The organism is Butyricimonas hominis, assembly GCF_014287455.1.
In the GTDB taxonomy this organism is placed as follows: domain Bacteria; phylum Bacteroidota; class Bacteroidia; order Bacteroidales; family Marinifilaceae; genus Butyricimonas; species Butyricimonas muris.
Genome location: NZ_JACOOH010000005.1, coordinates 230,686 through 461,371, shown reverse-complemented (window position 1 = coordinate 461,371; position 230,686 = coordinate 230,686). Strand labels below are relative to the sequence as shown.

Here is a 230,686-nt window from a genome sequence, read left to right as displayed (position 1 = left end):
GATGTTTCCCCGAGAGCCATTACCATTTTTTCAGAGCCCATATCTAAAGAAGCTACAAATCCCATAATATCTATTTTTTATTTTCTAACACAAACTACTTGGTTATCAAATTTTAAATTGACTTCCTTGTAATGATTCCAACCTTTTTTAGCGATACCGTTCTTCAAGAACAATATCAGTTTATCCAAGCGCTCCCGGCTATTTTCGACCTTACCGAGTATGATTCTGAAATCACCTACTTTGGGAATCATCACAATATCCTCGTTCGATCTCACGATCAATTGCTCGATGTAGGCATCCAAAAACGAATCATCCCTCAAGGACATCACGAACGGAGCTAACTTCTCGCATGCGTATTTCTTACTAATATCACCGGTTGCAACAACAACCCTGGAAGTAAACTTAGAAGACAACGGCATTACTTTCCCGTCACTATCAACGTAGTAACCCTCACCCGTCATTACTCTCAAAACAGGTTCACGTTGCTTGATACTCACATGGATATAGCCGTCTAAACTGTAGTAAACCTGAGCCGATTTTATCATCGGATTTTTGACAAGTATCCTTTCCAAACTATCTTTATTTACTGCCATAATACTTTTGTTCGTTATGTCCCCATACCCCTTCTTTATCGCTTTCATGATATCCTCCTCGTCCACGAACATATTAACATCCGTATTCTTGACAGCAATCCGCACCCCTCTACATGTTACCTCCCCCAATTTTGTCGCCACAAAGGTAAGCACAATTATCAGGTAAACAAGCAAAATGCAAGATAATATGTATGGTAGTACGCGTTTCATTCAATAATTTCAGTTACAAGTTACAGGTTGCAAGTTACAAGTTATTATTCTCATTCCGCAAATCAAACCTGTAACCTGCAACTTGCAGAGCCACAGGCTCGACTTGCAACAGCAAATCAATGATTTGCTGTATTAAACATATCAGTAAATACCGGAATAAAGCGGTCTATATCCCCGGCTCCCATGGTCACGAAGAGTCCGTCCGTCACGTGTTCTCTCACGTATGCCGGAAAGTCTTCTTTCGTCACCCGAACACAAGGCACGGACAAACGATCGGCTATCAGAGCCGAAGTTACCCCCGGTATAGGTTGTTCCCGTGCCGGATATATATCCAACAATATCACTAAATCCGCCAGACTCAAACTCTTCGCGAAATCCGGATAGAAATCGTTCGTCCGCGAATACAGGTGAGGCTGAAAAGCAACAATCAACTTCTTCTCCGGCCACATCTCCCGTACAGACGAAAGCGATGCCTCAATCTCCCGCGGGTGATGGGCATAATCATCCATGTACAGAACTCGATCCGTTTTCGCGTGTATATCAAATCGTCTTGACACTCCTTTGAACAAAGGTAAAGCATCCCGAATTTCCTCGGCAGTCACCCCCGCATGCAAAGCCACCGTGATTGCCGCCGTAGCGTTCTCCACGTTCACACGTCCCGGGAAACACAATCGCAAATCCCGAATTTCGATATCTCTCCCGATATAATCAAATAAAAAACTACCGTTATCTACCCGTAAACGGTCGGCATAATAATCCGTTTTCTCTCCTGCCGCGTAGTGTCCGGTAATTTCCCGCCTTTTCAATTCCAAACCTTTTCTCAAGAAAAGCTGCCCTTTGGTTTGCAAGGCAAACTCCTCGAAGGCTTTCAACAATTCCTCGTGAGTCCCGTATATATCCAGATGATCGGCATCCATGGCTGTAATCACCGCTATTTCCGGATGCAGATGCAAAAACGACCGATCATACTCGTCCGCCTCGATCACCACGTAATCCGATTCCTTGTCAATCAACAAGTTCGTTCCATAATTAGAAGATATTCCCCCTAAAAAAGCACTACATCCGACATGTGAATTTTTCAGCAAAAACGCTAACATCGTCGTCGTCGTCGTTTTCCCGTGCGTCCCCGCTATACAAAGAGCTTTTTTGCTTCGGGAAAGAAACCCCAACACCTCCGCACGTTTGTGCAAAGCGTAGCCATTATCCCGGAAGAAACTCAATATTCGGTTCTCTTTCGGCACGGCAGGCGTGTACACCACAAGCGTGCGCGTCTTATCCCGAAATACCTCCCCGATTCTTGCCTCATCATCCTCATACGTGATATCAAATTCCTCCTCATCGGTCATCTTTCTCGTCAGAGGTGATTCTGTCTTATCGTACCCGGCCACGTGATATCCCATAATCTTGAAATAACGCGCCAAGGCACTCATACCTATCCCCCCGATTCCCACAAAATATATTGCTTTTACATTATCAATATCCATAATTTTAGATTTTAGCTTGCCCACTATTTATAATCTTCAAGATTTCGTTCGCGATAATCTCATCCGAATCTTTCATTGCTAACGCCAAGATATGATCGGACAAAACTTTGCGTTCGGTATCGTTCTTTAATAAATCTTCCATTACATCACCCAGACGTTCGACGACCTCGTTATCTTTTACCATAACGGCAGCTTGTTTATGGACCAGAGCCATCGCATTCTTGGTTTGGTGATCTTCCGCCACGTTCGGCGAAGGCACCAGAACAACAGCTTTTCCCAGCAAACATAATTCTGAAATCGTTCCGGCTCCTGCTCTTGCCACCACAAGATCAGCGCAAGCATACGCCAAATCCATACGTTTCAAGAAAGGCATAAACTTCACGTTCTCCGGCAAACGCTCTTTCAACCCCGCTTCCAGTTGCTTGTGGTAATAACTACCGCACTGCCAGATTACCTGCACGTCTTCCCATCCGGCAATACGTTCCAACCATCGCACCATAGCCTTATTAATCGATCCGGCACCAAGACTACCCCCGGTTACAAGCACAGTCTTTTTCTTCGGGTTCAAACCGTAAAAAACAATACCTTCTTCCCGTTCTCCCAAGGCATTCAACAAATCCTTCCGCACGGGATTACCCGTGAATATAATTTTCTCTTTCGGGAAAAAACGTTCCATCCCCTCGTAAGCCACACAAATCTTCTCGGCTTTCTTCGCCAATAGTTTATTGGTCACCCCGGCATAAGAGTTTTGTTCCTGCAATACCAAAGACACTCCCGCATTCGCCGCCACCCGACCGATAGGACCACTGGCGTATCCCCCGACTCCTACCACGACATCCGGCTTGAACTCTTTCACGATTCGTTTGGCTTTCCGCAGACTTCGCCAAAGGTTCCACGCCACTTTCAAGTTATTCAACGTCAATTTCCGTTTCAACCCGCGAACAGGCAAACCCACGATTCGGTATCCTGCCTCAGGTACTTTCTCCATCTCCATCTTACCCTCTGCCCCCACGAACAGAATATCAATATCTTTATCCAAACGCTTTAAAGCGTTTGCTATCGAGAGTGCCGGGAATATATGCCCTCCTGTTCCTCCTCCGCTGATAATCACCTTTTTCATAGTATTCTATTTCTTTATATTTCTTCTTCCGTCGTTGCCACTTTCAGCTTCTCTTTCGCTTCCCGCTCCCCCTCTTCAGAGAAGGTATGACTGACACTCAATATCATCCCGAATGCCGCACTCGTGAATAACAGGGAAGTTCCCCCCATACTTACCAGCGGCAAAGGCTGTCCGGTCACGGGGAACAAGCCCACGCAAACCCCCATGTTTATTAAGGCCTGCAATACAATACACAAACCCAACCCGGTCACCAGCATTGCCGGGAACATTCTCGTGCATCGTCGCACGATCACCCCCACACGATAGAGTATGATCAAGTATAATAGCATAACCACCCCGGCACCCCCCAATCCGTATTCTTCTACAATTATCGCAAAAATAAAATCAGAATAGGGATGCGGCAGAAAATTACGCTGTACACTGGTTCCCGGAGCCACCTTGAACAATCCGCCTCGTGCCACGGCTATTTTCGCTTGATCCGATTGGTAAGAATCATCTTTATTCGCTTTCGAGGGAACAAAAAATGCCTCCAATCGGCTTTTCACCGTCAACAGACGCCCGACCTTGCCCAATTGTTTCTCCGGCACAATAAAAAGTGCGGCCACAAGCAATACGACAAGCAATACAAGTCCCCCGATAATCTTACTGAATGTCTTCAAACTCAACCGTCCCACGAATAGCATAAACAAACAGACTCCTCCCAACAATGCCGAAGTAGAAAAGTTCTCCATAAAAATCAAGAAAAGTATCGGGACTACCCACAACATCCGCAATAACACATTGTCATCGCATCCTTTTTCGGTCTGTTCAAACGCGATTGCACGGGCACAAAATATGATTACCGCTAATTTCGCGAACTCCGACGGCTGGAATGAAATTCCGAATATCTTTATCCACCGCTCCGTGTCGTTTAACGTGGCTCCCATTACTTTTGCCAATACCAGAAAACCAAAAGAAGCCAATAGAATAAACGTGGCAAAAGACAATAAATATTTATAATGGCAAGATTGCGTGAGCAAGATAACCCCATAACAGCCCACCAACAAGAAAAGCTGTTTTAACAGGTAAAAGCTGGTATCTCCCCCGCGCACGCGGAAAGCCAGACTTCCCGTGGAAGAATACACGACCAATAACGAGATCAGCATTAAAGCTATAACCACGATTCCCAATATCCTGTCGCCCTTCAAACTCAGCTTGTTAATTATCCTGCCCATTACAATTTACGATTTATGATTCACAACTTCTTCAATCACAGAACTCCTTGAGTTCTCTCACTTTTTCTTTAAACAATTCCCCCCGGTTCTCGTAATTTTTGAATAAATCAAAACTAGCACAACAAGGAGAAAGTAACACGACATCGCCACTCACGGCACGGGTTGATGCCACTTTCATGGTATCCTCCAAGCTATGCGTATCCACCACCTCACAAATCGGAGAAAAGGAGTCTATCAATTTCTTATTGTCTACCCCCATGCAGATTAATAATTTTACTTTTTCCCGTACAAGGTCAAACAACACGCTATAATCATTTCCTTTATCCGTTCCCCCGGCAATCCATACCACGGGGGCATGCATACTATCCAACGCATACCACGTCGAATCCACGTTCGTTGCCTTCGAATCATTTATATAAGTCACCCCCTCGATGACTTCAACCGTTTCCAAACGGTGTTCCACCTGCGGGAATGTCGTCAATCCCTTTCTCAAATTCGCATCACTGACACCCGCCTTCAAGGCTGCCAATATAGCTGCCATCGCGTTATACACGTTATGCCGTCCCTGTATCGTAATTTCTTTCTTGTCAATGCAGAAAGTCCGTTCCCCCCATCGGGCAATCACGGTATTCCCGTCCATATACGCGTTCAAACGATTATCTGCCGAATAGGTAAACCCGGCTGCCTTCGGTACGATGTTTTCCTGTTCGACACGTTCCCGTACCACGTCACAGTCATACCCGTAGATAAACAAATCTTCCGCCCTCATGTTATTCAATATACGGAATTTAGAACGAGCATAGTTCTCGAACTTATAATCATAACGGTCTAAATGATCGGGAGTAATATTCGTCAATATTGCTGTATCACACCGGAAGCGGAACATCCCGTCCAACTGGAAACTGGACAACTCCACCACGTACACGCGATGCAGATTATCCGCCACCTGTGCCGCCAGACTATTCCCGACATTCCCTGCCAACCCCACGTCATACCCGGCTTCTTTCAATATATGATACAACAACAACGTGGTCGTCGTCTTCCCGTTGCTTCCCGTGATGCAATACATTTTTGCATCCGTGTGCCGTCCGGCAAACTCGATTTCCGAAATCACCTCGATCCCCCGTTCCCGCAAACCGACTATCATCGGTAATTTATCCGGTATCCCCGGACTCTTTACCACGATATCGGCAGTAAATATCTTTGTTTCGGTATGTTGCCCCTCCTCGTACTCTACACCCAACTCTTCCAATACTTCCTTGTACTTGTCAGCCAATTTTCCTTTATCTGATAAGAAAACCTCGTATCCCAACTTTTTCCCTAACCGGGCAGCCCCCGCTCCGCTTTCTCCTCCCCCTAAAATAACCAAGCGTTTCATATATTTATGATTTACGATTTATGATTTACGATTCTTCAATCTAAAATCATAAATCCGAAATTATTAAACTTACCGAATCTTTAATGTCACTATTGTTATCACAGCTAACGCTATTCCCACAATCCAGAAACGAGTCACGATCTTCGGCTCCGGAATACCCTTCTTCTGGAAATGATGATGCAGAGGCGACATCAGAAATATTCTCCGTCCCTCTCCGAACTTTCTCTTCGTGTACTTGAAATAACTTACCTGCATGGCTACCGACAAATTCTCCACGAGGAATATACCACAAAGGATCGGAATCAATAATTCTTTATGAATCATAATAGCGAATACCGCGATAATACCTCCCAATGACAAACTTCCCGTGTCACCCATAAAGACTTGTGCCGGATACGAATTGTACCACAAGAATCCGATCGTGGCACCGATAAAGGCAGCAATAAATACCACCAGTTCCCCGGAATGTGGGATATACATGATATTCAGGTAATCGGCATACACCATGTTACCCGAAACATACGCCAGTATCCCCAACGTGGCACCGACTATCGCGGACGTTCCCGTCGCAAGCCCGTCAAGCCCGTCCGTCAAGTTTGCCCCGTTCGACACGGCTGTCACGATAAATATCGTGATCAAGATAAACACGATCCATCCGATCGGTTCGGCATATTTCCCGAAAAGAGCCCCGAACCAAGCGTAATCGAACTCGTTATTCTTGAAGAATGGAATAGTTGTTCTGGTCGATTTCACGTCTTTCGTCAACAAGGTTTTACTATTCTCCTCGGAGAATCCCTCATCTACCGTACTTGTCACCACCCCCACTTCCGACAACATAGCTTTCTCGCGAATCACCACGTCATCGCTCACGTACAAGGTCACCCCCACGATCAATCCTAAACCGACCTGCCCGATCACCTTGAAACGTCCTTTCAATCCCTCCTTGTGCTTTCTGAATACTTTGATATAATCATCCAGAAAACCTATCAACCCGAGCCACACCGTAGCCACAAGCATCAATTGGATATACACGTTATCCAACCGCGCAAACAAAATCACGGGTATTAATATCGCCAACAGGATAATAATCCCTCCCATCGTCGGGGTTCCTTTCTTCTGCATCTGCCCTTCCAGTCCGAGATCGCGAATCTCCTCTCCAACCTGCTGTTTCTGCAAAATACGGATAATCCGCTTTCCAACCACCGTGGCAATCAACAAAGACAAAATCACGGCACAAGCCGATCGGAATGTGATATACTGGAACATTCCGGCCCCGGGAAAATCAAACTGCTCTAAATAATCGAAAATGTGGTAAAACATGACACTACAACTTAAATATTTCCTTTATAATCTCTTTATCATCAAAATGATGTTTCACTCCTTTTATTTCCTGATAATCCTCATGTCCTTTACCGGCAACCAGCACAATATCGTCCGGTTTTGCCAGCATCAGTGCCGTACGTATCGCCTCCTTCCGGTCGGTTATCGCCAACACCCGATCACAGGCATCCTCCGGTACTCCCGCACGCATATCCTCTATAATCGCCGCGGGTTCCTCGCTTCGAGGATTGTCGGAAGTCAACACAACCCGGTCACTCAATCGACAAGCAACTTCAGCCATCTCCGGACGCTTCGTCCGGTCACGGTCACCACCGGCACCGACCACGGTAATCACCTTACCGTCTTTTTTCAACCCGCTGATTGTCGATAACACATTCTCCAAAGCATCTGGCGTGTGGGCATAATCCACGATCGCCATAATTCCATCCCGGGACAGAATTGTTTCAAATCGTCCCGACACCGGAACCAACATACTCATCACGGGCAACAACTCTTCTTTCTCGAAGCCTAACAAGCGAGCCGCAGAATACACGGCAAGCAAATTATACGCGTTAAAATCTCCCGTAAACTTTGTCCAAACCTCACTCCCGTCCAGCAATAATAACATGCTGTCCAAATGGCGTTCCAATATTTTACAATTAAAATCCGCCATACGCTTGCAGGAGTAAGTATATTTACGTGCTTTCGTGTTCTGCAACATGACCATACCATTCTTGTCGTCCGCATTCGTCAACGCGAAAGCCTTCGCGGACAAACGATCGAAAAATCCCTTCTTCGCCTCGATATACGCCCGAAACGTTTTGTGGTAATCTAAATGATCGTGTGTAATATTTGAAAATATAGCACCGTCAAAATCCAAACCGCTAACACGTCGCTGATCCGCCGCGTGGGAACTCACCTCCATAAAACAATATTCGCACCCCTCGTCCACCATACGCCGCATCAGTGAATTAATCTCCAACGCATCCGGTGTCGTATGTGTAGCATGTACTTTCTCGTCCCCCACGTAATTGCAAACTGTCGATAACAAACCGGCTTGTTTACCCGCCAACCGTGCCACCTCGTACAGCAATGTCGCCGTTGTCGTCTTCCCGTTCGTTCCGGTCACCCCGACAAGTTTCATTTCCCGCGACGGATGCCCGTAATAAGCGGATGCCATCCATCCCAACGCATCCGATGAATTCGCCACCTTCACCACGGTTACCCCGTCCGGCAGGCTTTCCGGCACATCTTCACAAATCACGCCAACCGCACCCAAGGCAACCGCCTTGCCGATAAATGCATGCCCGTCAACACTAACACCCCGCTGGGCAACAAATACATCCCCTTTACCAACCTTCCGAGAATCGAAATGAATCGCGTGTATCTCTACACCCGAATCCCCTTGCACTATCTCGCAAGCTATCCCTTCTAACAAATCCCTTAATTTCATTGCTCTAAATTATTATCTTTTCAATCTAAAATCTAAAATTTTAAATCTAAAATTACTTCAATACTATCCCTACATAACTTCCCTTCTGCACCCGCTGCCCCGGTGTCAACGATTGACTGCTTACGGTACCCGCTCCGCTCACCCCGACTTTCAGCCCGCTATTCTCCAGCAAGTATAACGCATCCCGTAAACCCATCCCTTTCACGTTCGGCACCACGGAAAAATCCACGCTCCGGGCTTTCAGTTCAAACTCCTTCCCCTCTTTATCCCGTGACGTCATCACCCAATCGGCATTCCCCGCCTCGTCCGTCACGTCAATACCCAACTCGTCATATATAGCCAAAAAATCATCCTTCAACCCATTCTGACTGATAGGCAGAGTCTGGTCTATTTCTTCCTCCTGCTCATCGTGCCTCATCAATGACGCCATTGAATATACCTTGTCGGCAATCTCCCGGAACACATTTCCCGAAACCACATTACCGTAATATCCCACCGACGTGGAGGGATTATCCACCACGACAATACACGAGTACAGAGGTTTGTCTGCCGGAAAATATCCCACGAAACTTGCCCGATACTTCGGCTCCGCCTTGTACCCCTTTTTCCCTGCCGCCACCTTTGCCGTTCCTGTTTTACCCGCTATCTTACAAGCTGCATTTTTCAGATTTTTGGCAGTTCCGTTCTCCACGACACCCTCCATCATCTGTCGCATATAAGCCAGCGTCTGCTTGCTGCATATTTTATTCATAGCCACCTCAGGCTCAAAACGCTCTATCACCCGGCTACCCTCCCGGATCTCTTTCACGATACGGGGTTTCATTTTCTTGCCGTCATTTGCCAAAGCATTGTAAAACGCCAACACTTGTAACGGAGTCACCTGCAACTCGTACCCGAAACTCATCCACCGCAAAGAAGTACCGCTCCACGACTTATCCGTGGGATACTTGATATAAGGCTCCGCTTCCCCCACGATATCAATACCCACCTTTCGGTTCAACCCCATCGCATACAAACGGTTCACGAATTTTTCCGGTTGCTCGCGATAATGTTCATATACCAGTTCCGTGATTCCATTCAGAGAACGCTCGAAAATAGACTGTACGGTTACTTTCCCAATAGGAGTTCTGGACTCCCGTAAAGTTACCCCGTTATGCGTGTATATCCCTTTACCCAAATCTATCGTGTCCGTGGGCAGCACGTACCCGTCCTCCAACAGGGCTACCATAGTAGCCGCCTTGATTACCGACCCCGGTTCGGCAGCATCACCGATCGCGTTATTCAACACCTCACGGTAACCCGTTGCCGTTTTCGACACATTCGCGATTGCCTTGATATCCCCCGTCTTCACGTCCATTAAAATAGCCGTACCGGCATTCGCCTTATAATGTTCCAATTGGCGAGTCAATGCCCCTTGCACGATATCTTGACAATCCACGTTTATAGTCGTCACCACGTCATTCCCGTCTATCGGTTCATCTACCGTCACGGAAATCCACCTTCCGGACATCATTTGCCGGTAACTCCTTCCCGGCACCCCGCGCAATTGTTTCTCGAAAGCTCCCTCAAGCCCCACGCGCCCCTCGAAAGTTCCATCTTCCGCCTCATTCAGATATCCCACGGTACGATACGCCAAATCTCTATGCGGCTGCAACCGCACATTCTCCCGTTCGAGAATCAAACCGCTTCGGGTACCTCTCTCCCGAAAAATAGGAAATTTCTTAACCTTCATCAATTCGGTGTAAGAAATTTTCTTCTTGTTTATCAACAGATAACGATTAGCCTTCGCCCCGTATTTCCCTTTCCACAACTTTTGCCTGTATTCTGAAGCGGGAGCATCACCGAAAAACCGCGACAGGCAAATTGCCAGACTATCCACTTTTCTTTTAAACAATGTATCCGCCACCGCCACGCAATCAAACCTTAACGAATAATACGGCACGGAACTCGCCAGAATACGTCCGTCATCGGCATATATATTTCCCCGAATCGGGGCTACCGTAAAATCTTTCCTTGAAACATTCTGCACCTGCTTCCTCAACTCATCCCCTTTCCACACCTGAACGTACAAAGCCTGCACCACGATCAACACCGCAATCCCGATCACCACCAGGTAAACAAGCCCCAGCCGTCCAGCCAACTCATGTTTCATCGAAGATGCCATATTCCTAAATTAGTCTATAAAGTTCATAAAGTCTATAAGGTCAAAGGTCCATACCTTCCTATCAATCACTTTAACCACGGCAGTTCTGCCGCCGATACATTCCGTCCGAAGGACACCCGTGACCTTACAGACTTTACTGACCTTATGGACTTTATGGACTCTTTTCATTTCTCTATCTTTATCGGCGGTTCCTTACTCTGCACCAGATCCAACCCGGCTTCTTTCACCCGTCTTTCCACCTCCGACGGCACACTGATGCGCATCAATTCCGACGAGGTTGTTACCGATTCGAAACGCAGGTCGCTCAACTCTTTCTCCAACGCCACCTTTTTCATAAACAATTTCTCTGTATTATACCCGTTCGCTATGTATAAAATACCAAGCAATGTCAGAAAAAGAATAAAAACCATATTTCGGCGCAACACGGTATCGGCAAGCAACCGTCCGTCCAACACCTCTTTCATGGACTCGGCAAGTACCTCCTTCTGTTCCTGCGAAGGAGATACAAAATCCTTTACTTTCTTCTTCTTGAACCACTTCATACCCTTACTATATTTTTTCCGCGATTCTCAATTTAGCACTTCTGGCCCTCGGATTGCGTTCGATCTCTTCATCCGATGGCACGATCACTTTACGGTTCACCAACTCGAAATTCCGTTTCACGTGTCCGTAAAAATCTTTCTCGATCTTTCCCTCGAAATTCCCGCTCTTCAAGAAATTTTTCACGATCCGGTCTTCCAGTGAATGATAGGTAATCACCACCAATCGTCCCCCCGGACGCAATGCCAACTCCGCTTGCTGCAACATCTCTTTCAATGCATCCAATTCCCCGTTTACCTCTATACGCAACGCTTGATACACTTGTGCCAAATACTTCTTTTCCTTTTGTTTCGGGACACGAGGCGCAATCACTTGCAAAAACTCTTCCGAACGTCCAAGCGGCCTCTCCTCCCGTGCTTTGATTATCAAGCTGACCAACCCGCGGGCATTATCTACTTCACCATACTCTCGGAATACCCGAATCAAATCCTCCTCGCTGTACGAATTTAATATATCCGTTGCTTTCAATCGTCCCCTCCGGTTCATGCGCATATCCAGTTCCGCGTCAAAACGAAACGAGAATCCCCGCCCCGCCTCGTCAAACTCGTGTGATGATACCCCCAGATCGGCTAATATACCATCCGCATTATCATACCCGCAATACCGCAAAAAATTCCGCAGATACCGGAAATTATGATTCACGAAAATAAACCGACTATCATCCGGCACGTTTGCCAACGCATCAGAATCCTGATCAAATCCTATCAGGCAACCGCCTCCCAAGTGTCTTAATATCTCCCTCGAATGACCACCTCCTCCGAAAGTCAAATCAAGATATACCCCCTCCGGGTCTATATTCAACCCAGAAACGGACTCTTCCAACAAAACCGGCACATGATACAACGATTCCATATCTTCTAAATTTAATTTCTTACCCTTGAACCCTCATTTTCAATACATCACAATCCTAAATTCCCGAAATTCAATTTATCCGTCAAAAGTACAAATTCCTCCGTACTCATCGCCCCCTCTTCGTACTTTATTTTATCCCAAATTTCAATCTTCGAATCCAAACCCACCAACACGATCTCGTCACCCTCTATCGCTACCTGCTCAAGCATCTTGCGAGGAATCAGAATACGTCCGTTAGCATCCAGTTCCACCTCCAGCGCTCCATGAAAAAAACCTCTCCGGAACCTCATATGCTCTTGATTGAACGGGCTCAATTTAGCCCGCAATTCTTCGACCAGCCGCAACCATTCGCCCTTGGGATAAACATCTATACATGTCTCGAAAATATTCCGCTGCAACACGAAAGAACCCTCCTGCCCGGCCTGCATTTCCTTGCGAAAAACAGCCGGAACAACCAAGCGTCCTTTGCTATCCAACTTACATGTATAATCTCCTATAAACGACAACATATTCTTCATCCAATTTAGTGATGTAAAGTTATTAAAATATTTCCCACTTCAAACCACTTTCTCCCACTTTTTTATTGTTAAAATTATAACAATTTAAAATACAAGCATTTAAACACACAAAGATACAAAACAGAAGGTGCGTTAAAACGCACCCTCGTTCTCAAATTACCCTACCGTCAAACTCACGCTATTCGAACAGACCTTTCCGCCCTTCTTCATCGCGAAACAATAGGCTTTCACGTTCTCCGCCGACCAATTTTCAGGCAGCGCATAGCTCGTGCTTCCACCTTCACCCCGGACTCGCAGTGCCACCAATCTAGCCCGTTGCACTTCTGTTTCATACAACACGGCATACACCAAGTCATCACCGGCAGCATATCCCTCTTCCGCTTCTTCAGCCTCCTGCACGAACGCGTACTTACTCGCGTCCGAATCATACGTCACGGAAACTTTCGGCGTATTCCTGATTCCGGCAGCCACTAGCATCCGGGCATAATCCACCGTTACCGCGTAATCCTCATCAACACTCACGCATCCCATATTCAAAGAAACGAACGCGTTGGAAGTCGTTCCGCTCCCGATCCCCCGAAACCCTTTCTGCACCACGGGCAGCAGCCAACGCGACAATTCGATCAACGCCTTCATCTTCGCCCGTTGAGTCAACACCTCCGGGGTCGGATTGTCCTTTCTCGAAAAAATCTTCGCTCTAGCGATATTCTGCTTGTTCATGTAACACATCGTCACGTTACCAACCGACTTCGTTACCTTTCCTAATAAATAAGAATTAAATTTTGCCATAACAATAAAATTTAAAAATGAATAAATAAAAAATAAACACTCGATTTCTATCTGTAAATCTAAAATCATAAATCAGTAATACCTCATCCAATCCGGTAACCGCAATGCCGGTCCGGGATCCACCTTTCTCTCCGTCACATCCGAATGTCCCACGATTTCGTCAATAGGATAACAGTTTGTCAAAACCCCGCACACCTCTGCCAGCACCCTTTCCTGCACCTTAGTATACTTGTGCCAATAAGTTTTTTCCCGTCCCGACTCATCAACATACACATCCTCAAAAGACACAACCACCCCGCACTCCGCCACAAATTTCCCCCCTTCCTGCCGAAGCTGTCCCAGATTATCCAACTCTATCCCCAACGAACAATAATTCAACCCGCTCCGTCCCGCGTACCGACTTCTCCCGGCATGCCAAGCCACAATATTAAACGGCACCAACTGAACTACTTCTCCCGCCCTCCCGATTACCAGATGAGCCGAAGCCCCCACATCCGGTCTTGCCAGATAACGAGCCGATGACATAACACTAGCCCCCGCCGTATAATGCAATATAATCATATCCGGTCCGGCAATAACCTGTGTATTCTTCACGCAATCCACGCGAATCACCCCATCCCCCACCAATCGGTGTTTTACAATTGAAAATCCCATATATCAACAATATTAAATCAGTAATCTAAAATCGTAAATCATAAATCTAAAATCAACGTCTGCCTTTTGCGAGGGTCATCAAAATTTTCTCCCCACTTCTCCCGACCACGTATCCGCCCAACCCAATCTCCAACAAATCCCAAAAACGGGAAGTATCCGAGAGAATCGATATATTCGTGAACGTACCTATCAGAATCACCGCGGCAAACGTCAACATCACCAAAGGCCGCCACGATCGTTGCAACCAATTCCCCTTCCCCTCCTCCTGCAACAACGCTGCCCGTACCCGCAACAACTCCTTTTCTCTTTCCAGCAACAACCGCAACACGTCGGCCTCCAATTGTTTCTTCTCACGAGCAGGCAATGTCAGTCGCTCCACCAGTCCACTCACGGCGTCCGCCACGCTCGTTATCGGATTCAGCCCGCTCATAAACAGATGTATTGAGAATTTGAATACTTCATTCCCTCTTCCGACACGAAGAAACAATACAAATGTACCTTCACGCCGTCTTCCCGTTTTACTCGAAAACTTGCACGCTCATCCCGCCGCTGGGCTTCCACACCCTCCACGACCATCGGCACAAATTCCCGATTCCCGTAAATCACGATCACCCCCAAACGGTCGTCCATTTCGGCACACACCTTTCCTGTCCCGTTATTCCAGTATAATTCCACCCGTCCCTCCTGATCCATCCTTCCTTCCAAATCATACACGCTCTGCCTCGTCCCTGCCGAAAAATGCATCTGCGAAAAATCCCCGATTCTACCATCTCCCTTGAACGCCTTCATGTTCAATTTCATGTGTAAAGCGTACCCGTTAACCGCAATTCCCGCCGCCGACTCATTCCAGATTTTCCTGATAGGAGTTTCTTTCACCCGACAGTAAAATTCCACGGCAACTCTAAATTTCGAGCGCACCAATTCCTGCTTCTCTGTTTTCGGATTCCTCACCTCCGACGGCAAAGCCCTCATGTAAGGTTTCCCGCCCCGTTCACAAAAGACGACATTCCCGACTCGTCCTCTTAGTTTCAAAACACTATTTAATTTTGCCATAACTTTTTTCTTTTAAATGATTACTACAAATCACCTCGATTTGCGAATGCAATATTAGTGCATCCCCACAACTCGCTTACTACACCTAATTATTAATTCATAACAATTCCCCGTAACCCACTATATATCACCCCGATTCCAAAAACAAAAATTGCCAATCGAGCCACCCCCTTCCAGGAATCACCCAATCGGCAATCTCTAAATCACAGAATCAATTCACCTTCTCCTCCACGCACCCCTATCATCCGCTTCCTTCAAGATAGCGGCAATCATCCGCTTCAAGAAAGGCGTCAACTCTCGTTTACGATCAAAAAACTGTTCCCGCAATTGCTGGTAATTCGAGATATCCTCCCCGAACACCTCTTTCATCATCCCCACCAGTTCCTTCTCCCCCAACGCATCCCCCGTGGGCGAATACAACTCGTCCACCAGCACCAACCCCTCGATCAACTCCATAATCATCATTTTGTACTTCTTCGACTTCCACCGAACAATAACCCGAGGTTCTTTCCTGTCCCCATCTGCCTTCCTACACTCCTCCCGTTCACGTGACCAACGCCCTTCTTCCTCCACCAATTTCAACGCCACACGAATATAACAACAAGTACAAGCCCCATTTTTTCCCAAAAGCGCCATCATCAACCACGACACGCTCTAACCAATATTCCAACCCCATCCGAGCCCTTGCCAACATCCTTTCCCGCACCCCGGCATCATCTTCCGCCTCGCTTGCCTTCCTCAAATCTCCAGCGAACTCCCGAATGGCCTTTATATACCTCTCTTCTTCAAAACACACGCCCAAGCCTTCCGCCAACAAAGCGAAAAAACTCGTTTCCAATAATCTTTTCATTGTTACAAATTTAAATTATAAAAACAAAAAGCCCCGGGCACACTTCGCCCGAGGCATATCATCCATTCTTTACATTTTATTTACTTCAAAATAGAAAAAATAGTTTTAAAAATCAACTCAATATCAAACCACAAATTATGCTTAGCAACATACTCCAAATTAATTTTCAACTTATCCTGCATCACAACCTCTCGATAAAATAATTCAGGATCTTCGGCAGTCCCAAGCAATTCATTCTCGTTCCTATACAATATCGAAGCCATATCAGTAATCCCAGGACGAACATCTAGCACTCGCAACTGCTCTTTTGTATACATATCAACATACTTTCGCACTTCAGGACGAGGTCCCACGAAACTCATATCCCCAACAAACACATTTATTAACTGCGGCAATTCGTCGAACTTATATTTACGTATAAAATATCCCGAACGAGTCACCCTAGGATCTCTCCCCCCTATCGTAATAAGCCCTTTCTTATCCGAACCGACACGCATTGTTCGAAATTTATATAACATAAAATCTCGTCCAAATCTTCCGACCCTCGCCTGCCGATAAAAAATGGGTCCCCGAGAATCCAATTTTACCACTACGGCTAAAATTAAAAACACAGGACTTAAGACAAGCAATCCACAACCACTTGCCATAACATCAAAAACACGCTTCAAGGAAATACTATTTTGAAATAATCTCTACAAAATTCGATATCACGTACTCCACCTCCTCGTCACTCAGGCAAGTATGTAAAGGAAGCGTCACCTCGTTACAATACTGTTTATAAGCATTCGGGTAATCTTTTATATCAAACCCTAAATTTTTATACGCTGTCATCATCGGCAATGGCTTATAATGTACATTACAAGCAATCCCTCGCTCTGCCATCTCCACAATAACCTTATTCCGGGAATCACAATCTTTTCCCAACAAACGCACTAAATAAAGATGCCCGCTAGAAGAATAATCATCCCCATAATGATCAAGCACCTGTACATTACAACCTTTTAGCGCTTCATTATAACGATTTATAATTTGACGGCGACGATAAAGCATTTCAGGATAACGTTTCAACTGCGCCAATCCTATTGCAGCCATAATATCGGTCATATTACATTTAAAATTTGGGGCCACGATATCATACTCCCATGAGCCGAGTTTCGTTTTGGCAAGCGCATCCTTGTTCTGACCGTGAAGTGATAAAAGTTGGAATTGTTTATAAATCCATTCGTCATCAATACCTGGTATATGTTTCCATGTAAGTGCCCCACCTTCTGCCGTAGTAAGATTTTTAACAGCATGAAACGAGAAAGAGGTAAAATCTGCAATTTCACCACATATCTTTCCGTGCCGCTTCGCACCAAAGGCATGAGCAGCATCGGCAAGAACAATTACTCGTCCAAACGCTTTTTGAATATCATTTGAAGGACGAAACAAGTGTTTTTGACTTTCAACAGCGGCGAACACCTTGTCATAATCACATATTATTCCCCCCAAATCCACCGGAATAATGACTTTTGTACGTTCTGTAATAGATGTCGCCAACTTAACGTAATCCATCTCAAACGAACCGGAAGCCGTGTCAACCATAACGACCTTAGCTCCCACGTGACAAACCACGCTGGCAGTAGCCGTGTACGTGTATGCCGGAACAATCACTTCATCTCCTGGACCTACACCCAAAACACGAAGTATCAATTCCATGCAAGCCGTAGCTGAATTCAAACAAACAACTTTACTCGTATTACAACACATCGCTATTAAATGCTCAAACTCTTTCGTTCTCGGTCCCGTCGTGATCCAACCGGAACGAAGCGCTTCACAAACTTCGGCAATCTCCGCCTCCGTCATATCCGGAGGTGAAAAAGAAATATTTTTCATTCTCATAATATGAAATATTATTTATTCTTCCTTATTGTTCCTATCATAGTTCCCCAACCATAAGAGCAATGCACCATAAAAAATAAAATAGGCAATATCCCTATATATTTATACCCATATTTATGACATGCAATTAATGTAGCAACAAACGCCGCAACAAAATAAAATCCGATTATAACGGTCAACATGTACCAAAAAGAATGATAAACTCCTCCTACAAGCAGCAAAGCAACAACAACTAACACAAAAACAGCAGGAACTAAATGTCGTACACCGATTGAATTTCTATCAACAAATAATAATACTCCAATCGATTTTCCATTAGCATACATTTGTCGTACACTTTCTTTTATCGTTGCACGTGCATAATACGTACAAACTATATTAGGATCAAGATAAATTTTATACCCGAACTTACGAATCCTAGAATTAAACTCATTATCTTCTCCGCGAGGTAAATCTTCACGCATCCCACCTACTTTTTCTAAAACCCTCCGAGGGAAAGCACCAAAAGGTACCGTATCAACAAACTGAGCTTTAGTTCCAACTCGAAATGCTGCACCTCCAATACCAAATGGAACTTTATTCAATATTGCATTTGCCTCCGCTTGACAACTAGAATTTTGAGATTGTATGTTCCACACTCCCCCCACATTCCCGTAATCAGCATGAGCAGATAAATGTTGAACACATAACTCTATATACCTTTTATCATAAATAGCGTGAGCATCCAATCGTATAACATATGGAGCAATTGAATTATGAACACCTATATTAAAAGCTATAGACTGAATTCTACCTGGATTATCCAATAGTCTAATATTGGCACATCGTCTTCCTAATTCAAAAACAATTTCCCGCGTTTTATCAATACTTCCCCCGTCCACAACTAAAATATCCATTTCTTCCAAAGGGAAAGATTGATTAATCACTGATTCTATACACTTGGCAATAAATCGCTCTTCGTTAAGAGTTGGAATAATTATCGCAACTTTATATTCTTTCATTAATTATCTATCAAAGAATGTTTACCTAACTAGTGCTTTTTTATCTGCTTACGTATTACGATATTTTGCCCATCCAAACAACTTTCTTCATTTGAGATCAAATTACATATAACTTCTGCAACATCTCGAGGCTGCATTATTGTTGTTGGATCTTCATTAGGCGCTAATCGTTTTCTTAATTTTGTTGCACATCTACCCGGGGATACACAATATACTTTTATACCATATTCTGACAATTCATCAGTTAAAGTTTGTGACATTGAAATTATGGATGCTTTCGATGACGAATAACTCAACCAACCAGGACGAGGGGTCATGCCCGCAGTCGAAGCAACATTCAAAATCTTTCCTCCACTTTTCTTCATATATTTAACAGATTCACGTATCAAAAGAAACGGAGAAAATACATTAACTTTATATGTCATCTCCATATTATCCAATGTAGTTTGTAATAATGACTGAGGATCCGTGTAACCCGCTATATTTAACAAACAATCTATAGATCCATATTTTTCATATATTGCTTCAATTATTGCAGGAATTTTTTCAGGATATTGAAAATCAATATCCCAAACCGATATATCTTTCCCTGTTTCATCCATTAGATTTTCAGTTACTTTCATCGCTTCAACATTCCGTCCAAGCATTGCAATATGCTCATACTCTTTTGCATGACTCAAGAGTATGGCAACTTCTCGACCAATTCCAGAACCTGTGCCTGTAATAACACATGTTTTCATATTATTTCCTATTTATAATATAATCTTTATATATAATTTCTCCAAGTAATAAATCTATCGGCTCTGTAATTTTTATATTAAAACTAGTTCCCCGAATAACCTTAATCTTTTTCTGACTATTAGCAAACATTAAACTAGCATCCTCTGTATAAACGTCACCACGTTGCTTTGCTTTATCATGAGCATCTATTAAATCAGAAACTTTAAACTTTTGAGGCAACTGCACGTTTAGTAATTCCGACCTATCCAAAATCCCTGAAACATAGCCATGTCCCTTTAAAACCGTATAAGAAATATTATAACCATAAATAACATTAAACTCCTCGTCATCTATCAAAGCTTGAAACTCTTCCTGCTTTACAAATGGGCGAGCAGCCTCATGGATAATCACAAATTCATTATACACAGCCTTAAGTCCATTATATACTGATTCTTGTCGAGTTTGTCCAGCATCAACGAATACAATTTTTGTTGCAATATTATATTCATGAACCATTTGTTTAACGACATGACGATACGATGGAGCACAAACAACAACAATTTCATCAACATCTACTAAACGATCTACACGTTCCAAAGAATGCATAATCATCGGTTTTCCAGCTAATAAAAGATATTGTTTAGGCGTATCTTCTTGCATTCTACTCCCTTTACCACCAGACAATAATACTACTGAATACATATTTATTCTATTTTAAAAAAGTTTTTTTAAGGTCTAATTCAACATAATCGTGATGTGATACACGCCTTTCCATTGGAGGTAAAACCATATAATCATTATACAACGTTTTAAGGTATTCGTGTGGCTTCTCAACCCCTAAAACTTTGATACTTTCAAACACATACGCTTTCGGCATCCCAAAAAATGAACGATGCATAATCTCTTTAATCCCCCAATTACCAACTAAATTTCCAACATATTCCGAACTATCAAAATCTCTTTGCTCACAAAAATGATTAATCCTATTATTAAGAAACCGTTCAGATACAAACAAAGGAGAAATACTCCTACCCAAAATTATAGACAAATTTTTATACCACTTCCGATTATTTCGAAAGGCACATGTCACCATATCATGTAACCGTAAATTTCTAAGTATCGGTTGATAATTCTTATATGCAGATTCACGTGTATCACCAATACCATCTAATGGAAACACATCAATATAAAGCCCCCTCTTCACCAAATGACGAAGATGTTCCACCAAATATGTCCGAGTATCGTATATTTTTGCGAAAACATATGGATAATCTAAATTATCACCCCGAGGGTATTCTACAATATACGGCGCATGAAATTCTTTTGAATATTTCTGAACAAACTCCATATAATCTTTTCGTGGCATTCCAACATCAATATCATCATCCCAAGGAATAAAACCTTGATGCCTAATGGTCCCCAACATAGTCCCCCCGACAACATAATACCTTAAGCCATTCCTTTCACATTGTTCATGAAACCACTGTAACATCTCTAAAAGTACAGAATGAACAACATCGATTTTATTATTCATATCAGTATGTTTATTTATATTAATTATGCCCTAGATGAAATATTCAACCGATTTTCTAACTTTCATATACACGACTATTGTAAAATCGCTTTATATATTTCTTCATATTTGTCCGCCATCACCTTAATATCATAATTCTTAGCTCGTTGAATACATTGCTTGGTTATTATTTCTCGATAATCTTTGTCATTTAATAAACGCAATACCCCCTCCGCTAACGCTTTTTCGTCATTAACCGGGAATAAAATTCCTGCTCCTTCCACAACATTGCAAAGTCCGGGAACATTAGAAGCCATCACAGGTTTACCTGCTGCCATACCTTCTACAGCCGCCAAACCAAATCCTTCAAAATTAGATGACATTATTACAACATCCGCAGTTTTCAACAATGATGGCACATCCTCACGCACACCTAAAAAATAACATCTGTTATCTACACCTAAATCTTTAGCTAATTGTCTATTCTTTTCCATGAGAACACCTTCCCCTATAAACATAACACGACACTTATCAGGAAGATGTAAAAGCGATTCAATTATTAGTTCCTGTTTTTTTTGAGGATTAAATCTAGCAACCTGTGTCAACAAAAATACATCATTGGGAATACCCAATTCTTGTCTTCTTGCAGGCTTCGCTGATTCAAAATCAGAAATATTTATTCCATTATCTATCGTAATAATTGGAGTCTCAGGATTAACGAAACGAATAAGATATTCCTTTGTAGCTTCTGATATTGCTATTACAGCCTTATAATGATTATAAACGAATCTTTCTATAAATTTAAGCCATTTTTTACCTTGCCTATTATTTTCTGTTGAATGCTCGGTTGTTACTAATTTACACTTGGCACCTGAAAGTATCTTCGCAAATAACACCCAGTAAAGCCCAGGAAACAAGTGCACGTGAATTATATCATAACGTTTAATTACCGGAATCAACTGAAATATTGGTAGGAAATTATACACACGTGTCGGACCATTATTTAAAACTTTATAATGTGCCCCCTTTCGGGTAACTTCTTTCGCATATGAAAGAGGAGATTCAATCAAAGCGAGTACATCCGTTTGATGGCCTTGGTCAATCTGTTCAAGAATTAATGATGCCACTAATCTTGCAGCACCATTGCCTACAGCAAAATTACTAACTACATGAAGAATTTTCATTATTAATAACCTTACAAGTTTAAGACATCATCAATGAAAGATATTGACTCTTCTCTCTTTTTAATATAATCTATTTGATTTTTAGAGTAATCTATTTTTTCAAGAGATTCAATATAAGCTATAGATAATTTCTCTTCTGTATCACAATATCTATCTTCTGTATGGAATAATTTTGTGATACAGGAGATTCTTGTATTCATGGGACTAATAGCATTTCGACTGAAAACAACAAACTCTCGTTTATATATATGAGAAAAGACAATCGCATGAAAACTATCTGTAAAAACAAATTTTGAATAGCGTACCAACGATATAAATTGACCTGGAGAAATATCATATAATTGAATATCACCAAAACCGGCATCACATCTACGATAATGACCGGACAAATGAGGTAACGTGATAATTTTCAAATTATGTCTTATGGCATATTCCATAGCCAATTTGCGAGCTACTAAATTTTTCCCCAAGAAATAACAAAAAATATAATCTTCTTGACATAAACGCTTGGAGCAAATATCATTCCATTGAAACTCCGAAAGCAATAATGTCGGATCAAGACAATATGTAATCGGCATTTTTATAACATTCTCCAATAATGCAACAGACGATTCTTCTCGTACAGATATTGCATTATAATCACTTAAACTTCTCTTGAAAAGCGAAATCTGCGACATTGTTAAACGCTCCTTTGAAATGCTCGCTGCATATGATATCTTTTTATTTTTAGGACTTACAAAATCTAAAAAATAAGGCGGATGATACCAATCAATATTCCATACTTGATCACTACCCGTAATAAAAATGTCATATTCTTCATTACTTTTTTCTATAGTTATATCATTATAAATAGTTTTCGAGTGTGGTATCGCAGTTCTAAATATAGAAATCGCTTTTTCTCTCTGCAATAAACTGGATTTAATTTTATAATCTGAAAACTTATAGCATACAGGTGCTATTATTGATTTAATACGATCTTTAATTTCATTTATTGTTAAAAGTCTTAGACTCTTATTAGATTTCTTATACGAAGAATCATATGAAATCTGTTCTGCATAGCAACCTCTTTCATTCAAAAATTTACATAAAGCATACGCTTGCAATAATCCGCCATAGTTCTTACTGCCGAAATAATGCGTAATAACACCTATTTTTTTCATTATAAGGTTTTTATTTGACTAATATATTTTGACTTTTTAATCTCATTTCTTATTATACCGGCAACAAGCATATATATGACTAATGGATATACATCATATAAAGGGTTCCCTGAAAATCCCCAACCCAGAAACAACAATTCTAAAAATAAACAAACTGCAACCACGAAAGAGTCATCTCCATACCGAATTTTAGCATTCAATAACTTCATGGAAGAACCTAAATCATGGATAAATACTGGCATAAGAACGAATATGCCGATTAACCCTGATTCACTCAAAATTTGAAGATATATATTATGTCCATTGTTATACCTTCCCAAAATATTTGATGAAGTCGCTATACCTTTACCTATAATAGGATTTTGCATAAATTCATCCCATAATACGCCGTATATATTTATACGCCCGGAAGACCAAGAATCACCTACAGTTCGCATAACAAGCCTCATACCAACATCTGTTTTCAATAATATCACTAAAAACAGAACACATACTACAATCGAAACGAACAACGCTTTTAGCATGTATTTTCTGTTATACAAGCAATACATAAACAAATCAATAAGAATTACCAATAAAACAAAACTCCTTTTTCCTGTTTGCATCAGGAAAACATAGCAGATAACCAATAAAAGAAATATAATCTTCTTGTTTACAGCTCTCATCTCAATAGACGGCTTCAATAAATAGCACGATAAAATCCCGATAAAAACGGATAGATAAAATCCAGTAATTGCTGATTGAAAGGAAAAACCCACTAAAGTTCTATCTTTTAGGAAACCATCACATATTTGAAATTTCTCTAACCCTAAATGCAGTAGATTAAACCAAGCCAAAAATTCCGGAGCGACAAGTTGCACGATACACCCTAAAAATGCTACAAACGAAACTGCAACAAGTGCTTTAATCTGAAGAATTTGACTACTTCCTTTACTATTCCAACTATATATTAATAAACCTATTACAAGTGCACCACCAAACTCTATTACATTATTCAAATTTGAAAAATCTCTTAAAACAGAAAGTAAAGTCAGAATTATATATGTAAACCACGCAAGAAATTGATGATTAATACTAATCTTTTTTGTATATGCAAATAAAAGAAAAGCAGTTGCTATAAGCATCATAATAGATATCACCTTTGTCATCTCTGGAAACAAAAAAAGAGCTAACAGATATATGAAAACTATTATAACAAAAGACTTATTGCTATTTACGTGCTTTGACATAAGAAACAATATCAACGACGGTGATTAATATACGACCTTAATACGTTCATAATTAATGATGCATTTCTTATCTTCAAAAGAAGATACATCGCTTTTTTTAACCTGTTCATTCTCCTAAAATTCAAATATCTCAATCCATTTCTAAAATTATGACTTTTAATAATATTCTTAATTCTATCTAAAGATTGATTTGTATCTACAATACATAGTATTTCTGATAACTTCAATGTTATATATCTAGCACTGATTTGCCGGCTAATGTCATATTGCGGATATCTAATATTATACTCCTCCAAAATTATATTCACATTGTCTTGCGACTCATTATACTTTTCACTTAACACGTCAATAGTATGAGTAGCAGAATTCATATTTACCCTATAATAGTAGATATAATTATTATAATCAATATATACATTATTCATGCATGCATAAATATATTCGGTATTAAATAATCCATCTTCGCTATACTTTATATTTTCACGAAATAGAATGCGCCCTTTTTGTATAATTTCATTGCGATATAAGATAGCACACGAAGAATACAATGTAAAACCTGACATTGTTCCGTCATCTACTATATGATGCTTCAAATCTTCCAAACAATATAAGCCTGAGCGCAATCTATGCTTTATGGGAACAACAGTATTTTCCATAACTGAATATGCCCCCATTGCAACAAGATCTATATCGTCTTTCATTTTCGACATCAATAATTCACAATAGTTTACATCAATATAATCATCCGAATCTATAAATGTCAAAAACTTACCTTGAGACAAATTTATACCCGCATTTCTAGCAGAAGATACCCCACCATTGGATTTTGAAAAAAATTTCACACGGCTATCTATTTTCTGCCAATGCTTACATATAATTGCTGAACTATCTTTTGACCCATCATCAATTAATATAATCTCGATATCACGACAACTCTGATTCACAACACTTTCAATACATCTATTCAGGTATTGTTCAGCATTATAAACTGGAATTATTACACTAATATTACACATTCCTATTTTAGGTTAAAAACATTTGTGGTGTTTCTGAAAGAATACAATAACAATATTTAAATAAAATTTCAGAGACTTAAATTCCAGTTATCCTTCTTGCATAAGAAATAATTCGTCTCAATAAACTAGGTCTCGTTCTTTTTGTGATAATCCCAATAAGAGAAAACTCACTCTTATTAAGCACATCAAAGAAATCATCTCTATATTTTGAAATTTTCACACTATGTTCTATACAGGAATTCCCTAATAATATTTTATTATAATCTGTACTAACACCATCTACTTTTAATTGAGAATATATTCTTTTGCCCTTCTCCGTATTAATAAGTACAGCACTAACACCTTTATCATCATAAAATTCAGGATGATATAATTCTACCCCCCAGTAATCTCCTAATGTAATATCACTCTGACTTCTTCCCCCCTTTGCTGGACAAGCATAACAAGATGGACGTGAATATATATTATGAAGAAAACCCCGCATAAAAATATTATTCCTATGCATTTCAAAGAAATTGGCTTCTTCTTTGTCATAACGAATTTCAAATCCGTATTTCCTCCAACCTAACCGTTTATTTCTAAATGAGATACCCGATATAACTGGTTTCTTATCCTGAACAATAAAACCGATTTCTTTTAGATATTGACACCACACTAGAGGACTCGGAACTCCATGACATATTACATCTACTGTAATTAAATTCTTATAATCTTTTCGCAAAAAATGTAGCAATCCAGAAATTTGGCAAGATGTACCACTAAACAAAACAAACCGCCCCTGTTTCAAGAATACTTCAGCTTGCTTATACGTTTCACCGATTACACTTTGCACATATTTACTACCTCTAAAGGGTATAATGCCTTCAATAGTTTCTGCATAGTCATGAACAACTTCCCACCTGTCATTAAAACGAGCTCCGAAAACAACGCCTCCATTTTCTATTATTTTTTCCGCAAGCATAGAAAAAATACCACCGGAGGAACTATTTATACGAATCTCATCAACTTGACATTTAGACGCATAAACTTCTATCGGGCTTCGATTTCCTCCTTGATTTATAACCGGACATACTTTTTCACATAATCCGCAATCAATACAACAAGTTCTATCTATCTCTGGATAGAGGAAACCTTCCTTATCCTCTTGCATTGTTATACATCGTTTAGGACAACGCTGAACACAAGCACCACAACCACAACAATCTTTTTTATCCTGAATATTTATCATTATTTTTTTCTGGAAAACACTCTAACTAATTTTTCATTAATAAAATTGCGCTCAGACTTATTCAGTCCTAGAGCATATGCAAAGCATACAACACAACAAACACTCATTACACCTACAATCACAAAGGAAGTAGAGCTATATGGGACAAAAAACTTAACCAATACTGAAATAATGAAACTTAAAAAAAATACTACTGCACATTTCAAAATAACATTGCTAAAATATTTTCGCAAAGAAATCTTTATTAATGGTCTAATTATAAATAAACGTACAACGAATGCTATAGCACAAATAACAAGATGCACAACAAATACTGAAGCTGGATTACCTCCCATTTTTAAAACAACATACGAAACAGGAAGGATCATCAATAAAATTCCTCCTATGACAGATTGATATACTTTTACTTTTCCTGTAGCTGTAGCAGAAACCATCAATGGATTTGCAACTGAGTCTATAATAGTAACACATAAAATCAATTTCAAAAATACTGCAGAATACCGAGGAACTTCTTCGAGCCAAATACTCAATATCGTTTCTGTCTCTAAAGCTATAGGTAAAGTTAGCATTAAGAGTAAGAAGAAAGTAAATCTTGAACTGCGGAAAACTAAACTATGCATATAATCTAAATCCTCTGTTGCATACGACTTGGTGATTTGCGGATTAAGTGCTGTCTGAAAGTTTGAGGAGAATTGAGTAACTGCAGACTGTACTTGTACAGCCACACCTCTTGCTGCATTTACAGATGGTCCGAAAAACACGTTTAGCAAAATATTTAATCCTTGTGTAAATGCTATATAAGCACAATTACCCCATAAATTCCAAGCGGCAAAAGAAAACATCTCTTTAAAGAGTGTCTTATCAAGAATAAATTTAAACTTTGTTTCACAAAAATGTTTATTACAATATGATGTATATAATATACGAATTCCGACTTGCACCACAAAAAGTAAAATCGCGTATAAAACTAATTTATTTACATTTCCTATTCTTAATAAATACACGATTACCAATTTCAGGAAAACCTCAACTACAGATATATACGCAAATATAGACATCTTTTCGTGAGCAATTATAGCAGCATTATATGGTACACTAATTATAGCAACAACCATGGATAAAATGGAAACATGATACACCCAATGTGCGGCAAACACACGCGATTCCGGTATTACCATCTTTTCATTCAGCAACCACAATCCAATAGTCTCCGAAAGAAGAACTATTACAATTGCTATAATTATATGAATTACAACACTTATACTAAATACTTTCTGAAGTTGCCTAAAATCCCCCTTACCCAACTCAAACACAAGAAATCGTTGAGTGCTTGTTGACATTGCACTATTTATAAAGCTAAATAATGCAACGACACCTCCAACTACATTATAAATACCATAATCCTCAACACCTAGCGCAGCTAATACCTCTCGAGATGTATATAATGTTACTGCCATTGTAACTAGCATACGAAAATATAGCAATATCGTATTTTTAGCTATACGTTTGTTATTTGAGGAAATATCTAACATAAATAATTAATACCTATAAGCACCCAAATGTATTCACCAAACCGCTATGAGTTTACGCAGGAATTCTATTTTTATCAAATAAAGCCTAAGCCAAATAATAATTTGATTTTTTATCTTTCATAAAGTCACAACAACTATTCCATTTTGTCAAACACCCGCTTCGCCAAAATATAAAAAACTTCTGCCACCAAACTGAAATCAGCATCTTGTCCCATCTGACGCAAACGCTCGATTTTCTCATTCTCCTCCCGCACTACACTTACCCGTAGACGTGCCCGTTCCTCCTCCAAACGTTTATAATCTTCCTTGGGCAACATCATCGCTCCCACTGCATCGCCATACAAGCAAATAGCATCCCACCAAGACAACAACACATCACGATCTCCGCCACGGATGTATCCCAATGCCTCCGTAACCAAACGACCGGCAAGTTCCCCACACGCCTCATCTCCGGCAAAATAGTAACAGTCACATAATATCCGGCAAATATTCGGTGTCCGACAAGGCAACGAGAGTTTGCCGTCCCCCCGTGCCGACAGTATCCGATACGCCGCGTCCAAACCGTTTTTCAAGTAATTCAAGTCCGAGTACAACTGGTAGACATCCATCTTGTCCGCCGCGTAACCGGCACGGGTATCCACGGGAATATCCTTGTTCAACTGACTCGGGTACAGGTGAACAATTGATTTCGCCCGCTCGTGGATAGCACCGGAACTTCCGAAATCAGATTCTAACCACGGGTACACCCGTACCATCGAGTACATCGTCAGGTAACCGTGTAATAAGCCCGACAAACACGCGGGGGGACACGAACGCAAATCAAAATTGTCTAGTTGCTTGTACAACTCGTGAAATAAACCTTTTTCCATCTCTATTTCTTGATTCACGATTTCGGGTTCATGATTGCAAGCACTCGTGTTGACTCTCTTTCAATCATAAATCGCAAATCGTAATTCATAAATTAATTCACTCTATCTTTTCAAGGAAAGAGCCCGGGATATAAGACGTGGCGATCGATGCAACACCATCCAAGCGGATGACTACCCGCTTGTGGCCCCGCAAACGCACCAGTTCTCCCGTCAGTCCCTGCAAGGGCCCCTTGATAACCCGAACCTGATCACCTCGCTTGAGATCTTTATTCAACACCTCGATACCATCAGGCGAGAAATCTAGCAGGAACATGAAATCTTCCATCTGCTTATCGGGAACGATCAAGGAATGGCGACCTTCCACGTCTTTCAAGTAAACGATATTCAGGGAATACTCGTTAATCAAAGAAAAACTCGTCGTCTTATCCGCGTGAATAAAAATCATCCCGTGAATCAAAAGTACCTGAATCATTTTTCGCCCCAACGGGGTATCACGAACTTGCTCCTCGCGCGGGAGAAAATTCTCGATTCCCAATTCGTCCAACTTTTTCTTGATTAAGAATTCTTGGTTCACTCGCGTGTAAGCGACATACCAATGCATTTTCTTCTCCTCAGCCATGTACTTGTTTTATTCTATCAGCCGACTGGATGCGCTTCGCGCACTAACCCTATTACCGGTCCTGATTTATTGCCATGTGTTTCATGCGCCCCACTTAAACAGTGCTATGTATTATGGATGCACGAAAGCTGTTTCGATAAACGATAATTCATATCAACAAACCATCGTTTAATGACATTAACAATATTTGCTCACTAACAAAATTCACAAAAACATAATCACTTAATTACGAGAAATAAAAAAATGTCATTGGATATATTTGCGGAAAATAAAAATGGTGTATATTTGCAGCGCATTAAACGATGGTTTATTGACACACAATAACAAATTACTAATCAACGTATAACATCTTTTTTTCTCTCTTTCGGTTCAATATCAATTTACCGAAAACCCACGGTAATCCTAGGGCTATACTACCTTAACTTGCTTACAAGTCACTTGTATCACACTTATTTCACCCCTGCCTAATGACGGTGTAAGAAGTGTAAAAGGAATTTGTAACAGAGGAGAGGTAGTATAACCCTAGGATTACCGTGGATTCCGGGTAGAACTAAACCGGACGGATAAACTTAGAAATAGAACCCCAGATTAAAATAAAATTCGAGTTTCTTGTTCCAATCCGAAAGACTAAACATCAAATCAATAGGCCCCAAGTAAGAGTCACGGGAATAACCGACACCTCCACCCCAGATACCTTTACGCCCGAAGATATCAAAAAAACTATCATCTTGCATGGCATAATTCCCGACTAAAGAAAAATAGTGTTTTCTTCCCGCGCGTTGTCGCAACTCCAACCGCCCGACAAGTAAAGAATTTTCAAAAACTCCCACGTGATTGATCCCGAGAAAAGGAATTTGTTGTGCGGCATAACGCCCGAAAACCGTTCCCCCCATACAATTCAAGTATGAATACGCCGGGTTGTTCCCGATCAACACACGCCCATAGACGGCGGGCAGCATTTTCAAACGATCGGAAACCGCAATCACCGGGGTAAAATTCAAGGATAGTGCGGAAAAAGGAGCTCCCCCGTCATACGTTCCCATATTATCGGTATAAATCGAGTAAGAAGCTAAAAAAGAGATCCCCCGATTCGGATAGAAACGGCGGTCGTAAGTATCTAACTGAGCCAACCCGTAATAACTGAAAAAACCTTCCGGACGAACGTCTATAATCTCTTCCTCGTTGGCAAAAAGCAATGAATTATAATCGAAATACTCGTAACGCAAGCCCACCTGAAACTTAAAATTGCGAAAATAAAGACTGGACAACCCCAATTCCCCGAAATGATAACGGTAAGTTACATTATTCATCTTTTCCCCCTTGTGATAATAATTCACGTCATTATAACGGAACATATAAGCCAGATTAAACCGACGCAGGAAAGTATTTTCCAACGAGTATTCTATTTTCACGTAAGGATTCTGGCTCAATCGCCCCGTCAAGGCTACCTGTGAACCTCTCAAAGCCTTATAATTCAAGGTCGTGTTCAAAAGAATTGCCGCCATCTCCTCCGTATCGAAACGGAAACCGACATTCACGGCACTCATGGGTTGAGCCTGTAATTCCAGCACCAGATCGTAAGGTGGTTTCCCTAACAAACGGTAACTCACGGCAGAAAAAGCCTTTGTCCCGTACAACATCGCCACCTCCCGGTGTATATCGGCAAGCGTCACCGCACTATTCTCCCGCAACCGCATTTTCCGGCGTACCCATCCTTCCTGCTTGGTCGTGAGTCCCTCGACGCGTATATCCCGGATATCAAACTCTTCCGGCAGGTACACGGCTGGTTGATCGGCTACTTTTTCATTCTGCCCTCCTATCAATTCTTTCACTCGCATGATTTCACCCCAATCCTGCAATGCCGCCACCTTACCCCTTGTCAACAAAGAGTCGATCGCGCGGGCACTAAAACTCGCGGCAGAATATCCTTTCACGTTCGGACGGATAACCAAGTCGGCAAGTTTCACGTTTTCCTCGTGTTTATTCATACAAAGCAAATTGATAATCTGCGGTATCACCCCGGAAACCGATTCCAGCTTATCCTCCGCCATCAAATCCGCTTGTACATCCACGCCGATCACGATTTCCGCCCCAAGGGCCCGTGCCACGTCTGTCGGGAAATTATTCAATACGCCCCCGTCTACCAGTACCCGATCACCCGCCATTACCGGCGTAAACGCTCCCGGGATAGCCATACTTGCCCGCATCGCCCGCACCAGATTTCCATCGGTCATCACGACCTCCTGCCGATTCAGCACGTCAGCAGCCACGCAAGCGAAGGGAATGGGCAATTTCAAAAAATCCAACGAATCATGATGCCCGATAGTCAGGTCTGTAAAAAGATTATACACGTTTTGTCCCCTGATAAACCCTACCGGACGACGTCTTCCCCGTTCGAAGGGGAAGGACAACACGTATTTCGCGTCGTACTCTTTCTCGCTGAACGACAAATCGTAACGATTCACCTTATCGCTTAAAAGGAACATCCAATCCTGCGCCCGCACGAGGCTATCCAATTGATCGGCCGTGTATCCGATGGCATACAACCCTCCCACGATAGACCCCATACTCGTTCCCACTATCACATCCACGGGTATGCCCGCCTTTTCCAACACTTGCAATACCCCGATATGTGCAACACCCTTCGCTCCCCCGCCACTCAACACCAATCCTACCTTCTTCCGCTGGGCAGACACGTTGACCGCCAAACCGAGAAAAAGGACGAAGATGATTGAATAGCGTAATCTTTTCATTTCTTTATTTTTAAATTCTCAATCCAATCACCAATCTCTTTCAACGCCACGGGTGAAAAAGTTTGAGAGCAGTTTTCTCTATTATCAATATTAAACAAAACATCAAAGCAATTTCTTCAACTCATCTATATCAGGCAAAGCCTTACGCAATTTTTCAGGCATATCAGCAGAAGTATTATACGTGGCTACACCCATGGGTTTATCGTAATCTTGAATAACATATTCCACAAACTCTTTATTGGCATGTTTACAAAGAACAATACCAATAGAAGGATTTTCGTGTGGCTTTCGCACTTTATCATCTAATATACGGAGATATGTACTTAATTGTCCCAAATAGGTCGGTTTGAATTTACCTGTTTTCAATTCGACAACAACAAGTGCATTTAGTTCACGATTGAAAAATATAAGATCCGGAAAAAATTCTTCACCATAGACCTCAAGATGATACTGATTACCGACAAAAGCAAAATCTTGTCCAAAAGTCATGATGAATTTCTTAATATCATGGATAATCTTTTGCTCTACCACCCGTTCATCAATATCTGCAATGTCCCGTGTCCCCAATTCCTCCACGTTAATAAAATCAAGCATATACTCATCCTTAAAAGCATTGATGGCTCGAAATGCCAACTCCGATGATGTCAACTTTTGCAAAAAATTATTCGGTATTCGCGATTGATGGTGATAATCATCATTGCCAATAGCCTTTTTCAGACCATCTACAGATAAATGATAAATCGCACACTCATGAATATAGAAATATCGTTCTTTGAGTTCTTTGACCTTTGACAATATTGTATAATGATGAGTAAATGGTACTCGGAGAAAGTCTTCTAACGGAAAGTCTTCACAATTCGTTCCTCGCAAGGAACGAATTGCTATAGAATCCGTTTCATCAGTTGAAAGACTTTCATTAACCAGTTGTAAATCGTTCATTGCAATGAACGATTTATCTTCAAGCATATTCCACTCTTCATAAAATATGCGCATCTTCTTCATGTGTGCTTCAGAGAATCCTCGCAATCCGGGCATATCACGACGAAGTTTTTCGCTAATATAAGTCAATGCACTTGTACCCCAATAATTATCGCGTGAATGTGTCGAGATATAACGCCCAATTCCAAAGTATAGAGCCAATTGCTCGCTATTCACTTTTTGTACAGCCTGATATTGACTTTGCAGTATTGCCGTTTTAATAACTTCTGCCGCTCGATTATATTGATTCGTCAATGATATACTTTCTTTCATTATATACCTTTATCTTCTAAAACCGTTTTAACTTGATTTTGTTGTACAAATATAGTAAATTAAATGTCAGTCCCCAGCAGGATGTCTGTTTATTACTCGTTTACAAAATATGGAACTTCAACCCGAACGAGAGGCTCAGAATATCGACCATCTTCACGTATTGATTCGTGAACTTCGAGATCAAGTACAGGTCACAAGTACTCAACTCGTAATATACCGTGATTCGACGGAAAGGGAAATTCTCTTTCATGTTCAGCGCGATACGTTGTCCCAGAAAAGCGTGGAAACGAACACGAGTCGAAAATTTGTAATAGTTATTCGGGTACTTCTCCGGTTCTTTCACCCAGAAATCACTTGCCAGCACGGTATTCACAAACAATCCCGTTTCAAGCGGCTCCAGCACCCAATTTTTCCCCAAAGAAACTTCCCAAGGCACATAATTTTGTTTCAACGTGAGCGTTACCTTGGTTTTATTAGATGAAAACCCCGGTACAAAACCAAACATAAACTCGGTTTCCCATTGCCGTTGCCGACCATAGTCCCACCCCATACCTGCCGAGAGTAACCCGATCGAGCCGGCAAATTGCAGGTTTTGATACTTCGGGATCAAACTATTCCATTGATTTTGGTAACGTTCTAGTTTTCTTTTATGCCGTTCTGCACGTCTTTCCTCCCGATCATCCTTCTCGTCCCCCATCGCCCACGTGGTAAACGAAAGCAACACGGCCATAATTCCCGCTTTAATAATAGACCACTTCATACTCGTACCCCTCCGGTGTTAAAGTAAATAACAGATAATTTTTATCTTTCATACAACTACAACCTATATAAGGAATCCCGTCGTCAAAATGCTCCTCGTGGCGCAAACGATGACTATGGGCATGCATACAAAACTCCATACCGGGAAATGTTTTCAACATCGTGTGAAATACAAACCCTACGTTATTATTAAACTCGATATCCCCGGGTGGCACGTGCATAACCGGAATTGTCCGGGAAATACCGACGGTATCCTGCAATTCCGAATAGATAAACGAAAAATCGGGCACCGGATGAGAATAATCGAACTCCAGCGCGTTCGTGTTCACGCAAAGAAAAAGATTTTCGCCCGCACGAAAAGAAAAGTTCTCTTCCCCGAACACGTCAACAAACACATCCATCCCGTTCCCCAGTATATCGTGATTACCGAGCAAAGCCACGTAAGGTACACGTAACTTACCCATGATATCCCGTATCCACAGGAATTCTTTTGTCAACCCGAAGTCCGAGATATCCCCGCCGTGAATCACGAAATCCACGTCATCTCTTTTGTTCATGTGTTTCACGAAAGCCTCCGTCTCGTCATACCAGCGTTGAGTATCTCCCATGAGTACAAACCGTACCGTATCCTTATCGCGACACGCTTCCTCGATCAACGGGATATTCTTCTTGTTAATATCCAATTTCCCCGATAAACGGACATCATAAGGATGATACTCTATCAAATCACAACCGGCTATAAACATAGCCATCCAAAATAAAAAAATCCATTTTCTCATATCCAACACTTTTTTCCCAAATAATGCAAAAAGCAGACCAAACAGTATAAACGTTGAAATAAAAAAATATGCCCTAAACAGACACAGATATCAAAAATTATTTTATCTTTGTTTAGAAACTCGTGCAGGTAGTTCTTTTCCATGTGATGTGTATTGCTTTTTCATAACTAAGATGAATAAAATTCAAATAAAAAGATAGCGCACGATAATCGTCCGCTGAACAAAAGAACGCTATACGCAAGTCAGACGGGGGCTGTTGGCACAGTCCCCGTTATTCGTGAAATTTACATATCTTATCCTATTAACGGACAAACCGTAGCCCTGACATACCCAATCAAATCTTCCGGTTTTAAACGAATTTGCAAACCCCGCACTCCGGCGCTGATGAAAATATATTCAAATTGCAGACATGAATCGTGAATAAACGTGGGAAAAGCTTTCTTCATCCCGATAGGAGAACAACCGCCCCGGATATATCCGGTCACGGGAAGTAATTCTTTCATAGGGATCAAATCGGCCTTCTTATTCCCGGATGCTTTCGCCGCCAACTTCAAATCGACCTCATGATCTCCGGGAATCACGCAAACGAAGTGACCGTTCCGATCACCATGCAGCACGAGGGTTTTAAACACTTGTTCGATATTCTCTTCCAATTGCGCCGCCACGTGTGTCGCGGCCAAATCATGCTCGTCTACCTCATAGGGAATCAACTCGTAGGCGATTTTTGCCTTATCCAACAACCTTGCCGCGTTAGTCTTGTTTACCTTCTCTTTCATAATCCCTTATTTTGCGGGAACAAAAATACACAAATTTCATCGAAACATACTTGAAAGCACACCTCATCTTTTCACGGGAACCCATCGCACTGCATCGGCGAATATAAGCTGCACGGCATCCCCTTCCCACCCGTAGTCTTCCGTTTTCTCCCAACTTAACGAATCCCCTCCCCGGTCACTTAGCAAAACACTGTATTCCCCTGCATTAAAATCAAATTTACCCAAAGAGATCCATCCGGCGTCCTCGTTATCCAGTATAACTTCCACGTCTGTCATTCCCTCGTTAGAACCGATCCGGTAAAAAAGCCGGGCACCCTTTATAAACGTACCGCGAGCGGGTGTCACCTGGATATTCGGCACATACACCAAAACATCGTACACCCCGGGAGCATCAATTTTCACTCTCCATTCCACTTCCGATTTTCCCGTTCCGGCTATTTTATAATAAGCACTTTTCACGATATCACCATAACACTCGGAACTGGTCACGTGAGTCCAACGTTCGTGATCATAGATATATTCATACTTTTTATGCTCTGTTTTTTCAGAGAAATAAGCTGCCAACTTCTCCCTCTTCTTCTTCTCGTGAATAATCACGTTATCGTCATCGACAACCAAACCCGGTTCTTTCCTTAAAAACACGGTACTGTCAGTATCCCAAATACCGGTACGCCCGTTTTTTGTTTTCTCCAACCGGTTTTCACCAAACTCCATAAGCTTATTCCCGGGAATATTCTGACAAAGATTCATATCCAAGAAAAAATAATCGTCACTTCCGAGCACAATTCGTATCTCTTTACAGCCGCGCGCCGGAACAAGGAAACTATGTTTTCCGGAAGAACTCCCTCCCTCTCCGGAAGTTCCCCTCTCGAGAATAGTGACAGTCCCATCCATCGGCGAAGGATTATACACTTTACAACTTGCTATCTTTTGCGCGTATTTCTCTTCCTCGAACAATTCCACCTTCATATCCCTTACATAAAAAACAGGCAGCATTTTCCCCTCGTAATACTTATCCAGAATATCACGGACATCTATCCCGAAACGAGCCTCGAACGCCTGTACAAACACGTCCAGCTCTATCCCGGCAAAAGCGTGTCGCTTCTTGAAATCTTTCGCGAAATCCACCAATTCCGACCTCCCCACGAGAGCCCGTAAATGACTCTCAATCTGAGCATATTTTCTATCCAACAATATACGCAGGTTATTCAATTTAATATCTTTATCCTCCAAAGCTTCCCGCAACGACTTGCCATCCCAATAATCCACCACTTCTTCATACTCCATATCTTCCGAGAAATAAATCATCGGACCGCGATACATCTCCTCTGCCGCCAGCAAATGATTAATGATACCCCCGACGCCCGGGTATTTGTCCGATGCCACGATTCCCCCGAAATCTTCAAACATGGCAACACAATTGAACGCCCCATCCTGAAGATTCAAAACCAAAATATTCCGTAAAGCGTCACTTTCCAATTCAAAACGCGTACGTTCATCATTTTCCCATGGCCAATACTGTACACGAAAATAATAAGCACTATACATTTTTTCCGGAACAAATATCATCTCCGGCAGAATAAACTCGCTTCCCACGCTCCCTTTTCGTTGATAGGGAATAAAATTCACGGGTGTTTCCACCACGGCAAAACGCCGGTACGGGTAATCGCCTCCCTTGTATTCCCAAACCTGACTTATAGGTTCTTGCAAAAGTATTTTCACGGAATCTGCACTTACCGTATAATCTCGTTCAAAAAAATCATGCCCCGGAAAATGATAAATCTCCATTTCCAAAGAATCCAAAACAATACTCTTTTTCTCGTAATGCCCCAAGCTCAAACTTAAACGGGGCAAAGGGTTACGGTTTTCAAAACTAACCACGTTCTCTTTCACGTTCATATTTCCCTGAGAAATCGCCGTTCTTGCCCCCACGTTCTCGACATGCAATGTATAACGGGTAAAATCATATCGACGAGTCAAAGGAGATAATATATTTACCGTGGGCACACTCACCGGATACCATAAACACTCGGGAACAAGAAATGTATAATCATCACCCACGCGGGCATAACACCATCCATGACGAAAAAATTGATGAGGGCGTCGGGAAAAAAGGACTAAACGCGTATCATGGAACTCTTTATCCGTGAAATCGGGATAACAGACCGCTTCATCAATAAATCCTTCGTACTCCATGCGAAGATTCAGTTCCTCCCCGGAATCCAATTCCCGATCCACGATAACAACCTGCCCCTCACGCGTGAAAGGTACGGTATTTTCCTCCCGATCCCTCAAACTTGTCACCTGCAAACCGGGATTCAGGTACAGTATCGGATTCTTCAACCGGTTCGTGCGCTCATTCTCAAGCACCAGTTCACTTGTCACGTACATTCTTTCCCCTGCTTGACGGAAACGGATATCATGAGTTTTCACGTGCACGTTATCCACTCCCGCGTACTTTTGAAATACTTCCCGGTACATTTCTCTCCGTGCATTTATCCCTTGAAACTTCCCGACATACAAAAATCCGCCAAAAACTCCTGCCAGAATAAAAACAATCCCGATTCCCCGAATGATTCGAATCACCCTGCTCCGATCCGACAATCGCTTCATCATTCCCACGGCTAACAGGATGAACCCGATACCGGACAACATGAAAATCCCTCTCTGCAATACCGTCCATGCCGGTTTTGCCAACCCCGTCACATCCGAGAACAAAAGCGGCAAAGCCCGTCCCCACGGGTCAAACACACCCCATAAAATCTCCCCTGTCCCGAAATAAAACGCCCCCAACAAAGCAAATAAAATAAGAATTGCCAAAGCATGATTCTTTATTTGATTGACAATAATTAATCCCAAGCCCAACACGAAAATCAACGAGGGAATCGTCAACACGACCATATAAATCAAATAAATTCCCGGCTGAAAAGTCCCCGGCTCCCCAAACAACAAATGTACCCCCATCCCACACGCCATCGTCAACACGTTCATCAACAAACACACCTCCAGTATCCCCAACACCTTTCCGGTCTGGTATATCGTATTCGTCACGGGACGGCTTAAAAACACCACGTTCGTTTCCAAACGTCGATCCCTCCTGACAAAATCCACCCCGACAAAGATGACCATGATTCCCTGCACCAGACTATATAACCACGCGTTCAAATAAGGAATATAGGAAGGCAAAGCGACCTCCGCCCAAGAACTAATTCCCCATCTTCCCCCTCCTTGCCATAACCATTGAAACCCGGTAATACCGACTAACACACAAATCATGAAAATCCAGAATAACTTCCCGCGTGCTATCAGTCTCCGCTCGTAACGAGCTATCAGGCGAATATTGTCAAATGTCTTTCTCATTTTAATACCAATTACATACCCATCCCTTCACAAAGGTAGTTTTTAAAACTAAAAGATAAAAGCTAAAAACTAAAAGTTACGTATATTATAACTTCTAGTTTTTAGCTTTCAGAATCCGGTTTATTCGTAAAATAAACCTGTAACTCGCCGCAGGCGAATGTAACCTGCAACCTGTAACTCGCCTCCGGCGATTTATCTCTGCAACGGGAATTTCAATACCGGTTCTTTCTCTTTCTTCGGTTCAGACTTGTTGATCTCCACGTCTTCAATCAAAATAGAAGCCGGGTAAATCAACGAAGACAACACCTGACGGTTCAAAATATAATTGGACACATTTTCCTTGCTGGAAATATCCAATACCCGTTTGATTTTCGACAGATTAATCGCGGAAACATCACCGAAACGAACCTGCGTTTCGCTACCGTCTTTCACGTCTACCTTGTAAATCCGGGAAGCTGTTCCTGCCATACTACGCACGATATAGGCATAATCCAATCCCTCGTCCTTGGCTGCCTTAATCAAGGCCTTTTTCATCTTATCCTGCTTCGTACCTTTATCCACCTCGATATGAATTGTTCCCGGTGCCGTCACGTAAACAATGTCCTGTCCCGTCATCACGAATCTGGAACTACCCGTGGAATGAGGAGTCTTCAATGAAGGTACTCGCCCGTTCAACATCTGGCGTAAAATACCTTTATCCACCAGCGTCATCTCCTTTGCCGGAACAACACCTTCCGCGTCAATCTCGTAAGCTCCCAATAACGGCACCCCGTTATATTTATCCAACGTGCTGTAATTCTTTACCGTCAAACGGTTATCCATGATCTTTCTTCCGATACGTCCGTCCAAAGTCTTGGCTGCACCTCCACGACCGCCTTCAGGTTTCCGGTAAGCGAACAATCCGCCTTGATTCAACAAGTTGTTCGTGAAAATAGCTGAACTGGCACCATCCTCGAAAAGCACCGGACCGGAATAAAACTCTTCCACTTCGGGAGCATCTTTCAATTTAATCAGATTCTCGGCAAAAGCTTTTACGTTTTTCTTCAGCTCTTCCAGTGAAGGCATATCCTGCGGACGAGCTACCAACACGGAATAGACATCTCCGATTTTCACGCCGTCCGCCGTGTTCACGAATCCCTGTGCATAGAAATTAACGTAAGAAACCGGTTGCTTCATGGTTACCCCTTCGCTGGTTTGCTTGTACACTTCCATGTCCAGACCGCTGATACCCACGGATGAATTGTAAATATCCTTGTAACCCTTGAAGATAGCGGAAAGTTCACGAATCGCGTTTTCCCACTCTTTCATGTTAATATCATAGGGCTTGCTCTCCACTATTTTCGTGATCGGCTCTGCCTTTACCAGATCAGGTAAAGCAGCCTCTTCCGGTGTTTGCGGGTTAGCTTTCAAGGCAGCCTCTTTAGCCGCTGATTCCTGTAATGCCCATTTATAAGCAGCATCCGTCACCAACCAGTAGTTCTGACGAATCATATCATAATCCGCCTCGGCAGGCATACCTATTTTCAAGAATTGACCGATGTAACGGGAATCACTCGTGTTATCATAATTTCCCAACAGCAATTGCGAAGAACCGATACCCATCCAAGGTAATTCCATTGAACTCGTGATAGCCCCCAACACTCCCGATACCTCGAATTGACGATATCTTCCTAGAGAATAGGACAAATAAAACGGCTTATCCATTCCCGGCAAAGCCAAATTTTCCTTATTTCTCTGCAACTCATCCTGCATGGCTTTAAAAATCACCTGATCTTGCTCGCTTTGTGCGACAACCGGACCGAGCAGCAGGAAAAACAATAATAGTGATAATATATATTTCATCGTATTAATTTTAGATTTAATGATTTTAGATTTTAGATTTCCCCGCTCATGCCAACACTCCTTTTAACTCTAAATTCTAAACGTCAAATTTCTTTTAGTTTTTAGCTTTTTTCTCCAATCCCGGAGCCGATAAAATCGGTAAAATATCCTGTGATTTGGCTTTCCGTTGCGTTTCTACTTTGTTTACCAAAATAGTCGGAGAAATTGCCGTAACAGGGATAGAACCGGACTCGGCACCACACATACCCGTGAATACACGAGCATCATTTCCCGCGTAAATAATATTCGAGAACATGGAAAGGGGAGTTCCGATCAGGTCCACGCCGCGTACCAATTGGTCGGGACGACCGTCCGCGAACACTTTGTACACTTCTAGCGGGGTAACGTTAAAGGAGTTCGTTCCCCCTTTTCCGGTGAACGTGAATCCACTCGTTACCTCTTTAAAGAAATAACCGTATTCTTTACCTTGTTTTTTCACTTCCTCGATCAACAATTGGCGCAACTCTTCCGGAGTTTTCGGGTTAGAAGTCTCGATCACCAAATTAGACTGGCGAGATACCGGGTCAAATCCACCCATAGCCCGCGCGTGCCCGTTCGAGCGAGGATGCCCGTCAATCGGGGTGCGAGTCATCAGGAACTCGTTCAACTTGCCGTTCACAACCACGTCTACCCGTTCAGCCTTCACACCTTGGTCGTCATATTTATAGAAACCGTTCAAATCCTCCCCGGCATATTCCCGGATTGTCGGGTCATCATACACGTGCATATCAGCAGGCAACACGTACTCACCAACCATTTTTTTGAACGTCTGTCCGTCACTCTCACTCTTCATGCGTTGTCCTTCAACACGGTGACCGAATATCTCGTGGAAGAATACCCCGCTGGCAGGACCGGACAACAAAGCCGGACCCGTGTAGGGATCTACCATCGGAGCGACACGCAATGCTTCAAGAGTTTTTACCATTTCTTTCGCGTCGGCGATGATCTTGTCGTTTGACGGCAGATCTTTCGGATCATAAGCAAAATAAGAAAGATTCAACGGCAATTCCATTCCGTCGTCAGCCTTCGTCTCTCCGAATACCATAATCCGGGCATACGGCAGATTCTGAACAACCTCCGTACCTTCGCTATTCACGAAATAACGTCTTTCCACGGTATAAATCATCATAGCGTCACCTTGCATGATGCCGGGTTGATTTTTGAACACGGCGGAAATTTCCTTCAACCGTTTCGCCCACTCGTCCAGATCAATTTTAGTTTTTTCTACCGGGAGCGGAGCCTCGTAATACTTTTCTACCGGAACATCCGAGAAATAAGGAGCCTTATCCTCTTCCTCCACGTTCACCGTCGTCTGCGCTTTGGTTCTCTGGTACATATCCACGGCAAACTTGTAACGGTTGTTTGTTTCGTTCCAGATAGCTTGACGAATGGCATCTTCATTATTATCCTCGTCCAAAGGCAATCTGGCTGACGAAGGCTGTTGCGCCCCCATCTGGGCAAACTTGAAATTATCTAATGTTGCATCTCCCAAACGAATTTGCGGTACTAAAGTCCGGGAACGATATTGCTGACTGTTCATCAACGCCCCGAAAGAAGTGGATACCACGGACGTGGTCACATCAATAACCCTGTAATTCATGTGATACGGGGGAAACTCTTCGCCTTTCAGTTCCTTCATCTGTTGTGCCAACTCTTCCTTGAGTAAACTCAACAACTTATCCTGTGCCTGCCCGTAAGTTTTCGGTACAAACAACAAGGTGAGAAAGCAACTCAAAATAATCCATACTGTTTTTCTCATGTGTGTAATAGTTTTAATCTTGTAAATAATAAATAGTCTGAAAACACGCACTATTTTCGATAACAAATATAAAACGATTCTGTATGGTTACAAAATGCAATCGATTTAAATTTTAGTTAAACCCGAGAAAAAATAAAAAAAGGGGATTTCCCATCACGGTACTTTCACCCTCCTAGACAAATTAGAATTCAAAAAACATTACATTTACATGTAACTATCTTGTAAAAAAAACGTTTTCAAAAAAGCCTCCGGTTATTAAATAGAACGTCAACTCGGATTTAACAAAAAAAGTGTATGCACACTTCCGGAGGCTTATTCCTTCATTTGTGCTATACACTTCTTTATTATTTCTCGAATTGACAAAGCAAAGGTATAGATTTCTTTATTAAAAACCACATAAAAATAAAATAATTTATACTTTAATTCCGACCTTCAATATTCCACCTGCTACCTCCCTACTATATTCTTCGTCAATATCACACACCTATTACACTATGTGTAAATAGGTTAATCAAATGATCTGCCATCTGCGACAACACCGAATTAAAACTCAATGTCGAGAACATTCCTATTATAAAATAATTCATACGATTGAAAGTTGAAAATTGAAAATAATAGAAGCCAGCCGCCCCGACGCAAAGCCCCGTGCGACTGAAATCTAAAATCAAAAATGGCAAATCAAGAAATCAATAAGCTGTCCGATGCCATCTTCCCATTATCCAGCGTGGCGAAGCAATACGCTTTAACCTTAGTGTTGTCCCACTCATCCGGTAGCGCATAACTCGTGCTACCACCTTCACCGCGGACTCTCAACGTTATTAATCTCGCCCGCTCTCGTACCGTCTCGTACAACACGCCATACACTTGATCTCCGGCAAACGCGTACCCATCCTCTTCCTCTTGCATCTCTTGCACAAACTGGAACTTCTTACTTTCCTCATCGTAATTCACGGTCACCTTTGGCGGATTAAGCATCCCCGCGGCAACCTGCAAAAGATCGAAATCTATTGTTCCCACGTTTTTCTCATCCACGGTTACCGCTTTCATATTCCGTGCCACGAAAGCATTCGATGTGGTCCCGTTCCCCACACCCACGAAGCCTTTCCGAATGATCGGCAGAAGACTTCGGGATAACTGTACCACAGCTTTCATTTTCGCCCGCTGTACCAGTATCTCCGGTGTCGGGTTGTCTTTCCTTGAAAAAACTTTCGCTTTCGCGATATTTTTCCTTCTCGTGTAACACAACGTGATGTTACCTACTGATTTTCTCGCTTTACCTAACAAATAAGAATTAAATTCTGCCATAAAACAATTGAAAATTAAAAGTTGAAAATTGAAAATTTACTTATTCTGTGATTGCCGATTAAACGATTCCGTAATTACAAAATCATAAATCGGAAATCATAAATCATAAATCATAAATCATAAATTCTTAAACGCCTCTTCCAACGCCGGTCCCGGATCCTGTTTTCTTGTTGTTATATCCGAGTGGCCTACCACGTTCTTGATCGGGTAATGTTTTTGAAGCAATCGGCAAACTTGTGCCAATACCTGAACCTGTACCCGCGTGTAGCGATGCCAAAAAGTCGGCACGTCCCCCTTGTCATCCGTGTACACCTCTTCTACCGGGACCTCCCGACCACATTCGGCAAACAACTTTTTCCCTTTCTGCCGGAGTTTCCCGAGATTATCCAACTCGATCCCGATAGAATAATGATTCAATTCGGCACGTCCCGCGTACCAGCTTCTTCCGGCATGCCATGCCTCGATATTGAACGGCACAAGTTGAAAAACTTTCCCGTCCCGCCCGATTACCAGATGTGCCGAAGCCGCCACATCCGGCCGGGTAAGATAAATCGCGGAAGATTCACCACTCACACCCGCGGTATAATGCAACACGATCATATCCGGCTCCTTTAACGGGCGTGTATTCTTCGAACACACCAAATGCACCACCCCATCCCCGTCACCCATCAAACGATGGTTGACAATTGAAAATGGAGAATTAAAAATTGAAAATGCCATACTAAATAATTTAAAGTTTAAAACAATAAAAAGTTATTTACTCATACAAATGCAAAAAAAGGCGTGTAAACCTTGATAATTGGTTTACACGCCTTTTATAATAAAAGATTTAATTTCTACATGATAGTGAAGCTGATTTTCCGCCCCAATCCTTGAAATATTTTAAACAACGTAGAAAGCTGAATATCTGTATGACCGTTTTCTATACGGGAGATATAACTTTTTTTTGTTCCGATTTTAGCCGCAAGTTGTTCTTGCGTCATCCCTGCTTTCAAACGTTCGGCTTTCAATTGTTCTCCGATGATAAAAGCCTCACAACTATTTTCAAAGTTATCACGCTCCGCTGTCCCCGGTACACCGAAATCTTCAGTAATCAAATCCTCTATCGGGGTACATCCCATTGTTTTCAATTCTTCATTGTTCATCTCTTCCTCCTCCTTTCATTTCTTTATTAGCAAAATATTCATGCATAAGCCGTTTAGCTCGTTCGATCTCCCCCAAGGGAGTCTTTTGTGTTTTCTTCTGAAACCCGTTAAACAATATCACTAGATTTCCTTCATCCATACAACAGAAAATACGATAAATATTTCCACCTTCTTCTACTCGAATTTCATAAAGTCCCTTTACTCCGGTAATAGCTTTAAAAAATCTCTCAGGTATCTGCTCTAAAGTCATTATATAAATAAAAACCTGATAAACTTTACGCAATGCATCCCTAGACAAGTCCTTCTTGAACTCTTTGAAGTAGTCAGCATAAACCACTACTTGGCGGACATATTTTCTCTTTTCTGTCATAGATAAATATTCTACGCACAAAGATAACTAATTAGTGAACAAAGAACAATTATTTTACTACTTTATTTCATTATACGTGCAAACCAATATATCAAAGAACATTTTTTTCACCCCAACAATTTCACGCTCACGAATCAATCAAAGCCCCCCAATCACGGAATTACCTAATCGGCAATCATTAAATCACTGAATTAGCGCCGCTTGCGTGTGAAAGCCTGCATAATTTTCTCCCCGCTCCTTCCCACCACGTATCCGCCTATTCCGATTTCCAGTAAATCCCAGAAGCGGGAAGTATCGGAGAGAATCGGCAGACTCGTGAAAGTACCGACAAGAACAATCAAGGCAAATATCAACATTACCAACGGTCGCCACGAGCGTTGTAACCAATTGCCACGAGCTTCTTCCACCAACACGGCAGTCCGAGCTTCCATCACCCGTTGTTCCCACTCCATGAACACCCGCAACAGATCCGTTTCCAGTTGCTTTTTCTCCCTCGCCGGGAGCGTCAGGCGATCGACCAACTCGCCAACCGCACTGACAATTCCGGTTACAGGCTTCATTTCCAGCCTTGAATTTTAATAAAATCCGACGGATAATAATACCTCCTCCCACAAATCTGACATTTCCGCACCTTATCTTTCTCCGCGTACCGTTCCAAAGTGCGGCGGTGAATCTCCAATTTTTTGCATAAAGCCTCCTCACTCATCATCTGCTCGAAAGGAGATTGTTTCAACTCCCGTAACCTCGACTCGATCATGCACAAACGCAGAGAAATACCCTCTTGCAACTCGACTACTGTCACCAGTAATTTTTCATTCTTTTCCATCGTTCATTATAAATATAGGATTAATATTATCACCATCTCCTCGCATCCAATTTTTCAATATGATCTTCCAGCGACGTCCTCAATCGCTCGATCAACGCCGTCGGGTGGGGTCTTGCCAGCGACTTGCTGATCAACGAGTAATAATCCGGGTTCAAAGGCAGATTCCATACCCGGCAGAAAAAACGAATAAACTCCTTTTCCGTCATATCCCCCGTCAGACACCGCACGATACCCGAACGATAGAAACAAGCCAACAACTCCCCCAGTTCCATATCGTCTAACGACAAGGTAAACACGGAAGGCAACACCGCAGGTTCCGAACAAAAACATCGGGCATAACGCAGGTACGACTCTCTCTGCACCAGCACGAAACGATTGATCATTTCCCGTGTATCGGCATCCAGCTGTTTGAACTGCACCAACTCATCTCCCCGCGTAATCCTCAAGTAGCGATGCAATGTCCCGTCTTTCCGGGGTGAGAACACCTCTTCCAATTCCAACACCCGTTCGCTCAACATCTTCCAGATCATAAAACTCCGCTGTCCCCGGACTGCAGTCTCCGCCATCATCGGACAAACCGCCAATTCCAGATCCAAAAGTTCCAAACGCATCCCCCCTTCCCATTCATAACCGTTATAACGAATCGGAGCTACAGGATCGCCCGTCAATTCCGCCTTTGCCTCAAACAATAGATTCAAGTACTTCAATAAATCATTTTTCTTGCTCATATCTTCAGGTATTGTGTATTAGAAAACGCTTTCCTGTCGGGAGTCCCGAAAAAACAATAAATATGCACCCGGGTTCCCTTTCTCCTCGTCAACGGGAATGTCACCTTTTCATCCAAACGCTTGGCCCCGATTCCCTCCACGACTACCGGGGAAAAAGAACGATTCCCGTACAACAACACGACAGTCAACCCGTCGTCGGCATCCCCGAATCCGTCCCACGTGTCAGCCTCCCATCGCAATGTCACCCGGTCTTCAGCGTCCACCTCCGCCTCCAACTCGTACACACCCCGGCGTCTCCCTGCCGAGAATTGCAGTAACGAAAAATCCCCGATTTTCCCGTTCGCCTTAAAGGCTTCCAGATTCATCTTCATAAACAAGGAATAACCATTCATCCTCGTCCCTTTTGCCGATACGTCCAGCACATCCCGCAACGAAGTTTCTTTCAATTTCTGGTAAAAACGCACTGCCACCCGGAACCTCGAACGTACCGCCTGCTGTTTCGGCGTATTGGGATCATTTCTATTCACCGCCAAAGCCTTGGCGAACGTTTTTCCGTTCATGGTACAGAAAACGGTGTTCCCCACTTTCCCCCGAATCTTAAATAAACTACTTACTTCTGCCATAATTTTTCATTTAAAAATTTATACTCCAAAATCTACTGACATATCGTCAAACTTTGATGATGCAAACATACAACCCTTTCACCCGTCCGCCTTGCAGGGTGAACATGGACAATTCGTGACAATAACAGACTCTCACCAAAAAAGACAAAAAAAATCAGGAGATGTGGCAAAACACACCTCCTAATGAATTACAATTTTTTCCGCGAACTATTACTCGACCACCTTCCAATCCGACACTGTTCCCGTTTCCGATGAGAAACTAACCCCGATACGATACAGCCGACGCTCATCTTCCAAGTAAGGCAACGCGTACCCCTTCTCCTCTATCTGGCGCAATGCCTCGTCCGCCGTACCGTCTAGCTTGAATTCGAAAATATAAATATAATGATCGGTCTCGATGATACAATCCACTCGTCCCTCGCTCTGCTGCTTCTCCGTGTAAACCGTGTAAACGCTAACCAAACGCATCAACAAATAGAACGTGTAATGAAAATACCGCTCTTTCTCCCGTTCGTTTTCCTTACGCCGCATCGTGTAAGGAATACTACTCAAAAACGAGGTCAACAAGCGACGGAATTTTTCCGTGTCACCATCCTGTAAGGTATCCACCGTATCCTGTACCCAATTATTAATGCTTGTTCGCGGCTTCAAGTAATCTGAAGCCACCATGGTCAAGAAACCGTTTTTCACCTCGTTATTCGGGAAATCGAGCAAAAACGTATTACGACGCATATTGTATCCTTTGATCGTCAAGTAACCACTCTGGTAGATCATCGGTAAAGGTTTTTCAACGTCTGCCTTGTAATCCACAAATTCAGGAGTTTCATAATAACGCCCCGTCAGTTCATTCAGATTTTCTCTAGTGTGATTCAATAGACGAATAAGATAAGACGGGGTACCACTCCGGAACCAATAATCTTGAATCATCATTGCATCCAAAGCATTCAATAAACTGAACGGGTTATAAACATCCACTAACCGCGGACCGAAATGATAACCGTCATACTGACGTTTCAACAACTGCCTCATCCCTTCCGCATCATAATGATAAACCTCTGCCATCTCCGTCATGGGTGATGCAAAATAATAATCCAACTCATCTTGCGTAATCCCGCAAAGAGCCTCATACCGACCATCCATACTGATATCTTTCGGTTGATTGAAACCACTGAACACGCTCACCTGCGAGAATTTCGTCACTCCTGTCAGGAAAACAAATTGCAAATGCTCGTCAGCTGCCTTGAAAACAGAATAAAAACCTTTCAGTACCCCACGGTTCCATTCCTCCAGCAGCATCCGGTTGCCATCCACGGTCACCTCTATATTTGTATCCAACACGTCAAGAATCGGCTTGTCATATTCATCTATCAACACCACGACTCGATGCCCCGTCCACTCGTGTGCTTTCTCTAGCAATTGGATAAAACGATCCCCCACGTCCAAACCTCCATTTTCTAAACCGAATTCTTCCTCCCAACGGGATACATATCCTTGGAGCACGTTCTCTAACGTTTCCCCTTTCAAAAAATTCCGTCCGTTAAAATCAATATGAAACACCGGATACACCAACCAATCCTTCTCCAATTCGTCAATCGCCAGCCCCTTGAAAAGTTCCTTCCGTCCCAAAAAATAATTCTTCAGTGTAGACACCAAAAGACTCTTCCCGAAACGACGCGGACGACTCAAAAAATAGATTTTTCCTTCTTTCACCAACGAGTAGACCAAGGCGGTCTTGTCCACGTAAACATAACCGTCCTCGATGATTTGGTCAAAACTCTGGATTCCTATCGGGTACTTCATCTTCAAAATCGTTTTAAAGTTGTTCATACAAAGATATTACAATATTTTCCATGTCCCAACATGTCAAAGAACTTTTACTGATTCCTTCTGAAAATCTGCCAATTATCTCTCACGTTAAAATCTTAACCAGCCCCTTCTCTCGTTCTTTCCCCGTTGTTCTGTCATTCTTTCCCCGTTTCGAAACGACTAAACTTTGACTGCACAACGTGAGAACATCTTACCCCCTTCTCGTACTCGGCTTTTCCGCCCCCCTTATATTATCAGATTTTGTTGATGCAATCATACAATTGCTTCAACGACTTGCCTTGCAGGGACAGTATGGACAATTCAATACAATTTTGGACAATAAAAAAATCTCTCTTTTTCCATCGGTAAATTACCAACACACCATTTTTATCAGTTCAATACATCACATAAAAATAGGCTGGAATTAATCTTCGTTCCCACAAAAATTCTCCTCCAGCCTATTAAAATTTCAGAACAAAAGCCTCAACACTTTAGTTTTCCGAAATTTGTATTTGAAGCACACTACACTATTTTATCAATAGACAATTATTCAATTTTGAACAATCAACATTAATTATAGCATCCCCACAAGCACCTGCTCCCAACACGTATTTCCCGTAAGTGAAGCACAGTTTTTTACCCGTAAAATTTAGAGCTGAACAAGTGTTTACCGTTGGCTGTTCGGAAAAACATTCATCCGGATTTTTAAATTCCTGTTTTAATACCCGGTTGATCTCGTTTGCTTGTTTCAAATCCAGTATATCCCCCTTAGATAAGAATTTACCGTTTTTCAAATCATAATTCAAAGCATAGTACTTCGTTTCCCCGTTCGCTCCACCTAAAGAGATATACACTTTCAGACGCAAGCTGATATAATTGCTGTTCGCCATAAATACACTGTCCTCCACGAACATTTCCAAAGGCCGCATAGGTTCGGCATCAGGAATCGTATCAAACGCTTGATTATACGCTTTTACTTGAACTTTAAAATCATTTTTCAAACTATCAATCAACGCGGCAACCCGGTCATTGACAACTTTACACTTTTGGGGATCTGTCGAAGAAAATACCGGTTTTGATATTTGTATTTCCCATATCTCCGTGTTATCGTTTTCTTGCTCTTTCTGCACATTGATATTCTCCGTCTGGCATCCTGTCAAAACGGAAAAAACGATTCCAATCAATATTAAAAATTTCATATTCATTTTATTCTTCTTGTAATAATTCCAATTCACCTAATTTACGATTAACAACATTCTGAATCATGAGTTGTGTCATTTGCATATCCAACTGGTAAGATGCCAACAGAGCCTGATTATAGCACTCTTTCGCGCTGCCGTACTCTGCCATCATCTTGTAAGAATCACCAAGCATTACCAGATAATTTATTTTATCCATGGAAGCCACGTCTTTATCCTGTAATGCCTGCTTCATCCATTCCACGGCTTGCATATGCGCCTCTTTCGGTAATTTACTGCCCATGGCATCATACATATTTTGTGCGGCACCACCGTAATCCTCCCCGGTAGCATTTGCTCCCAAAATTTTAAAATAGTCATTCATCTGTTCCATGTATTTTTTCACGTCTTTCTCATAATACAAGGTATAGATACCATCATAATAACTCTTGGATTTCTCGTAAGGTGACACGTCGGTTTTGGCTATCACGTCGTATGCCGCTTTCAAATCACCCCGTACACGTTCCAGATACTTTTTATACTCTTCCTTCCCTGCCTTGGCAAGATTTTTCATCACGTTATCGTTATGCTCGATAATGAAATACGCCGGGGCATCACCCATCACCTGACGGTAAGCCGCTAGATTCTTGTTGATAAACTCGATCAAAGGATCGTCCTGTTTCGTGTTATCGTGATACGTGAGAATGATATTATAGTCCGTTTTATTGATTAAATCCGCCCCCATCTTCTGCTTTATGTATTCGCTATACATTTTATTGACGCGGCTCACCCACTTTTCAGACTCGATTCCTTCTTGTGCTGACACGAAAGCAGGAGCCTCTTTCAAAAGTTGCTGAAGAACATCCAAATCGTTTTTAGAACGCTTGTATTGGGCGTACAAATCCTCAAAACCCAATTCTTCACCCGTCGCAACCTTACCTTGCTTCAAAAATTCCTCTATTGACATGGAACCCGTTTTCTGTAAAACCACTTTCCCATCGGAACGGACGTAAGCCAAGGTTGGATAAGCACTGATTTTGAATTGTTTCACTACCGCCTTGTTTGCCGGATCTTCCGCATTCAACTGGATAGCGATGAATTTACCGTTATAATATTCTCCCACACTTTTATCCGTGAATACCTCTTTCGCCATCATTTTACAAGGACCGCACCACTCGGTATAAAAATCAATAAAAACCATTTTATTCGTCTCGGCTGCTTTCGCTAACGCCTCTTGATAATTTCCCTTGAAAAAATTGATACCCTGCCCTGCAACGTTAAATACCGCAATCAGACAAACCATCATCACTAAAATACTTCTTTTCATTCTATTTCTTTTTTATCATTCAACAATAAAAGTAAATGCATTTTTCAATTCCGCAGAATAGTCCTCGTTGTATACCCGCAAACTGACCAGATAGTGCCCCTTGGGGACTTTCGTGTGTAAAGGCAATTCCATGATACCACCTCCACGTACAACTACTTCCTGTTTGAATGCTTCCGCATCCCCTCCCTCGGTTGCAGTCACGTTCACCAATTCATAATTCAAGGGATTCGTCCCCAGTACTCCCTGTATTTTAGGAGATACCCAATTGGCATCGTTCATTATCCGGAGTTCATCTTCCTCCGGGTCTAATTCCTTCCGCACGACAATTGAAGTTGGATCATATTCCGCATTGTCTGCTTTTAAATACCCGACCTTCACGTCATGACAACTCCATAACGCAAATACCAGAAAAAATACACTATATATCGATTTCATCTTTTATATTTAATTGGTTAATAATACTATTCAAAATCGTCCGGAGTTGTTTCCTCCTGAGTGAAAATAAAATCTCCCAAAGTGAAATTATAATGCAAGGAATGGACAACACCATTCGTCGGCTCGATATTAGTAGACGCAATGTCTATATGTTTCCCTCTATTGTCCAAAGCTTTAATAAATAGTACAATTGCACCTACTCCCGCAACCTCGTTGTAAGAATCTTGAAAAGAATAAATCCAGAAACGATTGCCCATTTCACCAGTGAAAACAGTTCCCCCGGTACCTTTATATTGATCCGGATTTTCATCTTCAGTATTCTCGTCACCACCATCACCCATATCTCCGTCAGGATATTCCCAATCGTCACCGGAGTCATCCCAATTATCGCCGGAGTCATCCGTATTTTCTTGAGCAATTTCCTTACCGAGAGGAATATCGTCACGCATATGTTTCCCTTTGACAACACATTCCATGATCATCTTGTAACAAGTATCGACCTCGATTTCCGCCACACTGGAATATCCTTTTTGCAACATATACCGACGGATAGAGTGGTTTGTCGGACCAAAGAATGTAATTTGCTCGTAACCTGCCCTTTTACCTTCAAACAAATCCACCAGATTCGCTCTCTCGACCATCAAGCGGGTGCTATCCCAATCATAATGATTGGATTGCAGGTACTCGTACATATTTCCGTCGAACTTCCCGTTGACCAAGCCCGTCTCTATCATATTGTATTTCGTGTTGCACGAAATCAACAGAAACAAACCGACAATTGATATAATACATTTCATATTTTAATTTCTTTATAAATTCATGTTAGAAAAATTTAGACCAATAACGATTCTGACGAATCAAGTCATTCATCGTTTGTGCCGTTGAACTGATCGGCAAAAACAAAGCTCCGTCCTGCACATCATCATCAGATAACCGGGAAAATGCCGGGCTCAATTCTGTCTTGAAATATCCGTTCCGAATCACATCATAATAACGATGTCCTTCCGCTATCAACTCTTTCTCTCTCTCCTTAAATATAGCATATTGCAAATCACCATCCCCGGCAGCGGGATAGGCATCGGCTTTCGCCCTTTCCCTAATTTTATTCAAATCGTCTTTTGCCCGGCTGTCTCCTAACTTCGCGTAACATTCAGCCCGCAACAAATAGATATCCGCCAATCTCCAATAGCAATAATTCGCGTTAAACGTAACAAATGTTTCTCCGGCAGAATTATTTTCTTTGATATACAAACCATTCCGATATTTATATAAATAGGCGTATCCCGTGTATTCTTCCGAAGACGGTTGTGAAGCTTCATCGAAATGATAAAAGAAAGCGTTCCTTCTTTCATCTTTATTAAGGTACAGCCCCCTCACGGTCTCGTTATATAAATAAAAACTAATATTATAATCGTACGGAAAATCACCTACTTGCGCGTATTTATTCACCGGCCAATTCACGTAATAACGAGAAAGGACTTTACTTGTCGGCCAAGAAGACGAATACGGGTCAAGCATCAACTCGAATATACTTTCCGGATTGACAACATTCGGGTCAGACAGGTATTGACAGAGCTCACTTGGAGTTTTCGCCAGCTCGTATTGACCGACTTTTTTCGTGATTAATTTTGTAGCCCAATCTACAGACTCTTCATAACATTTTTTAGAATCTCCCTCGAATTTGTATAAATCGATCACACTCCCCTTCCATGCGTACAAGTGAGCCAACAATGCCGCAGCAGAACCTTTACAACCGAATTGCTTCACGACACTTTTATTCCCGGAAATGTCCTTCATATCCTCGAAAAGAGGAAGAATATCAAATGCCTTCCGGGCATTCGCAATTGCCGTGTCAATCACCTCCAGAGTTGGACTGGTAGCGTAAGCGGAAGTGGTTGATGTATTCTTCGTAATAATAGCTTTTCCCCAACGTCGTGCCAAGTCGAAATACAGCAATCCTTTCGCGAAATAAGCCTGCCCGACATGAAAATTCACTCGCTCTTCCTCGACATTCTTTATATTCCCGATATTTTCCAAAATAAGGTTAGCCAAATAAATAGCATCATAATGATTTTTCCAATCTACATACATAGAACCCTCGTCTAAGGCCGAGGATTGCAAATTCCTGACCTCATCAAACCATGTTTCGTCTGCCAACACCCCCATGAATACATGGGCATTTTCCTCCGAAAAATAGGATCTTATAATACTATGCATCTCCGACGTAACGGATTCCAGCTCTTTCTCATCTTTAAAATAATTGCCTATCGTGGAAGCATTTTCTGGAACCACATCCAACAAAGAGTCACAAGCCGTCAAAAGAAAGCAACATACCACGTAAATATATTTTCTCATAATCAAAATTTTACGGTTAAACCTAATGTCAATTTTCTCGCTAACGGGTAGTTACCTCCATTATCTATTCCCGTGGACGGATTTACAATTTCAGGATCCAATCCCGAGTAATTTGTCCACAATAACAGATTTTCACCCGTGAAGAATACCCGGATACCATCCAAGTGAATTTTACTTACAATATTTTGAGGAAGATTATACCCTATTGTTAATTGTTTCACCCGCATATAATTCACCCGTTCAATACGGGAATCAATCAACCCGCCATACTGTCCCGTGTATTCGCTTGACGATGCCTCCAATGCCGGGTAATCGGTCTCGTCTCCCGGTTTTTGCCAGAAAGTTTTGTCACGATAGTCAGTAAGAATAGGCATGAATTTTTTATCAAAAGCCAACGATGTTTTCATGTACATATCTATCATTTTCCGCCCTAACGAATAAGTCAACAGCAAGTTCAAATCAAATCCTTTCCACTTTATCTCGTTGGCAAAACCACCATAAGCGACAGGTAAAGCCGAACCGGCATAATACATATCATCTCCGTCAATGCATCCGTTCATATCCATGTCTTTCAATTTTCTCATCCCGACACGCATGGGATTAAATCGGTTTCCAAAATATAAGGGATTCTGATTTCCTATCTGGTCGGAATAAACCGGAATGTCTTTTTCATTTTGAACAAACCCTTCATCCTTATAAGCGTAAATTCCTGAAATCGATCTTCCAATGACAAAACCATCCATATCCATGTTCGTGTACGACTTCTCAAAACGATTCCAATTACGGGAAATATTAAATTTAGCTCTCCATTTCACTGCCGAGTTCCGAAGAATATCGATCAACGCTTCCAATTCGAGTCCTTCATTGGAAACTTCCATCACGTTCTGCCACTGACGATCCAAGAGGTAAACATCACCGGGAAGTTTCACGTTATACAACAAAGATTTGGTATACTTGTAGTAATAATCCATCTTCAATTTCAGACGATAATCAAAAATATCCAAATCCAAACCGATATCATATTGATCCGTCTCTTCCCAACTCAATCTAGTGTTCGAAAGAGTCTCCGGACGAACACCAACATTTCCCATGAAACTTCCCCCTATTTGTAAAGTGCCTAACGCAAGGTAAGCCTCGTCAAACTGCTGACCGGACCGTCCCCAAGACGCCCGAAGTTTTCCATAACTCATCCACCATATATCTTTCAGAAAATTTTCCTCCGAGTAAGCCCATCCCACGGCAACGGAAGGAAAAGTCGCCCAACGAACATCTTTCCCGAACACGGAAGAACCGTCTTTTCGAAGTGTAAATTCGGTCAAATACTTTTGTTTGTAATTGTACGCGATACGTCCGAAGCCGCTGACAAGCATTTTTCTTTCCGAATCAGACCGATATGCCTGTAAAGCAATCGGGTATCCGGTTGATTCATCTATCGTGAGAAAACCGTCCAGCACGTAATGTATATCGTTACTCGGGCTTCCCTTTCCACTACCGCTAAATTCATTTTTCACCCACCGGGAATAAGTGAATCCAAATAACAAATCAAAATGATGATTTTTCTTCAAATCGAATTTATAATTTAACAACTCTTCTGTCTGGAACATCATATATTGTTCGATTTGCCCTGTTGAGACACTCAAATTATCAGAACTCAAGTAACTGGGGTCAAAAGCATTTTTTTGTGTCTGCGTAAAATCCATTGCCACGTTTGCCGACAGATTCAATCCTTTCACGATTTCATAAGCTAAAGCCACACTTCCGCGAATATTAAATGAAAGATTGCTTTCCACACTGCCGTTCAACCTCTTCAGCGTTTCTGTTTCCACACTACTTCCTTTACCGGGTAATAAAGTAGAATTCTGCATGGGATCCACGGTCAAGGCTTCAATCTTGGTTCCTCCCCCAAAACCGGTATACCCGGCACCTTTACTTCTATCGGTATATGCCATATATACACGGGAATCCAATGTCAGATTCTTCCGCAAATTCGCATTCATGTTACTGATAAAATTCACTCGCTTAAAATCACTACCCAACATTATCCCTTTCTCGTTATACCACCCCAAACCGACCAAGTACTTGAAATTCTCGGAGCCTCCGGAAGCCTGCATATTAGCATTCAATATTTTACCGGTTCGAAAACAATATTTCCACCAATTCGTGGAATTATTATAAAAAGGGTTTATACTATCCTGCAACTGACGATACACTTCTCCATTTCTCATAGGAATACCACGATTCCAAAAGAAATCATAAGCACCATACTCTTTCTCGAACACGTCTTCGTAAGAATTCGGGAATATATAAGCACCATTGTCATCCTGATAAGCCATGCGCTCATTCCTTGCCACTAATATATGCCACAATCTTTCCCCGTGTCCGCTAATCTGAGTCGGAGTTTCGGGTAGAATGGAACTCGAATAGGATACGTTTGCCGAGAATTTGGCTTTACCTGTTTTTCCTTTTTTAGTCGTAATCAGAATCACCCCATTACTTGCCCGGGAACCGTAAATCGCTGCAGATGCAGCATCTTTCAATACTTCCACGGATTCAATCGTCGAAGGATCCAACTCGGCCAACGTGTTAGTACCCGTGACGGGAGAGGTAAAAGCCTGCATGGGAATACCGTCAATAACATACAGAGGAGAACCGTCATTAACTCCATCTATCAACAAAGAATTATACCCGCGGATATTCACTTTCGTTCCGCCTCCACCGGGAGAACCCGCGACATTATTAATTTCGACTCCCGCCATGTGTCCTTGAAGTAAATTCGCAAAACTGGCAGAAGGAATCTCTTCCAGATCTTTCGCTTTCACGGATGAAATAGAACTAATCAATTCCCTCTTATTCCGTTCTCCATAAGCGATCACGGTAACCTCATCCAAATCGGAGACTTCTTCTTCCAGTGTCACGGTCAATTCTTTCCCGGCTGTAAAAGGCACTTTTTTAGTTTCGAATCCCACGAAAGAGAATACAAGAATACCATTTTGCATGGGCAATTCAAGGGTAAATTTTCCTTCGTTATTCGTCGCCGTCCCCAAAGCCATTCCATCCACTTTTACCGTCACACCCGGCATCGTTTGCTTTTGTTTATCCAAAACAGTTCCGGAAATTCGGCAGGCTTTTACCTTTTCTTGCTCGGCTCTTTTAATAATGACTGTTTTCCCTTCTATCGAATACATCAATCCGGTCTTGCGCCCAATCAGCAAAGAATCAAGCGCTTGCTTCAAAGTCACAGATTGCAATTTTACTGTAATACCGGTATAGCCGCTCAATTCACTTGAATTGAACAAGAAATTGTAACGAGTCTGTACCCGCAAATTTTCAATAATTTTAATCAAAGATGTGTTTTGGACATCCAGATTCACTTTAATCGCATTATCCGTCTGTGCTTGAAGATTTATACTTCCCGTGAAGCACAAAAGCAACAGACAGACGCTCCACTTGGACAATTTTTCTCTCAATCCGAGAAAATTTCTAAGAAGTTGTTGTCGAGTTTCTCTCATAAAGTTTTTGTTATTAATGTGACATTTATATACAGCGACATTGTCAAGGAGATGGACCAACATCTCGTTTGCCTTTTCGCCGTTTATTCCGTTCTCTTGTTTACTTGTAAAAGTAGATTGTAGCAATCCTCTCAAATTTTCACCTCGAAACTTTTTCAAGTTTCTTCCTTGATATTTTGTTGTTTTTTCATAGATTTGTGTAATTAATGTGACTGTTGAAATATACAGCGACTTTGTACGCGAGAGATGGACCAACATCTCTCGTCGTTTTTTACCGCTTTTTAATAATAACTTTCTTTCCCGCTATCTCATAGGTAATATCCCCCATTTTTGAAATTACTTGCAGTGCTTCTTCCAAAGTTTTCGTCCGATCCATATAAATATGAAATCTCATTCCTTGCAACTCGGAAGACTCACAGACGATCTCTGCATCATACCAACGTGCCAACTCGTCCATAACTTGGTTCAGCAAAGCATTTTTGAAAACAAACTCCCCGTTTTTCCAAGCCAATACCGCCATCAGATCCGCCTCCCGTACCGAAAGCGAACGATCCGCCGTCGCAATTTCGCACAACTCTCCGGGTTGCAACAAGACTGAATCTCGGCCTGATGAAACCTCCACTTTTCCGGAAACCAAGGTGGCAAAGGTATTTTGTCCCATATACGCTTTCACGTTAAATTGAGTCCCTAGCACACGTATATTCCCGCCTTGAAATTCCACAAGAAAAGGGTGGTTTTCATCCCGGACAACATCAAAATAAGCCTCTCCGCTTAAAAATATCTTTCGTTCCGTTCCCGTGAAAGTATTCGGAAACCGCATACGGGTTTCTGAATTCAATATTACAGTTGTTCCATCCGAAAGGATCAACGAGTATTCTGCCCCTCTAGGTACAACGATCTCACTATATTCCACGACAGGGGCAACCTGTTCGTTATCAATCTCCCGTTTTTCCTGAACGGTGGCACTCTCCATATTCACCTCGAATCCCGGAATCTTCATGGACAAAGCTTTCTCTCCCGTGATCTCGTGAGTACTACCATCCGGCAAAATCAATTTCACACCTTTGGAATGTGCCACTTCCAATGGCAATATTTTCTCTCCCGCTTCTTTTTCCTTTATGGTTTCCATCCACAAGACCGCACCTACAACGCTTGCCACACACGCCGCAACGGCAACCCACCGCCGCCAAGCAATCATCCGTTGCTTCTTCCGGGGCAACGCCATCCGCTGCCACATTCGCTCAACCCGTCGGGATTCCTCCTCGATTCCTAACACCTTACCCCTGTAATACTCTTCCGCATCCTTCAGAAACCGTTTCCTTTCCTCCGCTCCTTCCATCCAGACTCTCACGTCTTCCCGCTCTTCCTCGGAAGCCTTACCCGAAACTACCCGTCTGATTTTATCTATTTCCATGATTTTTCATTGTCTTTATTATTAAGACAACGTTAGGGAAAAATGGGGGACAAAAAATAATTGAAAATTGAAAGTTGAAAATTGAAAATTACTTTACACGATTGATAACAAACAAGTTAATTAGATATATTTTTTTAAACTGTGACAAGTATCCGTATATCGTTCTTCAGGCAATCCGGTACTATCAGAGCATCATTTAGTATAGATATATCTTCAATGAATAGCAAATTCAAGGTAAAAATATAGATATTTCTATTCAATCTTGACAAGTTCACTTACCGCATATAGAGGCAAATTAACTAACCATTCTTCTTTCCGGTAATCAGACATTGAAGTTCGAACCGCTAATTCGGGTTTATATTTTTGGACAAAAAAACGAAGGCTTTTTGCTTGTAAATTCTCGGATGCCTTAACTTCCACCGGGATCAAGAGGTGCTGATATTGAATCAAGAAATCTATTTCTCCATCTGATTTATCAGAAGACCAATAATAAATAGACAAATCCGGATCAGACAATAGTTGCTGTAATACAAATTGCTCTGTCAAAGCACCCTTGAACTCTACAAAAACAGTATGTCCATCCAATAAAGTTTTGGCATCCAACGCGGTCATTGCCCCAAGTAAACCGACATCAACAACAAATAATTTGAACGCGGAGAAATCTTCATAAGCTTTCAATGGCAGCGCGACCTTAGTGACACGATTTATTTTATGCACCAAACCGCAATCAATCAACCAAGTAATCGCCAATTCAAATTCCTTCGCCCTCGCCCCCTGCCGAATTAATCCATAAACAAACTTTCGATTTTCTTTTGACAATTGTGCCGGAATAGAATTCCATACCATTCGAATCCGGGGAACGACTTCAACTGGAGCATGTTTCGAAAAGTCCTGCTCATACGCATCCAGAATTTGTCGTTGTAACTCCTGCACTTCCTTCAAATCCGTATGACGTACAAAACTCGCAACCACTTCCGGCATCCCTCCCACGTAGTAATATTGTTTTAGTAATTCTATATATTTTGTTTTATAAGCAGTAATCAATTGCCATTGTTTTTGGTGCAGGAGATCGACTAGAGCATCCTCTCCCGCGGCACTCAAAAACTCCATAAAGCTCAACGGGTACAAATCGACAAATTCCACTTTACCTACCGGAAAAGAAGTATTCTGATGTAACGCGATTCCCAGCAAAGAGCCGGCAGCCACCACATGATATTCCGGGGCATTCTCGTAAAAATACTTCAAAGAAGTGATAGCTCTTTCTGCCTCTTGTATCTCATCGAAAATAATTAATGTTTTATCCGGTTCCGGCTTTACACCTGTCGTTATTTGAATTCCCAATAAAATACGAGATATCTCAAAATCATCTAAAAAAAGATTTTTTGCCTGTCGATCATTCTCAAAATTAATGTAAGCAAAATTTTCATACTCTACACGAGCAAATTCTTTCATTAACCAAGTTTTACCAACTTGACGAGCCCCGCGTATTATTAGCGGTTTTCTTGAATCCTTTTGTTTCCATTCCCGCAGGAAATCCAATGCTTTTCTTCTCATAACAACCCTCTCTTTCATTTCTTGATACATAAACTCGGCGGAGTTTTCGTGCAAATATACACTTTTTCGGCGGAGTTTTTGTAATTTATTACATTTTTTCGGCGGAGTTTCTGTATGCAAATATAAATCACAAAAATCAAGAATCGCTAAATCACAGAATAGACGCACGTCTCGCGCAGTCCCCAATCATAAATCTAAAATCATAAATCTAAAATTAAATCGTTCCCTTCAAGATCATAAACGCATAGAGTAACGGCAAGGATTCCCGGATAAATTTGTAAGCTCGTTTCACGTGGGTATGGACGGATGTTTCCGAGATATCAAGTTCACGAGCGATCTCTTTGTAACTCATGTTCCGGAATATCTTTAGTTCCAATACTTTTTGTTGTTGGTCGGGTAATTTTTGCAGGCACTCTTGAACTTTCTCGAACAAGGCGCTGTTATCCTCGTACTCCAGCGTACCGACGTATATCAATGCTTCCGTCAGTTTCGTCCGGTTAGAATCTTCCACTTGGAGATGTTTATAATAATTCAGACAAGAATTTTTCACGGAAGAATAAAGATAACTGCTGATATTGGTTTCATCCGGCAGAGAAGCAGCCATTGACCACAGGCGCATAAAAGTATCCTGCACGATATCTTCTGCCGTATCTGCATTCATGGTATAGGCTAAAGCGAACCTGTATAATTTGGGACTCATCTCCCGAAATACCTGTTCGAAAACCTCACTTGAATTGTCCTTCAATCCTTTAACCCAATCCTCTTCTGCTATGTCACGCCCGTCATACCTCATTATTGGAATAAATATTTTTCCAAAAATAGAGAAAGTTTCCCTTTCACCAAAATCTTTGACACGAAAACACCCGAGAAAGCAAAAAAGTCCGTAAGGTTTATCACGATATTATAAACTTTACGGACTTTATAGTTTAATGAACTTTATCTTATTTCCCCTTCCTTCGGATCAGCACCAGTATTCCCAGCAAAAGAAGCAATGCCGGCAATACCCACTTCAACACGATTTGCAAGGTTCCCCCGGCATCCATACCCAAGTTCAGCTTATTATCAATAGGATCGGGACGGGTAGTATCCACCGGTAATTCCTCGTAAGACAGCCAGTCGAACATCGACATAATCAAGTCCCCGTTCGCCGACGATATCCCCCGGCGGGTTGTGGACAGTTCGCCCATGCTGAAACAATCGGCATCACCGAGCACGATAATCCGTTGTTGTTTCCCGGCATGCTCCCGTTCCAATCCGACCATCGTCGTTTTCACCCCGGCACGCTCTCCCGCTTTCGGGTTCAGGCGTGCCGTGTCATTCACGAAATCGATCGTTTCCAATTCATTCCAAGCGGCAGAATCCCGCCCTTGAAACAAAGGCATTACACGGAAACCCTTCTCCGCTTTCTGCTCGATAGCCAAGGCTCCCGGCATCACCAGAGACGCGGGACGGCGTCCCATGTTCGTGTTCACGTACAGACTCTTCCACAGGCGGGATATCTCTTGAGCCTCCTCCGTTGCCCGGCAAAGAAACAAATGCGGGGGATATTCGTCAATCTGTTGTTGCACCAGAATACCCGGTTCGAAACTCAATCCTAAATACTCCATCAAAGGAGTCAAATGGGAATAACTCTTCGGTTTTCCGGCGATCACCAGATTCCTCCCGCTTTCCACGTAACGATACAAAGTTTCCAACTCTTCGTTCGTGAAAGGTTCCAAAGGTTCCGCCACAACAAGCACGTCCAAACTATCCAACACCCCCGGGTTACGCTTCAAATTCACGTCAGTCACGTCAAACCCTTGATTCAGTAACGACTTCCGGTACATTTTCTCGGCAACCATATAAGAATAATCCCGATTCTTATCCCCGACAATCGAACGGGCGCCATGATCCGACAAGAAACCCACTTGAGGCAACTTCATCGCGATTCGTTTCAACGCCGCGGAAATCTCCGTTTCACCCGGAAGACGATTCATGTCGGCATATACCCGTAGAAAAGTTTTTTGCCCGTTATCCCGTTCGATCAAAGCCACGAAACGATACCCCTCGTCACTCAAATCTATATTTCTCAGCGCCTCTTCTCTAGCCAGTTCCTCCGGGGAAAGATATTTTCCCAACCGGGTTCCCTGCAATTTAGCCGCATCCTTAGCCGCCCCGTACAAAGTCTTTTCCGGGTATCTCTTTTTAAAAGCCTCGGTCGTCGTGTCCGTGTAATAATAAAAGACATAATCGAGTTTGGTTTCCGGTTTGAAACGGATATACCGCTCGTAACGGGCTATATCACTATTGATACCTTTCGTCGTTATGCTGTGAATGCTCCCGAACAGATTCACGTAAGTCGTTATCTTCAATCCGCCGTCCAACTGTGCCACGATATCCTGACTCGCTTGTGTTAAAGTATTGCTCTTCGTGTGTGTCGAATCATGATACCACTTCATCGTCGGACGGGAAGTCAGATACCCCAAGAAAACCGCCGCGAGAAACACCCCGAGATAACGCGCGGCTTTCCCTGCAAAAGAACAGCTCTCCCGCCGCAACTGCAATTTCAATATCGCGAAACACAGGAACATCACGCTCATAAGCACGAAATACAAAATATCTTCACTGCAAATCAATCCCTTGATAAACGTGCTCGCCCTACCGCCAAGCGACAACCAATACGTGATTTCCCGCACGAAGGTAAATTCCTGCCAGATACCGGAAACCAGATTCAGCAAGGTCAGCAAGGCAAACATTCCTATTGCCGCCACGATCGGGTAAGTAGTCAACGTCGACATGAAAAGCCCGATAGCCGCGTAAAGCCCGAACAAAAAATACAATCCCAACAAACCCGTCAACACCGCCGACCAATCGAACGACTCCACGAGGCATCCGGCTATCAGCACGTAAACCAACAGGAATGCCATCATCAACAAACCGTACAGCATGATGCCCAAGTATTTTCCAAGCACGATATGCCTGCCCGTGATCGGGGCTGAAAAAAGCAACTTGATAGATCCCCTGTTAAATTCCTGACTAATCAACCCCATCGTCAACAAAGGCATCAATAAATATAGGAACTGACTCACTCTCGACCACAATCCCCCCATGGGGGTATAAAATATCACCCGGGATATCGCGTACAATCCCCTGCTTCCCAATTCTTGCCGCCTTGCCAGCATCTCCATCATATCGGCAAATCCCATACCTGTCATAAACACGAAAAGCACGAGTAAAAGCCACGCTACCGGCGAATAAAAAAGATTTGACAACTCCAAACGGGCTATCCTGTATATTGCTCTCATAATTTTTCCTCCATATTAAATTATTTCCCTGACAATTTAGCGAACACGGCTTCCATCGAGCTTTTCTCGACCTTAATTTCCGTCATTTCCCATCCCCGTGCCACACTCTCCCGGATAATCAGCTTTATCGTATCCCGATCCCCGTCATATGTCAGGCGGACACCATGACTTCCCACGCTTTCCGCCCGTCTGATGCCGGGCATCGCCATCAATTCATCCGGTAAAGGGGGCAAATCGAAAGTGGCATAAAGCGTGTTCGGCTCGATATAACTATCAAATTCATCCACGCTGCCGGAAAAAACAACCCGCCCGTGTTCAATCATCTTGATCGTGGAACAAGTAGCCTGCACCTCCGACAAGATATGCGTCGAGAGCATCACGGTACGCTCCTCGGCAATATCCCGGATCAACTGGCGCACTTCCAGTATCTGGTTCGGGTCCAACCCGTTCGTGGGCTCGTCCAGCACCACGAACTTCGGATCGTGCAGAATAGCCTGCGCAATACCCACGCGTTGCTGGTAACCGCCCGAAAGATTACGCAACAAGCGGTCTTTCATGTGTGTGATCCCGCAACGTTCCTCCGCTTCCCCGATAGCCGTCTTGATCTTTTTCCTGTCCATCCAGTGAATCTCCGCGCAAAAACGAAGGTACTCGTCCACCGTCAAATCGGGATAGAGGGGTGGTTTTTGTGGTAAAAAACCGATATATTTCCGGGCAGCCACCGGGTGTTTCAACGTATCAATCCCGTTAATAAATACCTTCCCTTGAGTTTGTTTCAACACACCGCAAATAATATTCATCGTTGTCGACTTCCCCGCCCCGTTCGAGCCCAGCAAACCCACTACACCGGAGCCGTCGATCTCGAAACTGATGTCCTCGATCGCCCACTGTGTCGTGTAACGATGATACAAATGTTCAACTTTTACAATTGGATTTTCCATACATACGATTTTAATTCATAACTTTGATCAAGCGTCTCTTTCACGAGCCTTGCTTTTTTATAACACTTCAAAAACAAAAAAGTACCGACTTATAATTCAAAAAAGCTGCCCGTTTCCGGCCAGCCTTCCATCTTGTGTTGTTGTTCAAGATGATTTATAGAAAAGCACGCGTATTTCCGTCACTCGTAACGGATGGCATCTATCGGGTTCAGCCGGGAGGCTTTACGGGCGGGATACCAACCGAAGAAAACACCCGTGAAAGTGCAGACAAGAAACGATATCACCACGGAGTACAGTAACACGGATACAGGCCATCCCAGCAAAGAACCGAGAACCAAAGAAACACCGATCCCTAACCCCACGCCGATAATCCCGCCAGACACGCTGATAATAATGGACTCTATTAAGAACTGGAACAAGATATGCCGTCCCTTGGCTCCGATAGACATTCGTAAACCGATTTCACGAGTACGTTCCGTGACCGAAACATACATGATATTCATGATTCCGATGCCACCGACAAGCAAGGAGATTCCCCCGATACAAGCCAAGAGTATCGTCAACACCTTCGTCGCCATCGTCAGTACCTTACTCATCTCTTCCAGCGAACGAACCGTGAAATCATCCTCCTGCCCCGCGGGAATACGATGCGTCTGTCGCAATACTCCCGTGATTTCCTGTATCATCTTGTTCGTGTATCGCTCGTCAATCACGGAAACGTAAATACCGTGCATGTAAGGGATTGCCAACAATCTTTTCTGTATTGTCGTGAAAGGAGCCAAGACGATATCATCCTGATCTCGTCCCATGGAATTATAGCCTTTAGGAGCCAAAACTCCCACGATACGGAAAGGCACTTTGTCAAAACGAATGACCTGACCGAGAGGATCCTCGCCGTTCTTGAAAAGATTATCCACGATCGTCTGTCCCACCACGCATACTTTGGCGGCATTTTTCATATCCTGATCACTGAACATTTCTCCTCGGTCAACCGTCAGCCGACGGATATCCATGTAATCTTCATTAATCCCATAAACCGTGGTCGGGGCATTATTCGGACCGAAAATAGCTTGACCCGATTTTGACACGTAAGGGGAACAACTCTCCATGTAGGGCACCTCCGAAACGATGGCCTGGTAGTCCTCCAATTTCAAGGTCTGAACAAGCACTCCATTCTGCCGGATTCCTCCTACCATGGCATTCGTGGGATTGACCACCACCATGTTAGCCCCAAGTTCCTCGATCTGTTTCTCTATCGTGTACTTCGAACCCTCGCCGATGGCAAGCATCGAGATCACCGAGCTGACTCCGATAATGATTCCCAACATCGTAAGGAACCCTCGCAATTTATTGTTACTCAATGCCCGAAGGGCTATTACTATCAAATTACCGTAATTCATTTATTCATTTTAGATTTATGATTTATGATTTCAGATTTATGATTATCATCCTCCCTAACTAGCACTTTTATTAATCGTAATTCATAAATCGTGAATTAATCAATTTCTTTCGGTAACGCCTCCAACACTTGCCGGGCGGAACCGATTCTCGAGTTTTTCTTGTCCTCGACTACCCGACCGTCACGGAGTAATATGTTGCGACTACTGAACTCCGCTATTTCAGGGTTATGCGTCACGAAGATGATCGTTCTCCCCTCGGCGTGCAACCGCTGGAATAAAGCCAAAATCTCGTAAGAAGTGCGGGTATCCAGGTTACCCGTCGCCTCGTCGGCAAGCAAGATAACGGGGTCGTTCACCATGGCTCGGGCGATTGCCACCCGCTGCTGTTGTCCCCCGGACATCTGGTTGGAGCGATGATTCACCCGGTTCTCCAGACCTACCGCTTTCAAGGCATTCAACGCTTTCTCTCGCCTAACTCGCTTGGATACAGATGGGTTATACAACAAGGGCAACTCCACGTTTTCCAAGGCTGTCGTCTTGGGTAACAGGTTGTAGGATTGAAAAATAAATCCTATTTTCAAGTTCCTGTAAGAAGCCCTGTCATTTTTCCCCATCTCCCGCACGGGCTTCCCGTCCAAGTAATACTCCCCCGACGTGGGAATATCCAGACAACCCAGCATATTCAACAAGGTTGACTTTCCCGAACCGCTCGTGCCCATGATGGTCACGAACTCCCCCGGTTGGATAGAAAAAGAAACATCACGCAAAGCGTGTACCGTTTCCGAACCCACCACGAAATCACGGCAAAGATTCTCTATTCTGATTATATCTTTCACTTGTGTATTCATAACGTGAATTAAATGATATATCTACTTTAATGAGGTCTTGCCCCGGTCATGTTAGGCATCAAGGGATTTCCACCCGGTTTTGTCTTTATGGATTCAGTCACTTTAGCGGGCAGATGTATCCCGGTAATCACCTTCTCCCCGGCTTGGACACCTTCCAATACTTCCGTGTAAATCCCATCCGAGATACCGGTACGCACGTTTTTATTCTTCAATCCCTCGACGGTCTGTATCCAAACGGATTTCATCTCTTTTATACCCGGTTGTACCTTTGTCTTTTCGGGGGCAACAGACTCCCCATCCTCATTCTCGGGCTGGAAGCGTAGGGCACGCAAGGGAATCATCAAAACATTCGTCTTCTCGTGCGTCAACACCGTGATACTCGCCGTCAAACCCGGTTTCAACTTCAAATCAGGATTCGGTGCGTCAATCACCACCTCGTAAGTAACCACGTTCGATGTCACGATCGGTTCCAATCGTACTTGTGTCACCGCTCCCTCGAAATGTTCGTCCGGGAAGGCGTCTACCGTGAATATCACCTTCTGTCCCTCTTTCACCTGACCGATATCAGCCTCGTCCACGTCGGCAATCACCCGCATTTTTCTCAAATCATTCGCGATAACGAATAATTTCGGCGTGTTGAACATTGCCGCCACGGTCTGTCCCTCGTCCACGGCTCGGGAAATAACGACCCCGTCTATCGGCGAGTATATCATGCAATAATTCAGGTTCGTCTTCGCTTTCAATAAATCAGAACGGGAGCGTTCCAACGCCCGGCGAGCTTTCTCGTACTGGTATTCGGAGGTTTCGAAATCCGAATCACTCACCAAATTCTTGGCGTGCAATCCTGCCACGCGCTCGTGATTTTTCTTCTGGTAATCGTACTCGTTCTGATTGGAATAGTGCGTTGCCAACTGTGACTCGTACTCCGATTCCAGCACGGTTTTATCCAGTTCAGCGATAAGCTGACCCTTTTTCACCTCTGAATTATAATCCACTAGAATACGGGCTATCGTCCCGGAAACCTGTGTTCCGACCTCAACCTGCGTGATCGGTTCTATGGTGCCCGTCGCCGTGATCGTGTTACGAATATCCCCTTTCTTAACCTCGAACACTTCGTAATTCACTGTTTCTTTCTCTTTCGGGCGAAAGGAGAAAAACAAGAGTATGGCTCCCACAACAATAATTATTGCAATAACTATCTTTTTCATCTTCAATTATTTTTATCAAATTATATATCTATCGATTCATTCCTGTAAAAATTCAATAGCTTAAACGCGAGGACTGCTTGGTATTTCGCTTGAATCTGTTCCTGCAAGGCTGACAGGTAGTTATTTTTCTCCACCAGCAAATCAACTGGGTTCTTCATTCCGGCATCAAATTCCTCTTGCACCTGCCGGTAACTCGTGTAAGCCGATTTTACCCGTTGATTGGCTGCCGAATAGCGACTTTGGGCTGCCACGACATCCTGATGTAATGATTCCACAGTTTGCAACAGATCTTTTCGGGTATTACGTTCGGCTAGCCGGGATTGCTCGGTTTGAAGCCTAGCTTTTGAAACATTTAAACGAGCTTTCTTCCGGTTCGTGATCGGAATGCTAATATTAATCCCGACATTTTCATTCAAGCGATCATCCATTTGTGAAAAATAAGACCCCGAACTCTTGGAATCATGATTCGTGGAGACGGAAGCCGTGAGCGAGATACTTGGCAAGTAATCTCCCTTGGCGATTTTTTCACCCAGAATTGCCGATTCAACGTTCAACCGGCTACTTTTCATTTCAGGCATAACCCGCAATGCCTCCCGGTAGACCTCATCTAACCCGGGAATAGCAACGAGCACATTTCTCTCGTCCAATTCCGGGAACACAACATCGAAATCGTCTTCCAGTCCGAGTTCCAAAAGTTGTTTCAATTGTAACTTGGAAAAAGCCAGATCATTTTCGGACTGTATCACCCGATATTGATCGTTGCTATATTGAGATTCCATTTGGGCGAAATCGCTTGTGCTGATAGAACCCGCATCAAGCAAGGCTTTCGACCGTGCCAGTTGCTCTCCGGAACTTTCCAACGTCTGCCTGTCGGTTTTTAAAGTTTCATTCGCATACAGAATTTGCAAATATGCCTTTGTCACCGCTATTTCAATATCATTTTGGGCAACAAGTACATCTTGCGTCATGGCTTTTTCAACCAATTCCTGCTGCTGGATGGAACGGGAGAGTTTGCCTCCCTGGTAAAGCGCCATATTTCCGTTCAAGGAATAGCTACCCGTGTAGGAACTTGACTTTTGGTGTCCCCACCCCTGGGTACTCGAAAAATCAAGTGATGGTAACCGCTGGGCTTTCTCCCTTGACAAGTCAACTGAAGTATTTTCCAAAGATACTCTGGCGTATTCTACTTGAAGATTATGTTCTCTGGCATGTTCAATACATACCCGCAAAGACCATGGCTTCTGTTGTGCCATCCCGTCTATCGCACTCAAATTTATGATACATATGCACACCAAAGACATAAGGTTTCCCCACTTCACGTTTCCCGAACGTGAATAAACATCATTTAATTTTCTCATAAATAAATTCTTGCAGTTTATCTTACTCTCGAACGAATGATTTCCACGATTCGCTCGTTATTAATAATAATCATCCCGTGCTTGTCACTCGTTATCCCATTTTCTAAACGGTACGTGTAAGTCGGCACCTTGTCTTTCATCACAGTTGGGAGATACGCGAAAGTCACGTTATCACACGTCTTCCCCAATTCTTGACCGACCTCAATGATGTGCGTGGAGATCATGAAAGAACAAGCCCGACGATTTGCCAAAGCCCGTGTCACTGCCAGCGTGGCGTCGAAAGCGTCTTTCACGTTCGTGCCCTTGAATAACTCGTCAAAGATCACGACCAATCGTTTTGACAAACTCACTTCCACGGCCACTTTTTTCACCCGTAAAACCTCGGCGTAAAAATGGCTGTATCCCAAGTTAATGTTGTCCGGCACGTTGATTGAAGTATATATCCCGTCCTGTACCGTGAACTCCATACTTTTCGCCGCCACGGGGAATCCCATGTGTGCCATGTAAACAGCTATGCCGAAAGATTTCATCAACGTGGATTTACCTGCCATGTTCGCTCCCGTCAGGAAAAAGATATTCCTGCTTTTCGTGATTTCCAGATCGTTAGACACAGCACCCGGCAAAGCGGGATGAAACAAACCCCGTATCCCCATGGAAACCTCACTATCCGCGTAAGCCACTGGGAAACAAAATTCCCGCTTCCGGGCAACCCGCCCTACCACGGTATTCAAGTCTATTTCATAAAATAATTTCACGAAATCAACAAGTTTCTTGTTTAAATCACAACGCAATATCTTGTCAAACTTAAACATCTCGCTCAAACTTAGCTTTTCTCCCCGAAAACCCAACACACGGGCAAGCGCCTTGTCCCGCAACAGGGAATGTCCCCACTTGATTCTCTCTTCCAAAGGGTTTCCCGTGATTGTCTTGACAATCTCGTCTAAATACCCCTGGGCTTTTTGCAAGAAAAACAACGTGGTTATCACTTGTTCATGCCACTGATTTATAACGGTATCATTTCCTATTAATTCCAGCGTTTTCGCCCTTAATAGAACCGCCAGATTAAATACCCAATGTTTACCGCTGGCGCCCGACAAATATTGCTCCACGATATCACACTCTCTCGTTTCGCCGGGAAAAGCAATATCATGCTCTTTGAAATACCGGAAGATTTGGGTTCGTCGGTTAATCTCCGCAGCATCCGTCAAAGGATTGAGAAACATCCTTTCCAGCAGGCGTTCACCCCCGCGTGTTACCGTATTACAAAAAATACTGTAAACCGAATTATTCTTGTACCGCCCCAAGATATTCAAATCCTCCAATGTCTGCTTGTCTGTCTCGAAACTCATAACGTGCCCCCTTCCCCGTTTATTATTTCTATTATCTTCTCGTTGTTGATAATGATCATCCCGTGACGATCATTCGTGATTCCCTCTGTCAATTGATACGTGTATCTCGGCACACTTCCTTCCATCACCGTCGGCAAATAAACAAAACGAATGTTTTTACAACGCTCCTTTAAAACCTGCCCCACTTCAATGATATGAGTCGAAATCATGAACAAACAATCCGGTATCCCGGCAAACGCTTCCGTCACCGCCAACGTGGCATCATAAGCATCTTTCACGTTCGTGCCCCGGAAAAGTTCGTCAAACACGACGACCAGATTTTCCGTCTGGCACAAGTGCTGTGCCACTTTCTTGACACGCAACACCTCGGCATAAAAATGACTGTACCCCATGCTCAGGTTGTCCGGCAAGTTAATGGTCGTGAACATCCCGTTACGCACGGAAAACACCATCTCCTCCGCCGGCACGGGAAATCCCGCGTGAGCCAGAAACAAGGCTATCGTGAAAGACTTCATGAATGTTGATTTACCCGCCATATTCGCTCCCGTGAGAAATATGACATTGCTGTTCTTGTCCACGTTAATGGTGTTCCCCACGGGTTTCTTCAGGAACGGGTGAAAAACGCCTTTCATCTTCAACACGTTTTCCCCCGCCGGCAAAGCTTTGGCAAACACGAAATTCCGTTCTCTGGCAACTTCACCCACCGTAATATACACGTCCATCAAGTATATATTGTACATCATCTTGAACAATTTACTCCGCTCTTCAAACCGGAACACCTTATCGTATTTTACCGCTTGCTCGTAATTTACTTTCTTCTTCCCTTTCTCCTGCCGATACCAATTCCATTTCTCATTGGCGAGCAATGTTTTCAGTTCGTCATTGGCTTTCTTGACATTCTGGTCACTCGCTTCACCCCCGGAATCCAGAAAGTCATTCAAGGTATTCAACATTTCCAGACATCCCATGATTCCATTGTGTATCCATGTATAATCCGTGTCGGAACCCATGATGTTTTTTACCTTCCGTCCCAAGGTATTGTCCTGTGCCATCAACTGAGTCCTGCTGTCCGTGTTATTCAGGTAAAATTCAATCGCATCAAATATTGCCCCCCGAAAAGGAAAGGACATCCGGCTATCCATGTAATAGGCGATAGCCTTACTCCGGCTTTCAATGGCGTCAATTTCAGAAAGAGGATACTGGAACATCTCTTCCAGCAACCGAGCACCCCCGCGAGAGTGAGTCCGGTTGAAAATCTCATAAACCGACTGGCTCTTACCCGTGCCGAATATAGCCAAATCCGTCAATGTTTGCTTATCTATTTTGAAACTCATGATTCAATTTATGATTTTAGATTTTAGATTTACGATTCAATCATCCGGCCTTCCGAAATCATAAATCGTAAATCATAAATCACTTAATTACTTGGATCTTCTTCTAATCCACAACACGATTCCGGCACCGGCAAGCAACAACGGGATAATCCATTTGAATCCCCAGTTCATCACGTAAAACCCGTATCTGCCGATATCAACCCGGTTATCTGTAGTACCCGGTCTTCTCACGTCAATAGGTAATTCATTATTACTCAACCAATGGAACGTACCCAAATCCATGATGAAATTCGTCTGGGAACGACCTTCCGTGATCTCCCCGTTAGAAATACAATCAGCATCTCCCAAGATCATAACACGTTGTTCTTTACCGTTCACCATACGGGTTAATGCCATTCCCGTGCAATAATCCTTAGCAACCTCACCTTTCGCCGGATTAAGTGTCAAACGCTCCTCCACGTAATCCAAAGACTCCATTTCGTTCCACACTGCATATGAACGATTCTCTTTCCTCTGAATATTCAATGTATCGCTTACCAACACGGGAGTTACTTTGAAACCCCGGTCAGCCACTTGCTCCAACCCGGCAGCCGTCGGTAACATGACTCCATTAGCCAACCCGAAATAGTAACTGAACTCTCTCGCCATGGGAGTAATCATACAATTCAATATATCCGGTTGTAACCATTCCAAACGATATTGAACCAACGTACCTTCCAATAGTTCCACGCCAAAATACTTGTTCAACAGGGGATTCATCACGTCCCGTCTTCTCGGCTCGCCCAAAATATACAAGTTACCTCCTCTTTCGATATATTTCGCCAAAACCTGTTCCTCGTTCTCGGTAAAGGGTTCACGCATATCAGCAATTGTTACAATATTCACATCGGATGGAATACCATTCTCTAAATCAATTTCTACCGTTTCAAAACCTTGGTTTACTAATGCCTGACGGAAATCTTTCTTGTAAGCGAAAAAGTGATAACCGCGAGTTTTCGTGTCATGAATGGAACGCATACCGTAACCTTTCACGAAACCGATCTTCGGAACTTCCAACGTCATCCGTTTCATGGCAGCAGACATCTCCGCCTCTCCGGGGAAAGGTTGCATCGGGTCATCATACGTACGCAACCAAGCTCTTTCACCACTTTCACGCACCAATTCCCAAGCAAACGTTCTCTCTCCCTCCAAATTCGCTATCTTCCGAATTTTTTCCGGACTCAATACCCGGTAAACGGTATCCAACTGGAATAACTCGCACATTTTCTTAGCCGCTTGGTGTACGGTTTGATTCTTGCTCGCCAATCTTTCGGCAAAGGTTTCCCCGTATACCCCATCAGCCGAGGTGATCGTGTCGTAATAATACACCACTTTCAATTTCATCTCCGGTTTAAACCGTTCGTACAGTTTAAATTGTTCCCGATTACGTTGAATAAAATCGGGGAAAGCGAACATCTGATAATTCGGTCCCAAGATATTCACGTAAGCTGTAATCGTTAAGCCACCATCCAATTTAGACACGATATCTTGGCTATGCGGCGTCAACGTGTTCCATTTCGTGGAGGATGCATCGTAATACCCCATCAATTTCGGGCGGGAAGAAAAATATCCTATCGTACAAGCAATCAAGATGACCGCCATATATCTACCGAAAGAAACCTGCCAACGCACTTTCTGACGCACCGCGTTCAAACGTACCACCGTTAGAAACAAGAATAAAACCGTCACAACCGGGAAATACAACACATCCTCCGAGCAAAGCATACCCATAATAAAAGTAGAAGCCCGCCCGTTGATACTCAACCAATAAGTCACGTCCCGAATGATGTCATACTCCTGCCACCAGCCGCCTACCATGCTCAACAGCATCAAGATGATAAACGTCCCGATAGCTGCCACGAACTGGTAAGAAGTCAAACTGGACACGAAAATACCCACCGCCACGTACGTGCAAGTCAACAAGAACAATCCCAACAAACCGACCAACACTACCGGCAACTCAAAATTCTCCACGGTAAATGCCGCGTAAACCACGTAAAGCAACAGTATCCCGCACATCAAAGCGGCATAAATCACCATTGACAAAAACTTACCCAAGATAATTTGCGAATTACGTATCGGCGACGAATACAACAATTTGATAGATCCGCTACTCAACTCCCGACTGATCAACCCCATCGTCAACAACGGAATATAATAATACAAATAATTTTGCACGATACCCCAAATCCCGTTCGCGAACAAAGACATGGAAGCCATCATCGTTCTCCCGCTCCCGTATTCATTCCCTTTCATAAACCACTCGTATCTTCCGGTGAAGTACATAGCGGTCTGCAAAGTAAATATCACCAACAGGAACCATGCCACCGGAGAGCAAAAAAGCATCCGCAACTCCGCCTTCGCTATTCTATATATCAATTTCATAATCTCATTTTTTTATAGTCACATACCTTAAATTCATACATCAGTGCGCTTGTTTCGACAATGCCGCGAAAATATCGTCCAGCGAACTCTTCTCCGGTCGAATTTCCATCAATCGCCAGCGATTGCGGGAACTGGCTTCTATCAAGCGTTCCAACACGCCTTCCGCTTCCTCGAACGAGATGCGGAAACGTTGTCCTCCTAGCTCCTCTACGCCAGTCACACCCTCCACCTGCATCAACACCTCGGGAGCCGGGGCGTCCGCCAATTGTAGAAATATAGTACTCGGCACGATATAATTATCAAACTGGTCTACCGTCCCGGAGAACACCAACTTCCCTTGCTCGATCATCAACAGGTAGTCGCATATCGCATGTACTTCCCTCAAAATATGCGTGGAGAGAATCACCGTCCGCTCTTTCGCAATATCCTGTATCAAGCGACGAATATCCAAAATCTGATTCGGGTCCAACCCGTTTGTCGGCTCGTCAAACACCACCAAGGCAGGCTTATGCACGATAGCCTGTGCAATCCCCACCCGTTGCTGGTATCCCCCGGAAAGATTCTTGATCAACCGACTACGGAAATGCATAATAGAGCAACGCTCCATCACCTCCTCCACCGCCGATTTAATCTCTTTATCCGGCATCCGGCGCAAATAAGCCGAATGCGTCAAGTACTCCTCCACTGTCATGTCCGTGTACAAGGGTGCTTGCTGAGGCAAGAACCCGATATGTTTCTTCGCCTCCAAAGGTTCCAAACGCGTATCCGCACCATGAATAAGCACATTTCCTTCCGTTTGCTTCAACACCCCGCATATAATATTCATCACGGTCGATTTCCCCGCCCCGTTAGAGCCTAACAAACCGTATATACCTCTCTTCGGGATCTCGAAACTAATATCTTTGACAGCCCATTGCACACTGTAACGATGTGACAAATGTTCCACTTTTACGATAGCTTCTTCCATAAATATCTTTTATTTCTTTTTTATCATACCAAAATTTTCACACTCGCTTATCTTCCTCTCCGCCGGAACCAAATAAACACCCCGCATCCCAGCAGCAAGATCGGTAACCCGAATTTAAACCCGGCTTTAAATATCCTGTACCAAGCCATAGATATCGACACGGTTGAATCCTTCGTGTCCGGACGCCGCGTATCCAAGGGTACCTCACCGTATGACATCCAAAGAGCGCATCCCGCCAGCAAATTACCATTGGCAGCAGAAACCCCTCTCGTAATTACAAACTCGTTATTCGACAAACAATCGGCATCTCCCGTCACCATAATCCGTTGTTCCTTGTTTCCCACCTGACGGGTCAGCCCCACCGCAGTATTAAACACTTTGGACACCTCTCCCACTGCCGGATTAAATTTCACCGTGTCATCCACGAAATCGGTGGTTTCCAATTCTGTCCACACCGGACCGATCGTATCCGTTTTCAAGAAAGCTTCCACTTTGAACCCCTTATCCTCCACTTGCTCGATCCCCGCACAATTCTCGTGGGCAATCCGATAAGTAGATTTCATCTGGTACATCAAATCTTTCACCCGTTGGGTCGGAACCGTTGCCAAAAGGTTTGCCGTCGGTAAAGTTCCCTTGAACCGAACATCCGGTCCCACCAACAAAGGTGTCAATTCCAACCCGAAAAACTTACCCAACACCTTGTTTTGAGCCTCGCGGTGACTGGGTTCACCCATAAACATCAGGTTTCCACCCCGTTCAATATATTTCCCCAATACACTCTCCTCTTCCGGAGTCAACTCCGTGCGCATATCCGCAATCCACAATATATTAATATCTTTTGGTATATCTTTATCCAAGGTTATCTCCACCATATCAAATCCCTGGTTTACCAAGGAACCGCCATTCCATCTATGCGTCAACAAGTATCCCATGTCATACGGCACATCCCCGTACATACTTCTCTCCCGATGTCCCGTCACGAAACCGATCTTGGGCACATCCATAACCATACGTTTCAACGCCACGGCAGTCGCACCCTCTTCCAACAATCCTCTACCCGTGAAATCATGTAACCACTCTCTTTGTCCGTTCTCGCGGACTGCTTCCCGTATAAACTTATATCCTTGTGACGCCAAATCCGCCATCTTATCCACCTCAGCTCTCGACAACAACATCGTACTGTCCATCTCGTACACCTCGCACAATCGCCGGGCTTGCTGCCAAGCGGAAGGACGTCCCGGCATCCCCTCGTTCGGATCCGCATAATAATACACGACTTTCAACTCTGTTTCCGGCTTGAAACGTGTAAAGTGACGAGAAGCCTCTCGATTCTTCATGATAAAATGAGGATAAGCGTAAGTACCGTATCTCGAGTCAAGCACGTTCACGTAAGAAGTAATCGTCAATCCCCCATCCAATTTCCCCACGATCTCTTGAGCCACGGGAGTCAACGTGTTTTTTTTCGTGGAAGTCGTATCCGCGTAAGCTAACAATGCCGGACGTGACGAAATAAAAGCCACTAGGCAAACCAAAGCAATCACCGCGAGATTTTTGTAAAGCGTAATCGTGAATTTCTGTTTCTGGCGAATAGCATGCAAACGAATAATCGTCAACATCAGGAACAAAGCAATCACTGTCAAGAAATAAATCAAATCCTCGCTACAAAGCATACCACTAATAAAAGTATTCACACGTCCGTTCATCCCCAACCAATAGGTAATTTCCCGCACAAGGTCATACTGCTGTCCCCAGCCGCTCACCATACCCAACAACATCAACACGATAAACGTACCTACCGCTGAAATCACCTGATAAGAAGTCAAACTGGAAACAAATATACCCACCGCCATATAGGTACAGGTCAACAAAAATATTCCCAACAACCCGGTCAATATCCATGCCCACTCGAAGTTATCGATCGTGCACCAAGCAAACACGACATACACGAACAATATCAAGGTCAACAAAAACGCATACGCCACCATCGCCAAAAACTTTCCTAACACGATATGCGTGTTGCTGATCGGTGAAGAATACAATAATTTTATCGAACCGCTACTCAACTCCTTACTGATTACCCCCATCGTCAACAAGGGGATATACAAGTACAGGATTTTCACCACGCTCGGCCACAAACCCGATCCGCCGCCATGTCCCATAACAAATAAACGATAAGAACACCAATAAGTCCTCCCCGAATTTTCCACGTCAAGCACGAATCCCTCGAGCATACCCGTGTAAAAGAACACCGTCTGAAAAATAAAACACAATAACAATAACCAAGCGATAGGCGAATAAAAAAGCATCTGTAATTCCGTCTTCGCTATTTTATATATGGCTCTCATAATAAATCTCTTTAACGTTTAGCAATTAATTTCCCTTCTCGGTCAACTTGGCAAATATCGTATCCAGCGAATTTTTCTCCTGCCGAATCTCCTGCATCCGCCAATGCTGTTCGGTGCTCAGATCCACGAGGCGCTCGATCACCTCCTGCGCATCGGTAAAACGCACCCGGAATTGTTGTCCGCCCAAGTCCTCCACCCCGGTCACTCCTTCCACTTGCCCCAACACCTCGGCAGTAGGCGCATTAGCAAAGTGAACATATATCGTGTTCGGCACGATGTAATTGTCAAACTCGTCCACGGTACCGGAAAAAACCAACTTCCCGTGATCCATCATCAATATGTGGTCACAAGTAGCCTGCACCTCCGACAGGATATGCGTGGAGAGAATCACCGTGCGTTCTTCCGCAATACTCTTGATCAAACGACGAATTTCCACGATCTGGTTCGGGTCCAAACCGTTGGTTGGCTCGTCAAACACTACTAAGTCCGGCTTATGCACGATAGCCTGCGCAATACCTACCCGCTGCTGGTATCCTCCGGACAGATTCTTTAACAACCGCTTACGGAAGTGAGTGATGGCACAACGTTCCATAACCTCTTCCACCGCCTTCTTAATCTCCCGAGGTGCCATCCAACGCAAATCCGCCGCATGTGTCAAATACTCCTCTACCGTTAAATCCTGATATAAAGGAGGTTTCTGCGGCAAAAAACCGATATGCCGCTTGGCGGCAATCGTGTCCCGCTTCGTGTTCACACCCGCAATTATCACATCTCCCTCAGTCTGCTTCAACACCCCGCACATGATATTCATCACGGTCGATTTCCCCGCCCCGTTTGCACCCAGCAACCCGTAAATCCCGTGCTTGGGAATCTCAAAACTTACATCTCTCGCTGCCCACTGGATACTATACCGATGTGACAAACGTTCTACTTTTACGATAATCTCTTCCATAACACCGTTATATTTTTACATACAATACTCCCTAAAAGCATCGCCCGTCCCATCAAAAGACGGGCGATGCATCACATAAATGATCACTAAAAAATTAAACTAACATCAATCGTTTCCTTCTTCTCCCTCGGGTTCGAAACGCTCCGGGAAACGGATGCGGTCCAGATTTACACCGAAACTCTCGATATACTCAACCATAATCTCGTATTTTTGACGTACTTTATCAAATCCTCTTCGCGGATTTAACAAACCACGATAATCCATGTACGGCTGATTATCCCAAGATTTCCAATAAGCCTCCTCTTGTTCCAATTCTGCCAATGAATAACTCATTACCAAATTCAAATAAAACATAAAATCGTACTCTTTCATTTGATCCACCGAATAAATACTTTTTGCCGTTTGGATATTCAAATATCCTTGTGCAAAACAGTTCATCTTGGAAGCCGCATCAAAATCATTTGGATCAGAAGGATACATATTGCTATACGCCACATATTTAGAAACAGCAGCAAAGTCATCTTGAACAGTCATAATAGCCTTATTATACAATATATTCAAGAAAATCTTATGAAGTCCCCGCATAAATTCTGTTTTCACACCTTCCGTGATTTCAAAATCTTTTCTCGCTCCATTCAAAGCAATATAGTCGTATCCCCTATATACCATTAGTTCAATTGAATCACCACGTTCCATAATTCCCTCTAAACGATTATTATACCAACTTCCCTGCCACAACTCTGAGCACAAGAAAACTTTCAAAGGCATAGCTTCTTTTAATAAATCTCCCGAATAATAATCCAAGAAAAATTCTTGAAACATACCCAACACCGGAGCAACATAATCAGGATCGGCTTTCTTTGCTGTCAAATAACCTCCTAAATTAGGTTCAACTTGTTCTTCCCACCCGGTATTTGCCCAGTATAAATCCTTAACATCGTACTCATAAACTGTATAAAAACCATAGTCCTTAAACCATTGCACAATATCATCATCATATTCATGAGTTCCTTGCGGCAAAGAATACATCATCTCATTTCCCTCCGTGGGCACAATATCATCTTCATTATAACATCCTGTCCACAATGCCACACAAAAAAAGATAAATAATAAATATCTGAATTTCATAGTCATGTATTATTTGTTATTACCATTAACTATTTCTGTCAAGTTCGGATTTCTTCTCAACACCTCTCCGGGAATAGGTAACACGTACCGTGAATCATTTTTCTGCAAAACATATTTTGTTTCATGTCCGTTATCATTATCCAAGAAAATATGAGTAATCTCGGGCATACCCAAACGACGCAAGTCAAACCAACGATGATTCCCTTCATAACACAATTCCCGACGTCTCTCCCTTAAACAAAATTCCAACAATTCATCTGCATTAGTAAAATCAGCCATCGTCATATCCACATATCCTGCGCTTAAACGATTTCGACGCAATTCATTCAAATCGTTCAACGCCAAATAAGCATCTTCCTCATTATGTGTCTCTATATATTTACGGATATAAGCTTCTGCCCGATTCAAATACACTTCTGCCGTACGAATCCCGCCATTCACCCAATATGTTCCATTCACACCTTTTTTGGAGTTAACATAAATACCAGCATAGTCCCCCCACGTCGGTTTTACAAAATAAGCGAACGTATTAGACGTTACAATTCTCAAATCAGAAAGACCTTCCTTTATGTCATACAACACGTAAAGATCCAACAACTCTTCCGAGGGTGAACAAGGATACAAAGCCATGGTATCTTCATCTTTTTCAACACAACACCATAAGAGTTCCATAGGAGTTCTTGAATCATAAACACCACTTGAATAAGATGTTGCAGATTTCATCTCAAATAATTGAGGATGGATATCCAATACAGAATCAGCATAACAAATAACCTCATCCCACTTATTCATGTGAAGACAAACCCTTGACAAGAGTGCCCACCCTACCGGATAACGTAAACGCAACACATCATTGGATTGGGCTTCTTGCCCCTCTTTCATCAAACGTGTTCCCGTTTCCAAATCTTCCAATATTTGCTCGTAACACTCGGCAACAGAATTACGTTTAAATTTCTCATCTGTAACACCGGTATTCAATTTTAATGGTACTCCTGAATTTATAGTCGGATCACCATAATTATAGGGAACACCAAAAAAATTCACCAATATATAGTAATACAATCCGCGCAAAACATAACTTTCACCTTTAATATGAGCTTTTTTTACATCACTTCCTGCCATTTGGTCTATATACTCCAGTACCAAATTACAACCCATGATCCGTTCATACGGAACTTTCCAAAAAGAAATATCATTACCTCCCCCATCTTCATTAAACATGAGAAGGTCCCACCTAAAACGCCACATTTCATTCTCTTTCTGTGCTTGATAACCTGCTTCGACAATGTTACTTCTCACATTATCCGTGAATATTTCCGTTTTCCGATTCATCAAAGCTCCCATTTCCTCGGTCGGATAAGCACCGGATTCTAATATTTTTTCCATATCCGACACCGTCGAAGGACGAACTTCACTCTGACTCTGTTCCTCCAAAAAATCATCACACTGAATAAAACAAAGCGCCAGGAATAGTAAAAACAATTTTGATTTCATATTCGTATTCCTTTATTAATTAAAAACTTACACTAATTCCCAATGACATAGTTCTTTGCAAGGGTTGTCCCCCCAATGCTACTTCCGGATCGCGTCCCTTGAAATCTTTACTTCTAATTTGGAAAGGATTATTCAACGAGAACGACATACCGAGATGTTGTAATGTACCCGGTAACAATCTTTCCGGCAATGAATAAGAAAGCGATATACTGCCGCAACGCAAAAACCAAGCATCTACCACACGTGCCGTTGATTTAGCATACAAATCATAAGGATTATACTCCAAATCCACCACCTTTATATATCTGGCAGTAGTAATCATATTCGGTAACGCAGGCACATTAGTAATTTTCTCATCACCCGGCTTCCTCCAACGTTTCACCCACTCGGTAGACATATTTTCATACTCGCTCGGGATACTTTGCGTCATTTTTCCCATCGGAGCCAAAAAAGTTTGATTACCTACACTTAAATACAAACCACTGGACAACGACAATGTCTTGTAACGAATAGAAAAAGAAACTCCGCAATTAAAATCCGGTTCCATTTTCCCGGCGTAATCCATATAGAGCGTGGCATCCGTCTTTGCCTCTTCCAATTCCGCCCCCGTCAAATCAAACATTGGTCCCCCGTGTTCGGGATTCAAACCGGCAAAACGCATTGCCCAGAAACTGGATACTGCATACCCCTTTTTACTCAAATTACCGCTTGCGGCTTCTGTCCACTCGTGCGTTGGTTCAATACTTGATTCCAATTTATTATACACTTTCCCCATGTTAAAACCCAAAGAAACGATAAAATCTTTCCCTTTCACCGGAGTAAATCCAAAACTGGCATCCCAACCGGAATTAGACATCTCGCCACCATTAATAGGCCGAGTCGCCACTCCGTTTTCATACGGAACCTCCAAACTCGTCACCATGTCGGTTGTCTTCTTGTAATACCCATCAAACGAGAATGAAATTTTATTATCGAACAAACTACCACTGATACCATAGTTGATGTTCTGCGTTTTTTCCCACTTCAACTTCGGCGCAGGCAAATCCTTTACAGTCAAAGTATAATCATAAGTTTTCGGATCTTTACCAATTGTCGCAATCAAATACGGACTTACACTCTCCACCACATTTCCCTGATACCCGTAGGAAAAACGAAAATTCAGACCTCGCACAAAATTCTGGTTCTGCATCCAAGGCTCCATTTCCATATTCCAACGAAAGCCCAATGCCCACACAGGTTGAAAACGGGCACTTTTATCTTGCCCGAAACGATTGGAAGCATCTCCGCGAGCACTTACGTTAAACGCAAAACGGTCATCAAACATATATCCCAAAGTCACGTAATAAGACATTGTATTCGATTTACTGTCACTGATAGAAGGCGTCGTACGGAATAAATCACTAATATTTTGTGTACCTGAATAAAAAGGGGGTATGTTCACAATAACCTTACCTCTATCCGGCATATACCCGTAAGTTGTTTCCGAGGAACCTTTCCCCCGAGAACTTCTCAATTCGTACCCAAGAGCTGCCGTAACAGAGTGTTTTCCGTTAAATACCTTCACGAAATCCAATTGATTACGCCAACTCCATCCCACAGACCCACTCATAGACTGCGTCAACTCTCCTCCATGAGGAAGTTTAGAGGAATCATATTTAGCATCCCCCTTACTATATTCTTCAAAATTATACCCCCGCATATTGGCAATATAATTTGTCTGCTCCGTACGCCAAGTCTCTCCGTCCACACGGGAGTTACTATATGAACCGGACATAGAGTATGACAATGACTCCAAAATCTGCCAGCGCAAACTCAAACTAGCATTCAAAGAAGCTAATCTGTTCTCGTTTCCGCTATGTTTCAATTCATTCTCCATGTTAAACAAAAATCCGTTATCCTTATGTTCATAGAAAGATAACTCCCCATTGGCATCTTTATGCGGAATAGCCCTACTGGTCTTGGAAGCATATGCAAAAGGATCCTCCCCCACGAAAGCTGTTGTTTCCGACACACTACCGGCAAGTGAGGTTGATAACGAAATCTTCTCCCACAGACGGGCAGATACACTCACGTTACCCGTGTATTGAGTTTTACCGTTTCCTTTCGCCGTATTGTTATTATCACTCACACCGAAAGAAGCATGATATGTTGCCTGTTCCGTTCCCCCCGAGATACTTACCGTGTGATTGTGACTAATGGCATTTCTAAAAAATATTTTAAACCAATCCGTATTATTCTTTTCCAACTGTTTTGCCGCAGCAGTAAACTCTTCCAGAGTAATCTCCCGATTTCGATAAGCTTTCGCCAAAGCTGAATACCCGATATTCTGGTTCCCAGACAAAGGGATATTAGTTTCGTAAGCCTCACGGGAAACATCCACGCGTTGTTGCGAGTTCATCAACTCCAATTTATTATAATTCATTCGCGGAGAATACGACATTCCTCCAGAATAACTAATAGACATACGTCCCACTTTCCCCTTCTTAGTAGTAATCACAATTACCCCATTTGCGGCCTTCGTTCCGTAAATAGCCGTAGCAATAGCATCTTTCAACACCGTGATTGATTCGATATCTTTCGGGTTCAACCAAGAAATAGCACCTCCCACGAAATCGTTGATCATATCCGTGTTACTCGGATCCAAATTATTGAAATCATTCGTCTTGAACGGAAGAGGATCCTCTTGAATGATTCCATCTACCACCCACACAGGTTCAGCGTTACCCAACAACGTGGAAGTTCCCCGCACGCGTACTCTCTGGCGGGTCCCCGTCAAACCGCTACGATTGATTACCATCATTCCCGGAACTTTACCTTGCAAAGCCGATTCCAAAGTCCGCGTACCGTCCAACACCAAGTCATCCATATTCACCTTACTGATAGACCCCGCCGATGCTTTCTCTTTAAGCACCTGATACCCAGTAACGACCACCTCATCCAGCGCCGCCACGTCCTCTTCCAAACTCACGCGCAACATATCCTTCGCCCCCGAGAAAGCCACCTGTTTCGTCTTGTAACCGATACAAGAAAACTCCAGAGTCCCCTTCTCTACCGGCAACGAAATCGTGTACTTACCCTCGCTGTCTGTGGCAACACCCACTGTTGTCCCCACTAACTTTACGGTAGCACCCGGTATCGGTGCTTTGTTTATGTCCTGCACTTCACCCTTGAGCACCGTCGCTTTCACCTCCTTCGTCATGGGACGCTTGTAAATAATAATGGTTTCATCCACCTGTTTCCAAGTCAAATCCGTTTTCTTTAAACACTCGTCAAGAATCTCCCCCACCGTTTTTTGTTTCACGTCAAAGCTAATCTTGGTATAAGCCTTAACATCGTCAAGCTGGTAAGCGAAAGTCTGGTTACTTACCTCCCTCAACTTTTCAATTACCCGATCCAAAGACACGTTCTGCATCTTCAAATCAAATCGTTTCTCCTGTGCCTGTGCGTTCCCCGGGACACTCGACAAGAAAACAAAACCTAATAACAGGTACAAAAACCTGTGAACAAATGCAAGAGGGAATTTTATTACTCCTTTCTTGCAGGTGTAACCGTTTTTTTTCATAATTTTGAATTGAATTTTAAAATAACAACTAGTTCTCGCTCCGCGAGAATATAGAGAACGGGAAGTTTCGCGAGAACTTCCCGCTTTTCTATTCATTACGTCTTACTTCGATCACGTCATCTTTTTTAACAAAACAAATCTTTTTCGTGTTTTCTAGAATCTCCAGCACGCTGTCGATATCCTCGTAACGTTTCGTTTCCACGGAAAAAAGCATACTCCCGAGATCCCGGTCGTTAAAACGAACTGTCACGTCATACCAATCACTCAAAGCCCTCATGATCTCGAATAACGAACGCTCCTTGAAATAAAACCGGTCGTTCAACCATGCCGTATTGACATCCACATCCGCCTCCTGCACGCGGATACCTTTATCACCCGTGGCAATCACCCCCTCCTGCCCCGGGAGCAACACCACCGAATCCCGTGAATCACTCAAACACACGGAACCGCTGACCAACGTCGTACGACTCGGTTGTTCATTGTAACAGGAAATATTGAATTGCGTCCCCAATACCGTAACGCTATTATCCGCGAAATGAACGACAAAAGGTCTTGTATTGTCCGGGACAACCTCGAAATACGCCTCCCCCTCTATCCACACTTCCCGGGTCGTTCCGGTAAAAGGCACCCGATAACGAAGAACGGTATTCGTGTTCATCCGCACGTGGCTACCGTCGCCGAGCACCAACGAGAATTCCGCTTGCCGCGGCACCCGTATCGTGTGCCACACGGGTTCCTCCACGGCACCCGTATCCGTTGCGTAAGTTAACTCCTTCCCTTTCTGTTTCACGGCTACCTCGTTTTGACGTTGCAAACAATCGATCCCCGCGGAATCCAAAACATACTCTTTGTCACTCACGGAAATCGTCGGTAAATTACTCGCCACGGGCACAATCATCAAAGGTTTTACTTGCTTCTGAGTCGGGAAATACAACCACAACGCCACCGTCAATGCCGCCACCACGCAAACCGCAACTGCCGAATACCTCAACACGAGGCGACGTCCCCGTCCCTTGGACAAATACCTCTTCCGGAAAACCTCCCATTCCTCTTGCCCCGTCGGCTCCCAACACACACGGGGAAGATTTACCTCTATATCATCATAAAGTTCCTGTAAAGGCAATTCCTTCCCCGGGGCACGAACCTCCCCCTCTTCCCGGCTCACCTTCTCCTCCGCCAGACGCTTCGCGAATTGCCTCGCCAAATCTATTCGTTTTTCTATTTCACGCTTCATCGCACTTGTTTTAATACACATCATACGAAGAAGTCGAAAAAACGGGTGAATGGAAAATATAATTTAGATGAATATTTTCAACAGCACGGATACAATATACTGGTTACTAATCATTTCTCTCAACTTCTCATAAGCATTTTTTTTCAAAGTCTTTACCGTGTTGATCGAAACACTTAACTCGTCGGCGATCTCTTGCAGTGAATACCCCTGCAACGTGAGTGTGGCAATCTGCCGGGAACGTTCGGGCAACTTATTCACGGCCCCGCGCACGATCCGGTAAGTTTCATTACGCGTCACCTCGTCCAGAAAAAACTCCTCACCGTAAACCTCGTCCTTCAATTCCTGAAACTTACTCTCGATCACTTTTTGCAATCGCAAATGATCCAAACATTTATTCCGTGCCGACGTGTACAAAAAAGAAAGGATCTCCTTCTCCGAGAAAACCGGATTAAAATGATTCCAAAGCGAGAAAAACGAATCTTGGGCTACATCCCGTGCCAACTCCTCATCCTTTAGATAGGAGCTACAAAAATCCCGTATAGCTTGAAAATATTCAAGATATATCGTTTCAAATCGCTTTTGATTTTCAGATGTAACCATTACTCCTATCACCCGTATTACGTGACTTAACACGACAAAGGTATATATTTTCATCAATAACGCATCAAACAAAAAAGAAATTATAACTTTGAGTTTCAAAAAATATACTCGTGAACTATGATCGAAAAATTAGCCATCTATTTTATATTCTTACTCGTTATTCCGGACATCTATATTTACAAGCTATATATCAAACGGCATATCGCCAACCGACGTACCCGATTGCTGTGGTTCGTGCCGTCGGTTATCTTGATGCTTGGTCTTCTATGGATATTACTGTTTTCACGAGGCGGACACGGCGGACAATCTTTTATCGGGATTTTCACGATCACGTACCTTGCCATCGTGCTGCCAAAAGTGATTTTTTCCATTTGTTCGCTACTCGACCTGCCGACAAGATACACGCTGAAATTACAGTCCCATCCCTTCGCGTGGTTGGGTGTTGTCGCAGGAACCGCCACGATGTTGGTCATTTTGTACGGCACGTTTTGGGGACGGAAACAATTCGAGGTAAAACAGATCGTCTTCACGTCTCCCGATCTCCCCGCAGCTTTCGACGGCTACCGGGTGGCACAGGTTTCGGATATACACACCGGAAGCTGGCACGATAACCGGGAGGCGTTGCGAGAAGCAGTCGATCTCGTCAACGCCCAACGGGCAGACATCATCGTGTTCACGGGTGACCTTGTAAATAACGAGGCGACGGAGATCGATCCTTTCGAGGATATTCTCTCCCGCCTGCAAGCCCCCGACGGGGTGTATTCCGTACTCGGGAATCATGATTACAGCCCGTACCGTCATTGGGCGAGCAAGAAAGCTCGTGAAAAGAACCTGCAAGACATCAAGGAACGACAAGCCGCCATGGGGTGGTATCTACTTGACAATAAACACGTGATGCTGCACCGTGGTACGGATAGCATTGCCTTGATCGGTGTCGGGGACGATGGCGGACGTACTCTCGACCGATACAGCGATCTCCCTCTCGCCATGCGAGGCTCGGAACAAACCGCTTTCAAGCTGTTGTTGAGTCATACCCCCACGCACTGGCGTCGGGAAGTGCTCGACACGGACATCGATCTCACGCTTTCCGGGCACACGCACGCCATGCAATTCGCCCTCGGTCGCCTCTCTCCCTCCTCCCTCATGTACCCCGAATGGAGCGGACTATACATGGAAGGTTCGCGAGGTCTGTACGTCAACGTCGGGCTGGGATTCATCGGGCTTATGCCCTTGCGTTTCGGTGCATGGCCGGAAATCACGGTCATCACGCTGAAAAAAATGTAGGATTCAGAACCGAAGCAAGGCTGTAACTTAGCTCCTCCTCTGTTTATAGAGGAGGTGGCAGCGAAGCTGACGGAGGAGTTTGTGATCACGGTATTCAAGAACTCCCTCCCCCCTTCGGGGTATTGAGCCCGGAAACCGGTCTCGAACTGGCTCTCGCTCGGCAACAAGGAAGCAAGCTTCCCTGCTGCCCTCGCTTACTCGCCAGTTTCCCTCTATAAACAGAGGGAGAGCTAGTTACTCTCTCCGCTTCGGGAATCCTTTCATTTCAAATTCTAAATTTCCCGTTCCGGTGACACTTTTCGCCCGTTCGGGTGTTTTGAGTGAAACTAAAATCACAAAAGTATGTTATACCTTAAAACAATCACGTTATTATTCTTTTTACCGTTACTCGGTTGTACTTCCACGCCGCATGCGTGGCAGGGACAAGCAGGCAGTAAACGGATTTTTATCGAGTTACAAACTACACCGGAGGGAATAAACCGGGCTTTCCTGTCGCTCCCGGAACAATGGGTAAACAACGCAGAAGCGGATTCGCTCATCTTCTCCGACAAGGACATTCTGGCAATTGTCGAGCGGGACGGTATTCAGTTTGAAGGGACATTCCATTCCGGCAAGGATTCTATTCGGGCAAAAGTGACAACGTACGGGAAAACCCGGGAATTCAATCTTGGCAAGGTCGACAGTCTGCAACCTCTCTACTTCCCACAAAATCCCCGTCCCCCCTATCCTTACCGTTCCGAAGACATCACCTATACCTCGTGCGACTCCATACAGGTAGCGGGGACGTTGACCGTTCCGCGAGGGAAAGGACCTTTCCCGGCAGCGATTATCGTATCCGGCACCGGAAAGCAAGACCGTGACGGCACGTTCTCCGGTCACAAACCTTTCTTTCGCGTGGCCGATGAATTGACGAGGCGGGGATTTATTGTCCTGCGGACAGACGACCGGGGAACGGGACAGACAAACGGCATGTATGAAATGGCTACCACGAAAGATTTTGCCCGTGACGCGCAAGCAGGCATCGATTACTTGAAAACACGTCCCGAAACCGACAAAGAACATATCGGGGTTATCGGGCACAGCGAAGGCGGTCAAGTGGCATTTATACTTGGGGCAGAATCTCCCGATGTTTCATTCGTGGTTTCCCTCGCGGGTGTCGGCGTGGACGGTTTGCAGATTCTGGAATTGCAGAATAAAGCGATTCTTGAAACCACCCCGGGCATCACTTCCGCGCAAGTGGGACAGTTTATGGATTTATTCAACACTCTTTTTCAAATGGTACATTCCGTTCCTCTCGAGCAGCCTCTTGAACGCCCTCTACGTGCCGCTTTCGACAATTGGATATCCCGTCAGGACAAGGCGACTCTCGAAGCCGTAAACCTCACCGGCGGCAGGGAAGAATCCTTTTTCAGCCGCTACCTTTATCAGGCACAAAGTCGCTGGTATCGTGAAATGGTGCAATACAATCCTGCCGATTATATCCCGAGGATTACTTGTCCCGTGCTGGCTCTCTACGGCGACCGGGATATCATGGTTCCCTCTGACGAGAACCTTGCTTCGATAAAAAAACTGTTGGATGAAGGTGGCAATACCCGCTATAAAATCGTGGAACTCCCCGGCTTGAATCATATGTTCCAACGCTGTGTTACCGGAACACGGGAAGAAATACCCGATCTTGAAGATGTATTCTCGGAAGAAGCCTTACAAATACTGGGTGACTGGTTGGAAACCAATAAATAATAAAAACGGGAGAGTCGGTAACACTCTCCCGTTTCTATTCATTTCGTTTATTCCGCCTTTAATGTTTCTATCACGAAGCTAACCTCTTCCGCCAAAGCAGAGGGGCTACCCATGTACCCGCCCACGCTCCAACGCAGGTTTCCCTCTCCGTCAATAATCATCTTGTGGGGAATACCGGAGAATTTAAACGCCTTGCAATACGCGTCGTAAACAGCCGACCGAGTACCCGTTTGGGAATTCACGTTATCGACAAGCACGTCAAGAGAATAATTTTTCTCTTTCAGAAATTCCCTGATCTTCTGCCGGAAATCGGCTTTTGTTTCCATCGTGGCGATAAAATAGAAAGCCACGTCAGGATCATTCTTGTACTTGTTCTCCGCCATCTGCATTCCCGGCAAAGATGCTTTACAGGGAGCGCACCACGTTGCCCAGAAGTCCAACACGATAATCTTTCCTTTCATCTTGGAAAGATCAACCTTTTTCCCGTCCAAATCTTCCAAGGCATAAAGCGTGATCTTTTCTTTAATCATCGACTCTTTCAAATGCGCCTGCATCTCCTGCTGCTTTTCCCGTGACTTCAAAGAATTGACGTAAGCATCAAAATCCTTGTCATTCTTGTGTGTCTTCAAGTAATCGGCACGCAAAATATCCAACATTCCGGGAGTCACGGCATCTTCCCGAACCCCGGTAATGATAGTCGGGATCACGAGCGAGGAATAATCATTCTTCTGCAACAACTGCACGTACAGTTCGTTGTAAACGGCTGACTTGTAAGCGTAAATATCCTTTATCTCCTCCATCAGTTCCAAGGCTTCGGCAGGTGACCCGGTGGCAGCCAGCACGGAAGCATGGGCAAGAATCATGTCTTTTCCTCTGGCGAGCAGTTGCTGTTTCCATTCCCGGTCGGAATACACCCGGGCAGAACCCTCGCGGGGACGGGTCATCACCTCGTCATAGATCAACTTCGCGAAAGGCAATACCTGTTCCGGCGTCCGCTGGTTCGTGCTCAAAGGTACTTGTACCATATGCCAGTAAAAGGTGAGCAACAAATTCTGGGGCACATCATGAATATACTTGTACAACTGGCTGTAATCGTCCTTCTTGATAATAGGCTGATAAACCACCGATTGGAATATCTTACCAAGGTACATACCGGTCATTTCCGTTTCCGTGTCACGGAATTTCTCCACGGGAAAACGCTTCAGAAATGCCTCGAACTCGGGCGTCTTCGCGTCCGGATCACTAATTCTGAATATACGCCATATCTCCCGGTCACGAGCGAGAATCCCGTCAGGGTATTCCTTTAATATACGCTGTTCCACGGCGGCGGCAACCGCTGTATCCTTAACGATATTCCGGGCAACTTCCAATGCTTTCAAGAGGGTTTCCTCGTCCACCTCGGGCAAGTTCACGATAAAATTCACGTCGCTCAACATCTGCTCGTGTTTCTCTCCCGGCATCATTTGATTCAATAACTTGGCAGCGTAATAAAACACGTACCGCCGTGCTCCCGGATCTTTCAGTAACTGTTGATTAAGCCAGAAACGCATCACGTCATCATCAATATAAGCCTCCTCCTCGCAATAACCGGGTAAGGATTCCAACTTCTTGTTGCGCAGCATACCCCACCCGATGTACGACGTGGGCAAGTTCCGCCCGTCCCGGTCGAAAGTCATCGTGGCATAAGTCGCACGTCCGCCCGAATCCTGCTTGTCACCCGCGTAAAATTTACATACCACTAATGCGCACCGGTCAGGAATCATGCAAGTAGCCTCCCAAGCCGTGTCGTTTTTCACCAGATTCAAGTCTTCCGCCTCCCAGCGCAGATCCTGCCAGTAATAGACCGTCCCGTGAACAGTCTCTTCCCCGGCAAGCGAAGTCAACGAGTTATCATACGTGAACTTCACCTCCTGCCCCACGACAGGCACTAGCGGGATAATATGAAACGGTCTGCGATTTTGTGCGCTCAAAGCGCACGAGATAAACAGAAGTACCACGATACTTCCTAACAATGTGATTTTTTTCATACAATACGAATTATAATTAAGTCTATAAAGTCCATAAGGTCTATAAAGTCTATAAAGTCATCGTGTCCTTCGGAGTCCATGGACTTTCGACTTTATGGACATTACAGACCTTACAGACTCTTTATTCTATCTGCCCGATCTCCGGGTTTTCCTCCAAGTACAACTCGCCCATCGGGAACGTGTAGCGTACCGCACCGGGTTGTAAAGTATAAGTAGTACCTTTAAACACGCGGGTAACGGTCTGTGTCGGGAAATCGGGATCGTTCGTCAGACGGCGTTGATCCATCCAGCGCAACCCGCGACACATCAACTCTTTCCGTCGCTCTTGCAACACGTGTCCCAAAGCCTCGGTCGCAGTCGCGGCACTTAACGTATAGTACTCGTCCGGGGAGAAACGATATTCCCGCAAAGTGTTCAGGATATTCATCGCCTCCGTCGTCTTTCCCTCGCGAGCCCAACATTCCGCTTCAATCAACATCATTTCCGGCACGGAGGGACCCATGCTACGGGATTCATACTTCGGGTAACTACTATTATACAAATGATTCTTGAAATAGATCCGTCCCGTGTACTCCACGCCTAACTCGGACATCGGTCTGGTGAAATACAAGTAACGCAGGTCATAATCCCGGTCAAACAAGTTCAACAAACCATCACTCAACACAAGATCAACGGCACTATAAGAAGTTAACGAGAAAGTCGTTCTCGGCATCTTGGCAAGTATCACTTCCTTGTCCTTCAAGTTTTCCGGGTAAGTTACCGCATCACCGATATAAAGATTCAGATTCTCCAGTCCACTCTGCAACTTCAACGCTTCCACTGCATTAGCCTTTGCCTCCGTGTAATTCCCCATCAGCAAATAAGCCCTCGCTTTCAAGGCGTAAACGGCACATTTACTCGGGTAGAAATTGAACTGCGGTACGTCCGGCAGATACTCGAAAGCATCGTTCAAATCACTGATAATCTGCTCGTATACCCTCTCCACGGACGCACGGGGCAAAGAACCCTCCACGCGGGGAGTCGTCAATAAAGGCACCCCCTGATCGGTCGCAGCAGTCGCAGTGTTATAGGGCTTACCGTACACGTTCACCAATGCCAGATAAGCATCGGCACGATGCACGAGCGCCTCGGCACGAATCGATAGTTTCTCTGCCTGCGTTCCGTTTTTACTACCCATCACCTCATCGATCACCACGTTACAATTATAAATCACTTGATAAACGGCATTCATCTCCTGATCATTTTCCGACTGACTGTAAATCTCGTCCGCCCACGTGTATATCGGGATAAACTTATCCGTTTCGTATACAGCGTTCTGCTGCGTTTCATCGGACATATTGATGTCATCCGAAGCCACATCATGGTACGCGAGCGTGTACTTGAAATTCTCCGTGTTATTCATTAGGTAACGGTAATTCACCGTTTCCTCCGGGATCAATTTCCCCTTCGTCTTGATATCCACCCAATCCGAGCAGGCGGAAAGCGAACAGGAAAGCCCGACAACCAAACTCAATAATATATTTTTGTTCATATCGTTCATGCTTTAGAAGTTAAGGTTTAACGAGAAATTATAAGACGGCGTGGGTGACATGGTCAAGTTACGACTGTTCGGGATAAAGTCGGGGTCGATACCCGCGTTATTCTTTTTCCAGATCATCCCCACGTTGTTTGCGCTGAAACCGACAGACCCGCTATTGATCATGAGTTTATTCAACCACTTGGACGGGATATTATAAGTCAATGAAATCTCTCTCAACCTGATATGATCTCCTTTCTCGATATGTATATCCGCACCTCGGTAGCGCACGAAACTATTCGCATTCGTTCCGATACGGGGCACGTTTGTAGTCGCTTCATCGCCTGCCTCTCGCCACCGTTTTGCCATATCCTCGTTAATCTCGTAATACGTGTTTCTCCCCCCTGCCTGTTGGGCGATCGTCGGTTTCTGGAAGATATATCCCAGTTTATAAGTTATACCCACGTAAAGCGACACCCCTTTATACGAGAAGGTATTGAAGAACCCGCCAAAATACTTGGGAGTCAAAGTTCCCACGTACACGAGGTCATCATTTGTCACGTTCTCTGTCGATTTGACGATCTCCCCGTCCGCATTGTACACTTGTGAATCCCCGTTCTCGTCCAGACCTGCCCAACGGTAAGCCCAGAAGTTGCTCATGTTATACCCTTCCAACATGCGACCGCTACCGCCACCACTGGAGTAGAAATAAGACGACATCTCGTAAGGCGAAGATTTCACCTCGTTCGTGTTATAGGAGTATGTGAGGCTTGCCTCATACCTGAAATCTCCTTTCTGTACGATAGTCCCGTTCAACGCCACATCCAAACCTTTACCGTTTACTTTTGCCGCGTTACGGGAAAGCGTGTACATCGACGAAGCGTTTGCCCCGAATATCGGGTTAATCACGTAATCCGCGAATAAATCCCTCGAATATTTGCGATACAATTCGATAGAACCGGAAAGCCTGTTATTCAGCACGGCAAAGTCCAAACCGAAATTCAACACGCCTGTTTTCTCCCAACGCACGGAAGGATTCGCCGCAAAGTTAATACTGGAAGAAGGCAATTGCGTGTACCCGTCATTACCCGTCGTCAAGGATATCTGCGTGAACGGATACTGATTCTGGTCAATATTCCCGTTATACCCGTAGGTGGCACGGAAAGTCAACTTGTTCAACCATCCCGCGTTATCCAATATGAAATCCTCTCTGCCGATATGCCATGCCAACCCGGTCGACCACATCGGGGTAGCCCGGTATTTCCGGTCAACACCGAAATTATTGTAGTCATCATATCTCACGCTACCTGTCAACACGTATTTACTCATCAACGTGTACGACACGTTCCCGTAATATGACAGGAAACGGCGTTGCAAATCCTGTTCCGGGCTGCCCTCGTTCAAGTAAGAAGTCCACCCCCATATATTCGTGTAGGGATTCGTTATCTGGGAAGCCGACTGCAAGGTCTGTCCGTTGTAACCGTAATACCATGCGCTGCTCTGCCACATTCTGGTTTCGCGGAATTCCATCCCCGCCAATGCGGATATTTGATGAATCTCGTCAATCGTGTTATTGTAATTCAATTGCCCCCGCAAACTATAATTCCGGGAATCCGTGTGAGAAAGGTTCAACAATCCGCCATCGGGAAGCCCGTGTGTCAATTCACCCGTGCTCTCGTTATATCGCGTGGCATAATTATACCTGTCACGTGAAGCGTAAGTATCCTCGTTCTCGAGATTTCTGGTTCTCGCGTTCGTTTTCTCGTACATGAACGATCCGTCCAACGCCAATCCCTTCACGCCCGGAACCGGAATATTCAATCCCATTGTCAGCGAAACAGCTTGCTCCTTCCGCGTATTATCCATGTTATCCAACTCGTCAAGATAATTATACTTCCAGTTCTTGTATCCCTGTTCCTCTTTCTCCTTCACGAAATCCTCTTCATACCGGTAATAATCCACCCGGTTGCCATTATCATCCACGAGTTGATTATACGGCATCAAAGGCAGTATACCCAGCGACGCCTGCATCGCAGAAAGTCCCAGACCGTTGTTCTTGATATTGATCAACGAAGCCCTCAAACCCGTGGTCAATGTCGCCCAATTCATAATCTTGAAATTCAAATTGGAAGTCAACGTGAAACGGTCACCTTGCTCGCCTTTCGTGTTTGACTGTTCATTCGCGTAAGAAGCCGACAAGAAATAAGACATCTGCTCGGAAGCCCCGCTGAATGACAGGTTATACTGTTGCGAGAAAGCCGGTTGCAATAAATACTTTTTCACGTCACGGTATGACTTGCGGCTTGCCAATTTCTCCAACTGTGCATCCGCGTCCGCTTGAGTAATCACGCCGTCCTTGGCATCCAGCAAAATCTTCGCCGCGTCCGAGATAGCGTATCCCGCCCCCCATGCCGAACTTACCGGGCGAGTGATATAACCTTTCTCCACCATCTCCCGCTCGTAATCAATCATCTCCGCCGAATTCATCACGGGCAACGAACTGAAACGCGGTGAACCCGACGTCATGATATTCATTCCGAAACTCACCGCCGTACCCGGTCTGCCGTTTTTCTTTCCTTTTTTCGTTTCGATAACGATCACCCCGTTAGCCGCACGGGCACCCCAGATAGAAGCGGCGGCCGCATCTTTCAGGAAAGTGATCGACTCCACGTCATTCGGGTTCAGACCTTTCAATTCCATATCTGTCGGGAATCCGTCAACAACAAGCAACGGGCGAGCCATCGCATCCGAGAAACTACTTCTTCCCCGGATATTCATCGAAATATTGTTCTGTTCCTCCAGTTGCCCGTCCGAACGGTTAGACCCGTACAGGAATGTCATGTCCGAATTTTTGATATCCACATACACGCCGGGGACTACACCTTCCAAACGGTTCAGTATATTCGGGCTGGGACGTTTCTCCAATTCCTTGGCAGTAACCACGCCGAATGATCCCGTGGCACGCTCTTTAGGCAAGCGGGTATATCCCGTCGATACCACGACCACCTCGTCCAGCGACTCGGTAGCTTCTTTCATCTGCACCGTGACCGGCGTGTCGTCACTCACGGCCATCATCCGGGACTCGAAGCCAATCATCGTGAAAAGCAAGGTATCGCCTTTGCTGCACAATGCCAAGAACTTTCCATCCACGTCAGACACGAAACCGACCGTCGTCCCCTTGATTAAAATATTCACGCCGGGCAAGGGTAATCCCTTCTCGTCGGTCACCTTACCGGAAACCCTCAAATCGTTCCTTCCCGTCTGGGCGGTCACCCGTGCGGGAGATATCACCACCGTATTATCCACGATCGAGAAAGTCAAACCGGTTCCCCGCAAACAATATTCAAGTACCGTCTTCACGTCCGTGTTCGTGAAATCGGGATTCAAATTCACGATAGTACCCACCTTCGCATCATTGTACAAGAAGGTCAAGTTCGTCTGTTTCTGTATCTCTTTAGCTATTCCCGTGAACGTGCTGTTCTGCATCTTTATCGTCACGTTCTGCGCCGTAACGGCGAACGACGACAAGAAGAGGAAAACAACCGTCAATTTCATCATCAGTTGGTTTTTTAATAACCATAAACCTCCCGGAAGAGACTTATTCTGGTTCTTCTTCATAACGTAAATTATTAATTTTAAATGGTTCACACTCTCGTTCCCCCGTGGCCATCGGGGCAACTCTACTCAGTAGTTATATAGACATCATTTCCTTTAATCTCGAACCGTGCATCTCCTGTCAGTCCCAACATTTCCACCACACGGGAGAAATTATCGTATCGTCTTAAATCACCCGATAAAGAAATCCGTTTCGCCTCCTCGTCCTTGAACACTACCCGGATATCGTACCATCGTTCCAACGTTCGCATGATCTCTTCCAGCGGTCGTCGCACGAACACGAATCGTCCGTCTTTCCAACTGGTAAAATCCCGTACCTCCACCTCCCGTTTCACCATATCACCCGACAAAGCATCCACTTCCACCTGTTCGCCCGGTTTTATGCTTATCGTGTTGTCACCCCCCGTGATACATACCGAACCCTCGGCAAGCGTCGTCAAGGAGTGTCCCTCTTCGGGATAAGCCCGCACGTTGAACGATGTTCCCAGCACCGTCACCGCCGAACTCATGAATTGCACGATAAACGGCTTCTTGGCATCCTTCGCTACCTCGAAATACGCCTCTCCCTGCACGAACACCCTTCGTTCCTTCGTCCCGAAAGCTACCGGGTACTGGATTGAAGTCGCCGAGTTCAGCCACACTTTCGTCCCGTCGGATAACGTCAGGCAGAACTCCCCGCCCCGCGGTATTTCCAGTTTATTATACACGAGAGCGCTGTTCCCGGAAATACCCGCGTAAGTCAGCCCCGACGTCGAGGCATCGATCCGCATGCCGTCCGCGATAATCGTGCTGTCGGAATACTCCTGTCCCAACATGATCGTGTTCCCATCGCCCGTCGTCAACACCGCCTTGCTCGTTCCCGGCAAAATGGTCGCGGCGGCGGCATAATTCGTCGCGGGCACGCTCTCTTTCCCGAGACCGATATAAAGTACAATCGCTATCGTGAGCGGTAGAACAACAGCCGCCACACGAGCCACACGAAACAACAGCCTCCTCGAGCGGCATTGTTGGAATTTCCTTTGTAGAAAACGCCCGTAAGCAACACGAAAATCGAACGTTTCCCACAATTCCGTCCCGTCAGTATAAAAGCTTCCGGAGGTCATTTCTTGAAAAGCCGCCTCGTTATCACGTGACGCTTGCCGCCAGTCGGAAAGTATCTTTTCCTCCTGCCCGGACAATTCGCCCCGCAGACTCTTCCTTATCAATCGTGCTATTTCAAATGCCTCTTTCATTTCTTTATCTTTTACGGACTAAAAACAACCGAGTGACAAAAAAGTGTCACCGAAATGTCATTTCCCGCAATTTTAACAATTGGATAGAATCAAAAGGATAGCCGTGATATCACTTAATCTATTCTTTAAGAATTGCTTACCACGCTTTTTATGAGATTTCACCGAGTCAATCGAAAGATTCAATTTTTCCGCTATCTCCGCGTTATCGAACCCCTCCATGACCAGTTGAAATACTTTGCCCGTCTGCTCCGGCAAGTCTTCGATCGCCTCCGAAAGCAACATCAATAACTCCTGCTCCACGATCTGGTTGAAAAAGAAGGTTGTCTTCTCCTTCTCGTCCATCAAAGACACGTACTCTTGTTCAATACGAACGTGTTTCAAGTAATTCAGACACTGGTTCTTCGTCACCAGATACAAGTAAGATTTCAAGGCAACTACCGCCTCGAATGTCGGCTTGTCCGTGTATAATTTGAAGAAAATTTCCTGCACGATGTCTTCCGCCGCAGCCGCGTCATTCACGAACCCCGTGGCAAAAGCACAGAGTGGGGCATAATATTTCTCGAACAGCACCTTGTAAGCACCGTCTTCCCCAGCCTTCAATCCCCGCAGCCATTCTATTTCTTCCCGTTCTGACATAAATTTATTCGTGTCCTGTACATCGTTTGGATTTACAAATATAAAGAAAGAATTTTGATTCCCCGCCCTACTTGTCCCAAAAAACGATTAAAACGATATCCGACTCACGAGGTATTTGATCTTGTACCACTCCTCCTGTAAAACGGCAAACCTCTTTACCTAGCTCTCTAATCACATTCTGTAACACTCCCATAATCTTTTGTAATTTTTAATTGTATTCCAAAAGTACATCCCGGAACGCCCTTTACCAACCAAATTATCCGAATGCCCCGATTTATCATCTGAATCCCCGGAAAATTTATCTAAACAAAACTTCCCTTGAAAGGTCACCTCACAAGAACGATTAACTACTCTTATCTTCTATATCCCTTCATTCTATTGCACCTTCTTCTTGCGCTTTAATTCCCAGAACAGGAAACACCCGAACACCTCTTCCCGGTAAAGTGGACTCACGGGCAACACCCGATCTGCAATGCAGATCGCCTTACCTATAAATCCCTCCACTTCCCGAAGATTCACGATATAACTCCGGTGAATCCGGCGGAACATATCCCTCGGCAACCAAGGTTCCACCACTAAAAGAGGATAGGCGATCGAAAGCCGGGGCTTATCCCGACGATAAATATAACTATAACACCCCGAAGCCTCCACGTACAAGACTTCCGAGTAAAAACACTTCTCCATACGTTCTCCCTGACGTACAAAAAAACAATCTCCCACGAGACGTTGCGATTGATCATTCGTTTCTTTCATAACTTCCTGATTTTATATCTCGCGAAATGACCTTTTCACCTGCAAACGCCCCATGTGGCGAAACTCTAAAAAATAACAAACCCCGGGCACTACTCCCGGGGTATATCATCAACTCATCGCATCAATATTCATTTCAAAATAGAGAAACAACCATTTGCCACAACATCAAAAACACGTTTCAAGGGAATATTATTTTGAAATAATTTCTACAAAATTCGAGATCACGTACTCCACCTCGTCATCACTCAAACAAGTATGTAGCGGAAGCGTTACCTCGTTACAATATTGATTGTAAGCGTTCGGGAAATCTTTAATATCAAATCCTAAGTTCTTGTATGCCGTCATCATCGGCAACGGTTTATAATGCACATTACAAGCCACCCCACGCTCCGCCATCTCCATGAGAACTCGATTCCGGAAATCCCTATCTTTCCCCAGCAAACGCACCATGTAAAGGTGACCACTGGAAGAATGGTCATCTCCATAATGATCAAGCACCTGCACATTGCATCCCCTCAAGGCTTTATTGTAATGCTCCACGATTTGACGTCGCCGATAAAGCAATTCCGGGTAACGCTTCAACTGCGACAACCCTATTGCTGCCATGATATCCGTCATGTTACATTTAAAATTCGGTGCGACAACATCGTACTCCCACGCACCCAATCGTGTTTTAGCTAAAGCATCTTTACTTTGCCCGTGCAACGACAACAACTGAAACTGCTTGTACAACCATTCATTATCAATCCCCTCCATCGAACGCCATGTCAACGCTCCTCCTTCCGCCGTGGTCAAATTCTTCACCGCATGAAACGAGAACGAGGTAAAATCGGCAATTTCACCACACATTTTCCCGTGCCACTTCGCTCCAAAAGCATGGGCAGCATCGGTAAGAACAATCACCCGCCCGAATGCCTTCTGTATATCATTAGTCGGAGAAAACAATGACTTCTTACTCTCCACGCTCGAAAATATTCTATCATAATTACAAACCACACCTCCCAAATCCACCGGAATAACCACTTTTGTCCGCTCCGTGATAACTTCTGACAACTTATCGTAATCCATTTCAAATGCCTCTGGGGTCGTATCTACCATAACGACCTTTGCCCCCACGTGACAAACCACGCTGGCGGTAGCTGTGTACGTGTACGAGGGAACAATCACCTCATCCCCCGGGCCTACCCCCAACACTCGAAGTATCAACTCCATACAAGCCGTGGCGGAATTCAAACAAACGACTTTACTCGTCTGACAACACATCGCAATCAAATGCTCAAACTCCTTCGTCCTTGGTCCCGTCGTGATCCAACCGGAACGAAGAGCCTCACTAACTTCTATAATCTCTGCCTCCGTCATATCCGGAGGTGAAAAAGGAATATTTTTCATACAAATAGTAATATTTAGATAAAATGTTTAATATACACCAATTTCTCTATTCGTTTTCTTTTCATATGGATAATAATAAAGTATTCAACCATCAATCCAAGTAATATAGCCCAAATGCCAATTCGTCCAACCGTCACCCAAACAAGGACAATATACACAACATTAGCAAACAGTGTCACAATAAAATTCTGTCTCACCTGACCAAGAGCCACAAAAAGTGGATGAATTGACGCATAGGACAGTGCAAGAGCCCGCAGAAACAAATAGAGAAGCAATATATACCAGTATTGGACATATACATCATCCAAAGTGAAGTGCATGAACACAAGGCTACCACCTGTCACCATTACAACTGCCGGCATAAGGATCTGCAAACTCTTATTACGCATCTTAATAAGATAATCATAACACTCTCTCTTCTTTCCCTTCGCTATCAGTTCGGAGAACAACGGCATAACCGCCTGTTTAATGGGGATTGTTAATTTTGTCAGGGCCTGTCCAATCTGCTTATATACTTTAAATACGGCAACCACATCATATGAAATCATGGATAGGAATATTACATCCATCTGCTGAACCGGAATATCCGCACTTGATGACAGACTTGTCCAACAGGTGAATGTAAATATACGTTTCCACCTACCTTTCGTATTTGCTTTAATAATTCCCTTCACCGAAATATTGGGAGTAATATTGATTGTATGAATGAAAAAGCAAAAGAGCAGTAAATATCCAAAGATATACCCCAAGCAATACGCCAAAGCAGCTCCGTATAGCCCCATCTTCATAATTCCACAAAAAATCACCACCAGCACAAAGCGAAAAATCTCGGTTATAATACGATATATAGAAAAATACTTAAACTTATCAAAAAGCCGAATAATACCAATCGAAGTCCCTGTGAAATTAAACAAGATCATAAATGCCATAATATAAATACTTATGGTTGTCTCTGCATCCCATGACATGACATTAGAAAAGAACTGTGCCGAAACCAGGGTAATTGCCATTCCAAGAAAAGCAGTAATGAAATCAATTATGGATCCTATTTTAATAACTGTTTGCAGGTAGTCATAATCTTTATCTTCAACCGCCTGACTACCAAAGGTAACCATTGCATGCCAAGATTGAAAATTTACAACATTATCAACAATCATAATAAACGAATACGCCACAGCAAGCATACCATAAGCAGTATTCCCAATAAGCCTAATCAACACTATGGTCGTGATAAAAGTGACCACAGCTGCTCCACCTTCGCCTATGAAAGATACAGCTGCATTCTTAAGAAGTTTAGACACGAAGTTGCTTTTATTTAGTTTTTTCTTTGCATTTTTTAAACTAAACATCATTTTCATTTCCTACATAATAATTTTAAAATTAATATTGATCCAAAAGCCATCCACATGCCCAAATCCAAAAAATAAGCAACAAAAATATCATAATTCCATCTTGGTGCTTTAATAAAAGCTTCAACCATTGCAAATCCTACAGCCACAATCCAGATATTATTATGACAACTATTCCAAATTCTGTTTATCTTCTGCATAACGTATCCATATATAATGCTCCCAATTGCAACTCCAATATAACCAAAATCATGGAATAATTCAGCGATATAGCACGTTCCAACTCCTGATCCCGAAAGATACGACCATAAAACTTTATAACTTAGCGCATTTGATAATGAATTTCCTTTTATTGCGAAGTCAACACTGTTATGCAAATATGAAAAATCATATTGTGGATTGAAAATAAACTTTATTATAGAGTTAGTCCTAAAGTATTTTACGATTCCAAAAAACGAATAATATGTATCATCACTTAAACTTGATTCATAATATTTTTCAAGTCGTAATATACTTGAGCTAAAACCTTGTTGCTGAAAAAAACCTAAAAATAATTCTTTTACAGAAACCCCTGCAAAAGACTCTGAAACCCTCAAATATTGAGTAATCTGAAGGACTATTGATATTACAGGTACACCTATCAATAGTCCAATCACATAACTTTTTTTTACCCATTTTTCTCCATCATCTTTAAAATGTCTAAAAACAAAGTACATGACAAGAAATAGTATCATTATCATAAAATTTGATCGTCTCCCTGTGAACAACGAGATAACTGCATAAGCAAAGTATAAGAACATAGGGATGCGGCATTCTTTTTTAGATGGTAATGTTGCCAAAAACAGGTAAAAAAAGTACGGTGTCATTGCCGCAACTGCTTTAACTGCAAAAGGAGCACTTGACTCATATTCTACGTAATAAGCATAATAAGTATTACTTAGAACAAAGGAAATTTTATCCATTATGGTGTATATCCAAAATGGGAATGTCGCTATAAACAATATATAGCTAAGTCTTCGAATGGTATTAACTTTACCATTAGCACGAGAGTTTTCTGATTGATAAAATATTCTATAACTATTCAACCTAGATTTAATTCGTATATGCTCCGAAAAAACATGTCCTCCAAAAACAAAAACTAAACTTTCAAGCAGACAAAGATTTGAATGGAAGTAAAATTCTTCACCGAAATAATACTTTATTTCCATTCCAAAGTATTCATAACAAAAATGCCCACCTAGTAAAAAAACAAAATAAGATATAAGAAACATCAAATACAATGATCGTCTTCTCAAATCTAAAAAAACATAAAGCATAGAAAATAGCCATATAATCAATGCTGATAAATACGTAGGATCAATACCAAGAACAATTGATATTGATCCAAATACAACAATTATGGCTATTGCAAATAATTGATATATATTTATATTCTTTGTTTTACGATTATTTGCATGAATTTGAGTGCTCACAATATAATCTCCTTAATTTTTCTGCTGCGCTATCTATTTCATAACCAGCCTTTGAAAAGATACTAATATTTTCAAATCTATTTCTTCGTCTTCCGATACCTCTCAGACTTTCTATCCATTTATCGACACTCAACGGAACATATTTTATGTATTCCGTGACTTGCGTCTCATTTACTGGAACCTGATCCGATGATATTATTGGCAACCCAGCGGCCTGCGCTTCAATAAGTACCATTCCCAATCCTTCAAAAATAGAAGGAAAAACAAAACAATCCATTGCCTGCATAAGGCAGTTTACATCATTCCTCTGCCCCATGAAAATAACCTTTTCCGACAACCCCAGTTCTTCAACTTTATCTTTTATAGACTGTTGCAAATCTCCATTTCCGACAAGCATTAGCAAGGCATCATCTCTTTGCTTTGATACTTCCGAGAACACATCAACCAAAAAGGCATGATTTTTCTGTTCATTGAAGCGCCCCACATGACCAATAACAAATTTATCCTCAAACCGAAATTGTTTTCTATATGAAATCCTTGTTTCTTCGTTATATAAAAATTTTTCTATATTAATTGCATTCGGGATGAATACCCATTTATCACGCTTTATGATGCCTTTCGGAAACATACTTTCCGCTGCCACCAATGCACATGCGTAATATTCATCTGCCGCAACATAAAACAGAGGCTTAAGACAATTGTACACTATCTGTGTTCCTTTAGACTTAATCAACGCATTATGGGAATGAGCAATAACCGTATTTATACCACTAGTTTTAGCCGCAATACACATCATCAGCAATTGCGTTAAAGCACCACTATTAGTATGAACAATATCATATGACTTATCTTTTAAAAACTTTCTCATACGAAAGAAGATATCAATAAGTCTCCTTTTCCCGTTAGAATGAATATCCAAGCAGTAGAGGTTTCCTCCACACGCTTCTATTTCTTCTCGGTATGGTTCAAAGGTTTGATATCCCAAAGATAAGTAATCAAATTGTATCTCACTATTCTCCAAAGCGGACGCAGTGCAATAATTATGCAATACAGAGGCTATTCCACCGCTGACCCCCTTGCGAAATCCACTAGTTACCAAGAGAACTCTTATTTTCTTTTCCATTTCCTTTCTCTCCCTCTATAATTCAACGCTTGCGACCCTAGGCTCGAAACAGCAGCAAGGCCTCAAGCAGACAATTCTCACACCGCTCGCTCTCTGCGGTCCTACCTTAACGAATGTTCCTATCACAGAAATATCACCCTTTAAACCGAGAGCTCCGATATTCGCTTTGTTCACCCGTTCTGTTATCTCTTTCTCTATCTTGCTGGGATTTCCATAGCTGCCATGTACCTGAGCTTCCATTGCCATTGCGGCTGCCTCGTAATGGGAACGTCCAATTCCCACAGCCAGCGTACAAGGAGAACATCCAAGCTGCGCCACAGCCTCTACAGCCCATGTTACGATCTCATCCATAACAGTATCAACACTATGCTTATGGAAAACTCGATAATCCTTTCCCCTAATGGCAGGGCCTCCTCCTTCCATCAATACATAGAGCCTTACAACATTTTCTTCCACAGTTCTGATCTGGATTGGCGCAGGAGCAAGACCGCCAGGGTCAGGATTAAGCCCACCAGACTGATCTATTCGTTGCTCATCATCTCCCATAATTGCCATCGGACGACCCGGAAGAGTACGCAAACCTTTTCTGACTCCTTCATAAATCGCTGCTATATCTTCGCTGCTTACCGCTCTATTCTTACCCACCTCCAAGTACAAATGTGGAATTCCCGTGTCATCACAAAGCGGACTGCGGTTCTTTGCTGCTACAAGAGCATTTTCCACGATTTGCTCCATTACCCATTTAGACTGAGGGTTACGTTCCATTTCAATTGCCCGTTTATAGGCAAGTATCTTATCCTTAGAAAAGGTTGAGCCTGCTGTTACAAGGGTTTCCGCAACCTTCTCAACTATCTCATTGTACTTCATTCGTATATACTCCTCCCCTTCGCTCCTGCAATAATTACAGGGTATTGATTTACTTTTACCTGATAAAGGGCTTCCATCCCTAACTCCTCATGTGCAACACAGTGTCTTTCTGATGTCTTGCTCTCCAAAAGAGCTGTCACTGGCGGAATAATAGCATAAACTGCATTTCTCTCCGCAAGCCCCCTGATTGTCTCGTCTTTTAGCTTGCCCTTCCCCAGATGCATTTTAATACCCGCATCCGACAAAGGCAACATACTGGATTCTATTTCCAATTTATTGCTACTAGTAGGTCCCACTCCTGCCGGGCTGACTGCCGTGTGGAATATGACAGACCCTGTTAAGTCAATAGCAGAATTCAGTACGCCTGCTTCTATTTCTTTAATGAGTGTAGGGAGTACAGCGTCCCTTCCACAGAAAATATATCCGGAAATATAAATCATATCTCCTACATTCAATTCTTTTATATCTTTATCCGTAAAAGGGATGGTATATGTTCTCATAGTCTCTCCTCTTAATTTACCAATGTAAACAACTGTAAATAGCTCCGCTCATTCTCAATTACACCATAAGCCTGCGCTCTATAATAAAGCTTCTCCGCCCAATTCTTATGGGGTCCTATTTCGTTCATCTTATTTCCACCGGAACTTTTGATAACGCCACCGGAAGTATTCATAACCTGTAACGCATCCTCATATTCTTCCTTTACCACAGCCAGTATTCCATTAACATAATTAAGATGAGTAGGGTGGATAATGGTCTTTCCAATAAAACCATTAGCCTTGTCCAATACTAGTTCCCGAAGCAGACCGTCCACTGCATCATTCAGTATGGCATCATGCTTGATAAGAGCTGTTGTAAAATCAAACTCAGGCAAGGGCTGGAAACGCATCTTTTTCTCGGCCCTGAAATACTCCCAAACGGGTCCTGACACAGTATATTGATTATCCCTTGTAAACACATTGAGGATATCGCAAAGACAGCTTCTGACTGTCTGCATGTCATAAATAGTATAGCTCATACCTCTACGAACACCAAATACAGATGAAAAGTCCGTACCTCCCACACGGATATTCAGAACCAAATCCTCGTATCTGTCAATGATTTCTTTGATGCCTATAAGTTCTTGGATTCGGCTTTCTTTAAATGCCACACACCGATCTTCGATAATTGGCATACCATATATAATCTCACCGAACTTTTCATTTAACTCCCTTAGATGGCGATAATAATCCTCTCCATTTGAAACATTGAACTTCGGAAAATTAAAACCAGCGATGAGCTTTACATGTTCCAGTTTCAACATAGAAGCAAAGTGTTTAAATTGCTCTACGTTCCTGACCCGGAAAAAGATCAAGGGAAGTAGTTTGTACTCGAACTTTCCCGCTTTGATTGCCTCATTTATCGTATCTAACAAGGCGATACTATTAATCTCCGCAGCCGGCACATCTTCCGGCTTGCAGGCATCCTCAAAACACATTACCATGGAAGCAAGCCCCTTATACTTTTGGTCAATAATTGCCTGAGCGAAGTCCTTATTCCCTGGCATATACATAGTTGCACCAAGACAGTATTGCAGCATAGAGCGATCAGTATATTTGTCAAACTCCATTGGTGGTACAACAAATTTATAGTTTGGATTGTATAGATGATGTCTCATATGTTAAACGTTCTCCTTCTTATTTTTCATAATTCACATTTCTTTCAATCTGACATCTACACCTAGGCTCTCAGCAAGAGCATTAATTTCCTGTAACTGTTTATCTGGAATCTCAACGCTATCAACATTCTTCTTCATCTGAATGAATCCCCGCTCTCCAGGAAGCAGCACCCTGTCTTCTTCACCACAATATTTCACTGCTTTGTAAAACACAGACATCTTCTCTGCCAACTCATCATTTGTCATAAATCGAGACACATCTATGACTACAAACAAGTGTCCGTTTCCAGAATTCTCAGTCATATCGCTGAGTGGTTTAACACCACCTGTGGAGGCAGAACCAGTTAGCAAACCGGCAAACAAATCTATAAAAGCAGATATTCCATACCCCTTATGCCCAGCGATAGGGCACAGCGTCCCTTTCAGTGCCTCTTTAGGGTCATCTGTGGGATTTCCGTCAGCATCCACTGCCCATGTCAAGGGAATTTTCTCGCCGTTCTTGGCGGCAAGCCTAATTTTTCCCCGAGCAACAACAGTCGTAGCCATGTCTAAAATTACAGGATTTTGGGCTTCACTACCCGGAAATGCATAACACATGGGATTTGTTCCAAAGATAGGCTTTGTGCCGCCAGTCGGTGCTATAGCAGGAGCAGCGTTCGCAAATATTATGGCGGCCATTCCAGCTTCCGTTGCCATATTGCCATAATACCCAGCAGTACCAAAGTTATTGCTATTGCGCACACCTACCACGGAAACACCAAACTCCTTAGCCTTTGAAATGGCAGTCTTCATGGCTTTATAGGCCACAATCTGACCAAATCCGTTATTGCCATCCAAAATAGCCATTGCTCCAAAGTCGGTCACCGTTTCAATCGGCGCATCAGCCTCAAAATGGCCGGCTTTGATTTTTTTTACATACAGAGGCAGTCTGCCCACTCCATGGGTTGAAATTCCACGTCTATTCGCATAGTGGATAGTGTCAAGAATAATATCTATGGAACTATCCGGTACACCAATGGATACCAAGCATCCTCTAGTGACCCTATCAATATCCTTTAAGCTAACTCTTGTCATTACGACCTCCTCACACTAAACTTCCTCTTGGGCTCCATACAGCTTCGGGATAGTACTCATCAATCATTCGTTTTACCAAGCTACACTGCTTTGCTCTCTTCCGGGCATCGTCTTCTGTGCTGTCCCAGCTATGGGTAGCGGCCACAGAGCCCCCTGTCTTCAAATAGATAGGCGCAGCAATACGGATCATCTCCGGTACCTCATAATGGCGGATGAAGCCACCTGTGGACTTCGGATTCTCCGTATGGATATCGATAGGACAGTTTACTGCCTGACGCATTGCTGCCAACATCTGAAGCTGAATATCACGGACAGGATTGATTGAATCCGCACCGATGGTTTCCAAAAGTTTTGCGGAGCAGGGATTACCATGTCCGGCATGGGCAGATACCTTGAAATGAGAATCACTAGGGATTTCTCCTGCTTTACGCATCTCGTTCAAAGCCCAAAGACAACCCTCATCGTAAACCAGGAACCCCCGACAGCCGAGGCGTACAGCTCTTTTTACATCTTCAATAGCCCTGACAATCTGCTCTTGTCCTCTTAATCTGTAGCCCATACGCACACCTTCCTCTGTATGCACAGATGCAGATGTATCAGTAGTCGCTCTTGGACCAACGGCAAGAATAAGATCTGTCTGATACTGATGAGCCAGTTCAACCATCTTACTAATATCATCATCAGACAGGCGCATAATACCCTGCGTTTGTGTAACACGATGAAGATACAAACCATAGCTGTCCATTGCTTCCAAAAGTGCTTTCATGACCTTCGGACCTTGAATTCCGGGAACTTCAAAACGGAACTGTCCGCCATCTGCAAATCTCTTCTCCGATGTAGGAAGGTCATACGCATCTCCACCAGGCATCCCTATCGACTTCAGAAACTCTCTCGTTTTCTCCATGCTGTTCATTTTAATCCTTTTCATACTATATCTATTATGAATATCATTAAACTATACTATTGTAAAAATTTTAGAAATTAACATTCCTTCTCCCATGTGCAACAACTGATAAAAGCTTTGTGCATTATTTGCTTTTATTCCAACACTCTGTAATAGCCCATAAAACTTTTCTTCCCATTCATTTTGTGTAATAGGATTCTCCGGCTCGCCTTTTGCATAATCAACTCTCTGACTTATCTCTGTCCCGTCTTTTAGAATAACGTCCACAATTGCTACTCTTTTTCCTGGTACAAGCTCAGTCAGTTTAGGATCCTCTACTACAACAACCTTCTTTATAAGCTCATGTATCCGTTCATCTCTTATTTTTTCTTCCGTAAAGGAATTCTGTCCACAATCTCCAAATATACAAGCTGCCACTACTCCATAAGGAATACTCTGCTTTGCGGAACTAATGCTCGCAATTTCTGTGTGGTCATGACCATTTATGGCAATGTCATAAACTTTTACCTCAATTTTCTCTACATCATTCCAACAGAACTCACCTCTGATTTTCAGCATGGCCTCCATCGGTGCGTGACAATGACGACAAGCCGCATACAATTTCTGATAAATAGAAAGAATTGCATAACCATCATCAAATAACCGTTCCTCATGCACCTCATCGGTCATAGCATGAAAAAAACCACGAGAATCACCCAATATGTCGATGGCTCCTATAAAATATTTGCCATAAAGCGCAGCATTAACCCCGGCTATGGCAGCATTGGCACAGTTATAAGGTTTCTGTTCGGAATTTCCGGAAATCACAGCCAACAATCCCGCAGCCGATGTTACAGATGCGCTAAAAACATTCCGCATCTCATCTTCCGAGTAATTCAGCATTGAAGCTATCCCCATTGCACATCCCACCGTACAACAAGTACCTGTAACATGAAATCCTCTTTTTTTATGGCTGGGTTGTATGGTATTTGCCAGCCGGATTGCCGCTTCATATCCAACAATGGCAGCCTTCATTATCTGCATCAAAGTACATTCATAAATTTCAGCAACACCAATAAGCGCAGAGAAAATCGGAGCACCCAAGTGTGTCATAGCAACACGATGACTATCATCCAATTCAAGCACATGAGCATTAAAGGCATTTATAAACACCGCTGTATGTAAATCGGTAGTTATTTCCAAACCGAAAATATGACACTTCCCATTCAGATTGTTCTTTTCTATATATTTCTTATTCCTGTCAATATAAATATTACAGCCGCCAATAGCCACAGATACATAGTCCACAAAACACTCCTGCGCCTTATTCATCACAGAATCCGGGAACTGTGCGTCTTGCATCTCATAGAGCTTATTCACAAATCGCTGAGTAATATTCGCCATACACACTCCGCTATTTCATACGACTTGTATCAAACAATCGATAAATCATATTCCTGCCATTGCTATCAGTGACTTTAATGATATTCTGAATCCAATCTACCATATTCTTATATTCATCAATAGAATCAGTCATCATTTTTACCCGACAGAAATGCTGAGAAAGAGTTCCTATATAATCAGGTTTGATTTCCTGTCCCTCAGTGTAATACTGAACCAAATCCATTACGTTCTTGTGTTTCCTAACTTCATCCACTCCTTCAATACTTCCGATCACGCCATCGCACAACGGAATGGTAAGACTTCCTATATAATGCCCATGCATATAGGGATCAATTTTCTCGAATTCATCGTCCTCAACCATTGGACCGCCAAGCGCATAGCGAATCATCATCTGAACGTCATTGTATCCACAAGAAGCCTCTAACATGGAGTATATCAATCCTCCACTAAGGCGTAATCCCATCTCGTGGAAATATATTTTTTCATCATCCTGATCAACAAGTGCCTGCATGAAGAGCGTTCCGTTCTTAATACCAATAGACTCGAACATCTTGACAACCTTTGGATTAATTTCTTCTATATATTCCTCAATCTTCTTTGAAGGAAATATCGCACCACTGCTGATGAGTGCCTTTCCCCCTGGCTGATCCACTGTATAACGGTCACAAACAGCGGATAGCATAATCTTTCCATTATTAATGATATAACGACTGCCAAAACCGTAATCACTAGTGATACACTTCTCTACAAAGAACTCACCATTGGCAGAAGCTTTTATTGCTTTTGGAACTGCTCGTCTGATCTCTTCTTCCGTGTAACACATACTGATTCCTCTAGATCCTCCTGCTTCTGCAGGCTTTACCATTACGGGATATTTAATCATTGCCAGATCTTCCTCTTTTAGTTCCTCTGTTAGATGAAATTCTGGTGTACAGGAAACCCCATACTGATTACACAGTTTTTTGAAGTTCACTTTGTTCATACAGATATCCCACTGTTCTCTAGTGCAGTAGAAGGGAAGTCCTGACATCTCGCAAACCTTCATCGCATTTTGAAGATTAAACTCAGAGGGTCCCGAAAAGACACCATCAATATTGTTCTCTTTAATAAATTTTACGATGGTCTCATGGTCAACCGTATTCATAAAAACAGCCTCATCTGCTATTTCTTTACCAGAATCTGTTTCCTCAATATCTGCCACAACAACATAAACACCCATACGCTTCGCTTGTTTCACAATATCCACGGATGAGGTGCCACCTAGTATTAATAATTTCTTTCCTATCATATCGAATATATAATTACCCATTTCTTATTCCTTCCCTAACATCACCTCTTCATCTGCATTTGTGTATAAATTTTTACGCAGAAGAACGGTCTTTATAGTCCAAAATATAATTTTGAGATCCAAAATGAAGCTCACATGATCAACATAGTAACAATCAAGCTCTTGTTTTTTTTCTTTTCCGATAGAATTTCTATACAACGCCTGTCCATATCCGGTTATACCCGGCCGCACATCCAAACGCTTTTTCTGTACTTCATTCAAATCATCATATAACACTCCATCAATCGGGATTGTTGCTCTCGGTCCTATAAAACTCATATCACCCTTTAAGATATTGAAAACCTGAGGCAGTTCATCTATGGACATCTTCCTTATTAATTCTCCTATCTTCGTTACTCTTGGATCTGATGTCGAATTAAAAGTTGAATTGTCTTTATTACGAATATCCTGAGCGTTTACCACCATGGAACGCAATTTATACATGCTGAATATTTTCCCGTGACGTCCCCTGCGCTTGGCCAAATAAAATACACTTCCTCTGTCTTCTAAATAAATAAAAGGAGCAACGATTAATATCACCAGCAACACGAACGGCAGCGCACATAACGAAATCAGGATGTCTAACAGACGTTTAAAAAATTTATTATACATGATTATCTACATGATTTCAAAATGAATCTTCTTTATAGCCTCCTCACACGCCGCCATGACTTCATCACTCGTGTTACCTTGAACGACAACATATGCGACCCGATCCAAGCTATTACGCATCTCCGGTACAATCTCTCCAATATGTTTCAATAAACCCACTTCAAAAACCCCATTCACGGCTTCCGCCTCTGTTATCCCTGACACAGATTTTAACCTCCCGGGTTGAGGTTGCAAAAAACGTACGGCAGAACATTTTGCATGCTTTTTCTCTATATCAGGATCTTCACCTATAGCACATTTGATGTTAGCCGTAACCATATCCACCCCGGTTGATAACGGTACAAGATGAGTCGTTATAAAATCTCCTCCTAACCGTGCTCCAATTTCCACAACTTTGGGACCTCCTGCTGTATATTTTATCTCTGTATGCGAAGGACCATGATTTATTCCCAATACCTCGACTCCCATTTTCGCAACACTTGCTATATCTCTCAATTTTGCAGTATCATACCGAGAGGGTTGCGTGTGCCCCATCTCCACAAAATAGGGCTTCCCGGAAGTAATTTTATCCGTAATTTGTATGATATTACAAACCCCGTGAACACTTATACTTTCTACACTGAACTCATCTCCCTCCATGTATTCCTCCAAAAGAATTTTGCCATCCCTGCTATATTGTTTACTATAAGCATATGCCTCCTTCAAATTTTCTATCGAAAAATCAGTAACCAACTTAATCCCCCTATTGCCGGAATTATCTGCAGGTTTCACGATAAATTTTTCCACAAAATTCTTGGAGGCATCATAAAATTCTCCCCACTCGCAAACAATATAAAATTCAGGAACCGGCACACCGTTTTTTTTCAAACATATCCTCATTTCTGCTTTATTTGTGGCGTTCAATGCTGTCCGGGGTGTGATTCCGGGTAAATTCAAATCTTCGCAAACGGCCGCCACGGTCTGCATCGGCATATCCGAAGCAAGCGTCATGATACCATCGATACGGTATTCACGAGCAGCCTCGACAATCTTAGGAGTATCTATCGTACTGATTTGTAATCTCGTGATTCCCTCTTCTTTAAACCCCACGGCATCTGGATTCATATCTACAACGATCACATCCAAACCCATTTCTTTTGCTTTTCTTATAGCAGGAAACTGGAGGATACTTGCCCCCAAAATCATTATTTTTTTCATCTAAGACAATAATAAAATGCATCAATCTCAAGATCACAATTTCTTTTTCTTATTCTCAGCCTCATAACCATACCCGTAGCCATAACCATAGCCATAATGCTTACCATAGCCATAACCGTATTTCTTACCGTAACCGTAGCCATAGGTGTTCTTGCGCTTGCTTAAGTCAATTCCGTTGATCACAACCGCCAACTTATCGAATTTATGATCGTCCTTAAGAACATTGATGTAGCAGAAAGCGGCTTTGGGGGTCACATCCGCACGGCAAACATAAACGCACATATCGGCTACACGGCTTATTATAGCCGTATCTGTTACCATTCCAATCGGAGCCGTATCTAATAACACGTAATCATAACGAGCTTTCAATTGTTCTATCGCCTTCTCTAATGCATCACGGGCTACCAACTCCGTCGGGTTCGGGGGAATTGTTCCACCCAAAAGAATATCCACGTTCGGGTGAATGCCGGAGGACCGCACGAGCCCGAAAAGATCGGTGTCTTCCGGGTTCATCAAGTAATTGGAGATTCCTTCCCTCTTGCTCGACAGCCCGAACACTTTGTTCAAGCCGGGCTTACGGATGTCCATACCAACCACTATCACTTTCTTTCCCAAAAAAGCCAAGCTGACAGCAAGATTTCCGGTCACAAAAGATTTACCCTCGCCGGGCTGCGTGGAGGAGAAAAGTATGACCTTCTGGTTTTTCTGTAGCATAAAGAGCAGATTGGTTCGCAATCCCCGGAAGGTCTCCTCCATCATGTCGTTCTTATTCTCGCGTACCACGATAGCACCTTTATCTGATGACTTATGAGGGCTTAACGGTAATTCTCCCAGAATAGGAACATTCGTCAATTGCTCTACATCACCCCGGTTCTCAATCTTATATTTCAATAATTCCACGATAAAGATGATTCCCACCGGAACAATCATGCCGACCACCAAAGCTGCCAATAAAAAAACGAGCTTCCTCGGGGCTACCGGCTCCTTGCCGGGTAAGGGCTCCTCTACAATACGACCATTATTAGCCGTGGATGCCAACGTGATCGCATTCTCTTCTCGCTTCTGCAACAGCATGATATATAGAGTTGCCTTGATTTCCTGTTGGCGGGAAATCGTCATAAACTCTTTCTCCTGCTTGGGCGTGTCGCTGATCCGGCTCTCGAATTTACTCGCTTGACGCTCTATATCTTTTTGGGCAATTTGCAATCCTTGCAAAACACTATTCACTGTTGTTTCCACGCTACGCCTCATCGCCTCGATTCCCGTATTCATGTTTATCACCGCCGGGTTGGTTTCCGAAGAGGTACGCAACAAACGTTTACGCTCGACGATCATCGTGTTGTATTGCTCAATCACCCTAGCCAGATTTTGATCTTGCAATCCCACGTTTGCAGGAATGACCTCTTCTTGGTTGACCGGATCGTTGATATAGGTACGCAGATATTGAACCAAACGGATTTGCGTGGCGTTCTCCACACGTTGTTGCTCATACTTGGAACTCTCTTGCAAAGCCAAACGGGCATCATTTGTCAAATCAGTCAGACCGGACCGTTGCTTGAAATCCGCGAGCTCGCTCTCCGCCGCACCCAACTCATGGTTAATGATACCGATGCGTTCCTCGATAAACTCGGCAGTTTTCTGGGCTACCTCATTTTTCTCGTCGTTCGCGTCTTGATTATAAAACGCCACCAAACGGTTAACAAAATCCACTCCCCGTTCCTTCACCGTATTCTTCACGCTGATCTTTGCAATGGTCGTGGTCTGGGAAGAGGCACTCACACTCAAATCTTTCATATACTCCTCAGCGGTCTCTATCGGAGTGTTTATAGTCGCACGTAAAGCGATTTCCTCTTCTTCCATACACGAGGAATCACCTCGCGTAAAGCTTAAAACGCCCACGGGTGTCGGCAACACCGCCGGCAATTGGTCAAATGCCTGCACCATCTCTTGATCTTCCCCGTCTTGCACATATTCAGCCTTAACAGACAATTTCCCTGCTTTCGTAAAGGCGAGTTCCAACTTTATCGGTTCCTCCAGTTTAGAAGCTTCTTCCGGTGTCATATAAATTCGCACCGGAGTGTTCTTATAAAGAGGAATCGCATACCCGAACACTCGCTTTTTCGCTACACGGACATTTAAATTCAAGTCATTCACGACTTTTTTTATCAAAGTACGGGATTTCAAAATCTCCACCTCGTTATCAAAATTATTTGTCATGGAAAACATGCCCAAATCTTGAATAGCCGCTAATGGATTGTTACCCGAACCACTTCGCTTATCCTCCTCCTTTATCAACACGGAACTGGAAATATTATACACAGGCGTTTGATAACGCAGAAACAGGTAAGTAGCGATACAACATATCAATATACTAGCAACAAACCAACGCCAATAAAAAAGGTATTTGAATAAAAGAGCGAGAAAATCAATCTCATGTTCCTCATTCTCCAAGCTCCTATTACTATTTATCTGTTCGTCTACCATCTCTCCTAATTTTCAATTCTCAATTTTCAATTATTTAAGTATGTTCACTAATAAACCGGCGATAGATACCAGAATCGATATCGAACTCACCCAAAGAGTCGTGCTGTTACCGATATCGGAGTTTTTTGCTTTTGTTTTGTTCGGGGTCACGTAAATAATATCGTTCTGCTTCAAGTAATAATACGGGGAAGTCACGATTCCGGCATTGTTCAAATTCAGGTTGATAATCTTACGCTTGCCGTTCACATCCTCACGGATTAGCTTCACGTTATCGCGAACACCATAGATCGTCATATCACCCGCCATAGCCAAAGCCTCCAGCACGTTCACCTTCTCGTTGCCGATCGTGAAGCTACCCGGACGGGCTACCTCACCCAATACCGAGATCTTGTAATTAGCCATACGAACCGTAACGATCGGGGATTCCTTCAAATAAGGTTTCAAACGCTCGCGAATCAAATCCTCGGCCTCGTTCTTTGTAAGACCACCCACCGCCAAGCGACCGATAACAGGGAAATCGATCTCGCCCTTGTTATTCACCAAGTATTGCTGCATGGTCGGTTGCGTAGTCGTACTGATATTTGTCAAAGCCGCATTGAGCGGAGTCTGCACCGTCAAGTTGAACGGAGTTGCGGCCTTCGGGTCTGTCGTATTGACCGTGATGCACAACAAGTCTTTCGGCATGATCTTCGCGTCATACAAAGGAAGTGTTTCCTTAAAATCGTTCACAGCCTCTGGATTCTTGAGGTAAGGTACATTCTTGTAAGAGGTGCAACTCGCTACCAACAGAGGTAAAGCCAATAAAAGTAGTAATCTTTTGATTTTCATATTATTTTGTTATCATTTTTATTTCATTGAACACAGATGACGCGGATTTAACGAAACAAACGAGAGAAAAGACCTTTCGATTTCTTCGGTTCGTATTCCGACTCGTATTCGCGCATCAAATCCTCATAGGAAAGTTTTTTGCTCACCATCTCGTAGATCATCCCCCAATCCGGGAGACCGCCAAGATTACGATCATCGATAAAGATGTCTACTTTCAACTTGCGGGAGAAATGGTTGTTTTGGTCTTTCTCCTCCTCCGGATAATCACGGTTCACGGCGTAGAACTCCAAGCCGCGATCACGGCAGAAGGCAACAGCCTCATCCAAAAGCTTGCCCTCGCGTACACTCCATAAGATTAACTTATGGTGTTCCGATTGTAACTTTTTTAATGTCTCGATGGCGAAAGGAAGCTCCTTACCGATTGCCGGATATTTATGCTCGACGATCGTACCGTCGAAATCCACAGCTATTATCATCTCTTAATTTTTCAATTTTCAACTCTCGTCTATTTCACATCCAACCTCTCGTACTCCGAATTATTCGACTTAAACTCCGGCACTACCCGTTTCATCAGCCGCACCGTATCCTCCACCTTTACCGCCAAGGCCAATTCTGCCAATTTATCGTAAACCTTCAGGATATCGTTCCGCTTGTATTCACGCACCCGCGCTACCCGAATTTTGGCATGTCCTGTCGGGAGGGTATTCTCCTCGTTACTCAACACTTCCTCGTACAGTTTCTCCCCGGGACGCAACCCGATAAACTTGATTTTAATATCTTCACCCGGAATATACCCGGCTAATCGAATCATCCTTTCCGCCAAGTCTACGATTTTCACCGGTTCACCCATATCAAAAACGAAGATCTGGTTCCCCGCACTCATGACCGCCGCCTCCATCACCAGCCGACAAGCTTCGGGGATCGTCATAAAGTAACGGGTTATTCTCGGGTCTGTCACCGTTACCGGACCGCCTTGCTCGATTTGTTTCCTGAAATACGGGATCACGCTACCGTTACTCCCCAGCACATTCCCGAAACGAGTGGTCACGAAACGTGTCTTCCCCTCGACCTCTCCCCGTTCCATCGCCAACCCTAAACTCTGCACGTAGATTTCAGCCAATCGCTTCGAGGCTCCCATCACGTTCGTCGGGTTCACCGCCTTGTCCGTCGAAATCATCACCATCATTTCCACCCCGTACTCCACGCAAAAGTCCGCTACCAACCTCGACCCAATCACGTTCACCCGCACCGCCTCGCAGGGATTCTCCTCCATCAAAGGAACATGCTTGTAAGCCGCGGCATGGAAAACCACCGCCGGACGATACTTTTCAAAAGCCATTCGCAAACGTTCCTTCTGACGGACATCCCCGATAAAAGGGCTAAACTTCAAACCCGGAAAATTCCTTTCTAGTTCCATGCGGAACTCGTGCATCGGGGTTTCCGCGTTATCAAACAGGATCAAATGCCCCACACCCAAAATCGTCAATTGGCGGCACAACTCGCTACCGATACTGCCCGCCGCTCCTGTGACCATCACCACCTTGCCGGCAAAATTTTCAGCACACTCCCGCGTGTTTATCTTGATCTCTTCACGCCCCAGTAAATCCTCAACCCGTATTTCACGAACGATAGTCTTCTTCAATCCATCGCCCAGCACGTCAACCGGAGGCGTTACTAAATTTTTCAATCCGCAATCCGAACAAAAACGCACCAAACGATCCGCCTCCCGACGAGCCTCCTCGTGCGAGGGATACAACAACGCGTTAATGTTATATTTCTTCACGAAACGGGAAAAATTTTCCTCGTCCTCGAAATAACAAACCGGCAAATCGGATATCACGCAGGACTTCAAGTACCTCTCCGGGTTCACGAACCCCACTACTTGATAGTGTTTACTCGTGTACATCCGCTTCTTGAGTGCAACACTTTTATCCCCGCTCCCGTAAACCAATACACGGCTTTTACCCGAAACATCCCGTGAAATCGCGTAATCGTAAACCAGTACCAGCGTTACGCGAAAACCGCTTAAAACTACTGTTGTCACGAGAAAATCAAGCAAGCAAAAAGCAAAAAGATGATGGCCGAACAAGCACCAACCGGACAAAAAAAGCACTCCTCCTAAAAGAATATCGCTCAAAAGTATAGCGAAACACAATCTCCCCATACTTTTCATTGACGCGTGACGGATGATGTTCTTACTCGTTCCCGAGAGCCAAAAAACTAAAAAAGTCGTCACCCCTCCCGCGAACAGTACCGTGGCATAAGCCGACCAAGACAGATCCGCGATAAAACTATCAATAAAAAAAAGCGACACAAGCGAACTAGTAAGCGACAAATAAACATCCGCCAAAAGAATCACCTTATAACTCACGTATCTTTTCCTTTCAACCAAGTACTTGGATACCTCGTTTATCAAATTTTCCATTTATAAAATGATAAGGCTTCTTATTCTCTAAAAGTTTAAAGAAGCGTCCCCTCCGGTATTAATAGCTTGATCCGGCCTATGAAGTACCGTCGAGGGAGACGCTGTTACCGGGGGTTGCGTTACCCGGTATATCTCTCGTTGCAAGCGGCGAACTCCCGCTTTGCAAGTATATTAAACACTTTTACTGTAACATCAAAATCATTCTCCCGCGATTGCAGGAATCGTTTAACAATCTCCTCCTCCTCTTGCCTCACGGTGACAACCAAACGCGCACGCTCTTCCCCGAATCGCACGTGTTCTTCCAACGGCAACTCCATCGCACCTACAACGTCATCATACAAACAAATAGCATCCCACCAAGATAACAACATTCCACGGTTTCCGCCCCGCGTATACCCCAACACCTCTGTTACCAATCGTCCGGCAAGTTCTCCACATTCCTCGTCCCCGGCAAAATAGTAACAATTGCACAATAAACGACAAACATTCGGAGTACGGCAAGGCAACGCGATCTTACCATTCCCCCGTGCCGCAAAAATCCGGTACGCCGCATCCAAACCGTTTCTCAAGTAACCCAAATCCGAGTACACCTGATAGACATCCATCATGTCCGCCGCGTAACCGGCACGGGTATCGATGGGGACATCCTCGTTTCTCAATTGCCTCGGGAACAAGTGAACGATCGATTTCGCTCGCTCGTGAATATCACCGGGGGTGCCGAAATCATTCTCCAACCACGGGTATACCCGTACCATAGAATACACCGTCAGGTAACCGTGTAACAAGCCCGACAACTGCCCCGGGGGATATGACCGAACGTCAAGCTCCTCCAATCGCTTGTACAAATCGTGAAATAAACCTTTTTCCATTTGTATTTTTTGATTTACGATTTTAGATTTATGATTTTAATTGTACTTGTTGGCACTTTCTTAAATCATAAATCGTAATTCATAATTCATAAATCTTAAATTAATCCTTTTGTTTTACTCTATTCTTTCCAGAAAAGAACCCGGGATGTAAGACGTGGCGATTGACACCACTCCCTCCAAACGAATCACCACCCGCTTGTGTCCCCTCAGGCGCACTAGTTCTCCCACCAGCCCCTGCAAGGGTCCTTTGATAACCCGAACCCGATCACCTCGCTTGAGGTCTTTATTCAATATCTCGATACCATCAGGAGAGAAATCCAGCAGGAACATGAAATCTTCCATCTGCTTGTCGGGAACGATCAAGGAACGACGTCCTTCTAAATCTTTCAAGTAAACGATATTCAGTGAATGCTCGTTAATTAAGGAGAAACTCGTCACCTTATCCGTACGGATAAAAATCATACCGTGAATCAAAAGTACTCGAATGATCTTCCGTCCAAGCGGCGTATCCCGCACCTGTTCCTCCAACGGGAGAAAATTCTCAATTCCCAATTCGTCCAATTTCTTCTTGATCAGTAATTCTTGATTCACCCGCGTGTAAGCGACATACCAGTGTATTTTTTTCTCCTCGATCATGTAATTGTTTATTCTATCAGCAGACCGGACACGCTTCGCGCACTAACCCTGTTACCGGTCCTGATTTATTGCCATGTGTTCCACACACCCCACTTAAACAGTGATATTCATTATAGATGCACGAAAGCTGTTTCACTAAACAATATTTTATATCAAAAAACCATCGTTTAATGCGATGCAAATATACATCATTTTTATTTTCCGCAAACTTTTTTGATTAGTTTTTTGGTTCTCTCAATTAGATATTTAGTTTTTTGTCGATTATTCATAAGTGCTTTTTTTGACCGTGTCATTAAACGATCATTTATTAATTCATAAATAAATTAACGAAAGAACAAATTATCAAATAGATACAATGACTTCTTGTAAACATTTGAATGTTCATTGCATAATCGTTGCCTAACCACAAAAATCTTGTATATACACACCATAAACGTATCATAAACGCAAATTTACGTCTATGATACGTCCATGATACGTCCATGATACGTTCATGAGGTTAGGCAAGAGTTAAGAACAGATTGCCCAACCATAAAACAAATATAGATATTCTTTTAGGCTTATTCCTTCACCGAATCTTGACGATACACCCGAATGACTCCTTGAATCCGTTTCAAACGGGAAATCAACTGCGCCAGATGATCCGTGTCACTTACCAACACGGTGATTTGCCCGTCAAACAACCCTTCACTCGAATTGATAGACAAGCCGCGCAAACTGATCTTCGGGTCTTTCGAGATCACCTCGGTAATTTTAGTTACCATCCCGGCATCCTCCCGTCCCACGATACTCAAAACGGTCTGATAGGACGTTGAACCCGCCTTTGTCCACGCCGCCTGCACGATGCGGTAAGGATAACGGCGTTGCAGGTCGAGGGCGTTCTTGCACTCTGCCCGATGAATCTTGATGCCCTGCCCGATGGAAACGAAACCGATAATATCGTCACCGAACACGGGGTTGCAACACTGCGCGAACTTGTAGACCACGTTATCCACGTTCCGGTCGATTAACAACACATCCTCGCTAATCGGGCGGGTGGGCATCACCTGCACTTCCTCCCGGGGAGTGGTCGCAGCCCGTTCTTCCTCTTTCGGCTTGGTAATAAATTCCTTGATTCCCGCCATATCAAGTTTCTCCTCGGCAATGGCTTGATAGAGATCAATAGCGAACTTATATTTATAATGTTGTTGCAGGCGGTGGATTACCTCGTCGGTCAACTCCAACTTCCAGTTTTTAAAACGGCGAGCCAGCATCTCCTTTCCCAGCGTCGCTTGCGCGCGGGAATGTTCGGTCAGAAACTGCCGGATTTTATTACGGGCTTTCGAGGTAATCGCTATATTCAACCAATCGGCACTCGGCTGCTGATTATTCGAGGTAAGAATAGCAACTTGATCGCCGTTCTTCAACACGTAACGCAGCGTCTCGTTCCGCTGGTTCACCTTCCCCCCCACGCAACGGGAACCCACTCCCGTGTGTATCGCGTAGGCGAAGTCCAACAAAGTAGCCCCTGCCGGCAACGTCTTCAAATCCCCTGCCGGGGTGAACACGTGTACTTCCTTATCCTGCAAATTAATCTTGATATCGTCGAGCATATCGACAGCACCGACATCGGAACTCTCCAGTATCTCGCGCAACTCGGTCAGCCACTCTTCAATCGCCTTGTCCGAAGAACCGCCTTTGTATTTCCAGTGGGCGGCAAATCCCTTTTCCGCCACTTCATCCATGCGTTCCGTGCGAATCTGCACCTCCACCCAACGATTCTTCGGTCCCAGCACGGTCGTCTGCAACGATTCGTACCCGTTGGATTTCGGCACGGAAATCCAATCCCGCAAACGTTGCGGGTTGGGCGTGTACTTGTCCGCCACGATAGAATAGGCTCGCCAACAATCCGCCTTCTCCTCCGCCCCGCTACTCTCCAAGATAAAGCGCACGGCAAAAATATCGTATATTTCCTCGAACTCCACCTGTTTCTTCCGCATCTTGTTCAGAATCGAGGCAATGGTCTTCGTCCGCCACTTCACCTTGAACTTGACCCCGCGGTTATTGAACTCCTCGACAATCGGGGCGATAAACTCGTTAATATACTTCTCGCGTGCCTCCCGGCTGCCTTCCAGTTTCAAGGAAATCTCCTTGTACACCTCCGGTTCGCTATAACGCAAGGCTCGATCCTCCATCTCCGATTTGATATTATACAATCCCAACCGGTGAGCGAACGGGATATAGATATAACTTGTTTCGCGAGCCAATTCCCGCTGTTGCTCGGGACACAAACCGTCGGCATGACGCAAGTCATACAGTTTCTCTGCCAAAAAGATCAACTGCACCCGCACATCCTCGGCAAAACTTAGCAGTAACTTCCGGAAATTATCGGAATCCACCACCCGATGAGTGGCATAAATACGGCTGATATCATGCAATCCGGACAGGATTTGTGCCACCTTGTCACCAAAAACGGCTTTCACCTGTTCAATCTTTAATCCCCCGGACTCCACCACCCGCCGCAACACCAGACAGATAATCGAAGTACGTCCCAGTCCGATCTCGGACGTGATAATCATCCCAATATCCATCAAGCGGACGAGTTCCTCCTCCGTCACTCCTTTCACGTTCACCTCGCTGCTCATAGCGGTGTCGAATGCCTTACGTACCAACCGTACATCCTCGGCAGAAACAAGATTTTTACAAGATTTTAATAACGCTCTGTATTTTCTTTGGATTATCGTATAAGTTATAGATTCTGACATGGCAGGGTTAATTTAGCAATTTCAAACTTCTTTATTCTTATCAAAAAGAATGCCGCTTTCGAACCTTCGGCTCTTTGGTCTGTAAAGTTTATAAGGTTTATAAAGTCCGAAATATCCTTTAGATAATCATATCGGCAACACACGTTGCCGTGAACAAAGCGCCCCGCAGGGGTCTATAAACCTTATAAACTTTATAAACTTTATAAACTTACTTTCCCCTTAACGGCGTTACCACAATATTATACTTGGAACTATAATGAATCAAATACAATCCCCGGTTCTCCAACCCGCCGAAATCACTTATCGGACGGAAACGGAAGCGGGTAAACATCCCGTCATCCTCCCTGTTACGCAGCGTGTTCAGCGTGTTCGTTCTCTCTCTCTCCACCAGCGGAATAAAATACATGGCCATATCGAATGCCCGGTTTGCGATATTATTCGGTTCGGAATGAAAATACTCCCTGTGCTTCGCGGAAAACGCTTGGGCATCCTCGTTCTGGTAATCCACGTAACTATTCATCATCACCTTCACGTTCAACTTGTAGAACATTTCCTCATCAATAGAAGTGAACTTCAACCACTCCGGGAAACCGATCACTGTAATACGGTAATGATCACTCAAGGCGGATAACACGGGCAATACACGACTCGCTGCCGCCTCGTTGACTGTCGGGAAAAGGATGATATTCTCCACGTCCGGTCGCAACATCCGGCGTACGGAATCCACGTGCATTCGCGGATGCCACTGGTAATCGAGCATCGGCTCGCCAATCTCACCCTGCATACGGGCACGCACGAGTGCCGGCAAACGATTCACCTCCCCGGCACGGGCATTACCGTCCGGAATGATATGAATCAAATGAGCTCCATGAGCGTTAGCGGCAACCCAATCCGCCATTTCCTCCACCAGCGAAGGCGTGGAAATATTCATCTGTACAAAATTCGGAAAGCGGGACAATTCCCCACTTCTCGCCGAGAGGGGATAAATCATGGGGATCACCCTGTTTTGGAGCTGCTCGGCAACTAACTTATACGTGTTCGCGTAAACGGGACCCACGATCAAATCGGGCGATAATCCGTTCAACTCCCCGATCACCGCCTGTGTGGCGTTAGCGTCACGCTCCGTATCATAGACATGTATATCAATCGTGTAGCCTTGTCGTTTCAAACTATCCGCCGCCATTAAAAATCCTTCATAAAATTGCAGGAACTGGGTAGACTTATCACTCAAACGCCACCTTTCATTACGAATATTCACCCCTGTCGTGTCCACCGGAATCTCCTCCGGAGTAAATGGTAACTTATTATCTTTCACAGACAAAGGCAACAAAAGAGCCACTTTCACGTGCCGACGCTCGTAATTCCGCTCCGGAATCACGTAAGTGGTATCACCTACCACCTGTTGCATCATCCCCTCCAAGGAATCGCGTGCCGGAGGGTAGAGAGCAACGTGTTTCTCCTCCTCTTGTTTCTGCCGTGCCGCCTCCTGTTCCTGACGATCGAGCCAGCGTAATTCGGCTTCCAACACGCCCCGATCAATCTGACGCAACGGCAGGCGCACCACAGCCCCTTCGGCTATCGGTCGGCTCACGTCGTACTCCGGATTCTCCTTCAATATCCGTTTCAACTTGATCCCGAATTTCTTGGAAAGAGAATACAACGTCTCCTTCGGACGCATCTTATGATAGTAATACTTGTCGTCCACCCGTTTAAAAGGCTCCACGTGAGGTATCTGCAATACCTCGCCCACGGAAAGGGCGTTATCTTTCTTCCCGTTCAAGGCTTTCACCTCGTCGACCGCCACCCCATAAGCCTTACAAATAGAAAAAAGCGTCTGCTTGGGTTGAACCGTGTGCAGATAAAAAGATTTTCCACCAATCACGATCAATTCCTTTGACTTCTCTATCTTGACTTCTTGCGCGTTAATATATCCTGAAACGCATACCAACAGGAGTAAAAATGCAAATCTTACCATCTTTTGAATACTTATTTTCCGAGCAAAAATAGTAAAATAGTAGTGATAATTGAAAAATCTCTCTTATTTTTGCAGGATAAAGGTAGTAAACGTTTCGCGATCTTCTCTACGAGACCGCAAACTTTATAAACCTTATAAACCTTATAAACTTTATAAACTTTATAAACCGCATGAGTTTCTTCAAAAAAGGACATATTATCGTTTTACTCGTCAACCTTGTCGTGGCGGCAATCTTGCTGTTCGTGATCGGGTATATCGTGCTGAAACAACTGGATAAATACACGAACCACGGTTATTACATCGCCGTACCGGAATTGCGGGGACTCACCCCGACAGAGGCTGCCCCGTTCGCCAAAGAAAAGAAATTACAAATCGTTGTCGTGGATTCGATTTACGACAACAACGCGAAACCGGGCACGGTAGTGGAGCAATTCCCTGCCCCGAACTCCCGTGTAAAAAACAACCGCGCGATACAACTGACGATCAACGCCAACGCTCCGGAGAAAGTGATATTTCCCAATTTGCGGAACACCGCGTTCCGGCAGTCGTTACAGCGCTTGCGCAACCTCGGTCTGAACATCGGCAGAATCGAATATGCCCCGTCAAATTACAGGAATCTCGTGCTTGATTTCAAGTATAAAGGAACCGTGTTGCAACCCGACACGATTCTCCAGAAAGGAGAAACCGTGGATATCGTGCTGGGTAACGGCAATACCCCCAACAATCAAGTAGCCATACCCTATCTGCTCGGCAAAACGCTCGCCGAAGCAAGAAACATCACGTTATACGCTTTTCTGAATATCGGAGAGATCATCCCCGACAACACCGTGAGAACGGAAGCCGACCGGATGACGGCAATCATATACCAGCAAGAACCCGAGGCGGAAGAAAACATGACCATGCAAATGGGGGGAGACATAAAACTCTACCTCACGAAAGACGCGCAAAAAATAACGGCACTGGACTCCCTGTCCATCGAGGAGCAATTACCATGATAGAAGAAGAATTAGAAGAGCTTGAAGAATTAAGCGAGGACGAACCGGAGCAGGAACAGGAAAGTTACGAACATTTCCGTCTGGAAGTCGATCCCGGACAGAATTTATTGCGCATCGACCGTTTTCTGGTAGACCGTCTGCCAAACGTGTCGCGCACCAAGATACAAGAGGCGGCAGAAGCCCAATGCGTACAGGTAAACGGCAAACCCGTGAAATCAAATTACCGGGTGAAGCCGAAAGACCTCGTGACCTTGATGTTGCCTCACCCGAAACGGGAAATCCGTGTTATCCCGGAAGATATACCGCTCCGCATCGTTTACGAGGACGATTACCTGCTGGTTATCAACAAAGAGCCGGGCATGGTGGTACATCCCTCGTACGGGCATTACACGGGCACTCTCGTGAACGCCCTCGCGTGGCACTTGAAAGGCAACCCGCTATTCAAGGAAAACGATCCCCGACCGGGATTGGTACACCGGATAGACAAGGATACCTCCGGTTTACTTGTCATCGCGAAGACGGAAGAAGCCAAAACCAAACTGGCGTCCCAATTCTTTCACAAGACATCGAGCAGGAAATATGTCGCCGTGTGCTGGGGCAATCTGGACGAGGAAACCGGAACGATCATCGGTAATATCGGCAGGAGCATCTCCAACCGGAAAGTGATGGGCGTCTTCCCCGAGGGCAGCGACTACGGCAAGCATGCCGTCACCCACTACCGCGTACTGGAACGCCTTGGCTACGTGAATGTAGTCGAGTGCGTGCTGGAAACCGGACGTACCCACCAGATACGGGCACATTTTAAATCAATCAAACATCCCCTGTTCAACGATCCCGAATACGGCGGCAACGAGATACTGAAAGGAACCACATTCACGAAATACAAACAATTCGTGCAAAACTGTTTCACCACCTGTCCCCGTCAAGCCTTACACGCCAAAACTCTCGGCTTCGAGCATCCCGCCACCGGCGAATGGATGGACTTCAACTCGGAAGTCCCGCGAGATATGCAACAGCTTATCGAGAAATGGCGCAATTACGTGGCGAACAGGGAAATTGAGGAAAATCAATAAATCCAGTTCCCGATATTGCGCTCCGCGGCATTGAAATCAACGCCGACCTTCACGAGTTCCCGACCATCAACAGCGTAAGGCAGGAGATAACCTTTATCGTCAATCTGTTGCAAAGCCTGTTCGGCAGAACCGTCAAGTTTGAACTCGAACACGTATATGTACTTGGGTGTTTTTACCACTGCATCCGCCCGTCCACGGGCACTGCGCACCTCGGCTTCCGTGAATTGTCCCATTAACTTGAAGACGAGGTAAAACACGACTTGATAATGACGCTCGGTGCGGGTATTCAACTCGTAAGGGAAATCGGCAAAGAATGCCCGCAACCGTTTCATGAAGGCATCGACATTGCCGACACGGAGTTCTTGAACAAATTTACCGATATAAAACCCTCGCTCTTCCTCCGCCAAAGAAGTGTAGAAAGGAACGAGGAAATCTATGAAACCGTACTTCACCTCGTCATTCGGGAAAGCTAACGTATATGTCTGAAACTCTTTGTTATAATCCTTGATCGTCAGGTAACCGCTCTGAAAGATCAAGGGAATCGGGTTGTCGGCATTCACCCGGTACTCGGTGAAAGAAGAAGCCGGGGCTTCCACGCCGTCCAGCAACTCGCGCAAGTCATAATCACTCTTCTTCAACAACTCCACTAGGAAGGTCGGCGTTCCGGTCTGGAACCAATAGCTGCCGAACTCTTGCTTGTAGAACGTGTTCAGCACGCTGAACGGGTTGAACATTCCCTCTCCCCTCGGGTGAAAATGATAGCCGTCGTACAGCGCCGTCATTTTCGTCAATATATCATTGGTTGTCACGCCGTTGATGGCTGCCAATTGAGTTATTTCCGGCTGGAAGTTTTCTTTCAATTCTTCAAGAGTGATACCGCAAAGCGTGGCATAATTATAGTCCATGCTAATATCATTCAACTGGTTGAGATCGCTGAACACGCTGATTTGCGAAAACTTCGTCACCCCGGTGAGGAACACGAAACGCAGGTAACGGTCGGCACTCTTGAGTACACCATAGAAAGCTTTCAACGAGTCACGGTAATTCGCGAGCAAAGCATCATCTCTCCCGAGTGCCTGCAGAAGCGGCTTGTCATACTCGTCAATAAGCACGACAACTTCACGACCGGATTGCTCGTAAGCACGACGGATAACCTCGAAAAAACGTCCTGACGGGGTTGTTTCTCCCTCGTCTTTTCCCCAGCGGGCTTCCCACATCTTCAGGTACCTATCGAGGATAGAATACAATCCTTCCGGCCTGTCATACTTCTCGGCATTCAAGTCAAGATGAAACACGGGATGCACGTTCCACTCCTTCTCCATTCCCTCTATCGCTAACCCTTCGAACAAATCTTTCCGCCCGGAAAAATAAGCCTCGAAGGTCGAGAGCAACAAACTTTTCCCAAAACGTCGCGGACGACTGAAGAAGTAGGGTTTTCCCGTGTTGGCTATCCGCCACACGAGTGCAGTCTTGTCGACATACAAATAATTAGCCGTACGAATGTTCTCGAATGTCTGTATCCCGATCGGGAGCTTTCTGGTTACCAGCATTTCCATAGTAATCTCATTTTAGATATACAGGCAAAGATAGTCTATTAAGCCCAATATGACAAAAAAAAAGTTCATAAAGTAAAGAGCAATACCCATTTATATAACCGGACAGGAAAAAGACAAGAAGAAATAAAGAAGAGATAAAGATGAAGACAGGCAACACGCTTCTTTCATTTTCTGATCAAAGACGTTTCAAAGACGTTCGTGAACGTCTTTGAAACGTCTTTGTATCGAAGGTGTAACGTCTTTGATCCCTTATTACACCCTTATCTCTTCTTTATTTCACGAGGATATCCCCGGATTCTCCCGTGCCCAAAGTACAACAGGAATCCCCTCCCGGCATCACGGGAAGTGTATGGATATCAGACATTAAACCGAAAATTCATCATATCACCATCCTGCACCACGTAATCTTTCCCCTCGACGGACATTTTCCCGGCTTCCTTGCATTTTGCCTCTGAACCGAGTGCAACGAAATCATCATATTTAATTACTTCCGCACGGATAAACCCTTTCTCGAAATCGGTATGTATAATTCCGGCGGTTTGCGGGGCTTTCATACCGTTCTTGAACGTCCACGCCCGCACCTCTTTCACTCCTGCCGTGAAATAGGTTCTCAGATTCAACAATTTATAAGCCGTACGGATTAACTTGTTCACTCCCGCCTCGTCCAGTCCCAAGTCTTCCAAGAAAAGTTGCTTTTCCTCGTAGGTTTCCAGCTCGGCAATATCCGCCTCGATAGCGGCACCGATCACCAGTACCTCTGCCCCCTCGTCTTTCACCGCCTCACGCACCATATCCACGTATTTATTGCCCTTCACCACGGAAGCCTCGTCCACGTTACAAACGTACAGTATCGGTTTATTCGTCAGCAACATCAACTCTCTCGCCACCTCTTGTTGCAAATCGTTCAACTGCACGGAACGGGCAGATTTCCCCTGCACCAAGGCATCTTTATAAAGATGCAACACCTCCACCAATCGTTTGGCTTTGGCATCGCCTCCCGTCTGCGCTTTTTTCTCCTCTTTCGCCAAACGGTTTTCCACCGTTTCCAAGTCTTTCAATTGCAATTCCGTGTCAATCGTTTCCTTATCCCGAATGGGATCTACCTTACCGTCCACGTGCACGATATTATCATCGTCAAAACAACGCAACACGTGAATGATAGCATCCGTTTCCCGGATATTGGATAAAAATTTGTTACCTAACCCCTCGCCCTTGCTGGCTCCTTTCACCAACCCGGCAATATCCACGATCTCCACCACGGCAGGCACCACGTTTTGAGGTTGCACCAACTCAACCAGCTTATTCAGCCGTTCGTCCGGCACCGTGATTACTCCCACGTTCGGCTCGATCGTGCAAAAGGGAAAATTCGCCGATTGCGCCTTGGCATTACTCAAGCAATTAAATAGTGTCGACTTTCCCACGTTTGGCAAACCGACTATTCCACACTGTAAACCCATAGTCTATATTTGTATCTTTATTATCAATCTATTATATAACACGTTCTTACTCCCAAAAATTTGAGTCTGCAAAGATAATCAATTTTCGGGTTAATACCTACCTCCGCTCTGTTTCTCCTTTGCAAATCGAATAAAAAATACTATATTTGTGATATAAACAGAAATTACCATGGGCATAGATTACTTAAAAGAGCGTTACGTGAACCCCTACACCGACTTCGGTTTCAAACGGTTGTTCGGGAACGAGATCAGTAAAGATTTATTGATCAGTTTCCTCAATGCCTTGTTGCACGAGGAACAACACATCGTGGATATTACTTATTTACGAAATGAACACTTGGGAGTTCTGGAAAAAGACAGGAAAGCCGTGTTCGATGTTTACTGCGAAAACGACAAGGGTGAGAAGTTTATCGTCGAGATGCAAAAAGCCGAACAACAATTCTTCAAGGACAGGAGCGTTTTCTATTCCACTTTCCCCATCCGGGAACAAGCCCTACGCGGAGAATGGGACTACAAGTTGAAAGCCGTCTATACCATAGGTATACTGAACTTCGTTTTCGACGAAAACCGGGAAGACGAGAATTATTATCATCACGAGATCAAATTAATGGACATCAACAAAAAGGAAGTGTTCTACGACAAACTCACGTTCATTTACCTCGAGATGCCAAAATTCACGAAAACGGAAACAGAATTGGAAACCTTGTTTGACAAGTGGATGTACGTGCTCAAAAATCTACCCCGGTTAATGGAACGCCCTGTTGCACTACAAGAACGTATCTTCGAACGGGTTTTTCGTGTAGCCGAGATCGCTAAATTCAACAAAAACGAACTGGTGGAATACGAGGAAAGCTTGAAAGTTTTCCGGGATTTAAATAATGTAATCAATACCGCCGAACAAAAAGGAGAAACCCGGGGAGAGGCACGAGGGAGAGCGGAAGGAAGAGCGGAAGGGAGAGCGGAAGGCGAGAGGAAAAAAGCCCTTGACATCGCCCGCAACTTAAAATCCAGCGGTTTGCCCGTTGAGGACATAGCGAAATTTACCGGCTTAACGTTAAAGGAGATTTCCAATCTTTAATAATTTGATGCGTCTACATCGGATCAAAATGTAGACCATCAATCTTTGAACTGTTCTAAAGCCATCTCGCAAATACAAATATTGACTTGTAGAAAGGTCAGAAAAAGAAATTGATTCTCCGAGGTTTCATCTTCCCAATCCCAATCTGCAATCTCCGGTCGGTCAAGGTATTTCTCTGCTTTTTGAATACCTAGTCTGTCTATCACGCTTTGTGGCGCACAAGCTTTAAGTTGCATTATTAAAGAAACCAAATAAGCTATTTCACTTTTGTAGTAATCCATCGTGAATAAAGATTTTAAATTGATAAAGAGGACAAAATCTAAATTGCTTCAATATCAATGAAAGTCCTTGCCCGAATTTTTGGCTTAATCTTCTTTTTTCCGTTACTTTGCATAAGATTGATTTTATGGCAAAGAAGGGAAGAATTAGGAGAGTATTTAACAATCAACCGTTGTAAAATACAACCCGATAGTTGTAAAATAAAATAGATTTGTATCTTTACAATCTGCAATTTTGTTAATAATTTTATACTTTAAATATGGATACCAATACGATCACTATGCCGAAAGCACACCAAGGGAAGAATATCAAACGATACAGGGATATTCTCGGAATAAAACAGGAAACACTTGCTTTAGAATTAAACATGACTCAGCAAGCTGTATCGAAATTGGAACAGAAGGAAGAAATTGACGATGAAACTTTGAATAAAGTTGCAGAAATTCTGAAGATTCCGGTAGAAGCTATAAAAAATACAACAGACGAGGCTGTTGTTAATATTGTTGCAAACACATTCACAAGCAATGATACCTCTACTTTAAAAACAGCTTTAAATCAATATACTTTCAACCCGATAGATAAGGTTATTGAACTTTACGAACGTATGTTGAAAGCCGAACAAGAAAAAGTAAAATTATTACAAGAAGCACTACAAGAGAAGAAATAACACCCAAAACACTCCCTCTACTTCCCTTGTGCAGTACTCCGGCGAGAATGTGTTAAAAGTCTTTTCTTCTAAAAACTCCTCCGTCTGCTTCGCAGCCAAATGAGCCCGGAAGGGGGGGAGGGTGTTTGTAGAAGAAATTGACTTTTCCCCCTTTATTGAAATATAGTCTTGCCTCGTGAATCTTTTCATTTTCAATTTTCAATTGTTATTCCTACCTTTGTGTAGATGCGAAACAGTATAACATGGACGTGAACCTAATGAGAAAACTCCCCGTGGGGATACAGACATTCGAGAAAATACGAAGAGAGAACTTCTTGTACGTTGACAAAACGGCGCTAATGTGGCAAATCGCGGCAAAGAGCGCCCCTTGCTTCTTGAGCCGCCCGCGGCGTTTCGGGAAAAGCCTTTTATTGTCAACGTTCGAGGCATATTTCGAGGGGAAAAGAGAGTTATTCGAAGGACTAGCGGCAGAACAACTGGAAAACGAGTGGAACGTGCATCCCGTGCTACATCTCGACTTGAATGCAGAGAAATACGACCGACCGGAAGCGTTAGACGCTATGCTAAGTAACCACCTAACACAGTGGGAATCCGTGCATGGGAAAGGAGAGGATGAAACGACTCTTTCCCGTCGTTTCGCCGGAGTAATCCGCCGGGCATGCGAACAGACGGGACGAGGGGTGGTCGTGCTCGTCGACGAATATGACAAGCCTCTTTTACAGGCTCTAGGAAATATGCCGTTGCTGGAATATTACCGCGATACGCTGAAAGCGTTTTACGGGGTACTCAAGAGTGCCGATCGCTACTTGCGGTTCGTGTTCCTCACCGGGGTGACAAAATTCGCCCAAGAGAGCGTGTTCAGCGATCTCAACCAGTTGAACGATATTAGCATGGACTACGCGTATTCCTCTATTTGCGGTATCACCAAAGAAGAACTAGAACGGGATTTCCAACCGGAAATCAAGGCTCTCGCCGAAAGGAACAATCTTTCCCCGGCAGAAGCACTGGCGAAAATGGAAGCCCAGTATGACGGATATCACTTCCACCCGCGAGGAGCCGGAATGTTCAACCCGTTCAGCGTGTTGAGTTGTTTCAGCAAACTGGAATACGGCAATTATTGGTTTCACACGGGCACTCCGACATTCCTCGTGGAGTTACTGAAAAAAAGTGATTTCGACATCCGGGAATTAATTGATGGGGTAAATGTACCGGAATCGGCATTCACGGAATACCGGGTGAACATGAATAATCCCATCCCACTCGTGTACCAAAGCGGATACCTGACGATAAAGGATTACGACGAACGTTTTCATGAATACAGACTCGCGTTCCCCAACGAAGAGGTAAGATATGGTTTCATAAACTTCCTCGTGCCATATTACACGTCTATACCGGACGAAGAAAAAGGGTTTCACATAGGCAAGTTCGTGCAGGAATTGGAAAAAGGGCAAGTCGATGCCTTCATGACCCGCTTACGTGCATTCTTCGCGGACTTCCCTTACGAGTTGAACGAGCGGACGGAACGACATTACCAAGTAGTGTTCTACCTCGTGTTCAAGTTAATGGGACAATTCACCGATACAGAAGTACGGAGTGCCAAGGGACGGGCGGACGCCGTGGTGAAAACGCCAAAATATATTTACGTGTTCGAGTTCAAACTCGATGGCACGGTAGAGGAAGCCCTCGCGCAAATAGACGACCGGGGGTATCTTATTCCTTACTCTGCCGACGGACGTGAACTCGTGAAAGTGGGCGTGGAATTTATTGCTACCGAACGGAATATAGGGACATGGAAAGTCAACGCTTGAGTGCCGCAGAGCTCATTCTCAATGCGTGTAATCCAGCACTTGAATGTTCTCCCCCACCTTCCGCGCAATAGCCGCTTTCATCTGCGCGGCATGGGGACACGGGAACCCGATGGGTGTTCCTTTAAAAATACATGACGCCAAAGCGATCACCTCAGCCCCCCTGTCAACCAACATCTTCGCACGACTCACCGCCCGTTTACCGGGACAACCGCCGCAAGAAACGATACCCACGATCTCGGAAGGCCCTACACCCTCGAACGCCAATTTTCCTGCCGAAGCACACTTGATACAAGTGGTGGCGGGACAAAGATCCTCCGTCTGCTGACAACGAATAATTCCTACTTTCATATTCCGTGATTTATATTATCCCACAAAGATAATATAACATTCAGGAATGCCGCTCGAATTTCCGGAAGAATATCACGAGAAGAAGACAACCGACCACGGCAAAAGGAACCCCGACCAAAGCGGGATAGCGATAATCGAGTCCTGCCTGCAACGGCAAGCCCCCGGCGTATGCCCCGATGGCGTTTCCCAAGTTGAAAGCGACTTGCACGCTGGCAGCACCCAACATCTCGCCTCCTTTCGAGTAACGAATCAGCAATACCTGTTGCGGACTGGACACGGCAAACAAACAAGCCGTACACACGCACATGAGTATCACAGTCACCCATGATATCCCGGCAAAGAAAAAGATTAACAGCAAACTTAACCCGATCATGCCCTGCGCAACGGCAGCCACCTTTCCCGGCGTGTAACGATCGGCAAGTCGCCCGCCCGTGAGATTCCCGATGACCATGCCAAATCCTGCCAATATCATCAGAAATGTAATCGTGTGAGCGGGGAAGCCCGCCTCGTGTGTCAAGAGAGGGGTGACATAACTATACCACGCGAAAGTACCACCGTTGCCTAACAACGTCGCTCCCAACAGTAACCAAGGGGCAGTAGTTTTCAGAAAACGGAATTGTCCCCGCAGCCCGGTATCCGGTACACCTTCCACTTGCGGCACCCAGCGCCATATAAAGTACAAAATAAGTATTCCCCAAAAACCGACAAGCCCGAACGTCAACCGCCATGAAATGGATGCACTCAACGCCGTTCCGAGAGGAACCCCGAACAGATTCGCGATGGTCATACCCGCGATCATGATAGAAACCGCTTCCGAGCCTCTCCCCTTGTCGGCAAGTTTCTCCGCCACGATAGAAGCCACCCCGAAATAAGCCCCGTGAGGCAACCCGGACAGAAAGCGGGCAAACAACATCACCCAATAATTGGGAGCCAAGGCCGCGCAAGTATTTCCCAGCATAATCATTACCACCAATCCCAGTAATATATGTTTCAACGGATATTTCCGTGCCAGTATCAGCACGGGCGCACCCACGCAAACACCTAACGCGTACGCGGATATCAAATGACCGGCAGTAGCGATGCTAATATGCATATCGGCGGCGATATCGGGCAATATTCCCATCATCACGAACTCGGCAATACCCAACCCTAAGGTTCCGAATGCCAAAGCAACAAGACTCTTTTTCATACACTTCCTTTTATAAACAGAAGTCATACGAAATTTTCAAAGATCGTGTGACTGTCTTAATGCAGAAATAAGTAATATTAACATTCAAACCTCATCGTACCGTGATATGGAAACACCCCTGCTTGTACTCGTAACGAACGTAGCATTTCTTCTGCAAGCGCAAATCCTGCAACACGTCTGCCAGCACGCTCTTCAACTTATCCCCGGGAGCATCTTTGCGTCCGTCCTTTTCAAAACGGGCATACGCGATGTCAAACGTGGTACCGTACACGTGGGCAGAGTTGGCACTGGCGTTAATGTTCTTTTTCCGCAGATTCTTCACGCTCGACCCCGTGCGCAACACGCTGGTCACGACAATACTATGCGCGGGCAAGCCCTTTTGGTAAAGCGAATCTTTAAAATTACGGGCTATCGTTCCCAGCAACTCACAAGCCTCCGGCACCAGATAAGGCTCGGAGTGCGTGAGCTTGTCGACTTTGAACAAGCTACAAGTCTTTATCTCTTTCAGCGTCCTGTCGGCTTTACTCAACTCCCCCGATGAAGTCAAGGGAGTTATCCCCAAGCGTTTTGCCGAGGACAGATGCCGATCATTCAGATCATTAAAAGTACGCTGATAATTTGTGAAATACACGAAGGGGCGTTTGCTTTTCTGTTCCTCCTTACAAGCCCCGAATAATACCGCCGCACAACACACCGCGGCATACCACCACACGATTCTTCTCATTCTTCAATCTTTCCATTTTTCACAGGTTCCACGTGTACCGCCACATGAGTACGCTTCCCGTACCTTTCACGCAAACGGTTCTCGATGCCCGTGGCCACCACATGCGCCTCCCGAACCGTCATATCCGGCTGAACCCGGATATGCACCTCGATTGCAAAATCATTACCGATACGACGAGTACGCAAGTTGTGCGGATCTTTCACCTGTGGATCTTTATTTATAATAGTAATAATTTCTTTCTCTACTTCCTCCGGTAACGAACGTTCCAGCAGATCATTCATACAGGGAATCAGCAATTGAATGGATACTTTCACGATAAAAACACTCACGATCACCGCCGCTATCGGGTCAAGAATATGCCAATCCTTCCCCAGAAAGATAGCCCCGGCAATACCTAAAGCCGTACCAATCGAAGAGAAAGCATCCGAACGATGATGCCACGCGTTGGCCACCACCGCCTGACTCTGCACCCGCCGCCCCGCAATCGCGGTATAGCGATAAAGCACCTCCTTTACCACGATTGAAACAATTGCCGCGATGAGAGCGATCATATCGGGACTCCCGATCTCCTCACCTTTTGAAACGGCAATAATCTTGCTCAATCCACTCCAGAAAATCCCAGTCCCTACCATTAACAGCACCAAACCGATGATTGCCGTGGCAAGCGTTTCATACTTCCCGTGCCCGTAATCGTGTCCGGTATCCTTCGGTTTGGCGGAAACTTTGACAAATACCAGAACAATAATATCCGTGATGAAATCGGAAAGGGAATGCACGGCATCGGCAATCATGGCGCTACTCTTCCCGAGTATCCCTGCCACGAACTTGAAAACCAAAAGCCCGAAATTCGCTATCGAACCGACAATAGTGACCCTATATATTTGCTTTTCCCTATTTTTCTCTTCCATTACATCCATTTTTACCCTCACAAAATTACAATAATAATGCAAAATTCTCCCTTCATTTCTACGCGGATAAAAATAATTCATGTAGTTTTACAACATTTTGAGAGTTTAACCGTTCAAATACACAAATTATATAACCAAAAAAATATCGAAATATGAAACTCTTGGATGAATTCAAAGCATTTGCCCTGAAAGGGAACGTGGTGGATATGGCAGTCGGTATCATTATCGGTGGTGCTTTCGGGAAAATTGTATCCTCTCTTGTCAGTGATATCATCATGCCTCTCGTGGGTATGTTGATCGGCGGTATTAACTTCACGAACCTGCACATCGTGCTAAAACACGCCCACACGGACGAGGCGACCGGGAAAATGATCGAGGCTGTCACCGTTAATTATGGTAATTTTATACAGACAACGCTCGATTTTTTGATCATCGCTTTCTCCATCTTTATCGCCATCAAGTTCATGAATAATCTACGGACAAAGAAAGAAGAAGCCCCCGCGGCACCTCCCGCCCCCACGAAAGAAGAAACATTACTAACCGAAATCAGAGATATACTGAAAGAAAAGAAATAAGACAAAAAGAGAGCCGGCTTTTTTAAGCCGGCTCTCTTTTTGTCTTATCTTATTTCTCCAATCTTACAAACTTCAATAAACGAAGCTCCCTTTCCCCGTCCGAAACTACCGCCGACAACCACGACATAATCGTCGTCCTTGATACCCTGCTTCATCAACATTTCGGGAAGGTCGTTCATAAACTCGTCACGGGACATCGGTTTTTCCGTGTAATAAGGATATATACCGAAAGACAATGCCAATTCCCGCATCACCCGCTCGTTATAGCAACGGGCATACACGGGCAGATCACTCCGGAAAGCCGACAGGTAACGTGCCGTACGACCGGACAAAGTATCCACCACGATAGCCTTAATGGGCAGCATCAAAGCCGTTTTCACGGCAGAACGGGCTAACGCCGCGGTAATCTCATTATTGATACGTACCAAACTTCTCCCGGCATCCGGCGGCACAGTACCCTCGTTCTCCTCCGCCACTTCCCGCATCACGGTCACTGCCTCCACCGGGTATGCCCCGTAAGCCGTTTCACCGCTCAACATGATAGCATCGGTACCCATGTAGACAGCGTTGGCGATATCACTGATCTCCGCCCGCGTAGGTCTGGGATGCTCGATCATCGTGTGCAACATCTGCGTGGCGATAATCACGGGTTTCTTGCTCTCGATACACTTCTTCACGATATATCGCTGAATCTTCGGTATCTTCTCCGCCTCGATCTCGATTCCCAAATCCCCGCGGGCAACCATTACCCCATAGGCATAATCCAGAATCTCGTCTATATTATCCACTCCGTCCTGATTCTCTATTTTGGCAATCACCTTGATTTTACTATCACGGGCATCCAGTATCGCCTGTACAGCCATCACGTCTTCCTTGTTGCGCACGAAAGAGTGGGCGATAAAATCCAAATGATTATCCACCGCGAAATCAATAAAAGCCCGGTCTTTATCACTTAAAGATTGTAATTTCAACGAAGCCCCCGGCACGTTCACGCTTTTCCGGTTCTTGATTGTAGCCTCGTTCGTCGCCATCATCTGTAAACTATGGTGATGTTTTTCCACGACCACAAGTTCCACGTCCCCGTCGTCAATCAGCACCTTATCCCCCACCTTTATATCTTCCGCGAAATACGGGTAGGAAACATGAATTAATTTACCTTCCATCTTCAACTCCGGATCACCGGTCAGGTAAACCGTTTCTCCCCGGTCCACGTGCATGGGTTCGTCCATCAACATGGTGCGTACTTCCGGTCCCTTCGTATCGATCAATATGGCTATATCGTCAGAAACTTTCCGAACGTTTTCCACTACCTTCAACGCCTGCTCGATATCTTGGTGAGCGGTATTCAACCGCACGACATTCATGCCCGCGCAGTATAAACTCTCCAAAAACTCCACATCACATCTCTTGTCGGATATGGTAGCCACAATCTTTGTCTTCTTCATATTCTATATTATAAATCTAAAAAATCATTCGTCCAATAAAGCCTGCAACGCCAACTCGTAAGATTTCAAACCGAATCCGGCAATCACCCCCCGGCAAACAGCCGTCAAGTAAGAAACGTGCCGGAAAGGCTCCCGTTTCGCCGTATTCGAGATATGCACCTCGATCACGGGGCATGAAATAGCCGAAATAGCGTCCGCGATAGCTATCGAAGTATGCGTGTAAGCCCCTGCATTGAGAATAATACCGTCACACGCGAAGCCTACCTCATGAATTTTATTAATCAACTCCCCCTCCACGTTAGACTGGTAATAATCGATCTCCACCATCTTGTAAAACTCTCTCAACCCCGCCAGATAATCATCGAAAGAAGTTTCTCCATAAATACTTTTTTCTCTGACACCCAACAAATTGAGATTCGGTCCATTTAAAATCAATACCTTCATAACATTTGTTTTTAATCTTTCGCGAAATTAACAAAAAAACGACGAACGGGGATTCCGCGTGCCGCATTTCGGCAATTAAATTTTTATTACAAAAGCCTTCATGGATTTTTTTTACGTTAAACTCGACAAAAGTGTTACAAGTCACGAAAAAAACTTCTATCTTTAGCTGGCGAAAACTTATATAGTTCTCTTTATATAGGTGAAAGTGGTGAATTAGAATTTGTATTATTTATATTGTAACACGGTTAAACATGACTTGGAACGAAACGATAGATAGTTTTCGGACATATTTGGTCTTAGAAAAATCGCTATCTCCAAATTCGGTAGAGGCCTATCTGAACGACATCAGAAAGTTAGCAGCTTATTGCGAAAAATTGACTCCTCCATTAGATCCAAAAGAGGCGTCTTATAATGTATTGAACGAATTTCTCATGGTATTGAAAGATACCGGGGTTACCCCTCGCACGCAAGCGCGAAGTATTTCGAGTATAAAATCTTTCTTCAAATACTTGCTGTACGACGGGACTATCGGACTTAACCCGGCAACTTCTTTGGACTCCCCGAAAATCGGACGTTCGCTTCCAAGCATACTAAGCGTTGAGGAAATCGAAGCGATGATCGACAGTATCGACATGAACAAACAAGAAGGTCAACGCAATAAAGCAATTCTGGAAACTCTTTATTCTTGCGGCTTGCGAGTATCCGAACTCGTGAATTTGAAACTCTCCCAGATCAATTTCCGCACCGGATACATCAAAATCGAGGGAAAAGGCAACAAGGAACGGATTGTTCCGCTGGGAGCAAGAGCTAAAGACGAGATTCGTTGCTATCTAAAGAAAGACCGAGATAAAATGAAAAAAGCGAGAGGACACGAGGACATCCTATTCTTGAACAAGATGGGGAAAGCCCTCTCCCGCGTGATGATCTTCAATATCATCAAAGAAACGGCTCGCCGTGCAGGATTGAGCAAGGTCGTATCTCCCCATACCTTCCGTCACTCGTTTGCATCCCACCTCGTGAACGGCGGTGCGGACATTCGTACAGTGCAGGATATGTTGGGACACGAATCTATTTTAACAACAGAAATTTACACGCATTTGGATAACAACTTCACCCGGGACACGGTTACAAATTTCCACCCCAGAGCGAAGAAATCCCGTAAATGATCCTTATATTTGTATCCGATACTTTCGGGTATCGGATACATTTTTATATATAAGGACAATATGGAAAACAAACAAGATATACTAAAGCAGTTGGCAGATAGCGACATGGAAGTCGTGAAAAGTGCCATCGAGCAAATCAAACAAGAAGGCGATATCTCTATCGCATCGGAATTGCTGGATATTCTATTACGCAGTCAAGATACAACCGTAATAACAAACATCACGTCATTACTTTCAGACGTGAAAGATTCCGACTTCAAAACCATTTTGATGGACAAACTTATCAACGCGACAAGCGAGTCGGGGAAAGCAAACCTCCTGCGTATTTGTTGGGAATCCGCCATTGATTTCTCTGAATACCTCGATGTATTCGTGGATATGTTATTAAACGAAGACTTTATCACGGCACTGGAAGCCTCCACCGTAATCGAAAATCTAGGTGGTAAAATCCCCGAAGAAAAAATACATATCGCCATCAAACGCCTCCAAGCAAACAGTGATGAAAACAAGAATTTCCTGCTGGAAGACACGCTCCTGCACCTCGAAGAACTACTTCGCCACGACGATGAAGAAGAGGACGAGAATGACGACCATCACCACCATGATCACCATTGCGGTTGCGACGGGCACTGATTCATCCACTCCATCACCTGCCCGATTTTCTCGTCAAGCGGCATATTGCCGTCGAGCCATTTAATATCAAAACCGTCGCGTTCCATCTTGCGGAACCAAGTCATCTGGCGTTTGGCAAATTGGTGAATAGCGATATTCAATTGCTCCACCATATCGTCATAACTCAATTCTCCGGTAAGATAAAGAGTGAGATACTTGTATTCCAAACCGTAATAAATCAAATCCTCCGGTTTAATACCGCTATCCAGTAATCCTTTCACTTCCTCCACCATGCCGGATTGCAAACGCGCGTGCAGCCGCTCCGTGATTCGTTGACGGCGACTTTCCCGGTCGAACAACACCCCGACAACCAGCGATTGAATTTCGGGGAACTCGCCTTTCACCGGTTCATGTGTTTTATAATACTCCGCGATCTCTATAGCCCGGATAGCCCGTTTGGCGGTATCGGTATCCGTCGTGTTATGCAGATCGCGATAAGACGCCAGTAATTCTGCCAACTCCGGTAAAGACTTCCCGGACAAACGTGCCCGTAATTCCGGATTCTCCGGAACCGGAGTCATGCGATACGCTTTCAATATCGACTCCACGTACAAGCCGCTTCCCCCGCACATCACGGGAAACACTCCCCGACTCCGGCAATCATTCCACACCTTCAGAAATTCCTGCTGGTACATGAAAAGATTGAAACGGAAACCCGCATCCGCGATATCAATCAGATGGAAAGGCACCGGCTGCCCCTCGTAAACATATTCTCCCAAATCCTTACCCGTACCGATATCCATTCCCCGGTAAATCTGCCGGGAATCCGCCGATATGATTTCTCCCTTCAATTCCGCCGCCAACCGTACAGCCAAAGCTGTTTTCCCCGTTGCGGTCGCTCCCACGATAGATAATAAATTATACATGAACTACGAGCTATTACAATTCTTGATTCTTAACTTGACAAAGGTAATATTTTTTAATTTATTCCTTGATTTAACAACAACCAAAGCGGGAAATTGCTATATTTGGAAGCGATAAAATGAACTTATACACGAAAATTATACAACAACTATGGTAAAGGATGACACTATTCGCTTGAGAGCCCTTGAACCGGAGGACTTGGAATACTTGTACAAATGGGAGAACGATATGGATTTATGGGAAGTCAGTGATACACTCACCCCATTCTCTATATTCACGTTAAAAAAATACATTGAAACGTGCCATCTGGATATCTATACCACCAAGCAATTGCGCTTGATGGTGGAACGGATTGAACCTCAAACACGTGTAGGATTAGTCGATCTTTACGACTTCGATCCTTATCACCAACGTGCAGGTATCGGTATCATGATTCACGACAGCGAAAACCAAAAACAAGGATTCGCTACTTCTGCTATCCGCTTGATGATAGACTACTGTTTCGAAACGCTGGGACTGAACCAGATATACAGTAGCGTGCCCAGTGGCAACATCGGCAGCCGGAAACTGTTCGAGAAACTCGGTTTCGTGCAAACCGGTTACCGCAAAAACTGGCTGCGCCGGGGTAACGGGTGGGAAGATATTGTATATTTCCAACTACTAAATCAATAAACCAGACGAGGGTGTGTTTCGACACACCCTCTCGTCCATAAAGTCTAAATGTCCATAAGGTCGTAAAGTCAAATGCGTAGGTAATCCATTTGTTATAATATTGGATATCATTACGTTATTAAATCACGGACTTTATAGACTTTAAGAGCCGAAGGCTCGACTTTATGAACTTTATAGACTAGAGGTGTGTTTTGACACACCTCCTTAGTTTATAAAGTCAAGAAAACCACTTTATGAACCTTATAAACTTTACAAACCTTATAAACCCATTATCATGAAACACTCTTTATTATTGGTATGTTTATTTACAGGGCTTATCGCAAAAGCCGAGATTCCGGAGAAAACAATACAAGCCACGATCAACGCCATTCAAACCAAAGGCGGTACCGATAAAACTCTCATCGAAGCCGGAGTGCGTCAAGCGGCACACCTTTGGCAGACGCAAGACGGGACGGATACAGAATTTCAAGAGTTTTGCGTGAATAACTACATCACTACCGCGGCGGAAAAGGAACAAGTATTCCAAAAAGTAAGTCATTATTTTGAAGCCCTCTGGGGACATTTCAACGAGATATCGCTCCAGTTGCAGTTGAACCTGCACCAAGATAACGGCCCTCTTCATGACATCGACCCCATGTTCGGGGCATACAGTCCGGGGGCACACCTCATCAACGATTTTTACAACAACAAGATCGGGTTCATCATCGCCCTCAACTTCCCGGAAGTTCCCTTGCAAGACAAGGAGAAACTGGGTACAGACCGCACGGCATGGGCATACGCCCGTCTGGGTGACGTGTTCACGGAGAGAGTACCCGCCGAACTACTGCAAGCAGGAGCCAAAGCGGAAAGCGACGCCGACGTCTATATTTCCAGCTATAACATCTACATGGGACATGTGTTGAATCCCAAGGGGCAAAAACTATTCCCGGAAGACAAAATACTACTTACCCACTGGAATTTACGGGATGAAATCAAAGCCAATTACAACAAAGGAAAAGAGGGGCTGGACAAACAACGTACGGTGTACGAGGTAATGAAGCGTATCATATCCCAAGAAATCCCGACACAAGTGATCAATTCCGGTGCTTACGACTGGAATCCTTACACGAATACTCTCGCTCAAAACGGGCAATCCGCCACCGGGACACCGGAAGACACGGAACGTTACCAACGGATGTTGAATAACTTCCACGCCATGCAAGCCATCGATCCTTATGCCGGAAAGAACTTTATCGACCGTAAATTCTCCGGAGAAATGGAGGTTTCCGTGGAAGACGTGAAAGCTCTGTTCAATCAATTTCTCACCTCCCCGGAATTAAAAGAGGTCGGCAAAATTATCTCCAAACGTTTGGGAAGAAAGTTGGAAGCCTATGATATATGGTACGACGGTTTTAAACCCCGCAGCAATCTGGATGAAACCAAACTGGACGTGCAAATACAAAAACTGTATCCCGATGCCGGGGCATTCAAGGCAGGACTTCCCTCTCTGTTAATCCATTTGGGCTTTACCCCGGAGCGGGCGAACGAGATATGCGACAAGATTGCCGTGGATGCAGCCCGCGGCTCCGGTCACGCGTGGGGAGCCGCCATGAAAGGTCAACAATCCCATCTCCGCACCCGTATTCCTTCCGAGGGAATGAACTACAAGGGATACAACATCGCCGTACACGAGTTCGGGCATAACGTGGAGCAAACGATCTCCATGTATAACGTGGACAATTTCATGATGGCAGGAGTCCCTAACACGGCTTTCACGGAAGCCCTCGCTTTCGTGTTCCAGAAACGGGATTTACAACTTCTTGGTATTGAGAACAACGATCCGGAAAAAGACAAAATGGACATCCTCGACAAGTTCTGGAGCCTATACGAGATCATGGGTGTTTCCATGCTCGACATCTCCGTGTGGGAATGGATGTACGCCCATCCCGATGCCACGGCGGAACAACTCAAAGAAGCCACAATCACACTATCAAAAGAGATATGGAATAAATACTACGCTCCCGTCTTCGGTAAAAAAGACGAAACCGTACTGGCAATCTATTCGCACATGATCAGCTACCCGCTGTATCTATCCGCCTACGCTTTCGGACAAATCATCGAATTTCAATTGGAAGACTATCTTAACGGCAAAAACTTTGCCCAAGAAGTAGACCGCATCTATCGTTTGGGACGCCTCACCCCGAACGAATGGATGATCCAAGCCACGGGTAGCCCTCTAAGCGTGGAACCTCTGGTACACGCTTTACAAAAAGCAATAAAGAAATAAACTCTAAATCACCTTCGGCGAGTTACAGGTTTCAAGGCTTAAACGTCAGAGAAGCAACCTGCAACTTGCCGAAGGCAAATGCAACTTGTGACCTGCAACTCGCCGAAGGCGAACATATAAAGTTACGATAGCCAGAACCATCCCCCATAAGGTTACGAACAATACCACGTTCCCGTCGGAAAATACTCCAAATAAGCCACTCTTTCCCGAATCATTATATCTAAATTTATTATGCACAAGAATGACCTTTCCACTTCCGTGGTATAGTACATTCTTTTATCGGATGCGACAAATTTGTGATGGAAGAACTTGATTTGATTTTAGAGGGGATAAATAACAGGGAAGAAAAGAGTTGGAAACAACTCTATACCATCTGTTACAAAGCGTTATGTACCTATTCGGAAACGATCGTCAACAACTTTGACGACGCAAAAGATATTGTACAAGACCTCTTCATTAATATATGGTATACAGATACCCGCTTCCCTACCTCTCGGGAATTATTAAGTTATCTCTACAAGTCAACATATCGTAATTCACTGATTTTCATTCGTGACAAGAGAAATCAAAACCATATTTTAAACAAAATGAAACAAGAACACTACCCGGAAGAGTTTCCGCTGGATTTCTTACTTAAAACCGTTCAAATCGAAATCATCAGACATTTGCACGCGTATATAGAAAAACTGCCACCCATGCAAAAAAGAATCATAAAACTGAGTATCGCCGGACTATCCGGCAAAGAGATTGCCGCAAAGCTAGGAATCAGCATAAACACGGTAAAAGTCCAAAAAAGCAGGGGATTGAAATTTCTCCGGAAACATTTAAAAAACAAATAAAGAATGCCGCCCGAACGGAAAAAAACGTACTCGGGCGACCTCTCTACTCACTTTCTCGACTTAATGACTAAATCAACACACTGTGCACTACCAAAAAACTTACGGGCAAAAGACAACACATCTTTAGCTTTTATTCTATCAATAAACGATTCAAAATAATAAGGTGAATCCATTCTTTTCCCTGTTTTATTATAAAATTGAAGATTCTCCGTCCAGAAAGCAATCGTGTTATAAACGGCATCATCCGCAGCCTTCTTCTCTTTCTTTATAGCTAGAACAAAATCTTCCACAGCTTCTTCCGACAGCCCTTTTTCCAGAAATTCCCGCACCTGTTCATGAACAAGTGCCCTCATCTGCGGTCCTTTATCCAATGAAGTCGCAAAGCGGATAAATAATTCTTGCAAACAATGGGGAGAAGTCGTCGTTCCTCCTAAAACCTGAACACCATAAGCAGCCCCTTGCTCACCCCGGATTTTATCCTGCAACGAATATTGGAAATACAATTTCAGTACATGCATACACACTTCATCTATCGGACGAGTTTTTAATGTATTCTGAAACTCTATACTTACCATATATTTTTCATCGGGCATATCAACCTCCACGTCCTCGGTAATATTCCCCAGACGATTATAATTATAATCCACCGCTTTCTCTTTCCGGTAAATAGACGGGAGTGCCCCGATGTATTTAGCCACTAATTCTTGAGCCTCTTCCCGTTTGATATCTCCCACCAGATAAAATACGAAATCGGATGCATCCCGGAAACGATCTTGATAAATCCGAATCATTCGGTCATACTCCATTGCGGCATAGTAAACCGAATCCTTTTTCCAAAGACGCGGTGATTCCACTCGCCGGATTGCACCAAGCACCTCTCGGATCGTATCATTCATCGTTCGACGAGCGTTAGACTGAGTCATTTGACCAACCGTTACAAAGCGATCAAAAACTATCCGGTCGAATCTCGGGTGCTCCATTGCCAAATAAAACAACTGAAAAGCGAAATCAGCATCTTTCAATACCGCCGAAACACTAATACTTTCAGCACGTTCATCCAAAGAAACGTTCATATTTACCGTGCGATCCTTCATCAAATATTTTAGCGTCTGCATATCATACTTGTACAAACCGGATTCTAAAACTAACGCGGACAAAGCATCCGCCGAAGGCAAATCCTCTGCCGCCAGCAAAGAACGTCCGCCGACACTTCCAGCCAATAGGTTAAAAGTTCCCCTATCCCCGTCTGTATATTTATAATACACTTTTGCCCCATTATTTAAAACCCACTCTTCCGCATCCAAATCCTTTAATTTCCTCTCTTTTACAACTCGTCCGCCTTGAATTTCAAAATCAACCAACTCGGTATTGCCATCCATCACCTGCAATTCAACTTGCTTCTCTTCCATTTCAAGCGAACGGGACTGAGCAATCATTCCCTTTATCTCCGCCACACTCGGAAAAGTATACGTGGAATCGCTACCTTGCATCAGGAAAACCCAATTTTTACCATCATCCCACTTGGATATCCATGCTTGAAAAGTTTTAGCCGACAGCGTATCAAGAACCCCCGATAAGGCTGCCAATTTTTCATCCACACTGCACAGCGGCTTCCCAAGCAAAAAATGATCTTTATAAATCTGAAGAAACACATCATTAGGGATATTATTCTCCTGATTCATGCTTGCCTTTACTTCTCTCCGGTAACTCTCGAATGCAGGCTTCAACACCTCATCCGTGAACCCCAAGCGATGTACATATTCCATCTGGTCCAAAAGTTGCTGTAAAGCCTCTTTCTCTTTTCCGGGCAACGATGTCAAGGCGATATTCAGCCCGTCATAATTCCGTTGCATATTAAAAACACCGACACCGGCATTTAAAATATAGGAATCTCCAACCTGCAAGTACTCGGCAAGAGCACCGCGCATAATCCGATTGTAAAAATCACGCAACAACCTCTCTCGCGACATCGCTTCCAATGTACTCTCTGTCTCTTTCCGAATCCGCTTCACCAGCATCACCGAATTATTGGGAATTTCCTTGTCTATCAACTTCGCGTACAAAGGTTCATCATTATCCTCTATCCCGTAAACGACACGAGTTTTCGGGTTCTTCCTTTTCGGAATAGGATTAAACAACCGCTTCACTTCAGCCTCCATCTCGATCACGTCAATATCTCCCAGTATCACCACCGCCTGCAAATCCGGACGATAAAAATCCTTATAATACTCCTTCAACTTCTCCGGTGTAAAATTCTGTACAACATCCACCGAACCGATAATATCATGTGTTGCGTATTTACTTCCATTGTACATATAAGGATCGGACATTTTCTGCACTCTTTTGCTCACAGTCATTCTCGTGCGGCGCTCCTCCCGAATCACCTTACGTTCCTGATCCATATCTTCCGGTTTCAACGTCAAAAAACCCGACCAATCCCGTAATACTAACACGCACGAATCAAGCAATCCCGAGGAAGCCGTAGGGACATTCTTTATATTATACACCGTTTCATCGTACCCCGTCTTGGCATTAAAAAGTGCAATTCCGTTACGTTTCAAAAAAGCAGGAACTCCATCGGGAAAACTTTCCGTGGCGTGAAAAGCCATATGCTCCAGCACATGTGCCAACCCGTTCTGCTCCTCCTCTTCCATCAACGAACCGACATTCTGTATCAGATAAAAATCAGCACATCCGGGTTGCGTTCCCGTGTGGCGTATATAATAAGTCAACCCGTTTCCCAACTTTCCATGACGAAACACAGAAGAACTGTCTTGGGCTAAAGCAAAAGCCCAAGAACATGAAAGGAACAAAAATAATACTATTACGCACTTCATAATGTATTCAATCTACTCTGGATCATTTTCTGTAACTGCAATCTCATCTGCTCGTTATCAATTTCCGCACTCACGATAAATGCCTGATTAAAACATTGCTTTGCCTTTGACAAATCCCCGGTTTCTTTATAACAATCCGCTAAAATACACAACACCCGGGTTTTCAACTGCGGGGTTATCGAAGGGAAAGCCAACGCTCTCTCCAACCATGGTATTACCCGTGGGTAAGCGCCTTCCGGTAAACGTCCTTGATAAAGTGTAAACAAATCCTCAACAGGCATCGTGTAATTGTTCACGGTTAAAACAGTATCCGCTCCATCAAAATATTGATTCATCTTCTCGAAAAAAACATCCGTATTTTTCCGGTTCAAATTATAATACCCGTCTGCCAACAAATTAATCGCCTCGAACGCCGACAACTTTCCAAACGGGATGCTCCCGTAAACAGCATTCAAATCCCCGTTCAATCGCTCTAATTCCTGCTTATACTCAGCCTTTCCCTCCCGGCAAAGAGAAATAATATACCCATTAAACAACGTTATAATATAATTATCCACCTCACTTTTACCAACTTTCTCTACATATTGCTCATAATTCGCCACCAACCCGTCAAAAATAAAATCATTCTTCGCCTTCTTGGAATGGAACATCACCAACAAAGAAAAATCCTCCTCGTTTGCCATATTCTCCAGTTTCTTGCTATTCACGTACTCGTCAAAAAGGGACTCTATACGTACAACCCATTTTTCACGATTATACCCTTCTTGAGTACCTATAAATACAGGAGCCTGCAAAAGCAACTCTTGTCGCAAATCCAGATTTTTTTTCTCTTTCTTTACTTTCTCGTACAACTTCTCAAAACTCAAAGCATCACCTCGTACGACTTTTGCCTCGTGTAATAAAGCCCCCGGCTCCATCACCCCGTTAATCGTGCGGACTACTTCTCCTTTCCCGTTTATAAACAACAGCGTGGGAAGTATTTCCACTTTATACTTCTGCACGATCGTCTTATTCTCCGGAGCCTCCACATTCATCTGAATAGATACAAAGTTTTTATTGAAATACTCCCCCACTTCCGGCAATGTAAAAACCTCACTTGCCATCAATTTACACGGTTGACACCAATCGGCATAAAAATCGACAAAAAGCTCTTTCTTCTCCTTTTTAGCTTTCGCCATAGCGTCCTCAAATGTCCCCTCGAAAAAAGTAATTTGGGCAGAAACCGTCCCAAGCAATCCTAAAAACAGGATCACCAAACTAAATTTTATATATCTCATTGCTATTAAATATTTAGAAGGAGAAAGAAGACTATCTTCTCTCTCCTATTTTGTTAAAACTATTCCAACACGAACGTGAATATATCCGTCAGAATAGCCGAATGACCTTCATTTTCAACTTTCAACGAAACCGTGTAACACCCCTCGGGCGAATCGACTTTTGCATCAACGTACATCCGTCCACCACCGATCACAGTCAGATATTTGGTAAAATCCTCTGCGGCCTCCTGTCCATTAGAGCTCTTCACTCCTGCAAGTGAATAAGTTAATGGTTCTGTACCCAAAAGTTGCTCTACTTGGGAAGTCACCCATGGGATTGTCACATCAATATCCTCTTCATCAAGGTTCGAGAAACGAGTAATTCTCAACGTATCTTGCGTATAAGATGCATCATCCGTGAACAAAAAACCAACAGCAACATCGCTACACCTCATGAATGCCAACGCCATGAACAACATGACAAAATATAATAGTCCTCTTATCATCTCTATTCATTTTAAATGTACTTAAACTGAAAACTATACCCCAAAGCCTGAACAACGCCATTATTCGTTTGTATATCAGTCGAATAAATCCTATTAACCGCCGTTCCCCCACGAGCGAAAAAATGTAAAGAAATTTCACCCATATCCGGCACTCCCTCGAAAGGTTGTTGATAAGTCCACATGAACAAGCGTCCTCCCAGCGTTCGATACTCGATACCGTCACTCTCCTCTCCCGTATACTCATCCCTCTTTCCCCGGGGCACATCTGCTAGCATAACACGTTGAGGTATAATCAACTTCGAAAGTGTATTTTGACAAAATTCCACCGGAATATCGGTCACTTTTTCATATCCATTTTCTATCATATACAAACGGATACTGTAATTAGTCACACCCAAGAAAGTAATTTGCTCGTGCTCACCTTTTCCTTCGAACAAATCTTTCAATCCGGCATGTTCAATCATGATAATTGTGGAATCCCAATCCCAAGGTTGTGTATGTAAATATTCCCACATCGAACAATCATGAACACCATTCGCCAACTCGCCTTCATGATAATTCCACTTCGTGCACGATCCCAATAACACGATCAATGCAACCCCTTTTAATAAATATATTAATTTTGCCATTGCCAATAAGTATTTTGAGTCATCAACGTATTTTTAGTAAACGCACCCACGCCAACCGGCGCGTACAACGCTCCATTTTTCACATCTTGATCTGTTAGAGTCGTGAAATTACCATACAACACCTCTTTCCAATAACCGTTACGAACAATATCGAAATAATATTGCCCTTCACCGAAAAGCTCGCGTCTTCGCTCATCAAAAATTTCCCGACGCAAAGATTCTTTATCTTTGGAACCCGTGTAATCTCCCAACTCCGCACGATATCGAACCGTATTTAAATCATTTACAGCCGTTGCCATCTCCAGATTCACGCGACACTCCGCTCTCAACAAGATCAAATCGGCCAATCGCCAAATGACCCAATCGCCATCCGTCGCGATAACGACTTCACCAGCCCACGATGTCACCTCCTCACTCGTCTGCTTAATCACGTCCCTCCACTTGGCAATATGCGCATAAGGGGTTACCTCACGTCCCACCTCGATCTCTTCCTCTGTTTCCTCATCATACTCATACACGGGATAAGTCAATTCTCCCAACTCGAACCAGAATTCTCTCCGACGGGCATCGCTCTCTTCCGGATAAATGTTTTTAACCGTCTCCACGGTAATCTTTACATATTCATCCCAACTATCATTTACAATATTAGCAATCGCCGCTTCATCTGTCGTCGTGTAAGGATAACTCATCAACATCTGTCCCGGCAACTCGGTCTTCAATTCTGACCACCATTTGCGATCAACATCCAAAGGATCATTATCAATACAAAAAATCGTTTCCCTGCTATTCCGATTCGCACCGAACACGTTTGAAACCAAGCCATCCATACTCTCCAACTCGTACACACCGCATTTACCGTCAATCACTTCCGACGCATACCGTTCCGCTTCCTCCCAGTACTCTCTTTCATGAGTCAAGCCTCCTAACCAAGCATAAATATTCGCCAATAACGTATTTACCGTTCCAAGACTCGCGTATTGCTTGGAAGTAATCTTACTCCCGTTAGCATTAATCAATTTATCATGAGTAGGAAGCGTCAAAGCCAATTTTGCCTCTCTCAACGCTTCGTTCAAAACTTCCAACGCCGTTTTCTTACCTTCCGGTTCAATGGATTCCGAACTTTTGGCAATAGGAGCATCCCCCCAGATTTGAGCTAACCGAAAATAAGCAAGAGCTTTAGCGAAATGAGCTTGCCCTAACCAAAACTCCGTGCGCTCTTTTGAAATATTTTCAAAGCGGTATTCGTTTTCCAGCATCACATTTGCCAAGTAAATCACGTTATAAAATTCCCCCCACTCTATATCCAACACCATGCTCTCGTCAGCCAAATAAGTAAATGGATCCAACGTGCGGAATCCCTCGTAATACATCCCGACATTATCCGCATCAATCGAAATATAAAAATAGGGTTGAGTTCCCATACAAACCGACTTCATGGAAGCCAAGATGCCATTATACATCGCTTCAACTTCACTCTCGTTCTTGAAATAATTAACGAAAGTCACCGAATCTTCCGGCTCAACCGTCAACCAATCATTACATGAAAGCAATGGAATAAACAATAATAATATTAATAATTTCTTCATTGGGCTACATTTTAAAAATTAACCGTTAATCCAATAGTAAATTTCCGAGGTAACGGGTAAGAATTCAAATTATCTTTTCCAGTCTTAAGATCTATCAATTCCGGATCCAACCCCGAATAGTTAGTCAACGTGAACAAATTCTCTCCCGTGATAAAAACACGCGCCCCGGATATACCGATTTTCTTTGCGATATTCTGGTGCAAATTATAACCTAATGTTAATTGTTTCAAGCGTATAAAACTTACATTCTCTATATCACAATCATACAAACCACTATATTGATTCGGTTCGTAATAATACTGTGCTTTAGGATAATCCGCTTTTTTAGAATCTGCCCCGTTCCAAATATTCACGTCATTCATATCAACAAACAACGGTCTTCCCGCTTTGGAAGGCTCTAACGCCACGTCATCATAAAGTTTCAACACGTGACGCCCCAAAGAGTAATTAAAGAATATATTCAAATCAAAGTTTTTCCAACGCAACTCGTTTATCCAACCGCCATGAGCTATAGGTAGCGGACTAGCTGCATAATACATATCTACATCCTGTCCGATTCTTCCATCTCCATTCAAATCGAGAATCTGTCGGCTACCCGGTGTAAACACAGCATACATAGCATTCCCATATAACGGTTGAGGCTCTCTTTGTGCATTATAATAAACAGGCACTTCATCAAACGAACTGTAAAAACCATCCGTTTTATACACTTTCAGCTGATTCAAGGGTTTACCTATCACTTGATTTTCGAAATCAAAACCGTCCGCACTCTTCTCAAAACGATTCCAGTTCCGTGAAAGATTATACTTCATTCTCCATTTCACCGCCGTATTTCTCAAAATATCGGCTTCCAATTCCAATTCTATACCTTGATTCGAAATCGCCATCCCGTTTTGCCACTGAAAACCATGGAAATAAATATTTCCCGGCAACTCTATCCGATTTAATTGACCTGTCGTATAGCGATAATAATAATCCAAAACCAAACGCAAACGGTAATCGAAGAAACTCAAATCCAACCCTAAATCATATTGATCCGTCTCTTCCCAACTTAATTTCTTATTGATAACCCCTCCACTAATATCGGGAACAATACCGGCTGAGCCATGGAACGTTCCACTTGCCATCAATAATCCTTGCGACAAGTAACGTTGCCCGAACTTTTGCCCGGAAGTACCCCAGCTAGCTCGAATTTTACCGAAACTCAACCAATAACACGATTGCATGAATGCCTCATCCGAAAATGTCCAACCGATAGCAAAAGCGGGAAAGGTTGCCCAACGCACATTCTCCCCGAAGACAGAAGAACCATCCCGACGAATAGTCGCCTCAAACATATACTTCTCTTTGAAATTATATGTCAAACGCCCGAAATAACTATTCATACGCTCCTCCGAAAAAGAAGATTCATACTCAAACGCAGACTCGTAAAAAGGATCTCCCTCTCCTGACACATTCGTGTTATTCAACCCGTAATTACCACCCCATCCGGTTCCCACGTAATGTATTTTATCATTGGGACCGTTTTTCCCAGTTCCTTTATTATTAAAAGACTGATCTTTTTGGAACGACAACCCTAACATAACATTAAAATTATGCTTATTCAAATAACTAAAGGAATAAGTCAATAAATTCTCGTTCAATATCGACAAATCTCTCGAGATTGTCCCTTTTGATTCCGAAAAATGAGTATAAGCATCTAAACTGGCTGGTTTAAAAGTATTCTGATTCTGCTGGTTATAATCAACTCCCGCTGAAACCTTCAAATGCAAATTACGAATCAATTCGTAATCAAAAACCATATTATAACGCAAAGAATAACTCTGATTTTTCTCCGAAACCTCATTCAACTTCTTGGCCATACTCATCCCGAATTCACCTCCTCCCGGCAACAAAGTCGATGTCTTTTTCGGGTCAGAACTAACGCTTTCTATTTTTTGAGCACCATGTCCGGCATTAGAGCCTCGACTACGGTCACTATACGTAAGTCCCAACTGCGTATCCATACGCAAACGTTTAGTCGGATACGCCGTTAAATTGGAAATCACATTAAAACGCGTAAATCCGGTATTAATAACAATCCCCTCCTCATCATAATAACCGGCACCCACAATATAACGTACATTATCGTTACCACCGGAGGCCTGTATATTGGCATTAACCACGTTAGCGGTTTGATAATTCAACCGATACCAATGAGTTGAATTATTATAAAAAGCATTCAAACTATCCTGCAAAACGATTGCATCCTGACGAGTGGATGCGTTACCCCAGAACCAATCGTACATCGGACCATTCGGTTTTCGAAGACTCAATACCTCTTCATAAGAAGTCGGCATCTTCCACTTTCCATCGGCAGTCTTATAAGGCAATACCGTATTGCGCAAAGCATTCAAATGGTACATTCTCTCGTAACTTCCCCCGTACTGCACGGGTGCTTTAGGCAACCAAGATGCGGAATACGATACATTCACGTTAAACTGGGCTCTACCGGCACGCCCCTTCTTCGTGGTAATCAAAATTACCCCGTTACCGGCACGAGAACCGTAAATTGCCGCGGAAGCCGCATCCTTCAACACCTCAATAGACTCAATCATCGAAGGATCCAAATCAGACAGTGTATTTGCCCCGGTAACAGCCGAAGTAAAGGATTGCATCGGGATTCCGTCAATCACGTACAAAGGAGTACCGTAGCCCCTGTCTGAGCCTTCTCCATCCACAAACAACGAATTGTAACCTCTAATCGCCACAATCGCACCACCACCACCGGGAGAACCGGAAATATTATTTACCTCGACACCCGCCATGTGCCCCTGCAGCAAATTCTCCAGACTATGCGTCGGCAATTCCTTCAAATCATCCCCCTTCACGGAAGATATAGCACTAACCACCGTACGTTTCTTCTGGGAACCGTAAGCAACCACCTGCACCTCATCCAACCCGGATATATCCTCCTGCATCTTCACAACCAACAACTTATCTGCAGTGTAAGCCACTTTCTGGGTCTTAAACCCGATAAAAGAAAACACGAGATACCCTTTTTCTTTGGGTAACGGCAATACAAAACGTCCTGCCGTATCCGTTGCCGTTCCCACTTGAGTACTATCCAGCATCACGGTAACCCCGGGCATAGGCACATTCTTCTCGTCAACCACCTGCCCCTTGATGATATACGTCTTTTTCTTATTATCATCCGCAGCCGCACGAATAATTACCACGTTATCATCATAAGAGAAAGTCAAACCTAACGAAGGCAACCATTCCTTCAACACCTCATCCAAAGACTTGTTTTCCACCTTCAAACTCACCTTCCCTTTTTGTTGTATCATCTGATTATTATACAGAAAATCACAACCGGACTGTTGACCGAGTTCCGTAAAAACAGTCTTCAACGAAACATTCTCCATCTCCAGATTAATCACGGTTTGCTGTGAATAAACATTCGCTTGCACCGAGATGAAAAAAACAAACTGAAAAAGACAAAACAATTTCATAAAGATTAACATTTTCCGAACAGGAATCTTGCACAAAGCCCTTATTCGAATTCGACTTTTTTGCATACTTTTGTTTTTTAAGATTATACCATGTACAACAACTACCTAACACGCATTTGTTGTACTTTATCTAAAGTTGGGGATTGGGGAATCCCCAACTTTCATTTTTCTTTAATAATTACATTCTTTCCATTTACTTCAAACACCACCAACCCGGTCTGTTCGAGCTTTTCAAACAAACTCACCACCTCATCATACCGTCTCAAACGTCCCGTAAATTCCAATGATTTAACACCCGGGTTCCGATAAAAAACATTCAAATCATACCACAACGCTAACGTCTCCATAATATCCTCCAGCGTCATCTGGTCAAACTTGTAATATCCATCTTTCCACGCCGTGTACAATTTTGTATCCACCTGTTTAACCTCGAACCTACCATCCTCGATATCATAAATTGCCTGTTTCCCCGGGCTCACCTCCACAGACTCCCTTCCATCCGTCAACTGAATTTTCCCCTCTTCCAATGTCGTTTCTATTCTCCCGCGTCCCGGATAAGCCGTCACGTTAAAAGAAGTTCCCAAGACCTGAATCTGCACATCACCTGCCTGCACGAAAAAAGGACGTCGCTCATCTTTCCGAACTTCAAAATAAGCCTCTCCTTTCAACTTAACCTCCCGCTTATCTCCCGCGAAAACAACCGGATAACTAATTTCCGACCCCGCGTTCAAAAACACTTTCGTCCCATCCGCCAGAACGATATTGTACTCCGAGCCCCGGGGAATAACCAATGTATTGAACTCCACCTTTTCGGGAGCCACAGAATCCGTTGACGTATACCTCAAAGTCGCATTCTCATTCGCGATTTGCACGCTATCCTCACGAATAAACTTTCCATCATACTTCTCAAGCTCCACTACCTCCCCCGTGTTCAACTTCAAATGAGCTATACTCGTGTTCACGTTCTGTCGCACATCTCGCGGAACAACTTGATTTTCCTGATTCGTCCCCAGCCACCTGTACAACAACACACTACACAACAAAACAGCTATTGCAGCCGCCACAGAATAACTCCATCGAATTTTCAACTTCCTGCCAACACGTCTGGATACCACCTTCGCCTCTATCTTTTTCATAACGGACGCTCCCCTCGTCCCCGGAGCCTCTTTTACCAACCGGGCACTTCGAAACATCCCCCGTAGCACTTCCACCTCCTTCTCCCCATCATGATCTCGCAACCAAGCCTCCACCTCTTGCCGCTCACTTTCCGACAAGACTTCACCGGACAAATAAGCTGCTATTATTTCACTGATTCTATCATCCATATTAATTCCTTTTCACTAAAGGAACCTAACTATTGATTTCGGGTGACAGCAGATATTATTTTTTTCCTAAAAAAAATAACAACGTCAAATAATCATCCGTTTTCAACGCTTTACGCAAGAATTGCAAAGACCTCCCCATCTGAGTTTTCACCGTGTTAATGCTAACACCTAATTGATCTGCCACTTCTTGATATTTCATACCTTCCATACACACCATATGCAATATGCGCCTACGCTCTTCCGGCAAGGATTCCATCGAACGATACAACTTCTCCACCAATTCCGGATCCACCCCTTCCTCTTCATCATACAGCTCCTCCCGAATCACATCATGTTTATCCTCCCGTCGCCTCGTGTTCCGCAAATAATTCAAACAACCGTGCTTCACAGCAGAATAAAGATAGTTCTCCAAACTACCGCGCAAACTATTAAAACGCCTGTTAGCCCAGAAATCAACAAAACACTCTTGAACAACATCCGCAGCCTCCTCGGCATCCCCCAACAATTGAGTAGCGAACAAAATTAACGGATCATAAAATGAAGCATACAACAAACGAAATCCTTGCTGCTCATTCTTTCTAAATAACAATAATATCTCCTCGTTGTTTCCCATTTTTATGACCAACCTTATTTTCGGGGCTAAAATAACAAAACTCCTTATTTATTTACTCATTTCACACACTTTTTTTAGATTTAACCACCTATCTTAAACAATATTCATGTATCACTATCACCTACCACCCAGAATCATACACGAAAAAAGAGGAGGTGTTTTGACACCCCCTCTTCATCTAATTTATCTTTCTGCAAACCTATTTCTTTTCCTTAATTACAATCTTATCTTCCGCCTTGTCGTATTCCACGTCAAGCTCCGTACCTTCTGCCACGCCTTTGATGATAACCTCTGCCAGTTCATCTTCAAGGTATTTCTGGATAGCACGTTTCAACGGGCGGGCACCGTATTGCGGATCGTAACCTTTCTCGATAATAAAATCTTTCGCCTCTTTCGAGATCGTGATCACCAATCCTAAATCGTTTACCCGTTTGAACAAGCCTTTCAACTCGATATCGATAATCTTGTAAATATCCTCTTTCGTCAAAGAGTTGAACATGATAATATCGTCAATACGATTCAAGAACTCCGGGGAAAACGCATTCTTCAAGGCCTTCTGCACGATACCTTTAGCGTAATCGCTATTCTCGGTCATATCTTGAGAACCGAAACCTATTCCGCGGCCGAAATCTTTCAACTGACGGCTTCCGATATTGGACGTCATGATAACGATCGTGTTCTTGAAATCAATCTTTCGTCCCAAACTGTCCGTCAATTGTCCGTCATCCAACATTTGCAACAAGATATTGTACACGTCCGGGTGAGCCTTCTCGATCTCGTCCAGCAATACCACTGAATACGGTTTCCGGCGTACTTTTTCAGTCAACTGACCTCCTTCCTCGTATCCCACGTATCCCGGAGGCGCCCCGACCAATCGGGAAACGGCAAACTTCTCCATGTACTCGCTCATGTCGATACGAATCAACGCGTCCTCCGAATCAAACAAGTAACGGGCCAGCACCTTCGCCAACTGGGTTTTACCGACACCGGTCGGTCCCAAGAATATAAAGGAACCTATCGGACGATTCGGGTCTTTCAACCCCGCACGATTCCGGTGAATAGCTTTCACGATCTTCTCGATAGCCTCTTTCTGCCCGACAACACTATCCTCCAACTCGTCGTGCATCTGCAACAACTTCATCCCCTCCGTCTTGGCAATACGCTGTACCGGAACTCCCGTCATCATGGCAACCACTTCGGCAATATGCTCCTCGGTCACGGTTACCCGGTTTTCTTCCAGATCACGTTCCCAATTCACTTTCTCGTCCTCCAATTGCTTCAACAACTGACGCTCCTTATCCCGGAAAGCGGCAGCCACCTCGAAATTCTGTTGTTTCACGGCGTCCTTCTTCTTCTCCTTCACCTCTTCCACATCCTTCTCTAACCGCTCGATAATCGGGGGGACATTGATATTGGAAATATGTACTCTCGAACCCGCCTCGTCCAAAGCGTCAATCGCCTTGTCAGGCAAAGCCCGATCGGAAATATATCTCATGGTCAACTTCACGCAAGCCTTGATGGCATCGTCCGTGTAGCGCACGTTATGATGATCCTCGTAACGGGACTTGATATTATTCAAAATCTCCACGGTTTCCTCGACAGAGGTCGGCTCTACCAGTACTTTCTGGAAACGACGTTCCAGAGCCCCGTCCTTCTCAATATTCTGACGGTACTCGTCCAAAGTCGTCGCACCGATACATTGTATCTCCCCGCGAGCCAACGCGGGTTTCAGCATATTGGCTGCATCCAGACTACCTCCGGAGCCCCCGGCACCCACGATCGTGTGAATCTCGTCGATAAACAGGATAATATTCCGGTTCTTCGCCAACTCCGCCAGTATCGCCTTCATTCTCTCCTCGAACTGTCCGCGGTACTTGGTACCCGCCACGATAGAAGCGATATCCAACGAGATCACCCGCTTGTCAAACAGCACGCGGGACACTTTCTTTTGGATGATACGCAAAGCCAGTCCCTCGGCGATAGCCGATTTGCCGACACCCGGGTCACCAATCAATACCGGATTGTTTTTCTTCCGACGGCTCAATATCTGGGCCAGCCGTTCGATCTCCCGGTCACGCCCCACGATAGGGTCAAGCGTCCCCTCCTCTGCCGCCTTCGTGATATCGATACCGAAATTATCCAATACCGGAGTGTCGGATTTCGACGATACCGGACCACCTTGGCGATACGGGTTATACATGGATGCATCATCATCCCCGTCTTCCGGGTCATCCCCCTCGTCGTTAAACTCGGACTGCATCCGCATCTTTTCTTTCAAGACCGCCTCCTTGAAAGTGTCATAGTCAATATCCATTGATTTAAACAGCTTCGTCACGAACCCGGCTTGATTCTTCAAAATAGCCAGCATCACGTGTTCCGAATCCAATTCATCATCTCCCAAATCCCATGCTTCCTCTGAAACACGCTTCAGCACGCTATTCGCCGCCAACGTGAAATCCAATTCCTCCACCTTGTCCGACTTATAGCGTTTACCATCCAGACGTTGCTCTATCTTATCTTTCACCTCGTAAAAATCCAATCCTAAAGACATCAATATATCAACCGCCCTTCCACTTCTCAACTTCAATAAGCCCAGAAACAAATGCTCCGGGTAAATCTTCGAATTACCCAGCCGCTTCGCTTCTTCACCTGCCGAAGTCATGATCTGTTTTAGTCGTCTTGTATCTTCTTTTCCCATATTCTTATACCGCCTTTCACGGTCCTCACTTATTACAATTTTAATCTCGTAAAGGTACTATTTATCATTCAATCTCCAAACTAGAGTTTATAAAATGTCCTCTTCAAACCTTATGAACCTTATAGACTCATTAATGTGTTAAACTCTTTTTCGTTCAAAATAGTTACATTTAACTTCTGTGCTTTTTGCATTTTGCTCCCGGCATTTTCCCCGGCGAGCAGGTACGTGGTCTTACTTGAAACAGAATCACTGACTTTCCCGCCCGCTTTCAGAATAACAGCCTTGTAATGTTCCCGCGGCAAAGAAAGAGTTCCCGTGATCACGAACGTCATGCCCGCCAATTGATCGGACTCTCCCTCTTCTTCCTGTATCATTCCGCTAATACCATATTGCAAAAAGCGTTCCATCATCTCACGGTTCTCGTTTTTCTCGAAATAGCGAACCACACTTCCCGCCATCTGATCGCCGATATCTTCCACTTCCGTCAACTGTTCGAACGTAGCATCCATCAGCACCCGCAGGTCTTTAAAATGCCGTGCCAGATTACGGGAAGCCGTTTCCCCGATATACCTAATTCCAAGAGAATTAATAAATTCCGGCAAATTCCGTTGCTTCGATTTCTCGATCCCGGCAATCAAATTATCCACCGATTTTTCCTGCAAACGATACACGCTTAACGTGTTTATCTTCCGAATAAACTTATCTTTCCCCTGTAAAAAACGATAAACACGCTCGGCATCCTCACGTGACAATTCGTCAGTTTCCGCTATTTCGTCCGCGGTTGCCGTGTAAAGCCGGTAGATATAATCAAACTTAACAGACAGCAATTCAGACTTGTGGAAATCTATTCCCGGTATATCCAGCGCGTAGATCACCGTATCCAACGGTATCATATCGACCTCTCCCGCTTGCTTCAACCGCTCCAGCGGCTCGTTAAAAGGCATCCGGAAATATTCCAGTATCTTGTTGATATTCTTTTCCCTGTCCCCGGGGAACTGCAAGTCCGCCAACGCCAGCAACTCCTCTTTCGTGGCGGAAGCCAATCCCGGAAGCCCCCCGAAACGTCCCGCCAACACCTCCGCATTCTTTGCCGAAATATTCTTCACCCCGATCTCGAAAGCGTATATCACCCTTGACAGCGGTATACTCGTCATCACGTAACTCTCCGGGTACAGAATCTTTTCCAACCCGATCAATTCTGCCCGTTTGGCAGGTAGCGTATAAATATCCGCGATATCCCTAATAAACCCTTTCGTGAGCAGCAAATCAATCGTTTCGCTTCCCATCCCCTCTATATCCATCGCTTTCCGGCTCACGAAATGCTCCAGTTTCCCGGCTATCTGCGGCGGGCAATGATCCTCGTTCGGGCAATAATAATTCGCCTCCCCCTCGTTCCGAATCAATTCCGTGCCACATTCCGGACAACGGGTAATAAATTCAATCGCGGGTGCATCCGGCAATCTTTTCTCCACGTCAACCCCGACAATCTTGGGAATAATCTCCCCGCCCTTCTCCACGTACACCATATCGTGCAAATGCAAATCCAGTTCCCGGATAATATCCTCGTTGTGCAATGAAGCACGCTTCACCGTGGTGCCCGCAATATGCACGGGTTCCAAATTAGCCACCGGGGTGATTGATCCGGTACGTCCTACTTGGTAATCCACGCTCAACAAGCGGGTTTCCACCCGTTCAGCCTTAAACTTGTACGCCACTGCCCAACGGGGCGACTTCGCCGTGTAGCCCAATTGCATCTGTTGCTTGATACTGTTTACCTTAATCACGATACCGTCTATCGGCACCGGCAGATTCTTCCGGTCGACATCCCATTTATGTATAAAATCCAACACTTCGTCCAGAGTACGACACACCTCCATGTAAGGCGGTACATTGAACCCCCACTCCCGCGCTTTCATCAGATTCCCGTAATGCGTGGCTGTCAGCGTGATCTCTCCCGGAACATAATACAAGTAACAATCGAGTTGTCTTTTCGCCACGACAGACGAATTCTGCAACTTCAATGTCCCGGCGGCGGCATTCCGGGGATTGGCGAACAAAGCCTCTCCCGCCTCCAAACGTTCCTCGTTCAGACGGTTGAACACGGCAAAGGGCATCAATATCTCACCCCTTATCTCAAATTCCGCGGGATACCCCTCTCCCTGCATTTTCAAGGGCACTGTCCGGATTGTCCGCACGTTTGCCGTCACGTCATCCCCTTTCACCCCGTCCCCCCGGGTAGAGGCAACCTGCAAATGCCCTTCCTCGTAACGCAAACTGATTGACGTCCCGTCATATTTTAATTCACAAACGTATTCCACCTCATCCCCGCCGATACCTTTACGCACACGCTCGTCAAAATCCCGTATTTCCTGTTCGCTGTACGTATTTGACAATGACATCATTCCATACTTGTGCGCCACTTGCACAAACTCGTTATTCGTATCGTTACCCACTCGCTGAGTAGGCGAATTGGGATCGTACATCTCGGGATGCTTCGCCTCCAAATCCTCCAACTCGCGCATCAACTTGTCAAACTCAAAATCCGATATCACCGGAGCATTCTTCATGTAATACAAATAATTGTAACGCTCCAATTCCTTTCTCAATTCCAGTATTCTCTCTTTTTCCATCATTTTCCAGTTTTTGCCTGCGGCAAGTTACAAGTTGCAAGTTACATTTGCCTACGGCAAGTTGCAGGTTATCATATCGTATCCGGATAAATCCCAACCATTCAATCGTAAATCTAAAATCATAAATCTAAAATCGAACAGCCGTTTCGCAAAGATAATCGTTCTTCGTGGAGTATCATATCAAAAAAAAATATATTTTAGCAGACTATTTACAAGTAAACAAACTACAAGCATACACTTATGAAATATTACTATACACTGAAAAATGCCAGAATCCTCTTCATCAGCATACTATTCACGCTTCTGTTTATTATTCCGGCAAAAGCCCAATTTGTAGACCTCGGGCAAGACCCTTGCAGCACCCGCTGGCGACAAATCAAGACAGACAATTTCCAAATTATCTACCCCGACTTCTTCGAACAGAACGCCCAATACCTCGCCAACATTTACGCGAAACTCTACGCCCATGCCAACACGCTAGGCATCAAAGCAAAAAAAATGTCCATGATCGTCCGGGCAAACGGAGGTATATCCAACGGAAACGCCGGTTGGGCACCTAAAAAAAGTGAACTCTACACGGCTCCCCCGCAAGACGTCAGCGATGATTGGCTGGAACACCTGTGCATACACGAATTTCGCCACGTCGTGCAATACGACAAGGTGAACCAAGGATTCACGAAAGCATTATATTACATTTTCGGGGAACAAATCACCATGGCCGTCATCGGGGTATACGTACCCATGTGGTTTCTGGAAGGGGATGCCACGGTCTTCGAGACCTCCGTCGGTCATAGCGGACGAGGACGCTCCCCCGAATTTCTGAACGAAATGAAAGCCCAAATCACGGAAAAAGGCATCTACACCTATTACAAAGCCGTGCTGGGCTCGTACAAGGATTTCGTCCCGAACCGCTACACACTCGGCTACTACATGGTCGGCAACAGCCGCGTCCACTACGGTCCCGGCATCTGGCAGGACGCGTTGACACGTGTCGGCAAACGCCCGTACGGCATCACGCCTTTTGCCCGTAGCCTGAAACTCACGCTAAACGAAAAGCGGGATTCCTTGTGGAACACCCGACACTTCCAGTCCCTTTTCATCCACCCGGACAGCGTGAAAAAGGCAAACACCTATTGCGATGCCAAACGTACCCTATACCGGGACAACTTCAGCGAACTGCAACAAATCTGGAAACGGGAAGCCGATCAAGTGAACCACTTGTTCGACACCATTCCCACCCGCAATGAACTATACGCGAACTACCACTACCCCGTGCCAACCCCCACGGGCGAAGTCATTGCCTATAAAGAAGGGCTGGCACAGGAAGGTGCCCTCGTGTTTCTTAAACCCGCGGGCGACGAGATAATTACCCGCACGGGTACTTTATACGATTACAAATTCGCATACAACAATCACACACTCGTGTGGTCTGAATACAAGGCGCACCCCCGCTGGCAACAAGGTGGAAAAATGGTACTCGCCACGTATGACCTGCTACGCAACAAATACCGCCGCCATCCGGCTCGCCAGAACCGTTACGCCCCGTTTACCGTGGACGACAACTGGGGGTTCGTCGAGGTCGATAAAGAAAATCAAGCCTCTCTCGTGATCATGGATGCCCGCTTGGAAAAAGAACTTTTCCGCTTGAAAGGAAACGGCACGGAATTATTCGTGCATCCCTCCCACGACGGTCAAGGCAATATCATCACCATCGTTGTCGACACACGCGGCAAACACATCGAATCCGTGAATATACGTACCGGGAAACGCACACCATTGACGGCAAACACACCCTACGAGATTGACAACCCCGTCGCCGCGGGCAACCGGATCATCTACCGGGGAGCCTTCGACACGAACAACTCGTTCTACTGTCAAGATCACCCGAACGATTTCGGTCACAACGCCTTGAACGCCAAATTCGGATTGCGCTATCCCCAACTGTCCCCCGGCAAAGACTCTCTTTATTTCTCGTTCTACACCGCGGACGGTTACAAACCGGCTAAAATAGCCGTCAACAGACTCGAAAACAACCCGATAGAAAAAGAAAAATTCCCTATCGCGAACACCGTGACACAACAGGAGGACTGGCAATTCGCGTTAAATACCGACTCCACCTATATCAGTCGGAAATACAACAAAACCCTCCACCTGTTCAACTTCCATAGCTGGGGCCCCATATTCCCGGATGTTGACGACACGGATGTTGATTTCGGTATTGCCGCCAGCTCACAGAACAAACTCAGCACGCTATTCCTCACTGCCGGATACGTGCGGGGCAAGGGATACAAACACGGTAATTGGCAAGTGAAAGCATCTTACAAAGGATTCTGGCCTATACTGGACTTGGAATTCAAAAGCGGACGCAACGACGACTTGTCCCAATCCTACGTGATAAATGACCAACAAACACAACAGAAAGACACGGTACGCGTGATTTACAAATCACAATACACCAAAGGAACCGCAACCCTGCAATTCCCTTTCAACCTGTCCAGAAAAAACTACTACCGCAACATCATACCTTACGTGAGATACGAATTACAAACCATCCATGACTATCACAACAAAAACGCCTATCTCCTGTCAAACCGCCGTTGGCAATCCATCCCGACCAACCACCCCTACGTCGGTATTATCGGGAAACCGGACAATATCACGCTTCAAATCATGCGCTACGGGCTTATCCTAAGCAACCAAACCCGCATGAGCGAACGGGACATCAACCCTCGCTGGGGACAGCGTTTAACCTTCGGGTACCAGCATACTCCTTTCGAGAATCTGGATTACGGCAATTCGACATGGGTAGAGGGGCGTTTCTATTTCCCCGGCTTCGCTCCCCACCATTCTTTTTCCCTCTATTTGGGACATCAGGACAAATCCCTGAAAGACCGGAGTTATTACAGCAATCAAATCCAGTCGCCCCGCGGGATCTCCCTGTACGGGTATGACCTCTCCACCCTGCACACCACGTACAGGATGCCGATTTGCTACCCGGACGCCCACGTGGGTCCCATCCTGTACATGAAACGAATCACGGCAGCCGCGTTTTTTGATGTCGGGCACGAGAAAAACCAATATTACAAAAAGACATTCTACTCCTACGGTATAGAGGCAACGGTCGATACTCATTTCTTTCGCCTCCCGTTCCCCATGAATCTGGGGTTCCGTTTAGGATACGAAACTAAAAAACAGTCCATGTTCGCGGACATGATATTCTCCGTGAGCTTCACTATCTAAACGACACGTTCCCCCCGACCGAGAGTAGACATGTCAAAACGCTTTTCTCCTGCCCTACTACCCCGTAACAAGGATTTTGGGCGGGTATTGGGCGGCTTGTAGGCGGCATCGCCCACTCATTGCCCACACTTAGCCCACTTATAGCCCACGTTTTAGTAAGAAATAAACATGTTTAACATTCAGACACAATCACACCAAACCACCCCACGGGCGGGCATTAAAACACCGCCACACACCCGATATGCCAGCCTTCCCCTAAATAAAGTATTGACTCAAGGTAGAATCCCCACCGTCTTCGGAAAGAATTTAGTTACCCTCCGCCTTCGGAAAACCCTTGTAATCCCTCCATCTAAAATCTAAAATTCAAAATTTAAAATCTAATTCAGGCAATCTTGTTGAAAATCCGGATTACTTTATCTAACTTAGGAGCAACCAAAAAACACAATTATGACTCTAAAAGAAGTTGCCGTATTACTTAACGCCCGGATAATCCACGAAAACGGTCATCTCGACAAGGTTATCCGCCACGCCTTCGCTGCCGACCTGATGAGCGACGTACTTCGTTTGGACACCAGCGAAATGCTGCTTATCACGGGACTTGCCAACCTGCAAGTCATCCGGACGGCGGAAATGTCAGATATCTGCTTTGTTCTGTTCGTTCGGGGAAAACAAGCCTCCCCCGACATGATAGACTTGGCAAAAGAATGTAACATTGCCATATTACAATGCAAACAAAGCATGTTCAAGGTATGCGGCGAATTGTACAAGGCCGGGCTGGAACCCATTTATTAAAACAACAAACATGGAATTTAGCTACAACATCGAAGGAGGAAACTTTTCCCGAGCCGGATCTGCTTCCAGCGAAGTAAAAAAAATACTCAAACAACTGAATGTCAATCCATCGGTACTAAAACGTATCGTTGTGGCACTCTACGAGGCTGAAGTGAACGTCGTCGCCCACGCTTACGAGGGCACGATGCAGGTAACCATCGCCCCAACCGTGATCACCGTCGTTATCAACGACCGGGGACCCGGCATACCGGACATCGAATTAGCCATGCAGGAAGGTTATTCCACGGCTTCCCCGGAAGTCCGGGAAATGGGCTTCGGCGCGGGGATGGGACTCCCGAACATACAAAAGAATTGCGACCGGTTAAGCATAGAATCAAAAGTAAACGAGGGAACGAAAGTGACCATGACAACGTATTTCAATTGAAAATGAAAAATTGAAAATTGAAAATGAAAAAACTCCTCCGTCAGCTTCGCTGACACCTCCTCTATAAACAGAGGAGGAGCTGGTGAATCTTGCCAAAGACGGTAATAGAAATTAAGAATGTAGAATGAAGCGTTGGTAGGTGGGGAGAAATCAATCTAAAATCTAAAATCGTTAAATCTAAAATTAAAAAGATGGAACCGTTTTACCACGCCTTGAAAGTAGCCCCGACCGCCTGTATCGGATGCACGCATTGCATGAGTCTATGCCCGACTCAAGCGATACGCATTCAAGACGGTTTGGCCACGATAAACAAAAACGCCTGTGTTGACTGCGGCATGTGCCTCAAGTCCTGCCCCAGACACGCGATATACGTGGAGCAAGACGATTTCAACCAAATATTCAACTTCAAACACAGGATTATTCTCCTGCCCACCGTGCTTTTCGGGCAATTCTCCGAAGAGATCACCGAGCAACAAATCTTCGCGGAACTCCACTCGATGGGATTCACGCAAGTCATTGAAGTGGCTCAAGCGTCGGGAATCCTAACAAAAGCGATGCGCAACTACATGCAGAAAAACTCGCACGACAGACCGTTCATCTCGGCATTCTGCCCCGCGGTCGTGCGCTTAATACAAGTACGTTTCCCCTCGCTGATAGACCATATCATCCCGCTCAAACAAGCCATGGATCTGGGAGCCATTTTTGTACGGAAAAAATACATCGACCAAGGTATTTCACCCGAAGACGTGGGTATCTTTTACGTGACTCCCTGCGCGGCAAAAATTGCCGCCGTGAAAAGTCCCGTGGGAGATGACGAATCGAATATCGACGGGGTTATCAATCTCGATTTCATATACAACAAAATACAAATGGGACTCACGCAACACCGGGACCAACCCGTCAATCCCGTTTCGGAACAAACTTACTTGTCCCCGGAGTCCATCGCATGGGCATTAACCGAAGGGGAAGCATCCAAATTTGAAGGACGCTGCCTCGCTATCGACGAGATTCACAACGTGATAGACATCCTCGAGAAACTGGAAAACGATGAATTGACCGATATCGACTTTCTGGAATTGAGGGCGTGCGACCACTCCTGCGCGGGAGGTGCTCTGGCGGTCAACAATCGCTTCCTGACCATCGAGCGTCTGCGCAAGCGCATGGAAACCAGCGAAAAGGTCAATCGCACCACTTCCGACGACATCCAACAATACGAGTCATACCTCTTCAAGGAGGGACAACTAAGCGGAGAAATCCCGCCGCGCTCCATCGAGCAACTGGACGAAAACATGCTCGTTGCCATGGAAAAAATGCAAAAACTCAATCGCATCATGGGAGTCCTGCCCCAGATAGATTGCGGTGCTTGCGGCGCCCCGTCGTGCCAAACTCTTGCCCGCGATGTCGTGCAATGCAAGGCAAAACTCAACCAATGCGTCTTCATGCAAAAGATACTTTGCGCGGAAGACCTCATGACGCCCGACGAATCTCTCGAACTATCCGAGAAAACGTGGGGCATCAAACGATTTGAAAAATAAAAGAAACATACATAAACCCAAACAAACAAACAATAGCATTATGACAGTACAAGACATTATCTCGCGTTTAAATCTTACCGTTTGCTCGGGCAAAGAAGGATTGCAAAGAGAAATCAAAGGAGGTTACACGTCCGACCTGCTAAGCGACGTCATGGGACACGCGCAAGAAGGTGACGTGTGGATCACACTCCAAACACACAAGAACGTGATGGCTATCGCCTCGTTGAAAGAGATTGCCGCGATCATTCTCGTGAAAGGCCATGTGCCCGAAGAGGACACCCTCGCCGAAAGCGAGAACGAGAACATCCCGATTCTCTCCACCCCGTTACAGGCGTTCGAGATCACGGGACAACTTTATAAATTATTACACCCGTAATACCGCCCGTCATGGAAATCCGTGCCGACTTGCATATTCACACCATACTTTCACCTTGCGGGGATCTGGAAATGAGCCCCGCGAATATCATCGGCATGGCTTTGAGGAAAGGTATTTCACTCATCGGGATATCCGACCACAACTCCACCCGGCAAGCCCCGCTCATTCAAGAATTGGGAGAAAAACAGGGGCTTCGGGTGCTTTGCGGCACGGAAATCAACTCCATCGAAGAGGTGCACGCCCTCGCCTACTTCCCGACTCTGGAAAGACTCGCGGAATTTCAAACTTATCTGGATCATCACCTGCCGGACATAAAGAACAATTCCGACAAATTCGGCTATCAAGTAGTAGTCGATGCCGAGGAACAAATCACCTACGAGGAAGAACGTCTACTGATTTCAGCGCTGGATGTAGACCTCAACACCATAGAACGGGTAGTCCACTCCTTGGACGGCATCTTCATCCCGGCACACATCGACAAATCGCGTTTCAGCATCCTCTCGCAACTGGGATTTGTCCCCAAAGACCTGCGCTACGAGGCTCTGGAACTTAGCTTTCGCGTCACACCGGAAGAATTTATCCGGCAAAATGCCTATTTGTCCGGCAACCCGTTTATTCGCTCTTCCGACGCCCATTACGTGGACGACATCGGGAAAGTAACCACCACGCTTTCGCTACCCGATCTATCATTCGATTCCATCCGGAATGCCATACTGAATTTAAAATACAACATCAAGTAAAAAACGGGTGTACACGCTCCTCTAATAAGAATTTATCGCTATCTTCGCTCGTCAAATCAAGAAATATGAGCAAAAAACTCCAAATACATAATAGTACTGCCGAATTTCTTATCTTTCAATTAGAAAGCAAGGAAGAAGGAATCGAAGTATTATATCAAGATGAAACTCTTTGGCTCACGCAGGATGCTATAGCACTCCTATTTGATAAAGGTCGTTCAACAATAGCCGAGCACCTGCAAAATATTTTTCAAAGTCAAGAGTTGCAAGAAGACTCAGTTTGTCGGAAATTCCGACGAACTGCCACAGATGGCAAAGACTATGCTACCAAGTATTATAATTTGGACGCGGTAATATCAATCGGCTATCGCACAAACTCGGTACGAGCCACTCAATTCCGTCAGTGGTGTACATATGTACTTCGTCAATTTGCCATTCGAGGCTACGTGATTGACAAAAAGCGGATGGAGAACGGTACATTCATCAACGAGGACTATTTCGAGCATTTGCTTGCCGAAATTAGGGAAATTCGATTAAGCGAACGCCGTTTCTATCAAAAACTGACTGATATATACGCTACAAGCATTGATTACAACCGAGATGCACCGACAACACGAATGTTCTTTAAAAAAGTGCAGAACAAGATGCACTACGCTATTCATGGACATACTGCTGCAGAACTAATAGTTGAGCGAGCCAATGCAGAAAAAGAGCACATGGGACTTACCACATGGGAAAAGGCGCCTGACGGTAAGATTGTAAGAACGGATGTGGCTATTGCCAAGAACTACCTTAAAGCGGATGAATTAGAGTCGATGGGACGCATCGTCAACGCTTTCCTTGATTTGGCTGAAGATAGAGCAAAACGGCATATTCCCATGACTATGGAGGATTGGTCTACTAGAATAGATAAATTTTTGGATAGTGATGACCGCCCGATATTGACTGATACAGGAAAAATATCGGCAGAACAAGCCAAACTATATGCAGAAAGTGAGTTTGAAAAATACCGTATCATTCAAGACCGATTATTTCAATCCGATTTTGATAAATACAATACAGATAATCTGCTTGATTTTAATTGTGAAGAAAAATAATAATGAGGAGATAATTAAAGTTTGAAGAATTACTTCACCTTTATAGGTTAAATAAAGACAATTTTGAAATACCGAGATTATGTTCGTAGAATCCATGACCGCTGAAGAAATCATCAAGGAAACCAGACGGGACCTTGCGCTCCTTGAAAACTACAAGGAAAAAATATACCAACTCCACCGCCGGGATTTCCTTTTGGCTAAAAAATATCCCGTGACATTCCAGCATGAATGGGTATCGCCCGCCACACGCAACAAATGGCGCGTCACGATCACTTGTCACAGCAAAAAGACACGGGAAGCCCCCGAAATATACCACTACTCCCCTTACGTGACATCCCGGGGAGTCGGCGTCATTTTTCCTTTTTACGATCTGGATACCGAAGACTGGGCATTCAGCAGATTCACCGGACATTTTTTCAGCCGCTACCGCAACCGTTATTTGATACCCAACAATCTATGCACGCCCGGTATGGATGTCATTGATTATTTCATCAAAGATAACATATCCTTTTCTTTATCTGAAAAAAAGAAAGAAGACAATAGCTTCACTTGTTGCCTGAAAGACGGTATCGCTCTTGGTATTTTTGACTCGATTCTCACGGTTTTCCGCACGTTCGTATCACACGATATGCTCTTTAGAATACAGAAACGCTCCCTGCAATCCAGTATCGAGTATCAAAAAACACTGGACGATTTCCTCACGAACAAACTTCCCAATTCCTACAAGCAATACTGCCTGCAAGGACGAGTAGGACGGGTTGCAGGTCCCGAACCTATACCCCATCTATCCTTGGACGACGTGAAAGACCTCCTGAAAGATAAACCCAAAATACCGTTGTTCTCTCCACTCACGGGAAAAATCGAGTTCGAGGACTAAGGAAAGGGTTTATAAAGTCCGCGGATATCACGGTGCTTCATTCACGGCAGCAAAGCTGCCAAAGAAACAGTACACGTGCAGGTTTTCCCGTGTTCTTTTCCCCGTGCATCCCTAGGGATATTCTAAGGTACCTTAGATTGCAATTAATTGATTATTACATTATTATCACACTATTATTCTATTAACATATGATAACAATAGAATGACAAGGAGTGTAACCACTGGGAATCAATAGGATATACATGGGGAAAACTTTATTGTACGCGAACTTTTTTATAGTCGCCTTCGGCGAGTTGCAGGTTACAGGTTGCATTTGCCTTCTGCAAATTACAGGTTGCTTTTCTTGCGTTGTAGACTGTATTCAATATTCACAATCCGCTTAAGCGTAACACCCTCTCAATATGAACTTAAACCCCTCAAAAAACATCTCAAAAAACGAACGTTTAATACGTCGTTTTTTATTCCCGAAGTCGAAGAGCAGGCTATATCGCTATGTATATTGATATTTAATTTCTTAAAATCAAACCTGCTTTCTTTACATATTGGATTTATTGCCTATATTTGTACTCTAATTAAACGTTCATTTTTTGAATGTTCAAAACAAACCGAATGAACAGTAATAACGATAGAGTTGAAACATCAAAAAGCAAAACGATACTCGTTGCCGAGGACAACGAGAGTAATTTTCTTTTGGTCTTCACGGTGCTAAAAAAAGACTACTCTATCATCCGGGCACATAACGGCGTGGAAGCCATTGACAAATTCAAATCAGAAAGCCCGGATATTATTCTGATGGATATCAAAATGCCCGAAATGGACGGACTGACCGCCACCAGAAAAATCCGGGAATACGACACCCGAATCCCGATCATTGCCCTTAGCGCTTTCGCTTTTGAAACCGACAAACAAGAAGCCATATCAGCCGGATGTAATGATTATATCACGAAACCCGTGGACTTCAATTTACTGAGAGCAACACTTAAACGACACCAGACGGAATAATTATACCCCGCCATTCATATCATTGTTTTCCAACGCAAAGCTAAAAACATTCAGGGCACAACAATTAAGGAATAAATTCTTCATTAGAAGCAATCTATATTATTACAAGTTAAGGATAAAATGCTTGTTTCTATTAATAATTTAATTATATTTGAAGCGATTTTTCTCGCGATTGAAACTAAACGAGAGAAAAAAAGAAAAATTTATAAGAGCGTGCGAATCTTATTCAAGAAAAAAAGTGTAAATTAACAGGTGTGGAATGCAAACGTTATCGGACCATATCCTAGATATCGCCCAGAATTCAATACGAGCCAATGCCTCTCGTGTCGAAATCAGCTTGCAAGAGAAACCAAGTACGGATTCTCTTGTATTCACCATTCATGATAACGGACGCGGGATGGACGAAACCACGCTGGCAAAAGTAACCGACCCTTTTTTCACGAGCAGAACGGTACGCAAAGTGGGACTCGGCATACCCTTGTTGAAACAAAATGCCGAAGCAACGGGAGGGACACTGAAAATAGAATCAAAGGAAGGAGTGGGCACGACACTGGAAGCCAGTTTCTCTCTCTCGCACTGGGATCGTCCGCCAATGGGCGACGTGGCAGGTTCTATCGTGATACTTGTCTCGGCAAACCCCGACATTGAATTTATCTACCGTCACATCACGGAGAAAGGAGATTACACTTTTGACACGGAAGAAGTAAAAGAAATCATGGAAGGAGTACCCATTAACGATCCTGAAATCGTTATGGCTCTGCGCCAGATGATACGGGAAAATATAAAAGAAATAACACAAACAACATAAGACAAAATAACCTTAATCATTTAATAATGGAAAAAATTAAATCACTTGCAGACCTCAAACGTATTAAGGAAAACGTGCAGACGAAGATCGACCTTCGCGAGAAGAGCGAACAGGTAGAGAACTTGGTTCAGATAAAAGTAGCCATGGCAACTTGCGGTATCGCCGCGGGTAGTAAGGAAACCATGAATTATTTCATCGAGAACCTCGAGAAGAACGGGATCACTGCCGTTGTCACCCAAACGGGATGCATGGGATACTGCTATGCGGAACCGACAGTTGAGATCACCAAGCCGGGAAAAGACCCGATCGTTTTCGGTCACGTTACCACGGAAAGAGCGGAAGAAATCATTCAAAAGTATTTAAAGAATGACGAGCTGGTGGCTGACATCATTCCGGTTAATTTTGATACAATCAGAGACAGATAAAACAACTAATCAAAAACCCGAATATCTATGAGTTATAAAATGCATGTCCTCGTTTGTGGTGGAACGGGATGTAGAGCATCTGCCAGCCAACAGATCATTACCCGGCTGGAAGAAAGTTTAAGAGAGAAAAACTTGGACGACGAAGTTCAAGTGATCGCTACCGGTTGTTTCGGTTTCTGCGAGAAAGGACCGATCGTGAAAATCATGCCGGACAACACTTTCTACGTTCAAGTGAAACCGGAGGACGCAGAGGAGATCGTGAACGAACACGTGATCAAAGGAAGAAAAGTAGAGAGATTATTATACAAGGATCCGGAAAAGAAAGAAGCCGTGAGCGACTCCAAGCACATGGGATTCTACAAAAAACAACTCCGGATTGCTTTACGCAACTGCGGATTCATCAATCCCGAAAACATCGAGGAATACATCGCGCGTGACGGGTACTCCGCCCTCGCGAAATGTATCACCGAACTGAAACCGGAAGAGGTAATCCAAGAAATCAAACTGTCCGGCTTGCGCGGTCGCGGCGGCGGCGGTTTCCCGACAGGATTGAAATGGGAATTTGCCAGCAAATACCCGGCTGACCAAAAATACGTGGTTTGTAACGCCGACGAGGGTGACCCGGGTGCTTTCATGGACCGTTCCATCATGGAAGGTGACCCCCACTCCGTTATCGAGGCAATGGCCATCTGCGGGTACAGTATCGGGGCTACCAAAGGTTTGGTATACATCCGCGCCGAATACCCGCTTGCTATCCAACGTTTGAAAATCGCTATCCAGCAAGCTAAAGAATACGGGCTGTTAGGAGAAAGTATCTTCGGTACCGATTTCTCCTTCGAAATAGAATTACGCTACGGCGCGGGGGCATTCGTGTGCGGGGAGGAAACCGCGTTAATCCACTCTATGGAAGGACACCGCGGGGAACCGACCATGAAACCGCCCTTCCCGGCTGAATCCGGTTATTTGAATCGCCCGACCAACATGAACAACGTGGAGACTTTGGCGAACATCCCGGCTATCATCATGAAGGGAGCCAACTGGTTCAACAAAATCGGAACGGAGCGTTCCAAGGGTACGAAAGTATTCGCCCTCGCCGGAAAAATCAACAACGTGGGACTTATCGAAGTACCCATGGGAACCACTTTGCGCGAAGTGATCTACGAGATCGGCGGCGGTATAAAGAACGGCAAGAAATTCAAAGCCGTACAAACAGGGGGGCCTTCCGGCGGTTGCTTGACCGAGAAACACCTTGACGTGCCGATTGATTTCGACAACTTGCTGGCTTCCGGCTCCATGATGGGATCAGGTGGTATGATCGTCATGGACGAAGACGACTGTATGGTATCCGTGTCCAAATTCTACCTTGAATTCACGGTAGAGGAATCCTGCGGGAAATGTACGCCCTGCCGTGTAGGAAACAAACGCCTTCACGAGATACTGGATAAAATAACCCAAGGCAAAGGCACGATGGAAGATATCGACACGCTGAAAAACCTCAGCCGCGTGATCAAGGATACAGCCCTTTGCGGGTTGGGACAAACATCCCCGAACCCGGTACTGTCTACCCTTGATAATTTCTACGACGAATATCTGGCACACATCAAAGACAAGAAATGCCCGGCAGGACAATGTAAGGCATTATTGATGTACCATATCGATCCGGAACTGTGTATCGGTTGCGGGTTGTGCGCGCGCAATTGTCCCGTTGACGCTATCGTGGGAGAACGGAAAGAAGTGCATTTCATCAACACGGCAAAATGTATCAAGTGTGGTGCTTGTATGGAGAAATGCAAGTTCAAAGCAGTTAGCACGAGATAATTGAAAATTGAGAATTAAAAATTGAAAATTGCTTAGGCAACCTGCTAAGCTAAGGAGATTTTAAAGATGGAAAATAATATAACACTAAAAATAGATAACCGAGAAATCAGCGTTCCCAAGGGAACCACGATTCTTGAGGCAGCCCGGGAACTGGGTATCGACATCCCCACCCTTTGCTACATGAACCTGAAAGATTTGTGCATCAAGAACGCCCCGGCATCTTGCCGTATCTGCGTGGTCGAGGTGGAAGGCAGAAAAAATCTTGCCCCCTCTTGCGCCACCCGGTGCGAGAACAATATGGTGGTACGTACCAACACCATGCGCGTGTTGAACGCCCGTAGAACCGTACTCGAACTGATGCTGTCGGATCACCCGTCAGACTGTTTGGTCTGCGCCAAATCAGGCAATTGCGAATTACAGGACACGGCCATCAAATTAGGTATCCGTGAAATTCCGTTCGCCGGCGAGAAATCAGAATTCAAAGTGGATTTGTCACCCTCCATCCGCAGGGATGCAACCAAATGTATCTACTGCCGCCGTTGCGAAATGATGTGCAACGACGTGCAGACAGTCGGTGCGTTAGGCGCCGTGAACCGCGGGTTCGCCTCCGTGGTAATGCCCGCGTTCGATGACGCGTTGATAGACTCGGAATGTACATTCTGCGGCCAGTGCGTTGCCGTGTGCCCGGTAGGTGCCTTGACCGAATTGTCACACACCAATCGCCTGATCAACGATCTGGCTAACCCGGACAAAACCGTAATCGTGCAAACGGCTCCCGCCGTTCGTGCCGCCTTGGGTGAAGAGTTCGGTTTGGCAGCCGGAACATCCGTTACCGGAAAAATGGTCGCCGCTTTACGCAAACTGGGCTTTGCCAAAGTATTCGACACCGACTTTGCTGCCGACTTGACCATCATGGAAGAAGGAACCGAATTGTTGGGACGTCTGAACGCGTTCCTGAATGGCGACAAAGAAGTGAAATTACCGATAATCACGTCATGCTGCCCGGGTTGGGTGAACTTCTTCGAGAAACAATTCCCCGATTTGCTGGACAGACCGTCAAGCGCACGTTCCCCGCAACAAATGTTCGGGGCGATAGCCAAAACTTACTGGGCTGAAAAAATGGGTATCAAACGCGAGAACTTGATCGTGGTATCCGTGATGCCTTGCCTCGCGAAGAAATTCGAGAGCGAGCGTGACGAGTTCAAGACAGACGGTGACCCGGATGTAAATTACTCCATCTCCACGCGCGAATTGGCAGCCTTAATCAAAGAAACGAACATCAACTTCATGCAGCTGGAAGACGAAGACTTCGACGCGCCGTTAGGTGAATCCACGGGAGCCGCTGTTATCTTCGGCGCCTCGGGTGGCGTGATGGAAGCCGCCCTGCGTACCGCTTACGAAATCCAAACGGGTAAAACGTTGGAGAACGTGAACTTCGAAGGCGTGCGGGGTATCGAGAACTTGAAGGAAGCAATCATCGACGTGGACGGATTCGAATTGAAAGTCGCCGTGGCTCACAGCTTGGGCACAGCACGCAAATTGATGAATGACCTGCGCGCGGGTAAATCACCGTACCACGCGATCGAAGTGATGGCTTGCCCCGGCGGATGTATCGGTGGTGGCGGTCAACCGTTCCATCACGGGGATTCTGCCCGTATCATGGCCCGTTCCAAAGCTCTTTACACGGAAGACTCGGAAAAAAGCTTCAGAAAGTCGCACCAGAACCCGTACATCATCTCGTTGTACGAAGAATTCTTGGGCAAACCCATGAGCGAGAGAGCACACCATTTATTGCACACGTGCTATTTCAACAGAGGAAAAGAGATTATTGAACAATAATTATTCGGAAATATCATTATGACACAAATATCATTAGCAAAGTGCAAAGTTGACCAGCTGGTAAAACTGTGTGAAGAGTTCGGAAACCAAGAGGGCGAATTGATCAACGTCTTGCACAAAGCGCAGGAACTGGTCGGTTACCTTCCCAGAGAAGTACAGGAAGTTATCGCGCGTCAACTAAATATACCCGTTTCAAAAGTGTACGGGGTCGTGACCTTCTATTCTTTCTTCACCATGACTCCGAAAGGGGAACACCCGATTTCCGTGTGCATGGGAACAGCCTGCTACGTGCGGGGCGCGGAGAAAGTACTGGATGAATTCAAACGAGTTCTGAAAATCAACGTCGGGGAAACTACCGCCGACGGGAAATTCTCTCTCACCAGTTTACGCTGCGTGGGAGCTTGCGGACTTGCCCCGGTTGTATTGATCGGAGAAAAAGTGTACGGTCGGGTAACTCCCGGAGAAGTCGAGAAAATTCTAAAAGAATTTGAATAAAGTAAAGGGGCGGTCAGTGTGATCGCCCCTTTATTATTTTTATACAGTTTATTAATTTTAGATTGAACGATTTTAGATTTTAGATTGAACTCCTCCGTCAGCTTTGCTGCCACCTCCTCTATAAACAGAGGAGGAACTAAAATACAGTCTTGAACGCTAGAGAAGCAACTTGCCGAAGGCAAATGCAACCTGTAACCTGCAACTCGCCGAAGGCGACTAAACCGTGGTAAAATCACTTTAACGGTAACGAGAAGCAAAAATCAGATCCCGCACCGGGTTTCGATGTAAACCAGAGTTGCCCGTTATTTTTAGCCACAAAGTCCTTGCATAACAACAAGCCTAAACCAGAACCTTCTTCGCTATTCGTTCCGAACGTGGTAAAATGAGTTGCCTCGTTCAACAATTTCGGCTGATCTTCCTCTTTTATCCCGCATCCTTTGTCTGACACGATCACTATGACCTCGTTCAGCCCGTTTCTCTCGTCCATTCTTGTCTCAACACGTGTTGTAACTGTCGTATCCTTATGACTGAACTTTATAGCATTAGAAATCAAATTACGCACGACCGATTTAATCATCTCTACATCCACCACGACCTCGACACTCTCGATTGAACGTTCTAATGCCAAAGCGATTGACTTACTTTCGGCGATCGGTTTAAACACCTCGATCACGCCGTCAACAAGCCCCACGAGGTCGATCGGCTGAGGTACATTCGACAACTTGCCCAACTGACTCTTCGTCCATTTCAAAAGATTATCCAGCAACGAGAACACTTCCTCGGAAGTCTTATTCGCCATTTCCAGCATCTCGAATACATCTTGGGGAACCGAGCCCGGTTCGATGCTCATCATGATGGTATTACACAACATCTTTATCGATGCCATAGGCGACCGCAAATCATGAGCGATAACCGAATAGAGTTTATCCCGTCCGGCAATAGTCTTTCTCAACTCTTCCGTCTGTCTCAGAATAATACGCCGGGCATCCACCAAAGAAAGCTGGTGCTCCACACGAATCAGTAATTCCTCCCTGCGGAACGGTTTGGAAATAAAATCATTCGCGCCCAGTTGGAAACCCTTCACAACGCTGGCGGAATCATTCAAAGCGGTTAAAAATATAATCGGTATCTCGGCTTGTGACGGTTCCACCTTCAAGCGTCCCGCTACCTCGAACCCGTCCATGTCCGGCATCATGACATCCAATAAAACCAAATCCGGGGACTCACTCTTCACCTTCTCCAAAGCCTCCGTCCCGTTCATGGCGTAAATAATATTAAACCCCTCACGTCCAAGCAATGCTTTCAATAATAAAACATTTGACTGAACATCATCCACAACCAATATTTTATATTCAGCTGGATTTATCTTCATACACATCATATTTTAAATAACGCACGTAATTACAGCCACAAATGTACAAACTATAATTCATTTTTATGGCATCTTTCCGACGATAGTTTTTAACTTTCCACCTCTTGTTACCCGTGTCATGGCATCACATTTTCCCTCGTTCGAAATATAAAACGAATGAATATTCAAAAAAATAAGTTTTTAATACATAAAACTAGCAAAAACTGCTCTATGTCGTAGTAATGTTGTATATTTGTATTATCAAAAAGAGAGAGCGTTTGTTATGAGTAAGAGTATTTTAATTGTTGATGATAAGCCTGAAATAGCGAAAGTTATCACAATACAATTATCCAAAGACTATGATGTGCACTCGGAAAGCAATCCGATAGAAGCACTAGCATGGATGCACGCCGGGAATATTCCGGATCTGATTATTTCCGATGTCAATATGCCGGAAATGGACGGAAAGACATTCCTGAAACACCTGAAAGCCAGTTCCATGTTCAACTTTATCCCGGTCATTATCTTATCCAGTCTGGAGAGTAGTAACGATCGGATCGAGTTACTGGAAGCAGGGGCTTCTGATTTCGTGCTAAAGCCTTTTAATCCGCAGGAATTAAAAATCAGAGTCCGGAATTTATTGAGATAACAGCATGTATGCCTATTATATCGGGGAAAATCCGGATTGGATAAAAAGAATATCCGAGAATCTGGAAAATGAGATTACTGTTTTCAGTAACCCCATTAAAACGATATTGTTTATAAACAAACAAGACAGGCACGAAGATTCCCCCGTGTACATCTTCATCGAATCCCGGAACAAAGAACAAGACCTCCAATGGTTGGAAGCCACGGTAAGCAACAACGTGAAAGATGTATACATACTTCTTCTCACGGATAAAGTCGTGAAAGAATACATCCCGCAATATTTGCAGGCGGGAGCGAATGAAGTCATCGATATCAATTCTTCGGCAGAAGATATCCAAACCACGTTGGCTTTTCTCCCGAAACTTAAACTTTACCAAACGGCAAAAAAGAACAGTTGTCCCCGCAGATTCAAACTTCCTCTATGGAAACGGATTTTTGACATCACGTTCTCGACCATCGCGCTCCTGTGCCTCTCCCCGTTCCTGCTCCTGACCGCTCTCGCGATACGGTTGGAAAGTAAAGGCCCTATCGTTTACAAATCCAAAAGAGTGGGGAGTAATTACGATATATTCGACTTCTTAAAATTCCGTTCCATGTACATGGATGCGGACAAACGACTGAAAGAATTTCAAGCTTTAAATCAATACCGGGAAGAATCCGCGGAAGAACAGCCAAACACTCAAAATATTACCGCAACGAACGATACCACACTCTTGGTTGCCGATGATTTTATCACGACCGAACAAGAGTTGTTAAAGAATCGCCGTACACAACGGAAAAACGCCTTCGTGAAATTCGAGAACGACCCGCGTATCACCAGAGTCGGACGCTTTATCCGGAAATACAGTATCGATGAACTCCCGCAATTAATCAACATCCTGAAAGGAGATATGTCTATCGTGGGAAATCGTCCCCTCCCCCTGTACGAGGCGGAATTACTAACCACGGACGAATACATCGAACGCTTTATGGCTCCCGCCGGGTTAACCGGTTTGTGGCAAGTCGAAAAACGAGGCGACCAAGGAGCCTTATCCGCCGAAGAACGAAAACAATTGGATATAAAATATGCCCGGGACTTTTCGTTCTGGACTGACATAAATATTATTTGCAGAACATGCACGGCGTTTGTGCAGAAAGAGAATGTGTAATTAACAACGTTTTAGCAAAATGGACACGAAATATATTATCATCGGTTGTCTTTTATTTTTAAACCTTGTTTGCTTGGGACAAAACAGGCAAACAACGGACTCTGTGCCAAATCCCACAAGATTCATCCCACAGACATTAACAACCAATGAATTTATCAATTATCAACTACTACCCCTAGATTCCCTATTCGAAAGTGCTAAAACAAATCCTCGCCTAAAAGCCATAGAGGCTTCCATTGAAGCTGCCCGTTATGATTTAAAAGCAGGTAAACGAGATTGGTGGCAATATTTCTCCGTCCACGCCGGATATAATTATGGTATCCTAGGAACTTACACGGATCAAGAAACACAGTACACACCATTAACCACTGTTTATTCCGGAGCAACTCAAAGTAGCTGGTCAGTCAGTGCAAATATCAGCATACCCTTCGATAAACTATTTACTCATCGAATAAGCGTGAAGAAGCAAAAAGAAATCGTGAAAAACGTCGAATACACACAACAGATTGCCTTCGACGAGATCAAAAATGAAATTATAGAATTGTATTGCACGATTCAATACCAACTCAAATTACTAAAATTAGCAACAGAAACAATAACCTTATATAACGCAGAATACCAATCAGTTCAACTCGACTACATTAATAATAAAAATAAGACGAATCGATTACTGAGCGATATAAAAAGTTCGCAAAAAGACGCTAAAACTGAATATGAAAAAATTATCAGTGAACTGAATATTCTGTTTTTAAAATTAGAACTAATTACCAACATAAACCTAAGAAATAGATAATTACAATGAAATATATTACTTATTTTATTAAATTCTTTTATCGTATTCGATACTGGCTAATATTTGCTCCTCTTATTGTAGCAATATTAGTATACTGGCAAGGTCGTAACACGTCACATAATTACACCGCCAATTGTTCCATCTACACGGGCATTATCACCGGAGTAAACATTCTTTCGGAGAGTGGAATAACAACCACCTCTTATACTCAAGGAAGCATGATGGACAATTTGCTGAATATCATTACAGCCGACCAAACCCTAAAGCAAGTATCACTACGCTTGTACGCCCGTATTATGGTATATGGAGATCCTAACAGAGATAACATATATACCAAAGCTTCCAGCTATCGAATTTTGTATGATCACGGAATCCCCATTCATGATTTAATAAACAAAAGTTCAGAGAATGATTCCATCAACGAGCAGCGTACATACGAGAATTTACTTGCATACGAAACAAACGATCCATCAAATTATGTCTATGGAATATATCAATGGAACCTTCCTTACGTAAATCGTGCTTCTTTACAGAAAATAGATGTCAGGCGAGTAGGAGCGAGCGATGTAATCGAAGTGAGTTACACGACAGATGATCCCGGTATAGCTTATCAAACCATCCTCATATTAATAGATGAATTTAACAAACAATACCAAGAATTACGTTTTGGAGAAACGAATAACGTGATCGCTTATTTTCAAGACGAATTGAAGCGGATCGGGAATGAACTTGCAAATTCTGAAGATTCCCTTACTCTTTATCGAGTTAAAAATCAGGTTATTAATTACGAAGATGAAACAAAGCATGTTGCAGCCTTAAACAGAGATTATGAATTACAATATTGGCAATCACTAAATAATTACAATGTATCCGACAGTATTAAAAGAGAGTTGGAAAAAAGAATGTTCTTAAATGCAGAAATCATAAAAAACAACAATTCCTTTATTCTTTATAACAATATAATCAGTGAAATTAATGAAAAGCTTGCAATAGCAACATATTACTCCCAACAATCAGTTCCTCAAAGCGTAATTGATTCACTTCATTACGAGTTAGATAAAAATAAAAAGGCTTTATCAGACGCACTCCAAAAAATAGGTTACCTCAAATACAGTAAGGAAGGTATATCCAATGAAAATGTCATTGACGAATGGCTAAAACAAGTCATTGCTTTCAAAAAAGCGGAAGCAGAATTGAATGTATTAAGTAGAAGAAAAACACATATGGCTCAAAAATATATTCATTTTGCCCCAATAGGTTCAACTCTAACCCGGAAAGAACGCTTGGTCGATATCAATGAAAGAAGGTATATGGCAATTCTGGACGCCCTAAACACAGCCTTGTTAAAACAAAAAAGTATACAAATGAACTCGGCAAGCCTAAAAGTAATGAATGCCCCCTATTACCCGTTAGTTCCATCGACTATCAGCAAACATAAATTATTGACCATCGGAGCTTATATTGCCGCATTAATATTCACGATTTTCTTTTTTCTGATTATAGAAATTCTGGATCACACAATACATAATGCATTCAAAGCATACCAGCTAACAGGCTCTCGATTATTAGGGGCGTTCACCCGTCCTCTCTCTTTCTCGGGCAGAAGATATAATAAAGTCTACACGACGATTTCCGCTCAAACGTTGTGTAACTCTGCCGTAACTTACTTCAAGCCGGATCAGAGTAATATCATAAACTTGATCAGTAACGAACCGGGTGAAGGGAAAAGTTATATCATGGAACAAATCTCTCAACAATTTACCGAAAGAGGATTTGATGTTACTCAATTATCATGGCAAAACGAATTCAACGCAGATGCTCAAGCTTTTATTCAATCTTTTAACCTAGAAGATTTGGATACAGACGAAAAATCCAATTTAAAAGATAAAATCATTATCGTGGAATATCCTTCATTAAGAGATGCCGCATTAACCGCCAACATCTTACAAAACGTAAGCTTGAATTTACAAATTGTAGATGCCAGACGCATATGGAAAAATACGGACCAAAACATATTTGAAAGAACAAGAAAAATGAGTGGTGCTACTCCTCTATTCATGGTATTAAATTACACGAAGCGAGATGCAGCAGAGGATGTCAACGGATTGATGCCTCCCTACACTTTTTTGCGCAAACTGGTTTATCGGATTGTACAATTAGGTTTGACTGCAAATGATAAAACGTACGAGCAAAAGATCAAACATTAAGCGATGCTTAAAAATGGCTCATCTTATATAAAAGCGACCATTTTCATTATTGGTCTATGTGCTATATATTTATTGACACTAAAGGGAGGGATAGTTCCATCCCTTCTTTTCGCTTGTTTACCGTTAATAGTTATTGCTACCGCAAAATTTGGACAGAAACAATATTATTTCTACGCTTTTTTCATTGTGAATTACGTGATTACAGGTATCAGTCGATATATTCCGATGAAAATCGGAGTGCTCATGTTCGCCTTATCAATAGGTATTCTGGTTATATTTTTCTTGAAAAGTATTTTTCAAACATACGATTGGAAACGAGGTTTCAATTTATTGACTGTTGTCTGGTTTATATGGTTCCTTTATTGCTTGTTAGAATTATTCAATCCGTTAGCAGTTAGCGAAGCTTGGTTGATTTCCATAAACGGATATGCCATTTTCGCTCTGATAAGTGCTATTATTATTCCGGTCATATTTCCCCGGTTCAAAGATTTTCACTGGCTTTTGATTTTATGGGCTATCCTATCCATTTTAGCAGCTATGAAAGGATACTGGCAGAAAAACCGCGGTTTCGATGCCGCAGAACTCCATTGGCTGTTTGTCGAGGATGGTGCTAGGACCCACTTGATTTATTCCGGTATTCGCTTCTTCTCGTTTTTTTCAGATGCTGCAAACTTTGGCATTACCATGGGACTCTCTATGACTGTTTTCGGCATTTCTGGTTTTTTCATGAAAACACGATGGGTAAAATTACTATTCTGGGGAGCAGCCGGAGCCTCTTGTTACGGATTACTGATATCCGGGACACGAAGTGCAGTAGTGATCCCGTTAGCCGGATTATGTGCATACACGGTATTATGCAAAAATATTAAATATTTGATCTTATCCGGAGGTCTGCTTATTGTCATATTATTCATATTAACCCAAACAAGAATAGGTGATAGTAATCCTCTAATTTGGCGAGTTCGTTCTACTTTTGATAAAGAAGATGCTTCTTTTAAAGTACGGGAAATTAACAAAGAAAAAATGAAACCCTTAATGAGAGACAAACCTTTTGGTATCGGTTTAGGACTAAGCGGAGGACGTATGGAGCGTTTCGACATAGATAGTAAATTGTCAAAATTACCGCCGGATTCATTACTTACCATGTACTGGATAGAAACGGGAATTGTCGGCATCTCACTCTATCTTTCGCTATTAGTAATCATTTTTATACGAGCCTCATATATCGCCATGTTTATCGTTAAAGACAAACAACTGAGAAACATTTTATTCTCAATCATTGCAGGACTTGCCGGAGTATTTGTAGCAGCTTACGCGAATGATATCACAACCTATCCCAATGGAATCCTCATCAATATTTTATTTGTATTCCTGTTTGTTGCACCCTATTATGATAAAGAATTAGCCGAGCATGAAGCAACAGCCTGATATATCCATTGTTACTATTAATTACAACGGTCTACAAGAGACAGAGCAATTAATAGAATCCCTACAACAAAACCCTCAAAAATGTTCGTACGAGGTCATTGTCGTGGATAATGGGTCAGTACAGAATGAGGCAAAAATATTGCAGGCAAAATACCCATACATTCAGAGCATCCGCAGTGAACGGAATCTAGGCTTTTCTGGGGGTAACAATTTAGGTATTTGTGTTGCAAAAGGAAAATGTATCTTCCTGCTGAATAACGATACGCTTGTATCTGACGATAGTTTGGTCTATTTATATGAAACACTGATGAGTTCATCAGACATCGGAGCCGTAAGTCCGAAAATCAAATTTGCCTTTCCGCCCCGGAACATACAATTCGCGGGATTCACCCCGTTAAGCAAATATACATTACGCAACCGGGCTATCGGTTATAATGAACCGGATAAAGGTCAATTTGACGTTCCGAAAGCAACCCATTTTCTTCATGGAGCAGCCATGATAGTAAAACGTGAAGTAATAGAAAACATCGGATTGATGCCGGAAATCTATTTCCTTTACTATGAAGAAATGGATTGGTGTACCCGGATGCGGAATCACGGGTATCAACTCCGGTATGAACCCCGTTGCACGATATACCACAAAGAAAGTTGCAGCACGGGAAAAGACAGTCCGTTAAAGACCTACTATCTCACCCGCAATCGTCTGTTATACACGTGGCGAAACCGACACGGGAGAACATTGTTTATTTCGTTAATCTATCAGCTTCTAATTGCTGATTTCAAAAATATTGTCGTAAATTTGCTACATGCAAAATCGGCACAAGCAAGAGCTATTTTTGAAGGGTGTGTAGACTTTTTTCGTTTAAAACATAAAAGGGAATAATATGAATATTCAGGAAATCTTATATCTATTCGAATATATATGTTGGATTTTGGCAAGCATTGCCGTGGCGTATCCGTTAATATATTCTCTTGCTTCTCTGGGGACAAGAAAATCATATTACCCACAAGCAAAGAAACAACATCGATTTGCCATACTTTTTCCCGCCTACAAAGAAGACCGGATAATCGTATCCGTCGTGGAATCTTTTCTAAAACAGAACTACCCGCGGGAACTTTATGACGTGGTTGTTATATCCGACCACATGCAAGAGGCAACCAATGACCGTTTATCACAACTCCCGATCACCTTACTAAAGGCAGACTATCCCGAAAGTTCCAAGGCGAAAGCGCTTAATTTTGCCATGAATCACTTCCGACAGGACGAATTTGATATTGTCGTGATTCTGGATGCAGACAATGTTGTCGATACAAATTTCTTACAAGAAATAAACAAAGTCTTTGATGCCGGGATACAAGCCATTCAGGCACACAGGACAGCTAAAAACCGCAACACGGAAATTGCCGTGTTGGATGGCCTCAGTGAAGAAGTGAATAATTCCATCTTCCGTCGCGGACATGTAAGATTAGGAGTTTCCTCTGCCCTCATCGGTTCCGGAATGGCTTTCAATTACCAATGGTTCCATGACAATGTCAAATATCTATCTACCGCGGGCGAGGATAAAGAGTTGGAAATTCTACTACTTAAACAAAGAATTTTTATAGAATACTTGGACGAGGTATACGTGTATGACGAGAAAACTCAAGGAGAAAAAGGCTTCTACAATCAGCGCCGCCGCTGGTTGGCTACCCAATTCGCCCAGTGGGGACGTGTTTTCAAGGATCTTCCGAAAGCTATTATCACCGGAAATATCGATTATAGCGATAAATTGATTCAATGGATGCTCCCCCCTCGCCTAATTTTGTTTGGTGGAATTATCGTGATGGGATGCGTTATGCAAATTGTAGATTGGCCGCTTGCACTGAAATGGTGGGGATTGTTTCTCGTCATGGGCATCACGCTATGCCTCGCCATACCGGATAAACTCGTTGATGAGCAATTCAAAAAATCAATCAACAAACTCCCCCTGTTATTTATCATGATGGTAGCTAATTTATTCCGGATGAAAGGCATGAATAAAAAGTTTGTCACCACCGAAAAAAACGGTTCTTCCACCCTATAATATTATGCCCATGAAAATAGCAATTGAAGCACAACGGATTTTTCGGACAAATAAACACGGGATGGATTTCGTGGCTCTCGAAACAATTCGGGAACTACAGAAGACTGATCACGAGAACGAGTACTATATACTGGTCGCTCCCGGAGAAGACCGATGCTTACAGGCATCGGACAATGTCCATATTGTCGAAATAAAATGCCCGACTTATCCCTTGTGGGAACAAGTCGCCTTGCCTTCGGCTATACGCGAGATAAAACCGGATATCATACACTGCACAAGCAACACCGCCCCTTTATTCTGTCCGGCGCCACTTGTTCTCACGTTGCATGATATCATTTTCCTTGAAAAAAGGGCACACAACAATACATCCATGTACCAGAATATGGGCTGGTATTATCGCCGTTTTGTTGTTCCCCGCGTATTGGCAAAATGCAAACAAATCATCACCGTATCACAGTTCGAATGCAACAGGATTCGTGAAACATTACATCTGCCGGAAGAACAGATTATCGCCATTCATAACGGTTTTAGTAACCGCTTCCATCCTTTGAAAGAAACTTATACCGTCACGAAAAAATATATACCTGCTAAAGAATATTTATTTTTCCTCGGTAACACCGATCCGAAAAAGAATACTCCATGCACACTAAAAGCATATAGCATTTACGTGAAACAATCTTCAAATCCTCTCCCTTTGTTGATCGCAGATTTAAAAGAAGAAATCATCCATCAGATATTAAAACAGGAAGGAATTGAAGAAATAAAACCTATGCTCTATTCCCCCGGGTATATCACTCATTCTGACCTTCCGGCAATTTACAATGGCGCTAAAATATTCCTTTACACGTCATTGCGGGAAAGTTTCGGGATTCCGTTGTTGGAAGCAATGGCGTGCGGTACCCCGGTCGTCACGTCCAACACCTCCGCAATTCCCGAAGTCGCAGGAGAAGGCGCAATACTGGTAGACCCGACGGATGCCGACGCAATTGCCGCTCAGATATTGAAACTGGAACAAGATGCAGGGTATCGTGAACAACAAATCGCCTATGGACTGGAAAGGACTAAACAATTCTCTTGGCAACATACGGCGGAACAGTTATTAAAAGTATATCAATCTATTAAAAAGCAAGATCATGAGTGACTATATATCCATTATCAGCTCGCTAGCTATATTTCTATTCCCATACATTGGACGGAAGTGGTTTAACATCCAGCTACTAAGTTCTACGGTGGTCAGCCTAGGGCTACTCGGAACTTTCGGGGGAATCATGTATGGTTTATGGCTTTTTAATGTCGAACAAATAGACCTTTCCATTCCTCAATTATTGGAAGGACTGAAAACAGCATTTCTGACCTCTATCGCAGGAATGTTAGCATCCTTATTGCTTAAACTTACTCCCACAGTCTATGGAATGAAGAAAGAAGAGGAGCACCAAGAAGAATTCACGGATAAACAATTATTCGAATTACTCGGAAACATCGAGAAAAACACGAAGACTGCAGATTCCAATGAACTTATTCAAGTAATCAAGCAATCAAACGAACATTTGGGAGATAACTTCCAATCCTTAAATGATAATCTTTTGAAAATAACTTCCCGGGAACTCTCTTTAAACACGGAAGCCCTTACTGAAACATTACAAATGGTCATCGCCCGTTTGGATAACAAGGTATCAGAACAAATAAATCAAACGATTCTCAAAATACACGATATACAAGAACAACAATTGCAATACATGGCACATGCCCAAGAGTTCACGCAAACCATGCAGGAACAACTCCGTGATACACTTTTAAAACTGGAAGAAACGAACAAGAATATCGAAACGTTCTTGGGAAAAACCAATAACATGAACATGAAACAGAGTCATGCTTTCATGGAGCAAGTGTCATCATTCGGCGATTTCATAAAAGGTTCCGAACAACAAATGAATTCGCAACTGACCCGAATGGAAGAAAAATACGAGCGGGAATTAACTGAATTGGAGAAATTTACCAAAACATTAATGACCATTGTTAAAAAGCTATCCACGGATCATGATACCCTTTACAAAAAAATGAATGACAGCGAATAAACCATCTATTTGTAAATCATGAAGATATTTAAATCATCAAAAGAAGAAAACCAATGGATGTCAATCTCGGATTTGATGTCTGTACTCATGATTATCTTTCTTTTTATTTCCATCGTGTACATGAGAAGTGTAAGTCAGAAAAACAGTCAAATAACTTCTATAGCACAGACTTATGAAAAAACACAAGTGGAAATCACTCATGATTTAAAGGAAGAATTCGCTAAGAATCTCCAAATCTGGAACGCAGTCTTGGATTCATTGACTCTTTCTATCCGTTTCGAGAATCCTGAAATTCTATTCAAAGTGGGTAGTGCAGAATTGAACGACCATTTTAAAAGTATTTTGGACAGTTTTTTCCCTCGTTTTATACAGATATTAACCGAGCCTAAATACAAAGAATATATCGAAGAAATTAGAATCGAAGGACATACCTCCAGCGAATGGTATGGAGAATCCTCCCCTCGTCAAGCCTACTTTAATAACATGGAACTTTCCCAAGACAGAACACGCAAAGTTTTGGAATACGTGTTATCACAAATAAAAGATGAAGAATTATTCCTTTGGGTAAAGAATAAACTCACCGCTAACGGTCTTTCTTCCAGTAAACTTATTTACAACAACGACCGGGCTGAAGATCAAGAACGTTCTCGACGGGTTGAATTCAAAATAAAAACCAATGCAGAACAACAGATCATCACCATTCTGGAACAGAGTAAGTCCAAATCATGAGGATTCACAAAAAATAAACCGAGAGAAGTATGAGAAAAAGCATAAAAGAAAAACTCAAAACCAAACAGGGTTTGAAATCATTCATTCTCAATCTCCTTGTACATCCTGTAAAAACCCGTCCTCGCGGGTGGCTCAGACTTTTCCAACCTTTCTATATAAAAAGAGGCCGGAGGTCAGTTATTTACAGCAACATTCGAAAAGATATCGTGCCTTTCAATTCATTTGAACTTGGCGAAAAATCTGTTATCGAAAGTTTTTCGACAATCAATAATATGGTTGGAGCGATCACGATAGGCTCTCGTAGCCGCATAGGATTAGGCAACACGATTATCGGTCCTGTTAAAATCGGCAATAATGTCAACCTCGCACAAAACATTATTATTTCAGGACTCAATCACAATTATTCCGATCCCGATAAAACGATTATTTCACAAGGAGTAAATACATCCGAAGTCATCATTGAAGATGATGTTTGGATTGGAGCAAACTCGGTTATCCTCGCGGGAATCACAATAGGCAAACATTCGGTTATCGGGGCAGGTAGCGTTGTTATTCGAGATGTTCCGCCTTACTCTATTGTTGTTGGTAATCCGGGAAAAATTATCAAACAATATAATTTTTCAAGTCAAGAATGGACTAAATTGTAAATATCACAATAGTATATGAATCATCCGAAAGTCAGTGTCATAATTCCAGTCTACAACACGGAAAAGTACGTGAAAGAATCGGTGGAATCGATCATGCAACAAACTTTACAAGACATAGAAATCATCGTCATCAATGACGGCTCTACTGATAACAGCCTCTCCATCATTAATCTTTTGGCAGAACAAGACCGAAGAATAACAGTTTACAACCAATCAAATCAAGGCCTCTCTATCGCTAGAAATACCGGATTGAAAAAAGTAAAAGGAGAGTTCATTTATTTCATGGACAGTGATGATTTATTAACCAATAATGCATTGAAAACGTGTTATCAAGAATGTATAACAGAGCAATTGGATTTTGTCTTTTTTGATGCTGAAAGTTTCTATGATGATGATAAACTTTCAAGAACATACCACTATCAACGAAACTTGGATATTGAAAACAAAGTTTGGAATGGCGCAGAATTGCTAAAAAAACAATATGATACATGGAATTACCGTAGTTCCGCTTGTCTAAGCCTCGTTAGCTCGGATTTTATTCGACAGAATCAAATTCAATTTTACCCGCATATCTTACATGAAGATGAATTGTACACGGCTTTATTATATTTAAAGGCATCCCGTGTAAAATACATCAAACAAACTTTCTTCAAAAGACGAATCAGGAACAATTCGATTGTAACAAGCAAATTTACCATGAAAAACATTCAAGGTTATTTTGTCGTTACGGATGAACTGGAACGCTATTCCGACCAACACCCGGAACATCATTCATTAATCCACTCCCATCTGACCCGAATGCTGGAAGCTGCAGTCAAAAATTGTAGCTTGATTCCTTTTAAAGAACGGTTGACAATTACAAAAATATGCCGGAAGAAGTATAAAAGGTATGTTACCAACAAAACGATTTGCATACTATTATTCAAATCATTCTTATCATTCCACAAATTGGGATAATTCTAAAACATTATTTCTAATATCGTAAATCTCACAAATATGGCAGACTTTTATTATAAACCCGGCATCACCAACGACAGCATCCTCAAGTTCAATAAATTATATTCAAACAAACGTCATATTACAAAAGATTTTACCACGTTCTATAATAACAATACCACAACACACGTAGAACAAAGCAATAACAGTATCACGATATTAGGATATGCCTACACCACTCATCGCCCTATAGAAATATACCTCGCGAATTTGTTATCAGATTTTGACGAACACCAAATTGCAGAAATAAAAAAACAATTATTAGGTCAATACATCGTCATTCTGCATAAAGAAGATTCAATATATTTATTTTCTGATTTTCTTCAAACCCGTAATATATATTACGCCCAGAAGGAGCAATCCGTGTGTTCATCATTCGGGGTACTGCATCAATTTCAAGGAAATCAGGTAAACGAGTATAAAGCCTTTGAATTTCTGGCGATGCGACATTGTTTGTACCCGACATGGCTGGGTAATACAACTTTAAATGACAACATCAAAAGACTCCGGGCATACGAATATCTGAAAATTGACACGAACTCGAATACCATTCAAGTAAAAGACTATCAGTTCATGATTGACAACGTGAAGATCGAATCGCTAAAAAAACTCCGTAATTACACATATGCAACATTACAAAACACGATCTATCACACTAAATTTCAGAACGAAGAAATATATACCACTATCACAGGAGGATTCGACAGTCGGTTCGTAACCACTCTGATCCAAAAATATTACACGAACTACAAAATAAGAATATCTTCCCGGAAAGACGTTGACTCGTTAGATATGTCCGTAGCCCAAAAGGTTGCAAAAGCGCTCTCTATGCCGTTAAAAGTTTATGAAACAGACCCACAAAAACAAATAGAAGATTTCTACTTTATGACAGATGGCATGGCTCCCCGTGAGAATCTGATCATGACGCAGTTATTTCAGACGAAAAACAGAGGTGCCTTGGAATTCGGCGGAACTTTTGGAACAGAATTGTACACCGCATTTCCATATAATAATTATAATGAATTAGTAGAAGCCTATTTACAAAAGATAAAAGAAATAATAGAAGCTGATGAAAATTATTACCATCAATTCAAGCAATCCTTACATGATGAATTTGAAGATATACACGCACACTACAAATTAGAATTTGAAGAACCTAAAGATTATATCAGGATTTTTCAACTTTTAGAGACAGGATTTTTTTCTTCTTCTTTCATCTCTGCCACGAACATATTTGGGAAACAATATGAAGTCTTCGGTACTTACCCCGTTATCGAAGCTGGATTGAAAATCCCCTACCATTATCTCGGCAGCAAACGAACTTTCGGAAGATTCTATTTTATTCCTAAAATTCTGATGGAACGATTAAACAAGAAAATCAGCAAAATTGAAACGACCCATTTCTGTCCGATGCGTCCTTTATCTATCTTTTCTTTTATCTCCTACTTGTCAGGACGCATCAAAAGCAGGAATTACTATAAACACCTTGCCCAAGACCAACACAAGAATGTAATCACAAAGACGTTAAAAACCAAGCATTTTTCATACACATCAAATAACTGGTTTGAAGGCTTTCAAAAAGAATACTTTCCTACGCGAGAATAACAATCTCTAATACGACTTCAACAGAATAACCGGTGCTTATTTCTCAAAACAGGAAACAATACGAGAATCCATGGTTTCATCTTTTTAAAAACATACACCTCAATTCTCTCATTTTCTGAATAATATCATACTCTCCGGTAAATTGTATGTAGATAAAAGCAATAAGCAATGCTACACATCCTTTGATGAAAAGAGAAACTATATCATTAAATTGCACGGTAAGCAAAGCCACAAAAAATAAAACTAATCCCAAAATAAGCGTAAGCAATAAAGGTGACAAAAGATTTTTAATAAATATTATTAATCCCACCCGGAACAAAATACAATACATGATTATATAGGTCTGGAAAAAATTAATGATAAAAGCACATACCAGAAAAAAACTGATTGCCTCGATTGAACCAAAAAGCAATAAACCGACCATAGTAGCTATCACTATCGTAATCGTGGACAACACGCCCGAAAGGAATAAAAATTTAGTAACCCCGGCGGACTGGAATATAGATCCGGAAGTTGACAATATAATCTGAAAACCAACGGAAAGCACCAAAATCTTAAATGCAGGAATGGAAGCCGTCCACTGTTTACCAAATATGATATAGATAAGTTCTTCACCTGAAAAAAACAACAGAATAGATAAAGGGAAACCAACAAAAGCAAGGAAGCGTACAACTTTCGTGTAATAGGTACACATTTTACTCAGATTATCTTGCATTTCGCAAAAGATCGGGTGCATTACCGGAGTAATCACGAATGGAATATTCTGCATAGGCATTTGCATTAACTTATACGATTTATCGTAATACCCGAGTTCGCTCGCTCCTATAAACCTACTAATCAATAATTTGTCAAGATTTACAGAGAAATAATTCAATATGTCAAATAAAAATTGATAGGATGAAAAATGACGTATTTTTTTTAGAGCACTCCATTCAAAATCTTTGAAACATAATTTGAGGGGATTTTTTATATAACTCACCAAAAACAAAAAGACACATGACAATATAGACTGGATAACAAGAGCGTAAATACCTGCTCCACAGTAAGCGGCAACTATCGAAATCAGTCCCGCAACAACCTGTGCGATCAAGGAACGTATAGCCAAATACTTAAATAGTTTTGCTTTATACAGCAAAGCATTAGTTACCACATTAGCACAAGAAAAAAACAACGATATAGAAAGTAACTGGCACAACACGACAAGTATATCCGACTCGTACACGCGAGCAATTAGCCAAGAACCACAAAAAAACAAACCGGATAATACAATTCCCATAAGAATGGTAAAGGAAAATAATGAATTAATCTCTCTTCCCGACAAGTCTTTATTCTGGATAATGGCAGGTCCTATACCGATATCTCCAAAAATCGTAAAAAAGTTAATTAGAACAACAACCGGAATAATCGTTCCATACTCTTCTGCGGTCAACAACCGAGATAAAATACCTGTTATCACAATAGACACCAAAACCCCGGTATATTTTGCTACCGCGGTATAAAACACCCCCGAAGCAAGTTGCTGTTTTATATTAGACATAGTTATTTTTACTCTAAAGACTCAATATTTGAATATATGTACAGATTCCTCACAAATTAACGCACATTTCTCTCACATTTCCACATCGCAAAAATAGACAAAAAAAACAGAGAAACAATGATATCATGAAATCTCCATGTATTATTATAAAATGACAAAAAACAAGCTACAAAGTATATTTTCCACCCATAAAGAAATCCCTTTTCCCCATATTGTCTACATTATTTACGTATATTTGCCATGAGAAAATCAACATATAGACTTTATTTAACAGCAGCTAATAATATGAAAGTTTTATTTCTCATATTTCATGGTTTAAGTGCATCTAATGGCATCAGTAAAAAAATTAATTATCAACTCCATGCATTTCAAGCCAATCAGCAAGAAACACACTTCTGTTATCTTTCTGAAGAAAATGGAATAAAATATCGCATGGTTGACCGTATAATCTTAGCCGATTACGGTAACGGACTTAAAGGGAAACTATATAAACGTTTCGAATTCAATTCAATAGCCCGTTACGCTATTAAAAATCGAATAAACCTCGTGTACATTCGTTCCGACCATAACGCTAACCCGTTCACGATCAATCTTGTTCGTAAAATAAAGGAAAACGGAATACATATTGTCATGGAAATTCCAACATACCCGTATGATCAAGAGTACACCTCGTCTTTCATGAAACTTCAATTATTCATTGACAAATGTTTCAGAAAACAATTTGCAAAATATTTAGATCGTATTATCACATTTTCAAATCATTCGACCATATTCGGAATCCCCACATTACAACTCTCAAACGGAATTGATTTTAACGAAATTCCGATAAAACAAAAAATTAATGACACATCAAACCAAATTCATCTCATAGGTGTAGCCGAAATTCATTACTGGCATGGCTACGATCGTTTACTGAAAGGATTGGCCAATTATTACACGACTCATCCCCAATATAAAGTTTACTTTCATATTGTTGGTGAATTTACCGCCCAACGAGAACGGGATGAATGTATTCCGGTCATCGAGGAAAACCATTTACAGCCCTATGTTATCCTCCACGGACGACAACATGGACAAAACCTTGACAATATTTTCGAACAATGTGATTTAGGTATTGGTAGCCTCGGACGCCATCGAAGCGGAATCACAAATATCAAAACTCTTAAAAACAGGGAGTATGCCGCCAGAGGAATCCCTTTCATCTACTCGGAGATAGATGAAGATTTTGAAAATATGCCCTATATCATGAAGATTCCGGCAGACGAAAGTCCCGTGGATGTCCAACAAGTCATTAATTTCTATAACAGTACAAATTTGACTCCCACGAAAATAAGAGAAGCAATTAAACACCTATCGTGGAAAGAACAAATGAAAAAAGTAATAGACTCAATAAAAATATAAACAACATGATACCTAAAATTATCCATTTATGCTGGTTGAGCAATGATGATTATCCTCCAAAAATAAAAAAATGCCTTAAATCGTGGAAGAAGTACCTTCCGGACTACGAGATCATGTTATGGGATACAAAACGATTCAATTTAGACGAAAGCATTTGGGTAAAACAGGCTTTTGACAAAAAGAAATATGCATTCGCGGCAGACTATATCCGCTTCTATGCCTTATACAATTACGGGGGTATATACTTGGATTCAGACGTGGAAGTATTGAAAAGTTTCAACGATCTATTACATTTCCCGTATTTCATGGGTGCAGAGAAAGCGGGAACCATAGAAGCAGCTATACTGGGAGCAGAAAAAGGAACAGTATGGATTAAAACTTGTTTAAACTACTACACGAATAAAACCTTCATAAAAAAAGACTCATCACTAGATATCAGGAAACTACCGGAAATCATGGTGGAAGAGATTCAAAAACTCAAACCCATTCACTATCTTGATGCCTCAGAGATGAAAAATATAAAAAATATGGACTTCCGGAAAGAGATTCTCGTGATGCCCGACGAATACTTTTCTCCCAAAGTATTCGATTCAAGGGAAGTCTTAATCACTCCCAACACGTACGCGATTCATCACTATCAGAACTCATGGTTTTCACACAAAGCCAAGATATATTATAGAACCCGCACAATAATGATCCGTGTATTCGGTTACAATTTTATCCGAAAAATCGAGCGTATCATATTACCACAAAGATTCAAATAAAAGAATTAAAACCCTCATAATCATGACTTGGTATAAAAAATATCTCTCCGTATACGAAAAACCATTACAAGAAGTACCCCAAGAAATTATTCACGAAGTAAAAACAAAAATCAGTAAAATACAAAATGATTCTCCGCTGGTTTCAGTGGTCGTTATAGCGTATAATGAAGAAAAGCATCTACTGGCAAACCTTTGGTCATTAAGTGATAGCACGTGTAAATACCCGATAGAAATTATCGGAGTGGATAACGACTCATCTGACAGAACTGCCGAAATCTTTAAAATGACCGGCGTCCCCTATTACACGGAATACGAACATAGTTGCGGTTTCGCCCGCCGTTGCGGATTGAATCATGCCCGAGGAAAATATTACATTTGTATCGACTCCGACACCATGTATCCCCCGAAATACATCGAAACCTTAGTCAAAGTATTAGAAAAACCGGGTATAGTTGCCGTTTCCTCCCTTTGGAGTTATATCCCGGATAAACAACATCCTTGGTTAGGTGTCAAACTATATGAATTTTTACGGGATACCCATCTATTTCTGCAATCTTTTAAACGTCCGGAACTCAGTGTCAGGGGACTTGTTTTCGCCTATAACATCGAATATGGCAAAAAAGTCGGTTACCGGGTAGAAATCAAACGAGGAGAAGATGGTTCCATGGCATTCGGCTTAAAGAAATACGGAAAAATTCGCTTTGTCCGTACCCGCAAAGCCCGTGCCGTCACGGGTTATGGAACAGTAGGGGCTGACGGTTCATTCTTCAATAGTTTTAAAATCAGAGCTGTCAAAACAGTAAAGAATTTCGGTGGCCTATTCTCCAAAAAAGAAGAATATAAAGATGAGGAATCCAATTTAATAAAATGACTATCATTACCTACCGAGAACCCAATACATTCCCAAAGAAGACCTAGGGAAGACATCCCTATTGAACGGTGTATGAGCAGTTCCGCTCCAATGTTTCTATATGAAAGATTATAGGATGTCCAGAGGATAAACGGAGGAAGAACGAAAGAGGGGTATGATTACGGTATTATCTGGGTATATCTTCAGTGGGATTTCAGTAGGTTCTTGATATAATGAAGTGAAAACCGATGTCGATAAATTTTAAACTACAGATTAGCCAATTTACGCCAATATTGCTAACTTTGCACCGTGTATGACAAACTCAGATTATTTCAAATTGTAGAAAATGGCCGCATTAAGGTTCTTCTTTTACTTATTGATGAAACCCGCAACCCTCGGTATGGCATTCATCGGAATTTCCGGTGTGTTTGCGCCGTATACCAACCCGAATAGTTGGTGGATTCCGGCGCTGGCAGGATTATTTATGCCCGGCATTATTTTCGCGAATTTATATCTTTTCATTTTTTGGGCTATTTGCAAAAAATGGTGGGTACTCCTGCCACTTATCACAATCATATGTAATTACAATTATTTTACGGGAATATTTCAATCTCCATGGAAAGAAGATATCCCCTATATAAAAGACAACGAAATAACCATTGCCAGTTATAACGTGGAAGGATTTTTCTGGATCGCACGTAACGTGAAATACAATATAAAAAAAATAGTTGAAGATAATCAGATCGATATCTTATGTATTCAAGAACACTGCGAAGAACCTCAACAAGACTCAATAGCGATAAAGAAACGATTCGGTCTACCCTACCGATGTGTATTTTTTAACAGACAAGAGGCATGGGCTAATTTCGGAATCACGATTTATAGCCGCTACCCTATCATTCGATACGGGGAAATTGATTTCAATTCAAAACAGAACAATAGCATGTGGGCGGATATTCTAATTAAAGGAGATACAATCCGTGTTTTTAATAATCACTTACAAACCACAAATGTCAGTCCCAACAGCAAAAAATATGAAAAATATAAAAGCGTCAAAGATTGGAAAGGTCAGGCACGCACGTTGGTAACCATCGTGGAGCAACTAAAAGAAAATTTCAATATACGAGCCAATCAATCCATACAAGTCAGACAAATCATTGACACCACCCGCTATCCCGTTATTGTATGCGGCGACTTCAATGATACTCCTGTATCTTTTGCCTACAACCATATTGCCGGAAAAAATATAACAGACGGATTTCGGGACAGAGGAAAAGGATACGGACATTCATTCAATGGCATCAAAGGATTGCTACGGATAGATTTTATCGGTTATGACGAATCATTTATCGGGTTGGAATATCAATCCCCCCGCCTCTCGTGGAGTGACCATAACCCGATTATCATGAAAATCGAATTAAAAAAGCATCGTATATAATAAAATTCTTTCAATCCATTCAAAATCCATGCTAAATAGCGTATATTTGCATTATAATAAATGTATTATAAAAGGACGGCGATGAATTACAAGATATTTATATATGTATTAGCGGTAGCTATGGTTATTTTCACAGGGTGCCACAAAGATGTATTTGACTCGGAGGCTCTTGGAAGGGATTATTTTATAGAAAATATCCCGGAAGGTTTTGATTGGACTAGCTCTTCATCAATACAAGTAGAAATCACACCCTCGGATAATTACGCAGGTACCTACTTGTACACGATTGATTTTTTTGACAAAAATCCTATCGCGGACAGCTCCGCCAATCTATTAGGAAGCGGTTGGTGTTCGGGCAAACAGCCACTGAAAAAAAGCATTATTATCTCTGATGCCCAAGCCGATCTTTTCGTTTGCCAAACAACTCCCGGGGGACGCCGTAGTGTCATGCAGGTTCCTATCGAGAACAATCGCGTTATTTGTAACTTTTCGCGAGCTATCGACAATGTGGCACAAAATCGCACGCTATCTCTATTAGCAAATTCCGATGAGTTTGAAATACCGGAAATTCCCGCAGATGTGATAGAAATCACAGGAAAAAATAACCGACTCGAATCCGGACGTAATTATATTATCCGAGGAGAATACACGGGAGAACTGAATTTTAACAATGAAAAAAATATTTCCCTATACGTTACGGGAATATGGAATAACACCGCGAAATCCACAAAATTAGAAGTAAACACGAATATCTACGTGATAAATAACGGTAAAATATTCTCCCGGGAAGAATGGGATATTCAAGTATACAGCAATTCTAATCTCGCCATAGCTAAAGGTTGCCAATTCGGGGATAAAGATCATGACGATATTTCCATCAGATTGAATAGCGGAATTTTCCTAAACGAGGGACTTGTCTATATGGAAGATATCTACACGGATCAATCCAACACGTTGATTAAAAACAGCGGTGAATTTCATCTAGATAAATTGGAAGCAACGACAGCTATCACCATCAACAATGCCGATGGAGGAAAGTTATATATCGAAGAATTGGAAATCGGAAACGCTACATTTATTAATCAATGTTATGCCGAGATTGAAGAAATGGAATTAAATTACGGTTCTTCCTTGACCATCGCATCAGGGTGTGCAGTGAAATGCGAAAAATTAAACGTCAACGGGGCAAAAATCACGTTAGCGAGTAATTCTCTACTCGAAGTAACCGACGAGGCTGAATTTAAAGGAGCAGCCAGCAGTATCGGAAGAACGGGTAGTGATTTTGCCCTATTCAAAACCCGTAAGATTAAGAGTAACGAATATTGGCAGTTTCTGACATTCAGCGGACAGCTTTACGTGGAATGGGAAAAAATAGAATCCAAGAGCCAATTCTACAAGTTTATCCCACCCGCACAACTCGTGGACTCAAAAAAAGGCTCTTTGATAGACATCCCGGCAAGTGAATGTAGCCAAGGAAATGATTATCAACCGGAGGAACCGGAAGAACCGGAATTTCCACGACAAGTAACACTCACGAAGAGTTATACTTTTGCTTCGGAAGACCTTTATCCCAGCCCGGGGGATTTTGACATGAACGATATCGTGCTCGGCATGGATTCAGTCACGTACAATTATGTTGAAAAGGATAGAATAAGTTACATGATCTGGCATTGTACGTTAAGAGCCGTTGGGGCGACACGACAATCTGGAGCAGCTATTCAACTGGATGGACTAAAAGATGAGAATATTCAAAAAGTAACTTATTCTAAAGAACTTTCTCTAGGGAATTTCAACATAAATTCCAACGGTACGGAAAGCAAACAAACGTATGCTGTCGTTCCGTTGTTTGACAACGCACACAGAACACTAGGATGTGATAACACATCAACTATCTTGAACGCGATCAGTAAATCACCACAATGGATAAATGATGTCCCGTTCAATTCCTTTGACGTGAAAATTGAATGCACTTCTCCTGTAGAGGAGCTTGCCATTCGTATCGACAACATGAATTATTTCGCCATTATCGGTACAAAAACACCAAGAACGGAAATACACTTACCTCATTATAATCACACCGATCTCAGTAACGCCCCTAAAGTCTTACAAGAAGTCACGAAAGACTACATGTGGACGATCCGAGTTCCCGGAATATTCCGCTACTCGCATGAATGGACCAGTATACTTGAGGCGTACCCGGAATTCAAACCTTGGGTACAAAGTGGGGGAAATTCCAACAAAGAATGGTATAATAATCCGATAGAAGAAAATTTATACCGGAAGAAGTAACAATATAATGGCAGCACTCAGATATTTTTTCTCCCTCTTGATGATTCCGGTCAGTTTTGTGGCGGCGGGGATCAGTATTGCCGCGTACATGGCGGGACAAACTAACCCGAACGAATCGACATGGATCACGTTTATCGGTTTAGCCATGCCTGTCGTTTTAATCATAAACCTCGTTATACTCGTCTATTGGATTATCAGCAAGAGGTGGTGGGCAATTGTTCCTGTCGCGGCTATCTTTCTTAATATCGGCTATCTCACGTCTATTTTCCAAGTTACGGTTTCATCGCCGGAAACCCCAAACGGCAAATTACCCATACGCCTCGCCAGTTATAACGCGGGTAAATTCAAATCGTGGGAGAAGTTCGAAACACAACACTATATCTCCGAATTTCTGAAAAACGATCATGTAGACATTGCTTGTTTCTTAGAATACCGGGAAGACACGAAAATCAACGCAGAAACTTTATCCCGGCTATTGAATCTACCGTATCATGCCGTGACGTATTTACCCGGTTCTACCACGTTGGGAATAGGTATTTTCAGCAAATACCCTATCCTGCAATCCGGCAAAATACCTTTAAACTCCGCGACAAATGATGCCATGTGGACTGATATTCAAGTCGGCGAGCAAACGATAAGAGTGATTAGTTGCCATTTGCAAACGACCAATTTCAGCGGGAAACGCAAACTACTGGATGATCCGGTATTCCAAAACACGGATATACAACAAAAAGAAAAAGTAGTACTGGATATCACGCAAGAACTATTCAAAAACTTCAAACTCAGAGCCACGCAAGCCGATATCGTGCGACAAGTTATCGACACGACAGGTGTCCCGACCATCGTGTGCGGGGACTTTAACGATACTCCGTCATCATACACCTATCACCATATCAAAGGAGAACTAAAAGACAGTTTCAAGACAAGCGGAAACGGTTACGCTTACACGTTCCGGGGTTTGCATCGGCTGTTGCGAATTGATTTCATCTTCTATTCCGACGAATTGAAATGTATAGACTACTACTCCCCGGAAAAGGAGTGGAGTGACCACAATCCGGTTACCAGTGAGTTTTATCTAAAATAACAGACATGATACAGTTTCTTCAAATATTATTCTGGATTTCCATTTTCATCGTGTTCTACACTTTTATCGGGTACGGGATACTGCTATATATACTCGTCAAATTCAAGGAAAAACGACATCCGGCACAACCATTGGCACTTCCGGAGAATCTTCCCGACGTGACGCTTTTTATCGCCGCCTATAATGAAGAAAAGATCGTCAAGGCAAAGATGGATAATTGTATGCAACTCGATTACCCGAAGGATAAACTTAACGTGGTTTGGATCACGGACGGTTCGACAGACATGACAAACAGTATGTTGAGTGTCTACCCCGACATAACTGTGTTTTTTTCCCCGGAACGTAAAGGCAAAACTGCCGCACTCAACAGAGGAATGCAATATATAGAAACGCCTTACACCGTTTTCACGGATGCCAATACGATGCTCAATGCCGACGCTATTCTGGAAATTGTACGCTGCTTCACGGATACAAAGGTCGGTTGTGTTGCCGGAGAGAAGCGTATTGAAGTAAAAGACAAAGACAACGCGGCTTCCGGGGGCGAAGGCTTCTATTGGCGTTATGAATCAAAACTAAAAGCGTGGGATTCAAGATTATATTCCGCGGTAGGTGCAGCCGGAGAGTTATTTGCCATTCGGACGGAATTATTCGTCCCGATGGCGGAAGATACTTTACTCGACGATTTTATTCTCTCTTTACGCATTGCCATGCAGGGGTACAAAATAGCTTATTGTGACAAAGCATACGCCATAGAATCCGGTTCTGCTAACATTGAAGAGGAACAAAAACGAAAGGTACGCATTGCCGCGGGAGGGCTTCAATCTATCCGACGGCTACGCCCTCTTCTTAATCCTTTCCGTTACGGGCTCCTCTCTTTTCAATATATCTCACACCGGGTGTTACGCTGGTCTATCACTCCCATTCTCCTTTTCCTGCTATTACCCGTGAATCTGATTCTGGTACTCGCGACACATTTTACCCCGTTATATAGTGTTATTTTTGTACTTCAAGTTATTTTCTACCTGTTAGCTTGGACAGGGGCATCACTTGCCAGAAAACAAATCAAAGTAAAGATACTGTTTATCCCGTACTACTTCACTTTCATGAACTTGAATGTACTGAAAGGATTCTTCTACTTGAAAAAGCATAAGGGGAAAGGAACTTGGGAAAAAGCAAACAGGGCAGATTCGTAAATCCGCCCTGTCCTATCAATAATGATATTACTATTAATAAACTAAATCCGAATTATAATTAAAACTCCACTCATCTTGTGTTTCAAAGCCTGCTTCGCCATTCACCCATTTCTCAAAGTCAGGATAAGCTTTATAAATCGCCTCACTCTCCTGCGGATATTTCAACGGAGTATCGAGAATCAATGCCCATACCCAATTTTCCGGAGAAGAAAAATTTCTATTATTACTGTGATGCAACAATTCGGGATCCATCTTTGCCGTTGCCGGACGCCCTTTCACGTGTACTTCTTTGCCTCTTGTACCAAAAGTAACGAACAAGTCCATCATATTCCCCGCATTGTCCGGTTCCAATTGGATTTCGGTTAATTTCGGTTTCTGGGAAAACTCGATTTTTATTACTACTTCCTCCGCATCAAATCGCAGTAAATTGCGTTCGGTATTCAAAATACCACCTTCTTTCCCAAAACAAGAATACAAGTTTCCGATCAACGGGACAATATATTCTTCCCCCTCTTCATTACCTTTCTTGTTTAGAGTAAACATTTCATTCTCCATGAATACTTGTCCGCTGACTTTGTTCACAGCCAAATGTTTCATGGATTTATTGACAAAGTTAAGAGCAAGTCCTACTTGCTTGTAAGCAGCACCACCCATAGCTACCGGTTTGATCCATATAGTCAGTGATTTCACTTCTTTCCCATTATTATTATCACTGATAGTCTCGTATCCTAATCTAAAATTAAATACGACATCATTCATATCCAGATCTCCCAACCAAGGAAAAACATCTTCAACCATCATACTCGCCCAATACCCCTCACCCGGATAATAAATCATCCGGTGCCCGTTAGGAACCTCATCACCCGGCGCTCTTGCAATAGAGTACGCCATAGCTGAAGGTTTCACTTTCAATTCCCCACCTTTAATCCCCGTCGTAAATGTATATTCGCCCGTTTCAAGTCCATCCCCGATCAATAACTCTTCACCGTTCTTTACCAAATAAACTGACGAAGGTTTATTCAGTTTCAGATCTTGTCTTTCTAAAGTTTTCCAGTTAAAATCTAACGGAACAACCAAATCCTTATCCCCACCTTTATAAGGACCGTCTTTGTGGCATGCTGTGAATAACACCCCTAAAACTAAACAGCATAATAAATTTCTCATAATTACCTTTTTATCAAAAAATAAAAAACACCAAATACTACATCACCGATTCAAAATAATCGATGGTTTTCAATAATCCTTCTTTCAAAGGTATCGTAGGTTCCCAGTTTAATTTTGTTTTTGCCAGAGTGATATCCGGCTTTCTCTTTCTCGGATCATCCTCCGGAAGTATTTTGTACACGATTTTAGATTTCGAACCCGTTAACTCCAGTACCAGATGAGCCAATTCCAACATCGTGAACTCTCCCGGATTCCCTATATTTACAGGTCCGGTAAACTCGTCTTCCGTTGCCATCATCCGTATCATTCCTTCAATCAGGTCATCCACGTACTGGAAACTCCGTGTTTGAGTACCGTCACCGTATATTTCAATGTCTTTCCCGGATAAAGCATTTACGATGAAATTCGACACCACACGCCCGTCATTCTCTGACATTCTGGGACCATAAGTATTAAAAATACGAACAATCTTTACAACAACTTCCGATTGACGGTGATAATCCATGCACAATGTTTCGGCACATCGTTTTCCCTCATCATAACAAGAACGCTTTCCTATGGGATTCACGTTCCCCCAATAACTCTCTTGCTGCGGATGAATGACAGGATCGCCATATACTTCACTGGTTGAAGCTTGGAGCAATTTGGCTCCCGCTCCTTTCGCCAATTCCAGCATATTCACCATTCCCAACACGGAAGTATTAATCGTCTTTACCGGATCATATTGATAATGAATCGGAGATGCTGGACAAGCCAGATTATAGATTTCATCCACGTTCTTTATATAAGGCCAGATAACATCCCTCTCTGCCAATTCAAAATTCGGAAGTTCCATCAAATGACTAATATTCTCCCTCGTTCCCGTGAAGAAATTGTCCAAACATACCACATGACTACCCGATTGAATCAATCGGTCACACAGATGCGATCCTAAAAAACCGGCACCACCGGTCACTAATACACACTTCATATATCCTCAACTATATTGAGTACAAATATATGAAAAATATTCGAAAACCATACAATATAGTACGATTTTCGAATATTCAAATAGTAACCTAATTTATAAAATCAATACATTTGATTCAATTGCTCTTTGATCTTCTCGTTGGTGATATAATCGTCGAAATCCATTCGCTTGTCAATCATACCCGCGGGAGTCAGTTCAATAATCCGGTTACACACGGTTTGTATGATCTCGTGGTCATGCGAATTCATCAAGACTACCCCTTTGAACGCAACCAATGTGTTGTTAAATGCTTGTATGGACTCCAAATCCAAGTGGTTCGCCGGAGAGTCCAGCACCAGTACATTCGCGTTAGTCAACATCATCTTGGCAATCATACAACGCATTTTCTCTCCCCCGGACAATACTTTTACACGTTTGTATATATCTTCACCGGAGAACAGCATCTTCCCAAGGAAACCTCTCAAGAAAGTTTCGCTCGTGTCGGCAGAATATTGCCCCAACCAATCCACCAAGGTCATATCCGTCTGGAAATACGCCGAATTATCCAAAGGCAAATAAGCATTCGTGATGGTTACACCCCACGTGAAACTACCCGTATCCGGTTTATCATTGCCCGTGAGTATTTCCAACAATGCCGTCATCGCTCTCGGATCACGGGACAGGAAAGCAATCTTATCCCCCTTCTCCACGGTAAATTCGACATCTTTGAACAAAGTTTGTCCATCCACGGTCTTACTCAAATTCCGGACATCCAGAATACGGTCGCCCACCTCCCGTTCCGGGGTAAAAATAATACCCGGGTATTTACGCGTAGAAGGCATGATCTCCTCGACATTCAACTTTTCCAACATCTTTTTGCGACTGGTCGTCTGTTTGGACTTCGCCACGTTAGCGCTGAAACGAGAAATAAATTCCTGTAATTCTTTTTTCTTCTCCTCGGCTTTTTTGTTCTTGGCTTGAGCCTGACGCAACGCTAATTGGCTTGACTCGTACCAGAAACTATAATTACCCGCGAACAACTGTATCTTACCGAAATCAATATCCACGGAATGGGTACAAACGGCATCCAAGAAGTGGCGGTCATGCGACACGACTAAAACGGTATTCTCGTAATTCGCCAAATAATTCTCCAACCACATCACTGTTTCCAAGTCCAAATCATTCGTGGGCTCGTCCAGTAACAAATTATCCGGTTTGCCAAACAGCGCTTGTGCCAACAACACCCGCACTTTTTGCTTACCGCTTATATCTTTCATCAATGAATAATGCAGATTCTCTTTGATCCCCAACCCACTCAACAAGTTAGCGGCATCACTCTCGGCATTCCAACCGTCCATCCCGGCAAATTGTTCTTCCAACTCGGCTGCACGGATACCATCCTCATCAGAGAAATCCTCTTTCATGTAAATGGCATTCTTTTCCTGCATGACTTTCCATAAAGAGGAATGTCCCTGCAACACGGTATCCAACACGGTACACTCGTCAAACGCGAAGTGATCCTGTTTCAACACGGACAACCGTTCCCCGGGACCAAACATGACCGTACCTCTTGTCGGGTCCAATTCTCCGCTCAATATCCTTAAAAAAGTAGATTTTCCGGCACCGTTAGCACCTATCACACCATAACAATTGCCCGGGGTAAACTTTAAATTCACATCCCGAAACAACGTCCTTTTCCCAAATTGAATCTCTAAATCCGAAACTGTAATCATTTTTTCCTTTTTCTAAAAAACGCCCGCGAAGGTACGCGTTAAAAAGTTGCCATGCAAGTTTTTAATGCATCTCTCCAATCCCGGATTTCCAGTTCAAACGTATCTTTAATTTTCTTTTTATCCAAAACAGAGTAAGCAGGGCGTTTCGCCTTAACGGGATACTCGGCGGTCGTTACCGGATTGACTTTACAATCCGCTCCCGCGAGAGCCACGATCTCTTTCGCGAAATCATACCAAGTACAGACCCCCTCGTTCGTGAAATGATATATTCCTTCCCATTCGGGCAAATCCTCGTTTTCCATGATTTTAATGATCGCTTCTGCCAGATCGCCGGCATACGTCGGCGTGCCCCACTGATCATTCACCACGTTTATCTCGTCCCGCTCGTTCGCCAAACGGGCTATTGTCTTCACGAAATTATGACCGTAAGCAGAATATAACCATGCCGTACGGATGATAATATACATACAACCCGATTTCTTTATAGCTTCTTCCCCTTCCAATTTTGTCCGACCGTACACGGTTTGCGGATTCGTGGCACTCTTCTCGGTGTAAGGTTGGTCTGCCGTGCCGTCAAACACGTAATCCGTCGAAATATGAAGCAATATACAATCATGTTGCAATGCTGCATTTGCCAAGTTGGCCACGGCATCACGGTTAATCTTGGCTGCACGCTCCTCGTCATCTTCTGCCTGATCCACGGCGGTATAAGCCGCACAATTGATAATCGTGTCTATTTCATGTGTTTCAATAAACGACGATACCGCTTTCGCGCTCGTGATATCCAATTCCTCCACGTCCGTGTAAAACACGTCGTCCAATAACGAAAAACTTCTATTTCTTAACTCGGTTCCGAGTTGTCCGTTCGCTCCTGTAACTAATATATTAGCCATAAACCTTTCTGATTTTAGATTTTAAATTTTAGATTTTAGATTCCAACCGCACAGGCGAGGACTCAACTACCCCCTCCGACTCCCCCTTACACAGGGGGAGAGAACGCTTCATTGTTATGTATTGCGACCTGTTTCCCCTCCCGCGTAAGGAGGGGCTTATCAAACTTCTCGAACTCGGAATTTTTACTGACAAACTCCGGGACGATGTCTTTCATCATCTTTACCATCTCCGGGATATTCACCAATGCTGCCAATTCATTCAATACATCCAACTCTTTGGCAACTTCCTTGTAATTATACTCTCTCACCTTGGCTACCCGAATTTTATCGTGCGCCGTGGGCAAAGTATTCTCCTTATTGCTCAACAACTCCTCGTATAGCTTTTCCCCCGGTCTTAATCCCGTGTATATGATAGAGATATCTTTATCCGGATTAAAACCCGACAATTCGATCATCTTCCGTGCCATATCAGCTATCTTAACCGGACGTCCCATTTCAAATATATAAATCTCTCCGCCTTTTCCCATGATACCCGCTTCCATCACGAGTCGGCAGGCCTCCGGTATCGTCATAAAATAACGGATGATATCGGGGTGCGTCACCGTCACGGGACCTCCATTACGAATCTGTTCCCTGAATCTCGGGATTACCGATCCGTTAGAACCTAACACGTTCCCGAACCGTGTCGTGATAAAACGTGTGATTCCCTCGTGTTCTCCATCCCGGATAGCGACACTAAGGCTTTGCACGTAAATTTCCGCCAAACGCTTGGAAGCCCCCATCACGTTCGTGGGGTTCACCGCCTTATCCGTCGATACCATGACAAACTGTTCTACCCCGTAACGAACGGCATGATCCGCCACGTTCATCGTACCGTACACGTTTACCCGTACAGCCTCACAGGGATTCAACTCCATCAAGGGTACGTGCTTATACGCTGCCGCGTGGAACACAACCTGAGGACGATAATTCCGGAACACGAAATCCACCCGTTCCTTAGATCTCACGTCGCCTATCACCGGCACAAAACGAGTGTTAGGGAATTTATCCGTGAATTCCAGTTGGATGTTATGCATCGGCGTTTCGGCAGAATCAAAAAATATCAATTGCTTTATATTGAAACGAGTCAACTGACGGCACAATTCGCTTCCGATTGAACCCGCGGCACCTGTCACCATAACCACTTTCCCGTCGAGTCCCTCGCCGATCTCTTTCATACTAATCTTGATCTCGTCACGCCCCAACAATTCTTCCAGACGGATTTCTTTCATCTGGGGACGAGGTAATTGCCCGTCATTCACTTCTTCCACGGATGGCAATACCAACATTTCCATTCCCAACTTCTGGCAATAATTCACCAACCGTTTCTGTTCTTCCTGTGCTGTCCGATAATTAGGAAACACGATCCCTTCTATTCTCAATCGCTTCACCAAACGGCTGAAAGCTTCTTCCCCCGTGACGAAATAAACGTTTTCTCCCGATAAACGGTAATGTTTATAACGTTTCCCTATCGTGAGGTACCCCGCCACCTTGTAAGAGGGTAAAAAACTATTGGACACGGCATTACTCAATGAAGCACTGCAATCATCCATACCATAAATCAACACCCGTTTCTGTCCCCCGTTTACCCGTACTTTCAAGAAATCATACATAGTCACGAGCAATACGCGAACAGATACCAGAGCCACCGTCGTTGTCATCATATCCAAGATTCCTCCCAGTATCAGACGCCAACCGGAAATCTCCGGGTATATCACGTGTACCAAAGGATACAAAATCACGACTTTCAATAACATGGCTATTCCTAATCGCCATGTTTCCCGTAAAGTTGTAAAACGCATCACCATGCGATGCGAATGTAATACGGCAAAAGATAACGCGCTGATTATCGCCGCAAAAATAGCCAGCCACCCGACAACAGACCAGCTTACCGGCTCTTCTCTCACGAAACGGACGAACCAATAGGCAAAGACCGTCACCCCGGTGGATATCAGCACATCACACCCCATCACGATCCAACGGCTAAGATAACGTGTGTGCACGATCTTGGCAGCCAATCCGTTCTGTCCAAATAAAAAATTCTTCATTCTATCCTCTTTTACAACAATATCGCTTCCCGAAAATTCGGATGCTTCTTATCTTTTTCAGACAAAATTAAATCTTCAGCCGGAATCTTCCAATCTATTCCCAGTTCGGGATCATCGAAACGTACAGCCGCCTCATGTCCCGGGGCATAAAATTCGTCACATTTATATTGAAATATCACCTCATCACTCAATACCACGAAACCATGCGCGAATCCCTTCGGGATGAAAAACATCCGTTTGTTCTCCTCGCTCAACTCCACGACCGCGTGTTTGCCAAGTGTAGGTGAATCCTTCCGCATATCGACAGCCACATCCAATACCTTGCCTTTCACTACCCTCACCAGCTTTGCCTGCGTGTAAGGCGGTAATTGATAATGCAATCCTCTCAATACCCCGTATTTGGATTTGGACTCGTTATCTTGCACGAAATTGATTTCGCTCACGTTCTCGTTGAACCATCGAGCGGAATAACTCTCGAAAAAATAACCGCGTTCATCTCCAAATACCCGCGGTTCAATAATAACCGCCCCCTCGATTTCCGTTTTTATTACCTTCATTACAATTGAAAATTGAAAATTGAAAATTGAAAATTGAAAATGTAACATACATTTCCAATCTCAATTTAGTAATTATACATGGTACATTTCCTTGTAATAATTCATGTACTCTCCACTAGTTACATTATCCAACCAATCTTGGTTTTCCAAGTACCATTTCACGGTCTTCTCGATACCTTCCTCGAACTGCAAAGAGGGTTCCCATCCCAATTCTTCGTGCAGTTTCGTGGAGTCGATAGCGTAACGCAAATCATGTCCCGCACGATCGGTCACGTAAGTGATTAATTTTTCGGAAGCACCTTCCGGACGTCCCAGAAGACGGTCGGTCACTTTGATCATTACCTTGATCAAGTCTATATTTTTCCACTCGTTAAAACCACCGATATTATACGTGTCCCCGATTTTTCCTTGATGGAAGATTAAATCTATGGCACGGGCATGATCTTCCACGAACAGCCAATCCCGCACGTTCTCACCCGTTCCGTATACCGGAAGCGGCTTATTGTGACGGATATTGTTAATAAACAGCGGAATCAACTTTTCCGGGAACTGATAAGTTCCGTAATTATTCGAACAGTTCGAAATCTTCACGGGCAACCCGTAGGTATCATGATAAGCCCGGACGAAATGATCGGAAGAAGCCTTTGATGCCGAATACGGGGAATGAGGATCATACTTTGTCGTTTCCAAGAAGAAGCCTCCATCCGGTTGCAAAGAACCGTATACTTCATCCGTTGAAACGTGATAGAACAACTTATCATCAAAATTACCGTCCCAAGCCAATTTAGCAACTTGCAACAAACTCAGTGTTCCCATCACGTTTGTCTGCGCGAAAGAGAACGGGTCCCGTATCGAGCGATCCACGTGGCTTTCTGCCGCCAAATGTATAACCCCGTCAATATGATATTCAGAGAAAATCTCACGCATCCGTTCGAAGTCACAAATATCCGCTTTCACGAACTCGTAATTCGGCATATTTTCCACATCCTTCAAGTTAGCGAGATTTCCCGCGTAAGTCAACTTATCCAAATTGATAATACGGTAGTCCGGATATTTATTTACCATTAACCTTACCAAATGGGAACCAATAAACCCGGCTCCACCAGTAATTAAAATATTCTTCATCAGCTATATAATTTATCTTTAATAATACGACACACGCAACCTGCAACTTGTTGAAATTACTCCAGTAATTTCAACAAATACTGTCCGTATTGATTTTTAATCATGGGTTGGGCTAATCCCTTTAACTGTTCTGCTTCAATCCATCCTTTACGATAAGCAATTTCTTCCAGACAGGCAATTTTCAAACCTTGGCGTTTTTCAATCACCTCCACGAAAGTAGACGCTTCCGCCAATGAATCATGAGTACCCGTATCCAACCACGCGAACCCGCGTCCCAACAACTGTACCTTCAAATCACCTTTCTCCAGAAAAGCCTGATTCACGGTAGTGATTTCCAATTCACCGCGAGCGGACGGTTTTATTGTCTTCGCCACTTTCACGACCTCGTTCGGGTAAAAATATAAACCGACCACGGCATAATTGGACTTCGGTTGTTTTGGTTTTTCCTCGATACTCAAAACGTTCCCGTCCTTATCAAATTCTGCCACGCCGTACCGTTCGGGATCATTCACCCAATAACCGAATACGGTAGCTTTGTTTTCTTCCTTGGCATGTTTTACCGCATCCAACAGCATTCCCGTGAAATGTTGGCCGTAAAAGATGTTATCTCCCAACACCAGACACACGGAATCATCACCGACAAACTCCTCGCCGATAATAAACGCCTGTGCCAACCCGTCCGGACTCGGTTGTTCCGCATACGTGAAATGTACCCCGTAATCGGAGCCGTCACCCAACAGACGCTCGAACCCCGGTAAATCTTGAGGCGTTGAAATAATTAAAATATCCCTAATTCCCGCCAGCATCAATACTGAAATCGGATAGTAAACCATCGGTTTGTCGTATATCGGCAACAACTGCTTCGATACGCCTTTGGTAATTGGATATAACCTGGTCCCGGATCCACCGGCTAATACAATTCCTTTCATATCTTCTATTTATGACGCGAAGTTATCATTTTATTTATAGGCTCCAGTATTTCATCTGATGAATTTTTCCCCGGTAGATACCTTTCACATCCCCGAGCACGGCATGTTCATAAGTCAATCCCCGGAAATACGCTTCGTCCAAATCTATATATTCTTTGTGAGAAACGGCAACAATTATCGCGTCATAGTTCGCTCTCGGCTGTTCAATCAATGAAAAACCGTATTCCCGAAGAACTTCTTCCAGATCGGCATGCGGGTCTGTAACATCCACGTCAACCCCGAAATCTTTCAACTCGTTCACGATATCCACCACTTTTGAATTACGGATATCCGCCACGTTCTCTTTAAACGTGATACCCATCACCAGCACCCTCGCTCCCAGTATATTCTTGCCCATGGCGATCATTCGCTTCACGATCTTTTTGGCAATATACCCGCCCATTGTATCGTTCACGAACCGCCCGGCATTAATCATTTGCGGGTGATATTTCAATTCTTTTGCCTTGTGTACCAAATAATAAGGATCGACACCTATGCAATGTCCCCCGACCAAGCCGGGATAGAACTTCAAGAAATTCCATTTTGTCCCGGCAGCTTCCAGTACATCATACGTGTTGATTCCGATACGACTGCAAATAATAGACAATTCGTTCATCAAGGCAATATTGACGTCCCGCTGGGTATTCTCGATAATCTTACCCGCCTCGGCAACTTTAATACACGGGGCACGATGCACCCCTGCTTTCACCACCAACTCGTACACTTTCGCCACGGTTTCCAATGTTTCCGCATCACCGCCGGACACTATTTTCACTGTATTCGTCAACGTGTGTACCTTATCACCGGGGTTAATCCGTTCCGGGGAATAACCGATCTTGAAATCCACCCCTGCCCGTAACCCGGAAACCTCTTCCAGAATCGGAACACAGTCCTCCTCCGTGCAACCGGGGTAAACCGTGGATTCGTATACCACGTAATCGCCTCTCTTTAACGCTTTTCCCACGGTGCGGGATGCTGACAACAAAGGAGTTAAATCCGGTTGGTTAAAACGATCTATCGGGGTGGGCACAGCCACGATATAAAACGATGCTTCCCGCAACACGTCTACCGAAGAAGTAAACTCGATATCCGTGTTCTCGAATGCTTCCGCGCCTAATTCATCACTCGGATCTATATGTTCCCGCATTTTTGCCAAACGCACCTCGTTTATATCAAAACCTATCACAGCAATCTGCTTCGCGAACTCCAACGCTATCGGCAATCCCACGTATCCCAACCCGACCAACGCCAACTTCGCCTCCTTATTTATCAACTTGTCAAACATAACCATAATTTAGAATTTAAAATTTAGAATTTAGAATTATCTCGATCATTCTAAATTTCCAATCGGTCTTTCGGTTCGATAGGAGTGTAAGGCCCGTCTTTCACCTCGAATATCACGGTGTCCTTCTCCATAACTTCCAGCGTGTGCCATTGCCCGGCAGGAATATGAATACCATAATTTCCCTCCGACGGAGCAAGTTCCACTTCTTCCGTCACCCGCTTGTCATCATCATAAAAATACACGCGAATCCTTCCGCGGAGCACAATATAAGTTTCCGCCGTCATACAATGACGATGAACAGGCAATTCCGTTCCCGGTTCCAGTGCATTCAGCAAACGTTGCGCTTTCGCATCCAATGAATCATGAAAATTATAATTCATCCGCAAACGCTCGCTTTCCCTCGCCTGCCGGGATACTTCATCCAATAATTCGTTATCTATTATCTGCATATTTTATTCGCCTTCGGCGAGTTACAAGTTACAGGTTCACAGGTTACAAGTTCATTTCAACCACATGAATTTTACCGTTCCTCACCACATTATATATCATTAAAACCAGTAATCATTCAATCTAAAATTTAAAATCTAAAATCAATTATCGGTTCCACCCGAACGGATGTTTCGCCAAAGGCAACTTTGCCAACGGGTGATAATCACCTTTCAAGCCGATCGGGGTAGCGTGCCGGATATCATGCACGATACCGATACAATTCCGGGCTTCCTCGATGCGAAATCCGTTACCCGCCAGAATCTGACGGAAACTCTCCGTGTGCAACTCCGTGAATCCTTGACTAAACTCGAATTCTTCCCCCTCGATTTGTATCGAGCGGAATGTCCGTTTCTCTCCCTGCACGGCATTCTCCGGCAGATTATCGGCGTTGATACTCAAGAAATAACGTACCCGTGCTTTTTCCAGTCCCAAAAAACCTGCTACCCGGTCGTGACTCATCACGTGCACGATATTCTCTTTCACCGGACCGAATATCCATGATAACATATCATAAAAATGCACCCCGATATTCGTGGCCACCCCTCCGCTCTTGCGTTCGTCGCCTTTCCAACTCGTGTAATACCAGTTCCCCCGGGAAGTAATATATGTCAAGTCCACGTCATATACTTTATCTTTCGGTCCCTCGTCAATTTTCTTTTTCAACGCCTTGATTGAATCATGCAAACGCAACTGCAAAATCGTGTACCCCTTGTGTCCCGTTTCCCGCTCCACGTCTTCCAGTGCATCTATATTCCACGGGTTCAACACCAGCGGTTTCTCGCAAATCACGTCCGCCCCCAACCGCAAACCGTAACGGATATGCGCATCGTGCAAATAATTCGGTGTACAGATAGAAACCATGTCCACCCGATCGGTCGTTTTCTTCAACTTGGAACAATGCCTGTCAAACAACTCCATCTCCGTGAAAAAAGAACAGTTCGGGAAATAACTGTCCATGATCCCGACACTATCAAACTTATCGTACGCTGCCACCAAATTATTCCCCGTGTCTTTGATCGCACGCAGGTGTCTTGGGGCTATATATCCTGCTACACCGAAAATTGCAAAATTCTTCATAATCTACTTTTATTTTATACCGTCCACCTCATGTAAAATTGGGACTTTCAAAGTTATAACTTTAATAAGTTTCTTCAAACGAAACCAAAGAATTTGAAACAAAAAAAATCCATGCACTCTGCATGGATTCTTTAACCCTACTATTTAATGATTAAAAATCATACTTCTGGTCGTATCCCCGCTCGTGGATATTAATACCCTCTTTCATCCACCGGGGCATAGGTTCATTCTTGAGATAGTGATTGAAAAATTGTTCCATCCGTATCGTCCAGTCCTTTTGTGCCGGGCGTGCATTCAAGAAGTGACCTTCCCCGACATAATTCAACATCCATGCCGGACGTTGCAGACGCCGCAAGGCAAGAAAAAGATTTCTACCATCATAATAGGAAACAGCCCCGTCCTTATCACAATGGAAAATCAACGCCGGGGTATGAATCCGATCGGCAAACAACAAGGGGGAATTCTCGATATAACCCTCCAGATTTTCCCACAAGGTAGTCCCCATGCGACATTGCCAATCCTCGTACATCAACATACAAGGGACACCGCTTTCTTCCCGGATCCCGGTATAGACAGAGGTCAGGTTGATCAAAGCTGCCCCGATATTCACGCAGGTGAACATATCGGTTCTCGTCACCAGATACGCGGTCTGGAACCCCGACCAACTATGTCCCTGCAAACCTACCCGTTTCGGATCAATGATTCCTCTGTCAATCAAAGCTTTTGTTCCGCTCACAACCGCATTGTAAGAACTTTTCCCCGGGTTGCCTATCTCGAAATAAACATCCGGCTGAAATACAATATATCCCTTGCTGACATACGTGGGGACGTCAATCATAGCGTGACTCAACCCGGGCACGGGATGAAGGTGCATCTCGGGAGTATGGGTTTCATAGAATGTCACTATCGTCGGGTAACTCTTGTTCTTGTCGTAATCATCCGGTAGATAGAGTAATCCTTGATTGGCTTTCCCGTCATAATTCGTCCACTCCACCTGCTGCACCGTTCCCCATTTATAATCGCCCCGTTGCGGGTTGACATCCGTGACCTTCCGCATCTTCCGAAACGAGGGATCGGTAATCCACAAATCCCGGTCTTCATAGTAATTCTGTTTCGTGCACAACAACGTATTCCCGTCGGCAGACTGTTGTGTAATCGTCAACATAAAAGCGCCTTCAATCTTAGGTGCAAGTTTCCCGGACGGGGACAACGCCCAAACACCCGTATTCTTTGTTGTCCAATCCGTAGACATGACACGATTCTCTCGCTCCATATCCACTTGAATAATATCCCAATCGATATTAAACAAACGGAATATCGTGTTACGTTTACGCCCTTCCTCGTGTGTCCAGCAATACGTTTTTTCTCCGGTCAAGTCTACCACCCAAATATCAAAACGATCATAAACAAGAAGCCGCCTCCCGTCCTTACTCCATCCCGCTATACCGTAAGGCGGTGCAGGATTCGGGCGATCGTACAATTCGTCGTGTAACGGGTAAGGAATTTCATCGGTTAGCACCCTGCGGTTTAACGTACCCGGTTCCAGTACTACCCATGAACGCTTGCCGTTATCGTAATAGAGTAAATAATCCCCCTTGGGACTCCAGTAAATCCGGCGAGTCAAAGATTCCGCCACCAATTGGTGCTCCGCGGTAACCAGATTCACCAGATACAAATCAAAACGAGTGTCATGCAGCCAGTCCCGCTTGTTCAGATAAGGCTTTTCATCCTTCTCGTAAGCATAAACAGGAGCATCCGTATCAGGCATATACAATTCCGGGTGACCTGCCTCACAAAGTTGTATACACCCGCCGCCCTCCGCATCCGATATAAACCGTTCGGGAGTGGGCACGGCTGGACGATACCCGCTTATCGCTTGTTGCGAGGGAATCACCGGATCGTTCCAACTCCAAAGTTCAAGGGTAAAACTCTCGTCTTTCTCCCCCTTGGGCTTTGCAGCTTTCGGAGTTTTGTGTTTCTCGAATATAGAACGTTTCGATTTTCCCAATTGTCGCACAGACCGCATATTCACGTCCATTACTTCTATCCGGTCCGCATCCAGAAGTTCCGTCACCCGTTTGTCTTTCAATGAAAAAGTATAATATCCTTTCTCACCTTCATCCCCGGCAAAATAAAATCCGCCGTCTTTTCCCCACTCGTTGAAATAAAAATGCTCCAACCGTTTCGTGGTATCCCGATACAGGCATTCGTACTTGCCCGCCTTATTCCGTGAACCGAAATAAATCGTATGGCTATCGGCTTCCCGCTTCAGGTAGACAATCTTCCAATCCTTATCGTAAAGGCAATAAGTGCCGACACCCGTCAAAACCAGACTATCATTCGTCTGTATATTTTTCACAACCAGCGTATCATTCGTTTGATACGCGGCCAAGGGGATAACGGAATTGAGTTCCACACCCTCTCGCAGACAGACCTCCTTCTTGTTCCGCAAACAACGCGCCACACGAATCACATCGTCACCTTCCTTCTTACCGTAAACAATCCACTCGCCCCCGGCAAAAAACTCGGGAGAATCCGGACACTCCAAAGTGCTCGTTCTCCCGGTTTTTACATCATAGAAATAATAAATATTTCGGGCAACCTTGTTTGCCGCATCATTATCGAAATACATGTACCGGTACATTACCCACTTCCCGTCGGGCGACAACTTGTAGCTGTCAACCCTCCGCCACTTCCGGTAAGCCTCTTCATCTAACACCTTTTTCTGCGCTAAACAGGAAAAGGAAACTAAAAACACATGAATAAAACAGAGAATAACGATATATGATAAACGGCACATAGTCTTTTACTTTTGAGGGGTTACTCGTTCTTTGATAATTTTGGTGTTCAAATACAGGAATGCGATACGCGGTGGTCCGGCACTCACGAGCAAAGAGAGGCTGTCTGAGCTCAACTGTGTAATTTTCTCTTTCGTCAAGTACTCTTCTCTCGTTCCGTCATCCTCGATACTTTCCCCCTTAATGATTAGATACCCCTCCTGAATCTCCCAAGTTTTCAGATCCAGACTAGGGATATTGATACTTTCACAAATACCACCTTTCTTGAAACGGAATCCCTTCAATTCTCCCGTGGACTGGTAGGTGTAAGGATTACACCACTCTCCAAGCAATTTCTTTTCCATTTCCTTCTGGGGGTCTGTGGCACACGCGACAAACAGGAGTGTCAGACCGATGTAGATTAAATTCTTCATGTTTCTAAATTTAAGATTTTACTTTTAATACACATCTTAATTACACGACCTACACGGAAAAGGATTAACTCCATTCGAAAAAAAAAAAAATCACGAGGGCGGAGAACATTTTATTCTCCGCCCTCGTGATTTTAATTACAGCCCCTCAGCTCCGGACTATTCTTTTATCCATTTTTTCAATTTATCATTCCCGAACGTGTTAGCCAAAAACGGTAATCCCAACACCACACCTATTCCGGCAAAACCACCCAAGAATGTAAAAAGCACACATATCAACCCTCTTTTGGGTTTCGAGCGTTCCACGGGAACCACTACCGGCTCAACAACCGTTAATATAGGGGTTGTTTCATTCACGGCGATTTCAGCCTGTTCCAATTGCTTCGCCAATTCCGAGTATACACTATAGGCAAGATTATACTCGTTAGTCAACATATCCTCCCTCGTCTTGGCCACAGCCGAAACAAATCCTTTATTGGCATCCCGGAACTTGGCAAGTTCATCCTGCCTTACCTCGTAACGTTCTTTCGCCTTATCATATTGTTTTTGCACGAAGTCCAGATTCGACTGCACCTTCTCAATCTTGAAACGAGTAATGTACTCTTGCAACAACTTCTGCGCTTGTTGTGCCAACTGTGCTACGGCCAAAGGCTCAGGCATAGAAGCAGACAACTGCACGTATCCGTCTTTATCATTCACGTTCAACGAAACAATCTTATCCAATATCTCGGCTACCTCTTTTTCATCCTTCGAAAGCGATTGAATCGCCGAGCCTTGCTCCGCCATAATTTGTGTTGTATCTTCCCCTCGAATAGCGCCGATGATTACCCCCGGCAAACCAATCGTGTACTTTTTAACAACCCCGAAAAGACTGAATTTTTTATACTCGTCTTTCGTGTAATAATCAAACAAAGTGATAGGCTGTTCGTACTCCTCGAATTTCAAAGGTGTTGCCATCAACTCCTTTTTAAAAGGAACACTTGCCAATATCTTGGGATAAATCGTCGGGGCAAGAACTTCACCCCCACCCATGGAACCCAAATTAATACCCACCATCGAAGCCAAACCACTCAATCCGCCACTTGCTTTCTTATCTCCCACTTGCGGAACCATTGTACACCCTGCAGAATACTCTTTCGGACTAAAAAGAGCAACCAGCACACCTATCACCATAAAGACAACCGTGATCTTAATGATTAACTTACGGTTCTTCCACAATTTCCGGATGACTTCCACCAAATCAATCTCTTCATCTTGCGGAATCTGATTTGTCTGTCTTTTTATCTCCTGTTCCATACTACTTCGTGCTATTAAGAATTGATGTAACCATAGCGGCAATAGAAGTCGTCGAAGAAGTCAGACTTAATATTTCAGGTAAACCCAATCTATTCTTTCGCTCCAACTTCATCGGGACTATAATCTCACATCCCGGTTCAATTTTCGGATTCCGTCCCCCTCTCCGTACCGCCAATGTTCCATTCGGATAAATCACGTAAGCCCTACGCTTTTTAGCGTTCATAGCATATCCTCCGGCATTATCTATATAATCTCTCAACTTCATTTTATTCTTGTATGTAACCGCATTCGGGTACATCACCGCTCCACTGATTTTTACCGTATTCACAAAATTAGAAACATGTAGGACATCTCCTTCTCTAAGTACTAAATCATCCTCTCCCCCCGGATTAGCCAAAGCTTTCTCCAAATCAATACCAACAAAATAAGTCTGAGCTAAATCCAAACTTTCCATAGATATGGAATCACCTTCCGTAAATTTTGCCAACTTTTGGGCTGACGCCATCCTCATTCGTTCATCCTGATTCATCCGACGCTCCAAACGAGCACCTCTCAGGTAAGCCTTGGATGTTATTCCACCGGCACGTGCCACCAAATCTGAAAGCCTATCATTAATAGATGTTTTCGCGTACGTCCCCGGATAAAGTATCTCTCCGTCAACCCTCACGTTCTGTTGCTCCCGGTATCCCGGCGAACGACGTACGTAAATCTCATCAAACGGTTCCAGAACGAAATTCTTAATACCATCCACCATCAACCCGTCCTTCAACGCGAACGTGAATAATTCCGCCTCTTCTGGTGCCTCGGTCGTACTTTTCGGTGATTTTATTCTTCGGGAAACATCCACTCGTACCTCGGATGCCGACTCCAAAAGTCCCCCGGCTTGAATAATTGCATCCTCTATGGTCATATCCTCCACGAAATTATATTCTTTCGGGTTCTTCACTTCTCCTCGGATTTGTATCACGTAACCTTCTCGCAAAGCGGTTTTCGAGGGGACATACAACACGTCATTCTTCCTCAAAATAATATCCTCAACTTCACCTTTTATAAATTTACCAAGATCTATTGCAAGAGCTTCACGAGTTAAATCTTCTCTCTCACGATACAATATAGCCCGATTCAAGAAAGCATCCTCTCTTGGTCCCTCGGCTATCGCAAGCAAATCCTTCAAAGTCACAATCATGGGGTTAATCGCATAATCCCCGGGACGGAATACAGCACCGGTTACAGAAACCTTATTTTCATATTTATTCAAAATTGAATCAACTTTCACGACATCCCCGTTTTCCATGATAAAAGAAGGGTACTCGTCACTAAAGAGCGTAAACATTTGATATTCGGTATCACCTTTACGACTCACGTTCAAATTCTTTTTATATGCGTTACTGGAAAACCCACCTGCGTACTCCAACAATTGTTCCAAGCTTTCGTCATTTTTCAATTCATAACGCATCGGACGTTTTACATTTCCCGAGATCGTCACTATTTTTTGGTACGTACCGATATTTATCAAATCACCATCCTGCAAGGTAATATCAACACTATCATCACCCTTCATTATATATTCATACACATCAATATGTTTGAACGGTCTCCCGTTTCGGTACAATATTACATCTCGCAACGTTCCGACATTACTCACCCCACCCGCAGAATATAACGCATGAAAAATAGTTGCTAACGACGGCAACGTGTAAGTTCCCGGCATAACGACCTCACCCATGACATTCACCCGAATACTTCGTATTTGCCCTAAAGAAAGCTTTAAAAAAGTCTTCGGGTCACCCGATATTAAATCCGAATAAATTCGCCCGAACACATTCGTCAAATAAGAAGAAGCTTCTTTAATCTGCTTACCATTCAAATAAATCGGTCCAATTCCCGGCACGTTAATATTCCCTTCCGGAGAAATCACTTGACGGATTGTAGTTTCCGAATTTCCCCAAATATCAACAATCACCTCATCTCCCGGTCCCAACTTGTAATTATCCGGTGTCGGAATATTCAAATTCGGTTCAAAAGTAAGATTCTTATTACTAAAAAGGTTCCTTCCGAAAACACTCGTTTTATTACCTTCAGTGACCAACACTACATCCCGGTTACCGACAGAAATAGTTTCCAATCGCTCCCGTTTTCCCTGTGCCAAACCACCTTGAGTAGCCTGATCTTTCTCGTAATGTTCTTTAATTCGCAAAACCTGTTCTTTAGTTACCCCCTTTTCTGCCAACATGACCACAATCTCATCTTGACTCTTGCCTTGAGCCTGTGCCTCTTTCACAGCTTCTACCACTTGTGTATCTGACATTTGGGCAAAAGCAAACCTCGATACGCCAAGTATTAGTACGATCAATATTAAAAATCTCATATTACTTTTTTTGAATGTTTTTACGCAACCATCCTCTCGGTTTACAGCCAAACCGCCCCCTCACGGGGCAAACCGTAAACCGAATAGCCGGATCGACCGCAAAGATACTGTATTAATTGAAAATGAAAAATGGATACGCGAAAAATATTACTTCTCTTCCAATAAAGCGTAATATTTACGACGCAACGGAAGATAAACCGCCACAAGCACCACCAAACTCACGATAGCGTAAAAAAGAGTATACGCCGGAGCATATTTCAAAACAAGCAAATACCCTCCCCCGACAAGCGCCTGTGTTGCCATATAAAAAAAAGATACCGACAAATGGGGAATCTTCGCCTCGTTAGCCAACAATTGATACAAATGCTTCCGATGCGGTTGTCCTATATTCTCTTTCAACATCAAACGATGAATAATTGTCAACACACCGTCAACCCCGTACACGCCCAATAAAATCAACACCGAAATCTCCCCCGTGCGCATGATAAAAGTCCCTAGCAGGAAAAGAAGTATAAAAGCAATAGCAACAGCCCCCACGTCACCGGAAAAACACCTTGCGCGAGTCCTGAAATTATAGAAATTAAATACCAACAATGACAGAATAACCACCGGAATAAAACCCGCGGGCGCAATCTGTATTACCCAAGCGTTTATCCCCCACAAAGCCAACAGTACAACCAAGCTATATCCCCCGGTAATCCCGTTGATGCCATCCATAAAATTGTATATATTCAGAACAGCCAAGCAAACGAACAAAGCCACAATCACGTATCCCCACGAAACCTCGTGCACCCCCAACTGCAACAACAAAAGCAACAAAGCAAAAGTCTGCACCAGCAAACGCAACTTCGCCGAAAGCGGATGCATATCATCCATAAAACTCACTACCGCCACCAACGTCAACCCGCACAAAAACCACGGGGCGAAAAAACCGAAAGTCAACCCGTAAACGAGCACTCCCAAATAAAAAATCACCCCGCCTCCTCGCAGGGTAATTGTATGATGGGAACTCCTCTCGTTAGGAATATCCATGATTTTGTATCTTTCCGCTATTTTAAAATAAATGTTCTCCATCACAAAAAGTAGAAGGAGAACAAACCCGTAAATCCAGTCTATCATTTCCTTTGCTTGAACGATTCAACCATCTCACGAATCCCGTCTTCCAAAGTATAACGAGGTTCATAACCGATAGAATTTAAAGCCAATTGACGATCTATCACAACATCACCCCACAACTTCTGATAAAGATCCGGGCGAATTTTCTCAACCATTCTCAAAAACAAAGACGGGGAAGGTAAATTAATCGTGTGAACACCCAACTGTTCAGAAATCACCTCTATAACATTACGTGTTGAATAGGGTTCTTTATCTGTCGGGTAGAAAATACCTTCAGCCTCTTTCTCCACGGTTAAATGGATAAACTCTATCAAATTCTTCACGTTAATAAAATCACGACGATTCCGAGCCGAACCGAACGGAAGCGGTATATGACGATTCACCAAACGAATCAAACGCATCATATTTCCCGGTGCCATACCACCACCATAAGCCATCGGGGGACGAATAATCACTGTCTTGAACTCGTGATCACTCATCGCCAACAACTCCTTATCAGCTTTCAACTTAGAACTTCCATAATAAGTCCTCGGCATTTCCGGTGTTGCTGTAGAAATACGACTGGCAGTACCAAACACGGCAATCGTACTCATTTGAATAAATTGACGAACGCCTGCCTGACGGGCTTTCTGAGCCAACACGCAAGCCATACGATAATTCACCTCATCATAAAGTTCCTGATTCTTCTCTTCCGGACGGTGTACGATAGCAGCAAAATTAATTACCGCGTCAAACCCGACGAACGACTCCACAGGCATATCCCAAAACGCCTTTACCACGATTTCCTTATCGTATCCTGTAGGACGCCGACTATAACAAGTTATCGAATCCACCGACTGGTAATTCCGAATAAACTGTCCAGCGATAAAGCTACTCCCTCCAATTATCAATATTCTTTTCATTCCTCGATCTATTTAAACGGCATAAAATCTTACTTTGTCCATTTTATGGACCCTAAACAATCTCCTTTACGCATTATTCATTTTCTGTGAAAAACGCCTCCTCGTTTTCCAAAGCTTGTTTACGTCGTGTAGACCTTAAATGTTTGATTTGTATTCATATAATTAATAATAGTGTGTTGTGTGCGTTGCTTTTTACTTTCAAGACGCGAAGATATGATAAAGGTTGCGTCAACAACGTGAGTTTTTTTGTTTTTAACAAATCCTTAACAAGTCAGCAATATAATCTTATTTTTTGTCTAAAATATTTCGCAATAAAAAACGATTCATATATTCATTCTCCCCGCATTACACAACTACACCCTTTATATAAGTACCCATCATTTATTTCTCATAATAATTTGTTCTATGAGAAAATGTCCCACTTCATCAATTTCATTAAAGTGAACAACTTTAGGCAAAATCACCCCAAAAGCATTCTTCACCTTTTCCACTAAAACATCCGTGTATACCAAATTTCCATTAATAACATTTTCAATACCATCAAGAGCTATTGATTCTCTATTAGCTTGCCTCATCTGGGACATCGAAAAAATACTTTCATCAAAATAAGAATCGACATTCTCCCCATCGATAATATAAGGATACCCTCCTATTTCCCCCTGTACCCCCGGTGAATGTACTTTCATTTTCTTCTTTAAACGTATAGCTTCCAAGATCGTATAAATGATATCGAAATTGCTCGATGCATTCATCATATTTCTCTTCTGATCCACAGGCATCGCAATTGCACAGTGTTTAAAAATCTCCGATTGTTCGATCTCCACGTTATGACCTTGGTACTTAACATCCAATAAAATTTTTTGCCCTTCAGCCTGTCCCTCCTTACTGATCACAACATCATGAAAATGACTAACAGCCAAAGTAACATCTATATCATTCAAATTGGCAATTTCACATTGTTCTCCTACATAAAATTTAATCCGCGGAATCAAATGATTCAAATTACCACTACCGAAATCAGGATATAATTTACCGGCAGATTTTAACCAAGGAATCACGGCATCAGAATATGAGGTATTAATAACAATTGCATGACTTCCAGCAAGCTCACATCCTTCCATAATATTACGGGCATAGCGTATTGAAAGTGGTGTCCAAATACCATACGCTCTCAAAGTATGCCAAGATATACTACCATACTTTAAACCTGCATACACCCTACTACTGTTAACGATAATATCCGGCTGATAACGGGCTATTGTTTCTGTAATGGAATCTATATGGTCTAGATCACAAGCACCATCTACCGTGATTTTACTCCTTAGAACCCCTCGAATCACAGCTGCCGTTCGCACTATATTAACATCTTGAATTAATTTATCCAAATTTCTTCCAACCACAACAATTTCCATTTTTTCATCTTGTAATCCAACAAGATAGTCTAGCAAATATCCCCCAACACTTCCAAGTCCCATGATCATCACTTTCACAACACCATCAGCCTCCAGCTTTTGCC

At 43.6% G+C, this 230,686-nt stretch carries 190 protein-coding genes (2 of these 190 running past the window's edge); 47 read left to right on the top strand and 143 right to left on the bottom strand.

The window, feature by feature from the left end; genetic code table 11:
- From H8S64_RS13390 to H8S64_RS13015, 76 genes are all read right to left on the bottom strand, one after another.
- On the bottom strand, positions 1–65 hold the 5' end (the start) of the coding sequence (locus tag H8S64_RS13390; RefSeq protein WP_186976559.1) for a cell division FtsA domain-containing protein. 1,096 nt of this gene lie to the left of the window's left edge; only the first 65 of its 1,161 coding nucleotides appear in the window; the start codon lies at positions 63–65; its stop codon lies beyond the left edge, outside the window.
- A 12-nt stretch (positions 66–77) separates the two neighbouring features.
- The gene (locus H8S64_RS13385) at positions 78–734 is read right to left on the bottom strand and encodes a cell division protein FtsQ/DivIB (protein ID WP_303179940.1); all 657 of its coding nucleotides are present in this window, start codon (positions 732–734) and stop codon (positions 78–80) included.
- Positions 735–919: 185 nt separating this feature from the next.
- The gene (gene murC / locus H8S64_RS13380) at positions 920–2,287 is read right to left on the bottom strand and encodes a UDP-N-acetylmuramate--L-alanine ligase (protein ID WP_186976556.1); all 1,368 of its coding nucleotides are present in this window, start codon (positions 2,285–2,287) and stop codon (positions 920–922) included.
- A 4-nt stretch (positions 2,288–2,291) separates the two neighbouring features.
- On the bottom strand, positions 2,292–3,407 hold the full coding sequence (gene murG, locus H8S64_RS13375) for an undecaprenyldiphospho-muramoylpentapeptide beta-N-acetylglucosaminyltransferase (RefSeq protein ID WP_186976554.1): 1,116 nt from the start codon (positions 3,405–3,407) through the stop codon (positions 2,292–2,294).
- A gap of 14 nt (positions 3,408–3,421) precedes the next feature.
- On the bottom strand, positions 3,422–4,621 hold the full coding sequence (locus H8S64_RS13370) for an FtsW/RodA/SpoVE family cell cycle protein (protein WP_186976552.1): 1,200 nt from the start codon (positions 4,619–4,621) through the stop codon (positions 3,422–3,424).
- A gap of 31 nt (positions 4,622–4,652) precedes the next feature.
- The gene (gene murD / locus H8S64_RS13365; RefSeq protein WP_186976550.1) at positions 4,653–5,999 is read right to left on the bottom strand and encodes a UDP-N-acetylmuramoyl-L-alanine--D-glutamate ligase; all 1,347 of its coding nucleotides are present in this window, start codon (positions 5,997–5,999) and stop codon (positions 4,653–4,655) included.
- 69 nt (positions 6,000–6,068) lie between these two features.
- A complete protein-coding gene (gene mraY, locus H8S64_RS13360) occupies positions 6,069–7,319 on the bottom strand; it encodes a phospho-N-acetylmuramoyl-pentapeptide-transferase (protein WP_099293263.1) in 1,251 nt (416 codons plus the stop codon).
- Between the two features lie 4 nt (positions 7,320–7,323).
- On the bottom strand, positions 7,324–8,772 hold the full coding sequence (locus tag H8S64_RS13355) for a UDP-N-acetylmuramoyl-L-alanyl-D-glutamate--2,6-diaminopimelate ligase (protein ID WP_186976548.1): 1,449 nt from the start codon (positions 8,770–8,772) through the stop codon (positions 7,324–7,326).
- Positions 8,773–8,824: 52 nt separating this feature from the next.
- Entirely contained in the window at positions 8,825–10,936 is a 2,112-nt protein-coding gene (locus H8S64_RS13350) for a penicillin-binding protein (RefSeq protein WP_255469532.1), read from the bottom strand.
- A gap of 9 nt (positions 10,937–10,945) precedes the next feature.
- A complete protein-coding gene (locus tag H8S64_RS13345; RefSeq protein WP_186976546.1) occupies positions 10,946–11,104 on the bottom strand; it encodes a hypothetical protein in 159 nt (52 codons plus the stop codon).
- The gene (locus H8S64_RS13340) at positions 11,101–11,478 is read right to left on the bottom strand and encodes an FtsL-like putative cell division protein (RefSeq protein WP_186976544.1); all 378 of its coding nucleotides are present in this window, start codon (positions 11,476–11,478) and stop codon (positions 11,101–11,103) included. The genes H8S64_RS13345 and H8S64_RS13340 overlap by 4 nt, the downstream gene beginning before the upstream one ends.
- 7 nt (positions 11,479–11,485) lie before the next feature.
- Positions 11,486–12,388, bottom strand: a complete 903-nt coding sequence (rsmH, locus tag H8S64_RS13335) for a 16S rRNA (cytosine(1402)-N(4))-methyltransferase RsmH (protein WP_186976542.1) — start codon at positions 12,386–12,388, stop codon at positions 11,486–11,488.
- Between the two features lie 47 nt (positions 12,389–12,435).
- Positions 12,436–12,897 (bottom strand): division/cell wall cluster transcriptional repressor MraZ, encoded by a 462-nt coding sequence (gene mraZ, locus H8S64_RS13330; RefSeq protein WP_099294671.1) that lies wholly within the window; start codon positions 12,895–12,897, stop codon positions 12,436–12,438.
- Positions 12,898–13,062: 165 nt separating this feature from the next.
- The gene (locus H8S64_RS13325) at positions 13,063–13,695 is read right to left on the bottom strand and encodes a DUF6266 family protein (protein WP_186976540.1); all 633 of its coding nucleotides are present in this window, start codon (positions 13,693–13,695) and stop codon (positions 13,063–13,065) included.
- Between the two features lie 72 nt (positions 13,696–13,767).
- Positions 13,768–14,349: an N-acetylmuramoyl-L-alanine amidase gene (locus H8S64_RS13320; protein WP_099293273.1), complete on the bottom strand. Its 582-nt coding sequence runs from the start codon at positions 14,347–14,349 to the stop codon at positions 13,768–13,770.
- Between the two features lie 52 nt (positions 14,350–14,401).
- Positions 14,402–14,779, bottom strand: a complete 378-nt coding sequence (locus H8S64_RS13315) for a 3TM-type holin (RefSeq protein WP_099293275.1) — start codon at positions 14,777–14,779, stop codon at positions 14,402–14,404.
- Positions 14,776–15,402, bottom strand: coding sequence for a DUF6266 family protein (locus tag H8S64_RS13310; RefSeq protein ID WP_186976538.1), 627 nt, complete (start codon positions 15,400–15,402; stop codon positions 14,776–14,778). Before H8S64_RS13310 ends, H8S64_RS13315 begins: the two co-directional genes overlap by 4 nt.
- 216 nt (positions 15,403–15,618) lie before the next feature.
- Positions 15,619–15,990 (bottom strand): hypothetical protein, encoded by a 372-nt coding sequence (locus H8S64_RS13305; RefSeq protein WP_141560985.1) that lies wholly within the window; start codon positions 15,988–15,990, stop codon positions 15,619–15,621.
- Positions 15,947–16,252, bottom strand: a complete 306-nt coding sequence (locus H8S64_RS13300) for a hypothetical protein (protein WP_099293281.1) — start codon at positions 16,250–16,252, stop codon at positions 15,947–15,949. The genes H8S64_RS13305 and H8S64_RS13300 overlap by 44 nt, the downstream gene beginning before the upstream one ends.
- An 80-nt stretch (positions 16,253–16,332) precedes the next feature.
- On the bottom strand, positions 16,333–16,920 hold the full coding sequence (locus tag H8S64_RS13295) for a sugar transferase (protein WP_099293283.1): 588 nt from the start codon (positions 16,918–16,920) through the stop codon (positions 16,333–16,335).
- A gap of 7 nt (positions 16,921–16,927) precedes the next feature.
- Positions 16,928–18,127 carry a DegT/DnrJ/EryC1/StrS family aminotransferase gene (locus H8S64_RS13290; RefSeq protein ID WP_099293285.1) on the bottom strand — a complete coding sequence of 400 codons (1,200 nt, stop codon included), beginning with the start codon at positions 18,125–18,127 and terminating at the stop codon, positions 16,928–16,930.
- A gap of 17 nt (positions 18,128–18,144) precedes the next feature.
- Positions 18,145–19,134: a glycosyltransferase family 2 protein gene (locus H8S64_RS13285; protein ID WP_186976536.1), complete on the bottom strand. Its 990-nt coding sequence runs from the start codon at positions 19,132–19,134 to the stop codon at positions 18,145–18,147.
- A gap of 29 nt (positions 19,135–19,163) precedes the next feature.
- Complete coding sequence (locus tag H8S64_RS13280) at positions 19,164–19,874, bottom strand: SDR family NAD(P)-dependent oxidoreductase (protein WP_186976534.1); 711 nt, start codon at positions 19,872–19,874, stop codon at positions 19,164–19,166.
- 1 nt (position 19,875) lies between these two features.
- The gene (gene ispD, locus H8S64_RS13275; RefSeq protein WP_186976532.1) at positions 19,876–20,556 is read right to left on the bottom strand and encodes a 2-C-methyl-D-erythritol 4-phosphate cytidylyltransferase; all 681 of its coding nucleotides are present in this window, start codon (positions 20,554–20,556) and stop codon (positions 19,876–19,878) included.
- A gap of 7 nt (positions 20,557–20,563) precedes the next feature.
- Positions 20,564–21,388, bottom strand: a complete 825-nt coding sequence (locus tag H8S64_RS13270; RefSeq protein WP_099293293.1) for a LicD family protein — start codon at positions 21,386–21,388, stop codon at positions 20,564–20,566.
- Between the two features lie 74 nt (positions 21,389–21,462).
- Entirely contained in the window at positions 21,463–22,551 is a 1,089-nt protein-coding gene (locus H8S64_RS13265) for a glycosyltransferase (protein WP_186976530.1), read from the bottom strand.
- An 11-nt stretch (positions 22,552–22,562) separates the two neighbouring features.
- Positions 22,563–23,711: a polysaccharide pyruvyl transferase family protein gene (locus tag H8S64_RS13260; protein ID WP_186976528.1), complete on the bottom strand. Its 1,149-nt coding sequence runs from the start codon at positions 23,709–23,711 to the stop codon at positions 22,563–22,565.
- Positions 23,711–24,838 carry an O-antigen ligase family protein gene (locus H8S64_RS13255; protein ID WP_176555115.1) on the bottom strand — a complete coding sequence of 376 codons (1,128 nt, stop codon included), beginning with the start codon at positions 24,836–24,838 and terminating at the stop codon, positions 23,711–23,713. The genes H8S64_RS13260 and H8S64_RS13255 overlap by 1 nt, the downstream gene beginning before the upstream one ends.
- A 113-nt stretch (positions 24,839–24,951) precedes the next feature.
- Positions 24,952–25,956: a glycosyltransferase family 2 protein gene (locus tag H8S64_RS13250; RefSeq protein WP_099293301.1), complete on the bottom strand. Its 1,005-nt coding sequence runs from the start codon at positions 25,954–25,956 to the stop codon at positions 24,952–24,954.
- 76 nt (positions 25,957–26,032) lie between these two features.
- A complete protein-coding gene (locus H8S64_RS13245) occupies positions 26,033–27,184 on the bottom strand; it encodes a Coenzyme F420 hydrogenase/dehydrogenase, beta subunit C-terminal domain (protein ID WP_186976526.1) in 1,152 nt (383 codons plus the stop codon).
- Complete coding sequence (locus H8S64_RS13240; protein ID WP_366482754.1) at positions 27,184–28,641, bottom strand: MATE family efflux transporter; 1,458 nt, start codon at positions 28,639–28,641, stop codon at positions 27,184–27,186. Before H8S64_RS13240 ends, H8S64_RS13245 begins: the two co-directional genes overlap by 1 nt.
- 209 nt (positions 28,642–28,850) lie before the next feature.
- Entirely contained in the window at positions 28,851–29,585 is a 735-nt protein-coding gene (locus H8S64_RS13235; protein WP_099293307.1) for a hypothetical protein, read from the bottom strand.
- A 97-nt stretch (positions 29,586–29,682) separates the two neighbouring features.
- Complete coding sequence (locus H8S64_RS13230) at positions 29,683–30,204, bottom strand: UpxY family transcription antiterminator (protein ID WP_099293309.1); 522 nt, start codon at positions 30,202–30,204, stop codon at positions 29,683–29,685.
- Positions 30,205–30,773: 569 nt separating this feature from the next.
- A complete protein-coding gene (locus H8S64_RS13225; RefSeq protein ID WP_186976522.1) occupies positions 30,774–32,957 on the bottom strand; it encodes a patatin-like phospholipase family protein in 2,184 nt (727 codons plus the stop codon).
- 102 nt (positions 32,958–33,059) lie between these two features.
- A complete protein-coding gene (locus tag H8S64_RS13220) occupies positions 33,060–34,196 on the bottom strand; it encodes a PDDEXK nuclease domain-containing protein (protein ID WP_369859070.1) in 1,137 nt (378 codons plus the stop codon).
- A 112-nt stretch (positions 34,197–34,308) separates the two neighbouring features.
- Positions 34,309–34,968: a hypothetical protein gene (locus H8S64_RS13215; protein ID WP_099293315.1), complete on the bottom strand. Its 660-nt coding sequence runs from the start codon at positions 34,966–34,968 to the stop codon at positions 34,309–34,311.
- Positions 34,949–35,746 (bottom strand): metallophosphoesterase family protein, encoded by a 798-nt coding sequence (locus H8S64_RS13210; protein WP_099293317.1) that lies wholly within the window; start codon positions 35,744–35,746, stop codon positions 34,949–34,951. Before H8S64_RS13210 ends, H8S64_RS13215 begins: the two co-directional genes overlap by 20 nt.
- Before the next feature lie 293 nt (positions 35,747–36,039).
- Positions 36,040–36,522 carry a Cys-tRNA(Pro) deacylase gene (gene ybaK / locus H8S64_RS13205; RefSeq protein ID WP_099293319.1) on the bottom strand — a complete coding sequence of 161 codons (483 nt, stop codon included), beginning with the start codon at positions 36,520–36,522 and terminating at the stop codon, positions 36,040–36,042.
- 63 nt (positions 36,523–36,585) lie between these two features.
- A complete protein-coding gene (locus H8S64_RS13200) occupies positions 36,586–39,882 on the bottom strand; it encodes a golvesin C-terminal-like domain-containing protein (RefSeq protein ID WP_186976518.1) in 3,297 nt (1,098 codons plus the stop codon).
- Between the two features lie 192 nt (positions 39,883–40,074).
- On the bottom strand, positions 40,075–41,724 hold the full coding sequence (locus H8S64_RS13195; RefSeq protein ID WP_227217807.1) for a metallopeptidase TldD-related protein: 1,650 nt from the start codon (positions 41,722–41,724) through the stop codon (positions 40,075–40,077).
- Positions 41,725–41,818: 94 nt separating this feature from the next.
- Positions 41,819–43,522 (bottom strand): TldD/PmbA family protein, encoded by a 1,704-nt coding sequence (locus tag H8S64_RS13190; RefSeq protein WP_186976516.1) that lies wholly within the window; start codon positions 43,520–43,522, stop codon positions 41,819–41,821.
- A gap of 678 nt (positions 43,523–44,200) precedes the next feature.
- Positions 44,201–44,827 carry a DUF6266 family protein gene (locus H8S64_RS13185; RefSeq protein WP_186976514.1) on the bottom strand — a complete coding sequence of 209 codons (627 nt, stop codon included), beginning with the start codon at positions 44,825–44,827 and terminating at the stop codon, positions 44,201–44,203.
- Between the two features lie 117 nt (positions 44,828–44,944).
- The gene (locus H8S64_RS13180) at positions 44,945–45,547 is read right to left on the bottom strand and encodes an N-acetylmuramoyl-L-alanine amidase (protein WP_186976512.1); all 603 of its coding nucleotides are present in this window, start codon (positions 45,545–45,547) and stop codon (positions 44,945–44,947) included.
- A gap of 116 nt (positions 45,548–45,663) precedes the next feature.
- A complete protein-coding gene (locus tag H8S64_RS13175; RefSeq protein ID WP_186976510.1) occupies positions 45,664–45,972 on the bottom strand; it encodes a helix-turn-helix domain-containing protein in 309 nt (102 codons plus the stop codon).
- Entirely contained in the window at positions 45,962–46,342 is a 381-nt protein-coding gene (locus H8S64_RS13170; protein ID WP_186976508.1) for a type II toxin-antitoxin system RelE/ParE family toxin, read from the bottom strand. Before H8S64_RS13170 ends, H8S64_RS13175 begins: the two co-directional genes overlap by 11 nt.
- A gap of 191 nt (positions 46,343–46,533) precedes the next feature.
- On the bottom strand, positions 46,534–46,902 hold the full coding sequence (locus tag H8S64_RS13165; protein WP_099293337.1) for a 3TM-type holin: 369 nt from the start codon (positions 46,900–46,902) through the stop codon (positions 46,534–46,536).
- Positions 46,899–47,168 (bottom strand): hypothetical protein, encoded by a 270-nt coding sequence (locus H8S64_RS13160; protein ID WP_186976506.1) that lies wholly within the window; start codon positions 47,166–47,168, stop codon positions 46,899–46,901. The genes H8S64_RS13165 and H8S64_RS13160 overlap by 4 nt, the downstream gene beginning before the upstream one ends.
- A 29-nt stretch (positions 47,169–47,197) precedes the next feature.
- Positions 47,198–47,896, bottom strand: coding sequence for a hypothetical protein (locus tag H8S64_RS13155; RefSeq protein WP_186976504.1), 699 nt, complete (start codon positions 47,894–47,896; stop codon positions 47,198–47,200).
- Complete coding sequence (locus tag H8S64_RS13150; protein ID WP_186976502.1) at positions 47,893–48,519, bottom strand: DUF6266 family protein; 627 nt, start codon at positions 48,517–48,519, stop codon at positions 47,893–47,895. Before H8S64_RS13150 ends, H8S64_RS13155 begins: the two co-directional genes overlap by 4 nt.
- A 210-nt stretch (positions 48,520–48,729) precedes the next feature.
- Positions 48,730–50,319, bottom strand: a complete 1,590-nt coding sequence (locus tag H8S64_RS13145; RefSeq protein ID WP_186976660.1) for an ATP-binding protein — start codon at positions 50,317–50,319, stop codon at positions 48,730–48,732.
- A gap of 533 nt (positions 50,320–50,852) precedes the next feature.
- Positions 50,853–51,524 (bottom strand): PdaC/SigV domain-containing protein, encoded by a 672-nt coding sequence (locus tag H8S64_RS13140; protein WP_176555117.1) that lies wholly within the window; start codon positions 51,522–51,524, stop codon positions 50,853–50,855.
- 7 nt (positions 51,525–51,531) lie between these two features.
- Entirely contained in the window at positions 51,532–52,830 is a 1,299-nt protein-coding gene (locus tag H8S64_RS13135) for a thioredoxin family protein (protein WP_186976500.1), read from the bottom strand.
- 15 nt (positions 52,831–52,845) lie between these two features.
- Positions 52,846–53,265 carry a hypothetical protein gene (locus H8S64_RS13130; protein WP_099293349.1) on the bottom strand — a complete coding sequence of 140 codons (420 nt, stop codon included), beginning with the start codon at positions 53,263–53,265 and terminating at the stop codon, positions 52,846–52,848.
- Positions 53,266–53,291: 26 nt separating this feature from the next.
- On the bottom strand, positions 53,292–54,062 hold the full coding sequence (locus H8S64_RS13125) for a hypothetical protein (RefSeq protein WP_099293351.1): 771 nt from the start codon (positions 54,060–54,062) through the stop codon (positions 53,292–53,294).
- 25 nt (positions 54,063–54,087) lie between these two features.
- Positions 54,088–55,620, bottom strand: a complete 1,533-nt coding sequence (locus H8S64_RS13120) for a RagB/SusD family nutrient uptake outer membrane protein (protein WP_186976498.1) — start codon at positions 55,618–55,620, stop codon at positions 54,088–54,090.
- A 2-nt stretch (positions 55,621–55,622) separates the two neighbouring features.
- Positions 55,623–59,129 carry a SusC/RagA family TonB-linked outer membrane protein gene (locus tag H8S64_RS13115; RefSeq protein WP_186976496.1) on the bottom strand — a complete coding sequence of 1,169 codons (3,507 nt, stop codon included), beginning with the start codon at positions 59,127–59,129 and terminating at the stop codon, positions 55,623–55,625.
- Positions 59,130–59,400: 271 nt separating this feature from the next.
- Positions 59,401–60,543, bottom strand: coding sequence for a FecR family protein (locus H8S64_RS13110; protein ID WP_186976494.1), 1,143 nt, complete (start codon positions 60,541–60,543; stop codon positions 59,401–59,403).
- Between the two features lie 252 nt (positions 60,544–60,795).
- Positions 60,796–62,097, bottom strand: a complete 1,302-nt coding sequence (locus H8S64_RS13105; protein WP_186976492.1) for an ATP-binding protein — start codon at positions 62,095–62,097, stop codon at positions 60,796–60,798.
- Positions 62,098–62,311: 214 nt separating this feature from the next.
- The gene (locus H8S64_RS13100) at positions 62,312–62,890 is read right to left on the bottom strand and encodes an RNA polymerase sigma-70 factor (RefSeq protein ID WP_099293357.1); all 579 of its coding nucleotides are present in this window, start codon (positions 62,888–62,890) and stop codon (positions 62,312–62,314) included.
- Between the two features lie 148 nt (positions 62,891–63,038).
- Positions 63,039–65,381 (bottom strand): Gldg family protein, encoded by a 2,343-nt coding sequence (locus H8S64_RS13095; RefSeq protein ID WP_186976490.1) that lies wholly within the window; start codon positions 65,379–65,381, stop codon positions 63,039–63,041.
- A 20-nt stretch (positions 65,382–65,401) separates the two neighbouring features.
- Complete coding sequence (locus H8S64_RS13090; RefSeq protein ID WP_186976488.1) at positions 65,402–66,322, bottom strand: ABC transporter ATP-binding protein; 921 nt, start codon at positions 66,320–66,322, stop codon at positions 65,402–65,404.
- Positions 66,323–66,501: 179 nt separating this feature from the next.
- Positions 66,502–67,722, bottom strand: a complete 1,221-nt coding sequence (locus tag H8S64_RS13085; protein ID WP_186976486.1) for an ABC transporter permease — start codon at positions 67,720–67,722, stop codon at positions 66,502–66,504.
- Positions 67,723–67,817: 95 nt separating this feature from the next.
- Positions 67,818–68,558: an ABC transporter ATP-binding protein gene (locus tag H8S64_RS13080; protein ID WP_186976658.1), complete on the bottom strand. Its 741-nt coding sequence runs from the start codon at positions 68,556–68,558 to the stop codon at positions 67,818–67,820.
- Positions 68,559–68,596: 38 nt separating this feature from the next.
- A complete protein-coding gene (locus H8S64_RS13075; RefSeq protein ID WP_436231466.1) occupies positions 68,597–69,784 on the bottom strand; it encodes an efflux RND transporter periplasmic adaptor subunit in 1,188 nt (395 codons plus the stop codon).
- Positions 69,785–69,798: 14 nt separating this feature from the next.
- On the bottom strand, positions 69,799–71,136 hold the full coding sequence (locus H8S64_RS13070) for a TolC family protein (RefSeq protein ID WP_186976482.1): 1,338 nt from the start codon (positions 71,134–71,136) through the stop codon (positions 69,799–69,801).
- A 17-nt stretch (positions 71,137–71,153) separates the two neighbouring features.
- On the bottom strand, positions 71,154–72,485 hold the full coding sequence (locus H8S64_RS13065) for a MutS-related protein (RefSeq protein ID WP_186976480.1): 1,332 nt from the start codon (positions 72,483–72,485) through the stop codon (positions 71,154–71,156).
- The gene (locus H8S64_RS13060; protein ID WP_186976478.1) at positions 72,482–73,819 is read right to left on the bottom strand and encodes a MutS-related protein; all 1,338 of its coding nucleotides are present in this window, start codon (positions 73,817–73,819) and stop codon (positions 72,482–72,484) included. The genes H8S64_RS13065 and H8S64_RS13060 overlap by 4 nt, the downstream gene beginning before the upstream one ends.
- Before the next feature lie 87 nt (positions 73,820–73,906).
- Positions 73,907–76,243: an ABC transporter permease subunit gene (locus H8S64_RS13055; RefSeq protein WP_222621181.1), complete on the bottom strand. Its 2,337-nt coding sequence runs from the start codon at positions 76,241–76,243 to the stop codon at positions 73,907–73,909.
- Between the two features lie 40 nt (positions 76,244–76,283).
- Positions 76,284–77,210: an ABC transporter ATP-binding protein gene (locus H8S64_RS13050; protein ID WP_186976476.1), complete on the bottom strand. Its 927-nt coding sequence runs from the start codon at positions 77,208–77,210 to the stop codon at positions 76,284–76,286.
- Positions 77,211–77,257: 47 nt separating this feature from the next.
- Positions 77,258–79,555 (bottom strand): Gldg family protein, encoded by a 2,298-nt coding sequence (locus H8S64_RS13045; protein WP_186976474.1) that lies wholly within the window; start codon positions 79,553–79,555, stop codon positions 77,258–77,260.
- 25 nt (positions 79,556–79,580) lie between these two features.
- A complete protein-coding gene (locus tag H8S64_RS13040; RefSeq protein ID WP_186976471.1) occupies positions 79,581–80,507 on the bottom strand; it encodes an ABC transporter ATP-binding protein in 927 nt (308 codons plus the stop codon).
- A 105-nt stretch (positions 80,508–80,612) separates the two neighbouring features.
- Complete coding sequence (locus H8S64_RS13035; protein WP_186976469.1) at positions 80,613–81,635, bottom strand: hypothetical protein; 1,023 nt, start codon at positions 81,633–81,635, stop codon at positions 80,613–80,615.
- A gap of 9 nt (positions 81,636–81,644) precedes the next feature.
- Complete coding sequence (locus H8S64_RS13030; RefSeq protein ID WP_186976467.1) at positions 81,645–83,129, bottom strand: RagB/SusD family nutrient uptake outer membrane protein; 1,485 nt, start codon at positions 83,127–83,129, stop codon at positions 81,645–81,647.
- A gap of 19 nt (positions 83,130–83,148) precedes the next feature.
- A complete protein-coding gene (locus tag H8S64_RS13025; protein ID WP_186976465.1) occupies positions 83,149–86,691 on the bottom strand; it encodes a SusC/RagA family TonB-linked outer membrane protein in 3,543 nt (1,180 codons plus the stop codon).
- An 88-nt stretch (positions 86,692–86,779) separates the two neighbouring features.
- Positions 86,780–87,925, bottom strand: coding sequence for a FecR family protein (locus tag H8S64_RS13020; RefSeq protein ID WP_176555119.1), 1,146 nt, complete (start codon positions 87,923–87,925; stop codon positions 86,780–86,782).
- A 63-nt stretch (positions 87,926–87,988) separates the two neighbouring features.
- Entirely contained in the window at positions 87,989–88,579 is a 591-nt protein-coding gene (locus H8S64_RS13015) for an RNA polymerase sigma factor (RefSeq protein WP_141560989.1), read from the bottom strand.
- A 63-nt stretch (positions 88,580–88,642) separates the two neighbouring features.
- Here H8S64_RS13015 and H8S64_RS13010 point away from each other — a divergent pair, with 63 nt between their 5' ends.
- Together H8S64_RS13010 and H8S64_RS13005 are read left to right on the top strand one after the other, a co-directional pair.
- On the top strand, positions 88,643–89,809 hold the full coding sequence (locus H8S64_RS13010; RefSeq protein WP_186976463.1) for a metallophosphoesterase: 1,167 nt from the start codon (positions 88,643–88,645) through the stop codon (positions 89,807–89,809).
- Between the two features lie 342 nt (positions 89,810–90,151).
- Entirely contained in the window at positions 90,152–91,549 is a 1,398-nt protein-coding gene (locus H8S64_RS13005) for an alpha/beta hydrolase family protein (RefSeq protein ID WP_186976461.1), read from the top strand.
- Positions 91,550–91,596: 47 nt separating this feature from the next.
- Here the strand turns inward: H8S64_RS13005 and H8S64_RS13000 are convergent, their stop codons facing one another.
- From H8S64_RS13000 to H8S64_RS12870, 27 genes are all read right to left on the bottom strand, one after another.
- A complete protein-coding gene (locus tag H8S64_RS13000; protein ID WP_186976459.1) occupies positions 91,597–93,576 on the bottom strand; it encodes a TlpA disulfide reductase family protein in 1,980 nt (659 codons plus the stop codon).
- A 121-nt stretch (positions 93,577–93,697) separates the two neighbouring features.
- Positions 93,698–95,107, bottom strand: a complete 1,410-nt coding sequence (locus tag H8S64_RS12995; protein ID WP_186976457.1) for a RagB/SusD family nutrient uptake outer membrane protein — start codon at positions 95,105–95,107, stop codon at positions 93,698–93,700.
- A 12-nt stretch (positions 95,108–95,119) separates the two neighbouring features.
- Positions 95,120–98,710, bottom strand: coding sequence for a SusC/RagA family TonB-linked outer membrane protein (locus H8S64_RS12990; protein ID WP_186976455.1), 3,591 nt, complete (start codon positions 98,708–98,710; stop codon positions 95,120–95,122).
- Positions 98,711–98,772: 62 nt separating this feature from the next.
- Entirely contained in the window at positions 98,773–99,939 is a 1,167-nt protein-coding gene (locus tag H8S64_RS12985) for a FecR family protein (protein WP_186976453.1), read from the bottom strand.
- A 72-nt stretch (positions 99,940–100,011) separates the two neighbouring features.
- Positions 100,012–100,575, bottom strand: a complete 564-nt coding sequence (locus tag H8S64_RS12980; protein ID WP_186976451.1) for an RNA polymerase sigma-70 factor — start codon at positions 100,573–100,575, stop codon at positions 100,012–100,014.
- A 375-nt stretch (positions 100,576–100,950) separates the two neighbouring features.
- Positions 100,951–101,328, bottom strand: coding sequence for a LytR/AlgR family response regulator transcription factor (locus H8S64_RS12975; protein ID WP_099293413.1), 378 nt, complete (start codon positions 101,326–101,328; stop codon positions 100,951–100,953).
- A 189-nt stretch (positions 101,329–101,517) separates the two neighbouring features.
- Entirely contained in the window at positions 101,518–102,717 is a 1,200-nt protein-coding gene (locus tag H8S64_RS12970; RefSeq protein WP_186976449.1) for a DegT/DnrJ/EryC1/StrS family aminotransferase, read from the bottom strand.
- Positions 102,718–102,731: 14 nt separating this feature from the next.
- The gene (locus H8S64_RS12965; RefSeq protein ID WP_186976447.1) at positions 102,732–104,075 is read right to left on the bottom strand and encodes a lipopolysaccharide biosynthesis protein; all 1,344 of its coding nucleotides are present in this window, start codon (positions 104,073–104,075) and stop codon (positions 102,732–102,734) included.
- On the bottom strand, positions 104,072–105,538 hold the full coding sequence (locus tag H8S64_RS12960; RefSeq protein ID WP_186976445.1) for an O-antigen polysaccharide polymerase Wzy family protein: 1,467 nt from the start codon (positions 105,536–105,538) through the stop codon (positions 104,072–104,074). The genes H8S64_RS12965 and H8S64_RS12960 overlap by 4 nt, the downstream gene beginning before the upstream one ends.
- Complete coding sequence (locus tag H8S64_RS12955; protein WP_186976443.1) at positions 105,513–106,661, bottom strand: glycosyltransferase; 1,149 nt, start codon at positions 106,659–106,661, stop codon at positions 105,513–105,515. Before H8S64_RS12955 ends, H8S64_RS12960 begins: the two co-directional genes overlap by 26 nt.
- Before the next feature lie 15 nt (positions 106,662–106,676).
- Positions 106,677–107,528, bottom strand: a complete 852-nt coding sequence (locus H8S64_RS12950) for a fumarate hydratase (RefSeq protein WP_186976441.1) — start codon at positions 107,526–107,528, stop codon at positions 106,677–106,679.
- Complete coding sequence (locus H8S64_RS12945) at positions 107,525–108,028, bottom strand: fumarate hydratase C-terminal domain-containing protein (RefSeq protein WP_186976439.1); 504 nt, start codon at positions 108,026–108,028, stop codon at positions 107,525–107,527. Before H8S64_RS12945 ends, H8S64_RS12950 begins: the two co-directional genes overlap by 4 nt.
- An 11-nt stretch (positions 108,029–108,039) precedes the next feature.
- A complete protein-coding gene (locus H8S64_RS12940) occupies positions 108,040–109,137 on the bottom strand; it encodes an HpcH/HpaI aldolase/citrate lyase family protein (protein WP_255469531.1) in 1,098 nt (365 codons plus the stop codon).
- An 81-nt stretch (positions 109,138–109,218) separates the two neighbouring features.
- Positions 109,219–110,259: an Ldh family oxidoreductase gene (locus H8S64_RS12935; RefSeq protein ID WP_186976435.1), complete on the bottom strand. Its 1,041-nt coding sequence runs from the start codon at positions 110,257–110,259 to the stop codon at positions 109,219–109,221.
- A 10-nt stretch (positions 110,260–110,269) separates the two neighbouring features.
- The gene (locus H8S64_RS12930) at positions 110,270–111,187 is read right to left on the bottom strand and encodes a peptidase (RefSeq protein WP_255469530.1); all 918 of its coding nucleotides are present in this window, start codon (positions 111,185–111,187) and stop codon (positions 110,270–110,272) included.
- 27 nt (positions 111,188–111,214) lie between these two features.
- A complete protein-coding gene (locus H8S64_RS12925; RefSeq protein WP_186976433.1) occupies positions 111,215–112,546 on the bottom strand; it encodes an MmgE/PrpD family protein in 1,332 nt (443 codons plus the stop codon).
- 10 nt (positions 112,547–112,556) lie between these two features.
- Positions 112,557–113,834, bottom strand: a complete 1,278-nt coding sequence (locus H8S64_RS12920) for an ATP-binding protein (RefSeq protein WP_186976431.1) — start codon at positions 113,832–113,834, stop codon at positions 112,557–112,559.
- Between the two features lie 24 nt (positions 113,835–113,858).
- Positions 113,859–114,485: a sugar transferase gene (locus H8S64_RS12915; RefSeq protein WP_186976429.1), complete on the bottom strand. Its 627-nt coding sequence runs from the start codon at positions 114,483–114,485 to the stop codon at positions 113,859–113,861.
- 6 nt (positions 114,486–114,491) lie between these two features.
- On the bottom strand, positions 114,492–115,682 hold the full coding sequence (locus H8S64_RS12910; protein WP_255469529.1) for an ATP-grasp domain-containing protein: 1,191 nt from the start codon (positions 115,680–115,682) through the stop codon (positions 114,492–114,494).
- Between the two features lie 33 nt (positions 115,683–115,715).
- Positions 115,716–118,166 (bottom strand): GumC family protein, encoded by a 2,451-nt coding sequence (locus H8S64_RS12905; RefSeq protein ID WP_186976427.1) that lies wholly within the window; start codon positions 118,164–118,166, stop codon positions 115,716–115,718.
- A 30-nt stretch (positions 118,167–118,196) separates the two neighbouring features.
- Entirely contained in the window at positions 118,197–118,994 is a 798-nt protein-coding gene (locus tag H8S64_RS12900) for a polysaccharide biosynthesis/export family protein (RefSeq protein ID WP_186976425.1), read from the bottom strand.
- A 47-nt stretch (positions 118,995–119,041) separates the two neighbouring features.
- Positions 119,042–119,470 (bottom strand): BT0820 family HAD-type phosphatase, encoded by a 429-nt coding sequence (locus H8S64_RS12895; protein WP_186976423.1) that lies wholly within the window; start codon positions 119,468–119,470, stop codon positions 119,042–119,044.
- Positions 119,471–119,499: 29 nt separating this feature from the next.
- Entirely contained in the window at positions 119,500–121,419 is a 1,920-nt protein-coding gene (locus H8S64_RS12890) for a polysaccharide biosynthesis protein (RefSeq protein WP_186976421.1), read from the bottom strand.
- Positions 121,420–121,538: 119 nt separating this feature from the next.
- Positions 121,539–122,288: a hypothetical protein gene (locus H8S64_RS12885; RefSeq protein WP_099293439.1), complete on the bottom strand. Its 750-nt coding sequence runs from the start codon at positions 122,286–122,288 to the stop codon at positions 121,539–121,541.
- A gap of 114 nt (positions 122,289–122,402) precedes the next feature.
- Positions 122,403–122,924 carry a UpxY family transcription antiterminator gene (locus H8S64_RS12880; protein ID WP_186976419.1) on the bottom strand — a complete coding sequence of 174 codons (522 nt, stop codon included), beginning with the start codon at positions 122,922–122,924 and terminating at the stop codon, positions 122,403–122,405.
- Positions 122,925–123,484: 560 nt separating this feature from the next.
- On the bottom strand, positions 123,485–125,668 hold the full coding sequence (locus H8S64_RS12875) for a RelA/SpoT family protein (protein ID WP_186976417.1): 2,184 nt from the start codon (positions 125,666–125,668) through the stop codon (positions 123,485–123,487).
- 208 nt (positions 125,669–125,876) lie between these two features.
- A complete protein-coding gene (locus tag H8S64_RS12870) occupies positions 125,877–127,643 on the bottom strand; it encodes a LysM peptidoglycan-binding domain-containing protein (RefSeq protein ID WP_099293445.1) in 1,767 nt (588 codons plus the stop codon).
- Between the two features lie 170 nt (positions 127,644–127,813).
- Between H8S64_RS12870 and H8S64_RS12865 the strand changes: the two genes are divergently transcribed.
- Together H8S64_RS12865 and H8S64_RS12860 are read left to right on the top strand one after the other, a co-directional pair.
- Positions 127,814–128,638: a PASTA domain-containing protein gene (locus H8S64_RS12865; RefSeq protein WP_099293447.1), complete on the top strand. Its 825-nt coding sequence runs from the start codon at positions 127,814–127,816 to the stop codon at positions 128,636–128,638.
- Positions 128,635–129,711, top strand: coding sequence for an RluA family pseudouridine synthase (locus tag H8S64_RS12860; protein ID WP_099293449.1), 1,077 nt, complete (start codon positions 128,635–128,637; stop codon positions 129,709–129,711). Before H8S64_RS12865 ends, H8S64_RS12860 begins: the two co-directional genes overlap by 4 nt.
- Here H8S64_RS12860 and H8S64_RS12855 read toward each other — a convergent pair.
- Together H8S64_RS12855 and ychF are read right to left on the bottom strand one after the other, a co-directional pair.
- Positions 129,705–131,261: an ATP-binding protein gene (locus H8S64_RS12855; RefSeq protein ID WP_186976650.1), complete on the bottom strand. Its 1,557-nt coding sequence runs from the start codon at positions 131,259–131,261 to the stop codon at positions 129,705–129,707. The two genes, H8S64_RS12860 and H8S64_RS12855, sit on opposite strands and share 7 nt — an antisense overlap.
- A gap of 362 nt (positions 131,262–131,623) precedes the next feature.
- Entirely contained in the window at positions 131,624–132,724 is a 1,101-nt protein-coding gene (gene ychF / locus H8S64_RS12850; protein WP_099293453.1) for a redox-regulated ATPase YchF, read from the bottom strand.
- Positions 132,725–132,893: 169 nt separating this feature from the next.
- On the opposite strand from ychF, the gene H8S64_RS12845 reads away from it, so the two are divergent.
- The gene (locus tag H8S64_RS12845) at positions 132,894–133,802 is read left to right on the top strand and encodes an Rpn family recombination-promoting nuclease/putative transposase (RefSeq protein WP_186976415.1); all 909 of its coding nucleotides are present in this window, start codon (positions 132,894–132,896) and stop codon (positions 133,800–133,802) included.
- A 38-nt stretch (positions 133,803–133,840) separates the two neighbouring features.
- Here the strand turns inward: H8S64_RS12845 and H8S64_RS12840 are convergent, their stop codons facing one another.
- Positions 133,841–134,083 (bottom strand): hypothetical protein, encoded by a 243-nt coding sequence (locus H8S64_RS12840; protein ID WP_099293457.1) that lies wholly within the window; start codon positions 134,081–134,083, stop codon positions 133,841–133,843.
- A gap of 257 nt (positions 134,084–134,340) precedes the next feature.
- Between H8S64_RS12840 and H8S64_RS12835 the strand changes: the two genes are divergently transcribed.
- The gene (locus H8S64_RS12835) at positions 134,341–134,748 is read left to right on the top strand and encodes a helix-turn-helix domain-containing protein (protein ID WP_099293459.1); all 408 of its coding nucleotides are present in this window, start codon (positions 134,341–134,343) and stop codon (positions 134,746–134,748) included.
- Positions 134,749–134,990: 242 nt separating this feature from the next.
- Positions 134,991–136,556, top strand: a complete 1,566-nt coding sequence (locus tag H8S64_RS12830) for an ATP-binding protein (RefSeq protein ID WP_186976413.1) — start codon at positions 134,991–134,993, stop codon at positions 136,554–136,556.
- Between the two features lie 18 nt (positions 136,557–136,574).
- Here the strand turns inward: H8S64_RS12830 and H8S64_RS12825 are convergent, their stop codons facing one another.
- The 4 genes from H8S64_RS12825 to H8S64_RS12810 all read right to left on the bottom strand — a co-directional run bounded on the left by H8S64_RS12825 (position 136,575) and on the right by H8S64_RS12810 (position 139,725).
- On the bottom strand, positions 136,575–136,904 hold the full coding sequence (locus H8S64_RS12825; RefSeq protein ID WP_186976411.1) for a CGGC domain-containing protein: 330 nt from the start codon (positions 136,902–136,904) through the stop codon (positions 136,575–136,577).
- Between the two features lie 40 nt (positions 136,905–136,944).
- Positions 136,945–138,093, bottom strand: a complete 1,149-nt coding sequence (gene araJ / locus H8S64_RS12820) for an MFS transporter AraJ (RefSeq protein ID WP_186976409.1) — start codon at positions 138,091–138,093, stop codon at positions 136,945–136,947.
- A gap of 91 nt (positions 138,094–138,184) precedes the next feature.
- Positions 138,185–138,817: a DUF5715 family protein gene (locus H8S64_RS12815; RefSeq protein WP_186976407.1), complete on the bottom strand. Its 633-nt coding sequence runs from the start codon at positions 138,815–138,817 to the stop codon at positions 138,185–138,187.
- Positions 138,814–139,725: a cation diffusion facilitator family transporter gene (locus H8S64_RS12810; protein WP_370645641.1), complete on the bottom strand. Its 912-nt coding sequence runs from the start codon at positions 139,723–139,725 to the stop codon at positions 138,814–138,816. Before H8S64_RS12810 ends, H8S64_RS12815 begins: the two co-directional genes overlap by 4 nt.
- A gap of 152 nt (positions 139,726–139,877) precedes the next feature.
- Between H8S64_RS12810 and mscL the strand changes: the two genes are divergently transcribed.
- The gene (mscL, locus tag H8S64_RS12805) at positions 139,878–140,300 is read left to right on the top strand and encodes a large-conductance mechanosensitive channel protein MscL (protein WP_099293473.1); all 423 of its coding nucleotides are present in this window, start codon (positions 139,878–139,880) and stop codon (positions 140,298–140,300) included.
- 44 nt (positions 140,301–140,344) lie between these two features.
- On the opposite strand, the gene pyk is transcribed toward mscL, so the two are convergent.
- Entirely contained in the window at positions 140,345–141,745 is a 1,401-nt protein-coding gene (gene pyk, locus H8S64_RS12800) for a pyruvate kinase (RefSeq protein WP_186976402.1), read from the bottom strand.
- Positions 141,746–141,769: 24 nt separating this feature from the next.
- On the bottom strand, positions 141,770–142,189 hold the full coding sequence (aroQ, locus tag H8S64_RS12795; RefSeq protein WP_186976400.1) for a type II 3-dehydroquinate dehydratase: 420 nt from the start codon (positions 142,187–142,189) through the stop codon (positions 141,770–141,772).
- 251 nt (positions 142,190–142,440) lie between these two features.
- Here aroQ and xerD point away from each other — a divergent pair, with 251 nt between their 5' ends.
- Together xerD and H8S64_RS12785 are read left to right on the top strand one after the other, a co-directional pair.
- On the top strand, positions 142,441–143,355 hold the full coding sequence (gene xerD / locus H8S64_RS12790; RefSeq protein WP_186976398.1) for a site-specific tyrosine recombinase XerD: 915 nt from the start codon (positions 142,441–142,443) through the stop codon (positions 143,353–143,355).
- A 60-nt stretch (positions 143,356–143,415) separates the two neighbouring features.
- A complete protein-coding gene (locus H8S64_RS12785; protein WP_186976396.1) occupies positions 143,416–143,988 on the top strand; it encodes a hypothetical protein in 573 nt (190 codons plus the stop codon).
- Here H8S64_RS12785 and miaA read toward each other — a convergent pair.
- The gene (miaA, locus tag H8S64_RS12780; RefSeq protein WP_186976394.1) at positions 143,961–144,893 is read right to left on the bottom strand and encodes a tRNA (adenosine(37)-N6)-dimethylallyltransferase MiaA; all 933 of its coding nucleotides are present in this window, start codon (positions 144,891–144,893) and stop codon (positions 143,961–143,963) included. The two genes, H8S64_RS12785 and miaA, sit on opposite strands and share 28 nt — an antisense overlap.
- A 148-nt stretch (positions 144,894–145,041) precedes the next feature.
- Between miaA and H8S64_RS12775 the strand changes: the two genes are divergently transcribed.
- From H8S64_RS12775 to H8S64_RS12765, 3 genes are all read left to right on the top strand, one after another.
- Positions 145,042–145,563, top strand: coding sequence for a GNAT family N-acetyltransferase (locus tag H8S64_RS12775; RefSeq protein ID WP_099293485.1), 522 nt, complete (start codon positions 145,042–145,044; stop codon positions 145,561–145,563).
- A gap of 274 nt (positions 145,564–145,837) precedes the next feature.
- On the top strand, positions 145,838–147,829 hold the full coding sequence (locus H8S64_RS12770; protein WP_186976392.1) for a gluzincin family metallopeptidase: 1,992 nt from the start codon (positions 145,838–145,840) through the stop codon (positions 147,827–147,829).
- Positions 147,830–148,128: 299 nt separating this feature from the next.
- On the top strand, positions 148,129–148,668 hold the full coding sequence (locus H8S64_RS12765; protein WP_186976390.1) for an RNA polymerase sigma factor: 540 nt from the start codon (positions 148,129–148,131) through the stop codon (positions 148,666–148,668).
- Positions 148,669–148,715: 47 nt separating this feature from the next.
- Here the strand turns inward: H8S64_RS12765 and H8S64_RS12760 are convergent, their stop codons facing one another.
- The 10 genes from H8S64_RS12760 to ligA all read right to left on the bottom strand — a co-directional run bounded on the left by H8S64_RS12760 (position 148,716) and on the right by ligA (position 166,245).
- Positions 148,716–151,505, bottom strand: a complete 2,790-nt coding sequence (locus H8S64_RS12760; protein ID WP_186976388.1) for a M16 family metallopeptidase — start codon at positions 151,503–151,505, stop codon at positions 148,716–148,718.
- Positions 151,502–152,782, bottom strand: coding sequence for a thioredoxin family protein (locus tag H8S64_RS12755; RefSeq protein ID WP_186976386.1), 1,281 nt, complete (start codon positions 152,780–152,782; stop codon positions 151,502–151,504). Before H8S64_RS12755 ends, H8S64_RS12760 begins: the two co-directional genes overlap by 4 nt.
- Before the next feature lie 59 nt (positions 152,783–152,841).
- Positions 152,842–153,267, bottom strand: a complete 426-nt coding sequence (locus H8S64_RS12750; protein ID WP_141560993.1) for a hypothetical protein — start codon at positions 153,265–153,267, stop codon at positions 152,842–152,844.
- 11 nt (positions 153,268–153,278) lie between these two features.
- A complete protein-coding gene (locus H8S64_RS12745; RefSeq protein ID WP_186976384.1) occupies positions 153,279–153,896 on the bottom strand; it encodes a hypothetical protein in 618 nt (205 codons plus the stop codon).
- On the bottom strand, positions 153,884–155,482 hold the full coding sequence (locus H8S64_RS12740; RefSeq protein ID WP_186976382.1) for a RagB/SusD family nutrient uptake outer membrane protein: 1,599 nt from the start codon (positions 155,480–155,482) through the stop codon (positions 153,884–153,886). Before H8S64_RS12740 ends, H8S64_RS12745 begins: the two co-directional genes overlap by 13 nt.
- Positions 155,483–155,493: 11 nt before the next feature.
- Positions 155,494–158,976, bottom strand: a complete 3,483-nt coding sequence (locus H8S64_RS12735) for a SusC/RagA family TonB-linked outer membrane protein (RefSeq protein WP_255469526.1) — start codon at positions 158,974–158,976, stop codon at positions 155,494–155,496.
- Positions 158,977–159,137: 161 nt separating this feature from the next.
- Positions 159,138–160,301 carry a FecR domain-containing protein gene (locus H8S64_RS12730; protein WP_186976378.1) on the bottom strand — a complete coding sequence of 388 codons (1,164 nt, stop codon included), beginning with the start codon at positions 160,299–160,301 and terminating at the stop codon, positions 159,138–159,140.
- A 55-nt stretch (positions 160,302–160,356) separates the two neighbouring features.
- Entirely contained in the window at positions 160,357–160,914 is a 558-nt protein-coding gene (locus H8S64_RS12725) for an RNA polymerase sigma-70 factor (protein ID WP_186976376.1), read from the bottom strand.
- A 199-nt stretch (positions 160,915–161,113) separates the two neighbouring features.
- Positions 161,114–163,612: an ATP-dependent Clp protease ATP-binding subunit gene (locus H8S64_RS12720; protein ID WP_099293507.1), complete on the bottom strand. Its 2,499-nt coding sequence runs from the start codon at positions 163,610–163,612 to the stop codon at positions 161,114–161,116.
- Between the two features lie 119 nt (positions 163,613–163,731).
- Entirely contained in the window at positions 163,732–166,245 is a 2,514-nt protein-coding gene (gene ligA / locus H8S64_RS12715; RefSeq protein WP_186976374.1) for an NAD-dependent DNA ligase LigA, read from the bottom strand.
- A 237-nt stretch (positions 166,246–166,482) separates the two neighbouring features.
- Between ligA and H8S64_RS12710 the strand changes: the two genes are divergently transcribed.
- From H8S64_RS12710 to nuoE, 14 genes are all read left to right on the top strand, one after another.
- Entirely contained in the window at positions 166,483–169,482 is a 3,000-nt protein-coding gene (locus H8S64_RS12710) for a hypothetical protein (RefSeq protein WP_186976372.1), read from the top strand.
- A gap of 447 nt (positions 169,483–169,929) precedes the next feature.
- The gene (locus H8S64_RS12705; RefSeq protein WP_099293512.1) at positions 169,930–170,274 is read left to right on the top strand and encodes a DRTGG domain-containing protein; all 345 of its coding nucleotides are present in this window, start codon (positions 169,930–169,932) and stop codon (positions 170,272–170,274) included.
- A gap of 10 nt (positions 170,275–170,284) precedes the next feature.
- On the top strand, positions 170,285–170,698 hold the full coding sequence (locus H8S64_RS12700; protein ID WP_099293514.1) for an ATP-binding protein: 414 nt from the start codon (positions 170,285–170,287) through the stop codon (positions 170,696–170,698).
- Between the two features lie 191 nt (positions 170,699–170,889).
- Entirely contained in the window at positions 170,890–172,233 is a 1,344-nt protein-coding gene (locus tag H8S64_RS12695; protein WP_186976370.1) for a [Fe-Fe] hydrogenase large subunit C-terminal domain-containing protein, read from the top strand.
- A gap of 40 nt (positions 172,234–172,273) precedes the next feature.
- Positions 172,274–172,609, top strand: a complete 336-nt coding sequence (locus tag H8S64_RS12690; RefSeq protein ID WP_099293518.1) for a DRTGG domain-containing protein — start codon at positions 172,274–172,276, stop codon at positions 172,607–172,609.
- A gap of 11 nt (positions 172,610–172,620) precedes the next feature.
- On the top strand, positions 172,621–173,349 hold the full coding sequence (locus H8S64_RS12685) for a PHP domain-containing protein (protein ID WP_186976368.1): 729 nt from the start codon (positions 172,621–172,623) through the stop codon (positions 173,347–173,349).
- A gap of 65 nt (positions 173,350–173,414) precedes the next feature.
- The gene (locus H8S64_RS12680) at positions 173,415–174,443 is read left to right on the top strand and encodes a virulence RhuM family protein (RefSeq protein WP_186976366.1); all 1,029 of its coding nucleotides are present in this window, start codon (positions 173,415–173,417) and stop codon (positions 174,441–174,443) included.
- A gap of 79 nt (positions 174,444–174,522) precedes the next feature.
- Complete coding sequence (locus H8S64_RS12675) at positions 174,523–175,320, top strand: hypothetical protein (protein WP_099293524.1); 798 nt, start codon at positions 174,523–174,525, stop codon at positions 175,318–175,320.
- A gap of 609 nt (positions 175,321–175,929) precedes the next feature.
- Positions 175,930–176,322, top strand: a complete 393-nt coding sequence (locus tag H8S64_RS12670; protein ID WP_227215845.1) for a response regulator — start codon at positions 175,930–175,932, stop codon at positions 176,320–176,322.
- 259 nt (positions 176,323–176,581) lie between these two features.
- Positions 176,582–177,130, top strand: coding sequence for an ATP-binding protein (locus tag H8S64_RS12665; RefSeq protein ID WP_099293528.1), 549 nt, complete (start codon positions 176,582–176,584; stop codon positions 177,128–177,130).
- 26 nt (positions 177,131–177,156) lie between these two features.
- Positions 177,157–177,555, top strand: coding sequence for a (2Fe-2S) ferredoxin domain-containing protein (locus tag H8S64_RS12660; RefSeq protein ID WP_186976364.1), 399 nt, complete (start codon positions 177,157–177,159; stop codon positions 177,553–177,555).
- A 27-nt stretch (positions 177,556–177,582) separates the two neighbouring features.
- Positions 177,583–179,373 carry an NADH-quinone oxidoreductase subunit NuoF gene (locus tag H8S64_RS12655; protein WP_186976363.1) on the top strand — a complete coding sequence of 597 codons (1,791 nt, stop codon included), beginning with the start codon at positions 177,583–177,585 and terminating at the stop codon, positions 179,371–179,373.
- Between the two features lie 66 nt (positions 179,374–179,439).
- A complete protein-coding gene (locus tag H8S64_RS12650; RefSeq protein WP_186976362.1) occupies positions 179,440–181,212 on the top strand; it encodes an NADH-dependent [FeFe] hydrogenase, group A6 in 1,773 nt (590 codons plus the stop codon).
- An 18-nt stretch (positions 181,213–181,230) separates the two neighbouring features.
- Entirely contained in the window at positions 181,231–181,707 is a 477-nt protein-coding gene (gene nuoE / locus H8S64_RS12645; RefSeq protein WP_099293548.1) for an NADH-quinone oxidoreductase subunit NuoE, read from the top strand.
- Positions 181,708–181,939: 232 nt separating this feature from the next.
- On the opposite strand, the gene H8S64_RS12640 is transcribed toward nuoE, so the two are convergent.
- On the bottom strand, positions 181,940–183,085 hold the full coding sequence (locus H8S64_RS12640; RefSeq protein WP_099294679.1) for a hybrid sensor histidine kinase/response regulator: 1,146 nt from the start codon (positions 183,083–183,085) through the stop codon (positions 181,940–181,942).
- A gap of 256 nt (positions 183,086–183,341) precedes the next feature.
- Here H8S64_RS12640 and H8S64_RS12635 point away from each other — a divergent pair, with 256 nt between their 5' ends.
- Genes H8S64_RS12635 through H8S64_RS12575 form a run of 13 tightly spaced genes read left to right on the top strand, consistent with a single transcriptional unit; the run spans position 183,342 to position 197,397 of the window.
- Complete coding sequence (locus tag H8S64_RS12635; RefSeq protein WP_099293550.1) at positions 183,342–183,707, top strand: response regulator transcription factor; 366 nt, start codon at positions 183,342–183,344, stop codon at positions 183,705–183,707.
- A gap of 4 nt (positions 183,708–183,711) precedes the next feature.
- On the top strand, positions 183,712–184,854 hold the full coding sequence (locus H8S64_RS12630; protein WP_186976361.1) for a sugar transferase: 1,143 nt from the start codon (positions 183,712–183,714) through the stop codon (positions 184,852–184,854).
- 19 nt (positions 184,855–184,873) lie between these two features.
- On the top strand, positions 184,874–185,647 hold the full coding sequence (locus tag H8S64_RS12625) for a TolC family protein (RefSeq protein ID WP_186976360.1): 774 nt from the start codon (positions 184,874–184,876) through the stop codon (positions 185,645–185,647).
- A gap of 5 nt (positions 185,648–185,652) precedes the next feature.
- Positions 185,653–187,854, top strand: coding sequence for a GumC domain-containing protein (locus H8S64_RS12620; protein WP_186976359.1), 2,202 nt, complete (start codon positions 185,653–185,655; stop codon positions 187,852–187,854).
- A gap of 3 nt (positions 187,855–187,857) precedes the next feature.
- Positions 187,858–189,282, top strand: coding sequence for an O-antigen ligase family protein (locus H8S64_RS12615; RefSeq protein ID WP_186976358.1), 1,425 nt, complete (start codon positions 187,858–187,860; stop codon positions 189,280–189,282).
- The gene (locus H8S64_RS12610) at positions 189,266–190,165 is read left to right on the top strand and encodes a glycosyltransferase family 2 protein (RefSeq protein WP_186976357.1); all 900 of its coding nucleotides are present in this window, start codon (positions 189,266–189,268) and stop codon (positions 190,163–190,165) included. The genes H8S64_RS12615 and H8S64_RS12610 overlap by 17 nt, the downstream gene beginning before the upstream one ends.
- A 1-nt stretch (position 190,166) precedes the next feature.
- On the top strand, positions 190,167–191,345 hold the full coding sequence (locus H8S64_RS12605) for a glycosyltransferase family 2 protein (protein ID WP_186976356.1): 1,179 nt from the start codon (positions 190,167–190,169) through the stop codon (positions 191,343–191,345).
- 10 nt (positions 191,346–191,355) lie between these two features.
- Positions 191,356–192,486, top strand: coding sequence for a glycosyltransferase family 4 protein (locus H8S64_RS12600; RefSeq protein ID WP_186976355.1), 1,131 nt, complete (start codon positions 191,356–191,358; stop codon positions 192,484–192,486).
- On the top strand, positions 192,479–193,420 hold the full coding sequence (locus H8S64_RS12595) for a hypothetical protein (RefSeq protein ID WP_186976354.1): 942 nt from the start codon (positions 192,479–192,481) through the stop codon (positions 193,418–193,420). Before H8S64_RS12600 ends, H8S64_RS12595 begins: the two co-directional genes overlap by 8 nt.
- Positions 193,421–193,438: 18 nt before the next feature.
- Positions 193,439–194,149: an OmpA/MotB family protein gene (locus H8S64_RS12590; protein WP_186976353.1), complete on the top strand. Its 711-nt coding sequence runs from the start codon at positions 193,439–193,441 to the stop codon at positions 194,147–194,149.
- 29 nt (positions 194,150–194,178) lie between these two features.
- On the top strand, positions 194,179–194,796 hold the full coding sequence (locus H8S64_RS12585) for an acyltransferase (RefSeq protein ID WP_186976352.1): 618 nt from the start codon (positions 194,179–194,181) through the stop codon (positions 194,794–194,796).
- A gap of 15 nt (positions 194,797–194,811) precedes the next feature.
- A complete protein-coding gene (locus H8S64_RS12580) occupies positions 194,812–195,753 on the top strand; it encodes a glycosyltransferase (RefSeq protein ID WP_186976351.1) in 942 nt (313 codons plus the stop codon).
- Positions 195,754–195,792: 39 nt separating this feature from the next.
- On the top strand, positions 195,793–197,397 hold the full coding sequence (locus H8S64_RS12575) for a hypothetical protein (protein WP_186976350.1): 1,605 nt from the start codon (positions 195,793–195,795) through the stop codon (positions 197,395–197,397).
- A gap of 76 nt (positions 197,398–197,473) precedes the next feature.
- On the opposite strand, the gene H8S64_RS12570 is transcribed toward H8S64_RS12575, so the two are convergent.
- Complete coding sequence (locus H8S64_RS12570; protein WP_186976349.1) at positions 197,474–198,934, bottom strand: lipopolysaccharide biosynthesis protein; 1,461 nt, start codon at positions 198,932–198,934, stop codon at positions 197,474–197,476.
- A 285-nt stretch (positions 198,935–199,219) separates the two neighbouring features.
- Between H8S64_RS12570 and H8S64_RS12565 the strand changes: the two genes are divergently transcribed.
- The 7 genes from H8S64_RS12565 to H8S64_RS12535 all read left to right on the top strand — a co-directional run bounded on the left by H8S64_RS12565 (position 199,220) and on the right by H8S64_RS12535 (position 207,953).
- Positions 199,220–200,335, top strand: a complete 1,116-nt coding sequence (locus H8S64_RS12565; protein ID WP_186976648.1) for a glycosyltransferase family protein — start codon at positions 199,220–199,222, stop codon at positions 200,333–200,335.
- Positions 200,336–200,340: 5 nt separating this feature from the next.
- The gene (locus tag H8S64_RS12560) at positions 200,341–201,099 is read left to right on the top strand and encodes a glycosyltransferase family 32 protein (protein ID WP_186976348.1); all 759 of its coding nucleotides are present in this window, start codon (positions 200,341–200,343) and stop codon (positions 201,097–201,099) included.
- Between the two features lie 22 nt (positions 201,100–201,121).
- A complete protein-coding gene (locus tag H8S64_RS12555) occupies positions 201,122–201,970 on the top strand; it encodes a glycosyltransferase family 2 protein (RefSeq protein WP_186976347.1) in 849 nt (282 codons plus the stop codon).
- A gap of 325 nt (positions 201,971–202,295) precedes the next feature.
- Entirely contained in the window at positions 202,296–203,387 is a 1,092-nt protein-coding gene (locus tag H8S64_RS12550; RefSeq protein ID WP_222621180.1) for an endonuclease/exonuclease/phosphatase family protein, read from the top strand.
- 81 nt (positions 203,388–203,468) lie between these two features.
- On the top strand, positions 203,469–205,676 hold the full coding sequence (locus tag H8S64_RS12545; protein ID WP_186976345.1) for an LruC domain-containing protein: 2,208 nt from the start codon (positions 203,469–203,471) through the stop codon (positions 205,674–205,676).
- A 7-nt stretch (positions 205,677–205,683) separates the two neighbouring features.
- The gene (locus H8S64_RS12540; RefSeq protein WP_186976344.1) at positions 205,684–206,760 is read left to right on the top strand and encodes an endonuclease/exonuclease/phosphatase family protein; all 1,077 of its coding nucleotides are present in this window, start codon (positions 205,684–205,686) and stop codon (positions 206,758–206,760) included.
- 5 nt (positions 206,761–206,765) lie between these two features.
- Positions 206,766–207,953: a glycosyltransferase family 2 protein gene (locus H8S64_RS12535; RefSeq protein WP_186976343.1), complete on the top strand. Its 1,188-nt coding sequence runs from the start codon at positions 206,766–206,768 to the stop codon at positions 207,951–207,953.
- Positions 207,954–207,986: 33 nt separating this feature from the next.
- On the opposite strand, the gene H8S64_RS12530 is transcribed toward H8S64_RS12535, so the two are convergent.
- The 18 genes from H8S64_RS12530 to H8S64_RS12445 all read right to left on the bottom strand — a co-directional run.
- A complete protein-coding gene (locus tag H8S64_RS12530) occupies positions 207,987–209,117 on the bottom strand; it encodes an LruC domain-containing protein (RefSeq protein WP_186976342.1) in 1,131 nt (376 codons plus the stop codon).
- 37 nt (positions 209,118–209,154) lie between these two features.
- Entirely contained in the window at positions 209,155–210,087 is a 933-nt protein-coding gene (locus H8S64_RS12525; protein WP_186976341.1) for a UDP-glucuronic acid decarboxylase family protein, read from the bottom strand.
- Between the two features lie 101 nt (positions 210,088–210,188).
- Positions 210,189–211,799: an ABC-F family ATP-binding cassette domain-containing protein gene (locus H8S64_RS12520; RefSeq protein WP_099293587.1), complete on the bottom strand. Its 1,611-nt coding sequence runs from the start codon at positions 211,797–211,799 to the stop codon at positions 210,189–210,191.
- A gap of 38 nt (positions 211,800–211,837) precedes the next feature.
- Complete coding sequence (gene rfbD, locus H8S64_RS12515; protein ID WP_186976340.1) at positions 211,838–212,692, bottom strand: dTDP-4-dehydrorhamnose reductase; 855 nt, start codon at positions 212,690–212,692, stop codon at positions 211,838–211,840.
- Between the two features lie 86 nt (positions 212,693–212,778).
- Positions 212,779–214,779 carry a polysaccharide biosynthesis protein gene (locus tag H8S64_RS12510; RefSeq protein ID WP_255469524.1) on the bottom strand — a complete coding sequence of 667 codons (2,001 nt, stop codon included), beginning with the start codon at positions 214,777–214,779 and terminating at the stop codon, positions 212,779–212,781.
- 11 nt (positions 214,780–214,790) lie between these two features.
- A complete protein-coding gene (gene rfbC / locus H8S64_RS12505; protein ID WP_099293591.1) occupies positions 214,791–215,336 on the bottom strand; it encodes a dTDP-4-dehydrorhamnose 3,5-epimerase in 546 nt (181 codons plus the stop codon).
- Between the two features lie 72 nt (positions 215,337–215,408).
- Positions 215,409–216,461 carry a dTDP-glucose 4,6-dehydratase gene (gene rfbB / locus H8S64_RS12500; RefSeq protein ID WP_186976339.1) on the bottom strand — a complete coding sequence of 351 codons (1,053 nt, stop codon included), beginning with the start codon at positions 216,459–216,461 and terminating at the stop codon, positions 215,409–215,411.
- A 56-nt stretch (positions 216,462–216,517) separates the two neighbouring features.
- Positions 216,518–217,390: a glucose-1-phosphate thymidylyltransferase RfbA gene (gene rfbA, locus H8S64_RS12495; RefSeq protein ID WP_186976338.1), complete on the bottom strand. Its 873-nt coding sequence runs from the start codon at positions 217,388–217,390 to the stop codon at positions 216,518–216,520.
- Positions 217,391–217,424: 34 nt separating this feature from the next.
- A complete protein-coding gene (locus tag H8S64_RS12490; RefSeq protein ID WP_186976646.1) occupies positions 217,425–218,714 on the bottom strand; it encodes a nucleotide sugar dehydrogenase in 1,290 nt (429 codons plus the stop codon).
- A 50-nt stretch (positions 218,715–218,764) separates the two neighbouring features.
- Positions 218,765–219,163 carry a WbuC family cupin fold metalloprotein gene (locus tag H8S64_RS12485; RefSeq protein ID WP_099293596.1) on the bottom strand — a complete coding sequence of 133 codons (399 nt, stop codon included), beginning with the start codon at positions 219,161–219,163 and terminating at the stop codon, positions 218,765–218,767.
- A gap of 145 nt (positions 219,164–219,308) precedes the next feature.
- Positions 219,309–220,280, bottom strand: a complete 972-nt coding sequence (locus tag H8S64_RS12480; RefSeq protein ID WP_099293597.1) for a Gfo/Idh/MocA family oxidoreductase — start codon at positions 220,278–220,280, stop codon at positions 219,309–219,311.
- 151 nt (positions 220,281–220,431) lie between these two features.
- On the bottom strand, positions 220,432–222,999 hold the full coding sequence (locus H8S64_RS22790; RefSeq protein ID WP_186976337.1) for an alpha/beta hydrolase family protein: 2,568 nt from the start codon (positions 222,997–222,999) through the stop codon (positions 220,432–220,434).
- Positions 223,000–223,086: 87 nt separating this feature from the next.
- Entirely contained in the window at positions 223,087–223,491 is a 405-nt protein-coding gene (locus tag H8S64_RS12470) for a lipocalin family protein (protein ID WP_099293599.1), read from the bottom strand.
- A gap of 156 nt (positions 223,492–223,647) precedes the next feature.
- Positions 223,648–224,784 (bottom strand): Wzz/FepE/Etk N-terminal domain-containing protein, encoded by a 1,137-nt coding sequence (locus H8S64_RS12465; RefSeq protein ID WP_186976336.1) that lies wholly within the window; start codon positions 224,782–224,784, stop codon positions 223,648–223,650.
- A 1-nt stretch (position 224,785) separates the two neighbouring features.
- Positions 224,786–227,152 (bottom strand): SLBB domain-containing protein, encoded by a 2,367-nt coding sequence (locus H8S64_RS12460; protein WP_186976335.1) that lies wholly within the window; start codon positions 227,150–227,152, stop codon positions 224,786–224,788.
- Between the two features lie 147 nt (positions 227,153–227,299).
- Positions 227,300–228,271 (bottom strand): MraY family glycosyltransferase, encoded by a 972-nt coding sequence (locus H8S64_RS12455; protein ID WP_186976334.1) that lies wholly within the window; start codon positions 228,269–228,271, stop codon positions 227,300–227,302.
- The gene (locus H8S64_RS12450; protein WP_186976333.1) at positions 228,268–229,170 is read right to left on the bottom strand and encodes an NAD-dependent epimerase/dehydratase family protein; all 903 of its coding nucleotides are present in this window, start codon (positions 229,168–229,170) and stop codon (positions 228,268–228,270) included. Before H8S64_RS12450 ends, H8S64_RS12455 begins: the two co-directional genes overlap by 4 nt.
- Before the next feature lie 377 nt (positions 229,171–229,547).
- Positions 229,548–230,686, bottom strand: the 3' portion of a protein-coding gene (locus H8S64_RS12445) for a hypothetical protein (protein WP_186976332.1). 34 nt of this gene lie beyond the right edge of the window; 1,139 of the gene's 1,173 nt are visible here — the last part of the coding sequence; the start codon falls outside the window, past its right edge; the stop codon is at positions 229,548–229,550.

What these genes read in the sequence shown, in the direction of transcription:
- murC (WP_186976556.1), bottom strand. Translation starts at nt 2,287, where the DNA reads ATGGATATTGATAATGTAAAAGCAATATATTTTGTGGGAATCGGGGGG.
- murG (WP_186976554.1), bottom strand. Translation starts at nt 3,407, where the DNA reads ATGAAAAAGGTGATTATCAGCGGAGGAGGAACAGGAGGGCATATATTC.
- H8S64_RS13370 (WP_186976552.1), bottom strand. Translation starts at nt 4,621, where the DNA reads ATGGGCAGGATAATTAACAAGCTGAGTTTGAAGGGCGACAGGATATTG.
- murD (WP_186976550.1), bottom strand. Translation starts at nt 5,999, where the DNA reads ATGAAACGCTTGGTTATTTTAGGGGGAGGAGAAAGCGGAGCGGGGGCT.
- mraY (WP_099293263.1), bottom strand. Translation starts at nt 7,319, where the DNA reads ATGTTTTACCACATTTTCGATTATTTAGAGCAGTTTGATTTTCCCGGG.
- H8S64_RS13355 (WP_186976548.1), bottom strand. Translation starts at nt 8,772, where the DNA reads ATGAAATTAAGGGATTTGTTAGAAGGGATAGCTTGCGAGATAGTGCAA.
- H8S64_RS13350 (WP_255469532.1), bottom strand. Translation starts at nt 10,936, where the DNA reads ATGGCATCTTCGATGAAACATGAGTTGGCTGGACGGCTGGGGCTTGTT.
- H8S64_RS13345 (WP_186976546.1), bottom strand. Translation starts at nt 11,104, where the DNA reads ATGAAAAGAGTCCATAAAGTCCATAAGGTCAGTAAAGTCTGTAAGGTC.
- H8S64_RS13340 (WP_186976544.1), bottom strand. Translation starts at nt 11,478, where the DNA reads ATGAAGTGGTTCAAGAAGAAGAAAGTAAAGGATTTTGTATCTCCTTCG.
- rsmH (WP_186976542.1), bottom strand. Translation starts at nt 12,388, where the DNA reads ATGGAATCGTTGTATCATGTGCCGGTTTTGTTGGAAGAGTCCGTTTCT.
- mraZ (WP_099294671.1), bottom strand. Translation starts at nt 12,897, where the DNA reads ATGTTGTCGTTTATAGGAGATTATACATGTAAGTTGGATAGCAAAGGA.
- H8S64_RS13325 (WP_186976540.1), bottom strand. Translation starts at nt 13,695, where the DNA reads ATGGCAAAATTTAATTCTTATTTATTAGGAAAGGTAACGAAGTCGGTT.
- H8S64_RS13320 (WP_099293273.1), bottom strand. Translation starts at nt 14,349, where the DNA reads ATGGGATTTTCAATTGTAAAACACCGATTGGTGGGGGATGGGGTGATT.
- H8S64_RS13315 (WP_099293275.1), bottom strand. Translation starts at nt 14,779, where the DNA reads ATGAGCGGGCTGAATCCGATAACGAGCGTGGCGGACGCCGTGAGTGGA.
- H8S64_RS13310 (WP_186976538.1), bottom strand. Translation starts at nt 15,402, where the DNA reads ATGGCAAAATTAAATAGTGTTTTGAAACTAAGAGGACGAGTCGGGAAT.
- H8S64_RS13300 (WP_099293281.1), bottom strand. Translation starts at nt 16,252, where the DNA reads ATGAAAAGATTATTGGAAACGAGTTTTTTCGCTTTGTTGGCGGAAGGC.
- H8S64_RS13290 (WP_099293285.1), bottom strand. Translation starts at nt 18,127, where the DNA reads ATGAAAAATATTTCTTTTTCACCTCCGGATATGACGGAGGCGGAGATT.
- H8S64_RS13285 (WP_186976536.1), bottom strand. Translation starts at nt 19,134, where the DNA reads ATGAAAGAATATAAAGTTGCGATAATTATTCCAACTCTTAACGAAGAG.
- H8S64_RS13280 (WP_186976534.1), bottom strand. Translation starts at nt 19,874, where the DNA reads ATGAAAACATGTGTTATTACAGGCACAGGTTCTGGAATTGGTCGAGAA.
- ispD (WP_186976532.1), bottom strand. Translation starts at nt 20,556, where the DNA reads ATGTATTCAGTAGTATTATTGTCTGGTGGTAAAGGGAGTAGAATGCAA.
- H8S64_RS13270 (WP_099293293.1), bottom strand. Translation starts at nt 21,388, where the DNA reads ATGAATAATAAAATCGATGTTGTTCATTCTGTACTTTTAGAGATGTTA.
- H8S64_RS13265 (WP_186976530.1), bottom strand. Translation starts at nt 22,551, where the DNA reads ATGAAAATTCTTCATGTAGTTAGTAATTTTGCTGTAGGCAATGGTGCT.
- H8S64_RS13260 (WP_186976528.1), bottom strand. Translation starts at nt 23,711, where the DNA reads ATGAAAAAAATAGGTGTTATTACGCATTATTTCGGCAGTAAGAACTAT.
- H8S64_RS13255 (WP_176555115.1), bottom strand. Translation starts at nt 24,838, where the DNA reads ATGATGCTTATAGCAACTGCTTTTCTTTTATTTGCATATACAAAAAAG.
- H8S64_RS13250 (WP_099293301.1), bottom strand. Translation starts at nt 25,956, where the DNA reads ATGTGTAATATTAGTGTAATAATTCCAGTTTATAATGCTGAACAATAC.
- H8S64_RS13245 (WP_186976526.1), bottom strand. Translation starts at nt 27,184, where the DNA reads ATGATAAATATTCAGGATAAAAAAGATTGTTGTGGTTGTGGTGCTTGT.
- H8S64_RS13240 (WP_366482754.1), bottom strand. Translation starts at nt 28,641, where the DNA reads ATGGCAGTAACATTATATACATCTCGAGAGGTATTAGCTGCGCTAGGT.
- H8S64_RS13235 (WP_099293307.1), bottom strand. Translation starts at nt 29,585, where the DNA reads ATGGAAAAAGGTTTATTTCACGAGTTGTACAAGCAACTAGACAATTTT.
- H8S64_RS13230 (WP_099293309.1), bottom strand. Translation starts at nt 30,204, where the DNA reads ATGGCTGAGGAGAAGAAAATGCATTGGTATGTCGCTTACACGCGAGTG.
- H8S64_RS13225 (WP_186976522.1), bottom strand. Translation starts at nt 32,957, where the DNA reads ATGAAAAGATTACGCTATTCAATCATCTTCGTCCTTTTTCTCGGTTTG.
- H8S64_RS13215 (WP_099293315.1), bottom strand. Translation starts at nt 34,968, where the DNA reads ATGAAGTGGTCTATTATTAAAGCGGGAATTATGGCCGTGTTGCTTTCG.
- H8S64_RS13210 (WP_099293317.1), bottom strand. Translation starts at nt 35,746, where the DNA reads ATGAGAAAATGGATTTTTTTATTTTGGATGGCTATGTTTATAGCCGGT.
- ybaK (WP_099293319.1), bottom strand. Translation starts at nt 36,522, where the DNA reads ATGAAAGAGAAGGTAAACAAGACTAACGCGGCAAGGTTGTTGGATAAG.
- H8S64_RS13200 (WP_186976518.1), bottom strand. Translation starts at nt 39,882, where the DNA reads ATGAGAAAGACATTTGACAATATTCGCCTGATAGCTCGTTACGAGCGG.
- H8S64_RS13195 (WP_227217807.1), bottom strand. Translation starts at nt 41,724, where the DNA reads ATGAAATATATATTATCACTATTATTGTTTTTCCTGCTGCTCGGTCCG.
- H8S64_RS13190 (WP_186976516.1), bottom strand. Translation starts at nt 43,522, where the DNA reads ATGAGAAAAACAGTATGGATTATTTTGAGTTGCTTTCTCACCTTGTTG.
- H8S64_RS13185 (WP_186976514.1), bottom strand. Translation starts at nt 44,827, where the DNA reads ATGGCAGAATTTAATTCTTATTTGTTAGGTAAAGCGAGAAAATCAGTA.
- H8S64_RS13180 (WP_186976512.1), bottom strand. Translation starts at nt 45,547, where the DNA reads ATGGCATTTTCAATTTTTAATTCTCCATTTTCAATTGTCAACCATCGT.
- H8S64_RS13175 (WP_186976510.1), bottom strand. Translation starts at nt 45,972, where the DNA reads ATGAACAATGAAGAATTGAAAACAATGGGATGTACCCCGATAGAGGAT.
- H8S64_RS13170 (WP_186976508.1), bottom strand. Translation starts at nt 46,342, where the DNA reads ATGACAGAAAAGAGAAAATATGTCCGCCAAGTAGTGGTTTATGCTGAC.
- H8S64_RS13165 (WP_099293337.1), bottom strand. Translation starts at nt 46,902, where the DNA reads ATGAAGCCTGTAACCGGAATTGTCAGTGCGGTTGGCGAGTTGGTCGAT.
- H8S64_RS13160 (WP_186976506.1), bottom strand. Translation starts at nt 47,168, where the DNA reads ATGGAAAAGAATGAAAAATTACTGGTGACAGTAGTCGAGTTGCAAGAG.
- H8S64_RS13155 (WP_186976504.1), bottom strand. Translation starts at nt 47,896, where the DNA reads ATGAGCAAGAAAAATGATTTATTGAAGTACTTGAATCTATTGTTTGAG.
- H8S64_RS13150 (WP_186976502.1), bottom strand. Translation starts at nt 48,519, where the DNA reads ATGGCAGAAGTAAGTAGTTTATTTAAGATTCGGGGGAAAGTGGGGAAC.
- H8S64_RS13145 (WP_186976660.1), bottom strand. Translation starts at nt 50,319, where the DNA reads ATGAAGTACCCGATAGGAATCCAGAGTTTTGACCAAATCATCGAGGAC.
- H8S64_RS13140 (WP_176555117.1), bottom strand. Translation starts at nt 51,524, where the DNA reads ATGAAATTTTTAATATTGATTGGAATCGTTTTTTCCGTTTTGACAGGA.
- H8S64_RS13135 (WP_186976500.1), bottom strand. Translation starts at nt 52,830, where the DNA reads ATGAAAAGAAGTATTTTAGTGATGATGGTTTGTCTGATTGCGGTATTT.
- H8S64_RS13130 (WP_099293349.1), bottom strand. Translation starts at nt 53,265, where the DNA reads ATGAAATCGATATATAGTGTATTTTTTCTGGTATTTGCGTTATGGAGT.
- H8S64_RS13125 (WP_099293351.1), bottom strand. Translation starts at nt 54,062, where the DNA reads ATGAAATGTATTATATCAATTGTCGGTTTGTTTCTGTTGATTTCGTGC.
- H8S64_RS13120 (WP_186976498.1), bottom strand. Translation starts at nt 55,620, where the DNA reads ATGAGAAAATATATTTACGTGGTATGTTGCTTTCTTTTGACGGCTTGT.
- H8S64_RS13115 (WP_186976496.1), bottom strand. Translation starts at nt 59,129, where the DNA reads ATGAGAGAAACTCGACAACAACTTCTTAGAAATTTTCTCGGATTGAGA.
- H8S64_RS13110 (WP_186976494.1), bottom strand. Translation starts at nt 60,543, where the DNA reads ATGGAAATAGATAAAATCAGACGGGTAGTTTCGGGTAAGGCTTCCGAG.
- H8S64_RS13105 (WP_186976492.1), bottom strand. Translation starts at nt 62,097, where the DNA reads ATGAGAAGAAAAGCATTGGATTTCCTGCGGGAATGGAAACAAAAGGAT.
- H8S64_RS13100 (WP_099293357.1), bottom strand. Translation starts at nt 62,890, where the DNA reads ATGAGGTATGACGGGCGTGACATAGCAGAAGAGGATTGGGTTAAAGGA.
- H8S64_RS13095 (WP_186976490.1), bottom strand. Translation starts at nt 65,381, where the DNA reads ATGAGAGCAATATACAGGATAGCCCGTTTGGAGTTGTCAAATCTTTTT.
- H8S64_RS13090 (WP_186976488.1), bottom strand. Translation starts at nt 66,322, where the DNA reads ATGGAAAATCCAATTGTAAAAGTTGAACATTTGTATCATCGTTACACG.
- H8S64_RS13085 (WP_186976486.1), bottom strand. Translation starts at nt 67,722, where the DNA reads ATGAATTACGGTAATTTGATAGTAATAGCCCTTCGGGCATTGAGTAAC.
- H8S64_RS13070 (WP_186976482.1), bottom strand. Translation starts at nt 71,136, where the DNA reads ATGAGAAAATTAAATGATGTTTATTCACGTTCGGGAAACGTGAAGTGG.
- H8S64_RS13065 (WP_186976480.1), bottom strand. Translation starts at nt 72,485, where the DNA reads ATGAGTTTCGAGACAGACAAGCAGACATTGGAGGATTTGAATATCTTG.
- H8S64_RS13060 (WP_186976478.1), bottom strand. Translation starts at nt 73,819, where the DNA reads ATGAGTTTCAAAATAGATAAGCAAACATTGACGGATTTGGCTATATTC.
- H8S64_RS13055 (WP_222621181.1), bottom strand. Translation starts at nt 76,243, where the DNA reads ATGAAATTGATATATAGAATAGCGAAGGCGGAGTTGCGGATGCTTTTT.
- H8S64_RS13050 (WP_186976476.1), bottom strand. Translation starts at nt 77,210, where the DNA reads ATGGAAGAAGCTATCGTAAAAGTGGAACATTTGTCACATCGTTACAGT.
- H8S64_RS13045 (WP_186976474.1), bottom strand. Translation starts at nt 79,555, where the DNA reads ATGAGAGCCATATATAAAATAGCGAAGACGGAATTACAGATGCTTTTT.
- H8S64_RS13040 (WP_186976471.1), bottom strand. Translation starts at nt 80,507, where the DNA reads ATGGAAGAGATTATCGTAAAAGTAGAACGTTTGTCACATCGGTATAGT.
- H8S64_RS13035 (WP_186976469.1), bottom strand. Translation starts at nt 81,635, where the DNA reads ATGAAATTCAGATATTTATTATTTATCTTTTTTTGTGTGGCATTGTGG.
- H8S64_RS13030 (WP_186976467.1), bottom strand. Translation starts at nt 83,129, where the DNA reads ATGAAATCAAAATTGTTTTTACTATTCCTGGCGCTTTGTTTTATTCAG.
- H8S64_RS13025 (WP_186976465.1), bottom strand. Translation starts at nt 86,691, where the DNA reads ATGAAAAAAAACGGTTACACCTGCAAGAAAGGAGTAATAAAATTCCCT.
- H8S64_RS13020 (WP_176555119.1), bottom strand. Translation starts at nt 87,925, where the DNA reads ATGAAGCGTGAAATAGAAAAACGAATAGATTTGGCGAGGCAATTCGCG.
- H8S64_RS13015 (WP_141560989.1), bottom strand. Translation starts at nt 88,579, where the DNA reads ATGAAAATATATACCTTTGTCGTGTTAAGTCACGTAATACGGGTGATA.
- H8S64_RS13010 (WP_186976463.1), top strand. Translation starts at nt 88,643, where the DNA reads ATGATCGAAAAATTAGCCATCTATTTTATATTCTTACTCGTTATTCCG.
- H8S64_RS13005 (WP_186976461.1), top strand. Translation starts at nt 90,152, where the DNA reads ATGTTATACCTTAAAACAATCACGTTATTATTCTTTTTACCGTTACTC.
- H8S64_RS13000 (WP_186976459.1), bottom strand. Translation starts at nt 93,576, where the DNA reads ATGAAAAAAATCACATTGTTAGGAAGTATCGTGGTACTTCTGTTTATC.
- H8S64_RS12995 (WP_186976457.1), bottom strand. Translation starts at nt 95,107, where the DNA reads ATGAACAAAAATATATTATTGAGTTTGGTTGTCGGGCTTTCCTGTTCG.
- H8S64_RS12990 (WP_186976455.1), bottom strand. Translation starts at nt 98,710, where the DNA reads ATGAAGAAGAACCAGAATAAGTCTCTTCCGGGAGGTTTATGGTTATTA.
- H8S64_RS12985 (WP_186976453.1), bottom strand. Translation starts at nt 99,939, where the DNA reads ATGAAAGAGGCATTTGAAATAGCACGATTGATAAGGAAGAGTCTGCGG.
- H8S64_RS12980 (WP_186976451.1), bottom strand. Translation starts at nt 100,575, where the DNA reads ATGTCAGAACGGGAAGAAATAGAATGGCTGCGGGGATTGAAGGCTGGG.
- H8S64_RS12975 (WP_099293413.1), bottom strand. Translation starts at nt 101,328, where the DNA reads ATGAAAGAAACGAATGATCAATCGCAACGTCTCGTGGGAGATTGTTTT.
- H8S64_RS12970 (WP_186976449.1), bottom strand. Translation starts at nt 102,717, where the DNA reads ATGAAAAATATTCCTTTTTCACCTCCGGATATGACGGAGGCAGAGATT.
- H8S64_RS12965 (WP_186976447.1), bottom strand. Translation starts at nt 104,075, where the DNA reads ATGAAAATGATGTTTAGTTTAAAAAATGCAAAGAAAAAACTAAATAAA.
- H8S64_RS12955 (WP_186976443.1), bottom strand. Translation starts at nt 106,661, where the DNA reads ATGGAAAAGAAAATAAGAGTTCTCTTGGTAACTAGTGGATTTCGCAAG.
- H8S64_RS12950 (WP_186976441.1), bottom strand. Translation starts at nt 107,528, where the DNA reads ATGAAGTACAATGAGATAGTTGAGAAGGTTGCGGAAACCCTTGTAACA.
- H8S64_RS12945 (WP_186976439.1), bottom strand. Translation starts at nt 108,028, where the DNA reads ATGAGAACATATACCATCCCTTTTACGGATAAAGATATAAAAGAATTG.
- H8S64_RS12940 (WP_255469531.1), bottom strand. Translation starts at nt 109,137, where the DNA reads ATGGAGTTTGACAAATATACTGATCGCTCTATGCTGCAATACTGTCTT.
- H8S64_RS12935 (WP_186976435.1), bottom strand. Translation starts at nt 110,259, where the DNA reads ATGACAAGAGTTAGCTTAAAGGATATTGATAGGGTCACTAGAGGATGC.
- H8S64_RS12930 (WP_255469530.1), bottom strand. Translation starts at nt 111,187, where the DNA reads ATGAAAAGGATTAAAATGAACAGCATGGAGAAAACGAGAGAGTTTCTG.
- H8S64_RS12925 (WP_186976433.1), bottom strand. Translation starts at nt 112,546, where the DNA reads ATGGCGAATATTACTCAGCGATTTGTGAATAAGCTCTATGAGATGCAA.
- H8S64_RS12920 (WP_186976431.1), bottom strand. Translation starts at nt 113,834, where the DNA reads ATGATAGGAAAGAAATTATTAATACTAGGTGGCACCTCATCCGTGGAT.
- H8S64_RS12915 (WP_186976429.1), bottom strand. Translation starts at nt 114,485, where the DNA reads ATGTATAATAAATTTTTTAAACGTCTGTTAGACATCCTGATTTCGTTA.
- H8S64_RS12910 (WP_255469529.1), bottom strand. Translation starts at nt 115,682, where the DNA reads ATGAAAAAAATAATGATTTTGGGGGCAAGTATCCTCCAGTTTCCTGCT.
- H8S64_RS12905 (WP_186976427.1), bottom strand. Translation starts at nt 118,166, where the DNA reads ATGGTAGACGAACAGATAAATAGTAATAGGAGCTTGGAGAATGAGGAA.
- H8S64_RS12900 (WP_186976425.1), bottom strand. Translation starts at nt 118,994, where the DNA reads ATGAAAATCAAAAGATTACTACTTTTATTGGCTTTACCTCTGTTGGTA.
- H8S64_RS12895 (WP_186976423.1), bottom strand. Translation starts at nt 119,470, where the DNA reads ATGATAATAGCTGTGGATTTCGACGGTACGATCGTCGAGCATAAATAT.
- H8S64_RS12890 (WP_186976421.1), bottom strand. Translation starts at nt 121,419, where the DNA reads ATGGAAAATTTGATAAACGAGGTATCCAAGTACTTGGTTGAAAGGAAA.
- H8S64_RS12885 (WP_099293439.1), bottom strand. Translation starts at nt 122,288, where the DNA reads ATGGAAAAAGGTTTATTTCACGATTTGTACAAGCGATTGGAGGAGCTT.
- H8S64_RS12880 (WP_186976419.1), bottom strand. Translation starts at nt 122,924, where the DNA reads ATGATCGAGGAGAAAAAAATACACTGGTATGTCGCTTACACGCGGGTG.
- H8S64_RS12875 (WP_186976417.1), bottom strand. Translation starts at nt 125,668, where the DNA reads ATGTCAGAATCTATAACTTATACGATAATCCAAAGAAAATACAGAGCG.
- H8S64_RS12870 (WP_099293445.1), bottom strand. Translation starts at nt 127,643, where the DNA reads ATGGTAAGATTTGCATTTTTACTCCTGTTGGTATGCGTTTCAGGATAT.
- H8S64_RS12865 (WP_099293447.1), top strand. Translation starts at nt 127,814, where the DNA reads ATGAGTTTCTTCAAAAAAGGACATATTATCGTTTTACTCGTCAACCTT.
- H8S64_RS12860 (WP_099293449.1), top strand. Translation starts at nt 128,635, where the DNA reads ATGATAGAAGAAGAATTAGAAGAGCTTGAAGAATTAAGCGAGGACGAA.
- H8S64_RS12855 (WP_186976650.1), bottom strand. Translation starts at nt 131,261, where the DNA reads ATGCTGGTAACCAGAAAGCTCCCGATCGGGATACAGACATTCGAGAAC.
- ychF (WP_099293453.1), bottom strand. Translation starts at nt 132,724, where the DNA reads ATGGGTTTACAGTGTGGAATAGTCGGTTTGCCAAACGTGGGAAAGTCG.
- H8S64_RS12845 (WP_186976415.1), top strand. Translation starts at nt 132,894, where the DNA reads ATGGGCATAGATTACTTAAAAGAGCGTTACGTGAACCCCTACACCGAC.
- H8S64_RS12840 (WP_099293457.1), bottom strand. Translation starts at nt 134,083, where the DNA reads ATGGATTACTACAAAAGTGAAATAGCTTATTTGGTTTCTTTAATAATG.
- H8S64_RS12835 (WP_099293459.1), top strand. Translation starts at nt 134,341, where the DNA reads ATGGATACCAATACGATCACTATGCCGAAAGCACACCAAGGGAAGAAT.
- H8S64_RS12830 (WP_186976413.1), top strand. Translation starts at nt 134,991, where the DNA reads ATGGACGTGAACCTAATGAGAAAACTCCCCGTGGGGATACAGACATTC.
- H8S64_RS12825 (WP_186976411.1), bottom strand. Translation starts at nt 136,904, where the DNA reads ATGAAAGTAGGAATTATTCGTTGTCAGCAGACGGAGGATCTTTGTCCC.
- araJ (WP_186976409.1), bottom strand. Translation starts at nt 138,093, where the DNA reads ATGAAAAAGAGTCTTGTTGCTTTGGCATTCGGAACCTTAGGGTTGGGT.
- H8S64_RS12815 (WP_186976407.1), bottom strand. Translation starts at nt 138,817, where the DNA reads ATGAGAAGAATCGTGTGGTGGTATGCCGCGGTGTGTTGTGCGGCGGTA.
- H8S64_RS12810 (WP_370645641.1), bottom strand. Translation starts at nt 139,725, where the DNA reads ATGGAAGAGAAAAATAGGGAAAAGCAAATATATAGGGTCACTATTGTC.
- mscL (WP_099293473.1), top strand. Translation starts at nt 139,878, where the DNA reads ATGAAACTCTTGGATGAATTCAAAGCATTTGCCCTGAAAGGGAACGTG.
- pyk (WP_186976402.1), bottom strand. Translation starts at nt 141,745, where the DNA reads ATGAAGAAGACAAAGATTGTGGCTACCATATCCGACAAGAGATGTGAT.
- aroQ (WP_186976400.1), bottom strand. Translation starts at nt 142,189, where the DNA reads ATGAAGGTATTGATTTTAAATGGACCGAATCTCAATTTGTTGGGTGTC.
- xerD (WP_186976398.1), top strand. Translation starts at nt 142,441, where the DNA reads ATGACTTGGAACGAAACGATAGATAGTTTTCGGACATATTTGGTCTTA.
- H8S64_RS12785 (WP_186976396.1), top strand. Translation starts at nt 143,416, where the DNA reads ATGGAAAACAAACAAGATATACTAAAGCAGTTGGCAGATAGCGACATG.
- miaA (WP_186976394.1), bottom strand. Translation starts at nt 144,893, where the DNA reads ATGTATAATTTATTATCTATCGTGGGAGCGACCGCAACGGGGAAAACA.
- H8S64_RS12775 (WP_099293485.1), top strand. Translation starts at nt 145,042, where the DNA reads ATGGTAAAGGATGACACTATTCGCTTGAGAGCCCTTGAACCGGAGGAC.
- H8S64_RS12770 (WP_186976392.1), top strand. Translation starts at nt 145,838, where the DNA reads ATGAAACACTCTTTATTATTGGTATGTTTATTTACAGGGCTTATCGCA.
- H8S64_RS12765 (WP_186976390.1), top strand. Translation starts at nt 148,129, where the DNA reads ATGGAAGAACTTGATTTGATTTTAGAGGGGATAAATAACAGGGAAGAA.
- H8S64_RS12760 (WP_186976388.1), bottom strand. Translation starts at nt 151,505, where the DNA reads ATGAAGTGCGTAATAGTATTATTTTTGTTCCTTTCATGTTCTTGGGCT.
- H8S64_RS12755 (WP_186976386.1), bottom strand. Translation starts at nt 152,782, where the DNA reads ATGAGATATATAAAATTTAGTTTGGTGATCCTGTTTTTAGGATTGCTT.
- H8S64_RS12750 (WP_141560993.1), bottom strand. Translation starts at nt 153,267, where the DNA reads ATGATAAGAGGACTATTATATTTTGTCATGTTGTTCATGGCGTTGGCA.
- H8S64_RS12745 (WP_186976384.1), bottom strand. Translation starts at nt 153,896, where the DNA reads ATGGCAAAATTAATATATTTATTAAAAGGGGTTGCATTGATCGTGTTA.
- H8S64_RS12740 (WP_186976382.1), bottom strand. Translation starts at nt 155,482, where the DNA reads ATGAAGAAATTATTAATATTATTATTGTTTATTCCATTGCTTTCATGT.
- H8S64_RS12735 (WP_255469526.1), bottom strand. Translation starts at nt 158,976, where the DNA reads ATGAAATTGTTTTGTCTTTTTCAGTTTGTTTTTTTCATCTCGGTGCAA.
- H8S64_RS12730 (WP_186976378.1), bottom strand. Translation starts at nt 160,301, where the DNA reads ATGGATGATAGAATCAGTGAAATAATAGCAGCTTATTTGTCCGGTGAA.
- H8S64_RS12725 (WP_186976376.1), bottom strand. Translation starts at nt 160,914, where the DNA reads ATGGGAAACAACGAGGAGATATTATTGTTATTTAGAAAGAATGAGCAG.
- H8S64_RS12720 (WP_099293507.1), bottom strand. Translation starts at nt 163,612, where the DNA reads ATGGGAAAAGAAGATACAAGACGACTAAAACAGATCATGACTTCGGCA.
- ligA (WP_186976374.1), bottom strand. Translation starts at nt 166,245, where the DNA reads ATGATGGAAAAAGAGAGAATACTGGAATTGAGAAAGGAATTGGAGCGT.
- H8S64_RS12710 (WP_186976372.1), top strand. Translation starts at nt 166,483, where the DNA reads ATGAAATATTACTATACACTGAAAAATGCCAGAATCCTCTTCATCAGC.
- H8S64_RS12705 (WP_099293512.1), top strand. Translation starts at nt 169,930, where the DNA reads ATGACTCTAAAAGAAGTTGCCGTATTACTTAACGCCCGGATAATCCAC.
- H8S64_RS12700 (WP_099293514.1), top strand. Translation starts at nt 170,285, where the DNA reads ATGGAATTTAGCTACAACATCGAAGGAGGAAACTTTTCCCGAGCCGGA.
- H8S64_RS12695 (WP_186976370.1), top strand. Translation starts at nt 170,890, where the DNA reads ATGGAACCGTTTTACCACGCCTTGAAAGTAGCCCCGACCGCCTGTATC.
- H8S64_RS12690 (WP_099293518.1), top strand. Translation starts at nt 172,274, where the DNA reads ATGACAGTACAAGACATTATCTCGCGTTTAAATCTTACCGTTTGCTCG.
- H8S64_RS12685 (WP_186976368.1), top strand. Translation starts at nt 172,621, where the DNA reads ATGGAAATCCGTGCCGACTTGCATATTCACACCATACTTTCACCTTGC.
- H8S64_RS12680 (WP_186976366.1), top strand. Translation starts at nt 173,415, where the DNA reads ATGAGCAAAAAACTCCAAATACATAATAGTACTGCCGAATTTCTTATC.
- H8S64_RS12675 (WP_099293524.1), top strand. Translation starts at nt 174,523, where the DNA reads ATGTTCGTAGAATCCATGACCGCTGAAGAAATCATCAAGGAAACCAGA.
- H8S64_RS12670 (WP_227215845.1), top strand. Translation starts at nt 175,930, where the DNA reads ATGAACAGTAATAACGATAGAGTTGAAACATCAAAAAGCAAAACGATA.
- H8S64_RS12665 (WP_099293528.1), top strand. Translation starts at nt 176,582, where the DNA reads ATGCAAACGTTATCGGACCATATCCTAGATATCGCCCAGAATTCAATA.
- H8S64_RS12660 (WP_186976364.1), top strand. Translation starts at nt 177,157, where the DNA reads ATGGAAAAAATTAAATCACTTGCAGACCTCAAACGTATTAAGGAAAAC.
- H8S64_RS12655 (WP_186976363.1), top strand. Translation starts at nt 177,583, where the DNA reads ATGAGTTATAAAATGCATGTCCTCGTTTGTGGTGGAACGGGATGTAGA.
- H8S64_RS12650 (WP_186976362.1), top strand. Translation starts at nt 179,440, where the DNA reads ATGGAAAATAATATAACACTAAAAATAGATAACCGAGAAATCAGCGTT.
- nuoE (WP_099293548.1), top strand. Translation starts at nt 181,231, where the DNA reads ATGACACAAATATCATTAGCAAAGTGCAAAGTTGACCAGCTGGTAAAA.
- H8S64_RS12640 (WP_099294679.1), bottom strand. Translation starts at nt 183,085, where the DNA reads ATGTGTATGAAGATAAATCCAGCTGAATATAAAATATTGGTTGTGGAT.
- H8S64_RS12635 (WP_099293550.1), top strand. Translation starts at nt 183,342, where the DNA reads ATGAGTAAGAGTATTTTAATTGTTGATGATAAGCCTGAAATAGCGAAA.
- H8S64_RS12630 (WP_186976361.1), top strand. Translation starts at nt 183,712, where the DNA reads ATGTATGCCTATTATATCGGGGAAAATCCGGATTGGATAAAAAGAATA.
- H8S64_RS12625 (WP_186976360.1), top strand. Translation starts at nt 184,874, where the DNA reads ATGGACACGAAATATATTATCATCGGTTGTCTTTTATTTTTAAACCTT.
- H8S64_RS12620 (WP_186976359.1), top strand. Translation starts at nt 185,653, where the DNA reads ATGAAATATATTACTTATTTTATTAAATTCTTTTATCGTATTCGATAC.
- H8S64_RS12615 (WP_186976358.1), top strand. Translation starts at nt 187,858, where the DNA reads ATGCTTAAAAATGGCTCATCTTATATAAAAGCGACCATTTTCATTATT.
- H8S64_RS12610 (WP_186976357.1), top strand. Translation starts at nt 189,266, where the DNA reads ATGAAGCAACAGCCTGATATATCCATTGTTACTATTAATTACAACGGT.
- H8S64_RS12605 (WP_186976356.1), top strand. Translation starts at nt 190,167, where the DNA reads ATGAATATTCAGGAAATCTTATATCTATTCGAATATATATGTTGGATT.
- H8S64_RS12600 (WP_186976355.1), top strand. Translation starts at nt 191,356, where the DNA reads ATGAAAATAGCAATTGAAGCACAACGGATTTTTCGGACAAATAAACAC.
- H8S64_RS12595 (WP_186976354.1), top strand. Translation starts at nt 192,479, where the DNA reads ATGAGTGACTATATATCCATTATCAGCTCGCTAGCTATATTTCTATTC.
- H8S64_RS12590 (WP_186976353.1), top strand. Translation starts at nt 193,439, where the DNA reads ATGAAGATATTTAAATCATCAAAAGAAGAAAACCAATGGATGTCAATC.
- H8S64_RS12585 (WP_186976352.1), top strand. Translation starts at nt 194,179, where the DNA reads ATGAGAAAAAGCATAAAAGAAAAACTCAAAACCAAACAGGGTTTGAAA.
- H8S64_RS12580 (WP_186976351.1), top strand. Translation starts at nt 194,812, where the DNA reads ATGAATCATCCGAAAGTCAGTGTCATAATTCCAGTCTACAACACGGAA.
- H8S64_RS12575 (WP_186976350.1), top strand. Translation starts at nt 195,793, where the DNA reads ATGGCAGACTTTTATTATAAACCCGGCATCACCAACGACAGCATCCTC.
- H8S64_RS12570 (WP_186976349.1), bottom strand. Translation starts at nt 198,934, where the DNA reads ATGTCTAATATAAAACAGCAACTTGCTTCGGGGGTGTTTTATACCGCG.
- H8S64_RS12565 (WP_186976648.1), top strand. Translation starts at nt 199,220, where the DNA reads ATGAAAGTTTTATTTCTCATATTTCATGGTTTAAGTGCATCTAATGGC.
- H8S64_RS12560 (WP_186976348.1), top strand. Translation starts at nt 200,341, where the DNA reads ATGATACCTAAAATTATCCATTTATGCTGGTTGAGCAATGATGATTAT.
- H8S64_RS12555 (WP_186976347.1), top strand. Translation starts at nt 201,122, where the DNA reads ATGACTTGGTATAAAAAATATCTCTCCGTATACGAAAAACCATTACAA.
- H8S64_RS12550 (WP_222621180.1), top strand. Translation starts at nt 202,296, where the DNA reads ATGGCCGCATTAAGGTTCTTCTTTTACTTATTGATGAAACCCGCAACC.
- H8S64_RS12545 (WP_186976345.1), top strand. Translation starts at nt 203,469, where the DNA reads ATGAATTACAAGATATTTATATATGTATTAGCGGTAGCTATGGTTATT.
- H8S64_RS12540 (WP_186976344.1), top strand. Translation starts at nt 205,684, where the DNA reads ATGGCAGCACTCAGATATTTTTTCTCCCTCTTGATGATTCCGGTCAGT.
- H8S64_RS12535 (WP_186976343.1), top strand. Translation starts at nt 206,766, where the DNA reads ATGATACAGTTTCTTCAAATATTATTCTGGATTTCCATTTTCATCGTG.
- H8S64_RS12530 (WP_186976342.1), bottom strand. Translation starts at nt 209,117, where the DNA reads ATGAGAAATTTATTATGCTGTTTAGTTTTAGGGGTGTTATTCACAGCA.
- H8S64_RS12525 (WP_186976341.1), bottom strand. Translation starts at nt 210,087, where the DNA reads ATGAAGTGTGTATTAGTGACCGGTGGTGCCGGTTTTTTAGGATCGCAT.
- H8S64_RS12520 (WP_099293587.1), bottom strand. Translation starts at nt 211,799, where the DNA reads ATGATTACAGTTTCGGATTTAGAGATTCAATTTGGGAAAAGGACGTTG.
- rfbD (WP_186976340.1), bottom strand. Translation starts at nt 212,692, where the DNA reads ATGGCTAATATATTAGTTACAGGAGCGAACGGACAACTCGGAACCGAG.
- H8S64_RS12510 (WP_255469524.1), bottom strand. Translation starts at nt 214,779, where the DNA reads ATGAAGAATTTTTTATTTGGACAGAACGGATTGGCTGCCAAGATCGTG.
- rfbC (WP_099293591.1), bottom strand. Translation starts at nt 215,336, where the DNA reads ATGAAGGTAATAAAAACGGAAATCGAGGGGGCGGTTATTATTGAACCG.
- rfbB (WP_186976339.1), bottom strand. Translation starts at nt 216,461, where the DNA reads ATGAAGAATATTTTAATTACTGGTGGAGCCGGGTTTATTGGTTCCCAT.
- rfbA (WP_186976338.1), bottom strand. Translation starts at nt 217,390, where the DNA reads ATGAAAGGAATTGTATTAGCCGGTGGATCCGGGACCAGGTTATATCCA.
- H8S64_RS12490 (WP_186976646.1), bottom strand. Translation starts at nt 218,714, where the DNA reads ATGTTTGACAAGTTGATAAATAAGGAGGCGAAGTTGGCGTTGGTCGGG.
- H8S64_RS12485 (WP_099293596.1), bottom strand. Translation starts at nt 219,163, where the DNA reads ATGCAGATAATAGATAACGAATTATTGGATGAAGTATCCCGGCAGGCG.
- H8S64_RS12480 (WP_099293597.1), bottom strand. Translation starts at nt 220,280, where the DNA reads ATGAAGAATTTTGCAATTTTCGGTGTAGCAGGATATATAGCCCCAAGA.
- H8S64_RS12470 (WP_099293599.1), bottom strand. Translation starts at nt 223,491, where the DNA reads ATGAAGAATTTAATCTACATCGGTCTGACACTCCTGTTTGTCGCGTGT.
- H8S64_RS12465 (WP_186976336.1), bottom strand. Translation starts at nt 224,784, where the DNA reads ATGGAACAGGAGATAAAAAGACAGACAAATCAGATTCCGCAAGATGAA.
- H8S64_RS12460 (WP_186976335.1), bottom strand. Translation starts at nt 227,152, where the DNA reads ATGAGATTTTTAATATTGATCGTACTAATACTTGGCGTATCGAGGTTT.
- H8S64_RS12455 (WP_186976334.1), bottom strand. Translation starts at nt 228,271, where the DNA reads ATGATAGACTGGATTTACGGGTTTGTTCTCCTTCTACTTTTTGTGATG.
- H8S64_RS12450 (WP_186976333.1), bottom strand. Translation starts at nt 229,170, where the DNA reads ATGAAAAGAATATTGATAATTGGAGGGAGTAGCTTTATCGCTGGACAG.